This is a genomic window from Tenacibaculum sp. DPLXC6 (assembly GCF_056815515.1).
In genome coordinates this window covers 1,294,043-1,524,728 of the sequence record NZ_CP141806.1, presented here as the reverse complement: position 1 = coordinate 1,524,728, position 230,686 = coordinate 1,294,043, and the positions used below count along the sequence as shown (strand labels likewise).

Here is a 230,686-nt window from a genome sequence, read left to right as displayed (position 1 = left end):
AAAATGGCAAGGTTTATAGAAGTATCTGTTTGAACAGAATCTTTATAAAAAGTATAATTCTCTTTTTTATTTACTTCTTCAATAGGTTTAATTTTTAATAATTGACCTATTGATAATTTATTATCAACTAAACCTGGATATTCAGGGTTTAAACGTAATAAATCTTCTTTGGATACATTGTAGAAACGAGTTAAACTATACATAGTTTCTTTACTCTTTACAGTATGCGTTAAGAACTTTTCTAAAACTTTTTCTTTATCAATAGTAATAGTTTTCTTGATTTCCTTAACCTTTAATACCTGACCTATACTTAAATTATTACTTTGAATATTAGTGTATTCAGGATTAAATTTAATTAAGTCATCTTTGGTAATACCGTACTGTTTTGTAATGCGATACACAGTTTCTCCTTTTTGAACTTCGTGAGTCTCATATTCAACAATTGTTTGTTTAAAAACAGTATCATCTTCATTAGTTTCAGGAGTTGTATCCTCAACATCATTAGTATCGGTAGTATCTACAGTTTCTTCTTCAGGAGAAGAAGAAGTAGATGAAGAAGTATTCTTTTTAATTTTAGGATTAGGTATTACAATTACCGTGTTAGCATCTGGACGTCTTCCAACATCTGGGTTTAAACGTAATAAATCTTTTGTTTTCATGTCCAAGCGATCTGCAACGTCTCGCATCGTTTCTCCTTCTTGGATTTTGTAAGATACGTAACGCTTTTGCTGCCCGCATGAAACGGTAATAGTTAAAATACAAACTAATAGTAAAAACTGTAATTTCTTCATCTACTCTTTTTTTGAAATTAATAATGGATTTTTATTCCCATTCAATTGTTGCTGGTGGTTTAGAGCTAATATCATATACAACTCTATTTACACCTTTTACATTATTTATTATTTTATTTGATGTTTTTTGTAAAAACTCATAAGGTAAATTAACCCAATCTGCTGTCATACCATCTGTACTTTCTACAGCTCTTAAAGCAACTACCTTTTCGTAGGTCCTTTCATCTCCCATAACTCCAACAGAGTTTACTGGTAATAAAATAGCACCTGCTTGCCATACTTTATCGTACAATCCGCTTTCTTTTAACCCGTTGATGAATACAGCATCTACTTCTTGCAAAATACGAACTTTTTCAGCGGTAATATCCCCCAAGATTCGGATAGCTAAACCAGGCCCTGGAAATGGATGACGACCTAATAATTCTTTATCAATTCCCATAGAAGCACCAACTCGACGTACTTCATCTTTAAAAATCATACGTAAAGGCTCAACAACTTTCAATTTCATGAAATCAGGTAAACCACCTACATTGTGATGACTTTTAATAGTAGCTGAAGGACCTCCGTTAACTGAAACTGATTCTATTACATCAGGATATATAGTTCCTTGTGCTAACCATTTAGCATCTTCTATTTGGTGTGCTTCATCATCAAAAACATCAATAAAAACCTTACCAATAGCTTTACGTTTTGCTTCTGGGTCACTTAATCCAGCTAGTTCGTCCAAAAAACGTGCCGAAGCATCCACTCCTTTAACGTTTAACCCCATACCTTCGTATTGCTTTAATACATCGGTAAACTCATTTTTACGTAATAATCCGTTGTTTACGAAAATACAGTGTAAATTACTTCCAATTGCTTTGTGTAGTAAAACTGCAGCTACGGTAGAATCTACTCCTCCAGATAAACCTAAAACAACTTTGTCATTACCAATCTTAGCTTTTAATTCAGCTACAGTTTCGTCAACAAAAGAATCTGGTGTCCATGTTTGAGCTACCCCAGCTATATTAACTAAAAAGTTTTGTAATAATTGTTTACCATCTGTAGAATGATATACTTCTGGATGAAATTGGATAGCATAAGTAGTCTCTCCATCAATTTTGTATGCTGCATTTTGTACATCATGAGTACTTGCTAATAATGTTCCTCCAGTTGGTAACTCTTTAATAGTGTCTGAATGACTCATCCAAACTTGACTTCCTTCAGAAATATCTTTAAAGAATTCTTCTCCTTCTTTAATAAAAGATAAGTTAGCTCTACCATACTCACGAGTATTAGAAGGAGCTACTAAACCACCTGAAAAATGAGCTAAATATTGAGCTCCATAACATACAGCTAATAAAGGTTTTTTACCTCTAATTTCAGATAAATCAGGGTGTGGAGCTTCTTCTGAACGAACTGAAGATGGGCTTCCTGAAAGGATTACAGCTTTAAAATCGTTTAAATTTTGTGGTATTTTGTTGTAAGGGTGAATTTCACAATAAATATTTAATTCTCTTACACGGCGCGCAATTAACTGTGTGTATTGCGATCCGAAATCTAATATAAGTACGTTGTGTTGTTGCATGCGCAAAAATAGTACTTAGATTTTATATTTGCGAGAATATTTAGTAAGAAATTAAAGAGTTTTTTAAACTATTAAATCTTGTAAACTATGGCATTAATATTCATGCCAGCACCTACTGATGCTAAAATAATAACATCTCCTTTTTTTACTTCTTGGTTTTCAATATTTCCTTTTAAAACTAAATCGAGTAGGGTAGGTACGGTTGCTACTGAACTATTTCCTAATTTGTGGATACTCATTGGCATTATACCTTCAGGAACAGGCTTTTTGTATAATCGATAAAAGCGTTTAATAATAGCTTCATCCATTTTTTCATTGGCCTGATGGATAAATATTTTTTTTACATCATCAATGCTTACGCCACTTTTATCTAAAGCAGTTTGCATTGCTTTAGGTACATTAGTTAATGCAAACTCATAAATTTTTCGGCCGTGCATTTTAATGTAACGAACATCTTTGTCTTTACTCTTGTCATTTGAGTTGCCAAAAAATAAATAATAGGCTTCATCTTTAGTAAAAGTTTGCGAAGCATGGCTAAGAATACCACTATCGTTTTTGTCTGTAGCTTCCACGATACAAGCGCCAGCACCATCACTATAAATCATGGAGTCACGATCGTTCATATCTATAACTCTTGATAGTGTTTCACCTCCAATAACTAAACATTTCTTTGCAATGCCAGCCTTTATAAAAGCCTGTGCTTGAATAACACCTTCAATCCAACCAGGACAGCCAAATAGAATATCATATGCTACACAATTAGGGTTTTCAATTTGTAGTAAATGTTTTACACGAGTTGCTAAACTTGGAAGAATGTCACTTTGAATAGTGTCTTTTTTTACATCTCCAAAATTATGAGCAAAAATGATATAATCTAATTCTTCTGGATTAATATTAGCATCTTCAATTGCCTTTTTTGCCGCAAAAAAACCAAGATCTGAAGCTTTATATTCTGGTTTAGCGTATCTACGCTCTTCAATACCGGTTATCGATTTAAACTTTTCAATAATCACAGGGTTAGAATTGTCAAAGGAAGTTCCATCAGCATTTAAAAAGAAACTGTCATTAAACTTACTATTTTCTTTTTTTATTGATGGAATAAAGGCTCCTGTTCCTGTAATTACGGATAATTTCATTCGAGATACTAATTTTTAAATATTGAGTAGTTACAAATAAAGCATTTTTATTGACGATAACCACTTTATATACAGTCAATTTTTTAGAATTATGATATTCTTAAAAAATGAAGTGTGTTTTGTTTTTTTATAAAAAACAAATAGGCTTTTTTAAGATTTTAATGCTATAGGTGTTATAAATAGGAGCTATCAAAAGAAAAAGGCAGTAAAGATAGTAACGACTCAGTTTTCACAATTTTACCAACTTCTCCCATAAAAATAATCTCTATAGGTTGTTGTTGATTTATTTCATACTCTGATAATGTTTGACGGCATGCACCGCAAGGCCCAACAGGTTTATCTACTGTTGAGTTTTCAGAGGCTGCAGTTATAGCTATTTTTTTGACCTTCATATCAGGAAATTCAGAACCAGCTTTCCAAATAGCAACACGTTCTGCACACATACCAGAAGGGTATGCAGCGCTCTCTTGATTATTACCTAAAACAATTTCACCATTATCAAGTAATATAGCAGCACCAACATTAAACTTTGAATAAGGGGCATAAGCTTTCTGTCTTGCTTCAATAGCTTTTTCCATTAAAAAGGCATCTTCGGTTGATAATTGTGAAATATTATCAAATAAAGTAGCAGTAGTGGTTACATCAATTTTTTCCATCGTAAATAAATTAGTCAAAAAAAGCAGTCGGTAAGACTGCTTTTGTATTCTGATACGAATTTATAAAAAAAAAATCTGTTTTTTAATAAACTTCATACAGTTCTCCTAAATCAAAAGATAAAGAAAAACGTAAAGTATTTTCTAAAGGATTATTAACTGCTGCTGTGTTTACTAAATATGATAAATCTAGAGTAAAAGCTCTTGCAGTAAACCCGGTACCTAAAGTAAAGTACTGGCGTTGTCCTTTTTCTTCACTCTCATGAAAATAACCAGCTCTAAGAGCAAAGGCGTTGTTGTATAAATATTCAGCTCCTAAAGCCCAAGTAGTTTCTTGTAATTCTTCACTAAAGCTTCTGTCTCCTAAAGAAGTAAACATTCCTTCAAACCAACCTCTTTCAGAGTTAGGGCTAGATGGAACTAATAATTTTGTGAACTCTAAGTTAAGCCCTAAAATATTTTTGTCATCAAAAATGAAGTCAAAACCACCACCAACTTTAGCGTTTGTAGGAATAAAGTTAGGAACACCAGGGCTGTATTCAACTTTTGGACCTATGTTAGATATGTTAAAACCTAACCTGTAGCGTCCGTTAAAGCTTCCATAGTTATCTTCTTTAGATTGATAATAACCAGAAACATCAACTGCAAAAGAATTAACGGCATCTAAATTAGAGTCGTTACTTCTTATTTTGTAGTTTGAGTGGATGTACTTTAAACCAATTCCCATAGAAAAAGTTTCACTTAACTTTAAAGAATAAATTCCTGTAATGGCTAATTCATTAGGATTTTCTATCCCATTAGAAGTACCACTGTCATTTGTTAAAGCTACTTCTCCAAGAGAAAAATACTTTAAATCAACTCCCCAAGCTGATTTTTCGCTATACCTATTAACATAAGAACCTCCACCAACAAAAATATCATCAGTTAAGTTTCTAAGCCAAGGAGTATAGTTAAGTCCTATGCTTATTTTGTTTTGATTAAATGCAGTTTTTGCAGGGTTATGAAAGATAGAAAAGGCATCTGAAGATGTAGCAACTCCAATATCCCCCATACCACCAGCACGAGCATCAGGTGTAATCAATAAAAAAGGCATTGCCGTTGTATTTATTGATGTTTGGGCTTGCGCTTTATTTTGAAGGGTAAAGCACACAAAAAATAATACGATTGATAATTTTTTCATGTAAAATTTGATTAATTGTTTAGCAAATATATAATTTTTCTTGGGGGAGTATACAACTAATAACTTTTTTTGGACTTCTTGTAATACTTAGCTTAAAAGTTTATTTATTAGTTTAATAACGTAACGTGATTACTAACGTAATATTATATGTGTTGTTAGATTTAAGAGAAAAATTATTTTTTACCGTTAAAAATATTAAACTTTAACAGCCTATATTTTAATCTTTTTCTTAGATTCGTAATACTAAAGTATAAAAACTGTCGTTTGTAATCTTGCATAGACAAGGTTACTAAATGTGAATTTATAGATAAATTAGTTGTAAGAAATTAGAAATATTGTAAATTGCGACACCCTTAAAAAACAGTTAAAAATACATGAAAAGTACGTTGAAATTATTTAGTTTATTAGCGATCACTGGTTTATTAATTACTTCTTGTAAGAGTAATGGAGCTAGATCGGGTAAGTCTTCATTAACTGGTTGGAACTTTAATGATCCTAATTATGGAGGTTATTTGAAGGGAGAGTACAAAGAAGGTAAAAATGTGCCGCCAGGGATGGTTCATATTGAAGGAGGTACCTTTACTATGGGATTAGTTCAAGATGATGTTATGTTTGATTGGAATACAACTCCTCAAAAAATGCACGTTCGTACTTTCTATATGGATGAAACAGAGGTGACCAATGCAGAATATGGATTGTTTATGCAATACACTAAAGATGTATTCCCTCCTGAAGATCCGCAGTTTAAAGATATTTATCCATCAATATTACCAGATACATTAGTATGGAGAAAAGGTTTAGGTAATACAAACTTATTATCTGAAAGTTATTTAAGACATCCTTCGTATGCAGAATATCCTGTTGTTGGGGTTAGCTGGATACAAGCCAATAAATATTGTAAGTGGCGTACTAATGCTGTTAACTTAAAGATATTAATGGATAAAGGAGTTATAAAAAACATCTTTAAGGAAGATTCAATAAGCTTTAAAGGAGAAAATAACTTTGATACAGATACATATTTAACAGATCCTTATGCCATTTTTGATGGAGATTCTACAATCTATAAAAAAGGTATCCCAGTACCAAGATCTAAAGGTGAGCCTAAACCAGAAAAAGGAGCTTTTACAGGAAGACAAGTAACTTCTTCTGATGGTATATTATCTCAGAAATTTAGATTACCAACAGAGGTAGAGTGGGAATATGCAGCAAAGTCTATTTTTGAAAACCGTGAGTATAATAATATTAGAGGTAGAAAGAAGTATGCTTGGAGTGGAAAATATACTCGTGATAGAGATAAAAGAAGAAGAGGAGATCAGTTAGCTAACTTTAAGCAAGGTAAAGGAGACTATAGTGGTATTGCTGGTTGGAGTAGTGATGGATCAGATATTCCTAACGCTGTTAAAAGTTACCCTCCTAACGCCTTTGGTTTATATGATATGTCAGGTAACGTATCTGAATGGGTACAAGATGTATATCGACCAATTATTGATTCAGAAGCAAATGATTTCAATTACTTTAGAGGTAATATTTTTACTAAAAAATTAATTAACGAAGATGGTAAAGTTGTTATTGTTGGTGATGGAGAAGTAGAATATGATACTCTAGAAAACGGTAGAATTGTACCTAAAGATTTACCAGGAAGTGTTAAGTATATTCCAATTACTAAAGAAGATACTTACATGAGAAGAAACTATAACTTAGCTAATAACTCTAGTTTAGGTGATGGTGACCAAGCTTCTTCTAAGTTCTACGGATTAGACAAAGATCAATTAGATCGTACTACAAGAATGTATAATTCTCCACAAAAGCCAGAAGCAGAAGTTGATACTTTAGGAAATGTTGTTAATAATTATAAGTATGACGACAAGAGAAGAACTACATTAATTAGTGATAAGTCTAGAGTTTACAAAGGTGGTTCTTGGGCAGATAGAGAGTACTGGTTAGATCCTGCTCAAAGAAGATATTTCCCAGAATATATGGCAACGAACTATATAGGGTTTAGATGTGCTACTGATAAAATGGGACCAATGGTTTTAAACAAAAGAAAAACCGCTACACCAGATAAAGTGAAATAATAGTTGAACCTAAAATTATATAAGAACCTCATTGAATCTCAATGAGGTTTTTTATTTTTACAATATGAAGATAGAAGATTTATACAAGCTGTATATCGCTCATGGTTTAGTAGATACAGATACTAGAAGTATTAGAAAAAACACACTTTTTTTTGCTTTAAAAGGAGAAAACTTTAATGGAAATAAGTTTGCAGAAGAAGCTATTAACAAAGGTGCTAGTTATGCAGTAATTGATGAAGTTGAGTATAAAACTTCAGAAAAACTAATTTTGGTTAAAAATGTTCTAGAAACACTTCAAGAACTAGCAAATTATCATAGAAATCAATTGAGTATTCCTATAATTGCTTTAACAGGGAGTAATGGAAAAACAACTACAAAAGAACTAATAAATGCAGTTCTTTCAACAAAGTATAAAACAACAGCTACTTTAGGTAACTTAAACAATCATATTGGTGTACCATTAACCTTATTGTCAATGAATAAAGATACAGAGATAGGTATTGTTGAAATGGGAGCTAATCATGCAAAAGAAATTGATTTTTTATCAAGAATAGCGAACCCTGATTATGGTTATATAACAAACTTCGGGAGTGCGCATTTAGAAGGTTTTGGTTCTTTAGATGGTGTGGTAAAAGCTAAATCTGAATTGTATGATTTTTTAAGAGCTCATAATAAAAAAGTTTTTGTCAATCCTACAGATGAAAAGCAAGTAGAAAGAACAGAAGGTATAGAGGCAATTACTTTTGAAAAAAGTATAAAATTTACTGAAGCAAATCCATTTGTAAGGCTATCTTATAAAGATACTGATGTTTTAAGTAATTTAATAGGAGCATATAATTTTGCTAATATATCAGCAGCAATAACTATAGGAAACTACTTTAACGTGTCATTAGAACAAATAAAAAATGCTATTGAGAGTTACGTTCCTTCTAATAATAGATCTCAGATAATAAATACTGATACTAATAAAGTAATTCTAGATGCATATAATGCTAACCCTACAAGTATGAAAGCTGCTTTAGAAAGTTTTAGTAAACTACATGGTAATAATAAAACAATAATTTTAGGAGATATGTTTGAGCTTGGAGAATATAGTTCAAAAGAGCATCAGAACATAGTAGATATGATTGAAAAACTAGATTTAAAAAAAGCTTTTCTTATAGGGGACAATTTTTATGAGACAATTACTGAGTGTAAAAAGTTTAAGAACTTTTATGAGTTTGAAGATTATATAAAGAATAACCCAATAGAAAATAGTACAATTTTAGTTAAGGGGTCAAGAGGGATGGCTCTTGAAAGAATTGTAGAGTCCTTTTAAAATGAATGATTTCGATGAAAGTCAACTAAATTATCAATTGGGCGTTGAATAATATCCGTAACGATTAAGTTATTTTTAAAAGCAACTTTCTCTAATATATCCTGAAAGTAATAGGCTATTGATCCGATAAAGTAAATTGGGGTATGTTTGTCTTTTTCAAACGGAAGAATACGATACTTAAAAAATTCTTGAACCCCTTTTTTAATCATTTTTCTGATATACTTTTCATCTTTATATTCTAGCATAAATTTAGCAAAAGAAGCCAAGTACATATTTGGGTAAGGCTTTCTATAAAGATTCATTTTTACGGTATCTGTATCAAGTTCGAAAGAAGTTTTGAAAGCCGAAGCAATTTTTTTAGGCATTTTATCGTAATAGAAATCACGTAATAATTGTTTGCCAAAATAATTTCCACTAGCTTCATCCATAATAGTATAACCTAATGAAGGAGCTGTAGTAGTTATGTTTTTGCCATCGTAATAACAACTATTTGATCCAGTTCCTAAAATGCAAACAATTCCAGGTTTGTCACCTGTACTAGCATAAACAGCAGCTAAAGTATCTTCTGAAACAAATACTGTAGCTTTTTTGAAAATAGATTTTAGAACATCTTGTAAACTTTTAGCAGCTTTAGGGCTTCCACAACCAGCTCCGTAAAAATGAATCTGTAAAGCGTTATTTTGTACTTTTAAGAGATCATCAGTACTATTGATTGTACTAAGCATTTCATCCTCTGTGAGAACCGACGGATTTAAGCCTAGAGTAGTTGTCCTAAAAACTTCTTTTTTAGTATCGTCAAGAGCAATCCAATCAGCTTTAGTAGAACCACCATCAGCAATTAAAATCATATGTAGTTATTAATTAATTTAAATGCAATTAGATAAGTTTTGCGTTCCGTATCGTTATATAATTCATTCTTTGTAGAATACAAGAAAAATCTTATTATAGTATTAGTATCGTTAAAACAATTCTTAAAAGCTTGAGTAATTATTTTTTTCAAACGTTAGAATTTAATTTTTAGCGGCAGTGTCTAACTTTTCGTAAACTGAATTATTTGATTTATACTCAGGAACGATTTCTTTTATTAGTTGGACCGTTTGATAATTGTTGTGATTTTTGTTTGATAAACAAAGTTCTTTAATTTTTGTTTCAACAATGGTATAATCGATTAATTGATTCTTTGCTATCATAATCTTTTCATGATATGTAGGACTAGTATTTTCACCATCAGCTAAGAGTTCTTCATACAGCTTTTCTCCAGGTCGTAAACCGGTAATTTTTATATCTATATCATCAGGAAAGTTTAAGCCTGATAAATGAATCATTCTTTTAGCAATATCATATATCTTTACAGATTTCCCCATGTCAAAAATATAAATCTCACCACCATTTCCCATTGTTCCAGCTTCTAAAACTAATCTACAGGCTTCAGGGATAGTCATAAAATACCGGGTAATGTCTTTATGAGTAACAGTTAATGGCCCTCCATTTTCTATTTGACGTTTAAAAAGAGGTATAACCGATCCATTAGAACCTAATACGTTACCAAAACGAGTAGTTGTAAATTTTGTTGTATGGTTATCAGAGTTACTTAAACAGCTTATATACATTTCAGCAACACGTTTTGTAGCTCCCATAACATTTGTCGGGTTTACAGCTTTATCGGTAGAAACCATTACAAAACGATCAACATTGTATTTTGTTGATAAATCGGCAATGTTTTTTGTTCCCCCGATATTTATTTTTACAGCTTCATAAGGACTCATTTCCATTAAAGGAACGTGCTTATAAGCAGCTGCATGAAATACTTTTTGAGGTTTAAACTCTTCAAATATCTCGTTCATTCTTTTTTTATCTCTTACGTCAGCAACTATAGAAGTGAAATTTTTACGCCCTTTTTGAATTAGTTCTTGTTGAAGATCATAGAGAGGAGATTCAGCTTGATCTATTAGTACTAAATGTTTGTGATTATAAATACTTAATTGACGAGAAATTTCAGAGCCAATTGAACCAGCAGCACCTGTGACTAAAATAATTTTATTGTTGACTTCCCTTTTAACAATAGGGTTGTCAATAGAAATAGGTTTTCTATCTAGTAAATCCTCAATTTTAATTTGTTTAATTTGATTCGCTTCTAAATCACCATCAATCCATTTTGATAATGGAGGAACAATTTTTACGTCAACACCTAAAGCTAATAAGTTATCAGTAAGGTATAATAGTTTTTCTGATTTAATATTTTGAATAGAAATAATTACTTCGTCAATTTTTTTTTCTTTAACAAAGTTCTTGTCTATTCTTTTTCCATCATAAATCTTAATTCGATCTAACTTTTTGCCTACCTTTTTGTGGTCATCATCAATGAAGCCTACAACTTCATACTTGTTTTTTGTGTCTCTATTTAAAGCACCATAAGTAATCAAGCCAGAGTCTCCAGCACCATATATTAAAACATTCGTAATAGACTTAAGTTCTGTAGAAACAATTTCATAAAAAGCCTTAAAAATAAAACGACTAATTACTAGAACAAGTACAGAAATCAAATAATGAATAATAATTATTGATTTAGGAATTGTAAAATTAGGAAATATATTTAAAGCACTGTTAAATAAAACAATACATGTAATAATAAATGAAAGTAAAGTAACACCTACAAATACATTAAAAGCATCTCTTGTTCCTGTGTGTCTAACTATACCTTTATATGAACCAACAATTAGAAAGCTAATAAGGGCTATAGTAGCTATAAATGGAAGTTGTTTGTATAAGTTGTTAACATCAAAGTTTAAACTAGCATTGAAACGGACAGTGTAGGCTAAAATGAATGATATACAAACTAAGACGATATCTATAATTAAAACAAGCCATCTTGAAGCGTACTTATCAAAAGCTTTTAAAAACAAACCTCTAATCATTGATGATTTTTGTTAGTAAGTAAAATTACGAAATATATAATAAAAACTTAAAAAAATGTTAAATCTTCTTCATTTGTTGTTTCATCATTTGCATTTGCTCTTTAAGCATTCCATGCTTATCTAGCTTTTTAGCTTCTGCCATTAAGTTCGTAGCTTCTCTCTTTCTGCGTTTAGTCATTGCTATACCAGCTAACTGTAATTTAGCCATAGCTAAATCATGATCCATAGCTAAACCTAATTTAACAGCTTTTTTTAAATACTTTTCAGCTTGAGTTATGTTCGTTTGAGACAACATAATTCCGTGTAAGTAGTTATAGTAACCTTCTTGCTTTTTCGTTAAAGCAGCAGAAGGATTTTTAATATATCCTAACCATTTTTGAGCTCCAGCAAAGTTTTGTTTACGTAGCTGTAAAAAGGCCAAAAGAATAAATTCGTTTTTAAAATAAAATAAAATAAACAGCCCAGCAAGTAGAAGTATAGATATACCGTTCATGATGTGCCCTTGTGTAAATTCATACACTGACCATACAGTTATTAAGGTAGCTAATACTAATTTTATATTTTTATTGAACATAATTGTTTTTCTTTTTGTCGGTTTGCAAAAATACATTTTTTTAACAGAAAAACTGCCAAGTTACTTCTTGTAATACTTTTTATTCTTTACCCAAGCTAGAACTCCTAAGATACTAACAAAAGCTATAGAGTAATATACTGAAGTTGGGGTGATTACTTTATCACCACTAGCATACGAATGTAGTCCTGATAAATAGAAGTTTACCCCAAAGTAAGTCATCATAATAGAAGCAAAAGCTATAATTGACCATAAGTTGAAGGTATATCTTCCTCGTAAACCTGGAATTAACCTCATGTGTAAAACAAAGGCATATACCATAATTGAAATTAAAGCCCAAGTTTCCTTAGGATCCCACCCCCAGTAGCGTCCCCAACTTTCGTTAGCCCACATACCTCCTAAAAAGTTACCAATAGTAAGCATTACCAAACCTACGGTTAATGCCATTTCATTAATAACAGTTAGTTCTTTAATATGTAGATCCATTTTCTTTTTATTCTTTTCATTAGTGAAAATGATTAAGAATAAAGAAAAGATTCCTAAAATCATTCCCATAGCAAATGGACCATAACTAGCTACAATTACAGAAACGTGAACATATAGCCACCAAGAGTTTAATACAGGTTGAAGGTTGGCAATCTCAGGGTCTAACCAGTTTTGATGCGCAAACATTAAAATAACTGAAACTAAAAATGTGGTAGCAGCAATAGTTAATGAAGATTTTTTTCCTAGAATTAATCCAAACAACATGGTAGCTAAGCCAACAAAAATAATAGACTCATAAGCGTTACTCCAAGGAGCATTTCCACTGATATACCAACGAGCAGTTAGCCCAAGGACATGAAAGACAAATATGAAAATTACAATTCCTATTAAGACTTTTACAATATTGTTAACCCACGGTTTGTTGTTGAAGATCTGTAAGAAAACAAATACTATTAAAAGCAAACTTACATACCCGTAATACTTAGAAAGCTTAACAAAAATATTTAGTTTGTTATATGCTATTTCTAAATCAATTTTGTCTTTTGCAGGAATAACTTCTGAACCGAATTTTCGTTGGAACTTTTTAATTCCGTCTAAAACTTTGTTGGTTTCTGTGTAATTTCCTGATTTTTTTGAAGCTTGTAATAACTGTAAGTATACAGGTAATGATTGACGTACAAAAACAGAGTCTGTTCCTTTGAAATTAGCTTGTAGTGTTTCTGGTTGAGATACCCATTTGTTGTTTTCATCATTTGGGATAGGGTAGATGCGCAACATACCACCTCCTAAAGCTTGAGATAATAACCAAACTCTTCGTTCAATCTTTATAATATCTTTTTCAAACTTATTTTGAATTTTCTTCTTTTCAGCTTCAATTACTAATTTGCTAATTTTGGAAGATCCATCTTTATTGTAGAAATCAATAAAACGAGCATATTCAGCATCTTCAGGTACACCTAAAATTTCTCTAACTTGGGTGTTTCCATCTTCTAAATATACAAAAGGAACATTTAGCCAAAGCATAGGGTTTTCTGTAATAGAAAGTAAAATTTGACTCGGGTCTAAATCTTTGAATTTATCTACATGCGCTACTTTTCTAACTAATTCCGATGCAAAAGTATGAGCAGGTTTCATGCGTCCACCAGCATCTTGAATAACTAAAGAACTAAACAAAGCAGCGTGTTTGTCATCTACTTTATTAGTTGTTAAAATAGAATCAATTTGAGCTTCAGTAATTTGTTTTGGCTCATGTGTTTGGTGTTGACCAAAACTAACTAAAGAAAATAACAAAGCAATAACAGATAGTTTAGCTTTTTTATTTCGGATTTTTACTAATGATTGTTTTAAATCATCAAAGCGAGTGTTTTTGACAAACAACGAAGCTACCAACCCGAAGAATAATAAAAAGTATCCGATATAGGTAATCCATGTACCCCAGAAATCGTGGTTTACCGATAAATGTGTTTGTTCGTGCTCTCCCTCAATTTTATAACTCGATTGGAAGAACTTATAACCTCCGTAATCTAAAATATGATTCATAAAAATTCTATAATCGAAAGTTTCATTAGGTGCTATTACGGTAATTTCACTAGCATAAGCAGCAGCACTTTCCGAACCAGGATACTTTTCTAACTGAAAGTCATTTAGTTTTATACTAAAAGGAGTTTGTAGTAATTTAGAACCATACCAAGCTCTAAAGTTTAATTCACCAATACTAAATTGTTGTTGGTTATCAACATTAAACTTTCCACCGTAAAACTCAACACGCTTAGTTTCTCCGTTAGCAGTAACATCAAAAATTACAGTGTCATATTTTTTATCGTCTTTTTTACCTCTTACAGTTTTTATTTCTCCTTTCTCTGGAGATTTAGGAACTACAAATTGTAGACCATTTACATTATGAAGTGTTAGCAGTTGAAAGTGTTGCGCACTATCTTTAACTATTAAACCTTTTTTCTGGTCAGCCATTCTAAACCAATCACCATCATTTTTAGAAAGCATTTTTAAGCTACCATCTTCATAAAAGAAGTTAATTGAAGCCGCTTCTTTATTAGGAGCTTCAAAACCTACTAAAATGTTATGAATGTTCTCTATAGTTCCTTTTTTAATGTAGTGTTCATGTCTACTTCCGTCAGAACTTTCTACAAAAAACAAGTGTTCAGTTCCGTTTTCATCTAAAACCATTTTTGTTTCAGACCAAGGAATATAGTCCACTAAATTAAAAATAACTTCATGTTTTTTTCCTCCTTTTTCAGGTTGGAAGTTTTCTTTAAAGTTTACCGAGTTATCTCCCCAAGCAGATAAAAGTAACTTGTTAGCAGTGGTTTTTTGAAACTCGCTATTATCAATTATTACATTTAAATATGTGTGTTCTGAATAAAATTGGTTGGTTGTTTCTCCTTCGTCAATAACCATTAAACCTTCATAACTAATATAACGAGTAATACCAGCTCCAATTAAGATTAAAAGAAAAGAAACGTGAAATAACAATACTGACCATTTTTCTTTTTTATATAACCTGTACCTAAAAATGTTTCCGAAAAAATTGATAACAAAAAACACCATTATTAACTCAAACCACCAAGTGTTGTAGATTAGTGCTTTAGAAGTTTGTGTTCCGTAATCGTTTTCAATAAAAGTTGCAACTCCCATGGCAATGGCAAAAGCAAAAAATAAAACGGCCATTAAACGGGTAGAGTAGAGGGTGTCTAAGATTTTTTTCATCAGTAAATCTGCTAAGTATAAAACGACGCAAATTTACGGATTAAAGCTTTAATCGCCTTATGAAATCAATCATTTTTAAAAGGTAAAATGTTAAATTTATGAAGGTTAATTTCCAATACGTTCTCCCATTTTAACAAAGGTTTCCATTCTGTTTTTAGTGTTAGCTAAAATATCTTCGTCAATAGTGATTTTTGAGCTATCAACCAATAATACAATAGTAGACCCTCCAAAAGCAAAATATCCCATCTCATCACCTTTTTTAACCTCCGTATTTGGGGTGTAGGTTTCTATGATGCTTCCAACCATCGTAGCGCCCACAGGGGCAATGATAATATCTCCTTTGTTGTGTGTTTTTAAAGTGCAGAATTCTCTTTTGTTTTCACAGAATACTCTGGTGAAGTTAGCAGCTAGGGCATAAGGTGATACTGAAAAATAACGTCCTTTAATTTTTGTTACATTAGAAGGAATTCCGTCGTAAGGGAAATGGTAACGATGATAATCATTAGGAGCCAATCGAAGTATAATTAAAGAATCGTCTTTATGCTTTGTGGCTAGTTCTTTGTTGTCTAAAAATTCTTCTAAGGTGAATTTTCTCCCTTTAACAAAGAAGTTTTGAATATCTGAAATATTTTTAAAGGCTAACATTTTTCCGTCACCAGGAGAAACAAAACCTTCTTCAATAGGGCGAGCGTCAGATTTTAACTTTCGATAGAAAAAATCATTAAAAGAAATATAATCTTCTGAAGGTCTTTCAGCTTCGCTCATGTCAATTTGAAGCTCTCTAACAAAACTGTTTATTTTGTTAATAGAGTTGGGTTTGTTCATGAGTTTACCGTACCACGATGATAAAAATTTACGTTTAACCAATGGCAATAAAGCCATTTTACCAAACGGATTGTTGTATAGCAATTTTAAGTACCCTTCACCAGGAGGGTTTTCGGTAATTATTTTACCTGTTTTTCTATCAATGAATTTTATTTTCATAACTCCATTATATCAATAATTGTTGGAGAAGAAAAGCTAGTTTTTAAAGGTCTAAAAAATATTTTATCTTCTTCAAAAGTTGGGCTGCTGAATTTATATAAACTATTATAAGTTGATTGATTTCCTGAACTATTATCTATTGAGAAGTCTTTGTAAACCCCAATATATTCATCATTTTTTTTGTCAAAAAAGCCATACCCCAAGCGATTAGAGTAGTAAAGTTTATTTTCAGATAATTGTGTAATCTTAACTGTTTCTTCATCAAATTTGACTAGTTGACCTAAAGAGTTTCCATAATCTTTTAAACAAATTATATCATTAGAAGAGTTTAAGCTTGGTTTTGTGATTGAGAATTCTTCATTCTTAGTGGATAGTTTTTCGATTGAATAATCTGTTAAACTAACTTTTGATAAATCGTAAGGAGCTGTAGAAGAGAATATGAAAAGGTAATTATCTTTTATTATATGGGAAGAAATAAAAGAATGGTTAAAAGATGTGTTTAAGTCTTTTATTTGGCCATTAATAGGGTTTATTTCTATTAAGTGGTGTTTGGAAGTGTTAGTGTTGTTTGTATTTTCACTAACTAGACCAATTAGAGTATTATTTGTGGGATTCCAATTAATAGCAGTTATTCCTCCTGTAATAGTTGATGGCAAAGTTAAAGGAGTTAGGTTTGAAGTTTGTGTATTTAAGTTATAAGCTAAAAGGCTATGTTCAGGATTGTTTGAGAAGTCAATTAAGTAAATAAAGTCATCTCTTTTTACAAAGCCATACATACTATTTTGTGAAGGGTTCTTTATGGGTAGTTGACTAATAAAGTTGATAGTGCCAGTATTGTTACCTATTTTAAATAGTTTGGCGTTACTGTTGTTATATATCAAATACTCATAATCGTCTATAATAGCGTTGAAGTAACCAATTTCAATAGGGGTTTCTTTATTGTATGTTAATTTGATAGGGTTCCCTCCTTTTTGTACTTTTTCATGTACGATAGCTTTTATCTTAGTAGCTGATTTTTGAACGAGCTTTGCTTCAATGTCAAGTAAGGTTACTTTTATACTAGAAGGGAAATTTTCTCCATAAATAGTAATTGTATCACCAATATATCCAGTTTCTGGAGTATATGATAAAACTGAAGGAACCTTTATTTCGGTTTCGTTTTGACTACAAGAAAAGATAAAGCTTACTAGGTTTAATATTATTAAAAAGACTTGCTTCCTCATTGAATTTATTTTATTCTTCGGTACTATCAATTAAAATAGTTAACATGTCAATAGCAGCTTGTGCAATTTTAGTTCCAGGACCAAAAACACCTACGGCACCAGCATCAAACAAGAATTGGTAGTCTTGTGCAGGAATTACACCACCAACAATAACCATAATATCTTCACGGCCATATTTTTTAAGTTCAGCAACAACCTGAGGAACTAAGGTTTTGTGTCCTGCAGCTAATGATGAGATACCTAAAATATGTACATCGTTTTCTATAGCTTGTTTGGTAGCTTCTTGCGGGGTTTGGAATAAAGGGCCTATATCTACATCAAAACCTAAGTCTGCATATCCTGTAGCTACTACTTTAGCCCCACGATCGTGACCGTCTTGTCCTAGTTTAGCTATCATAATACGTGGACGACGTCCTTCTAACTCAGCAAATTTATCAGCTAGTTCAGTAGCCTTTTTAAATAATTCGTCATCTTTTATTTCTTTACTATACACGCCAGATATGGTTTTATGTACTGCTTTATGACGTCCGAAAATAGTTTCAAGGGCGTCAGAAATTTCACCTAAAGTGGCTCTATTTCGAGCAGCTTTTACAGCTAAATCTAGTAAATTTCCTTCACCTGTTTTAGCGGATTCAGTTAAATCGCTCAATGTTTTATCAACTTCAGCTTGATTTCTTTTTGATTTTAAATCGTTTAGTCTATCAATTTGAGATTGACGAACGGCTTCGTTATCAACTTCTAAAATATGTAAAGGGTCTTCTTGTTCTAGCTGATATTTATTAACACCAACAATAACATCTTGACTACTATCAATTTTGGCTTGTTTTATAGCAGCAGCTTCTTCAATACGCATTTTAGGAATCCCTTTTTCAATAGCCTTGGTCATTCCTCCTAATTCTTCAACTTCTTGAATTAATTCCCAAGCTTTGTTGGCGATTTCTTCGGTAAGTTTTTCTACATGATAACTACCTGCCCAAGGATCAACCGTTTTTGTAATATGGGTTTCTTGTTGTAAATATATTTGTGTGTTACGAGCAATGCGCGCTGAAAAATCAGTAGGTAAGGCAATTGCTTCGTCTAAAGCGTTGGTGTGTAAACTTTGTGTTCCTCCAAAAGCAGCAGCCATAGCTTCAATTGCAGTACGAGCCACATTGTTAAAAGGATCTTGCTCAGTTAAACTCCATCCACTAGTTTGGCAGTGAGTTCTTAATGCTAACGACTTTGGATTTTTAGGGTTAAATTGTTTTACCAATTTAGCCCATAACATTCTACCTGCACGCATTTTGGCAATTTCCATAAAATGATTCATTCCTATAGCCCAGAAAAAAGATAGGCGAGGAGCAAAGGTGTCGATATCCATTCCTGCTTCCAATCCTTTTTTTATGTATTCTAATCCGTCAGCTAAAGTGTATGCTAATTCAATTTCTGCTGTAGCACCTGCTTCTTGCATGTGGTACCCAGAAATAGAAATTGAATTAAACCTAGGCATATTTTCAGAAGTATATCTAAAAATATCAGCAATAATTTTCATTGAGGGAGTAGGTGGGTAAATGTAAGTGTTACGCACCATAAACTCTTTTAATATATCGTTTTGAATAGTTCCTGATAATAATTCAGGAGCTACACCTTGTTCTTCGGCTGCTACAATATAAAATGCCAAAATTGGTAAAACGGCTCCGTTCATAGTCATAGAAACCGACATTTTATCTAGCGGAATCTGATCGAACAAGACCTTCATGTCTTCAACAGAATCAATAGCAACTCCAGCTTTTCCAACATCACCTTGTACACGTTCATGGTCTGAGTCGTACCCTCGGTGTGTAGCTAAATCAAAAGCGACCGATAATCCTTTTTGACCTGCAGCTAAATTTCTACGGTAAAAAGCATTACTTTCTTCTGCAGTAGAAAAACCTGCATATTGACGAATTGTCCAGGGTCTACGAACATACATAGTGGAGTATGGTCCACGTAAGTTAGGAGCGATACCTGCAACAAAATCTTCGTGTTTAAAGCTTTTGTTTTGCTGTTCTTGGCTTTTGTCTATTTGTATGTTTGATATATCTTTTCTACTCATTTTCTAAACGTTCTTGTTCTAGCTTTTCGGCTAATCGTTTTTGTATAATAGGTTGAATTAGGGTTTTTTCATTACGAATTTTCAAGAAAGGAGAAACTTCTAAATCGTTTTTCATTTTATCTTCTTCGTTTTGAATTTTGTTTGTGCCAAGTAATACTAACTCTCCTGAATCGAATAATTGTTGTTCTTTATCCGCAGTTTCTTTTATTTTTCTTTGGATAACTCCTTCTTTTAGTTGTTTTAAAAAACCACCACCTTTCTCTATTAACTTAAAAACTTCTAGTGCTTTTTGAGCAAGTTGTTGAGTGATTGTTTCGATGTAGTATGCACCGTCAGCAATATTTTGAGCTTCTGCTAACTCACTTTCTTGTTGTAAAATTAATAGCTGATTTCTTGAAATACGTTCTCCAAATTCATTTGAGTGATGAAAAATTTTATCATAAGAGCTATTGGCTACTGTATTTGCTCCTCCTAAAATAGTACTCATACACTCTGAAGTTGTACGAAGCATATTTACATTATAGTCATATAAGGTTTTGTTACGTAAACTAGGTTGAGCAAAAATATGAGCAGTAGCTTTGGTGTTGTATTCGTTTAATAAAGAATCCCATAAAATCCTAAAAGCTCTTAGTTTGGCGATTTCAAAAAAGTAATTGCTACCTACTGAAAAATTAAAGTGAATATTGTTAGCAATTGAACTTCCGAAATGATTCAAATATTCATTTGCATGTGCAAGTGTGTATGCTAATTGTTGAACAATCGAGGCTCCTGCATTTTGATAAGTAGAAGCGTTAACACAAATGGAATTTTGAGTTACTTTTGCTATTTCTTCTAATTGGGTATGGTCATTTTTAAGATTAGAATACCAATTTCCTGAGCTAGCTAAGTGTCCTATAATATCAATGTTAAAAAAGCAATTGTCTGAGTTTGTATAATCAGCTAGTTCTTTAACGAATTCTGATGATAAAAAATCAAAAGTAAAGTAAAGTGTAGTTTTTTGAGTGTCAATTCCTTTTAATAAGGCATTGTAGTCAAACTCTTTTTTAGCAATGAATTCAATAGCACTAGCTCCTCTTTTAAGAGAGTCGATAGCAAACGCATTTGCTTTTTCTTCATCTTCAATATTGATAGATTGGCAAATGGTAAAACCTTGCTTGGAAGTTTTTACTCTAATATTAGTTCTATCTTCTTTAGTGTAAAAAGGTTTTACAGTAATACTCTCTTCAGTTTTCCATAAAAGAGTGTCGTTATAATCGGCACCTTTAAGGTCTACTTGTATTTTTTGTTTCCATTCTGCAGGGGTAACACCTTGAAATTCGTCAAATAAATAGTTACTCATTACTTTTTTATGGTATCAAATTCAATAATATAAATATCTTCATCTTCTTTCTTCATTAAGTACTTTTCTCTAGCATAGCGTTCTAGTTGAAGAGAGTCTTGTAGTTGTTGTATGGTTTTTTTGTCTTTCTTGATTTTTTTTTCATGATAATCAATCCAGCTTTTTAACTCATTAATTTCTTTATTAAACTCTCTATGTGTAAGGTAAGAATTTTCATCAAAAAAAAGCATCCATACCACAAATACAGTAAGTATAATCACATAAATATTAGTGGCTATTTTAAAGGAAGGTTTGTTTTTTATTGATTTAAAACTCATGTTATAAACGGTCGTTAATTACAGTTCTTACAATGTCTATAGCAACAGTATTATATCTGTCGTTAGGTATAATAATGTCAGCATAATTTTTAGTAGGCTCAATAAATTGTTGGTGCATTGGTTTTAAGGTGCTTTGGTAGCGGTTTAAAACTTCATCAACATCTCTACCTCGTTCTTTAATGTCTCTTCTTACACGTCTAATCAAGCGTTCGTCAGCATCAGCATGAACAAAAACTTTAATGTCACACAAGTTACGAAGTTCTTTGCTATTAAAAATCAAAATACCTTCAATAATAATAACTTTTCTAGGGTGTGTTTTTATAGTGTCTTTGGTTCTGTTGTGAGCAACGAATGAATATACCGGTTGTTCAATAATGCATCCGTTTTTTAATTCAGATAGGTGATCTACCATTAAATCAAAGTCGATTGCTCTAGGGTGATCAAAGTTTATCTTAGTACGTTCTTCGTAGGTTAGATTATCTGTTTGTTTGTAGTAAGAGTCTTGAGAGATAACGCATACTTCATCGGCAGGAAGTTCGTTAATAATTTGGTTTACTACAGTGGTTTTTCCACTCCCTGTACCTCCAGCAATACCAATAACAAATATATTTTTCATTAAGTTTTTGTAAAAATAGAGTTATGACAAATTTAGCAAATTAAGCGCATAAAAAAAGCGCTAACTTTTTGTTAGCGCTTTTAGTTTTTGAGCCGATGGAGGGACTCGAACCCACGACCTGCTGATTACAAATCAGCTGCTCTAGCCAGCTGAGCTACATCGGCGTTTGCTTTAAAAGCGTGGCAAATATATAATGTTTTTTGAAACTGAAAAAACTTTTTTTAAAAATTTTTAATGCTTGTTTTTTGCAATCGTTTAGATGGTTTTTTAAGTTGTTGAATTAGAGTTTGTTTTAACTTTTTTAGTGAGGTGGTTTTTTTTAAAAAAAAATAAAAGAAGTCGGGATGAGTGGATTCGAACCACCGATCTCTGGTCCCCCAGACCAGCACTTTAACCGGACTAAGCTACATCCCGATTTCACAAATATATTTAAAAAAGAAAAGTTCTAAGTAAATTTACTTAGAACTTTATCAAGAATAAATATTATAATGAGAGTGGTAGTTGATGAAACTACTATTCTTATGTATATATCATAAACGAGCTTAAAGGTTGTTTATTGTTTAAGCTGTTAAAGGTTTTCCTTTTAAACGTTTTTCAATACGTTGTTTTACAGCTGTTAAACGCTTCATTAAGTCCATTAACGTGCTGTCTTTTGTTTGTTTATATACCTCATTAATCTCTAGAATCAGAGCTTTTGCTTCTCTAGAGGCTAGTATTCTATCACTAGTAGTAACAAATTTGAATTTTCTGTTTTCAAATTCTTCTGCCTTATTGATTAATTCTGAATTCATAAATTTACCAATTTAATTTAAAATTTCTTTATTAGGTTTTGTCTGATAAAAGATATATGCCTAAAATAACTGGGGCGGCAAATATATGGGAAACTTTCTGTTTGCAAAGAAACAAGCTCATCAATTTGTTTTATTATTTAATAAGTTTTTCTTATAAGGTGAAAAAATCTTTTTTTACACTATCTTATATCAGTCATAAGTATTATCTATAAATGTAACGATTTTATTTTGTTATTTCAAATTATTAATAGAAAATTAACAGTTTTCACCTCTTTATTTAGCGATTTTTTAAGGAATGATGGTGTTTTGGTTGTAATACAGTATTTTTGTGTTAAGAGATATATAAATACCAATATGAAAAAACTATTATTGTTAATTTTTACTGTTTCAATATTGTCTTGTAACAGTCAAGGAAAAAGAGCTGTCTTGGGAGAGTCTGATTTTCAAAAAGAAATGAATACTAAGTTCAAAGACGCTTCTAGGTCACCACTTACCAAAAAAGGATTAAAGAAGTTTAAAGGATTAGATTTTTTTCCTATTGATAAAAAGTATACTGTAAAAGCAGAATTAGTAAAAACACCAGATGCGCCTATTTTTGATTTTCCAACGACGACCGATAGGGTGGTGATGTATAAAAAATATGGTGTTTTATCTTTTCCTATTGATGGAGAAGATTTTAAACTAGTTATTTATCAAGATGTAAATCCTAAGCCCGAATATGCAAATCATTTGTTTTTACCTTTTTTAGATAATACGAATGGTAAAACGTCTTATAAAGGAGGTCGTTTTATAGATATTTATATAACAGATATCCAGAAGGATGGGACTGTGGAGATTGATTTTAATAAAGCTTACAATCCATATTGTGCTTATAGTGATAGATATTCTTGTCCAATTACACCAAGCGATAATTATTTAGATACAGAAATTAAAGCAGGGGTAATGGCTTATAAGAAGCCTAAATAAATAAAAAGTCCTGCAAATTGCAGGACTTTTTATTTATTTAGAAGGAGGTGTTAGACCTTCTTCACTGTCTTGTTTGATAGCTCTAGTTAAAGATTCTAAATACGATTCTCTTACTTTTAACTTGGTCTCTTTATGTGCTTTCTTGTTTAGTTTAGAAAACATTTCTGCAACCTTTACAGCTGTTGGTAGTAAGTGTTCTTGAGGAACAACTTTATCTAAAAATCCAGCAGTAATAGCATCTTTAGGGTTATATATTTCAGAGCAGCTAACGCTTCTTTCAAAATAAATAGGAGATAAGCGCGCTTTTGCTATTTCAATTCCAGCATTGTGCATAGTCATACCTATTAAAACTTCATTTAGCCCAATTTTAAAATCACCTTCAATACCTAACCTATAGTCAGTAGATAGGAGAAGAAAAGCGCCCTTAGCCACTGCGTGTCCTGAACAGGCTGCAATTATTGGGTAAGGAAAAGAAAGCATTCTATGTGATAATTGCGATCCTTTAGTTACTAGTTCTAAGGCTGATTCAGGAGACTGTGTCATGCTTTTTAAATCATAACCTGCTGAGAATATTCCTGGTTGTCCTGTTAATATTACAGGTTTTTCTTCTTTTTCAGCTTTGTCAAAAGAGGTGTTTAAAGCATCAATCACTTCATGAGAAATAGCGTTAGCTTTTCCGTTAGTAATAGTAATAATTATGTGATTTTCTTCTGAATTGTATTGTATAAGTTCACTCATTTGTTATATAAATTTACTCACAAAGTGAGGTTTGTTTTAGGGGTAAAGTATTATTTAAATTGATTGTGCGTTCGTCCAAAAGTAATTAACAATGTAGATTCCTGCGAAAACAGCTAAAAATCCGATGATAAAGCTTGCTATAGTGTATAAAGCAAAAGAGGTAAAATCGCCAGACTTTAAAAAGATATGATTTTCATAAGCAAAGGTAGAAAAAGTTGTGAATCCACCACAGAATCCAGTAGCTAATAATAAAGTGTGGTTTTGAGTTATTGTTTCGTTTTTAGCAGCAAGTCCTAAAATAATTCCAATAAGTAAACTTCCAAGAATATTAGCTGCAAAAGTTCCGTAAGGAATTCCTGTTTGCGAACTGTTTAAGGCTTTTCCAATGATGTATCGTAATACGCTTCCTGCTCCGCCACCAATAAAAACTAATAATAATTGTTTCACAAAAAAAATTTCTAAGTTAATAGTTTGGTTTTGCTCTCATGTTGAAAGAGATATTGTAAGAATCTCTACAAGAGCTTTTTCATGTTATTGCGAAAATAAGAAAACCTCACAAATTTGTGAGGTTTTCTTTATATATAAATAGTATAACTGTTTATAGTTCTACATCATCGGCATCGGTCCAATTCCATTTTCCAACAATGACTCCGCTTTTTACTGTAACAATACCAGGGTTAGCTCTAATTACTGTTTTTAAAGCAGTTTCATCACAAAACCCAAAAGTATAAGGGAGTCCATATTCTTTTTGAGTTGCAGCTAAATCTTCAATATAAGAAGCAGTTAGTACATAAATTTCATAACCTTGTTCACTAGCTTGTTTAGCAACTTCAGAAACACCAGTAATACCTTCTTTTTCTGTTTTCTTGAAGTTAGACATGATAATAAGCATAGCTTTTTCTTTAGCAAGCATTTCTTCTAACTTATCTCCTTCATCTGTTTCAATCATGAAATCGTGTATAGGAGGAAGCTCATCGCTATCTTCTGGGTATTCCATTCCTTTAGCAATATCTGTTCCTATAGAATAAGCTCTAAAATCAATAATTGGTAAATGTTGTAAAACATAGTAACTAATAATGAGCGCTAAAAAAACAGAAGAAAAGGTTGTTATTGAAGAAAACTTATTTGAAATTAAAGGCTTAATGTGTTTAACACCTAAAATAAGAATAACAATAAAGATCATAAAAACAACATTCTTGTAAAATGTTTCTTTAGGGGTAAGTTTTAAAGCGTCACCAAAACATCCACAATCTGTAACTTTATTGTAAGTGTATGAATACCATGTTAAAAATAAGAATACAAGGTTTAAACCAAATAAGCTCCAAACGGTAAGTTTTGGTTTATAACCAACTAAAAGCATAATACCTAAAACCAATTCGGTAACAATTAAAAGAATTGAAAAAGGTAAAGCAAAAGGAATTAAGAATTCTAAGTTTAGTACACCGGCACTAAAGTACTCCTCAAATTTATATTGAGATCCAATAGGGTCTACTAATTTTACAAATCCAGAGTAAATAAAAAGAAGTCCTACAAGTACTCTTGAAATATGAGTTAACATTTTTAAAATCATATAGGGATGTTTTTAGGTTAATTATCTGATTCAGAAAGGTGAATCATGGCAAAAATAGCATAATTAATCATATCTTGATAATTAGCGTCAATTCCTTCAGAAACTAAGGTTTTACCTTGATTGTTTTCTATTTGTTTTACACGAAGTAGTTTTTGTAGAATTAAATCGGTTAACGAAGAAACTCTCATATCTCTCCAGGCTTCACCATAATCATGGTTTTTGTTTTCCATTAATTCTTTGGTAATCTTTATGTGCTTGTCATATAAATTAGTAGCCTCTTCAGTAGTTAAATCAGGTTGCTCAACAACGCCAAGCTCAATTTGAATTAATGCCATTATTGAGTAGTTGATAATGCCAATAAATTCTGATTTTTCTCCTTCATCAACTTTTCGTTCAGTATTTTCTTGTAATTGACGTATGCGTTGAGCTTTTATAAATATTTGATCGGTTAATGAAGGAAGTCTTAATATTCTCCAAGCACTACCATAATCACTCATTTTTTTTACAAACAAATTTCTACATTCTTCAACTACAGTATCATACTGTTTAGAGGTGTTCTGCATCTTTCTTATTTAAAAGTATTCGACCAAAAATAGTAAATATTACAAGCTTTTCATTTATTTTTACTTGGAAATTTAGCATGATGACAATTAATTGTAAAGGAACCTTAGTAGATTTAACTAAGCCTAAGGTTATGGGGATTTTAAATGTTACTCCTGATTCTTTTTTTGATGGTGGAAAGTATAAAAATGAACGAGATATTCTTGAGCAAGCAGAAAAGATGTTGAGTGAAGGAGCTACGTTTATAGATGTTGGAGCGTATTCTTCAAGACCAGGAGCAAAACATATTTCGGAAGAAGAGGAGCTACAAAGAATGCTTCCTGTTGTGGAATTGCTGATTAAAAACTTTCCTGAAATTATTATATCGATAGATTCTTTTAGAAGTAGAGTGGTAGAAGAGTCGATTAATGCAGGGGCAGCAATTATTAATGATATTTCTGGAGGAAAGATGGATGAGAAGATGTTTAAAACAGTGGCTAAACTTCAAGTTCCATATATTATGATGCATATGAAGGGAACGCCGCAAAACATGCAACAAAATCCACAATATGAAAATGTGGTTACAGAAGTGATTTCCTTTTTTGCTGAGCAGCTTTTTAAATTGCGTGAACTAAAGGTGAATGATGTAATTATTGATGTTGGTTTTGGTTTTGGTAAAACGCTCGATCAAAACTATGAGTTGCTTAAAAAATTATCACTATTCAAAAGTTTAGATGTTCCGATTTTAACTGGTGTTTCAAGAAAATCAATGTTGTATAAGTTGTTAGGTGTTACACCAAAAGAAGCTTTAAATGCTACTACCGTAGCTAATACAATTGCTTTGTTAAATGGTACACATATTTTAAGGGTGCATGATGTAAAGGAGGCAGTTGAGGCGGTTAAAATTGTGGGGCAGTTGTAATAAAATCCTTACATTTACTTATCAGGCAATTTATAATGCCTAAAAACTTGTTTTTAAAGTTAAAAAACTTCAAAAAATTAATGAATTTAGATTTTATCGACTTTTCGTTTCTTGATGTGTTAGATATTTTTTTAGTAGCAGTGTTGCTTTTCTATATATATAAATTACTAAAAGGAACTGTAGCTATTAACATTGTAATTGGAATTGCATTTATATTTTTAATATGGAAAGTTACTCAGGCTTTACACATGGAAATGTTGAGTGGAATTTTGGGTTACTTACTTTCTGGTGGTGTTATAGCATTGATTATTGTATTTCAACAAGAAATTCGTAAGTTTTTATTAATGATAGGGACGACTAATTTCTCTACTAAAAAAGGGTTTTTAAATCAGTTGAAGTTTCTAAAAACTGAAATTCATACAGAAACAGATGTTGAAACTATTTTGACAGCTTGTGTTAATTTATCAAAAACCAAAACGGGTGCATTGTTAGTGATAGAGAAAACAAATAATCTTGATTTTTTAATTAATACTGGTGATAAAATGAATGCTTTGGTAAATGAAGCAATTATTGAAAGTATTTTTTATAAAAATAGTCCGTTGCACGATGGAGCAACTGTTATTCGTGATAATTATATTGTAGCAACTCGAGTAATATTACCTGTTTCTAATAGTGCTAAGATACCTTCTAGGTTTGGATTACGCCATAGAGCAGCTATTGGTGTTAGTGAGAAAACGGATGCAATTTGTTTGTTGGTTTCAGAAGAAACAGGAGAGATTTCGTATATAAAAGATGGAGAGTTTGTGTTATATAAATCGTTAGAAGAACTCCATAGGAAATTAGAAAAAGATGTAATGGCATAAAAAAAGCTCGCAACTTGCGAGCTTTTTTATTTTCTGTTCAAAAAAGATTATTGAGCAGGAGCCATTTTAGATTGAATAGCAGTCATAACGCTATTGAATTTTTTAGCAGCTTCTTCGTCTAAGTTAGCAACGATGTCTTTAGCTTGTGTAGCTAATTCAACACCTTTTTTAGCTAATTCAGAGTTCTTTACTACGTCTCCTTTTGCTTCGATATAATCTTTAGCATATTGAGAATAAGACTGTAAGTATTCTCCTACTTTTGGGTCTTCAAATTCAGGAATTTCGATACCTTCGATTGCAGATTCTACAGCTTCAACAGCTTCTTCAGTAGCCTCTTTAGCTTCTTCAGTTGCTTCAGCAGCAGCTTCTTTAGCTTCTTCAGTAGCTTTTTCTACAGTTTCAACAGCTTCTGTTGTAGCGTCTTTAGCTTCTTCTTTAGTGTTCTTACATGATGTTGCTAATAAAGCACCAACTACAAATACTGATAAAATTACTTTTTTCATCGTTTATTGATTTTTAGTTTTTAAGATTGAATAACAAATGTACTATTTTGATTGATGTAAACAAATTTATTTACACCACCGTTTCACTATTAAACTGTTTTTCGTACAAATTCTTATAATAGCCCTCATGTTTTTTTAACAATTCTGTATGATTTCCTTTTTCAACTATACAACCCTTGTCCATAACAATAATCATATCAGCTTTTTTAATGGTTGCTAAGCGGTGTGCAATTACAATAGAAGTTCTGTTTTTTGTGATTTCGTCAGTTGCGTATTGGATCATTTGTTCTGAATGTGCGTCAACAGAAGAAGTAGCTTCATCTAAAATCAAAATACTAGGTTTGCTAACATAGGCACGTAAAAAGGCAATTAATTGACGTTGACCTGAAGATAACATACCTCCGCGTTCTTTTACGTTGTAATGATAATTATTAGGAAGGCTCATTATAAAATCGTGGATTCCAATTTGTTTGGCAGCAATTTTAACTTCTTCAAGAGAAATACTTTCATTGTTAAGAGTGATGTTGTTTAAAATACTATCAGAAAATAAAAATACATCTTGAAGTACTACGGCTACTTTTTGACGTAAAGAAGCTATTTTATAGTCTTGAACAGGGATATTATCGATAGATATTTCACCGCTATCTATTTCATAAAAGCGATTTATCAAATTAATAATGGTAGATTTACCAGCTCCTGTAGCACCTACAATTGCAACGGTTTGTCCTTTCTCAACACTAAAACTAATTCCTTTTAAAATTTCTTCTCCTTTAATATAGCTAAATCGTACATCTTTAAAATTAATAGTTCCTTGTATATTATTAGCAGTAATTGTTCCGCTTTTATCTATTGAGCTCTCAGTATCAATTACATTAAACACACGTTCTCCAGCAACAATACCCATTTGTAATTGATTAAATTTATCTGCTATTTGTCTTAAAGGTCTAAAAAGCATTTGAGCCATTTTTATAAAACCAATAATAGCACCAACACTTACAGTTTTATCTTCAACAACTTGTAACCCGCCATACCATACAATAAGTCCTATTGCAATAGAAGAAAGAATTTCAGCAATAGGGAAGAAGATAGAGTAGTACCATACAGTTTTAACATGAGCTTTTTTGTGCTTGTTGTTAATTTCAATAAAGTTTTTATACTCAATTTTTTCTCTATTAAAGAGTTGAACAATTTTCATTCCAGTAACTCTCTCTTGTACAAAACTATTAAGGTTTGCTACTTGGTTACGAACATCTTGAAAGGTGGATTTTATAGCTATTTGGAATAATTTGGTAGCGTAAATTAATACAGGTAGGGTTGCTAAAGCAATTAAAGCTAACTTCCAGTTTGTATAAAACATTACAATGATTACTACAATCATTTTTAATACATCACTAACAATCATAAAAACACCTTGTGTAAAAAAGTTAGCAATAGTTTCTATATCTGAAACAACGCGAGTTACCAATTTTCCAACTGAAGAATTATCAAAATACCCCATTTTAAATTGAAGTATTTTTCTAAAAGTTTTGGCTCTTATGTCTCTAATAATGTGTTGACCCACCCAGTTGGCGTAATAAATAAAGCTAAATTGAAAAAAGACTTGAATAAGTAACACAGCTATCATAGCAATTGTAAAATATAATAGCCTTGAAATATCTTTAGTTACAGTGAAATCGTCTATAGCTGTCATTAAAATGACAGGGGTTAGTACAGCAAAACCAGCTAGTAAAATGGTAGATAGTGCTGCAATTATAAATCGTACACGGTATTTTTTTGCAAAACTCATTAGTCGTGCAAAAATTTTAATATCGAATGCTTTTCCTGTTGTTTTACTCACTATATATATTCGTATTTTACTTTTGTTAAAAATAAACCTTTTGCAGGAACTGATACACCTGCATTACTACGATTTTTACTTTCTATAATTTTTTTGAAATCATTTACAGTTATTTTTTCTAAACCAACATCAATTAATGTTCCTACAATAGCACGAACCATGTTTCTTAGAAAACGATTGGCACTGATATGAAACGTTAATTCATTCCCGTTTTTAATCCATTCAGCATTAGTTACTGTACAGTTAAATGTATGTACATCAGTCTTTACTTTTGAAAAGCATTCAAAATCTTCATAGTCGTATAGGGTTGCAGCGGCTTTATTCATTAACTCTATATTTAATTGCTGATGATGTAATTGCCAAGTAGTATCTAGTAAAAAAGGGTTTCTACCTAACCAAATTTTGTACTCATAACTTCTGCTAAGAGCATCAAAACGAGTGTGGGCATCGTCATGTACTAATTGTGTTCTAAATATGACTATGTCATCGGGCAAAATAGCATTTAATTTATAAGAAAAGTTTTCGTTTACTGGAGTATCTACATCAAAATGAGCAAACATTTGTGAAGCATGTACTCCAGAATCTGTTCTCCCTGCACCTACAATGTTTACTTCTTTTCTTAAAATTGTACTGATTGCCTTATTTATTTTTTCTTGAACTGAAATTGCATGTGGCTGTACCTGCCATCCATGATAGTTTTTTCCGTTGTATGCTAATTCAATAAAATACCTCAAGAAGTGTAAATTTTTAAAGAGCTAAATTATAAAATTCTAATTTGAAAAGTGCTAGAGAGAAGTGTAAAATAATGTTTTTGAGTTTTATTAACATATGTTAACAGATTAACTGTAATGTTTGTGTTATTTTTGTCACCTTTATAGAAAATGATAGTGAATTCCCCTTTCATTAATATCCCCTTAGTATAAAGAAATCCATGATGTAATGTCGTGGATTTTTACTTTTTAATTCATTAGTTTTGCTTTAATGAAGAAGATTTTACTCCTTTCTGATACACATAGTTTTATTGATGAACAAATTTTAAAGTTTGTAAAGCAAGCTGATGAGGTTTGGCATGCAGGAGATATAGGTGATTTAAAAGTTACTGATGCAATAAAAAAGCTTAAACCACTTAGAGCTGTTTATGGGAATATTGATGATAAAGACGCTAGAGCAGAATTTCCGTTAGATAATAAATTTGTTGTTGATGGTGTTTCAGTTTGGATAACTCATATAGGAGGTTACCCAAATAAGTATAATCAAAGAGTTAGAGAAGAACTGAAAAAGAACACACCACAATTATTTATTTGTGGGCATTCACATATTTTAAAAGTTCAATACGATAAAAAACTAAATTTACTTCACTTAAATCCTGGTGCAGCTGGAAATCATGGATTTCATAAAGTTAGAACCATGTTGCGTTTTGAAATAGATAATGGAAGTATAAAGAATATGGAAGTTATTGAACTAGCTAACAGAGGTTAGCTTGCTAAGTTTTTTTTCTTTTTTAAGTATAGGAACCTTGATGTGTATAGAAGTGCCTACATTTACTTCAGATTTTATGGTTAATTTACCATCCATCATGTGAATTCTAGCTTCAACTTGATTAAGGCCAATACCATCAGAAAAAGAAGAAGACGAGGTAGAAAATCCTACCCCATCATCCTTAACGAGAACGGTTAGTTGATTATTCTCTTCTTTTAAATCTATTTGTGCATGTTTGGCTTTACTGTGTTTCAATATGTTATTGATTAACTCTTGAATCACGTTAAATATTTTTATTTCAAACTCTTGATTATATCTGTTGATGTTTTTTGCAGAAACATCTAGTTTTAATTGACTGTTAGAATACTTTTTAACGACGTCTTTAATAGCGTATTCAAGTCCGAATTTTAATAGAATTGAGGAAACCAAGTTATGAGATAAATCTCTAACTTTTTGCGAAGCTTCAGAAATTATAGCTTGTGTTTTTTCTATTTCTTGAGGAGTATCTCCGTCAAATTGTTTTTTTGTAGCTGTTAAATGCATATTAGCAGATGAAAGCAATGCACTAACATTATCATGTAATATTTCTGCAATGAGTTTTCGTTCAGTTTCTTTTCCGTCTATTGTAGCGTTAAGAATTTTAACTTGTGCTTCTGATTTAACTTTTTCAAGATTTTGTTGTTGTATAAGTTTACTTTCAGATAATTTAAGGCGTAGATTTTTCTGACGAAGTTTATAGTTATATATGATTACTCCCGAAATAATTAAGACTAAAAAACTTAAAGCACCAAAAAGCATAGAGGTTTTGGCTTCTTGTGCTTCTTCTAGTTTTCGTTGTTCTTTAACTAAATTAACCTTTTCTTTTTCTAAGTTTTCTTTATGATTTAAGGTAATCTCTTCTATTATTTTTCGTATTTCTTTTTCTCTTTGACTGTCTTCTATTTCATAGGATAACTCCTGATAATCATATGCTTTATAGTCTTTAAGGTTTCTCATTGCCCAAGCTAAATTATAGTATAAATTAGCTTTTATTTTTACGGCTTTTTGACTATTGTTGTCTTCAATAAATTCTATCCCACTAGAATAATATTCTTTTGCTTTTTCAAAATTTTTTAAAGAAAGATAAACGTTACCTAGGTTGTTAAGAGCACCAGATAAGTTTATATTATCATTATTGCTTTTATGAATGTTTACAGCTTTTATAGCATATTCTATAGCTTTATCATAAAGAGTATCTTTTAAATAAATACCAGATAGGTTATAATAGGAAATAGCTTTGAATTTATTAACACCATGGGAAAATGAACTCATATTTTCTAAGGTTCTATAGTAAGCGATAGCAGAATCTTTGAAGTTAATTGAGTTTTTAATATCCTTATTAATAATACTGTTTCTATGTTTTTTTTGGTATAAACTACCAAGTTGTAAATAAGTTTTACTAAGAAGTTGATTGCTGAGAGAGTCTTTATTAATTTTATCAAAAGTTAAATTTGAATCATTTTTCAAAGATGTCAACAGTTCTTGGTAATAGAAAAGTGACTTATCATAGTTGTTTGTATTAATATATATGTCTCCCAAAAGATTGGATACTTGGCGGAAAATTTTTTGTTCTTTATCTTTTTTGCTTTTTTCATAAATAGGTAAACATTCTTTTAAAGCTTCAGCATATTTTCCTTTTTTGTATTTATTTAGGGCGACCTCATATTTTTTTACATACAGAGAATCTTGATTATGTTTTTTTAAAAGCACATTTTTTTTATAAAATGCAAAATAACTACCTGTCTCTTTTCCAAGAGAATTGTGTATACTACACAGAATAAATAAAACCAGTAAAAAAGAAATTCTAAAAAAGCTCATCATTGGATAAAAATAACTCTTTTCTACACAAAAGTACTACCATCACCTATAACTACTTTAGGTTTTTCACTAATAGATTCTAATACTGCTCCTTTTGCAGAAACATTCTTATAGTTAATAAAATTAATTTTTAGAAGCTCATTTGAATCTATTCTTAAATCTCTTGAGAATTGTTTTTCGTCAGAGTTACCTTCAGATAAATGAACTTCATATACTTCTAAATCTTCATTATATTTAAAATCAGTAGCAACATTATCATTAACAGTAAAATCCAATTTGTATGTACCGTCACCATTGGATGTAATACTATAAGAGTTTAAAAACTCAGTAACACCTTTAGCAAAGGTAATATTTTCATCTTCTATATATATATTCTTTTGTTTGCCATTAGAAGCTTCTAAAAAACCAATTTTTAAATGATCGTTTTCAATAGAAAAATCATTTGAGTGTTTTGTAGCTGTTTTTTGTGGGGTTTCAGCTAAAATTATTTCTTTTGAGTTGTCTACATTAGTTACTGTAGTCACATCTGTGTTATCTGTTGTATTAAAATCAATAGAATAAGCACCAGTAGCATCTCTTTTAAGTGTATATGATTGTAATAAGCTTTCAGGATTATTCTCTATAACTTCCGCTTCGTTAGAAGAACAAGAAGCGAAAATAACACTAAGGCTCAAAGCTAGGAAATAAGGAGTAAATTTTTTCATGACTTATTGGTGTTTATTGAGATTAGACTTCTTTTTTTAAAAAAAATAGCGATGTACTTAGGATAGATGTTAAGAGACGGGGAACGATATCTCTTAGGGGATAAAAGAAAACAAAATGAAGGGGTTTTCTATACTATGTTAAATAACGCGTACATCGCTATTGGGTTTATTGTTATTAGCAGTAGTTGATTAGCGATGCATAAAGTGTATAGACTCGGGGGGCTTCTTCTTAATCTGGGGGACTAAAGAAAATTTGAAGGGTTGATTATGTCTTTACACTATTTTGTTTCTCACTGCATACATCGCTAAACCTACTACATTTTTTACTTTTAATTTTTTATATAAATTACTTCTGTATGTTTCTACTGTTTTTATACTGACATTGAGCTGATCTGCAATTTCGTTGGAGCTTTTCTCTTTAGCAATTAACTTTAATACAGCAATTTCCCTCTCAGTTAAATCTCCATGCAAAAACTCTGTTTCATCTTCGTCTTTTACATCTGAAGCATATAGGTCTAATAATTTTACTTTAATATCTTCACTAATATATTGTATACCGTTGTGTACAACTTTAATAGCATCAATTATTTGCTCATTAGCTCGACTTTTATCTACAAAACCATTAGCGCCTAACGCAATCATTTCTTGAACAAGTTTTGGGTCGCTTAAACTAGATAGTATTATTGTTTTAATTGTTGTGTTACGTTTTTTAAACGCTTTTAAAACTTCTATACCATCCATTTCAGGCATGTTAATATCTAAAACTAATACATCTGCTGTATTTTTAGAAGACCAGTTTACTACTTGCCTTCCAGTTAAAGAAAAACCCTCAATTTCAATGTCGTCTTCAGTATTTAATAAAGCAATGACTCCGTCTATTAAGATCTTATGGTCATCTGCTATGTGAACTTTTATCTTGTTGTAATTCATGGTTGTTATTACAGTTACAAATTTATGAGGTTAAAACAGTGTGTACAATACACAATATCCCTAATCGTTTCATTAATGACTCAGGGTTAACCCTGAGTTTTTTTTAACATTTCTTTAACATTTAAAGCTGTAGGCCTTGAATATGCTAAGAACAAAAATAAAAAAACCGAGGTTTAATCCTCGGTTTTTTTCGCACTAAATATACTAAGATGTTAGGTTTATCGTAATCTATCTACAGATTTTACAAGATCTTCATCCTTCTTAATGGCTCTATTTGCTAAAACTAACAGCAAAATAACAATGATAGGAAAGAACATCCCAATACCTTTCTCAGAAACCGAAGCTTCTCCAGATAATGTTTGTGATAAATATATCAATACTCCTAATAAAAAAAGATTTATCAATATGTTTAAGCGGTTTAGAACAAATTGTAACTGACGATTTTTAAATAAAAATATTGTTGCAATAGCTACTAAAGCCGAGATAAAAAATAAAACAGGAATACTTTTTTCTAGAATTGAGTTTCCAGAAAACAAATCTAATATATATATAGTGTTAGTTTGAGAGTTACTCCAAAGACTAAATAGAAAAGTCAATCCTCCAGAGATAATTCCTGCCACTAATAGGTAAATAGATTGTATTCTTTGTATCATAATTTTTTATCGGGTAGCAAATGTAATACTTCTTTTTTTAAAAAGAAATATTAGAAGTTAAAATATTTGTATATATTTGCCTTGTATGTAACCGCACAAAATTATTATATAGCCCCTATATAATTAGCACTCAAAACAAAACTTAATACAAAATAATTCTTTATATATAAGGAATTTTAGTAACTTAATTATTTAACGAATGTTCGATATTTCGGAATTAAAAACTAAAAAATTAGCTGATTTACAAGTTATTGCCAAATCAATAGGATTAACCAAGATTAGTCAACTTAAAAAATTAGACTTGGTGTACAAAATTTTAGATGCGCAAGCAGAAGCAAGTGCTAATGAGGCAAAACCAAAACCAGCACCTAAGGCAGATAAGCCAAAAAGGAAAAGAATAACTAAGACTGAAGCTAAAACTACTACAGAAAAGCCAGAAAGTAAAGTTGTTAAAGAACCAGAAGTAAATAAAGCTCCAGAAAAAAAGGAAGTTGTTAGTAAGCCTAAGAAAAGGCAAGAAGAGAAGAAGCAAACTCAAGCTTCAGACGATAATAAAAAACAGCAACAACCTCAACAGCAAAAGCAGCAGCATAATAAAAACCATAACAGAGGTAATAAGCATAATAAAAATCAGAATAGTAATAAACAACATCATAAGAGTGGTAACAAATACCGTGACCCAGATTTTGAATTTGATGGAATTATTGAAAGTGAAGGTGTATTAGAAATGATGCCTGATGGATATGGATTCTTGCGTTCTTCTGATTATAACTACTTATCATCACCTGACGATATTTACGTATCACAGTCTCAAATAAAATTATTTGGATTAAAAACAGGTGATACAGTTAGAGGTAATGTACGTCCTCCAAAAGAAGGAGAGAAGTACTTCCCATTAATTAGGGTTTCAAAAATTAATGGATTAAACCCGAACATTGTTCGTGACCGTGTTTCTTTTGAACACTTAACTCCGTTATTTGCTGATGAAAAGTTCAATTTAGCAGAAAAAGGAAGCTCATTATCAACTAGAATTATCGATTTGTTTTCTCCAATAGGAAAAGGACAACGTGGTATGATTGTAGCGCAGCCTAAAACTGGTAAAACGGTATTACTAAAAGATGTAGCAAAGGCAATTGCAGCTAATCACCCAGAGGTATATCAAATAGTTTTATTAATTGATGAACGTCCAGAAGAGGTTACTGATATGCAACGTAGTGTACGTGGTGAAGTAGTTGCTTCTACTTTTGATGAACCAGCTGATAAACATGTACGTGTTGCTAATATAGTCTTAGAAAAAGCAAAACGATTAGTTGAATGTGGGCATGATGTTGTAATTTTATTAGACTCTATAACACGTTTAGCAAGAGCATACAATACAGTAGCACCAGCGTCTGGTAAAATCTTATCAGGAGGTATTGATGCCAATGCATTACATAAACCAAAACGTTTCTTTGGAGCAGCTCGTAATATTGAAAATGGTGGTTCGTTAACTATTATTGCTACTGCACTTACCGAAACTGGTTCGAAAATGGATGAGGTTATCTTTGAAGAATTCAAAGGAACAGGTAATATGGAGTTACAATTGGAACGTAACATTGCTAACCGTAGAATTTATCCTGCAATTGATTTAATTAAATCGAGTACACGTCGTGATGATTTATTATTAGATGAAAAGACAGTACAACGTATGTGGGTATTACGCAAATATTTGGCAGATATGAACCCTATTGAAGCAATGGAGTTTATTCAAGATAGAATTAAAAGATCATTAAATAACGAGGAGTTCCTGATTTCAATGAATGGATAATCCGTTAGTTATATAAAATAAAAAGTCCCGCTAAGAGCGGGATTTTTTATTTTGGGTATATCACAGAATTTAATGGGACATCAAATTCATGGGTATCTTCTATCTTTTTGATAGGAGAAAAGAAGTTGAGTCCGATAGTTTGAGTGTCTTCTCTACATTCTGATAAAAACCGATCATAAAACCCTTTTCCGTAACCAACTCTATAGTTTTGTTCGTCAGAAATTAACATAGGTACAAAAACCAAGTCGATGTCTTTTACATCAGCTTCTTCTGCTTTTATAGGTTCTGGAACTCCAAATTTGTTGAGTTCTAGTTTGGTGTCTTTTTCAAAATAGAAATGAGTTAGTGAGTCATCTTCAAAATTACAACGACTAACAATAATTCTTTTTCTTTTATCTCTAAAAAAATCGATGATAGGTTGAGTGTCTATTTCATTAAATTTTCGCATGGATAAAAACAAATGTACAGTATAAATATCATCAGTTTTTAACTCGAATATTTGTTGGTAAATGCTCCCTTGTAATTTTTCTTTTTCAGTTAGAGTAAGGGCATTTCTTTTTTGTTTGTATAGTTTTCTAAGGTCAGATTTAAGCATTGGGTTATAGCGATTTTAATTCTTCTTTAAGTTTTTTTGTTAACCCTTTTACAATAAGTTCATATGAATGGTCAATCAACTCAAAAGCAAAAGTATCAGAAACATCATTGTTTAAAGTAACCGTGTTCCAATGTTTCTTACTCATATGAAAACCTGGATTAATACTTTCGTACTCAGTTCTTAATTCTAAAGCACGCTCAGGTTCACATTTTAAATTAACCTTAGGCTCATGTTGCTCCCAGCTATCTAAACCCGATAAAGCAAACATTTTATTCATTACTTTAAATACTAAAACATTATCATCGAAAGGAAAATGTTCAGTTACTCCTTTTTTGGTAATGCAATAGTTACGAAATTCTTCAATATTCATTATTCAATTAAGTTTTGAGTTGATTCAGGAATCTTTAAAGCTGTGTAGTCTAATTTCCATCCAATAGTCTCCACTAAATTCTGCATTAAGGTAACAGCTTCTAAGGCTTCTTTATTTGCTGTTTGCATTAAATTACTTTCAGGTATTTTTTGAAGTATGTGATCTTTAGCTTCTTTATTTACTTCAGTTAAATCTTCAGAACTAAATTTGTTAAGCAATCCGTTTTGTATGTCATAGAAACGTAAGTTTGGTTCTATTGAAAATACTTCTGGCTGTGGGAATTCAGATAAAACCAATACCTTTTTCTTCGTGTCGGTATGCATTTTTATTTTTCTAAAATCAAAACCAATATGAACTTTAGCATTAATTAAAATAATAGCTTTTTTCTTACTCGTAACAAGTCCTAAAAACTTCTCTTTGGTATTTTCATGATGATATATTTCGGCAAATTCTCCTTCAACAGTAATTAATTTAGATACTTTTTTAATCTTATCTAGCAGAACTACCGATTGTTTTTCGGTTAAATTTTTTCTTTTTGCTGAGGTGAATTTTTTAAAAATGTAATAGGATATAATGGCACCTCCTGCCAAACCTATAAAAAGTAATTCCATAGTTACGAATTTACATAAAATAGGTAAAGCATAAAAGAGAATATATATTGTAGTGGTTTTTATAAATGTAGTAAGTGGAGGAAAGTTATTTTGTATTTTTATTCTCAGAAAGTAAAAGAGTTTATCAGAGTAAAACAACTACTTAATGGGATCAGCAAGCGCAACAGAAAAAGAACTAAAAGAACGTATAAAAGAGCTAACTTGTTTATATGAAGTAACCTCTTTAATAATAAATGCAAACCTAGATCAAGTTGATGTAGCTTTAAAAGCTATAGCTAAAAGTTTAAAAAAAGCATTACAGTTTCCAAAAAATACGCGAGTTTTTATTGATACGGAAAAATATTCTGAAGAGGACAGTAAAACCGAGGAAGAGCTTTGTATTATTTCAAGTCCTATTTCAGTATTTAATATTCCTAAAGGGAAAATATCAGCATTTATAAAAGGAAAGGAACTTAAGGACAATTTATATCTAAAGGAAGAAAAAGAATTATTTGATACCGTTGCTATAAAAATAGGAGGACTTTTAGAGCGTATTGAAATAAAGAACAATGAGTTGTCGATGAGACGTAAAATGGAGCATGCCGACCGTTTATCAATCTTAGGAGAATTAACCGCTGGTATTGCCCATGAATTAAATACTCCTTTAGCTAATATATTAGGTTATTCAGAACTATTGAAAGCAGATATGTCTAGTAATGAAAAGGCTTTGGCAGATGTAGATAAAATTATTCAAAGTGCAATTTTTTCAAGAGAAGTAGTAAAAAAACTCATGTATTTTGCTTGTGAAATGCCACAAGAAATGAAAAAAGTAAACATAATTCCGAGTATAAAAGATGCTATAAATTTACTAGACGCTACTTTTAGAAGACAGTCTGTAAAATATTTAGTGAAAGTTGAGGAGTCGGAATTATGGTTGCGAGCAGACACAGTTCAACTTACTCAAATTATTTTTAATCTTATTATAAACGCTATTTATTTTTCACCTAAAAACGGGCTTGTAACCATAGAAACATTCCAAACAGATAAAGAAGTTATTTTAAGGATTTCTGATGAAGGAATAGGCTTAAGTAACGAAGCTCTTGAAAAAGTGTTTCAACCTTTCTTCACAACGAAACCAACAGGAGAAGGAACAGGGCTAGGATTAAGTGTTGTACATGGTATTGTATCGAGTCATAAAGGAACAATAACTGCTAAAAATGGCATTGAAAAAGGTGCTATCTTTGAGGTTAGGTTACCAAAATAAAAGAAATGCCGTTAAAAAAAGAAAATATATTAATAGTAGATGATGATGTTCATATTTTAGAATTGTTACATCGACATTTACAGTCTTGGAATTATCATACCTACAAGGCGGTATCGGTTAAAGAAGCAGTTACAATTTTAAGAGATACACCAATTGATTTGTTAATTACAGATTTAAAAATGCCTGAAGTTGATGGTTTCGAGTTAGTTAAATTTGTCTCAGAGCATTATCCAAAGCTACCAAAACTTATTGTAACAGGGTATCCATCTGTTCAAGATTCACTAGAGGCAATTAAGTCAGGTGTAGTAGCATACCTAACGAAGCCGTTTACTAAAAATGAGTTGAAAACGGCAATGGATGATGCATTAGCAAAATCAGGAATAAGTAAGAAAAGTGCTGCTCAAAAAAAAGAGAAGAAAGACTTTTATGGAGACATGATAGGGGCTTCAGAAAAGATTAATGAAATTTTCCAAATAATAGATCGAGTTAAAAATAATAAAGCTACAGTTTCTATTAAAGGTGAAAGCGGTACAGGTAAAGAATTAGTAGCAAGAGCAATACACTATGAAGGTAAGTTTGCTAAAGGGCCATATATAGCTGTAAACTGTGGGGCAATTCCTGAAAATTTATTAGAATCTGAATTATTTGGTTATGTAAAAGGTGCTTTTACAGGAGCAGAAAGTAATAGGAATGGTTTTTTTCAAGCAGCAAATGGAGGAACTATTTTTTTAGATGAAATAGGTAACGCTTCTTTAAATGTACAATCTAAATTATTAAGAGTTTTACAGGAAAAGGAAGTAGTAAAGGTTGGAGCCCAAAAAGCAGAAAAAGTTGATGTTAGAATTATTGCAGCAACAAACAATAATCTAAAGGAATTGATTCAAAAAGGAACGTTTCGAGAAGATTTGTTCTATAGATTAACAGTTGTTGAAATAGAGGTGCCACCTTTAAGAGAAAGAAAAGAGGATATTTCTATGTTGGTGGAAAAGTTTCTATTTAAATATGGAGTAGAGTACAAAGATAGATTTATAAAAATAAGTCCCAAAGCTACAGATATACTTCAACGATACAATTGGCCTGGAAATATAAGGGAGTTAGAAAATATAATACAACGTGCGGTAATTATGTGTGATCGTATAGTAGAGGTAGAACACTTACCTGATTCATTAAAATATAATGTCGATTTTTCTGAAGAAGGATTGATATCTTTAAAAGAAATGGAAAAGCGTCACATACAACATGTATTAAATGCTACTAATAATAATAAAACAAAAGCGGCAAAAATTCTCCAAATAGATCGTAAGACACTGCGAGAAAAGCTGAAAGAATAAAACATCTTTTTTGAGAGTTTTTTCTCCACATGAGGAGAAACTCCCCACTTCAACTTTAAAATCAAATTTCAAATAAACTTCTGAGTCCTTTGTAAATAAAGGGATTCAGAGGTTTTTTACTTTTTTGGTATGTTCGTCGGCATGCCATTTGCCTTTATAGATGAAAATAAAATAAATGTAATTTATGAATACGAATCCTTTTAATATTTGTCCATCATGTATAGAAGTAAATACATGTGTGTTAACCAAATCTAAAGAAAAGGTATGGTCGTGTAGTGAGTATAATGAGGTAAATGAAGTAGTAGAGAAAGAGAAGAAAGAAGAGGCAGTTGTAAGCCCAGAAATGCAAATTCAAACTGCTTAAGACAAGAAAAGCTTACTAATAAATAAAGTATGAATAATACAAAAAGAGAAGTATCAGAAAGTAAAATAAATTCAAACATAAGTGAGATGACATTAACCAAAGAATTAAAAAAACCAGCGAAGCGAAAGAATGCTAGAGGGATGGTTGATAATGTATTAGAGCAGTTTAATAGTGCATCTGATCAAATTGGTTTACACCCAAATATTCGTAAAATATTAAGTATTACGAATAACGAAATCATTGTTAATTTTCCTGTGAAGATGGATAATGGTGATGTTGAAATTTTTCAAGGATATCGTGTACAGCACAACAATGCTTTGGGACCATATAAAGGAGGTTTACGTTATCATCCAACGGTAGATATAGATGCTGCAAGAGCTCTGGCTATGTGGATGACATGGAAAACATCTTTGGCAGGTTTACCATACGGTGGAGGTAAAGGAGGTATACAAATTGATCCTACTAAATATTCAAAAGATGAATTAGAACGAATTACAAGACGTTTTACGTTTGCTTTAGGTGATAATATTGGGCCAGAACATGATATTCCTGCTCCAGATGTAAACACAAACGCTCAAACTATGGCGTGGATGGCAGATACGTATATGAGTACTAAGGCTCCTGCAGAACGTTCAATGAATCAACATGTAGTTACAGGAAAACCAATTGGTAGTGGAGGTTTAGAAGGAAGAGACAGAGCTACAGGTTACGGAGTGTTCCTAACAATTAAGTTTTGGATAGAAGAAAATAACCAAACCTTAGAAGGTAAAACCTTTATCGTTCAAGGTTTTGGGAATGTAGGGTATTGGGCTGCTTATTTCTTAGAAAAAGAAGGAGCTAAAATGACAGGAGTTCAAGATGCTTACGGAAGTATTCAAAATACAAGTGGAATTAAGGTAGAAGACCTTTTCAACTATACAAAAGCTAATAACGGAAGTTTAGTTGGGTACCCAGAGTCAACAGAGATAGAAAAGAAAGACTTCTTTGCTATTGACTGTGATATTTGTATTCCTGCCGCTTTAGGGAACCAAATAACTGAAGATAACGCACACCTAATTAAGGCTAGTTTAATAGCAGAAGGAGCAAATGGACCTATAAATGTAGAAGGAGAAAAAATCCTTTTAGAAAAAGGAGTAACAATAATTCCTGATATATTATGTAATTCAGGTGGTGTAATTACTAGTTACTTTGAATGGCTTCAAAACCGTAATGGTGAGTTATGGAATATGGAAGAGGTTATTGTACGATTAGATAAGAAACTAAAAGATTCATATACCAGAGTTTCAGACTATGCAAAATTAGAAGGTGTAGATATGCGAAAAGCAGCTTATTGTATAGCTATACAGCGTATTGAAAAGGCTTATGTTCAACGAGGTATTTTTCCATAAAAAGAAGTAAAATGAAACACGGAAGTTTAGTTTTAGAGAAAAAAGAGTATGTGTACATTAAGAGTTTGCTAAATATTTCAGAGCATACTGAAGAAGGTAAAGTACAAACATCACTAGATAAGTTTGCTGAAGAATTAAAATCGGCTAAAATTTTAGATGAAGAAGAAATGCTAGATGATGTGGTACGATTGAATACTGTTGTGACTATAACTTCTGGAGATGATTGGAAAAAAACTATTCAGATTGTAAAACCAACTGAAAAGGATTTAAAAAACAACAAGATTTCTATTTTAACACCAATAGGCATAGCTTTATTTGGTTATGCTTTAAACGATGTAGTTCACTGGGATTTACCAGGAGGAAGGAAAGAAGTTGAAATTTTAAAAGTAACTCAAAAAGAGGGGGAAGAGAGTTTTAGCACCTTAATTTAAAGACAAAAAAATGACACTTAATAATCACGGTAGCGATATAGATGTAGTACATAAATACAACCATGTAGAATTAAAAGGATGGGTAGATCAATTGCAATATATTAATAAAGAAATTGACAATCTTTTAAGCTTACATGAACACTTTTTAAATAAAGCCATTTCTGAAGAAACATTGAAGCTTTTTTCTGAGAGAAAAAAAATAAACAATGAGCTTTATAAAACTGTTTTGTCATACTCAAACACCTATGTTAACGTAGCGGAGTGTGATGATATTCAGTGTGACATGGCTTATTTAGGAGAGTACGATAGGTTACGTGAGAATTATCACAATAATTTGGAAGCTTACCAAAAACTTAAAGACAAGTTTTTTGAGGAAGTTTTACTAAAAGAATAGCATTCTTGTAAAGCAAGTATGTTAGATTTGTAGAGTTAGTTGTAAAACCTTGGGATCATGTAGTTCCAAGGTTTTTTATTTTTAAAAATATTAAGAGCTCTTAAGAGGTGTATTAATGTTTTAATAACTACACTTTAGTGTAAGGTTTGATTAGGTATGTTTAGTTATTTTTGTTTAAATAAATCTTAGAAAGAATCAATGTATAGTAGAAATAGAATATATATTAAACCAGAAGAACAAGAGTTGATAAAGGATTATCCAATCTTATTAGGTGGTAGTGGTATAGGTAGTAATATTGCTGAGTGTGCTTTAAGGTTAGGTTTTGAAAAAATTACTATTGTTGATGGAGATGAGGTTGAGCTATCAAACTTAAATAGGCAGAATTATACTGAAAAAGATATTAAAACTGATAAGGTGGAAGCTCTTTCTCAAAGGTTGTTGTCTATTAATCCTAAAGCAGACATTACAGTTTATAATTGTTTTATTACAAAAGAAAATATACACTCAATAATTGAAGGACACAAAGTAGCGATAAACGCTTTAGATTTTACATCTGACATACCGTTAATATTTGATAAGATTTGTAGGGATAAAGGGATTCCAATTATTCATCCATATAATTTAGGTTGGGGAGCTTTAGTTTCTGTAATTACTCCTGATAGTTTATCACTAGAATCAATAGCTAAGGAAGAAGAAAAGTTTAATGAAGTGAAAATGGTAGAATATGCAGTAAGTTATATGAAGTTTTGGGGAAAACCTCAAAAATGGATAGAGGATGTTATAGAGGAGTATAAAAAAGAAAAAAAAATATTACCTCCTCCTCAATTATCTGTTGCGTCATGGTTAGTGGCGTCTATTTGTACGCACTTGCTATTTAATATTTCTACAGGGAAATCGGTAAAAAAATTTCCTGAATTTTACTTGTCATCTATCAATAGCTAAATAAGTCTATTATTAGTAGCAAAAGAAATAGCTTCTGTTATGTTGGCGACTTCTAATTTGTCAAATAATTTTTTTCTATGAAATTTAACAGTATCAGGAGAAACAAAAATAGATTCGGCTATTTCATTAATTTTAAAACCCCTTGCAGAATATTGTAAGATTTCTTTTTCTCTATTTGTAAGGGTTATTTTTTCTTCTGTTTTCCAATATTCACCTTCCAGATTATAAGTAAACATTTTGTTGTCTCCTTGTTTGTATATTTTAATATTTCCAGAGTGTTGCTCTGTAGATAAAGAGATAATACATATAGCCTTCCAAACTTTACCATCATTACTTAAAAATAAAGGAGTTAATTTTTGGTTTATTAAAATGTTTTTTTTCTCTTGGTTTTTAATACTAAAATCATAAGAAATTGTGTAAAGTAACCTTTCTTCAATAGGTAGTTTTTCAAAAAAATCAAACCCTACTGTATTTATTTTTAAAAGTAAATCTAAATCGGGTGGTGTAACATATTTAAAATAAAAAGCATACCCCATTTCTTTTACTTCTTCAGCTGTATGACCACATAAGAATAAGGGGTTGTCAGAAACATATTCAAATCCTTTTTTTTGATAGTCAATAATATAAATGCTTTTATAAGTAGTTCGAGCAAAAGCTTTGATAGGAGCTAAATAATCAGATGTTTTAAGTAGTTCACTTTCAGAAATATTATCAACAGTGTTTTTCATCGAGAAAAAATCATTGATGTTGTTTTTCATAATTAAAAATATTGAAGAGTCTCAACAAATCTACTAAAAAGTATATTATTAGGTCTAATAAAACTACACTTTTGTGTAGTTTTTTGATAATCAAACACTTAACTACACTTTAGTGTAATTTAAAAGCTTAGGTCTATAGATAGTTTTGGAAGTATAAAACACAATGTTATGACTTTTAAAAACACATCCTTAGAAATATTATCATCAAGTGAAATAATAAATTTAGCTGAATTTATAGTTAAAGAGAACTTTAAACATCATACAAAAGGAAACTTACCTAGTAATTATTATTCAAGTGTTAAATCTATTTATAAGGAAGAGTTAGGTTTTTTGAAGAGTTCGAAAGTTTTTGTTTCAAAAGGAGATAAAGGAGAAATTGAAGGAGCAATAAGAGTATTAAGATGGGATTACTCAAAAAAGTTACCAATTCAAAAAATATTTGGGATAAACCCAATAGAGATTGCAGGGATGTCTCCTTTGAAAACAATTTGGCATATAGGTAGATTCGCAATAAAAAAAGAAGTGAGTGATATAAACCTTTTCAAAAAACTCATGATCTGTGCCATAACACCAATATGTGAAAAAGAAAATTCCGTAGCTTTTGCAGAGTGTGATAGTAAATTATTGAGGGTTTTAAGAATATTAGGAATAGAAGCTACTGTGGTCGGAGAGTCAGTAAATTACTTAGGGTCAGAGACTATACCTGTGTGTATGACTTATTCAGGTTTAATAGAGTTCTATAGAAAAAATAAGCATTTAATATTTAAATCGATGGACGAGAGTTCGGTAAAAAAATCAAAGCTACCCGAAAGTGTAGTTGTTGGTAATCAGTCAACTAACTACACTTTAGTGTAATAAGACAGCTGTAATGATCATTTAAATTTGAAGTATAATAAAATAAATTAAAAAATGAAGAAACAGATTCTAAATATGATTTTGCTTTTAATGTGTACAAATATTCTCTCTCAAATAACATATGAAGGGATGGTTGTTGATGCAGGAAAGCAACCAATTTCTCTAGCCAATGTGATAGCATATGATTCTACAAATGAGAAGTTCATAGGTGGAGTAACTACCGACGATAGAGGGGGGTTTAGATTAAAAGTAAAAGAAAAAACTTCATTTTTTATTAAAGTAAGCTTTTTAGGTTTTAAAACCAAGAAAATTGATGTAATAACTAATGATTTAGGAGATATTGTTTTAGAAGAAGATGCAAGTTTGCTTGATGAAGTGTTAATAACAAGTAAAAAACAAACATTAGTTAGGAAAAATGATCGGTTAGTTTTTAATATAGATAAAACAGTTGCTCAAGAGCTAGGTTCCGCCATAGAAGTATTAAGAGTAACGCCCAATGTAGTTGTTAGAGATGATCAACTAACAATGTTGGGTAAAAGTTTTGTAAGAGTAATGGTTAATAGTAAAATGTTGCCATTGAGAGGAGACGATTTAAGAGGGTATTTAGCTAGTATTAATAGTTCTGACATTGTTAAAGTAGAAGTAATAACAGTACCTCCTTCAGAATTTGAGGCAGAGGGGAATGGAGGGATAATCAATATAGTCTTAAAGAAAGAAAAGAAAGATTTTTGGAGCGCAATAGCTAGATTATCAAGCACTCAGAGAACATTGTTCTCGTACGGAAGAAGCTTCGCTTTAAATTATAAAAAAAAGAATACATATTTAACTGTAAACATTTCTAATGGACTTTACCTTAAAAGAAACATTTTTAGAAATAATAACTTTTTTTTAAATGAAACATGGAGAGGTAGAGGACCTTCAGAGTATGAAGATGAGTATTTAAATTATAGATTATCGTTTACTCAAACTCTAACTAAAAAATGGGAATTAGGGTTAGGATACTCAGGAACAAACTCAGACGTAATCTATTCGACAGATAATAAAGATTTAATTTACAATTTAAATAATGAGTTGAAGTATTCTTTATTGTCAGATGGGGTTTCTAACAAAGATGCCAAGACTCATGCTCTAAATTTTTACAATACAATTAAACTAGATAGTTTAGGAAAAAAGGTTTCGTTAGATGTGGATTATTATAAATCTACTTCGTTTAAAGAAGGCGAAAATAAAGGAGAAAGAAGAGAGCAAAATACTACAACCCCTACTTTTTCAAATAATACAAGTATAGATTATGATTTTGAAAATATTTCAGGAAAGATAGACGTATCGTTACCCTATAACTCAATAGATATAAAGTTAGGAGGTAAGGTGTCTTTTTCTCAGACTAATAATGACTTTAAGTTTTACGATAGTTTTAATGGAGCACCAATTTTAGATGAGAATCAGTCTAATATCTTTAATTATGATGAGCATATTTATGCAGCATATGTTTCAGGAACTAAGAAGGTTTCAGAAAAGTTTAGCGCAAAAGCTGGGCTTAGAGTAGAAAGTACAGTAACTAAATCATATTCTAAATCAAATAACCAATCGAACGAAAATAAATACACTAAGTTTTTTCCTACACTATATCTTACTTACAGTTTGAAGGGGGGGCAATCACTATCGCTTAATGTAAGTAGGAGATTGAATAGACCTAGATTTGAAAGTTTAGATCCTTTTAAGATTGTTGTAAACCCCTTTAAAACAATACAAGGTAACCCGTTTTTACAACCTTCATTTATTACTAATCTAGAGTTGATATTTAATTCTAAAAAGAATGAATTAAAGGTTTATGGTCAAAAGATTACTGATAGGTATGAACAGGTTTCAGAATTAGACCCTGTAAGTAAAGTAGTAAACTATACGTATTATAATCATTTAAATGTAGAAAATTTCGGAATAACAGATACATATATATATGATAAGTTAAACTGGTTGACTTCATATAATACAATAGATGTAGGGTATTCTAAAATGTCTTCATCAATACCTGAAACTATTGGAGAACAAGAAGGATTTAATGCCTTTGTACAAACTCAGAACTACATCAAATTAAATTCTAAAAAAACACTATCACTAGGAGTTAATTATTACCATGTTTTTGCAGCGAAGCAAAATGTTTCAAGACATGGAGGTTACGGTCCTTTAGATTTGTCTCTAAGATTAAAATTATTAAAAGGAGATTTAAATTTAGTGATGTATGCCAATGATATTTTAAAAACAAGTGTAACCACTGTAACAGGTTATTATAATAATGTTAAAACAACTTATAATAATTATTACGATTCAAGATCATTAAGCTTTATAGTAAGATACACTTTTGGAAATAAAAAAATTAGAACAAAAAGAGATAGATCTGGTAATAGAGATATACAAAATAGAGCTCAATAAAAATTGAGCAAACAAAACAACCAAGGCCAAGGTTTTATAGACCGAAAACAGTTAAAGTCTTAAAAATATGATTGATAATTAATTAAATATAAATTTTTTAAAAAGATGAAAAAAATCACATTAAACAAAGGATTAAAATTAAACAAAGAATCAATTACAAAACTTCAAGATTCTCAAATGTCGACTTTTAAAGGAGGTATAAGAGAGGCAGCAGGTGTTACTTGCGCAAACGGATCTTGTATTAAGTCTTGTAACGAAGATTCTTGTAAAGGTGGTGATCAAGTAATTTATTAATTAAATATAAATTTTAAAAAGATGAAAAAAATCACATTAAACAAAGGGTTAAAATTAAATAAAGAGTCTATAACAAAACTTCAAGATTCTCAAATGTCAACTTTTAAAGGAGGTATAAGAGAGGCTGATGGACTTACTTGTGCAAATGGATCTTGTATCAAGTCTTGTAATGAGGACTCATGTAATGCTAACCAAATACAATAATAAATTTTAAAAAGATGAAAAAAATCACATTAAACAAAGGATTAAGATTAAATAAAGAATCAATAACAAAACTTCAAGACTCTCAAATGTCTTCCTTTAAAGGAGGTGTGAGAGAGGCAGCAGGAGCTACCTGTGCAAATGGTTCATGTATTGAATCTTGTAATAAAAACTCTTGTAAAGGTGGAGATCAAGTTATTTACTAATAAACTTTAAAAGATGAAAAAAATCACATTAAACAAAGGATTGAAGTTAAATAAAGAGTCTATAACAAAACTTCAAGACTCTCAAATGTCAACTTTTAAAGGAGGTATAAGAGAAGCCGATGGGCTTACCTGTTTAAATGGTTCATGTATAAAATCATGTAACAAAAACTCTTGTAAAGAAAACGAAATCTACTAAGAGTTAAAACTAAAAAAAAGGTGGAGCCATTTTAAGTAGTGATAAATGTTCCACCTTAATTCTACTAATTATCAAATACAAATAAAATGAAAAAAATCACATTAAACAAAGGATTGAAGTTAAATAAAGAGTCTATAACAAAACTTCAAGATTCTCAAATGACTTCTTTTAAAGGAGGAATTAACCAAGCAGAAGATCTTACTTGCTTAAATGGATCATGTATCAAGTCGTGTAATAAAAATTCGTGTAAAGAAAACGAAATTTATTAATAGATAAAAGTAAAGAAGGTGGAGCTATTTAAGTAGTGATAAATGTTCCACCTTAATTCTACTAATTTAAATATATAAGAAACATGAAAAAAATCACATTAAACAAAGGATTAAGGTTAAATAAAGAAGCAATTACAAAGCTTCAGGAATCACAAATGTCTCAAGTAAAAGGAGGGGTTAGAGGGGCAGATAGTATCTCTTGCTTAAACTTTACTTGTAATGCTTCCTGTGATACAGGAACCTGTAACGGGACGGCAGAAGAGTTACGATAATCAAATCATTAAGTGTATAAGTATAGCTTATTAAGAAGAATAATACAGCAGTTTTAATGCTGCTGTATTTTAAAAATAAGAACAAATGAGAATAACAAATCAATTAATAAAAAGTATAGATGATGCTAATTTGAAAAACTTTACTTCAGATAGTTTATTAAACGGGAAGTTAGGGTTGGTTTATTATTATCTAAATCTATTTAAAATCTTTAATAAAGAAGAGTATTTAAAGAAAGTAGAAGAATATTTAGAAAACATTTTTACCAATATAGAAGAAGGAACATCTAGTTTAATGTACGATTCAACTTTTGAAAACGGGTTAAGTGGCTTAGGCTATGCTTTGAAAGAACTGATAAATGAGAAAGTATTGGATCAAGAGTATTGGTCTCAAATAGAAGAGATTAATAAAATTGTTGTAGATGATGCTATAAAATTAATCCAGGAGAAGAATTTTGATTTTGTTAGAGGACCATTTGGAATCTTATTTTATTTAAACTCAGTGAATGCAAGTGAGCAAATAGATAAAATCTTAGAAACTTTAGAGAAAGAACTTGAAAAAGAAAATGACTTTTTCTTTTACAATGAATATAGCTATATAGAAGGGGTTCATATGGGGTACGCACACGGTATTTGTGCTATAATTAAAGTGTTAAATGATGTTGATGATAAAAGAGCAGAAAACATTGTAAAATATTTACTAGATAAAATACTAGTTATTATAAAAAATAATGAATACCATATTATAAAAGGCAAAAAATATTACTTGCCTAGGAGTGTTCATAAAGGAAATGAGTTTGAAAAAGGTTTAAACTATAGAGCTGTTTTAGCTTGGTCAAATAGCGATGTAAACTTTTCAACATTAATTTACTCCTTAAAAGAAAAATTTAAAACAAAAGAATTACTAGCTATTGCAGATAAAATAGCTTTAGAGAGCATAGAAAAAAAAGAAGAAAAACACACTAGGGTATGGGATCACCGATTTTACTTTGGAAGCTCTGGAGTTTTAGGAATGTATAAGTACCTGTATAATAAAACAGGAAACTCAAAATATAAAGAAGCATCCCACTTTTGGTATAAAAAAACATTGAGTTTTCTTACAGAGAACACAATTAAAGAACACCCTCTTAACTTTTTAAATAACCTGCCAGCAACTACTTTATCTCTTTTAGAGTTTGAAAGAGAAGAAGAGTTCAATTGGTCAAAAATACTACTATTATGATTGATGATACATTAAAAATAGGAATACTAGAATTTGCTGCTAGTAATAAACAGAATTCAATGCATGCTATAGAAGATATTTTTACTTACGCATGTAGAGCAGATGAGTTAAGCTTCTCAAGGTTTTGGCTTACAGAACACCATAGAGCAAGTGCTATACATCCATATAACAATCCAGAAATTTTAATAACATTAATAGCTGGTATGACAGAAAATATTAGAGTTGGATCAGCTGGATCTTTAATAGGTTATTATTCTCCATACTCTTTAGTTCAAAACTACAAATTACTCAATAATATTTACAATGATAGAATTGATTTTGGTTTGTCTAAAGGGCGCCCAGAAAATGCACATCAACATAATTTTTTCAATTTAAATAATAGCACATTTGAAAATACGATGTACGATAAAAATCTTCAAGCGATATGCGAATTACTACACGAAGAAGAAAAGAATTACAACGAAAGCAAGATTATACTCCCTCCATTTAAAGGAACTACACCCTCATTGTGGTATCTATCTAACAGCTATAAAAGAAAAGATCTAGCAATAAAAAATAAATTAAATATATGTAGGTCTCTAATGCATGGTTTAGATGTGTTTGAATATGATGAAGATTTAAAAGGGTTACTACAATATAAAGAAGAGTATTACCGAGTAAATAGAGAAATTCCTGAAGCATCAATAGCAATTGCAGTTACTTTTTCAAAAACACAAGAAGAAGTAGAGCAAGAGGAGAAGAAATACAAAAATAGAAGAGAAGGATTAAAAATTATTTCGGTAAACAAATATAATTTCTTAGAAAAACTAGAGCAAATTCAAAAGGCATATGGAGTAAATGAAATCATAATATGCGATACCGAAAAAGATATAGAAGCTAAGTTAGAAAACTTAGAATTAATAAAAGAATTAACATCACTAGAAGTGCTTAAAACGTATTAAGATGAAAAATATAAGTTTACTACCCACTAGAATAGTTAGAGAACCATTATTTTCTTTAAATAACTACAATAAAATTCCGCAAAAGAAAGAAGAACTAAACGATTTTATAGACTCATTATATTATAATGAAAAGTTTTCAGAAGCTGTTTATTTATCTTCTCCTAGTTTATATGAAGAATGGGGTAAAGTTGTAGAAAAAAATAAAGAGAGAGGTAAAATTAATGAGGCAATACTTAAGTATTTTTTAAGGTCGGTTTCTAATACAGTGCCTTTTGGGCTTTTTACTTCCTATAGTACCTTGACAGCAGAAAGTAATAAAAGAAATGAAAAAGAGTATAAAAGATATTCAAGCATAGATTTAGAGTACTTGTTAAATTTATTAAACCACCTTAACCAACACCCATTAATTATACAGACGGTAAAATATAGAAGAAATAATACGGTATACAAAGTAGGAGATAAATATAGATATATAGAACCAAAATTCTCTAACGGAAATATAAGCTACACACTCTCTTCTATTGATAGTGATGATTTAATTGATTACTTATTATCATATGAAAATGATATGATGACTTTTGGAGAGTTAAAAAAGATGATTTTAGATTTAGTTAATGGTGTTGAAGAAGAGGAGGTGAATGCTTATTTACTAGATTTAATAAACTCTAAAATTTATATAAGCTCTTTTGAAGCTCAATTGAATGAAGAAGACCTCTTGAGTCAGGTAGTTGATTTTTATAAGGAAAATGCCTTAATAATAGATAGAGATCAGGATTTAAAAATGATTTTTTTATCATTAAAAAAAGTTAAAGAAAAATTAATTGAGCTAGATAATAATGTTTTTAATCCTATAGATGTTTATAAAAGCGTTTTTGAAGAATTAAGAAAGGTAGGAGTGAACTTCAAAGAAAAATATGTTATAAACTCTAACTTTAAGAAGGTAGAAAACAATACGACTAACTTAAAAGAGGTAGACTTTAAGTTAAATAAATTAATGGGAGTTTTATCTAAAGTGTCTAAAAAAAATATAAAAGGAGACTCCAATTTAACTGTGTTTAAAAGAAATTTTTATAATAGATATGAAGATAAGGAAGTTGCTTTAGTAGAGGCTCTAGATAATGAATTGGGAATAGGATATTTACCTCATTTGAAAGATGAGGTGGTGTTTTCAGATTTGATAGATGATGTAACTATGCCTCAGGTTCGAAAAATAACATCAGAAAGAAAAGTAGAAACTAAAGTGCATAATTTTTGGCTTAACTTATTGTTTAAAAACCCAGAAAAAAAAGAAATAGACATCGCTCGAGAAGATTTAGGAGTGTTTGAGCAATCTAATGAGATAAAAAATGGAGCCTTTTCAATATCTTATTCTTATGCTAACGATAAAGTATATCTTAAACATGTTGGAGGAACTACAGGAACAAATTTAATAGGAAGATTTAGTAATAGCGATACGGAAGTCCAAGAGATGATAAATAAGGTTACTGACTTTGAAAAATCATTACTTAAAAATAAAATTGTAGCAGAAGTAATTCACCTACCTAACAATAGAGCAGGGAATATACTAATTAGAAAAGTAAATAGAGATGCAGAAGTAAGTATAATCTCTAAAGCTTCAGACAATACTAAAGTTATTGATGTAAATGACTTATATATTAGCTTAAAAAGGAATAGAATAGTTTTAAGATCTAAAAAAGAAAATAAAGAAGTGGTTCCTTTTTTAAGTTCAGCACAAAACTATCATTACAACTCACTACCAATTTATCATTTTTTATGTGATTTACAATCTCAAGATAGACAGAATGATTATTCAATAAATTTTGGAGGATTTAATATAGGGGATCTAGATTATTGTCCAAGAATAACTTATGGAAGTGATTTAGTGTTAAGAAAAGCAACTTGGTTACTAAAAAAAGAAAATTATAAAACAATAGAAGATCTAAAGGTAGATCTTTTAAAGAAAGAGATACCTAAACACATTTATATTATAAGTGGAGGAGAAGAAAAGATGATTATTGATATAGAAAATATTAATACACTAGAAATCTTATATAAAGAAATAGTAAAAAGCAAAATAGTTAGAGTTGCAGAGTGTGTTTATAATATGTGTGATACAACAAACACTTTCGCAAATGAATATATAGGGGTAGTTAAGTCTCAAAAAGAACTTGGAGTACTGAAAAACATATCTAAAATAAATGCTAATAAAGAAAAAGAATTTAATGATGTAAAACGAACTTTCATCTATGGAGATGAGTGGGTTTATTTTAAGTTATATACAGGAAGGATAACATCAGATCAGCTTTTAACAGAGAATATCTCAAGAGTAGCATCTAAATTAAAGGCAAAAGGAATTATAGATAAGTGGTTTTTCATTCGTTTCACAGATCCTGATTTTCATTTAAGATTAAGGTTTCATTTAAAAGATGAGAAAAATTACTCTGAAGTATCAAAAGTAGTTTATAACGAGCTTTCCGATTTATTAAAAGAGCACAAAATTTGGAAGTTAGATCTATCAACTTACAACAGAGAGCTAGAAAGATATCATTGGAAAAATATTGAAAACTCTGAAACAATATTTCATATAGATTCCGAATACACCATAGATATGCTAAAATTTTTGAAAGAAAAAGGAGAGAGTAAGAGGTGGCTTTTTGTACTGAAGTCTATAGACGACTTTTTTAATGCTTTTAATATTGACTTAGAAGAAAGACATAGAATAATAGATAGAATGTTTAATAGTTTTTGGGTAGAATATGGAAGAGTAAAAACGATAAAAAAAGATGTGAATAACAAGTTTAGGAAATTCAGAAAAGAAGTAAGTAACATTCTAAACATCTCAGACGGAGAATTAAATGAAATTTATGAGAAAAGATTTAAAGAGTTAGAAAAAATTCAGCTTAGTTCAGAAGTTAAAGAAAATTTAGATGATTTATTGTGGAGTTATATCCATATGCATGTAAATAGGTTTGTTCAAGCGAATCCAAGATTTCATGAACTTATAATGTATGGAATTTTAGAAAGGTATTATAACCAGGCAATCGGTATGAGGAAGTATAACCAAAAACAAGTTGAAAATGAAGCTTATTAGACAATATGATAAAATGGATTGTGGACCATCTTGTTTAGGAATGGTTGCCAATCATTACGGAAAAGATATTTCATTAAACTTTTTAAGAGAAAAATGTTATATCACTAAAGAAGGAGTTTCGTTATTGGGAATAGATGAGGCTGCCAAAAAAATAGGATTTGAAACTTTTTCAGCAACACTAGGCTTAGAAGAACTCAAGGATATAGATAACTTAAACTATCCGTGTATTCTACATTGGAACAACAACCATTTTGTAGTTCTTAAAAATCATAAAAAAACAAACCTATTAGGAGGTAAAAAGAAATGGCAAATAGCAGATCCAGCTCATGGTTTTGTGAATTTGAATGATGAGAAATTTTCAAAGTCATGGCTTGGAGAAAATGGTAAAGGAGTAGCATTGTTTTTAAAACCACAAAATAAGTTTGTAAACACTGAGTTTAAAAAACCAGAAAAAATATCATTAAAATATTTCTTAGACTTTTTTAAGAGCCATAGAAAAAAGCTAGTATTTGTTTTTGTGTTAATGCTTTTGGGAAGCTTGGTAAATATGATTTTTCCTTTCTTGACACAATACTTAATAGATAAAGGAATCGATAAAAAAGATGTAAACTATATTCAATACATTTTATTTTCTCAGTTAAGTTTATATCTAGGAGTAATTGTTATCGAGATTTTTAGGAACTGGTCTTTACTGGTTGTGGGAACTAAAATAAGTATTAAAATAATATCTGAGTTTTTATTAAAGACGCTAGATTTACCATTAAAATTCTTTGATTCAAAACTTATAGGTGATTTTCAACAAAGGATACAGGATAATGACAGGATAGAATATTTTTTAACATCACAATCAATAACTACATTTTTTTCAATGATTACTTTTTCAGTATTCTTTGGAGTGCTAGCATATTATAATTTGACAATCTTGATAATTTATACTTCGTTAACAGTTTTGTCTGTGCTATGGTCTCATTATTTTTTGAAGAAAAGAAAAATATTAGATTATAACAGGTTTATTGAAAATAGTAATAATCAAGAAACAATTTATGAGATATTAAATGGGGTAACAGAAATGAAGTTAAACTCTTTTGAAGAGTATAAGTGTAATCAATGGAAAACTGTTCAAGATAGGTTGTTTAATATAAATTTAAAAATATTAAGACTAGATCAAATTCAAACATCAGGATTTACATTTATAAACCATGTAAAAAACATTTTAGTCTCTTTTTATACCGCAATTTTGGTTGTAAATGGAGAAATGACCCTAGGGGTTTTATTAAGTATTTCTTATATAATAGGTATGATGAACTCTCCTGTTGATCAGTTAATTAATTTTTTAAGATCATTACAAGATGCAAAGTTAAGTTTGTCAAGATTAAATGAAGTACAAAATGAAGACCCTGAAGAAAAAGAATCTTATTCAGAGTTAAAACTATCTCAAGAAGATTCAAACAGAGGAATAAAGTTAAGTAATGTTTCTTTTCAATATGAAGGACCAAGGTCTCCTTTCGTTCTCAATAATATTGACTTGTATGTTCCTGATGGAAAAGTGACAGCTATTGTAGGAGCGAGTGGAAGTGGAAAAACGACACTAATGAAACTATTATTAAGGTTTTATAATTCCATTGGTGGACATATAAGCTATAATGACCAGAATATTTTAAATATTTCGCCAAAAAGTTTAAGAAAACATTGCGGTGTGGTTATGCAAGATGGTTTTATTTTTTCAGATACAATAAAAAGAAATATAGCAACTGCAGATGAAGAAATAGATTATAAAAGATTAAAAGAGGCTGCGAAAATAGCCAATATTGATGAGTATATTGATTCATTAGCACAAGGCTATGATACAAAGATAGGAGCTTCAGGTAGTGGTTTGTCTGGAGGACAGAAACAAAGAATCTTAATAGCTAGAGCAGTTTATAAAAACCCTCATTATATGTTTTTTGATGAAGCTACTTCCGCATTAGATGCTGAAAATGAAAAAGTTATTCACGATAATCTTTTTAACTTTTTTAAAGGTAGAACAGTTGTAATTATTGCTCACAGGTTAAGTACAGTAAAACATGCAGATCAGATTGTAGTATTAAAAAAAGGTAAAGTTAGCGAAGTAGGAAGTCATGATGAGCTAGTAGGTATAAAAGGAGATTACTTCAGTTTAGTAAAAAATCAATTAGAATTAGGAAGTTAACATGGATACAAATAATATAGTTTTAGAAATAGAAGATTCAATTAATAATAATTATAAGATATTGACTTCTATGGGAGTTGTCAACGGAGTAGCAGGAGTTTCTCTTTTTTATCATTGTAAAGGTGATTATGAAAAAAATATGTTTTTTCTTGAAAAAGCTATTAGTGGTTTAAACGAAGATTATAAGGGTAGTGATATTATAGCAGATATAATAGAGATAGGAGTTTTATTAGATTATTATGTGAAAGAAAACGTAATAAATAGAGAAGATGTAGAGTTTTATTTTGAAGGTTATGACCCAACTCTTCAAGATTTGTTAATAGACAAGTTGAAAGAAGATAATCTTAACCCTGTTACTGGAATTTTAAAATATGGAAATTACTTTGTAAATAGAGCTAAATATTCTGGTAGAAATTATGACGAATTATTTGTGTTAATTCTTGAAAAAATAGAAAAATTAGCAAAAGAAGATAAAAAAACAGATAGTATTTTTTGGGTTTCCAACATAGAAAGAGAAGGAAGGTTTTTGGTAGAGTTAGGAATAAAACATGGTGTTGCTGGAATTATAGATTTTTTAGTTGAATTGCATGAGTTAGGAGTAGAGAAAAAAAGAGTAAAAAAGTTAATTAAAAAGGCAGTAAAATATGTTGTTAATTCAAAATTAGAAAAAAGAACATTTATTTTTCCTTTCTGTACAGATGATGTAAAAGATGCAAAGTCTTTTTCTTTTGGTTTAAATTATGGAGATTTAGGAGTAGCTTATAGTTTGCATAAGGCTGCAAAAATATCTGGTTTAGAAGAAAGCAAAGAGCTTGTAGTTGAGACTTTAAAGAATGCATCAAAATTTAAAGATGATGAAAATAAGTATCTTACCGATGCTAATTTATTTTATGGTTCATTAGGGATAGCTTCTTTATTAAAAAAGTTTAGAAAAGAATTAGAAGAAGATTTTCTTAATGATTCAATAGACTACTGGTATACAAAAACAAAAGAACATAAAAGGCATGATAATGAATGGGCTGGGTTTGACACAACATTTAATAAGTTTGATATAAATGCTCAGTTGTCTATGTCACATGGAATTATAGGTGTAGGAACAGCACTTCTTAATTTTAATAAAGATTTAAATTTTGATTTTTTAACTTTTTTAGGATATAGTTTTTAAACATGTTCTAGAAGGTATAGGGTTGATAAACAGTGTTTAAGATTCTAAAATAGGGGTAAGCAGGAAAACTTAAACAGCCAGTTCACTTAATTGTTGTTTTCGGAAATCAGAAGGTGTAAACCCAGTATGATTTTTAAAAACACGGTTAAAGGAGGTTTTACTTTTAAAACCAGCTTCGTAGGCAATTGCTAAAATTTTATAATCTTTATAATCAGGATCTTTCATTATCTTTTGTGCTTCGTTTACTCTATACAGGTTGATGAACTGATAAAAATTTTGATCGAAACAAAGGTTTAAAACTTCAGATAGGTGGTGCTTGCTCATAGAGAGTTTAGAAGCTAATTCTGATTGATTAATTTCAAAATCAAGATAAGGCTTTTTTGTCTCCATGTAATCAAGAATCAATTTCATGTAGTAATCTTTATCTTTTTCTGTTAAAGAAGAATTTTTGTACTGAACAGTTTTTGGAGATTGTTCTTTTTTTACAGTGGCAAACTCTAGTATTTTGGCTTTTAAAGCTTTATTTTCGTTTTGAAGTAAGGAATTTGTTTTTTTAAATAGCTCACGGTCAGCTTCAATAGTTTTCTTTTTGCGGATATAAAAAAAGAGTAACCCTCCTAAAAAAAGAATTGAAACTCCGCCACTAATAAGCAAATTACTTTTTTTATTCTCAATAGAAGCTAAAGAATTTAATTTTGATTCTATATTCTGTTTTTCAGTATCGGAATCATGTTTTAAATCAAGAAGAGCAGCATTTGACTGTTCCTTTAATAAAACCTTCATTATTTCAGCATAATTTTCTTGTTCTTTATGAGAGTTTTTAAAATCACCTAATAACTTATAAGCTTTAGCTAAGTGTAAGTGAGCTTCCTTTTCTAGCTCAAGATCTTTTCTATTAGTAGCTATTACTAAAACTTCATTTAATAAAGGTATAGCTTTGTTAGCTTCTTGTTTTTTAACGTAAGACATTCCTAAATTAAGGAGAGCAACAGGTCTTTTAGGTAATCCGTTTTTTTTAGAGTATGCTAATGATTCTTTAGCTGTTTTTATAACCTTGTCCCACTCTTCTTGTTGAAAATAAGAATACCCAATATTATCAAGAGCAGCATTAACAGCTTGAACATTGTTTATGCTTTCAGCTAAGGTTTTCATTTTATGTAAATAGGCTAATGCTTTCTCGTAATTTTCTTTTTTAGTATAGCTGTTGCCTAGTCCGTTGTATGCCGCTAGTTTAATAATATCAGATACATTATTTTTTTCAGTCAAAGCAAGTACTTTTTCCATGTAAGTAATTACTTTATCAGGCTTGTCTATTTGACTGTAAACATTAGCAAGATTAACTAATATGTTAACTTCTGTTACTTCGTTATTGAGGTTAGCTTTATTAAAATCAAGAGCTTTATGGAACTCTACAAGAGCTTTTTCATAGGAATCAGTAACATTATAGTAGATACCATGATTTATAATAGATTTTATTTCTACGTCTTTTAACTCTTTAAAATTTTGAGTAATTAATAAAATAGAATCGTTATACTTTTTAAAATTTTCAACATTAGCTTTATTATAGGCTTCTCGAGAGAGGTTTAGGTAGTAGTTACACTTTTTTTTAGCTAAATCAATATTAGCTATGGTGTTGTTATGTGAAGGCTGACTCTCTTGGGCTTGGATAATAAAAGAAGAAAGTAATAATACACAAAAAACAAAGTAATGTATAGTTTTTAGCTTTGAGATAGGGGAATTAATTATCATACTAATTAAGTATTCTTATCAGCACTATTTCTAGTGAGTCATTGTAATAAAAAAATAAACACAAATGTAAGGTGTTTGTGTTTATTTTTCTAAAAATTATAGTAAACTAAACTGATTCTTTTTCTTTCTGAAATCAATTTTGTGAGATAGTTTTATCATTAAAGTATGGTTGTTTTCAATACGGTTTTCTTTTATAATTATGTATTGATTCATATATCCTATACTTAATGCCAAAGCACTATTTAAAGGAATATCAACAGCACCATAAATTCTGTTCTGACTAAAGTTTTTATTGTTTGCGTACTTGTCAACATCTAAAAATACTTGATTAGAGAATGATAAACCTATTATTGTTTTACCTTCTTTAGAACATATGATTGGTGTTTTTGTACTAAATACTAATCGTAATCGGTGTCTTGTTTTGTCTTTCATGATACGCTGTTCTAATAGCATTCCATAATTAACGGAAACTTTTTTAATTTTATTTTTTATGGTAAAGTACTCATAAATACGATGCTCTATTCTTTTCTTAGGAACAGGGTGTGCTCCATAAGGAAAGAGAACTACCCATTCATACCCAGCACCAAAACTTATATTTTTTAAGTGATCATAACTTGTACCAAGTCTTAATTTTGACTGCTGCCAGTCCTTAACAAAATTATGTCTACTCCAAGAGTATAAGGTTTCAAGATTGAATTTTTCAGTTAATTGATACTTGCCAGAATAGTACCACCATGAATTAAACTGGTCGGATTTTTGGGCATTACTCTTAAAAACTATAAATAGAAATACTACAGCTAGCAACTTTTTCATCATTGCCTAGAGTTTTTTACCTATAAAGCGAATCACACTTCCTTTGCCATTGTGGGAGTTTCCTTCATTCAAAAAAACTTCCTCTTCTTCTAAAACTTGAGTTTCAAAACCAGTAAAATCTTGTTGTATTTGTTCTACTGAAAAAAGCATATCTATATCTTTTGGCCCACCTATTTTTGGATTATCATTCTGATATTTTAAATGATTTTTACTGAACGCTTCGAATATTATGTATCCTCCAGATTTAAGAAGTGTAACTAATTTTTGATGAATTGCAGAAATTTTCCAAGCTGTAAAATGAGCGTAGATTAAACCAATAGCATCAAAAGATTCTTTTGGAAATTCAAGGTTTTGTATATCGCCTACAATATACTGTAGATCTATACCGAATTCGTTGGCTAATTTTAGAGCTTTACTTTTTCCTTCTATGCTCAAATCGGTAGCAGTAACATCCCAACCTAATTTTGAAGCGTATACACCATTTCTACCCTCTCCGTCAGCAGGTAATAAGATTTTTCCAGTTCTTATTTTTTGAAGCTCTTCTTTAAAAAATAAGTTGGGTTCTTTGCCATAGGCAAAGGTGGTGTTTTGATATTTTTCATTCCAAAACTCTTTATACTTTAAATCACCTTTTGTCATCATATTTTAATTTGATTTATATGATGTAAAAGTATATTTAGTCTAAGCCTCTAGGATAGGATAATTGTAAAGTAGTATTGTACTTATGTTAGTTTTTTTCTGAAAGCTTCAGGAGAGTAACCAGTATGTTTCTTAAAAAAACGTATAAAATAAGAAACATCTTCATAGCCTAAATGATATGCTATTTGATTTATTTGATTGGAAGATGCTAAAAGATACCTTTTAGATTCTAGTATAATTTGTTCATTAATAATTTCTGAAGCTGTTTTATCTAAAGTCTGTTTAGTTATAGTATTTAACTGGTAGTTAGATAGATTTAACATACTAGCATATTTAGAAACTTGTTTTATACTAGTAATATTTGTTTCTAATAAATGTAGAAATTTTTCAAGAGATTCTTGAATATATAGATCCTTAGTGTTAGAATCTTTATTGTTGGTGCTTTTTAACCTTAGTAGTTCTATAAAAAGAATATGAAGATTAGACTTTATAACTTCTTTATATGCTTCAGCTTTATCTTTATATTCTGAAAAAATAGAGGTCAATAAAAGGTTAATTCTTAAAAAAAAGTCTTCTTCTAGTTGATAGTAATTTGAAGTACTTACTTTTTGTAATAGAGAATTCATTCTTTTATCAAAAGGATAGTAAAAATCAGTATTAAACTGAATCATAAAACCTTCGCTGTTACTTTTTAATTCTAATTCGTGCACTTGACCAGGGCGGACTATAAAAACAGTATAATCTGTAACATCATAACTAATAAAATCTATTTCATGGTTTCCTATCCCCTTTTTTAATGCTAAAAAGAAGTAAAAATCGTGCCTGTGAAGCTCGTGAACCATATCTTTTCCGTTAAGAAGTTCCTGAAGATCCTTAATCATAAAATCACCAGATAGGTTAGGTTCTTTTTGAGAAGTCTTTAAATGTCTTACGGGGATGGTTTTCATGATATTAGAATGAAACTAAAGCAACACAAATTTAAGTAGAAAAAGAGCAAGGAATAATAAGTAATTCTAAAAAATAAAAAAGTCCTACAAATCATTTGATTTTTAGGACTTTTTAGTCGGGGTGGCAGGATTCGAACCTGCGACCTCCTGCTCCCAAAGCAGGCGCGATGACCGGGCTACGCTACACCCCGAAAAGTGTAAAATTCGTAGTGTAGTTTATCTCGATAAAAATGAGAGGCTACACCCCGAATAATTGGGACTGCAAATGTAGAAAAAAAAAGCAAACAACAAATAAAAAAATGAAATATTTATTAAATAATTTGATTTTATAAGACGATAGTTAAAATATATTTAAAAGCAGATAACTAGAAATAAAAAAAAATTACATTTGTAACTTCAAAAATTCAAGATAATGGCAGAAAAAATTAAATGTTTGATTATTGGGTCTGGTCCAGCAGGTTACACAGCAGCTATTTATGCAGCGAGAGCAGACATGAAACCAGTTATGTATACAGGAATGCAAATGGGAGGACAATTAACTACGACAACTGAGGTAGATAATTTCCCAGGATATCCAAAAGGTACTGATGGTACAGCAATGATGGAAGATTTAAAAAGTCAAGCAGAGCGTTTCGGAACAGATGTTCGTTTTGGAATGGTTACTAAAGTAGAGCTTTCTAAAGAAGAAGGAGGAACTCATAAAGTAACTGTAGATGAATCGACAGAAATAGAAGCGCAAACTATAATTATATCTACAGGAGCAACTGCAAAATATTTAGGATTAGAAAGCGAGCAACGTTTAATTGGTGGTGGAGTTTCAGCTTGTGCTACTTGTGATGGTTTCTTTTATAAAGGACAAGATGTTGTTGTTGTTGGAGCAGGAGATACTGCAGCAGAAGAAGCAACATACTTAGCAAATATTTGTAGTAAAGTTACTATGTTAGTACGTAAAGATTATATGCGTGCTTCTAAAGCAATGCAACACCGTGTTAACAAAACAGAAAATATTACTGTTATGTATAATACTGAAATTGATGAGGTATTAGGAGAAAATGTTGTTGAAGGAGTTCGTGCTGTTAATAACCAAACTGGTGAAAAAACAGAAATTCCTGTAACAGGTGTATTTATTGCGATAGGTCACAAACCAAACTCTGATTTATTCAAAGGTTTATTAGATATGGATGAAACAGGATATTTAATAACAAAAGGTAAATCTACCAAAACAAACTTACCAGGAGTTTTTGCCGCTGGTGATATTCAAGATAAAGAATACCGTCAAGCAGTAACAGCAGCAGGTACAGGTTGTATGGCTGCTTTAGACGCAGAACGTTATTTAGGAGCTTTAGAATAGACTATAAAGTTATATAAAACAAAAAAGGGTACGTATTAGCGTACCCTTTTTATTTTATTTAGAATTTTGTCCACTTTCTTTAATAACCCTTCTAATCCAATCGTTAGGAATCATGTCTATGGTAAGGTTTATACGTTCTTCATCACCATTATTAATAACTTTATGAGGATCGGTAAGTCTCATATACCAACATTCTCCCGGTTTCATAATTACGGGAGTGTTATTTAAATAAAAAGTTACATTTTCATTGTTAAGAATAGGTATTGTAAGCCGAATTACTGATCTTTCAACCTCTAAACCTAAGGTAGGGTCCGTATGTTCTTTAACTGTTGAATGTGGAGCTAATCGAAGTAATCGTACTAAAGTTACTGTAGTATTTTCTTTAAAAAAATCAATAACACTAGTCAAATATGGAGACTTTTTTAAAGCATTAGTATCTAACCAATCTGTCCACGAACCATCAGCATAATCTTCTGCAGGAGGAGGGAAAGGTAATGATGTATCAACTAGGTGTGCAGGCGAGCGTAAAGCAATTACATTATAATATTCAAAATTATCCAATTGTAAAGCTTTAGCTTCTTCAAGCATTTTGGTTGTATCAAAGTTAAAAGGCAGCTTAATACGATCACTAAAAGTATTACTTGTTTTAGTAGTAACTGTTTCCATAGACGTATGTTTATAAAAGTTTAGGTTAGTATATTGTAAAACTACAAAAAGTTAAACTTTCTTCACAAGTGTTACATTTTGATAAAGTTAATTCTTCTGTTTTAATTTTAGGAACTAAAGTTATTAGTAGTAACTCTTAAGCTCTTTTAGAGAGTATTATTTAACTGCATGTGTAAAATAGGATAAGGTTTTCCTGTAGTGTCTAGCCCTGAACGGTTGATAGTTTTAAAACCAAAATGTTGGTAGAAACCAACAGCCTGCTCATTTTGTTCATTTACATCTACCTTATCTACATTCAATTTGTCAATTGAGTATTCTAATAAGGCTTTACCTACCTTTTTACCTCTATATTCAGGGTGGATAAAAAGCATTTCTAAATTTTGTTCAGCAACACCTAAAAAACCTACTATTTTATTATTGATTTTAATACACTTTAATTCTACTGCATCCAAATACGTATTCAAAATAAGAGGTTTAAAATAAGCGATGTCTTCTTCTTTTAAAAAATGATGTGTAGCTCTAACGGAAGCTTCCCATACATCAACTACTTCTTGATATTCAGTTTTGTTTATAGTATCTATTTTATAATTCACTTTTTCAATTTTTACTCAAGCTATAAAAATACAAAAAGCGACTTTGATGATCTATCAGAGTCGCTTTTTTTTTGCTAAAAGAGGTAATACTTTAAAGTGATATATGTTTGTCTTTTAATTTCGAGTAAACTTATAAAGAAACTATAGTTTAGTATGTAAAAGAAAGGTCAGGCTTAGATATATAAGTACCTGTATTAGTTTTGAAAACAGATTCAACTTTATTGGTTGCTTTATACTGTTGATATATGTTGTTTTTAATAACAGTGTTCAAAAAACTATCATAGGTATCTATACCATTATATTTTTTTACTTCAATTTGTTCTATGTTTAGATCACCTGTATTATAATAATTGGTAATATTCCATGACTTTAATTCATCAGGTAATTGAGGTAACATAATCTCACTAGTCTCTTGACTATCAAAGAGAACATCCCAAGTATAAAATGAATCATTATCAACAAGATCCATAGTTATTTTTCCAATATTATGAGTTGTACCTGTTTTGTTTAGGTAGAATGTTCTATTAGTATTAGAGTATGTATAATCAATACTCCAATTTGGAGCATTATAATTTTCTAAGGGTTCTCCTATAGCCTCAACATGATAATTTTCCATTGTAGCTTTATAACTGTAATTATAAAAGTTTGTGTTGAAAGCGTAACTGTAACCAGAACTATTCATAATTGTAGAGTTTTGATTACCATTTGCCCATATGCGATGTTTTATGTCATTTTCTAAATCGGAGGCATTAAGATACCCGTACAGAGTTAAATAAGAAGATTTGTTAGGGTCTTGAATAGATGAACTATTAAAGTAACGTGTTTCAACTCCATTAGTACTGAAGTTATTGAAGTCTAGATAGAAATCTGAATTTAAAGGCTTATTAATAAATTGATAAGTATAGTTATTATTAATAGTATTGTAATCATATATGTAGTACTGACTTGATACAACATCTGTGTAATTAAGATTATAATCTTCAATATAAAATCCATTTTCAGGGTCATATGAAGAACTATAGTCAGAACCTTCTCCTATAATAGATGTTCCAATAGGCATTTCAGATGTTTGATAAGTATTCTGTGATGAAACATTCCTACTTTCAGGAACCTTAAGGTCAATTTTATCTAGAGAGGAACGTTTAATGTTTTGTATAGTTTTAATAATGGATGTTTCTCCTACGCCCCTGTATAGGTAAGCAAAATTAAGAGAGTATTCTTCGTCAGGAAGAATATCAGTGAGAGTGTTAATTTTAATCTGAGAAGAAGTATTATTTTTTAGAGACTTTAAAGCTAGTAACTCACCTGTTTTTTTAGAGGTGAATACGTAAAACTCCGAAATAGATGGGTTAACAAAGTTATTAGGGACATTTATTTTTAGTAACAATCTTTTAATGATAAAATCGAGCTCTTGTACTGATTGGTTGCCTAATTTATCTATAGCAGTAACTTTAATAGTGGTATTACCAGTTTCATAGTTATCAGGGTTAAAGTCTAAATTTAAATTATTATTTTCAGCCTTTATTATTAAAGAGTCGTTCACAAAAACTTTAAGAGAGTCAACATTAGAATAAACATCATTTGTAGTTATAGAAAATAAGGTAACTTCATCAATTATATTATTTTGTATAGAAGGCCCATCTATATTAATTTCAGGCCCAGTATTATCAACTAAAAATAATGTATTATGGGTAGTAGTGTTTGTGGCTTGATCAGAAGCTGTAATATTTAAACTGTTCTGACCATCTTCTAAAATTGAACTATCAATATTAATAGCATAAGTAATACTATCTATAGCAGTAGTCTCTATTTCAGTGTCATTAACTTTAACTTTTAAAGAAATGATTTCTTTGTCGTCATTTGCTTTAAAAGTAAATAGGTTATCATTCCCTTTAATAACTGTATTAGTCTCAAGAGTAACTTCTGTAATTGTAGGCTTTTCATTATCAACAATTATCTCTTTTTCTATTGAGCTAGTATTATCAGATAAATCTGTAGCAGTTACTTTTAAGATATATTTAGTTTGTGTTTTATTTAAACGAATTCCTTTATTTAATTTTTTAGCATACTGGTTTAAGTCTACGCTTATTTTAAAAGGGGAATTTGTATCTTCTCCTACTTTTGTATTGTCTAAAAAAGCTTCAACTTTACTTACCCCTTTTGCATCTTTTGCATCAATTTCTATTTCAATAATGTTTCCTACAATAGGAGGTTCTTCATTGTCATCTTGAGTTATGCCTTTAATAATAAAGTCAATAGTTGGCGGTGTGGTATCTGGGGTTACTTCAACGTCATTATTACACGAGATGTGAAGTATTATTAATATAAGTAAAGCTTTTAGGTTAATGGTTTTGATCATTTTATTCATAGCAATTAATTTACGTGTGTGTGTTCTTTTTTAACTTGTAAAAGTTCTGCACAAAGGCAAAAAGTATATTCTTCATAGCAAAAAAGAAGTTGGGATAAAAATAGGATAAGTTTTATTGATCTCAAAAAAAGATTTGAAAAAGAAGTAAATAAGTTTAAAAGAGTAAAAAAATATAGAATATTATAAGTTTAAGATGTATAACAGATGTAAGTGTTATAGAGACCTATCAACTTCCTCTATTTCAAGATCATTAATACTAGCATATCTTTTTTTCATTTGTCCGTTATCATCAAACTCCCAGTTTTCATTACCATAAGCCCTAAACCATTTGCCTTCTTTGTTTTGATATTCATATTCAAAACGCACAGCAATTCTGTTTTCACTATGTGCCCAATACTCTTTTTTCAGTTTATAATTAAGCTCATTTTGCCATTTTTTACTCAAGAAGTTAATAATTTCTTCTCTACCATTAACAAAGGTGTCTCTATTTCTCCATTCACTATCAACAGTGTAAGCTAATGCTATCTTTTCAGGATTTTGAGAATTCCAAGCATCTTCTGCGAGTTGAATTTTTTGTTTAGCAGTTTCGAGGGTAAAAGGAGGTAGTGGATGTTTCTGTTCCATAATAATTATAGTAAGTTTTGTATGATTTTTTTTGATTTATATACTATTTCATTTGATTTGAAGAGTTGACTTTCAATAATAGCACTTTCAAAAAGCAGATAAATATGTGTAGCAAGTAATTCATTATCTATTAACTCTTGAAAAAAGTTGTTCAATTCTTTTTTATGTAATTGAATTACGGTTAATATACCCTCTTGTTCTTTAGATATTTCTGATAGAATATTTAGAAAGCTACAACCTCTAAAATTTTCTTTTGTATTCATATAAGCTATAAAATCGAATGCTAGCAATACTCTATCTTTTAAATTTTTACTTTTTGAAGTATACTTAAAGAGTTCTTTAAACCAAAGCTCGTGCCTGTTATTTAAGAAATCAATACACAAAGCATCCTTTGATTTAAAGTGCTGATAAAAACTTGCTTTAGCAACTTTAGCCTCTTTTATAACTTGATTAATACCTGTACTGTTATAACCTTGTTGATGAAATAAATGTGCAACTGTTTCTAATATTCGTTCTCTGGGACTACTCATATCTCTTAATTTATGTCAAAGTTACAGAGTTTAAAAAGAACAGACAAGTCTGTTCGGTGTTTTAACATTTTAGCGAATGAAATAAGAGCAAATTTAATTTGGAACAATCGTTCTAATATACGTATGTTTGTAAATGGAATGATTGTTCTATAATTAATTATTAACTAAAAATAAAAACAATGAGTACATTAAAAGGAAAAATAGCAGTTGTAACTGGCGGAAACAGTGGTATTGGGTTTGCATCTGCTAAAGAATTAAAAAATCAAGGAGCAACAGTAATTATTACAGGAAGAAATTCTGAAAAAGTAGAAGAGGCATCACAAAAACTAGGAGTAAAAGGAATTGTTGCTGATGTAAAAAGTCTTTCAGCTATTGAAAACTTAGTAGAACAGGTTAAGAGAGACTTCAATAAAGTTGATATACTATTTGTAAATGCGGGTATTTTTCAACCAGCACCTGTTGGAAGTATAAGTGAAGAAATGTTTGATCATCAAATGGCTATTAACTTTAAAGGAGCTGTATTTACTACAGAAAAATTCTTACCCATTTTAAATGAGGGAGCATCAATTATAAATTTATCATCTATAAATGCTTATACCGGAATGCCAAATACAGCTGTATATGCAGCATCAAAAGCAGCGTTAAACTCATATACACGAACGGCAGCTACTGAATTAGCTTCGAGAAGAATACGAATTAACTCAGTTAATCCTGGTCCAGTAGCTACTCCAATTTTTGGAAAAACAGGAATGGAAGAAGAACAATTGCAAGGTTTTGCGCAAACCATTGAAAATCGTGTTCCTTTAAAACGATTCGGACGACCAGAAGAGGTGGCAAAGTTGGTGTCTTTTTTAGCATCTGACAATGCTTCTTTTATTACAGGAAGTGAGTATAATATTGATGGAGGGATAAACATCAATCCATTAATGAGTTAAATTTTTTTGAATATATTTGGAATGATAGTTCCAGTATGGTAATTTTGTGGAAGTGTTAATCGCTTCCACATTTTTATATGCCAAGAGTTAAATCATTTAATGAAAAAGAAGTACTAACCAAAGCAATGTGTTTGTTTTGGAAACAAGGGTATTCTGCTACCTCCGTACAAGATTTGGTAAGTCACTTAGGAATAAACAGAGCAAGTTTATATGATACCTTTGGAGATAAAGAACAACTATTTAAAAAGTCTTTCGAGCTTTATAGAGCTACTACCAAAAAAGGGCTAATAGAATTTTTTCAAAGTCATCCAAATGTTAAAGAAGGCTTTGCTGAGCTTTTTAATAAAGCAATACAAGAAGCTATTGCAGATACTGATAAAAAAGGGTGTTTTGTGGTAAATGCCACGACAGAACTTATTCCAAATGATGAAAGTTTACAAAAAGTCTTGATAGAAAATAAGCGAGATTTTGAAAACTTATTTTATGAATATTTGAAGGAGGGTAAGGAAAAGGGACAATTAAAAAATAGTGAAAATTTAAGAGCTATTGCTTCTCTTCTTTACACACTTTATAATGGTATTCGAGTTGTTTCTAAAGTAGATCCTACTAACAAAGAGTTATCTAATTCTATAAATGTAGCCTTGTCTTTACTTACTTAGTTTTAAAATTCGAAAAGCTCCTTGAATTACTAAAACAAAAACAATGGTTCCAATAATCAAATCAGGTTTGCTCGAACTTAACCAATTTACCAAAAGTCCAGCGATTATAACTCCTAAATTGATAATCACGTCATTCGAGGTAAAAATCATACTCGCTTTCATATGTGCCTCTTCTTTGCTTTTTGACTTTTGCAAAATGTAAAGACAAATTCCGTTTGCGATAAGTGCAAAAATCGAAACGATAATCATTGTCGAAAAATCGGGAAGTTTCTCGTCTCCGAAAAATCTTCTTAAAACTTCCACAAATCCAATAATCGCAAGTGTGATTTGAAAATATCCAGCAAGTTTTGCAATCCGCTTTTTCTTAATCAACGTTCCGCCAACTGCAAACAAGCTAATTCCGTAAACGAAACTGTCGGCAAGCATATCCAGGCTGTCGGCAACAAGTCCCATTGATTTTGAGATTATTCCTGTTGTCATTTCGATAATAAAAAAGACAAAATTTATCGCCAGTACAATCCAAAGTAGCTTTTTTTGGTTGGTGTTTTCTACAAAATCTTTTTCGTTGGTTTCTTCGGTCGAGATTTTCTTTCCGCCTAATTTTAATTCGATAATTGACTTTTCAATTTGGTCGTTATGACCATCGTGAAAAACGGTCAATTTTCGGTTTGGAATGTCAAAATCAAGATTTTTGATTTCTTGAATTCCGTCCAGTTTCATTCGGATTAGATTTTCCTCTGAAGGACAATCCATCTTACTGATTTCAAATATCGTTTTGTTCATTTTAGTCGTCATCTTCGTTTCCAAAAGGTTTGATAATTACTCCAACGCTAAATATAAAACCGTCTGTTGGTGCATATATTTCGGGAAATTCTGGATTGTCGTGTGGTGGCAAAACCAAAGGCGAGAACCTGCTTTGTCTTCTATCGGTAAAGTTTTCAAAATTCACAAAAGTTGTTCCCCATTTAAAATTTCGCATTGCCACAAAACCCATTGTTATGAAGTCGGTTGTTTCTGTTCCATTAGACAAAAATTGCTTTCCTGTGTAAAACGTTTCATAACCGATTCGCCATTTTTCAGATTCGTACATCAAAACACTTCCTGCGTTATGTTTTGCTGTCAAAGGTTTTTGAGGATTGCCAGCTAAATAGTTCAACCTTGTGTCAATGAGTGCATAATTTAGGAACCACCTAAAATCTTTATAGGTAAACTTGATGTTTGTTTCAGCACCTTTGCTCAAAATTTCATCTGTTGCATTCTCAAATTGGAAAAATCCATTATCAGTTGAATTTAACAGTAATGCATCATTAATCGCAGTTACATAAAACAGTTGATTAATAGAAAAACCAACAGTTTCAAATAAACGTGTTTGATAGTTGAAATCAAGATTTACACCATAAGAACGTTCCGCATTTAGTGAAGATTTATCAATACCAAGTACATTTCTAAAATTGATAAATTCCGCCTCTTCTGTAAAAATATCTGGAATTTTGTAACCTAATCCACCACCAATTCTGCTCGAAAATCCACTATCGTTTTTGTATAGCAATGAAACTCTTGGAAGCGGAAAGAATCCAAAATCAGTATTGTAATCTGCTCGTAATCCTGTTTCCAAAATCCAATTATCCGAAATGTCATAAATATTATTTACAAATGCTCCGAATGTTATGTCTGTTTGGTCACGTTGCAAAGTCACATTATTATTTTCATCAAAAGCAGAAGTATAGAGATTTGCACCAAAAATCCAATCTGTTTTATTGGCGGACTTTTGATAGTTTATTTCCGTGAATGTATTGGTTTGTTTACCATCAAAAACAAAATCGGGAATGGTTAGTTTTCTATCAAAGAATGAGATGCTGTTTTTAATATTTAATGAACTAACCGAATCTAATTGAGTTTCGTAAACCGCTTGACTGCTCAACCTTTTTGATAGATTTTCTTCGGTATATTGATGGATGCCATTTGCGCCACTTTCAATTTTTGTGATGTCGCCACCAATTCTGTCGTCATACGTTCCGTTTAAGCTAAACCAAAATGTTGTTTTTTCTGATGGATAATAAAAGAATTTTGGGTTGAAAGAAATAGATGTTGTTTGTGGTAAATTACTAAAGCCATCATCTTCTGGGTCGTAAGCCTTTTGATAATGACCTGAACCGTATAATGAAACTCCAAATTTTTCATTTCGTTTGCTATAAAATACATTAGCTGTACTTCCTAATGCTTGTGTTTGTGTCAACATAATATCCAAAGTTGGCTCTTCGTCAGGTGTTTTTGATACCATATTTATCAAACCTCCAATTGCTCCACCACCATAAAGTGTTGATGAACTTCCTTTAATGATTTCAAATTGTTTTAAGTCCAATGGCGGAATTTGCAGAATACTCAAACCGCTTGAAAATCCGCCATAAAGTGGAAATCCATCTCGTAAAAGTTGTGTGTAACGTCCATCAAGACCTTGAATTCTAATGTTGGTATTCGCACTACTTAAAGAAGTTTGTTGCATCTGTATTCCTGTACTTTCCCGAAGTACCATTGAAATATTGGTTGGGTTCATTACCGCTTTTTCGCCTAATTCTTCCGCTCCAATAAATTCAATTCGAGTTGGAATTTTTCTAACAGTTCGTGTACTTCTTGAAGATTGTATGACAACTTCGTCAAGTTCATTACCTCCAGATTCGAGCTTGAAAGCGAACTCCTTTTTTGTTCCAACATCAATAGTAGTTTCTATGGTTTTGAAGCCTATGTATGAAATTTTTATAATATGGTTTCCATTTGGGATTTCTGTAAATGTGGCAATTCCGTCAAAATCTGTTACTGCTCCTTTTTCTAATTCTTCAAAATAGACCGTAGCACCCAATAATGGTTCGTTGGTTTCTGCATCGCTAACAGAAATGGAAATATCGCTCGTCTGTGCGAAAGATATAATTGATACGAATAGAAATAATGTGTTTAAAAATATGTTTTTCATCTGCTTATTCTGGTTTAAAAGAATAATGCAAATGTATTTAGGATTTACTGCAACTCGATTGCAAAGATTACTTGTTGCAGTTGTCGCACAAGCCTTTTACGACCATATTTGCTTGTTGTAACTTAAAGTTTTCGGGAAGTTGAATTTTTGGAATAGGAACATCAAAAAGGCAGAATGTTTTATCGCAGTTTGTGCAATAAAAATGATAGTGCAAATCCTTTGGGTCGCAGTTACAGCCTTTGGCACAAACCGCATATTTGGTCATTCCAGAACCATCTTCAATGCTGTGGATGACTTTGTTTTCCTCAAATGTTTTGAGTGTTCTGAAAATCGAACTTCTGTCCATGTATGCCAATGCGTTTTCAATATCTTTTAAAGATTGGGCTTTTTCTTGGCTCAAAAGATGACGTAAAACCACAGTTCTGACTGCGGTGTTTTTCACTTTTTTTATTTTTAGGATTTCTTCTTCGGTTTGCATTTTCCTAATGTATCATTTTTTTCGAGCGTTGGCGAAAAACAGCTCTTTTATTTTTTTCAGCGGTGGCTTTTTGCGGTTGGAAAAAAATAAATGTGCTGTTTGTGCGGTTGGCTTTTTTAGTTCAAATGTTCAATTTTAGCACGGTTTTTTGCATTATGCACAACTAGTTTATATACGTAATAAAATTACTTATATATTCCTTTTACGGTAAGATATGCGGAACTTTTAGCAATTTTATTAACACTTTCAAATATAAAGAAATAAGATAAAAAAGTGCAACTTTTTTATCGGGACTACAAACGAAGCCTAATCGGTTGTCTTCCTTCTTCAGTAATAGGAGCAACTTTAAACAAGTTGACACACTTTATTGAATACTCCCCGTTAATCGGGCGCTAATATCACGGCATGCTCCGAAGACACCACGGCATGGGTCGCTGATATCACGGCGTGCTCCGCAGACACCGCGGCATGGGTCGCTAATATCACGGCATGCTCCGAAGATACCACGGCACGGGTCGCTGATATCACGGCGTGCTCCGTTGACACCGCGGCATGGGTCGCTGATATCACGGCGTGCTCCGCAGACACCACGGCACGGGTCGCTGATATCACGGCATGCTCCGAAGACACTACGGCATGGGTCGCTAATATCACGGCGTACTCCGTTGACACCACGGCACGGGTCGCTAATATCACGGCATGCTCCGCAGACACCGCGGCACGGGTCGCTGATATTACGGCGTGCTCCGCAGACACCGCGGCATGGGTCGCTAATATCACGGCATGCTCTCTGCTTTTACATCAGTACAGATTCAACCCAACATTCACTGTATACTTATTAGCGGACGTTGCCTTTGGCAGTAAAAAATAAACCTCATACCAACAAACCAAAAAAAGGCTGTATAGTATGAGGTTTCCCCTAAGTTATTAATTCGTTTAAAGTAACAACTATCGTGAATTATTTTTCAGTAGTTACTTTTTTAAAGCGCATCATGGTTACATCGTCCATTAATAAGTTTAGTTTTCCTTCTAAGTCAAAACTATACTTGTTTACTTTTTTAATGGTTTTTAAAAACTCTTGTTCTCCTTGTCCGCAGTACATCATAGTTGTTGGTCCTGGTTCTCCAAAAGAAATCGCATTTTCTTCTCCTAACGTAAATTCAGCAGCATAACCGTTACAACCATTATTTCCTGTAGCTTTCTTTGTTTCTTTATCAAACGTAAGTTGTGGCTTTTTATCAGGAAACAATCCTTCAAAAGCAATTCTAGGTCCAGAGATGTATTCTAGTTCCCAAGCGGTTCCGTATAATTGTTCAGCAGTATCTTTTTTAGCACAAGACACTGTAATTAATAGAATTACTGCGAATACAAATGATAGTTTTTTCATAATATGTAAGTTTAGTTATTAGTATTAAATTCAGTTGAGTTTTTTACTACAAATTTTCTTGATGCTTCACCATCTACCAATTTGTATGTAATTTGTCTGGTACCTCCTGTTGGGTTAGCATTAGAATCTTCTTCTTTATAAATAGGAAAACGTTGCGCTAAGGTTGTTTCAATAATGGTAAATTCATCGTGCCCCATATATCCCTTACTTAATTCTTTATTATCGGTAATAGGAGGGAAGTATATTTGACTCATCGATTTTTTATTGTTTACTGAAAATCCTATTACATTTCCGTAGCTTCCACTTCCGTCAGATTTTGTATAGATTAATATTTCTGGAGAACCATCAGAGTTTAAATCTTCAATTTCAGCATCAACAACACTACCATCAATTGTTTGAGTAACGGCAGAATTGTCAATTTCTAATCCGTAAGGAGTAACTGTTAATTCAGTTTCCATTCCATTTTTTTGAGTAGCAATGCTAAAACTAATTCCTTGTAAGGTTACATTTTTTCTAAAAATGGTTTTGTCTATCTGTGTTTGGTCAAGGTTTCCTTCAATTTTATGATAAGAACCTGCAAGACTTCCTCCACCTGAACAGTAAAAGTTTAATAAACCGTTATCTTCTTTGTTTGCCGTTGCAATAGAAATTTGTTTGTTTTTAAAAGAAAATACTACAGTCTTACCATTTATGTCAGTTGTATACGTGCTGTCATTTGCTTTTTTAGCAAGAGCGTCAAAAGTACAAGTAGGTTTTTTCTTGTCAGCACGTGAGCGAACAGCAATTTTTATATTGTCATTTGCGGCAGGTTTTACAGCAACTGAAACCCAATCGTACCCTTCGTTTCTTTTTTCATATTCTGAAGAAACGTAGTTTCCTGTAACATCAGTAATTGTAGCTACAGTTTCTTGTTTTGTGGTTTCTTGTGTATCTGTTTTTTTTGCTTCGTTTTTACAGCTAACGATGGCTAAAAATGCTATTACTAGTAGTGCTGAATTGGTAAGTTTTATCATGCTATTTTATGTTTTTTGCTTCTAAATAACAATAAATATACCATTAAAGATATGAAAAAACGTTTTAAGAAAACCTTAAGATTCTTGTTTTTTAGTAGGTTGATATTGTAGCGTATAGGTTTAATAACGTTTTTTGAGGGCATAAAAAAAGACCGCCAAAACCTAATTTGACGATCTTTTAAACAAACAACTAAATTCTAAAACCTATAAAAGTTGAAGAAAGTTTTAAAAAACTACCTATGCTTGTTAGCAACATTAGGTAGTTTTAATATGTTTAGAAGCAGTATTTATTTTCTGCTTTTAATTTTTCTGCGATTGTATTACGTAATTCAACTACGTTAGGGTAGTTTGCATACTTTGTAAAACGCTTAAGTCCCATTAACATCATACGTTGCTCATCACCTTCAGCGAAAGAAATAATTCCTTCTCTTGCACTTTTGGTAATAATTTCAACAGCATTGTGTAAGTATAACTTAGCCATTGCAATCTGTTCTTTTTGAGCCTCTTCACCAAAACGCTTCGCGTTCTTTTCTGTTCTTAAAATTCCAGATTCTGCCATATATATTTCAATTAAAATATTTGAAGCAGCAGTTAATAACTGTTGGTGTTGCTCTAACTCTGGTCCAAATTTTTGTAACGCAGCTCCTGCAACCATTAAGAATACTTTCTTAAGTTTAGCAAGAATTTCTTTTTCTTCTGAGAATAATTCAGAATAATCTGGAGTATCGAAAGAAGGAATTCCCATTAATTCGTTTTGAACTGCCATTGCAGGATTTAATAAATCTACATGACCTTTCATTGCTTTTTTAACTAACATTCCTACCGATAATAAACGGTTAATTTCGTTAGTTCCTTCGTAGATACGTGCAATACGAGCATCTCTCCAAGCAGACTCCATTGGAGTTTCTTCAGAGAATCCCATACCTCCAAAAATTTGGATTCCTTCATCAGCACAATTTTGTACGTCTTCTGAAACTGCTACTTTTAAGATAGAACATTCAATAGCGTATTCTTCAACACCTTTTAATTCTGCTTCTTGATGCGTGTTTCCTTCAGATTCACGAATAGCGATTCTGTCTTCAATATTTTTAGCTGCTCTATATGATGCAGACTCACCAACATAAGCGTTAGTAGCCATTTCAGCTAATTTCATTTTAATAGCTCCAAACTCAGCAATAGGAGTTTTAAATTGCTTACGCTCGTTTGCATAGTTTACAGCATGAGTTACAATTCTTCTTTGAGAATCTAAACAAGCAGCAGCTAACTTAATACGACCAACGTTTAAGGCGTTCATTGCGATTTTGAATCCACCACCACGAACAGATAACATGTTTTCAACAGGAACTAAGGTATCGTTGAAAAATACCTGACGAGTTGAAGAGGCACGAATACCTAATTTGTGTTCTTCTTCTCCTAAAGTTACTCCGTTAGGATTGTTTTTATCATATTCTAAGATAAAACCAGTAATGTTTTTATCGTCTTCGATACGAGCAAAAACGATGAAGATTTCAGCAAAACCTGCATTCGAAATCCACATTTTTTGTCCGTTAATTTTGTAGTGCTTTCCGTCTTCAGTTAACTCAGCAGTAGTTTTACCTGAGTTAGCATCCGATCCTGCTCCTGGTTCTGTTAAACAGTAAGCTCCAAAACGCTCTCCCATTGCTAAAGCAGGAACATATTTTTGCTTTTGCTCTTCAGTACCGTATAAAGTAATTGGCATGGTACCAATACCTGTGTGCGCACCAAAAGCTGTACTAAAAGATCCAGTTCCGCTTGAAATGTAATCACATGTTAACATGGTAGAAACGAATCCCATTCCTAATCCACCATAAGCTTCAGGAACAGCCACACCTAAAAATCCTAATTCACCAGCTTTACGCATAGTTTCTTCGGTAAGTGCATAATCTTTCTTTTCGAAACGTTCTTTATGAGGAATGATTTCACGGTCGTTAAATTCTTTAACCGCATCACGCATCATTGTTTGCTCTTCTGAAAAATCTTCAGGAGTAAATATATCTTCGCATTTTGTTTCTTTTACTAAGAACTGCCCTCCGCGTAAAAGATCTTTATTTAATTCTGACATAGTATATTAGATTTTAGTATTTAGTAGTGAGTATTGAGATACTAACTACTTTTATAATTTTGTTACTTATTTTTTAAAAGAGATGAGAAAATTCTCAATACTCAATACTTATATCTTAATTTTAATTTAAGAATTCAAAAATACCAGCAGCACCTTGACCAGTACCTACACACATGGTTACCATTCCGTATTTGTTATTCATGTTACGCTTACGCATTTCATCAAATAACTGAACAGATAGTTTACCACCAGTACATCCTAATGGGTGACCTAAAGCAATTGCTCCACCATTTACGTTAACGATATCCGGATTTAAACCTAATTCGCGAATAACAGCTAACGATTGTGAAGCAAACGCTTCATTTAGTTCAATTAATTCAATATCACTTTGTTGTAAACCTGCTTGTTTTAATGCTTTTGGAATTGCTGCTACAGGACCAATTCCCATAATACGAGGTGGTACTCCTGCTGCTGCATAACTTACTAAACGAGCTTCTGGTTCAATACCTAACTCTTTTACCATATCTTCACTCATTACCATTACGAAAGCAGCTCCATCACTTGTTTGTGATGAGTTACCAGCGGTAACAGAACCATTAGCTGCAAATACTGGACGTAATTTTGCTAAGGCTTCTACGCTAGTTCCACGACGTGGACCTTCGTCTTTAGTAACTGTATAATTTCTTGTAGCACGTTTTCCGTTTTCATCAATGTAAGTCTCTTCTACATCGATTGGAGCTATTTGATCTTGAAAACGATCACTATCTAACGCTTTTAAAGCTTTCATGTGCGATTCGTATGCAAATTGATCTTGATCTGCACGAGATACATTGTATTGTTGAGCTACTGCTTCTGCAGTATTACCCATTCCCCAATAGTAATCTTCGTGACCTGCATTTACGATATCGTAGTTTAATTCTGGTTTAAAACCTGTCATTGGTACAGAACTCATACTTTCTGCTCCACCAGCAATAATACATTCTGCCATTCCAGATTGAATTTTTGCTACAGCCATACCAATAGTTTCTAATCCTGATGAACAGAAACGGTTTACGGTAACTCCAGGAACATCCACAGAATCTAATCCGATTAACGAAATAATTCTTGCCATGTTTAACCCTTGAGAACCTTCTGGCATTGCGTTACCAACAATAACATCGTCGATACGCTTTACATCGAATTCTGGCAACTTACCCATCATATATTTGATGGTTTCAGCGGCTAATTCGTCAGCTCTTTTAAATCTGAACACGCCTTTTTTAGATTTCCCTACGGCGGTTCTATATCCTTTTACTATATATGCTGTTTTCATTTTATTTTTAGTATTGAGTATTGAGGTTTTAGTATTGAGTGAATGTTTAGGCGTTTAATTTTTGCTGAAAAACATAATTCATTTTCTGAATTTCAATACACAACTCAATAATGGGTTGTACTTTATCTTTATGTATTAGGTTCAATTCAATAACTAATAGTAATTGCGTTTGAAGTTCGTATGTAGAACCATTTGCAATACTCAAAAAGTGTTTGAATTCTTTTTGTGAATTTCTACCAGTTCCTTCTGCTATATTTGAAGGAATCGAAATAGCACTTCTCTTTATTTGAGATGTTAGTCCGAATTTTTCATCCGATGGTAATTCTGAAATAAGTAGATAGGTAGCTTTTGCTAACTTTATTGATTTTTGCCATATTTTTAAATCTTCTACTTTATGCATTTCTAACTACTTAATACTAATATCTCAATACTATTCGCAACTAGTTGCGAAGTGGTTTACCAGTTTTTAACATATGCTGAATACGCTCTAACGTTTTACGTTCTGTAGTTAAACTTAAGAAAGCTTCACGTTCAAGGTCTAATAAATACTGCTCAGTAACTTTTGTTGGTTCTGATAAATCTCCTCCAGCCATTACATAGGCTAGTTTGTTTGCAATTTTCTGATCGTGTTCAGAAATATATTTAGATGCTTCCATAGAATCTGTTCCTACTAAGAACATACCTAAGGCTTGCTTACCTAATACTAAAACATCTTTACGTTTTGCTGGTTGTGTATAACCTGCTTCTGCTAACAACACAGCGTGTTTTTTAGCTTCTGCTATCTGGCGGTCTTTGTTTACAACCACAACGTCTTTTCCTTTTTGTAGTAAGTTTAAGTCGTATGCTTCATAAGCTGAAGTAGCAACTTTTGCCATACCAATAGTTAAGAAGTGCTCTTGTAATACGTTTAATTGAACATCGCCAGTGTGGAATAGGTCCTGAGCTCTTAAAGCCATTTCTTTAGATCCACCACCACCAGGAATTACTCCAACTCCAAACTCTACTAATCCGATGTAGGTTTCAGCAGCAGCAACTACTTTATCAGCGTGTAATGATAACTCACATCCACCACCTAACGCCATTCCGTGAGGAGCAGCAATAGTTGGAATTGCAGAGTAACGCATACGCATCATTGTATCTTGGAAATACTTGATAGCCATGTTTAATTCATCATACTCTTGCTCAACAGCCATCATAAAAATCATTCCAATGTTGGCACCTACTGAGAAGTTTGCAGCTTGGTTACCAATAACTAATCCTTGGAAGTCTTTTTCAGCTAAATCAACTGCTTTATTTAATCCTGCTAAAACATCACCACCAATAGTGTTCATTTTAGACTGGAATTCACAGTTTAAGATACCGTCTCCTAAATCTTCAATAACAACTCCAGAGTTTTTGAATACCTCAGTAGTTTTACGAATGTTATCTAAGATGATAAATGAATCTTGTCCTGGTTTTTTAACTTGTGCTTTTGCAGGTACATCGTAGTAATATGTTGCACCGTCTTTAACTGTATAGAAAGATTTCTCTCCTTTAGCTAACATTTCTGTTACCCAAGCAGCTGGTTCTTTTCCTTCAGCTTTCATTAATTCGATACCTTTTTCAACTCCTACCGCATCCCAAATTTCGAAAGGACCATTTTCCCATCCGAAACCTGCTTTCATGGCATCGTCAATTCTATATAATTCGTCAGAAATTTCTGGAATTCTATTTTGAACGTACACAAACATTGCTGCGAAGTTCTTACGGTAAAATTCTCCCGCTTTATCTTTTCCGCCAACTAATACTTTGAATCGGTCAATTGGCTTATCGATTGTTTTTGTTAATTCTAACGTAGCGAATTTTGCTTTTTTAGACGGACGGTATTCCATCGTATCTAAATCTAATGCTAAAATTTCACGCTTTCCTTCAGCATTGGTTGTTTTTTTGTAAAAACCTTGCTTGGTTTTGTTACCTAACCACTTATTTTCCATCATTGTGTTGATGAAATCTGGTAACTTAAATAAATCGTGAGCTTCGTCGTTAGGGCAGTTTTCGTAGATTCCGTTAGCAACGTGTACTAAAGTATCTAATCCAACAACATCAACAGTACGGAAAGTAGCTGATTTTGGTCGTCCAATAACAGGACCAGTTAATTTATCAACTTCTTCAACTGTTAATCCTAATTCTTTTACTTGGTGAAATAAAGATTGGATTCCGAAGATACCAATACGGTTACCAATAAATGCTGGTGTATCTTTTGCTAGTACTGAAGTTTTTCCTAAGAATTTAGAACCATAATCCATTAAGAAGTCAGTAACTTCTTGTTTACAGTCTGGTCCTGGAACAACTTCAAATAATTTTAAATAACGAGGAGGGTTAAAAAAGTGAGTTACCGCAAAGTGCTTACGAAAATCTTCACTACGTCCTTCGTTCATAAACTTAATAGGAATACCCGAAGTGTTGGTAGAAATAATTGTACCAGGTGTACGGTATTTTTCAACTTGTTCAAAAACACTTTGTTTAATGTCTAAGCGTTCAACAACTACTTCCATAATCCAATCTACATCTTTTACTTTGTGTAAATCGTCTTCAAGGTTTCCAGTAGTAATTCTATCTGCAAATTTTTTATTGTAGATAGGTGATGGTTTCGATTTTAACGAAGCAGTCAAAGCATCATTTACCAAACGGTTACGAACTACTTTGTCTTCTAAGGTTAATCCTTTTGCCTTTTCTTTGTCGTTAAGCTCTCTTGGAACGATGTCCAAAAGCAATACTTCAACGCCAATGTTAGCAAAATGACATGCAATACCTGATCCCATGATACCAGAACCGATAATTGCTACTTTTTTAATTCTTCTTGCCATTTGTTTGTTGGTTTGTTTTATACAGCTTTATTGTCAATATCGTCTTCGTATATTAACTTATCTGTAATTAGTTTGTTTATTGTTGTTGTTACTTTAAAAAAGCTATCTAGCTCTTCTTCAGTAATATGTTCTCTTACCTTATTATTGAATTGGTATACGTGTCCTTTTGAAACTTCGCGCATTTCTTTACCGTATTCGGTAAGTTTTAAAATAACGCTTCTACCATCATTTGGATTTTTCTCGCGACATATAACTCCCTTATCTTCCATAGTTTTTAATAAACGAGAAAGACTTGTAGGTTCCATTCCCATTAACGGACCCAATGCAGTTGAAGGGGTACCGTTTTCAGAATCGATATTCAACAAAGCAAAAGCCGTGGCCATTGTGCTATCGTGCTTTGCAGCTTGCTCGTTGTACATTTTTGCAACGGCTTGCCACGTGGCTCTTAATTGGTGATCTATTGATTTATCCTTGTCCATGGATGCCAAATATATAAAATTTTATTATGCATGCATAGTATTTTGCAAAAAAGTTATGCATGCATAATAAAATTAACAAAAAATTAATCTTGTAACGTTTGGAGAGAACCGTATACTAATTGAGTATAAAAATATGTAAGTTTGTCACTGCTGTTTTTCAATAAGCGGTAATTAATCAACTATAAAATCTATGAACAATTTATTAGAAATTAACAATGTGGTAAAGCGTTATGGCGATTATACTGCGTTAAATAATGTGTCAATGCACATACCTAAAGGAAGTGTTTTTGGTTTGTTAGGTCCTAATGGCGCAGGAAAAACCTCGCTTATTAGAATTATCAATCAAATTACAATGCCTGATGCAGGTGAAATTATATTAGATGGAGAAAAGTTAGCTCCAAACCATATAGAGCATATAGGTTACTTACCAGAAGAAAGAGGGTTGTATAAGAGTATGAAGGTAGGAGAGCAGGCATTATACCTTGCTCAATTAAAAGGGTTGAGTAAATCGGAAGCAAAAAAACGATTAAAATATTGGTTTGATAAATTTGATATTGGTGCTTGGTGGAATAAAAAGATTGAAGAGTTATCTAAAGGAATGGCGCAGAAGGTACAGTTTATAGTAACGGTACTGCATCAGCCTAAATTATTAATTTTTGATGAGCCTTTTTCTGGTTTCGATCCTATTAATGCGCAATTAATAGCAAAGGAAATTTTAAAGTTGAGAGATGAAGGAGCTACCATTATTTTTTCTACCCATAGAATGGAGTCTGTTGAGGAAATGTGTGATTATATAGCGTTGATTAACAAGTCGAATAAAATTTTAGATGGTAAGTTAGAAGATATTAAAAAGGAGTTTAGAACAAATACTTTTCAGGTTGGATTAGCTACTTCTAATTCAAAAGAAGTGGAGCAAAAGCTAAAAGAAAACTTTGAGGTTTTACCAGCAGATTTTAAATTGTTAAATGAAGGGTTAAAGTTAAATGTAAAACTTACTAACGGAAGCTCTCCAAACGATTTACTATCGTATTTAACCAACCAAGGTCAAGTACAGCATTTTGTAGAGTTAGTGCCAAGTGCTAATGATATTTTTATTCAAGCAATCCATAAAAACAGTTAAGCAATGAAAAGATTACGATTAATTATAGAACGCGAGTTTATTGCTAAGGTTAGAAATAAGTCGTTTATCGTTATGACTTTTTTAAGTCCACTGTTAATGATTGGTATGGGGGCTTTAGTATTTTTCTTAATGAAGAAGAACGATGAAAAGGTTAAGAAGATAGTATATGTTGATGAGTCTGGAATGTTCTCTAAAGATGTTTTTAAAGATTCAAAAACAGTAAAGTACGAGGATTTTACTTCTTTAGGAATAGAAGATTCTAAAAAGAAAGTTGAAGAAGGTGATTATTACGGGGCTTTATATATACCAAAACAAGATAGTTTAGAAGTGTTGGCAAAATCGATTGAGTTTTTCTCAAAAGATTCACCAAGTATGTCTATCATGGAAAGTTTAGAAGATAAAATTGATAAGGAGTTGCGTCATAAAAAACTAACAAGCTTCGGAATTGATATTGCACACATTGAAGAGTCTAAAATTTCATCAGAAATAAAAATGTTGAACTTCTCTGGTGAGAAATCATCAAAGTTAATCAACGGGTTAAAAATTGGTATGGGAGCTATTGCAGGATATTTGTTAATGATGTTTGTAATGATTTATGGTACATCGGTAATGCGTAGCGTAATTGAAGAAAAAACAAGTAGAATTATTGAGGTAATTGTTTCTTCAGTAAAACCTTTCCAATTAATGTTAGGAAAGATTATTGGAAATGCATCAGCTGGATTGTTACAATTCTTTATTTGGGGAATTTTGTTTTTAGTGTTTAGCCTAGTAGCATCTTCTTTCTTTGGAGTTGATATGATGGAAATGCAGTCGGCAAAAGTATCACCAGAACAAATGGAAGCTATTCAGCAAACAGCAACCAATAAAGGTGAAATGATTGTGCAAGAAATTTTTAGGTTGCCTTTAGTAAAAATGTTCTTCTTATTTATTTTCTATTTCTTAGGAGGGTATATGCTCTATAGTTCGTTGTTTGCGGCTGTAGGTGCAGCAGTAGATAACGAAACGGATACGCAACAATTTATGATGCCTATTATGTTACCGCTAATTTTAGCAGTATATGTAGGTTTTGCAACGGTAATTAATGATCCTCACGGACCAGTATCAGTAATATTCTCATATATACCATTTACGTCGCCAATCGTTATGTTAATGAGAATTCCATTTGGAGTAGCTTGGTGGGAAATAGCAATCTCTATGTTACTATTAATTCTTACTTTTATGGTTATTGTATGGATTGCTGCTAAAATTTATCGCGTGGGTATTTTAATGTATGGTAAAAAGCCAACGTATAAAGACTTATGGAAGTGGATTCGTTATAATGGATAATTAAATCTTTATGAAATTGACTTAATAAATTTTATTTTAAAGAGTTTAATAGTGAAACGAATCTGATGAATAAAAACAATAAGAACTAGTAGATGAAAGAATTAATAAAAGAAGTTACCGATTTTCTAAACCTTAGAATTCCTCTAGGGGGTAAAGAAATAGATATCACAATAAAGACAGTTTTGTTCTTGATACTAGGTTTAATTCTTGTGAAAATTTTACTGAAGTACTTAAAAAAACTAGCTAAAAGTAAACTGGAACAAGAGGACAAGAATAAGTTTGATACTATTTTCTCTTTTACCAGCTGGTTAGCTTATGTAGTTGTCTTTTCAATAGCTTTAAGTTCAGCAGGAGTTAATTTGAGTGCAATTTTAGTAGCGTCTTCAGCTTTATTAATTGGTATTGGTTTAGCATTACAGACCTTTTTTCAAGACATAATTTCTGGAATTTTCATTATTCTTGATAAAAGTGTTCATGTTGGTGATATTATAGAGTTAGATGACAAAGTTGGTAGAGTAGAGGAAATAAAACTAAGAACCACTAGAGCTGTTACTATTGATAACAAAGTATTGGTAATACCTAATCATAAATATTTATCAAACAGTTTATATAACTGGACGCAAAATGGTACTACAACAAGAGAAAGTGTTACAGTAGGAGTGGCATACGGAAGTGATGTAGCTTTGGTAAAAAAGTTGTTAATGCAAGCGGCTAGTGAACATTCAAAAGTGTATCAACATCCTGCTCCTTTAGTGCTTTTTGAAAATTTTGGAGATAGCTCATTGGACTTTAAATTGATTTTTACATTAAACGATAGTTTTCAAGCAGCTATACCTAAAAGTGACATACGATTTAGAATAGACGAACTGTTTAGAGAACACAATATTAGTATCCCATTTCCTCAAAGAGATATACATATTATTAAAGAGTAAAGACGAAAAGAAAAAAGAATTAAGACGGTGGGAAAGCATAATTTTAAAAAACCCAAAATTTGGGTTTATTCAATGAAGCTTTGTGATAAGGTTTTTAAGATTACAAAAGAGTTTCCAAAAGAAGAAGTATATTCTTTAACATCTCAGATAAATAGATCAGTAATTTCTATCCCGTCGAATATTGCAGAAGGGTCAAGTAGAAGTTCAAATAAAGAGTTTAAAAGGTTTTTAGAAATTGCACTTGGCTCGCTTTTTGAATTGCAAACACAAATAGTTCTTTCTTATTATAAAGAATACATCAATAAAGTAACGTTAATAGGTTTAGAAGACGAAATAGAAGAACTTCAAAAAATGATTTCGGGATTTAAGAATTCATTAAACTAGTCTTTTTTCTTTTGGTCTTACATCTAAAAGTCTAAAATATGAGTAAAATATTAATAATAGAAGATGAAGCTGCAATTCGCAGGGTATTAAAAAAAATTATTTCTGAAGAGAATGATTCCTATGAAGTAGAAGAAGCTGAAGATGGTTTACAAGGAATTGAAATGATAAAGAAAACTGATTATGATTTAGTTTTATGTGATATTAAGATGCCTAAAATGGATGGTGTTGAGGTATTGGAAAAAGCCAGAAAATTAAAACCAGAAATACCAATGGTAATGATTTCTGGTCATGGTGATTTAGATACGGCAGTAAATACTATGCGTTTAGGAGCCTTTGATTATATTTCTAAACCGCCAGATTTAAATCGTTTACTTAACACAGTAAGAAACGCTTTAGATAAAAAGGAGTTGGTAGTAGAAAATAAGCGTTTGAAAAAGAAAGTGAGTAAGAATTATGAAATGATTGGAGAAAGTGATGCCATTACTCATATTAAAGATATTATTGAAAAAGTATCTGCTACAGATGCTAGAGTTTTAATTACTGGCCCAAATGGAACAGGAAAAGAATTAGTAGCGCATTGGTTACACGAAAAATCTGAACGATCTAAGGCTTCAATGGTTGAGGTGAATTGTGCAGCTATTCCTTCTGAGTTAATAGAAAGTGAGCTTTTTGGACATGTAAAAGGAAGTTTTACAGGGGCTAATAAAGATAGAGCAGGGAAGTTTGAAGCAGCAAATGGAGGAACTATTTTCTTAGATGAAATAGGAGATATGAGTTTGTCGGCACAAGCAAAAGTATTACGAGCATTACAAGAAAACCGTATTCAAAGAGTAGGGTCTGATAAAGATATAAAAGTAAATGTACGTGTAGTTGCTGCAACAAATAAAGATTTAAAGAAGGAGATTGAAGAAGGACGTTTCCGTGAAGATTTATATCACCGTTTAGCAGTGATTTTAATTAAAGTCCCTGCTTTAAACGATAGAAGAGAAGATATTCCGTTATTAGTAGATTTCTTCGCGAAGAAAATTTCTGAAGAACAAGGAATGTCAAAGAAAGGCTTCTCAGAAGATGCTATTAAGTTATTACAAGAATATGATTGGACAGGGAATATTCGTGAGTTACGAAATGTAGTTGAGCGATTACTTATTTTAGGAGAAAAAGAAGTTTCTAAAAATGACGTGAAACTATTTGCGAGTAAATAACATTACTAGGTAATAAATAAAAAAGAAGAGCATTTTGCTCTTCTTTTTTTATGATTTAGTTTTTAAATTATGCTAAATCATACCTGTCAGCATTCATTACTTTAGTCCAAGCGGCTACAAAATCTTTTACAAATTTTTCTTTGTTATCATCTTGTGCATATACTTCAGCATACGAACGTAAAATTGAATTTGAGCCAAATATTAAATCAGCTCTTGTAGCCGTCCATTTAGTACTTCCAGTTTTACGGTCAACAATATTGTATAAGTTTTCACCAGCAGGCTTCCATGAGTATTTCATATCAGTAAGGTTTACAAAGAAGTCATTACTCAATATACCTTCATTATCTGTAAATACACCATGTTTGGTACCTCCATGGTTGGTTCCTAGTACACGCATTCCTCCAACTAAAACAGTCATTTCAGGAGCGGTTAAACCCATAAGCTGTGTTCTATCTAATAATAACTCTTCAGGTTTTACTACATAATCTTTCTTTTGCCAGTTTCTGTATCCGTCATGTAAAGGCTCTAAAACATCAAAAGATTCAGCATCTGTCATTTCAGTGGTTGCATCACCTCTTCCAGGAGTAAAAGGAACTTTAATGTTGACACCACCTTCTTGAGCAGCTTTTTCAATAGCAGCACTACCTCCTAACACAATTAAGTCAGCAATACTTACTTTTTTACTTAGTCCTGATTGAATCTCAGTAAGCTTATCTAGTACCTTCTTTAATCTTGTTGGTTCGTTTCCTTCCCAGTCTTTTTGAGGAGCTAAACGAATACGAGCTCCATTAGCACCACCTCTAAAGTCAGATTCTCTATAAGTTCTAGCACTATCCCAAGCAGTATTTATAAGTTCAGTACGAGAAAGTCCACTATTTAATAGTTTTTCTTTCAATTCTTCAATTTCACTGTCATTTAAAGTATAGTCAACAGTAGGAACAGGATCTTGCCAGATAAGTGTTTCTGCTGGAGCATCAGCACCTAAATAACGTGTATTAGGTCCTAAATCACGATGTGTTAATTTAAACCAAGCACGAGCAAATGTATCAGCAAAATACTCAGGGTCTTTATAGAATTTTTCAGATATTTTTCTGTATTCAGGATCCATTTTCATCGCCATATCCGCATCAGTCATGATAGGGTTTCTTTTGATGTTCGGGTTGTGAGCATCTACAGGCTTGTCAGTTTCATCCATACTAACAGGCTCCCATTGCCATGCTCCTGCAGGACTCTTTTTTGATTCCCATTCATGATTCAGTAATAAATGGAAGTATGTGTTATTCCATCTATCAGGTGTTGTTGTCCATGCACCTTCTAAACCACTAGTTACTGTATGTTCAGCATTTCCACTTCCTTTAGGATTCATCCAACCAAAACCTTGGTTGTGAATTTCTGCTCCTTCAGGACTTTGACCTAAAGCATCAGCATCACCGTTACCGTGAGCCTTTCCTACGGTATGTCCACCAGCAGTTAAAGCAACAGTTTCTTCATCGTTCATTGCCATTCGCTTAAAAGTCTCTCTAACATCTTGTGCAGTTCTTAACGGATCAGGTTTTCCGTCTACACCTTCAGGGTTTACATAAATTAATCCCATTTGAACGGCAGCAAGAGGGTTTTCAAGTGACTCACGGTCATTGTCACTTCCGTATCTATTTTTGGTAGGAGCCAACCATTCTTTTTCAGTACCCCAATAAATATCTTTTTCAGGGTGCCAAATATCTTCGCGTCCTCCTGCAAAACCAAATGTTTTGAATCCCATAGACTCATAAGCCATATTACCTGCTAAAATAATAAGGTCTGCCCAAGATAGTTTGTTTCCGTATTTTTTCTTGATAGGCCATAATAGTCGTCTAGCTTTGTCTAAGTTACCATTATCTGGCCAGCTATTTAATGGAGCGAAACGTTGGTTTCCTGTATTACTACCACCTCTACCGTCTGCAACTCTATAAGTACCTGCAGCATGCCATGCCATACGAATCATTAAACCACCATAATGTCCCCAGTCGGCAGGCCACCAATCTTGGCTATCAGTCATTAAGTCTTTTAGGTCGTTTTTAACAGCTTCTAAATCTAATTTTTTAAATTCTTCAGCATAATTAAAACTTTCTCCTAAAGGATTGGTTTTAGTGTCATGTTGATGTAGGATGTCTAAATTCAATGATTTAGGCCACCACTCCATAACGTTGTCATGTATTTCAGTATTAGCGCCTTGAGAAAAAGGACACTTTCCATTTTTACTAGAAGAGTGTGAGTGTAAATCTTTCATATTTATATTTTTTTCAGGTTAGAATACGTTCAAATTTACAATAAAACCATGGATAATTTTTATCTATATTTTTTATTTTGGTATAATATATTTTTATTGTGTGTTTTTTTTGTTCTGTAAGTTGTTGGCTTTTAAAATGGTATTTGCTTTATTGATTTTGTTAATTAGAAAGTATTGATAATTCTTATAATGTAATAAAAAAATATTTTTAGATTCACTCTTTTAATGATAAGAAACGAAATACATTTGTGCTCGTAAAAAATTATTAATCAATAAAAAATTATAAAATGGCTACAGCAGTAGGAAAAAAATTCCCAAGTTTAAACGTAGATGCAATGAATGAAATGGGTGATACGTTTAAATTAAATGTATTAGAAGAAGCAGTTAAAAACAAGAAAAAAGTGTTGTTATTTTGGTATCCGAAAGACTTTACTTTCGTTTGTCCAACTGAGTTACACGCTTTTCAAGCTGCATTACCAGAATTTGAAAAAAGAAATACTATTGTAATTGGAGCTTCTTGTGATACTCCTGAAGTACACTTTGCTTGGTTAAGCCAATCAAAAGACAACGGAGGTATTGAAGGTGTTACTTATCCATTATTAGCTGATAGTAATCGTAATTTGTCATCTATTTTAGGTATCTTAGACATCTCTAACGAAACTTACGATGAAGCTACAGGAACTGTACAAGTTGAAGGTGATAACGTAACGTATAGAGCTACATATTTAATTGATGAAGAAGGAACTGTATTCCATGAAGGAATCAACCACATGCCAGTAGGTCGTAACGTAAACGAATATTTACGTTTAGTTGATGCTTACACTCACGTACAAGAAAAAGGTGAGGTTTGTCCAGCAAACTGGGAAGAAGGTAAAGAAGCAATGCAAGCAAATGCTAAAGCTACTGCAGAGTACTTAGCAGCAATCTAAAATATAATTTAAGAAAGGAAACAAGTTCGTGTGAGATAAGTGAAGGGGTCGAGCACGAGCTCCTTTCGAAATTGATAATATTAAGAAACTATGGTACAAGAATTGAGTCAAGACAATTTATCAGAGGTTGTTGCAGGTAATAAAAAAGTAGTAGTACAGTTTTCAGCTACTTGGTGTGGTAACTGTCGTATTATGAAACCTAAATTTAAAAAATTATCTTCTGAAAATGAAGATATGGTTTTTGTAATAGCTGACGCAGAGAAGTTTCCAGAAAGTAGAAAACTTGCAGATGTAAGTAACTTACCTACTTTTGCTACTTTTATTGATGGTAAATTTGTAAATCAAACTCAAACTAACAAGTTTGATGTGTTGAAAGATTTAGTAAACGAAGTAGCTTAATTATGAAATTACCTGTAATTAAACACTTAACTTCATTTATTGAAGAAAACGATCAAGACTACGTACTAGAAACTATTGAAACTCTTGAAGCTTTAACTGAGGTTCCATCGTTAAAAGACGAAGAATTAGACGTAATAGGAGAGTTGATCTCTAATATGTACGGAGCAATTGAAGTTGATAAAATGATAAAAGACGGAACACCTAAAAAAGAAGCGTTAAATAACTTTATGAAACGCGTTTTAGGTTCAATTGACCAATAGTTTTTAGAAAGACATTTTATAGGATCCCAGTTAACTGTTAACTGGGATTTTTTATTTTTAAGAGTGATTAAATTTTGTTGGAAAATTTGAAGCTAAAATACTTTTTAGTTTATCTGAAGTTAAAGGTTTTGATTGAAACTCATTTATTTGATTAATAGATTTAGCTTTTTCTCTGTCATTAGGATCTAAAGATGTAGTAAGCATAATAACAATCTTTTTAGCTTGTCGATTTTTATCAAACTTTTTATACTCTTCCAAGAAATCCCACCCATTCATTTTAGGCATATTAATATCTAAAAAGATAAGTTCTGGATGAGGGGAGTTGTCTTCAATTTTAGATTTTAAATATACAAGAGCTTCTTCAGCACTTTGTTTACATACAACATGTTCAGTACAGTTTTCTTTTTCTATAATTAACTTATGAAGAAAGTTGGTTGCAGGATCGTCATCGATTAATAAAATAGTGTGTAGTTTTTTCATAATTATTGGTTTGGTATTGTAAAGAAAAAGGTACTACCTTTTCCTAGTTTAGACTTAACTCCGATTTCTCCTCCATGCATTCCTACTATCTTATGGCAATGTGCAAGACCAATTCCGGTACCTTCATATTCATTTTCTGAATGTAGGCGTTGAAAGATTGAAAAAATCTTTTTTTGAAATTGCTCAGGTATTCCAATACCATTGTCTTTTACATAGAATTTCCATGCATGGTCTTTCTTTTTTGCTCTAATTGAAACTTCAGGAGGAATATCTTTTTTAGAAAATTTTATAGCATTACTAATAAGGTTCTGAAATAATAACCTAAGTTCTGTTGGATAAGCGTCAATAATGGGTAAATCACTATATTCTACAGTTGCTTTGTTTTGTTTAATGCTACTGTTTAAGTCTTCTATAATATCACTAACCAGAAGATTACAGTTTACTTTAGATATTTCTCTTTGACGACCTAACCTAGAATAATCTAATAAGTTTTTAATTAAACTACTCATTCTACTAGTTGCTTTTTTTATAAAAAGAAAAAGTTGTTTAGCATTGTCGTCTAATTGATTGTTGTATTCTTCATAAAGTATGTCAGAAAAAGCAGCAATAGTTCTTAAAGGTTCTTGTAAATCATGAGAAGTAATATAGCTAAATTGCTCTAACTCTTGATTTTTTTGCTCTAAGGTTTTTACATATTTAGAAGCAAGTAATTCTTCGGCTTCTTTACGCTTTGTAATATCTAATTGAATAGCCATATACTCTCTAATATAGTCAGTTCTTTTCTTCAAAGGAACAATGGCAGTTTCTGTCCAATACAACGAACCGTCTTTAGCTCTATTTTTTACTTCTCCAAACCATGGTTTTCCTGAGGACACTGTTAACCAAGCTTCTGTAAAAAATGAGTCTGGATGGTAATCTGAACGAACAATTTCATTTGTGTGCCCTAGGATTTCTTCTCTAGAATATTTAGAAATTTCACAAAACTTATCGTTTACATATTTAATAAATGTGTTTTCATCTGTAATAGCAACAATAGCTATTTTATCTAAAGCTTCTTTAAACTGTAATAATTCTGAGTTTTTATGAATTAGACTCTTTTCTAATACCCTTCTTAGATAGTCAGATTTATTTAACCCTATAGATATAATGTAAGTATATAAAAAACCAGAAAGAATAAGTACTAAAGTGTATACAATGATACCAGACTGTGCTCCAATAATATTTTCATTTATTAGGGTTAACATTAAAAAGCTCAAGAAAAAAGGAATAAGAATAATAAAAGGTAGTAGTCTTTGAAGAGATTTGCTACCATCGCTGTTTCCTAAAATAGTTTCTTTAAATCCAATGTTATACGATTTAAATACTAATAAGAATGAAATAAAAATAAAAGATACTGCTGTTTGGATAGACATGGTTCTGAAGAAACCAATTTTTGATTCCATAGGGATTCCTAAAATAAAATAAAGGATACTAATTAACGAAACAACAGAGGTTACAAGGGCAACATGTTGAGTAGTGGCTATATAAGCTCTATTGGTTGATTTTAGACCTGTAAGTCCAATAGAAAAGAAAATAAAACATACTGCTGTAGCTTCAGACATTCTTCCTGGGTTAACTGCTGTAAAAGTATCTTTTACAAATAGGTTGTCTATATGTAAGTTAATCCTAAAAATATATTCTATAAGAGTTAAAGTACTAATAAATAGTATGGTGTATGTTAGAATAAAGAAAGGTTTTCTGTATTCGCGTTGTTTTATTCTACAAATAATTAAACTTATTATAGATAGAAAAAATAATAAGGCAGTATTAAACTTAGTTGTAGCCCCATTTTTATTAATTGTAAATACGAGTTGTTTATGAAAAAACCACTCGAGCATAGTCAAAAGACTAAAAAATAAAACTAAATATGTGAACAAGTAACTTATGTACTTAAGTTTTTGTGATTTCATGTAGTGAGGGACTCTGTAAGTAGGTTAATTATTGTTTTTAGAAAAGCAAGATAGCATTCTCTCATACTCAATAATGCTTTCGTGATAATTATCTATAACTGAATTTATAAGCAGTTTTATTCGTTTAATATCTTTTGATTGTGAGCTTAATTCTTCAATTTCAATAAGTAAATTTTTAGATTTTAGCCCCATAATGGTAAAGGAAGACTTTAAAAAATGAGCAACTTCTTTAATTAAAGTAAAATCTTCTTCATCACTAGCTTTTTTTAAAGTAGCAATTTTCTTTTTACTTTCTGTTAAGAAGACAGAAATCATTTCAACATACAAGTCAATATCATCAGAAAGATTCCTATTTAGAAAATCTAAATCAACAATTTCGCTATGAAAACAATTGTTTTTTAACATGGGGGACAGTTTTTTAAACACAGTTTTATTACAGATAATTAAGTAGTTAAACTAGCATATTTTTGTTATATTTGAGTATTAAGTGTGATTTTTCTATAAAATTAGTAAAAAAAGTATGTAAATAATAATTTAATGAGCAAGGAAAAGAAAATTGTTATAGCTGAGGATAACTCAGTGTTTTTATTATTAATTAAATTGAAATTAGAAAAGGAAGGTTATGAGTTGTTTGTTGCTGAAGATGGAAAAAAGGCAATTGAACTCATAGAAGCTCATCAACCTGATTTGATTTTAACAGATATAATGATGGATTACCTTTCTGGTTTGGAAGTTATAAGTCATGTTAGAAATGTATTAAAAATGGATGTCCCTATTCTTGTTTTTTCGGCTTCAGGTCAAGAAGAAATGGTAACGCAAGCGTTTAATTTAGGTGCTAATGATTTTATGGTAAAACCATTAATGCCTAATGAGTTAGTGATAAGGGTAAAACGAATGCTTATGTAAAATAAACTTATCCCTCAACTTTATGGTCCCCCCTCAATTTATCGATTCTTTTTTAAAAGACCTTCCGTCTATTGCCAAAATAATCTGGATACTTGCTACAGTCTTCTTTTTTATTTTACTAAGTCTTGTCCTATTTTTAAAAGTGGTAAGATTTCGTTTGAGAAAAAAAGAAGCATTTGTTAAAAATCAAAGTGAGCAATATGAAATTTATATTGTAGATTACCTATATGCATGTGAAGATAGTAAAGAAGTAAACAGTACTCAGGAAAAGATTGTCTCACAAATAAAACTCAGTTTAACAACCAGTATAAACAGAAAAACATTTGTTAATACACTTTTAAAATTAAAAGGAGAAGTTTCTGGTAATATGATTGATATAATTAATCAGTTGTATAAAAAATTAGAGCTAGACACAAGAGCCTTATCTAAGCTAAAAAGTAGTAAATGGCATATAATAGCAATAGGAATTAGAGATTTAAGAAGGTTTAAAGTATTAGAAGCTCAAAATGAAGTAGCGAAGTGTATTAATCATTCTAAAATGGAGGTTCGTAGACAAGCCTATTTATACTTTATAAATTTATTTGGTTTTAAAGGACTTGATTTTTTAGATAACTTAAAGTCATCAATTTCCGTTTGGGATCGAATAGGAATTTTAGACGCATTACAAGGAATAAAATCTCAAGAAACCCCCGATGCTGGTAAGTGGTTAAACTCTAAAAATGATTATGTTGTATTATTAGCTCTTGAATTAGTAAGAGTTTATAATTTAAGGGGAACAAAAGAAGAACTACTACAGCTAATACAGCATAAAAATAGTGAGATTCGTCTTAAAACAATAAATGTTTTAAACTACTTGTATATAACAGAAGCAAAAGAATTGCTAATTAATACTTATGAAACTTTATCGGTAAAAGAACAAATAGCTGTATTTAAGTTGTTGGAAAATATGGGAGCAAAAGAAGAAGAGCCTTTTGTTTTAAAATATGTTACCAGTAACGTTTTTGAAATTAAAGTTTTAGCCCTAAAAATTTTAAAACAAATAGACTCCCCTAAATTTATAGGTATTAAAAATGAAATAAGTAGGCTAGGGAATTTTAAGGTTATTGATTTTTTAGAAAATACTCAGTAAAAAAAGAAAACTATGGATACTTCAAGTGTTGCATATTACATATTGTTAATCATTCACTTTTTATTTTTAGGATACTCGTTTTTGGTTTTAATATCCTATGGAATACTGGCTGTTTACTCTAGAAAAGAAACAATTTCATATTTACGAAAAAATAGCTTTGTTAATTACAAAGAAATCTTATCATCAAGGTTAGCACCAGGGATTTCAATAATTGCTCCAGCCTATAATGAAAGTTTAAATATTGTAGAAAATGTAAGATCATTGCTTTCTACTCACTATGCAGATTATGATGTAATTATAGTTAACGATGGAAGTACAGACGATAGTTTAGAAAAGTTAATTAAAGCTTACAATTTAGAGAAGGTAGAATACCTAATTAATGAACGTATCAAAACAAAACAAATAAGGGCAGGAGTTTTTAAATCAAAAAACCCAGCCTTTGAAAGACTTATTGTAGTAGATAAAGAAAATGGAGGAAAAGCAGATGCCCTTAATGTAGGGCTAAACATTAGTAAAAATGATTATGTGGCTTGTATTGATGTAGATTGCCTGCTGATGGAAGACTCGCTACAAAAAATGATTAAGCCTTTTTTAGAATATACAGATAGAAAAGTAATTGCATCTGGAGGAGTTATAAGAATAGCTAACTCATGTATTATAAAAAATGGGAAATTAATAGATATTAACTACCCAAAAGTAACTTTGGTTAGATTACAGATACTAGAATACTTACGATCTTTTTTATTGGGTAGAATGGCATGGAGTAAATTAAATGGATTGTTGGTAATTTCAGGAGCGTTTGGAATGTTTGATAAAAACATAGCCATTAAAGTAGGCGGATATAGTACAGAAACAGTTGGAGAAGATATGGAAATTGTTGTTCGAATGCGTAGGTACATGGAAGAGCAAAACAAAAAATATAAAGTAGCATATATTCCAGACCCTTTATGTTGGACGGAAGCTCCAGAAAGTTATAGAACATTTATATCACAACGAAATAGATGGACAAGAGGAACAATTGAAACATTAAAAACACACAGAGTAATAGGATTCAACCCAAAATATAGAGTTTTAGGAATGTTAAGTTTTCCTTATTGGTTTCTTTTTGAGCGACTAGCGCCTATAATTGAAGTATTAGGAATTATATATTTTACAGTTTTACTTTTTATAGGAAGTGTTCACTGGAATTACGTACTTGGATTTTTCTTGGTAGCCTATTTTTCTTCAGTAATTTACACCTTATTAGCAATTTTTTCAGAAGAATTTAGCTTTCATCAATATAAAAAAAAGGGAGTAGGCTTTCAGTTAATAAAGTCAGCATTTATAGAACCATTTCTTTTGCATCCAGTAGTCTTATATGCAGCGCTAAAAGGAAATAAAGACTACTATTTTAATAAAAAGCTTAAATGGGGAAAAATGACTAGAAAAGGATTGAGTAACAAGTAATAAATTATGAAAAAAAGCCTATCAATATATTTAAAAGTACTTGCAGCATTATTAGTAATGTTTTGGTTACTGAGTGTAGTAGAGGTTTTTGTTAGTTTTAAAGAAACACATACAATAATTTATGTTGTAAAACTTGTTATGTATAAGCTATTACATGCTTTTATAACAGTTGTAACAATAGGAGTGTTGTTTTTGCCAATATATTATTTAGTAGGGCTAGGAAATAAAAAAATAGCGGAAATAACAGCCATAGCCCTAGGAGTATTTCTTGTTATAGGAGAGTTTTCTTTAGTAAAATACAGTACAACCACTTTGTTAAATTTAGGAGCAGATCTTTTAGGTTATTCGTATGACGATATTTATAAAACTATTGAATCTTCAGAATCGTTTTCTGTTTTCAACTATCTACTTTTCCTAGTAATTCCGTTATTATTTTTAGTAGTTGTATACCTATTCAAAAAGAAAATACCAGAAAAGATTTTTCTAAAAATAGCTCTAGGATTGCTAATAGTGGCAGCACTATTAAGGCTCTTTAGTTTAGAGTTTAATGAAGCTAAATATCAAAATAAAATAAGTTTTTTAGCAACAGATATTTTAAAATTTAAATTAGATGAAGTACAAACATACAGCTATCAACCAGGAGAAATAAAAGAGTATCCCCTTTTAAAACCATCAGAAGAAGCAAAAGATGTGTTAGGAGCTTTTTTTAATACAAAGTTGCAAAAACCTAATATAGTTATAATTATAATGGAAGGAGTAGGAAGTGAGTTTGTAGATGGCAATTCATATAGCGGATTTACTCCATATTTAGATAACCTAATAACACAATCGTTATATTGGGAGAATTTTGTTAGTAACACCGGTCGAACCTTTGGGGTACTACCTTCACTACTTGGATCGTTACCTTTTGGAGACACAGGTTTTTTAGAAATACCCAAAACACCATCACACCTATCGCTATTTAATATATTAAAAGCAAACGGGTATACAACTTCGTATTATACAGGAACCCAATCTAGCTTTGATAAAATCATTAACTTTTTAGAATATAATAGCGTTGATTTTATTGTTGACGAAAATAAATATGGACCGTCATATGTAAAAACAGGTGGAGTAGATGGTTTTTCTTGGGGCTATCCAGATGCAGAAATGTTTAAAAAAGTACTAAGTACTATAAAAAATAAAAAGCAACCTAGATTAGATGTAATAGCAACACTTAGTAATCACGAACCTTTTGTGTTTCCAGAGAAAGAGACCTATAAAAAGAAAGTAGACAGTATATTAAATACATCACGAGTTTTTGGGGTGTCTAAAAGAGAAATAGAAAATAAAAAAGATATTTATGCAACACTACTTTACAGTGACAACTCTCTAAAAAACTTTATGGAGAGTTATAAAGAAAGAGCAGATTTTGATAATACAATTTTTGTGATTACGGGTGATCACAGATTAATTCCGATAGAACAAAAAGATAAACTGTGTAGATTTCATGTACCGTTGCTAATATATAGTTCCATGTTAAAAAAAGCGGAACGCTTTAAATCTGTTTCTTCTCATTTAGATGTAGTTCCGAGTCTCTATTCCTTTTTAACGAATAACTATATGCTAGAACCATTAAAAGAAACTGCGTGGGTAGGAATAGGTTTAGATACTACAAAAAGGTTTAGAAATATTCATCAAATAGGCTTAATGCGTTACAAAGGAGGTTTGAAAGATTTTATTGATAGAGAATATTTACTTTCTGATGGAGATTTATATAAAATAGATGAAGCTTTCGATACCCATAAAATTAGCGATGGAAAAATACTTAGTGAGATAAAAAAATCTTTTGAAGAGTTTAAAGCAATCAATAAATATGTAACTCAACAAGATAAAATTTACCCAGATGTTATTTATGAAAAAAAACAATCCAAAATTCAATTTACACAAGAAGAACAAAAAAGTATAAGAGAAATAACAGAAGGAAAAACGTTTGATGAGGTGTTTTTAATAGCAAGATCAAAGGCTTTTGATGGAGATAGAGTGGGAGCGAGACTATTATGCGATTTCATTTTAAATAATATGCCAAATCATGCGGATGCAAGAATTTTAAAGGCTAGAATCTTGTCTTGGGATGGAGAATATAAAGAAGCAGAAAAACTCTTGTTAAATGCCGTTGAAAGGCATCCGTTTTATGATGATACGTATGTTGCTTTGTTAGATTTATACTGGTGGTCTGGTCAAGAAAGTAAAAGTATAGCTGTAGCTAAAGAAGCTTATGCAAATGAAGTCAAAAACCCAGACATAAGTTTTAAGCTAGCAAAAGCACACCAACGATTGAAACAAAAAAAATTGGCATTAAAAATTATGGATAGTCTCTTAACAATATATCCAGACAATAAAGAGTATGTAGAATTAGAAAAAGCATTAAAAGAATGATTCTAAAAAGTATAAAGTATCACCTTTGTATACTGTTAACTTTGTTTGTGTGCTCTGTTTTTTCACAACAGAAAGTATTTCAAGGTGACCCTGATGTAGCTTTTGAAAAAGCGAGAAAAATGGCTTTTAATAAACAACGAAAGGAAGCTCAAGATACCTTACGATTTATTTTAACAAAATATCCAAATTATTTAGATGTACGTTCCTTTTTGGCAAGTACTTATTCTTGGGATGGAAACTATAAAGAAGCTAGAAAAGAGTTTGAATATGTGTTGAAAAAAGATCCAAAAAGGAAAAATGATTGGATAGCAACAATTAAAAACGAGTTGTACACTTCACTGCCATATAAAGCAAATGACTTGGTGAAAAAAGCATTATCATATTTTCCAGATGACACAGATTTATTATACCTAAAAGCAAAGTCAGAAGAAAAACTACAAAACCCAGAAGAAGCTTTAATAACGCTAGATAAAATAATTAGTATTGATGCAAACAATTCTAAAGCAATTTCTTACAAAGAAAGCTTAATCAATACATTGCGTTTTAATAGCGTTGGACTGAGTTATTCAACAGTTTTATATAATAAAAATGAAAGAGATGCATCTCACTACAGCACACTTAATTATACAAGACAAACAAAATATGGGAGTATTATAGCTAAAATAAACTACTCAAGACGTTTTGATACAGATAATTTACAATATGAAGTAGACTTATACCCAAGAATAACAGATGGTTTATATGCATATGTGAGTGCAGGTTTTTCAAATTCTAGTTTGTTTCCCAAGGTTCGTTATGGAGCAGAATTGTATAAGTCATTACCATTTAGCTTAGAAGTTTCTTTAGGCTTTAGAGGGCTAAAGTTTTCTGAAACAACAACTATTTATACAGGATCTGTAGGTTGGTATACAGGAAATAGTTACTGGTCATTAAGACCTTATTTTACACCTAATGATAATGGTACAAGTAAATCTGTTACACTAACCTATCGTAGATATTATAGTGACGCTGATAACTATTTTGGCATTGCAGTAGGGGCAGGATTCTCCCCGGAAATTGATAGATTTCCTGTAAATACAGAGCAAACGGTTATTTTTGATTTAAAAACACAAAAAATTACTGGTGAATATGCATTTACATCTAAAAGTAAAAAGCATGCTTGGAAAGCATCAGTAAATATTTTACGAGAAGAAAAAAGTTTTGATCGCGGCGAATATTTTTTACTATACACCTTAGGAATATCTTATGATTTAAGGTTTAGGTAGAAAGTATGACTCAATGAATTTAAATAAATTTTCGGTTGTAGTTTTTACCCAATTTAACAGAGTATTCAATCACATTTTTAATAATTTTTCTATTGTCGTTTTTACGCCAATTAATATATAGTTCAGTGTTTTCTGGTAGTGTGATAAAACGAAGATTAGTATTTAAAGAAAATTGATACGAGTAAGGTAAAATAGAAATACCTAAACCTCTACCAATTAAATTTAGAATCATGCTTCCAAAATCAGATTCAATATGAGTTTGGGGTTCAAAACCATAGGTGTTAAAAATATTGCGTAGTAATGAAGAAAAATAAGTTGTATGATGTAAACCTGAAAGAATAAACTTTTCATCTTTTACATCCCTTAAATCTATAAATGAATCTTCCGTTACCCAATGATCTTTCGGAACTACAAGACAAACAGGTTCAGCATACAGTCTTTCAGATAAAATAGAAGCATTTAAAACCTCATTTCTACTAAAAGCAAAATCTATTTGATAACTAGAAAGTAGTTTTTCAAGTGTAATGTCAGTAGGTTCCATAAGTTCTACTTTTAAATCAGGTTTCTCTTCTGAAAATATTTTGAGTAATTCAGGTAAATAGTTGTAAGAGATAGAACCAGGGTAGGCAATACTAACAAGACCAGAAGAACCTTCATCAATTTTTTTAGCATGCTGATGTGTGCGATCAAACTCGTCTAATAAAACGTCCCACTTTTTCTTAAGGAATACACCAGCCTCAGTAAGTTTTACATTTCTTTTATCTCGCTCAAATAAAGTAACACCTAACTCTTCTTCTAAAGACTGAATTTGCCTACTCAATGACGATTGAGAGGTGTAAACTTTCTCTGCTGTTTTCCAAAAATGTAGCTCTTCAGCTAGCGTTAAAAAATATCGAATCTGTTGAAATGTCATTTTAATGCGTTTTTTGCATTAATCAGTCAAAAATAAGTATTTTTTAATAAAGAGAACCGCAGTTGCTTTGCATAAAAAAAACTTTGTAATCATTTTTAAAAAGTAAAGAAATGGGAATTGAGAATTTTATCGCATTTTTAGTAGCAACTGTTCTTTTTGTGTTAACACCAGGAATAGAAACCGTTTTCTTAATAAACAAGTCAATTAGTCAAGGACGAAGGTCTGGTGTGTATACCAGTTTTGGCTTAAATACTGGGGCTTTAGTGCATACTTTGTTTGGAGCATTAGGCTTGTCTATTATGGTAGCGAAGTCAGCGATATTTTTTGCATTGATTAAGTATTTAGGAGCGGCTTATTTAATTTATTTAGGAGTAGCAAAAGTGATGTCTAAAAAAGGATTGATAGCTGATACAAATGAAGAACAAAAGAAAGATTCAGCAAAAAGTAGTTTTACATCAGGATTTGTTACAAATATATTAAACCCGAAAGTTGCATTATTCTTTATAGCTTTTTTTCCGCAGTTTATAAGTCCAACAGAAATAGAAAATCCAGTTCCTTTTATTGTTTTGGGAGTAATTTATGCAACGATGACTACTGTTTGGTATTTAGTTTTAACATCATTTGCAGGATCATTTTCAACTAAAATTAAAGAGAACGAAAAAATAGGAGTTAGACTAAACAAAGTATCAGGTGCAATATTTGTATTGATGGGCTTACAGATAGCGTTTATGTAAAAATAAAAACCGATAGTGATTGAAAACTTTGCTATCGGTTTGTATTAGTTTTTCAGAATTTTGTAATCACTAACTAATTTAATTTATAGATAATAAAGTTGAAATTACTAAGAGTGTGTCAGCTTACTTATGATTTCTTTATGTTGTGGAAACAATTGTATGAGTTCTTCTCTTCTAGGTAATACAAAATCGTTAAAGTCAAACCCAGGAGCAACGGTACAACCTGTAAAAGCATATGAGTTTTCTTTACTAACTTCCGCAGCAAACCAGTAACCAGCCGGAACTACAAATTGTGGCTGCTCATCATTTTCTATGTTATTTCCAATCAATATAAAAGAGTAGTTTCCTTCGGGAGATATCATATGTAGTTTTAAAGTACTTCCTTTATAAAAATGCCAAATTTCATCTTGATTGATTTTATGAAAGGCAGAAAATTTTTCAGAAGTCAATAAAAAATAAATACAAGTGCTGTAGTTTCTATCACCTAAGAAGTTAGAATTTAAGTGTTCGTTTTTAATAACTCCGTTGCTTCTGTAAGTTTCTTTGTAAAAACCACCTTCGGGATGCTCTGTTAAATTGAATTTTTTAACTATCTGTTGTGCTGTCATTTTCTTTTTGTTCGTTAACTTTTTTAATAATGGCTTTTAAACGTTCTTTAGTACGTTGTTTTTCCAAACGAAGTTTGTTTTCTTTTTGTTTCATTAAGCGAGTATGTTTCGCTTTGTTTACCGTGTTTTTTGCTTTTCCTTTTTTAGGCATTTTTTGATGTTTTAATAGCTAATAACCCCAAGAAAGTTAAGAATCCGTTTAATATCAATACAAAGAATCCAAAATCAAATCCAAACTTTTCCTTGCTGTAAAAACTAATTGCATAGGTTAACACTGGAGCTATTAAGCAAATGATAGGAACTAACTTGTCTTTTATGTTTAATTTAGTAAATAGTCCGAAAGCATATAAACCTAGTAACGGCCCGTAAGTATAACCAGCAAATTGGAATATTTTAGCAATTACACTCTCGTTAGCAATAAAATATTTAAAAATTAAGATGGTAGCGACTAAAATAAAAGAGAATAGTACATGGATTTTCTTTCGTATTTTCTCTTTTTCTTCTTCGCTATCTTTCTTGTCAATTTCTAGAATATCAATACTAAAGGACGTAGTTAACGAAGTTAAAGCACTATCTGCACTAGAATAAGCAGCTGCAATTAAACCAAGTAAAAAGAATAGAGAAGTAGCCAATCCTAAATCACCACTCATTGCTATAGTAGGGAATAAATTGTCTTTATGAGCGTTTAGTTCATTTGCTGTAGCATAATCAGTTAACAGGATTCCTAAAGCTAAGAAGAAGAAGTTAACAATGACTAGCACAATGGTAAACCAAAACATGTTTTTTTGAGCATCTTTTAAATTGCGGCAGGTCAAGTTTTTTTGCATCATGTCTTGATCTAAACCTGTCATCACAATTGAAATAAAAGCTCCTGAAAAGAATTGTTTCCAAAAATAATTACCAGCCTTTACATCGTCAAAAAAGAAAGTTTTAGATAAGCTATTGTCTGTTACATACGAAAACAAATTATCAATTTGCATTTCATCTTTTATCATTACAATACAAACTCCAACAGCAATTAGCATAAACAACGTTTGTAAAGTGTCTGTCCATACAATAGTTTTTATACCTCCTTTAAAAGTATATAGCCATATAAGTAAAATGGTAATGGTTACCGTTACCCAAAACGGAATTCCATAAGCATCAAACAAAATTAACTGTAATACATTTGCCACTAAAAACAAGCGAAAGGCAGCACCAACAGTTCTTGAAAGTAAGAAAAAAGAAGCCCCAGTTTTGTACGAATATCTACCAAAACGTCCTTCTAAATAGGTATAAATTGAAGTTAAATTTAATCGGTAATAGAGTGGAAGTAATACCAATCCAATAACGGCATAACCTAATACGTACCCTAGCACCATTTGCATATAACTCATTTTGTCACCTTCAACCCAGCCAGGAACCGAAATAAAAGTAACTCCAGATAATGATGCTCCAATCATACCAAAGGCAACTAAATACCATGGAGATGAGTTGTTTGCTTTAAAAAATGTTTGATTGTTTGCCGATTTACCTGTGATGTATGAGATAAGAATTAATACACCAAAATAGGCTAAAATAAGGAGTAGTATATGTAACGGTTGCATATAGTTAAATTATGAATTACGAATGTACTAAAATTATCATTCGTAATTCATAATTAGTATTGTCTAAGAAAGTTCTATAACGACATCTTCGGTCTTTCTACGAACTTTTTTTAAGTCTTTCATGTAGTCATCTTCTGCTCTAAAACCAACAGGTAATACTAAAACCGATTGTAAGTTGTATTTATCTAGTTCTAAAATCTCATCATATTTTTCAGGAACAAAACCTTCCATAGGGCAGCTATCAATTTTTTCATTAGCAGCAACAGTCATTAGATTTCCTAAAGCAATATATGCTTGGTTTTTCATCCAATGGAATAATACTTCAGGAGATTTATTCTCTATATCGTTAGTTAAAAACTCTTTGAACGGATTTAAAATTTCATCGGGTGTGTTTCTTATGTCTTTTACTAATTTAAAATAGCTCTCAACATCTTTAGTAGTAAGTTCTTTTGGGGTACATAATACTAATAAATGAGAAGCCTGTGCAACTTGGTGTTGATTCCAAGAATGTGCCACCAATTGTTGTTGTAAATCTTTGTTTTTAACCACAACCATTTTTACAGGTTGTAATCCATAAGAAGTAGCAGTTAAATTAAATGCTTCTTTTAAAATATTGATTTGTTCTTCTGAAAGAAATTTATGTTCGTCAAATTTTTTAACAGCGTATCGCCATTGTAAATTTTCTATACTATTCATGTGGTTTTAATTTTTGTTCTCAAATATTTGAGAGTTATAATACTTCAAGATTTGTCTTGAAATTAATATATTCCTTCACTTAATTACTTTGTAGATTTCCCTAGAGTAACTTATTTAGCAAAAATAGAGGAATAAAAAGTTGCCTAAAAATACTTCGAATAATTAATATTGATAGTGTCATAGAAATATTTTGTACATTGAGAATGAAAAAGAAAGCATATGAAAGAAGAATTTTTACACTTTTTGTGGCAATACAAATTATTTAACAGTACAAACTTAATATCAGTAAAAGGAGGAGTAGTTGAAGTTCTAGATTCAGGAAGTTATAATACGAATTCAGGACCAGATTTTTTAAACTCAAAATTGAAGATTGATGGCCAGTTATGGGCAGGAAACGTTGAAATTCACATAAAATCATCAGATTGGTATGCGCATCATCATGAAAAAGATGTGAATTACGATGCGGTTATTTTACATGTTGTATGGGAGTATGATACTGATGTGTTTATGAAAAATAACCATCCATTACCAACGGTAGAATTACAAAGATTTGTTCAAGAAGATGTATTGGTAAATTATAGAAAATTGTTTTTAAAAGAACAACGATGGATTCCTTGTGAAAAGCAAATAGCAGAAATTAATTCTTTTTTATTAAATAACTGGTTAGAACGTTTGTACTTTGAACGATTAGAGAATAAATCGGTAGTAATAAAAGAGCTGTTACAAAAATCAAATAATGATTATGAAGCGGTGTTGTTTCAGTTATTAGCTAAGAATTTTGGATTGAAAGTTAATGGAGCGGTTTTTTTAGAACTAGCACAATCGTTTAATTTTTCAGTGTTACGTAAAGTTCGATTCAGTGAAGAACAATTATCAGCTTTATTGTTTGGGCAAGCTGGATTCTTAGAGCAAGAACTAGAGGGAACTTATTATCTACAACTACAAAAAGAATATACTTACATACGGCATAAATATAGGTTAAAACCAATAGCTAAGCATAGATTTCAGTTTTTTAGAATGCGCCCGAATAACTTTCCTACGATTAGAATAGCTCAATTGATAGCTTTATATAACAAGTATCAAAATTTGTTTTCAAGATTAATAGATATAAATAAAGTAGAGGACTTTTATGACTTATTTACAGGTGAGGTGAATGATTTTTGGAAAACACATTATACATTTGAATCAGAATCAAAGAAATCAGATAAAAGGCTTACAAAATCATTTGTTGACTTGTTAATTATTAATACGATTATTCCTTTAAAGTTTGTTTATGAACAGGCTAGAGGAGAGGTTGATCAAGAAGGTTTGTTACAATTAATAAAACAGTTGAAACCAGAAAATAACTCGATTATAAATAAGTTTTTGGAGTTAAAAATTAAAGCAAATAATGCATTTGAATCTCAAGCTTTATTGGAGCTTAAAAATAATTATTGTGTAGAGAAAAGATGTTTAAACTGTAAGATAGGAAGTTTTATTATGAATAGATGATGTAAAAATCAAAAAAATGGATGTCATAAAACTATTTGATTAATAAAATGATATATTTGCGACAAAAATTTATAAAAATGAAAAAAGTATTAATTGCTATTACATTAGTATCTACTATTTGTGTAGGTTGTAAAGACAACAAAAATTCAAAAAACAATGGAGGAACTTCAACAATTGAAGAATCTATTAGTGAAAAAGAAGAAAAATCAGCTTCAGCAATTTGTTTATTAGATAAACTATCTATTAGAGAAAGTGCTTCTGCCAAAGGGAAATGGATTACCTCTATTAGTTTAGGTGAAAAAGTAACCTTAACAGGAGAAGAAACTATAGATTCTGTTTCGAAGAAGGAGTATTATAAGGTAAAGTTGATTGACGGAAAAGAAGGATGGACTAGATCTACCTTTTTAGCTGTTAATGGTAAGGTGGGAGCTATGTTAGAAGAAGCAGTAGTTTATAAAAGACCAGATTTACTTACTAAAACAGAAAAAAAATACAGCATTATGGATATCATTGCTGTAACTGAAACTCAAGGAGACTGGATTAAGGTTAAAGGAAAAAGGTCTGAAGGAAAGTATATTGAAGAAGGTTGGGTGAAAACTTCTAACATTACAAATGATCAAGTTGATATAGCAACGGCTAAATTTGCAGGAATAGCAAATACTCAACCAACAATGACAGAAAGAATAAAAGCATTGAAAGATGTTATAAATAATTCAGACTTATCTTCTTCTAAGTTTATTACAGTTATAGAGAATAAAATAGAAGATTACGAGTCAAAAAATCAGCCTTTAGATGCTCAGGAAGCAGAAGTAGCTACTGAGGAAGTTGCAGAAAAACCTGCCGAATAATCACATAAAAGCACGAATAAAAAAACGATTTTAGAATATTCTAAAATCGTTTTTTTATTTTAATTTATTTTGAAAAATAGTTATTAATATAAACTCTTAAACTTAGCAGGATTTGCTTCGTTCATAATTTCGTATACTTTTTCAAAAATATCTTCTGCAGATGGTTTAGAGAAATAATCTCCATCGGTACCATAAGCAGGTCTATGTGCTTTTGCAGTTAAGGTTTGTGGTTTGCTATCTAGATGTCTGTAACCATTTTGATTTTCAACAATTTCTTGTAATAAATATGCTGAAGCTCCACCAGGTACATCTTCGTCAACAACTAACAAACGATTTGTTTTTGCAACCGATTTTACAGTATCATGATTCAAGTCAAAAGGTAATAAACTTTGTGCATCTACAATTTCTACATCTATACCTACTTGTGCTAAATCTTTAGCAGCTTCTTCAACAATTCGTAAGGTAGAACCGTAAGAAACAATTGTAATGTCAGTTCCTTCTTTGATTGTTTCAACAACACCAATTGGAGTTTTAAAGTCTCCTAAGTTTGTTGGTAATTCTTCTTTTAAACGGTATCCATTTAAACATTCTACTACTAAAGCAGGATCGTCACCTTCTAATAAAGTGTTATAGAAACCAGCAGCTTTTGTCATGTTACGAGGAACTAATACATGAATTCCTCTTACGTTGTTTATTATTCCGCCCATTGGTGAACCTGAATGCCAAATTCCTTCTAAACGATGTCCACGAGTACGAATAATTAATGGAGCTTTTTGCTTTCCAAAAGTACGGTAACGTAGCGTTGCTAAATCGTCACTCATAATTTGTAAAGCATATAATAAATAATCTAAATATTGAATTTCAGCAATAGGACGTAATCCACGCATTGCCATTCCAATACCTTGACCTAAAATGGTAGCTTCTCGAATTCCTGTGTCAGAAACACGTAACTCACCAAATTTTTCTTGCAAGCCTTCCAATCCTTGATTTACATCACCAATATACCCTGCATCTTCACCAAAAATTAATACTTCTGGGTGTTTTGCTAAAATAGCATCAAAATTATCACGCATAATAATACGTGCATCTACAATATTTTTTTCTTCAGCATAAGTTGGAGCTTCTGCAGCAATATTTTCAGTTGCTAATTCAGTTTCACTTAATAAATGTGCAGAATATTTTACAGCAGCTTTGTTAATTGAAGCTTTGATGAAGTTTTTAAGTGCTGTTTTTTCAGCAAAATCTTCATCTCTTAAATAACGTAAAGCTTTACGAGCAGCTACTAAAATATCTTTTCTGATAGGTTCAGAAATAGCGGCTAAATCATTTTTATATTTTGTAATGAAAGAACCATTATTGCTTTTTTGAGCAATGGTTTCTAATAAAGAAATAGCTTCAGCTACTTCTGCTTTTATTTCATTTGTATAAGCACTCCAAGCATCACGTTTTGCCTTACTTACTTCTTTTTTAGCTTCTTTTTCAATGTTGATTAAGTCTTCTTCAGAATCAATAAACTTTAAAGTTTCTCCATCTTCATTTTCTAATTCAAATTCTAAAATCCACTTACGCATTTGGGCAATACAATCAAAGTCTTGTTCCCATTGTAAGCGTTCTTTTGATTTATAACGTTCATGTGAACCTGAAGTTGAATGCCCTTGAGGTTGTGTTAATTCTTTTACGTGAATTAATACAGGAATATGTTGTTCTCTTGCAATTTGAGAAGCTTTATTGTAAGTGTCAATTAACTGAACATAATCCCAACCATTTACTACGAAAATCTCATATCCGTTACTTTCATTTTCACGTTGGAATCCTTTTAAGATTTCAGAAATACTTTCTTTAGTTGTTTGGTGGCGTGCATGTACTGAAATTCCGTACTCATCATCCCAAACATTCATTATCATTGGAACTTGTAGAACACCAGCAGCATTAATTGTTTCAAAGAATAACCCCTCACTAGTACTAGCATTACCAATAGTACCCCAAGCAACTTCGTTACCGTTGATTGAGAAGTTCGTGTGATTTTCTAAACCTTCAACATTTCTGTAAATTTTAGATGCTTGTGCTAATCCTAATAAACGAGGCATTTGACCTGCTGTAGGAGAAATATCTGCTGATGAATTTTTTTGAGCTGTTAAGTTTTTCCAGTTTCCATTTTCATCTATAGAATGCGTTGCAAAATGTCCTCCCATTTGACGACCAGCAGACATAGGCTCAACATCAATATCAGTATGAGCATATAAACCTGCAAAAAATTGTTGTGGAGTTAATTCTCCAATAGCCATCATAAATGTTTGATCACGATAATAACCTGATCTGAAGTCTCCATTTTGAAAAGCTTTAGCCATAGCTAACTGTGGTACTTCTTTACCATCTCCAAAAATTCCAAATTTAGCTTTACCTGTTAAAACTTCTCTTCTCCCTAATAAACTACATTCTCGACTAATACGAGCAATTCTATAGTCCTTTAAAACTTCATCTTTAAAATCTTGAAAAGAAAGCTGTTGAGTATTAGCTATTTCGGTATTTTGCGTCATAATCATCTAATTTAGGTATGGTTACAAAGATAGGTTTTTTAGTTGAAATTTAAAAATTTCTATTTTCATTGAATATTTTTCAAAAAAAAGAGAAAAAACAAGATATTATTGAAGTATCTATAATATGCCTCTTCTTATAAAGTTATAAATTCTATCAATATCCGTTGTAATGATGAATCTAATTTTTGAAGGATAGGCTCTCTTATTAATTTCAAAACCTTCGTTGGTGTATATAGGCAAGTAAAATTCAAATATTTCAGGAAGGAAGTTTAATCGAATACCATTTTCATAGAAAAATTTAGGAGAAGTGTTTTTGTTTTTCAACATAGCAACATCATTATAAATTTCAGCCCACTTCCATAAACTTACGCTAGTATTAATAGATGTTATAAGTTGATTAGCAAAATAAGGTTCTTTAAAATTAGATTTGAAACCTCCTTGTCCTACAACAAATTGCTGACTAAAAAAACCTTCATTTTCAGAACGCCCAAATAGGTTTTGCTCAAATAAATAATCGTTACCACGGTTTAATCCAAAGCTAAAGTAATTTCCTTCTGTTTTATTAGATAAAAAGAGTCCACCAAAAAAACGAACTTCAAAACTTTCATTAGCGGTAAAAAACTTTCTATAACGAAAATCAGTAGATATTTTACTAAAATTAGAGTTTATCTCAAGGTTAGCAGCATATCTAATTCTGTGTATAGCATCAAATTTGTTATTTATATAGCGTAGGTTAAAAATATTATACTTGTCTTGGTCTCCTTGAATATTGTTAGGGGCAACTTCTTTATCAACACTAACCATACGGGCTATTAAGAACTTAGAACCAATATCACGTAGTGTATTTCTTCTGAATTGAAAATTAATAAATGGGCTTAAAGTATTGTATCCTAATTCAGGTGCGTAATGAAAGTTACTTCCTGAAATTCCATATCGTATTTTATAAACTTTAGAGTCTCTTAAAAAATGATTGTATCCTACAGAGAATGATCCGGTTAAGTTTCTACTTTTAAGACCATAGTTAGGAGTTAAACTGAATTGAAAGTTATGACTGACGAGTGATCTGTTATTTATGTTTACCCCAAGTATTAATCCATCATATAAATTGTATTTAATATCAGGATAATAGAACAGTTGATTATAGTATGGGTTTTCAAAATCTTTAAAAAAACGAAACTGAATAGGTTTACTTATAATGCTATTATTTACATTTCTAAAATTGTTAAGGGAATTAAATTCAGGATAATTATTTTCATAATTCAAAGCAAGCTTGTTAAAATCGCCTCTTTTAATTTTTACTGTTTTGGTAGAATCTACATTGGTAACCCAGGTTTTGAGTTTTATTTTTTTCTTTTGAATACCATAAAGTGCTACGGGAGCTGTAAAATCTCTTTTGTTTTTGATAGTTACAAATAGAGAATCTTTATTTTTAGAGTAGGATACCTTTTTTATTTTGTAGTCAATTTTTTTATCGGTAGTAAGATAATCACCAAAAAACCATTGTAAATCTTTTGAGGTTTTCTTTTGAAGAATCTCAGCAAAGGATTTACTACTTGAAGGCGTTAATTGATTTTTAATATAAAATTCTTTTACAGTTTCTTTTAAAATACTGTCACCAACAAAGTCATGTAAATATTTAATTCCTAAACCAGCTTTATACTTACTTACTACTTTTCTGTTAAAGTTAGAAAGAGAGTCACTAGAGATTGTTAAAGGTTGATCATAAAACTTACGAGAACTAAATTGATAAACAAGAGGATATTTATCGTTCTGTTTTAATTTGGCAATGTTATAGGTTTTTACGGGCCAATACTTGGAGTATTTACCTAAAAAAGTAACTTCTGGATAGTATTTTTTTACATACTCCATCATTAAATAAGTTTGTAAACCATCAGTTAACCAATAATCTTTTCTCGGTTTTTGAATTATTACATCATCGAAATACTTTTGAGTAAGTGCTTTAAAAAATCCTGTTTCCCATCTAAAGTTCTTAGGAAAAGGTTTTAGCCGACTAGGAAGACCATAAATTTCATGTAGAGAGTTTTTGTTTATGGTACGTGAATCTACAAGGATTTCAGGGTGTGGGTGTTTGCCAATGAAGTCTTCTATAAACTGTATTTGTCTATTTATAATTTTGGTAGTTTCTTCATTAGGGATTTGTTTTAGGTAAGCATCTGTTTTTATTTCTTTATCTTTTAACTTAAAAGATTTAAAAGTTCTTACTGTATCAATATGAAGGATGATATCCTTTTTTTTTGCACCAACTAAATAGAAATTGGTGTAATTATCATTTTCAGTTCTATATTGGTATAAGTTACTTTCTATATGATAGTTTTTAGGAATATCTATAGAAATAGAGTAATTAGAGAGTTCTTCGTATAAATCATCTAAATTTAAGTTGCTCATTAATTGCCACTCTTTATCATATACAGCAGGAGTTATGTACCAAAACCGTAAATGATATCCTGTTTTTGTTTTTCCATATCCTGTATATTTTGCATTTGGTATTTTTACAGAATATGAGGTACGGAGTATTAAACTATCTTTTGGATTTAAGGGCTTATTAAGAGATACTTTAATAATGTCTTGTTGATTCTTTATCTCTTTAAATGAAACTTGTTTAAAGTTAACTGTTAAGTTTCTTACTATGCTATAGCCTCGGTCTTTATCTTTTGAAAAATGAAAAGTTTTTCTATAATCTTCAATAAAACGTTTAGCTAAAGGAGTGTCGTCATTTTTATAACTATTAGCCCAGTTATGTAAAAAAATATAATTTAGATTAGAAGAAGAACGATTATAAAGTGTTGTTTTTTGTAGAATATGAATTACATCGTTGTCTATATCTAATTTAGCTTTTATTTCAACAGAATTTTCTTGTGCTACTACTTTAAAGTAATACAAGATGATAGCACATAATAAGAGGAGTGTTTTCTGTTTCAATATTATATAGGGTCTGTTTTAAGAAGGGTTATAAAAATATTTAATAAACCTTGTGAAAATAAAAAAGCTCATTGAATTTTCAATGAGCTTTAAAGATAAATATTTTTAGAAGTTTGGCTTCAGCTGATATTTAGCATAGAATTTATTAAAATGTTCAACAGCTTCATCTGCAGTATCAACAACTCTAAATAAGTTTAAATCTTTTTCGCTAATGTTACCTTCCTCAATTAAGGTGTTCTTAATCCAGTCTAATAAACCAGCCCAAAACTTTCTACCAATTAGAACAATAGGGAATCGACCAATCTTATTAGTTTGAATTAAAGTAATTGCTTCAAATAGTTCATCCATTGTACCAAAACCACCAGGCATTACAACAAACCCTTGAGAGTATTTTACAAACATTACTTTACGAACAAAGAAATAATCAAAGTTCAAGTTTTTATCACTATCAATCCATGGATTATCATGTTGTTCAAAAGGAAGATCAATATTTAAACCTACTGAGGTGCCTTTTCCTCTATGAGCTCCTTTATTACCAGCTTCCATAATACCAGGACCACCTCCAGTAATTACTCCAAAACCACTTTGTGTTAATTTAAAAGCTACTTCTTCTGCTAATTTATAGTGAGGATCATCGGTTTTTGTACGTGCTGATCCAAAAATAGATACACAAGGACCTATTTTACTTAGTTTTTCATAACCTTCTACAAACTCAGACATAATTTTAAATATTGCCCAAGAATCATTTGTTTTTATCTCGTTCCAAGTTTTTTGCTGTAGTTTTTCTCTAATTTTTCTGTCATCATTCGGACTCATAATTCTTCTACTTTTATATTAAATAACAAATTAAACTGCCAAAATTTGATTTTTAGCAAGCCTGCTAATTTAGTAGTTTTTTAATGATAGAAAAAGATAAAATAAAAAAAGCTACCTTGGCACCAAGGTAGCTTAATGTTTATAGGGATATAAGTTTAAAAACATTCATTGTTTTCGTCTACAACTTCACATATTGTTCCTCCTATTACAACACAGCATCCATAAGGAGGACAAATAGGATTAGAATAACAGTTAATGGGTTTTCCCCCATTAATTTTTACTTGCTCTGCTTTATTTAGAGCCTTTCCGATATTTAAGATTGATTTTTTCATGATTTTTAAAATAAAATTATTAATACTCGAATACTTAGATGAATTCAAGGTTTGTGTAACTTCCATCTTGTATGCAAGGGGTAAGCATAAAAGCTACCCCCATCATCATAGCTTAAAGACAGGTACATCTCCATTTATTAGTGAAAGCATCTAACCCCCAAAAGCAACCTGCAGCGTCACATTCTTCTTTAGTGTCGTAGAATCCTCCATTAATTTGTTTCTGAATATTTTTATTTAATTTTTCGCCTAAATTTAATATTGATTTTTTCATAATTTTAAAAATTTTAAGTTTAATACCAAAAGCACCCAAAACGGTCACATCTTCCTGGAGCACATAAGTTACCCCATGAAGTAGATTCACAACACATTATTCCATCTTGTGTACAGCCACGAGCGATACCTCCATTAATTTGTTTTTGGTCAGTTTTATTTAAAGCCTTACCAAGGCTCAAAATTGATTTTTTCATAATTTATTTTTTAGATATTAATACCAAATGCAACCATATTGTGTACATCTTCCTGCATCACAGAATTGTCCCCATTGAGTTTGTACACAGCATCTACTTCCACTTCCAGTACAAGAACCAGATCCGATTCCACCATTAACTTGTTTTTGATCAGCTTTATTTAAAGCTTTACCTAAGTTTAAAATTGATTTTTTCATTTTAAAATAATTTAAATTTGATAAAAATCCTTGAACTATTTAAAGACACTCAAGGTTTGTGTCTATTCTCCGCGAAAGAATTTCTTATTTAAGAATATTTTTAAGCTGATAGAAAAAACGTTCTATCAAGCGTAAGTCTTCAGTTACGATATCTGCAGCTCCTTTCATTTCTTGTCTAAAAGGAATTGTTTTATTGTATGTAGTTTCTAAATTTTGGGGTAATTCTACATTAACTAAGTAATTACCTCCTTCATTAGGGGTTAATGAAATTGATTTGACTTTTCCATTTAATTCTCCGAATTCATCAGAAGGATAGTTTAATAGCTTAATCTGAACTTTTTGACCTTTTTTTATTTTTCCAGAGTTAGCAGCAGGTGCTTCTATTTTTCCGATAAATGAATTTCCTTTGTTAGGAATAATAGTGAATATTAAATCACCCGTATTAACAGTTTGATTTTTATTCCAAAATGATAAGAAGGATACTTTACCATCTATTGAAGAAGTTAAAGCATATTGCTTTTCCCAATCTTTAATAGCTTTTTTTAAGTACAAGAAAGATTGTATAGCTTTCTTTTTAAGGCGTGTATCTTGTTGTGTTTTTTTTATGGAGGTTCCTTCTAAGTTTTTTGCAGAGTTATTGATTAATTCTCTTATTTGTGAAATTGAAGACTCTAAAGTTTTGTATGATCGTTTAGCTTGTAAATACTCTATTTCTTTTTGGTCTTTTTCTTTGGCAGAAATAACGCCTTGACCAAACATTTTTCTACTACGTTCTAAGTCCTTTTCTTTAAACTCCAACTCTTTTAAGTTAAGTTCCTTTTGTGATAATAAAATTTGCAACCTACCTCTTGCTTCTATAACAGACATTCGGTTTGCGAAATTTTCAGATTTAAATGGAGTTAACTTTTCATTTAAAACATATTCAGAGTAGTCATTTTCAAATTGAGAGTAGCTAGATGTTATGTCGCCTAAAATTAGTGGAGGGACTTTGTCAACAGGGAAAAAGAATTTTTGTTGATTCATTTCAATAGTATCAACAATACTCTTTAAAAGTAAAACATCTTTATAAGAAGCACTGTTTTCAATTACAGCTAAAACATCACCTTCAAAAACAGTTTTACCTTCACTAGTTAGAAAAGTTTCGAATTGACCTGTTGATTTAGCATAAATTTTTTCAGGCGGAGTGGAGGTAGTAACCATTACCTCTGTAGATATAACGTCAGGATATTTTACAAACCATGAGATGAATAATAGCATCAGAATTAGTCCAAGAAGCAAGGTGTTTCCCCAACGAATCATCCAGTTAGGAACATGAGTTAAAATTTCTTGAACTTCTTCACTTCGAATTTCTATATCTTGAGTATTGTTTGGCATATTAGAGAAAGTAAAGGTACTCCTGTATTAATGGTAGGAGTACCAATGAAATAAATTATTAATTAGGACATGATACAAGTTCCGTTATAGCATTCCCAAGGTGTTAAAGGGTCTCCAGGACCATCTTGATCGTAACAATCTTTTTCTGTTTTACAAGGGTAACCACCATTAATAAGTTTTTGCTCTATTTTACTTAAGTTTTTACCCAAGTTTAATATTGATTTTTTCATAATTAAATTATTTTTATACTAATTTTAGTTGTGAGATAAAAAACGACTATTGGGATTGTTGACAGATTTGTGTGTAATCTGGAACACAGGTGTCTCCTTGTAGTTTACAACAACCTGAACATAAAATACCATAAGGTCCATCATCTACTATATAGCAACCATTATTGGTAGATCCACCATTTATATTCTGTTGTTCTATTTTGCTTAAACTTTCACCTAAGTTTAAAATTGATTTTTTCATTTATCATTTTTTTAATTATACACCGAAACAATAATACCCAACTCTAACTCTATTTTGACAACTAGAAGGAAGGTTGTTGTAGTCACTACAACTACCACAATAGACAGCTCCACCAAATAACTCTGTGTCACTATTACCATAGTAACAGTTAGTAGGAGGGCATGATTGAGTTCCTCCACCATTGATTGATTTTTGCTTTATTTTACTTAAGTTTTCACCTAAGTTTAAAATTGATTTTTTCATAATTATTTATTTAGGTTAAGCGGGGCAACATTGTCCGTTTTTTATAACACCTCTATTGGCACCTCCCATACCATTTGGTACAGCACAAGCATCTCCTTCTTCACAATCTAAAGCGCAAAAGAAGTAGTTAGAGCAAGGAAAACTAATTGTTTTTCCTCCTTTAATAAGTTGTTGTTCGCTCTTCTTAAGAGTTTTTCCTAATTTTGATATTGATTTTTTCATTTTAAAATAATTTAAGTTTGATAAAAATCCTTGAACAATTTAAAGACACTCAAGGTTTATGTCTATTCTTCGCGAGAGAATATTTTTATTTATATACTACAGTTAGTAAGCCATTACACAACAATTATTGTGGCAAAGAGTAGGGGCTCCAGGTAACATAGTATTAATACATTCACTACAATTGTTTACGTAATACATTTCAAAACCATCACAAGTTTGACCAAATTTTCCATTGATTTTTTGTTGTTCAGTTTTGGTTAAAGTTTTACCTAAGTTTAAGATTGATTTTTTCATGATTTTTAATTTTTTAATATTAAGCAGAAACGAACTCTAAAATTCCATTTACCAGAATAGTTTTACAAGAGTCGTAGTACTTGGAGTATTCTTTAGGAGAAGAATAACCCCCAGTAATTATTTTTTGTTCAGTCTGGTTTAAAGTTTTATCTAAGTTTAAAATTAATTTTTGATGATTAATGTTTTTAAATCTTGATAATGCTTACCATAGTTTTTAATAAACTAAACAGTCTCCATAAGGTCCTGGGCATTTTGATGGTACACAAATTCCTCCTTGAGAACAATAGCTTCCAACTATACAGTTATCGCTACATAACTCACCATCATCTGCATTACCTCCTAATATATTTTTCTGTTCTGCTTTGTTTAGGTTTTTACCTAGGTTTAAAATTGATTTTTTCATTTTAATAATTTAAAATTTGATAAAAATCCTTGACCATTTAAAGACACTCAAGGTTTGTGTCGATCCTTAGCGAGAGAATATTTTATTTACCTAAGTCTAGTTGGTTTTTAACTAGATGGTAGTAACTTCCTTTTAAATTAATTAGTTCTTCGTGACTTCCTTTTTCTATAATTTTTCCTTTTTCAAGTACAACTATTTGGTGGGCATTTTTTACAGTACTTAATCGGTGTGCAATTACTACAGCTGTTTTGTCGGCAAAAAATTCATTAAGTTTACCCATGATAACTTTTTCGTTATTGGCATCTAAAGCACTAGTTGCTTCATCAAAGAATAAGAATTTCGGATTTTTGTAAACAGATCTTGCAATTAATAATCGTTGTTTTTGACCTGTACTTAATCCGTTTCCTTCACTACCTATTTTTGTGTTGTAGCCTAAAGGCAAGCCTTCAATATAATCACCAATGTTTGCTACATCGATTGCATGAGCTAATTTTTCTTTATCAATATAATCTTCACCTACAGCTATGTTTTTAGCTATAGAATCATTAAAGATGTAACCTTCTTGCATCACAACTCCGCAATTTCTCCTCCATTCTTTTTGCGATACATTTTTCAAATTGAAGTTGTTTATCATAATGTCTCCTTGGTCTACTTGATAGAAACCAAGTAGCAACTTCATTAAAGTGGTTTTACCACTACCACTAACACCTACTATTGCCGTTGTTTTATTGGCTGGAATTTCAAGAGATAAATCTTTTAAAACAGGTTCTAAACCACCTGTGTATCTAAATGAAATGTTATTTAATTTTATAGAAGCATTTTCAGGGATGGTAGTTACTTTTTCATCACTAGGCTTTTCTTCATCTTCCATGTTATGTATTTCACCTAGTCTATCTAAAGAAATTTGTGCATCTTGTATATCTCTCATAAAATTTATTAGCTGTGTAATAGGTCCATTTAATTGACCTACTATATAGCTAATAGCCATCATCATACCTAAAGTAATTTGCCCATCTATAACTAGTTTTGCTGAAAGTATGGTAATGAACATGTTTTTAAGCTCATTAATAAAGTTAGATCCCACGCTTTGGGTTTGTTCTAAAGCAAGACTTTTGGTGGCCACTTTAAATAAACGAGCTTGTACATATTCCCAATTCCAACGCATGCGTCTTTCAGCATTGTGGAGTTTAATTTCTTGCATTCCATTAATAAGCTCAATAACCTTGCTTTGTTCTTGGCTTACTTGAGAAAAACGCTTATAATCTAGTTCTTTTCGTTTTTTAAAAAAGAACAATACCCAACCAAAATAAAGTACACTTCCTAATACAAAAACTCCAAATATTTGTAAACTGTAGTAACCTAAAACTAAACTGAAAATTATAAGATTAAAAAAAGAAAATAACACAGTTAAAGAAGATGTGGTTAAAATCCGTTCAATACGTTTATGGTCATTTATTCTTTGTAATAAATCTCCAGTCATTCTTACATCAAAGTAAGAAATAGGTAGTTTCATTAGTTTGATAAAAAAGTCAGAAATTAAGGAGATGTTAATACGTGTACTAAGGTGTAGTAGAATCCAACTTCGAATGATTTCTAGAGAAGCTTTTCCTATAAAAAGAAATAGTTGAGCAAATAAGATAAGGTATACAAAATTTAGATCCTGATTTTTAATACCTACATCAACCACACTTTGAGTTAAAAAAGGTAAGATTAATTGTAATAAGCTACCAGCAAGAAGTCCTATTATTAATTGAACTATAAACTTCTTGTATTTGTATAAGTATTTAAAAATAAATGAGAATCCAAATTTTTCATCTTCTTCAAACTCTTCTTGATAAAACTTAGGTGTTGGCTCAACTAACAAAGCGATTCCTTCCTCTGTGTTTTCGTCAGCGTTGTTACCAATCCAATGTTGAATAAACTCTTCTTTTGTAAAAGTGATTAGGCCATGAGCAGGGTCAGAAATATAAACCGTGTCCTTTTTTATTTTATAAAGAACTACATAGTGGTTTTTATTCCAGTGAACTATACAAGGAAAAGGAGCTTCTTTAAGTTTGCTAAAAGCTAATTTTATACCTAAAGACTTAAAACCTATAGACTCGACAGCTTCACTTAAGCCGAGTAAGCTACTTCCTTCTCTGGTTGTTTCACTTAATTTTCGTAATTGTTGAGTATTGATGGTTTTACCATAGTGTTTAGCTATGATTTTTATACAAGTAGGTCCGCAATCTTTTGCTTCAGTTTGTTTGTAATTTGGGAATTTCTTCAAGTTCAATTTTGATATATGATATAACTAGGTTAGAAATATACACTTTCCAACCTAGTTATTAAAAATTATTAAGAATAATATAATTAAAAAAGCACTTGTATTATACATGTTTTACTGAAATAATAATTATCTTTTTTCCCATCCTCAAGAAGGGTAGTATGGTAAAATATAGCTCAGTGATTTAATATTATTCTTTTTTTATCCTTGCCTTAATTTAAGGTTATGAGTTTATTAATTATTAAGTTATAGGTAAGGGGCAGGGCATTCAGGAGTGCCATAGCAACAATTATATTGATCTGTCCAACAGCATCTTTCAATTGGATGCCAATAATACCCTTTGTCATACCTACAGTTTCCTGGGTCTGACCCTCCATTAATCTGTTTTTGATTGCTTTTGCTTAGAGTCTTTCCTAAACTTAAAATTGTTTTTTTCATAATTATTTGTTTATAAGTAATTAAGTTTTTTAGAGTTAAAAACCTATTGACCACGACACCAACCGTTATTGAAGTAGTCATCTGTTCTACATAACATTTGAGAGTAACAACAACCATAACCACCTGGACAATCTTGATGATTTTCACAAAGTATAGCTCCTCCGTTAATCTGTTTCTGTGCTGTTTTATTTAAAACAATACCTAAGTTTAAAATTGATTTTTTCATGATATTAGCTTTTTATATTGGTTAATTAACACCCTGTACAGCTTATTCCTCCATTAGGGCAAAATTCCCAAGGACCTGTGCAGTTGTTGCCGCCAGGGTCATTACTACCTCCATCATCTATATAACAATATATGCCTTCACAATATTGACCTGATGGACAATTACCTTGACCGTCACAAAAACCTACAGCTCCTCCACCATTGATTAATTTTTGTTCTATTTTATTTAGAGACTTTCCTAAATTTAAAATTGTTTTTTTCATAATTTTAGTTTTTATTAAAAACAAGCACAATTATTAGAGGTACCATAACCTCCACAACTAGGGCACCAAATCCCTCCAGTATTCCCACATTCTTCAGCAGTACAACATCTAGGATCTCCATAGTTAACTAAACACTTGAATTTGTCTAAACCTCCAAGAATAACTTTTTGTTCTGTTTTATTTAGAGGTTTACCTAAGTTTAATATCGATTTTTTCATAATTAATTTAGTTAAATTATACTACCATCACATAAAAATCCTGTGTTTCCTTGATCACCAAATAACTGACACCATCCAGCAGTATTACAGCAATACCCATTTCCACATTGGTAATGATTGTCACATTGCACTTTACCTCCGTTAATTTGAGTTTGTTCCACTTTTCTTAAAGCTTTACCTAAATTTAGAATTTGTTTTTTCATAAATTTAAAATTTAAATACAACAATTTGTAGCCGGATGATATTGACAGCCTGAAATATAATTGCCTCCACAGCTAGGATTGTTAATAGCTGCATAACTTGTAGTACAACACTGTAATGCAGGATCACAACATTTAGTAGGTTTTAGGCGACCACCATTAATTGCCTTTTGACTTCTTGTATCTAAATGTTTACCTAGATTTAAAATTGATTTTTTCATTTTGAAATTTTTTATCTAAAAAGGTCCGAAGACACAATATAATTCAGCACAGTGGTCTCCATAATCTTCACATACCCGGTCTTTGTTTGTATCACACATTTTTCTACCACCATTAATTTGGGTTTGTTGAGCCTTATTTAAAGTTTTTCCTAAGTTTAAAATTGATTTTTTCATAATTGAGTTACTATTTAGTTAATAATCTTTTTAATCAGTACCCTTATTAATAATTTATTCTAGAATAGGACACATAAGAGGAGGGCAGTTTCCTGTGGGGTAGTTAGGAGCATCAATAGCATAACATCTGTAGCTACAACAATGATACCCACTGCCACATTCGCGATCACATCGGCAAAACCTAAGAGCTCCTCCTTGAATTTGCTTTTGTTCTACTTTATTTAAAAGCTTTCCTAAGTTTAAAATTTGTTTTTTCATAACTATAAAGGCATTAATAGACGACAGTAAGTTTCAGCACATTTCCATCCAAAGTCTTCACATATGCGATCTCCATTAGTATCACACTGCATCCTACCTCCGTTAATTTGAGCTTGTTCCGCTTTTTTTAAAGCTTTACCTAAATTTAGAATTTGTTTTTTCATAATTAAAATATTAAGGTTACTTTTGCGGCGAACATTTAAAGACACTCACCAATGTGTCTATTCTTCGCGAGAGAATTTTGTTCAAAATGCAAAGCCCTTTTTAGGGCTTTGTCTTTTTTTATGCTGTTTTTAATGAAATATTAGAAGTTTGCGAGTTCTCTTCTAAATCTTCAATAAATAATATTAAATCAGTTCTGTTATATTCTTTAGGGAATGATTTCCCGTTTATTAGAATTTCCGGAGTAAAGTTGATCGCATTTTTTGTACACCAATTTTTTTCTTTTTCGAGTTCTGAAATATAGGCTTCTTTGTCAGTACACTCATCCCATTTTTTTAACCAAACAGCAGGCTTTTGTCCCTCATAAATGGCATCCATAGCTATGAGGCATTCCTTATCTCCTTTGGTATTGTATATTTCTATGAGCCTACTAGTAATTTTAACAACATCACTATCCTTATTTTCTACACTTATATTAAACCTTACTTTAATTTTTACATTGTTATGATACCTTTTGATGATTTCATCAACGTGAGCATGAACAGGTTTACAGTGCCCACAAAAAGGATTGGTAACTATTGTTATCTCAAGATTAGAGTTTGGGTTACCAAAAACGATTTCTTTGCTATCGGTCAATTGAGTATCAAGTTGAGGCGACTTCTGTAAAAGGCTATCAAATAGAGCGTAGTTTCTTTTAAATTTAACACTTGCTATTTTTTCTTTTTTAAGCTCTTGTACCTCAGTAAACAAAGGCTTTATATAACTCCAAGCTAACAAAGTAAAAGAAGCAACGAGGCCTAAGGTAACAAAATCACTAAGTATAAAAGTATTAATGTAATTACTTGTTAATACAGGAGCTAATGCTTGTAACCAAAGCACTCCAACAATACTTAAACATAAAAGACACCACTTTTTTACTACTGCATATTGATAATATAGCGAGTATAGAGTAATAGGTATAGCAAGTAAACTAATAGTATATGAAATTACAGGGTTAGAAATTTGAGTAAAAGTTAAAAGAGATAATCCTATAAAATAAAGCATGCTAAAGTCACTTAATTTATATCCTTTTAAAATTTCCGCTCCTTTTGAAGTTAATACAGCGTCACAATCTTTTTTATCATCAGCTCCAGAACAAAAAGCATCACCAATAGAGGTTTTTAATCCAAGTTCTTGTTTTATGATCGCAATGCTAATAACAATTCCTGTTATCGATAATAAGAAATAAAAAGTGTTATACCACGAAGTTGAATTGTTAAAAACAAAAAATAAAGCAAAAACAGCAAGTAGAGAAAAACCAATAGTTTTTACCAGTTTGGAGTTGTTTTTAGAAGCTTGATAATCCTCAGTTTCTTCAACAGCAACAATAATTCCTGTAAACTTATTTAGAAACTCACTTTCTGTTAGTTTTGTTTTTTTGTTTTCAGAATCGTAAATTATGTAATCTAACTTTTTTCTTTCTACTACAATTAAATCTTGACCATGTTCACTGTTTATTTGAGCAATAAAACAATCGGGTAGTTGAGAAAGAGTTTCTGAGTTAACAGGAACATCAGCAGCAACATTTTCAATATTAAAATGATCTAAAACTCCTGTAATTGCATGTAAACTAGGGTAAGAAGGATGGCTTTGAATTTGAAAAGCTAATTCTTCTTTGTCAAAAGAAATACTATTTTTCTTAAGTAATTTTTGTACTAAATTGATTAATGTGTCTTTCAAAAGTAAATAAGTTTTTAAGGATAGCTATTTTAAATCTTCCCAAAGCTATATGTTGATAATTATTTTTTTGTAAAAAAAAACATAAAAAAAGTATGGAAAAACCGTAGTTTTTATTTTTTTAAATGAATCCTTTTTCTTTGGCTACTAATATTAACTCTCTGTCTCCTTTAGCTTTAACGTTAAATATTTTCTTTAAATGTCGTTTTCGCTTTTCAATACTAGCTGCAGAAAGTGGTATGTAATTAGGCATGTCTTTCATTTTAGAACCCAATGAAAGTTCGTATAGAATTTGTCGGTCTATTGAATCAATAGAGAAGTTATTAGAAACTTCTTTTCTCAAAAGGCTTAAAACAGTTTTACTATAATAAGGAATGTTGTTTGTTACATTTTTTATAGCGTTTTTTAACTCTTTTGAAGTTAGATCACTTTTAACAAGAAAACCTTCAGGGTTTAAGCTTTTAAATATATTGTGAATTCTATAGTTGTCATTACAATCAGTTGAAACAATAAGTTTTGTACTTGGTAGTAGTTTCCTGATTAAAAGGCCTAAATCTTCACCAGATAAAATTTTTCTGTTCTTAGCAGGTGAAAGTTTTAAATCTAAAACAACAAAGTTTAGAGAGGTTTCTTTTTCAATTGTCTTTTTTATAATATCGTAAGCTCCATTACAATTATAGGTAATGTCCGTGTTAAAATTAAAATTTGGGTTTAATCTAGCTATTTTAGATATTATGTTCTTATACGTTTCGCAAATAAGCGGGCAATTATCCGCTAATAAGGCAGATTGTTTTTCTTTTCTCATGTTTAAATAATTTCGGGGGGAATACTATTTAATTGATTCTTTTATTCAAAAAATCAGCTCATAAATTTATATAAACTAATTTAAAATCAAAAAAAATATGTATAAAATAAACTATCTATTAATGAGAAATATTGTAATTTTATTTTTTTAACTCTTTTTTTAGGAATTTCGCAGTGTAGCTTTTTTTGTGTTCAGAAACCTCTTCAGGAGTCCCAAAAGTCAGTACTTTACCGCCTTTTTTACCACCTTCCATACCTATATCTATAATATAATCGGCTAGTTTGATAACATCTAAATTATGCTCAATTATTAATACAGTATTTCCTTTGTCTGCTAATTTATTTAAAACATCCATTAATACACGAATGTCTTCAAAATGAAGCCCGGTAGTTGGTTCGTCTAAAATGTAAAAAGTATTTCCAGTATCTCTTTTTGAAAGTTCTGAAGCTAATTTAATACGTTGCGCTTCACCACCGGAGAGAGTAGTAGACTGTTGTCCGAGTGTAATGTAACCTAAACCAACATCTTTAATTGTTTTTAGTTTTCTGTATATCTTAGGAATATGCTCAAAAAATGCTGTAGCTTCATTAATTGTCATTTCTAAAATATCAGAAATAGACTTTCCTTTATAGCGAATTTCTAATGTTTCTCGATTAAAACGTTTTCCTTGACAGGTTTCGCACTCTACATGAACATCTGGTAAGAAATTCATTTCAATAACACGAACACCACCTCCTTGACAAGTTTCACAACGACCACCTTTTACATTAAAACTAAAACGACCGGGTTTATAGCCTCTAATTGAAGCTTCTGGAGTTTTTGCGAATAAACTTCGTATTTCGCTAAACACTCCAGTATAAGTAGCGGGGTTTGAACGAGGAGTTCTACCAATAGGAGACTGATCGATATCAATTACCTTATCAATATGTTCTAAACCTTCAATTTTTTTATAAGGCATCGGTTTTTTAACTGCTCGATAAATATGAGCATTTAAAATAGGGTAAAGGGTTTCATTAATTAAAGTAGATTTACCACTACCTGAAACACCTGTAACACAAATCATTTTACCTAAAGGAAACTCAACAGAAACATTTTTTAAATTATTTCCAGAAGCTCCTTTTAAAGAGATCGTTTTTCCGTTTCCTTCGCGACGTTTTTTAGGAACTTCAATTACTTTTCTTCCAGATAAATAATCAGCAGTAAGTGTGTCATGACTTTTTAAATCGTCAAAATTACCTTCACTAACAATTTCTCCACCATGGCGACCAGCACCAGGGCCAATATCTAATACAAAATCAGCGTTTTTGATCATATCTTCATCATGTTCAACAACTAAAACAGAATTACCAACATCACGAAGTTTGATAAGAGAATCAATTAATTTTTGATTGTCACGTTGATGTAAACCAATACTAGGTTCATCTAAAATATATAAAACACCAACTAGTTGTGAGCCTATCTGTGTTGCAAGTCGAATACGTTGTGCTTCTCCACCAGAAAGTGATTTTGATGTACGGTCTAATGTTAAATAATCTAGTCCTACATCTAACAAAAACTGAATTCGAGTGCGTATTTCTTTTAAAATTTCAGCAGCAATAGTTAATTGTTTTTCTGATAGTTTTTTATCTACATTCTTGAACCAGCTGGCTAATTCTAGCACATCCATTTGCGCTAAGTCACTAATATTTTTATCGGTAATTTTAAAATGAAGTGCTTCTTTTTTTAAGCGCTTTCCATCACAGGAAGAACAAGAAACTTCATCCATAAAACCTTTAGCCCAACGTTTTATGGAAGTGCTTTCTGAGTTTTTGTATTGATTTTCAATAAAGGCAATGATTCCTTCAAAATCAATTTCATAATTTCTGGTAACACCAGCAGTTTTTGACTGTATTTCAAACTTTTCTTTTCCGCCATGAAGAATAATCTCCATAGCTTCTTTTGGAATACTTTTTATAGGGTCGGTTAACTTAAAATTATAACGTTCAGCAATAGTTTGAAGTTGTTTGAAAATCCAACTATTTTTTTGTTCGCCTAGGGGAGCTATTCCTCCATTTTTAATAGAAATACTACTGTCTGGAATTACTTTTTGATGATTTATTTCATTTGTAATTCCTAGTCCATTACACTTAGAACAAGCTCCTTTTGGTGAATTGAACGAAAAAGTGTTAGGTTCTGGGTTAGGGTAAGCGATTCCCGTGGTAGGACACATAAGTTCACGACTAAAATAACGTGGTTTTTCATCATCAACATCAATCACCATTAAGATATTGTCGCCAGTGTATAAAGCAGTTTTTATAGTTTCTTCTAGACGTTTTTCTGCGGTGTCATTTACAACTAAACGATCAATAACCACTTCTATATCGTGTGTTTTATAACGATCGAGTTTCATGCCTTTTTCAATCTCACGAATTTCACCATCCACACGAACACGAACAAAACCTTGTTTAGAAATTTGTTCGAATAATTCACGGTAATGTCCTTTTCTTGATTTAATTAAAGGTGCAAGAATAGCAATGCGCTTTCCGTCAAAATCTTTTAAGATTAAATTTCTAATTTGTTCATCAGAATAGCTAACCATTTTCTCGCCTGTGTTGTATGAGTATGCATCTGCTGCTCGAGAAAATAATAAACGGAGAAAATCATAAATTTCAGTAATAGTACCTACTGTAGAACGTGGACTTTTATTAGTAGTTTTTTGTTCAATAGAAATTACAGGAGAAAGTCCGTCGATTTTATCAACATCAGGACGCTCCAATCCACCTAAAAATTGACGAGCATAAGCAGAAAACGTTTCAATATAACGACGTTGTCCCTCAGCATAAATGGTGTCAAAAGCCAAAGAAGACTTTCCACTTCCACTCAAACCAGTAATTACAACTAGTTTTTCACGAGGAATTTTAATATCAATGTTTTTTAAATTATGAGCGCGTGCTCCGTAAACTTCTATGTATTCTTGTTCTTTCAAAGTGAGGATTTTACCAAAAACAGCAAAGTTACCAAAACCAAATTTATTTTAAAGTAACCATTGTTAACAAATAAGTTGAAAATAGTATCTTGCGTATTAATGAGTGGCCTAGGAATAGAAATACATGAAACAGCGTTTGTTACATCAACATTTAGATCTTTAAATGCTGAGTTAAGTAGAGATATGTATGCAAAGCTTTGGAATAATTCTCGGACTGACGAGTTAGTGGAAAAATATCTTAATAACGTTTGTGAAGAAGAAGTTTCAGCTCATTGTTTAAGAAATAGGTTTTTTCTAGAGGAGATTGAAAGGTTAAAACCAGCCGTAGTTGTTAATTTTGGATCAGGTTTTAGTATGTATCCGTTTTTGTTGGATAAAAGTATAATCAATATTGAAATTGATAAAAAAGAAATTATTGATTATAAGGAAGAGAGAATAAAAGAATTTCAAAAAAAAGGAGAACTACCAAATAGAACAATTTATTATGTAGGAGTTGATTTTAGTGAAGATTATGTTGAGGATTTACTAGAAAGAATAAAACCTATTGTAAAAAACAAAACTTCATTTGTTTTAATAGAGGGAGTATTGTTTTTTCTGTCAAGAAAAGATACCGATAAACTTTTTGATTTTTTCTTGATGTTACAAAGAAAAGGAGATTATATAGGAAGTGCTTCATTTCAAAAAGATTTAAAAAAATCTAAAGGGTTTAAAAAATTACTCGACTTTTGTAATAAGGAAATGGTGAAAACTGAAGCATCAGATTGGCAAACAATCGAAGATGATTTTTATGTTGAGAACAAAAGTTATGATTTGTTAAATCATCAAGATTATTTTAGTCTCTCAGAAAAATATAATAATGAAGTGAAGTTAGAAAAAGATTTAATTTTAAATGAGAATTTTTATATCTTGAAAAAAATAGTGTAATGAAATTTATCCATTCTGTACGGCATTTTTTTGAACGACATGGTTTTAACGTGTCTTCTAGGTTTGCAGACCGTTTAGGTATGCGAGCTACCAATGTACGTCTGTTTTTTATATACATATCATTTGTAACAGTAGGTTTGTCTTTCGGTTTGTATTTAACTATGGCATTTTTACTGCGTTTAAAGGATATGATTTACACTAAAAGAACTTCTGTTTTCGATTTATGATAAACACCGTATTTAAGTCAAGATTATATAAAGCTATAACTTATTCTGTACTAATTGTTTCAGTAGGAATGTTGGGTTATATAGTGTTTTTTGGGTACTCTTTAATAGATGCCTTATATATGACAATTATAACCATAAGTACTATTGGTTTTGGTGAAGTACACCCTTTTGGTACAGGTGAAAAGTTATTTACTATAGGGCTAATAATATCTAGTTTATTTATTTTTGGTTACGCGGTTTCTTCATTTTCAGAATATTTAATTAGTGGGCAATTTTTTCATCAACTAAAAGTAAAAAAAGTGCAAAAACAAATAGAACAATTACGAGGTCACACAATTGTGTGTGGTTACGGAAGAAATGGTAAACAAGCTATTTCAAAATTAAAAAATTACAAGAAGCAAATAGTTGTAGTTGAAAAGTTTGAGGGAATAGCTAGACAACTGGATGAAAAAGGAGTGTTAACTATTCAAGGAGACGCAACGCTTGACGAAACATTGTTAAGAGCTGGTATTATGAATGCTAAAAATTTAATAATTGCTTTACCTTCTGATGCCGATAACTTGTTTGTAGTGTTAACAGCAAAACAATTAAATAAAGATTGTAAAATAATAAGTAGAGCATCAAAAGAAACTTCGTATAGTAAGTTGAAAATTGCAGGAGCAGATAATGTAATTATGCCTGATAAGTTGGGAGGTTCACACATGGCGTCTTTAGTGGTAACTCCAGATGTTATAGAGTTTGTTGATAGGCTAACTATAGAAGGAGAAACTACTGCAAATTTAGAGGAAGTAGCTATTAATGGTTTACCTGAAAAATATATTGACAAGACAATTTTAGACTTAGATTTAAGAAAAAAAACAGGATGCACAGTGATTGGATATCGTACACCTGATAAAGACTATATCATTAATCCAGAAGCATCTGTAAAATTAGAAGCAGGAGGGAATTTAATCGTTTTAGGTCGACCAGAACAAATAGAAACGCTTAGAAGAATTTTTTAATGAAGAAAGTTGTTGTAACTGGAAGCAATGGTTTGCTTGGGCAAACTTTAGTAAGCCTTTTATTAGAAGAGAAAGAAAAATATCAAGTAATAGGTTTTTCTAGAGGAGAGAATAGGAATGGAAGAAGTGATTTTGATTATGTTTCGATAGATATTACAGATGAATTGTTACTTCGTGAAAAATTAACTGAATACAAGCCAGATGTTATTGTAAATACAGCTGCAATGACAAATGTTGATGCTTGTGAAATAAATCAAGATGCTTGTGATGAATTGAATATAGGTGTCGTTCAGTACCTAAAAAACTATGCAGAAGAAAATAATACCCATTTAATTCATATTTCTACTGACTTTATTTTTGATGGTAAAAACGGTCCATATAAAGAAACAGACGTTCCAAATCCGTTAAGTCATTATGGGATTTCAAAACTAAAATCAGAAGAGGTTTTAACAAAATCTACAATAGATTACACTATTTTACGTACGATACTAGTATATGGAAAAGTATATGATATGTCTCGTAATAATATAGTATTATGGGTAAAACAAATGTTAGAAGAAGAAAAAGAAATAACGATAGTAAATGATCAGTTTCGTATGCCAACTTATGTCGAAGATTTGGCACTAGCATGCAAGCTTTCAATTGATAAGCGAGCACTTGGAGTTTTTAATGTGTCGTCGAATACTTTGCTGAGTATTTATGAAATAGCACAGCAAATAGCAGAAGTTTTTAAGTTAAATAAAAACCTAATAAAGCCAATTACTACAGCTACTCTATGTCAAAGAGCTAAACGCCCAGCAATAACTGGCTTTGATTTAATAAAAACAAGGGAATATCTAGGTTTAAACCCAAAATCATTTCAAGAAGATTTACAAAAATTTAAAGAAAAGCTAACGTAAAAACTATATTTAACAACGAAAACTTGTTGTAAGTACATTTTTTTATGATATTGCGGGCTACTAATTCAAAAATCTAATCATACAAATCATGAATAAAAGAATACTGACGTTGCTTCTTACTTTAGCACCAATGTTCACTTTTGCATCCGAAAGTACAACAGAAAAAATAGACTCAATCTTTAAAGATTATACAGGGTGGTTTGTTGATGCGATATTTTATGAGATTCCTTTTTCAGAAAACTTTAAAATACCTTGGGTGTTAATCGTTTTAGTAGGTGGTGCGGTATATTTTACGTTGTATTTTAAATTTATCAATTTTGTAGGTTTTAAGACTGCAATTCAAGTTGTAAGAGGGAAATATGAAGATATTGAAAAGCATGGGGTAGATACTCTATATGGAGATCAAACTCCTGGAGGAGATATTTTTGAAACCATTCGAGATGATTCAGCAGAAGGTGAGGTGTCTCACTTTCAGGCTTTAACAGCAGCATTATCTGCCACAGTAGGTTTAGGGAATATTGCAGGAGTGGCAGTAGCTTTATCAATAGGAGGTCCAGGGGCTACATTTTGGATGATATTAGCAGGGTTGTTAGGGATGGCCTCTAAGTTTGCCGAATGTACTTTAGGGGTTAAGTATAGAGATGTAGATGAAGATGGAGTAGTATATGGAGGTCCAATGTATTATTTAACAAAAGGTCTTAAAGAAAAGGGAGCTGGCAAGTTAGGTAAGGTTTTAGCAGTCTTATTTGCTGTTTTTGTTATAGGAGGCTCTTTTGGGGGAGGAAATATGTTTCAAGCTAATCAAGCTGCAGCTCAATTCACTAAGCTTTTTGATTTAACAGGTTCTAATGCAGGGTTATATTTTGGATTAGTAATGGCTGTTTTAGTAGCAGTAGTAATTATTGGAGGTATTAAAAGAATTGCTTCGGTAACTGAAAAAGTAGTTCCTTTTATGGCTGGTATTTATGTTTTAGCAGCTATGATCATTTTATTTGCAAACTTTACATTGATAGATGATGCCTTTGGGTTAATTTTTGAAGGAGCGTTTTCTGGATTAGGAATCGCGGGAGGTTTAATTGGGGTTATGATTCAAGGTATTCGAAGAGGAGCGTTCTCTAATGAAGCAGGTGTAGGTTCAGCAGCAATTGCACACTCAGCAGTTCGTACCAAGTATCCAGCGAGTGAAGGTATTGTTGCTTTGTTAGAACCTTTTGTAGATACCGTTGTTATTTGTACCATGACAGCATTGGTAATTATTATTACCAATTTCGATGGTCAGTTTATGCAATACGGAGTTGAAATTAAGGAAGGGGTAGAGATAACCGCAGTAGCTTTCGATTCGGTAATTCCTCATTTTTCAGTTATTTTAACAATTGCAGTAATCCTTTTTGCTTTTTCAACTATGATATCATGGTCTTATTATGGTATGCAAGGTTGGAAGTTTTTATTTGGTAAAGGAAAAATTACAGATTTAGTATATAAAATTTTATTTTTATTCTTTGTAGTTGTTGGAGCGTCTATTAGTCTAGGAGCTGTAATTAATTTTTCAGATGCAATGATTTTTGCAATGGTAGTTCCAAATATTATTGGTGTGGTAATGCTGTCACCAGTAATTAAAAAAGAACTGTCTAAATACATGAATGCAATCAATAAGAAAGAAGAAGCAATAGAAGATGGTGCAGTTGATGTTACAGAACATATGTAAAACACTGAGTCAATGAAAATATTTAAACCCCATTTCTGGTATAACAAACGCCAACGAAATGGGGTTTTCTTTTTATTGTTTGCGATAGTTTTCTTGCAAATTGTGTATGCTTATGTAGATTTTTCTTCAGAAAAAGTACAAGCTTTAAATAAAAATGAGTTGATAGCTTTTCAGAATACTATTGATAGTTTGAAAAGAATAGAGCAGAATAAAAGAAAACCTAAACTGTATCCATTCAACCCAAATTATATAACAGATTTTAAAGGCTATCAATTAGGAATGTCAATAGAGGAAATTGATAGGTTACATAATTATAGAAAGCAAAACAAATGGATTAATTCTGCTAAAGACTTTAAACAAGTAACAAAAATATCTGACAGTTTATTGAGTAAAATAGCTCCGTATTTTAAATTTCCAGATTGGGTTGTAAAAAAAGAAAATAAAAAGAAGAGAAGTATAACAAAAGCAAACTCAGTTAAGAAGAATACATATAATGAGGAGTATAAGGTTTCTACAAATGATATTAATAAAGCTACTCAACAAGATTTTGAAACTATTAGTGGAGTAGGGGAAGTGTTATCTTCTCGAATTGTAAAGTATAGAAATAAACTACAAGGATATTCGTTATCTAAACAACTGTATGAAGTTTGGGGTTTAGATAAAGTTACAGCAGATAGGGTTATGCGAACCTTTATTGTAATAGAAAAACCAACTATTAAAAAAGTTAATATAAATACAGCTAAATTTAAAGAGGTGTTGAAAAATCCATATATAAACTATGAATTGTGTAAAGAGATTTTAGAATACAGAGACGAAGTAGCAGAATTACAAGATATATCAGAATTAAGAAATATTAAAGATTTTCCGTTAAATAAATACGATAGAATAATCTTATATTTGGAAGCAAAATAAGCAAACAACAAAATTTAATAAACAAACCACTATGAATAGTATGTACTTTACCGAAGAGCATGAAGCCTTTCGTCAGAGTTTTAGAGATTTTTTACAAAAAGAGGTAGTTCCTCATATAGATAAATGGGAGAAAGAAGGTACGGTAGAGCGTTTTATCTGGAAGAAATTCGGTGAAATGGGGTACTTTGGTTTAAATCAACCAGAAGAATATGGAGGATTAGGATTAGACCTTTTTTACACTGTTATCTTTTTAGAAGAGTTGCAGAAAATTAATTCAGGAGGTTTTGCAGCGAACATGTGGGCACATGCATATTTAGCGATGACCCATGTTAACAAAGAAGGAGACGATCGAATTAAAAGAGAATACTTAACACCAAGCATTGAAGGAGATAAGATAGGGTGTTTATGTATTACAGAACCTTTTGGAGGAAGTGATGTGGCAGGAATGCGTACTACCGCAATAAAAAAAGGAGACACTTATGTAGTTAACGGATCAAAAACCTTTATTACAAATGGAGTGTATTCTGATTACTTAGTAGTGGCAGCCAAAACAAACTCAGAAGATAAACATAAAGGAATGAGTATTTTTATTATTGATAGAGATACTCCAGGAATATCATCAACTAAATTGGATAAGTTAGGATGGAGAGCTTCAGATACTGCTGAAATAGCGTTTGATAATGTAGTGATACCTGCTGAAAACCTGATGGGAGAAGAAGGGAAAGGATTTCCTTATATTATGCAGCATTTTGCATTAGAACGTTTGATTATGGGAATTAACGCTCATGCCCGTGCTGAATATGCTATAGATTATGTAGTACAATATATGAGTGAACGTGAAGCTTTTGGAAAAACATTAGATAAGTTTCAAGCTTTACGTCATAAAGTAGCGGAAATGGCAAGTAGAGTAGATATGTGTAGAGAGTACAATTATTCTATAGCAAAACGTTTAAATGATGGTATTTACGTTGTAAAAGAAGCAAGTATGAGTAAACTATTGTCTACTAAAATGGCAGATGAGGTTATATATGACGCTTTACAGTTACTAGGAGGTTATGGTTATATGGAAGAGTATCCGATGGCACGTTTATTACGCGATAGTCGATTAGGACCAATAGGAGGAGGTACTTCAGAGATCTTGAAAGAAATCATTGCAAAAATGGTGATTGATAAGAAGGAGTATAGACCAGCTACTTAATGGTTTCTGTTTTGTAACAATGATTATTGATAAATATATTAAAAGAAGGATCCTGCGTATGCAGGATTTTTTATTTTTTTACTGAAAACAGAAAAAAATAATTTTAATTTAAAGAATACTTTGTATCTTTGCCGTCCAAAATCTAATAAAACAATATAATTAACTGATATACTGTTTGTTGTCGGTTTTTTAAAATATATATACTACGATGAAAGGAGGTGCAAAAATATGTTAATCATTCCAGTTAAAGAAGGAGAGAATATCGATAGAGCGTTAAAACGTTATAAGCGTAAATTTGATCGTACAAAAACGATGAAGCAGTTACGTAACAGAAAGCAGTTTACTAAGCCATCTGTAGCAAAACGTGCTCAAATGATTAAAGCATCTTACGTTCAGAGATTAAGAACTCAAGAAGAAGTAGGATAGTAATAGTCCTAAAAAGTATAAAAACCTGTATTGATGTCAATACAGGTTTTTTTTGTACCTTCAATTAATAAAAAAAGTTAATGATGCTGATAGAAGCTTTCTTGGAATATTTAGAATTTGAGAAAAAATATTCAAAAAATACAATTCAAGCATATAAAACAGATTTAATTGCATTTAAAGATTTTTGCGAGGTTGAGTTTGATCAAGTGGATTTAGAGAGTGTTCATTACAATCAAATTAGAACATGGATTGTTAGTTTGGTTAATGCTAATGTATCGAATAGAAGTGTGAATAGGAAGGTAAGTTCGTTAAAAACCTTCTATAAGTTTTTACAAAAAATAGGAGAGGTAGAAACAAACCCGTTATCAAGTCACAAAGCGTTAAAAGTTCAAAAGAAAATACAAACACCTTTTGATCAAAATGAAGTAAAAGAAGTTTTAGAACTAATAAGAGAAGGTGTCGATTTTGAATCAGTAAGAGATCGGTTGATTATAGAAATGTTGTATTCAACTGGAATGAGAAGAATTGAATTAATAAGTATTAAAGAACAAGATATAGATCATACTGGTAAAATAATAAAAGTGTTAGGAAAGAGAAATAAAGAAAGGTATGTAACAATCTTGCCGTCAGTATATAAAACTTTACAAGAATATTTAAGGCAAAAAAGAGAAATTAAAGAGGTGGATTTGGAGGTGCTTTTTGTAACTAAAAAAGGAGTTAAAATTTATGAAACCCTTGTTTACCGAATAATAAATTTGTACTTTAGTAGGGTGTCTACAAAAGCAAAAAAAAGCCCTCATATATTAAGGCATGCTTTTGCGACACATTTACTTAATAACGGTGCGTCGTTAAATTCGGTTAAAGAATTACTAGGGCATTCAAGTTTAGCCTCAACCCAAGTCTATACGCATAATAGCTTGGAGCAAATAAAAAAAGTGTATAATAAGGCTCATCCTAGAGAGTCAACTTAAAAGATCGAAGAATTATGAAGGTATTCACGCAATCAGTAAATTTCTCAGCAGACCAAAAACTAATAGACTTCATTGAGAAAAAAGTAGGAGGATTAGAAAAGTTTCATGATAAGATCGTTGATGCAGAAGTGTTTTTGAAAGTGCAAAAAACGAGTGAAAAGGAAAACAAAATAACTGAAGTAAAAATTAATATACCTGGAAATGAATTAATCGTAAAAAAACAAACTAAAACCTTTGAAGAAGGAATTAGTGTATCTGTTGAATCTTTAAAAAGACAGTTACAAAAATCAAAAGAAAAATCAAAGGATGCCTTAGTGTCGTAAAAACGATAAAAAATAATTAAAAAAGTTTTAAAAATTAAAAATTACTTTTTACATTTGCAGTCCGTTAGAAATAGCGGATTGTTTTTTTATAACAAAAGCCGATGTAGCTCAGCTGGCTAGAGCAGCTGATTTGTAATCAGCAGGTCGTGGGTTCGAGTCCCTCCATCGGCTCTAAAAGGACAAAAGTTCATTAAAATTTTGAATTAAGATTTTTGGGGAGATTCCAGAGCGGCCAAATGGGACGGACTGTAACTCCGTTGTCTTACGACTTCGCAGGTTCGAATCCTGCTCTCCCCACAAAAAACTTAATAACAAATTTGCGGGAGTAGCTCAGTTGGTAGAGCGTCAGCCTTCCAAGCTGAATGTCGCCAGTTCGAACCTGGTCTCCCGCTCTAAATTCGTTGCCGACATAGCTCAGTTGGTAGAGCGCATCCTTGGTAGGGATGAGGTCACGGGTTCAAATCCCGTTGTTGGCTCTATTTTAGAGTTTATTTGACAAGAGTTTAAAAATAACACTAAATATATTTAACTAAGAATTAAAATTAATAATCATGGCAAAAGGAACTTATGATCGTTCGAAACCGCACTTAAACGTAGGTACTATTGGTCACGTAGATCACGGTAAAACTACTTTAACTGCTGCAATTACTAAAGTATTAGCAGATGCTGGATTTTCTGAGCAGAGAGCTTTTGATCAAATCGATAACGCTCCAGAAGAAAAAGAAAGAGGTATCACAATTAACTCTTCTCACGTAGAGTATGCAACAGCTAACCGTCACTACGCACACGTTGACTGTCCAGGTCACGCCGATTACGTAAAGAACATGGTAACTGGTGCTGCACAAATGGATGGAGCTATCTTAGTAGTAGCTGCTACAGATGGTCCTATGCCTCAAACTCGTGAGCACATCTTATTAGGTCGTCAGGTAGGTATTCCACGTATCGTTGTTTTCTTAAACAAAGTTGATATGGTTGATGACGAGGAGTTATTAGAATTAGTAGAAATGGAAGTAAGAGATTTATTATCTTTCTATGAGTATGATGGAGATAATGGTCCTGTAATCGCTGGTTCTGCTTTAGGTGCATTAAACGGAGAGCAAAAGTGGGTTGATACAGTTTTAGAATTAATGGAAGCTGTTGATAACTGGATCGAAGAGCCACCAAGAGATACTGAAAAAGATTTCTTAATGCCTATCGAGGATGTATTCTCTATTACTGGTCGTGGTACAGTAGCAACTGGACGTATCGAAACTGGTATCGTAAATACTGGAGATCCTGTTGAGATTATTGGTATGGGAGATGAAAAATTAACATCTACTGTAACTGGTATCGAAATGTTCCGTCAAATCTTAGATAGAGGTGAGGCAGGAGATAACGCAGGTATCTTATTAAGAGGTATTGAAAAAACTCAAATTAAGAGAGGAATGGTAATCTGTAAGCCAGGTTCTATCACTCCACACGCTAAGTTTAAAGCTGAGGTGTATATCTTAAAGAAAGAAGAAGGTGGACGTCACACTCCATTCCATAACAACTACCGTCCACAGTTCTACGTGCGTACAACTGACGTAACAGGTAACATTAACTTACCAGAAGGTGTTGAAATGGTAATGCCAGGTGATAACTTAACTATTACAGTTGACTTAATCCAACCTATCGCATTAAACACAGGTTTACAGTTCGCTATCCGTGAAGGAGGTAGAACAGTAGGAGCTGGTCAGGTAACTGAAATCTTAGACTAATTATAGTTTAATAATAAAGTATAAGGAGTCTCTTTTTAGAGAGAGACTCCTTTAAAATACGGGTTTAGCTCAGTTGGTAGAGCACTGGTCTCCAAAACCAGGTGTCGGGAGTTCGAGCCTCTCAACCCGTGCAAAAACTAAAACGAGTTGTGGTGAAAACTGCAACTCGTTAAAAGGATAAAATATGAGTAACTTTGTACAATACATTAAAGATTCTTTTGAAGAATTAAATACCAACATGACTTGGATTTCTCGTGAAGAAGCTCAAAAGTCTACTGTAGTAGTTGCAGCATTTACAATTGTATTTGCTTTAGCTGTAGCAGCTATAGATAAGGTTTTTCAAACAGGGTTAGATAACTTCTTTAAAATGTTTTAATGATGGCTGATTCGGTGATGAAGTGGTATGTGGTTAGAGCTATTGGAGGTCAAGAGAATAAGGTGAAAACTTATATCGAGACTGAGATTGCTCGTCATGGGTTGTCTGATTTTGTGAACCAAGTAATTGTTCCTACAGAAAAAGTTATTCAAGTAAGAAACGGAAAGAAAATTAACAGAGAAAGAGTTTACTTTCCAGGTTATGTAATGGTAGAAGCTAACTTAGCAGGAGAGGTTCCTCACGTAATTAAATCAGTAACAGGAGTTATTGGTTTCTTAGGTGAAACAAAAGGAGGAGATCCAGTACCAATGCGTAAATCAGAAGTAAACAGAATGTTAGGTAAAGTAGATGAACTTTCTGTTAAAGATGAAAATATCGCAATACCTTATACAGTAGGAGAAACTGTAAAAGTAATTGATGGTCCTTTCAATGGATTCGATGGAACTGTTGAAAAGGTAAATGAAGAAAAGCGTAAGTTAGAAGTAATGGTTAAGATTTTTGGAAGAAAAACACCATTAGAGTTAAACTATATGCAAGTAGAGAAAATATAATAGTTACACCTATATTTAGATAGTGTTTAAGCTTCCAATTTAAACACATCGTTAAATCTTAAACAATGGCAAAAGAAGTAAGTAAATTAGTTAAACTACAAGTTAGGGGAGGTGCAGCGAATCCGTCGCCACCAGTTGGACCCGCTTTAGGTGCTGCCGGTGTTAACATCATGGAGTTCTGTAAGCAGTTTAATGCTCGTACACAGGACAAACAAGGTAAAGTATTACCAGTTGTTATTACAGTTTATACAGACAAATCATTTGAGTTTGTTGTAAAAACTCCACCAGCCGCAGTACAATTATTAGAAGCGGCCAAAATTAAGAAAGGTTCAGGAGAGCCTAATAGGAAAAAAGTAGCAAGCGTTTCTTGGGATCAAATTCGTGGAATTGCAGAAGACAAAATGGTAGATATGAATGCCTTTGAAGTTGAGTCTGCAATGAGAATGATCGCTGGAACAGCTCGTTCTATGGGATTAACAGTAACAGGTGATGCACCTGCTTAAACTTTAAAAGATATTTAGAAATGGCAATTACTAGAAAGCAAAAAGAAGCTCGTGCTAAGGTAGATAGCTCTAAAGTTTATAGCTTACAAGATGCATCAGCATTAGTTAAAGAGATTACAAACGTAAAATTTGACGCATCTGTAGACTTAGCAGTACGTTTAGGAGTAGATCCTCGTAAAGCTAATCAAATGGTTCGTGGTGTTGTAACATTACCTCACGGAACAGGTAAAGATGTAAAAGTTTTAGCATTAGTTACTCCAGATAAAGAAGCAGAAGCTAAAGAAGCAGGAGCTGATTATGTTGGATTAGATGAATACCTTCAAAAAATTAAAGGAGGTTGGACTGATGTTGACGTTATTATTACTATGCCAAGTGTAATGGGTAAATTAGGTCCTTTAGGACGTGTATTAGGTCCTCGTGGTTTAATGCCTAACCCAAAAACTGGTACAGTAACTATGGATGTTGCAAAAGCAGTACAAGAAGTAAAAGCTGGTAAAATCGACTTTAAAGTAGATAAAACAGGTATTGTACACGCTGCAATCGGAAAAGCATCTTTCGATGCTACGAAGATTGAAGAAAATGCAAATGAGTTATTACAAACATTAATTAAATTAAAGCCAACAGCAGCAAAAGGAACATATATTAAGAGCATTTTCATGTCTTCTACAATGAGTCCTAGTGTTGCTATAGATGTAAAATCTGTATCGTAAGGCAGTTAAAACTTTTTAATTATGACTAGAGAGGAAAAATCACAGGTAATACAAGATTTAACAGCACAATTAGCAGATACAAGTACCATCTATTTAGCAGATATTTCTGGTTTAGATGCAGCAACTACATCTAACTTACGTAGAGCTTGTTTTAAAGCAAACGTACAATTGGCTGTTGTAAAAAACACATTGCTTTCAAAAGCAATGGAAGCTTCTGATAAAGATTTTGGAGAGTTACCAGATGTATTAAAAGGAAACACTTCAATGTTAATTGCTGAGGCAGCTAATGCGCCAGCAAAAGTTATCAAAGAGTTCAGAAAAAAATCAAAAGATCGTCCTTTATTAAAAGGAGCGTATGTTGAAGAAGCAGTTTATATTGGAGATGAACAATTAGATGCTCTTGTTAACATCAAATCTAAAGAAGAACTTATTGGAGATATCATTACATTATTACAATCTCCTGCTAAAAATGTTGTTTCAGCATTACAATCAGGTGGTGGTAAGTTATCAGGTATCTTAAAGACATTATCAGAAAAATAATTTCGCGCACTAATAAACTAAATAAATAAAATTTTTAAAAAACAATTAAAATGGCAGATTTAAAAGATTTCGCAGAACAATTAGTTAACTTAACAGTAAAAGAAGTTAATGAATTAGCTGATATTTTAAAAGAAGAGTATGGTATTGAGCCAGCAGCAGCTGCAGTAGCAGTAGCAGGACCAGCAGCAGGTGGTGGAGATGCAGCTGAAGAAAAAACTGAGTTTGATGTAATCTTAAAAGCAGCAGGAGGTTCTAAATTAGCAGTTGTAAAATTAGTTAAAGAATTAACTGGATTAGGATTAAAAGAAGCTAAAGGTATTGTAGATAGCGCACCAGCACCAATTAAAGAAGCAGTATCTAAAGATGAGGCAGAAGGTCTTAAGAAGTCTTTAGAAGAAGCAGGAGCTGAGGTAGAGCTTAAGTAAGCTATACTCCCGAATTATAAAAAAACGGGAAAAAACAATAAAGGTTTAGGTACTAAAAACTTATGTTTTTAGGCCTAAACCATTTTGTGTATATATTCGTTCTTTATTTTTCACAATTTGCAGAATTGTGAATTTACGATTATAAAGTGCTGATTTTTAATCAGTAACAGCAATTAAAATTGCAGTATTGAAACTGTTAAGTTTCAAAAATAATATTTTTAATTAAAAATAGCATCTCTTTTGGCAACGATAAATACTACTGAAAGAATTAACTTCGCGTCATCGCAGTTAGGAGCTGATTATCCAGATTTTTTAGATATTCAGGTAAAATCTTTCCAAGATTTCTTCCAATTGCAAACTAAAGCTGAAGAGCGAGGAGAAGAAGGTTTGTATAAAACTTTCATGGATAACTTCCCGATTACAGATACACGTAATCAATTTGTATTAGAATTTTTAGACTACTTTGTAGATCCACCAAGATATAGCATCCAAGAATGTATAGAACGTGGATTAACTCACAGTGTACCTCTAAAAGCACGTTTAAAATTATATTGTACCGACCCAGAACACGAAGATTTCGAAACAATTGTTCAAGATGTTTATTTAGGTACAATTCCTTATATGACAAACTCTGGTACCTTTATTATAAATGGTGCAGAAAGAGTTGTAGTGTCACAATTACACCGTTCACCAGGTGTATTCTTTGGGCAATCTTTTCACGCTAACGGAACCAAATTATACTCAGCAAGAGTAATTCCATTTAAAGGTTCTTGGATTGAATTTGCTACAGATATCAATCAAGTAATGTATGCTTATATTGATAGAAAGAAAAAATTACCAGTAACAACGTTATTCAGAGCCATAGGTTTTGAAAGAGATAAAGATATTTTAGAAATCTTTGATTTAGCTGAAGAAGTAAAAGTTTCTAAAGCTGGATTAAAGAAAGTATTAGGGCGTAAATTAGCAGCAAGAGTATTAAAAACTTGGCACGAAGATTTCGTAGATGAAGATACAGGAGAAGTTGTATCTATTGAGCGTAACGAAATTATTTTCGACCGTGATACTATTATAGAAAAAGAACATATTGATGAAATAATCGAATCTGGAGCTAAAACTGTATTATTACATAAAGAAGATAACCAGCAAGCAGATTATGCCATCATTCATAATACATTACAAAAAGACCCTACAAACTCAGAAAAAGAGGCTGTAGAGCATGTATATAGACAATTACGTAATGCTGAACCGCCAGACGAGGAAACTGCAAGAGGAATTATTGAAAAATTATTCTTCTCAGAGCAACGTTATAGTTTAGGTGAGGTAGGACGTTTTAGAATGAATACTAAACTTGGTTTAGATGAAGATCTAGATCAAAAAGTATTAACTAAGAACGATATCATTACAATTATTAAGTATTTAATTGAGTTAATCAATTCAAAAGCTGAAGTAGATGATATCGATCACTTATCTAACCGTCGTGTTAGAACTGTTGGTGAACAATTAGCAGGTCAGTTTGGTGTAGGTTTAGCTCGTATGGCACGTACAATTCGTGAAAGAATGAATGTTCGTGATAACGAAGTATTTACTCCAATCGACTTAATTAACGCTAAGACGTTATCTTCAGTAATTAACTCTTTCTTTGGTACTAACCAGTTATCTCAGTTCATGGATCAAACCAACCCATTAGCAGAGATTACTCATAAGCGTCGTTTATCGGCATTAGGGCCTGGAGGTTTATCACGTGAAAGAGCAGGTTTCGAGGTTCGTGACGTTCACTATACACACTACGGTCGTTTATGTCCTATTGAAACACCTGAAGGACCAAACATTGGACTTATTTCTTCTTTAGCTGTTTATGCTAAAGTAAATAATATGGGATTCATTGAAACACCATATAAGAAAGTAGAAGAAGGAAGTGTTTTAGGAGAAGAGCCTATTTATTTAAGTGCTGAGGAGGAAGAAGGAATGAAGATTGCTCAATCCAACTTACCAATAGCAGAAGATGGTAAGATAGAGAGAGATAGAGTAATTGCACGTGAAGAAGGTGATTTCCCTGTTGAAAGCCCAGAAGCAATTAATTATATGGACGTTGCTCCAAACCAAATAGCTTCGATTTCAGCATCGTTAATTCCTTTCTTAGAACATGATGATGCGAACCGTGCATTGATGGGATCAAACATGATGCGTCAAGCAGTTCCATTATTACGTCCAGAATCTCCAATCGTAGGTACAGGTTTAGAACGTAGAGTAGCAAAAGACTCTCGTATCTTAATTAATGCTGAAGGAGCAGGAGTTGTTGAGTATGTAGATGCCAACAAAATTACAATTAAGTACGATAGAACAGAAGAAGAGCGAATGGTAAGCTTTGATTCTGATGAAAAATCTTATGACTTAATTAAGTTTAGAAAAACCAACCAAGGTACGAACATCAACTTGAAACCAATTGTAAAAGTAGGAGACAGAGTTGAAGAAGGACAAGTACTTTGTGAAGGATATGCAACACAAAAAGGAGAATTAGCTTTAGGTAGAAACATGAAAGTAGCCTTTATGCCTTGGAAAGGGTATAACTTTGAGGATGCGATTGTGATTTCTGAAAAAGTAGTTCGTGAAGATATTTTTACTTCTATCCACATTGATGAATACTCATTAGACGTTCGTGATACAAAATTAGGAGCAGAAGAGTTAACAAATGACATTCCTAACGTTTCAGAAGAGGCTACAAAAGACTTAGATGAAAACGGAATGATTCGTATCGGAGCAGAAGTTAATCCTGGTGATATCTTAATAGGTAAGATTACACCAAAAGGAGAATCTGATCCAACTCCAGAAGAAAAATTATTACGTGCTATTTTTGGTGATAAAGCGGGTGATGTAAAAGATGCATCATTAAAAGCTTCTCCATCGTTAAGAGGTGTAGTAATTAATAAAAAACTATTCAAACGCGCAGTAAAAGATAAAAATAAGCGTGCTCGTGATAAAGAAGCTATTTCAGCTTTAGAAGCGTCTTACGTGTCTAAGTTTGAAGGGTTAAAAGAAGTTTTAGTTGAGAAATTATTCAACTTAGTATCAGGAAAGACTTCTCAAGGAGTTTATAATGACTTAGGAGAAGAAGTTTTACCAAAAGGTAAAAAGTTTACACAAAAAATGTTAAACTCTGTTGAAGATTTTACACATTTAAGTGGAACATGGACTACTGATAAAGATTTAAATCAATTAGTTGTAGAATTAGTTCACAACTATAAAATTAAAGTAAACGACTTACAAGGAGTTTTACGTCGTGAGAAATTTACAATTTCTGTAGGAGACGAGTTACCAGCAGGAATCTTAAAACTTGCTAAAATTTACGTAGCTAAAAAACGTAAGTTAAAAGTAGGAGATAAGATGGCAGGACGTCACGGAAACAAAGGTATTGTTGCACGTATTGTACGTCAAGAAGATATGCCTTTCTTAGAAGACGGAACACCAGTAGATATCGTATTAAACCCATTAGGGGTACCATCTCGTATGAACATTGGTCAGATTTATGAAACTGTTCTTGGATGGGCAGGTCAAAAATTAGGTCAAAAATATGCGACACCTATTTTTGATGGTGCTAAAATAGATCAAATTAATGCTTTAACTGATGAAGCAGGAATACCACGTTACGGACATACATATTTATATGATGGAGGTACAGGTAAACGTTTTGATCAACCAGCAACAGTAGGAGTAATTTATATGATTAAGTTAGGTCACATGATTGAAGATAAAATGCACGCGCGTTCTATTGGACCTTACTCATTAATTACACAACAACCACTAGGAGGTAAAGCTCAGTTTGGAGGTCAGCGTTTTGGTGAGATGGAAGTTTGGGCACTTGAAGCATATGGTGCATCAAGTATCTTACGAGAAATCTTAACTGTTAAGTCTGATGACGTATTAGGTAGAGCAAAAACTTACGAGTCTATCGTTAAAGGAGAAGCAATGCCAGAACCAGGTTTACCAGAATCATTTAACGTATTAATGCACGAACTTAAAGGTTTAGGATTAGACGTTAAGTTAGAAGAATAATCACAGTGAAATGTCTCAGAGCAATAGCTCTGAGGCAAATCATTTTTTCAATATCAGTCTTATTACAAGACATTTATTTTTAATTCGAATCCATTATCATGGCAAGAAAAAACGAAAAATACACTGTTAAGAAGTTTAACAAAATTTCAATAGGTTTAGCATCACCTGAGTCTATTTTAGAGGCTTCTAAAGGAGAGGTGTTAAAACCAGAAACTATAAACTACCGTACACACAAACCAGAAAGAGATGGGTTATTTTGTGAGCGTATCTTTGGTCCTGTAAAAGACTATGAGTGTGCGTGTGGTAAATATAAAAGAATTCGATATAAAGGTATCGTTTGTGACCGTTGTGGTGTTGAAGTTACTGAGAAAAAAGTACGTAGAGATAGAGTAGGTCATATTAACTTAGTAGTACCAGTAGCACACATTTGGTACTTTAGATCATTACCTAACAAAATGGGATACCTTTTAGGTTTACCATCTAAGAAGTTAGATATGATTATTTACTACGAACGTTACGTAGTAATTCAACCAGGTATTGCTAAAAATGCCGAAGGAGAACCATTACAAAAAATGGACTTCTTAACTGAGGAAGAGTATTTAGATATCGTAGATGAACTTCCTCAAGAAAATATGTACTTAGAAGATTCTGACCCTAACAAGTTTATTGCTAAAATGGGAGCAGAGTGTTTAATTGATTTATTAGAAAGAATCGATTTAGACGAATTATCATACCAGTTACGTCATAAAGCAAATACTGAAACTTCTAAGCAGCGTAAAAATGAAGCATTAAAGCGTTTAAATGTTGTTGAAGCATTTAGAGATTCTCAAAAAAATAGAGAGAATAACCCAGAATGGATGATAATGAAGGTAGTTCCGGTAATTCCACCAGAGTTACGTCCGTTAGTTCCATTAGATGGTGGTCGTTTTGCTACTTCTGATTTAAATGATTTATATCGTCGTGTAATTATCCGTAACAATCGTTTAAAGCGATTAATGGAAATTAAAGCACCAGAAGTAATTTTACGTAACGAAAAACGTATGTTACAAGAATCAGTAGATTCATTATTTGATAACACACGTAAATCATCAGCAGTAAAAACAGAGTCTAACAGACCATTAAAATCATTATCTGATAGTTTAAAAGGTAAGCAAGGTCGTTTCCGTCAAAACTTATTAGGTAAACGTGTTGATTACTCTGCACGTTCTGTAATTGTTGTTGGACCAGAATTAAAATTATACGAATGTGGATTGCCAAAAGATATGGCAGCTGAATTATACAAACCTTTCGTTATTCGTAAGTTAATCGAAAGAGGTATTGTAAAAACAGTAAAATCTGCAAAGAAAATAATTGATAGAAAAGAACCAGTTGTTTGGGATATCTTAGAAAATGTAATTAAAGGACATCCAGTTTTATTAAACCGTGCTCCTACCTTACACCGTTTAGGTATTCAAGCTTTCCAACCAAAATTAATTGAAGGAAAAGCAATTCGTTTACACCCATTAGTATGTACGGCATTTAACGCCGATTTTGATGGGGATCAAATGGCGGTTCACTTACCATTAGGACCAGAAGCTATTTTAGAAGCGCAGTTATTAATGTTAGCTTCTCATAACGTTTTAAACCCTGCAAACGGAGCACCAATTACGGTACCGTCTCAGGATATGGTTTTAGGGTTATACTATATGACAAAAGAAAGAAAGTCAACTCCAGAAGTGCCTATTAAAGGTGAAGGATTAACTTTCTATTCTCCAGAAGAAGTTACTATTGCTTATAACGAAGACAGAGTAGACTTAAATGCTGGAATAAAAGTAAGAACTAAAGATTTTAATGAAAACGGAGAGTTAGTAACTCAAATAATTGAAACAACTGTTGGTAGAGTATTATTTAATGAAGTTGTACCAGAACAGGCAGGATATATTAATGAGGTATTAACAAAGAAATCATTACGTGGAATTATTGGTAATATCTTAAAAGTAACAGATATTCCATCAATAGGTAAGTTCTTAGATGATATTAAAGGAATGGGATATAAGTTCGCCTTCCAAGGTGGATTATCTTTCTCATTAGGAGATATCATTATCCCAGAAGAAAAACATAGCATGATTGCTGAAGCTAATAAAGAAGTGGATGGAATCGTTATGAACTATAACATGGGTATGTTAACGCAAAAAGAGCGTTATAATCAGGTAATTGATGTTTGGGGATCTACTAATAATAGATTGACCGAATTATCAATGAAACGTTTACGTGAAGATCAACAAGGATTTAACTCTGTATTTATGATGTTAGATTCTGGAGCACGTGGATCGAAAGAGCAGATTCGTCAGTTAACAGGTATGCGTGGATTAATGGCGAAACCTAAAAAATCGACTGCAGGAGGTGGAGAAATTATTGAAAACCCAATTTTATCGAACTTTAAAGAAGGTTTATCAATTTTAGAGTACTTTATCTCAACGCACGGTGCACGTAAAGGTCTTGCCGATACCGCATTAAAAACAGCCGATGCAGGATATTTAACACGTCGTTTAGTAGATGTGTCTCAAGATGTAATCGTTAACGAAGAAGATTGTGGTACATTAAGAGGATTAGAAGTTTCTCCATTAAAGAAAAACGATGAAATCGTTGAACCTTTAAGTGAAAGAATTTCAGGGCGTACAGCATTATATGATGTTTATGCACCAGCATCAGATGAATTATTAGTTGAAGCAGGTGAGTTAATAACACCAATCTTAGCTGACAAAATTGAAGCTGCGGGAGTAGATAAAGTAGAAGTTCGTTCAGCATTAACATGTGAATCTGAAAGAGGAATTTGTGAAAAATGTTACGGACAAAGTTTATCAACAGGTCAAAAAGTTCAAAGAGGTGAGGCAGTTGGTGTAATTGCAGCACAGTCTATTGGAGAGCCTGGTACACAGTTAACATTACGTACATTCCACGTTGGAGGGGTAGCAGGAAACATCTCAGAAGATAACAAGTTAATCTCTAAATTCGATGGATCTGTAACAATTGATGATTTACGTACTGTAAAAGGTAAAGATTCAGCAGGAGAAGAAGTAGATATCGTTATTTCTCGTACTGCAGAAATTAAAATTACTGATAAGAAAACAGGAATTGTATTAAGTACTAACATTATTCCTTACGGTTCTATCATCTTTGATAAAGATAGAAAGACAATTAAGAAAGGAGATGCAGTATGTCAATGGGATCCATTTAACGGAGTTATTGTTTCTGAGTTTGGAGGAAAAGTTAAGTTTGACAACTTAGAACAAGGAATTAACTACTCTGTTGAAATAGATGAACAAACAGGTTTCCAAGAAAAAGTAATTACTGATTCTAAGAACAAGAAAATTATTCCTTCATTAATTATTGAAGATGCAGATGGTAATGCTTTACGTTCGTACAGTTTACCAGTAGGAGCACACTTAATGGTAAGTGATGGAGATAAAGTAGAGTCAGGTAAAACATTAGTTAAGATTCCTCGTAAGTCTGGTAAAGCAGGAGATATTACAGGAGGTTTACCACGTGTAACAGAGTTATTCGAAGCACGTAACCCTTCTAATCCAGCTGTAGTAGCACAAATTGATGGGGTTGTATCATTTGGTAAAATTAAGCGTGGTAACCGTGAAATTATTATCGAATCTAAAACAGGAGAGATTAAGAAATACTTAATTAAGTTATCTAATCAAATCTTAGTTCAAGAAAACGACTTTATCAAAGCAGGAATGCCTTTATCTGATGGAGCAATTACTCCTATTGATATTTTAAATATCAAAGGACCTTCAGCAGTTCAAGAATACTTAGTTAACGAAATTCAAGAAGTATATCGTTTACAAGGGGTAAAAATTAATGACAAGCATTTCGAAGTAGTAGTACGTCAAATGATGCGTAAAGTTAGAATTATTGATTCAGGAGATACTTTATTCTTAGAAAATCAATTAGTTCATAAAACTGATTTCATCAAAGAAAATGACGCTATTTACGGAATGAAAGTTGTTGAAGATGCTGGAGATTCTGCAAACTTAAAACCAGGACAAATAGTTTCAGCTCGTCAATTAAGAGATGAAAACTCTTTATTGCGTAGAGAAGATAAAAACTTAGTAGTAGCACGTGATGCTCAACCAGCAACAGCTGAGCAAGTATTACAAGGTATTACAAGAGCATCGTTACAAACGAAGTCATTTATCTCAGCTGCATCATTCCAGGAAACAACTAAAGTATTAAATGAAGCCGCTGTAAATGGTAAAATTGATACCTTAGAAGGATTAAAAGAAAATGTAATTGTTGGTAAACGTATACCAGCAGGTACAGGAATGAGAGCTTACGAAGATATCGTAGTTGGACCTAAGGATGAGATTGAACAAAGTTTATAAAAACTTAAGTTTATAAATAATATCAAGGGTTTAGAGTTCTTAGAACTCTAAACCCTTATTTTTTAATTAAATAATATTAAGAGACTTAATTATGGAAGATAATAAGAAAGAACCACAATTAAATATAGAGTTAGATCAAGAAATAGCAGAAGGAACTTATAGTAATTTAGCTATTATAAACCATTCTGTATCAGAATTTATTGTTGATTTTATAAATATTATGCCAGGAGTTCCAAAAGCAAAAGTAAAATCAAGAATTATTTTAACTCCACAGCATGCAAAACGTTTGTCAAAAGCTTTAGCAGACAATATTCGTAAGTTTGAACAAGCTCATGGAGAAATAAAAGATTATGAGCAACCACCAATTCCAATGAATTTTGGAGGTACTACAGGAGAAGCTTAAAAGCAATAAAAAATCGTCTATTTAGACGATTTTTTGTTTGTAATAATAATATTAATAAGGTTTAAAAACCTTCAGAAAGTTCTTTTAGAGCTTTCACATCAGTTATAAAGATTTCTTTACCTTTTAAATCAATTAGTTTTTTCTTTTTAAATTCAGAAAGTAAACGAATAGCACTTTCAGTTGCTGTACCTATAATATTAGCTATATCTTCTCTTGATAAATTAATATTTATAGAGCCATTTTCGTTTTTATCAAACTTTGAGTCTAGTAATAATAGAGTAGCAGCCAAACGTTGTTTAACGGTCTTTTGAGCCATATCTACAATAACATCATCAGCTTTCTTTAAAGAATTGGCCATTTTCTTTAAAACGTCCATAGAAAAGTTAGAGTTATTTTCTAAATCTCTAAGAATTTCGTCTTTAGGAATAAAGCAAACCTCCATGTCATTCACAGCAATAGCTTTTAAGTTTGAAGCCTCATTGTTTATTAAACTACGCTCACCTAAAATATCACCTTTTCTTATTAAGTGAATAATTTGGTCTCTACCATTATCACTCATTTTAGACACTTTACAAACACCATCTTTAACACAAAAAACACCATTAATATATTCGCCTTCATCAAAAAGGACTTCTCCTTTTTTAATTTTTTTAGACGTTTTACAGCCAGTAATTCTTATCAATTCATCTTTTGTTAAAGCTTTCAAAGAATTAAATTCTCGAATGATACATTGCTCACACTTGCTCATAGATATGCCCTTTTTTTATTACTCAAATATACGGAAAACCTGACAATTATCATGTTTTAAATTGATATCTTATCGGACATTTGTACTAGGCAAAAGAGTAAATATGGAAAGCACAACATGTTTTCATTGTGGTAACGAGTGCGATACAAAAACAATTACAATAGAAGAAAAATTTTTCTGTTGTAATGGATGTAAAACAGTTTATGAAATTTTTTCAGAGAACGATTTAACTTGTTATTACGATTTTCAAAACAACCCAGGAGCAATACCTGAAGAGATACAAGGAAAATACGATTTCTTGGACAATGAGTCTATTGTAGATAAACTATTAGAGTTTAACGATGGTAATGTACAAGTAGTAAATTTATATATTCCACATATACATTGTAGTTCATGTATTTGGGTATTAGAAAATTTACACAAACTACAAGAGTATGTGTCTTCATCTCAAGTTAATTTTCCTAAGAAAACAGTACGAATTACTTTTAATTCAGAAAAAACATCACTTAAAGAAATAGTATTGTTACTAAGTTCTATAGGATATGAGCCTTATATAAGTCTTGAGGATTACGAGGTAGGTAAAAAGAAAGTAGACCATAGTTTAATTTATAAATTAGGAATAGCAGGTTTTGCCTTTGGAAATGTGATGTTCTTGTCGTTTCCAGAGTACTTTGAGGTATCAGAATATTGGTTAGAACAATACAAAGGAATCTTCCGTTGGTTAATGTTTATATTTTCCCTCCCAGTAGTTTTTTATGCAGGACAGGATTATTTTATTTCAGCTTATAAAGGAGTTCGGTCAAAAATTTTAAATATCGACGTTCCTATTGCTTTAGGAATCTTAGTATTATTCGTACGAAGTACAGCAGAAATAGTTCTTGATTTAGGGACAGGTTTTTTTGATAGTTTAACAGGATTGGTGTTCTTTTTATTGCTAGGGAAATTTTTTCAGCAAAAGACCTATAACTTTCTTTCATTTGAACGCGATTATAAGTCATACTTCCCAATTGCAGTAACAAAGATAACTACCGATAAAAAAGAAGAGAATACTCAAATTTATGAGGTAAAAAAAGGAGATAGGTTATTAATTAGAAATCAGGAATTAATTCCTGTTGATGGAATTTTAATTAACGGAGAAGCAAAAATTGATTACAGTTTTGTTACAGGTGAAGCCATTCCTGTAAATAAAAAGTCAGGAGATAAATTATTTGCAGGAGGAAAACAACTGTCAGGAAGTATAGAAATGGAAGTGCTAGCTTCAGTTTCACAGAGTTATTTAACACAGTTATGGAGTAACGATGTATTTCAAAAAGATAAAAACTCATCATTTAAAACCTTAACAGATAAAATCAGTAAAAACTTTACCATAATTGTACTGTCTATAGCGTTTTTATCTACAGCTTTTTGGTTGTATTACGATTCAAGTGTAGCATTAAACGTATTTACATCAGTATTAATTATAGCGTGTCCATGTGCAATAGCATTAGCAGCACCGTTTACTTTAGGGAATATTTTACGAATTTTTGGAAGAAAGAAGTTCTATTTAAAAAATGCTACAGTCGTAGAGCAGTTAGCTGCTGTAAATTCAGTTATTTTTGATAAAACAGGTACACTTACTACTAATAAAGAGAATACAATAACATATGAAGGAGAAGACTTAGATAAAACTCAAAAAGCGATATTAAAAAGTGCATTAAGATCTTCAAATCATCCACTGAGTAGAATGCTATACACTTCCTTAGAAGAAGAAATATTACCAGTTGAAGACTATCAAGAACATGTTGGAAAAGGAATTGAAGCAAGCTATAAGCACACAACTTTAAAAATAGGCTCATCATCATTTGTGAAAAACGCAAAAGAACAAGCAAATCTTGATACTTCTGTTAATATTAGTGTAAATAATGAGTACAAAGGAAAGTATGTATTTAAGAATGCTTATAGAAAAGGAGTTAAAGAGTTGTTTTCTAACTTAACTAAAAAATATAGTCTATCAGTAGTTTCAGGAGATAATGAAGGAGAAAAGAAATTTTTAGAAAAGTTATTGCCAAAGGAAACTACATTTTTATTCAATCAAAAACCTCAAGATAAATTACACTACGTAGAAGAATTACAAGAGAAAAAGAAAAGTGTATTGATGATAGGTGATGGATTAAACGATGCAGGAGCGCTAGCGCAAAGTAATGTAGGGGTAGCGTTATCAGAAAATATAAATGTATTTTCTCCTGCTTGTGATGCTATTTTAGATGCTACAAAATTTAGTGAGATAGGCAATTATATTAAAGCATCGCAAAAAGCAATAAAAATTATTAAATATTGCTTTTTATTATCTTTAATGTACAATATTGTAGGGCTTTATTTTGCAGTAACTGGTCAACTAATGCCAGTAATAGCTGCAATTTTAATGCCGTTGAGTTCAATTAGTGTGGTAGTGTTTACAACTATAGCTACCAATATTTTAGGAAGAAAAATAAAATAAAAAGATGCAGATTAATAAATATATAGATCATACGTTACTAAAAGCCACAGCTACAAAAACTGATATTATAAAACTATGCAATGAAGCTAAAGAGTATGACTTTTATGCAGTTTGTGTAAATGGATGTAATGTAGAGTTAGCAGCCAAAGAATTAAAAGGTTCAGATGTAAAAGTAGCAGCAGTAATAGGTTTTCCATTAGGAGCAATGACTACAGAAACTAAAGTTTTTGAAGCTAAAAACTGTATAAAAAATGGAGCTTCAGAAATAGATATGGTTATTAATATAGGCAAGTTGTTAGAAGGAGATGAAGATTATGTAGAAAACGAAATTCGATTAATTAAAGAAGCGATAGGAGAAAATACCTTAAAGGTAATTTTTGAAAACTGTTATTTATCAAAAGAGCAAATTAAAGTAGCAAGTCAATTAGCTGTTGAAGCTGGGGCTGATTTTGTGAAAACGTCTACAGGTTTTGGTACTGGAGGAGCAACCTTTGAAGACGTTGCAATAATGGATAGCGTTGTAGATGGAAAAGCGCAAATTAAAGCAGCTGGAGGTATTAGAGATATAGAAACGGCTAGGAAATATATAGAAAATGGAGTAACTCGTTTAGGAACCTCTTCAGGAGTAGCTTTAGTAACTAGCGGTGTTTCTGATAAAAACCAATATTAAAAACCGAATCTTAATAGTTCAAAACCTAAAAAAAGTAAAGAATGAGCATACATATAGAAGCAAAAAAAGGAGAAATAGCAGAAACTGTTTTATTACCAGGTGATCCTATGCGTGCAAAATGGATTGCAGAGACATTTTTGGAAAATCCAGTTTGTTATAACGATGTTCGAGGTATGTTAGGATTCACAGGAACCTATAAAGGAAAACGAATTTCCGTACAAGGAACAGGAATGGGAATTCCTTCTGCTTTAATTTATGCTCATGAATTAATTAATGAATATGGGGTTAAAAACTTAATAAGAGTAGGTTCTGCGGGGTCGTATCAAAAAGAAGTAAAAATTCGAGATATTGTTATTGCTATGGCAGCTTCTACAAATTCAGGATTAAATACCATCCGTTTTAACGGAGCTGATTTTGCGCCAACAGCAAGTTTTGAGTTGTTTCAAAAAGCTGTAGATGCAGCAAAAGAAAAAGGAATTCCATTAAAGGCTGGAAACATTTTAAGCTCAGATGAATTTTATGCAGATGAATTTGAAAGCTATAAAAAATGGGCAGACTATGGTGTATTGTGTGTTGAAATGGAAACCAACGGATTGTATACAGTTGCAGCAAAGCATAAAGTAAACGCATTATCAATTTTAACCATTTCAGATAGTTTGGTTACAGGAGAAAGAACCACAGCTGATGAAAGAGAACAAACCTTTAAAGAAATGATTGAAATTGCTCTAGAGTTGGCGTAATGTCAGTTAGAGTGATTTTATTGAAGAATGAAACAAAATAGTATTAAGAACATGAATTCACTTATTCAAAAATATAACATTCCAGGACCTAGATATACAAGTTATCCAACAGTTCCATATTGGGATAACGAAACATTTTCAAAAGAAAAATGGATAGAAACTTTTAAGCGTTCGTTTATAGAAAGCAATTCCTCAGAAGGAATTAGCTTATATATTCATTTACCATTTTGTGAGAGTTTATGTACGTTTTGTGCTTGTCATAAGCATATTACAAAACGTCATGAAATGGAAGATCCGTATATAAAAACCGTTTTAAAAGAGTGGCAGTTATATGTTGATTTAGTTGACGAAACCCCTGTAATAAAAGAAATTCATTTAGGTGGAGGAACACCAACGTTCTTTTCAGAAAAACAATTAAAAAGGTTAATTGATGGAATTTTTATCAATGCTGAAAAACATCCAGACCACGAGTTTAGTTTTGAAGGGCATCCAAACAATACTACAAAAGAACACTTGCAAACATTGTACAATTTAGGTTTTACAAGAGTAAGTTTTGGAGTACAAGATTATAATCCAAAAGTACAAGAAGCTATTCATAGAGTACAACCTTTTGAAAACGTAGAAAAAGTACACAATTGGGCAAAAGAAATAGGTTATACGTCTATTAGTCATGACTTAGTATTTGGACTTCCATTCCAAACAAAAGAAAACGTAATTCATACTATTAATAAAACAAAAGAATTAGAACCCGATAGAATTTCATTTTATAGTTACGCGCATGTTCCATGGGTAAAAGGAGTAGGGCAACGTGGATTTAATGAAGATGATTTGCCAAAAAATGAAGAAAAACGCGAGTTGTATGAAATAGGTAAAGAATTATTTGCCGAAATGGGTTATGTAGAAATTGGAATGGATCATTTCGCCTTAGCTACCGATAGTTTATACAAAGCCACCCAAGAAAAAACATTGCACCGCAATTTTATGGGATACACTGCAAACAAAACACAGTTAATGGTAGGTTTAGGAATGTCGTCAATCTCTGATTCTTGGTATGGATTTGCACAAAATGTAAAAACTGTAAAAGAGTATGAAAGAATTGTAAACGAAGGAGAAATACCTGTGTTTAGAGGGCATATATTATCGGAAGAAGACTTAATAATAAGAAAACATATTTTAAATATTATGTGTCATTTCTCCACTTCGTGGGAAGAAGAGCAATTACAAATAAAAAATGTAGAAACACATATAGGAAAGTTAGAAGAAATGATAGATGATGGTTTGGTTTCTATTGAAGGGAAAAAGTTAACAGTTCCTGAAAAGGCAAGACCCTATGTACGTAATATTTGTATGGCATTTGACAAGAAATTACATGAAAAACAACCAGAAACAAAATTGTTTTCAATGACTATTTAATTAGTTGGTAATTAGTGTTTTGTGGTGGTTTTTGTTGTGTTTTTACTAAAAAAATGATTAAATTTGAGTAAACCTAAAAACCAGACGTCATGAAATCATTTGAAGTAAATTGGTCAAAGGAAGAGCTACAAACCTATGTTTTTATCTATTGTATTAATGCAGATTATAAAGAAACAAAAGAAGAACTCGAAGCCATTTCTTTAAGAACGAACCAAGAAACGTACAAAAAGATGCATGAAGAGTTTGAAAAAGATAATGACTATGCTAGCATTCAAAAAATTAATGAATCACTCAAAAAATTAAACTACGGTAAAGAAGAAATAAATCAGCTATTCGAAGAAATAAAAGAATTATTTCTATCAGATGGTAGCTATGCTATTTTAGAGAAAAACCTTCTAATGGGTTTACAAAGATTACTTAAATAAAGAGAACGCAAGTTCTCTTTATTTTTTTGAAAAAAAAACTCAAACATGACAAAAGTCATATTTTAAGAAAACCTTCACAGTTACCTTTGAACTATAATTATCAGGCAAGATATGAGCGTTATTTACTTACTACTATCACTAAGTATTTTAGTGGCTATTATTTTCTTTATAGCATTTATTGTTTCAGTAAAAAAAGGGCAGTACGATGATTCGTACACGCCATCAGTTCGCATGTTGTTTGATGATGAACTGGTAAAAGAAGAAACAAAGAACTAACAATTAACAATAGATATTAAATTCAAATAGATTATGGAAATGCAACAATTTTATTACGATAATAAGATCGTAAAAAAATTCATCTACGCAACCTTACTATGGGGAATAGTAGGTTTTTCAGTAGGATTGTTATTGGCTTTTATGTTTTTATTCCCAAATTTAACTGATGGAATTTCATGGTTGAGTTTTGGGCGTTTAAGACCATTACATACAAATGCAGTAATTTTTGCATTCGTAGGAAATGCCATTTTTGCAGGAGTTTACTACTCATTGCAACGATTACTGAAAGCGCGTATGGCAAGTGATTTTTTAAGTAACTTTAACTTTTGGGGATGGCAGTTAATAATTGTTGCAGCAGCCATAACACTTCCGTTAGGGTATACAACTTCAAAAGAATATGCCGAATTAGAATGGCCAATTGATATAGCCATAGCATTAGTTTGGGTAGCTTTTGGTGCTAACATGATTTGGACAATCTTACAAAGAAGACAACGCCATTTATATGTAGCAATTTGGTTCTACTTAGGAACTTTTGTAACCGTAGCGGTATTACATATTTTTAATAGTTTAGAATTACCTGTAAGCTTTATGAAAAGTTATTCAGTATACGCAGGTGTTCAAGATGCATTAGTACAATGGTGGTACGGACATAATGCGGTAGCGTTCTTCTTAACGACTCCGTTCTTAGGGTTAATGTACTACTTTGTTCCTAAAGCGGCTAACCGTCCGGTATATTCATATAGATTATCTATTGTACACTTCTGGTCGTTAATTTTTATCTACATCTGGGCTGGACCTCACCACTTATTATATACATCATTACCAGATTGGGCTCAAAACTTAGGAGTAGCATTCTCTGTAATGTTAATTGCACCATCTTGGGGAGGTATGATTAACGGATTACTAACACTTCGTGGAGCTTGGGATAAAGTAAGAGTAGACCCAGTATTAAAATTCATGGTAGTTGCAATTACAGGGTATGGTATGGCAACGTTTGAAGGACCTATGTTATCATTAAAGAATGTAAACGCAATTGCACACTTTAGTGATTGGATTATTGCTCACGTACACGTAGGAGCCTTAGCATGGAACGGATTCTTAACTTTCGGTATGTTGTACTGGTTAGTACCAAGAATGTTTAAAACAAAATTATATTCTACAGCATTAGCAAACTTCCACTTCTGGATAGGTACCTTAGGTATTATCATGTATGCATTACCAATGTATGTAGCAGGATTTGTACAAGCATCAATGTGGAAACAATTCAACCCTGATGGAACCTTAACATATGGTAACTTCTTAGAAACAGTAAATGAAATTATTCCAATGTACTGGATGCGTGCTATTGGAGGAAGTTTATTTATACTAGGAGCATTCGTAATGTTATACAACATTGTTAAAACTGTAAGATCAGGTAGTGGAGTAACAGATGAATTAGCAGAAGCGGCAGCATTAACAAAAGTATCTAAATATAGAACTTCTAAAGAAGGATGGCACACTTGGTTAGAAAGAAGACCAGTAAAATTAACAATCTATGCTACAGTAGCAATTTTAATTGGAGGGGTTGTTCAAATTATACCAACTTTATTAGTGAAGTCAAATATTCCAACGATAACAAGCGTACAACCATATACACCTTTAGAGTTAGAAGGTAGAGATATTTATATCCGTGAAGGGTGTGTAGGATGTCACTCACAAATGGTTCGTCCATTCAGGTCAGAAGTAGAGCGTTATGGAGAATTTGCAAAAGCAGGAGAGTTTGTATATGACCATCCATTCTTATGGGGTTCTAAACGTACAGGACCAGATTTATTAAGAGTTGGAGGAAAATATAACGACAGCTGGCACTTAAATCACATGTACGATCCGCAAAGTACTTCACCTGGTTCTATCATGCCTTCATACCAATGGTTAGTAAGAGATAAACTAGATAAGAGTGATACCGAAAGCAAAATGAAAGCAATGGTTAGCCTAGGTGTTCCTTATACTGAAGAAGATATAGCCAATGCGCAAGCAAGTATGGAAGAACAAGGAGCTAAAATTCAAGAGAACTTATATGCTGATCCAGATTTTGCAACAAATTATGAAGCAGATAAGAAGTACGCTCAAGAAAACGGACAAACTTTCATTGAAATGAAAGATAGAGAAATCGTAGCCCTAATTGCTTATTTACAACGACTAGGTACCGATATTAAGATTAAAGATGTTGAAGATCAATTAAGCGCTAAAAACTAGAAATCATGTTAAAGTTTGTAAAAAACCATATGGAAACTATTGCAGGTATTGAAATATACCCAATTATTTCGCTAACCATATTCTTTACATTTTTTGTAGTGTTGTTTTGGTGGGTGTTTACGGCCAAAAGAGAATATATAAGTAATGTAAGTAAATTACCTTTAGATAATTAGTAAAATTAAACAAGATGAAAAAATATTTTCAATCTATAGTATATATCATTTTTGTTGCAGTTACCTTTTTTGCTATAACAACTGCAATTAAATCATACGAAAACCCATTTAGCCTGTATGAACATCCGTTAGTATGGATAGCAATTGTAGGACTGGTAACAGCAGTTGTGTTAAAAGAAGCTTTAAACATCGTAGCACAACAAAAAGCAGAGCAACTTCAAATGGAAAAAGATGGTATTCAGCCAGAAGAAGTTGATAACTGGGCTTGGGCGAAGAAAATTATAAATAAATGGACGGAAGCTAAAGCGATAGAAGAAGAGGATGAAATTATATTAGATCATAACTATGATGGAATTAAAGAGTTAGATAATAACTTACCACCATGGTGGCTATATATGTTCTACGCAACAATAGTTTTTGCAGCCGTATACTTAGTAAGATATCATGTACTGGGAGCAGATAACCAAGAGATGGAATACGCTCAAGCTGTAGCAGAAGCTAAAAGAGAGTTAGCAGCATTTAAATCAAATTCTAAAGAAGCAGTTATCGATGCAGAGACAGTAACAGTTTTAACAGATGCTGGTGATTTAAGTAGAGGTAAAGCTGTATACAACTTAAACTGTGCTGCATGTCATATTGCAGATGGTGGTGGAGGTATTGGACCAAACTTAACCGATGAATATTGGATTTTAGGAGGAGGTATAAAAAATATCTTTAATACTATTTCTAATGGAGGTAGAGATGGTAAAGGTATGGTAGCTTGGAACAAAACGTTGAAGCCAAAAGATATTCAAAAAGTAGCAAGTTATATTATTTCTTTACAAGGAACTACACCAGCAAAACCAAAAGAGCCTCAAGGAGAGTTATATAAAGAAGAAGGTCAAGCGCTAACTGTTGCTGAACCTGTAGAAGAGCAAGTAAAAGACAGTATTCAATAAAAATAGTAGTTACAAATTAGTTTTTAATAGTTGATTATGGAAACACCCAAAAACGAACAATTCAGAGATAGTATTGGTACTATAAATGATGAAGGAAAAAGGGCTTGGGTGTTTCCAAAAAAACCAAGTGGTAAGTTTTATAAATACCGAAGCTATGTAAGCTACTTTTTATTAGCATTTTTATTACTAGCACCGTTTGTTAAAATCAACGGAAATCAGTTTTTACTATTTAATGTTTTAGAACGTAAGTTCAACATTTTCGGATTTCCTTTTTGGCCTCAAGATTTTCATTTAATGGTGATTTCAATGATAATAGGAGTAGTATTTATCATCCTATTCACTGTTGTATTTGGTCGAATTTTCTGTGGATGGATTTGCCCACAAACCATTTTTTTAGAAATGGTTTTCAGAAAAATTGAATATTTAATAGAAGGAGATAGAGGAAAACAAATTCGTTTAGCTAAACAAGCATGGAATGCTGAAAAAATAAGAAAAAGAGTTTTAAAATGGATAGCCTTTTTTATCATTTCTTTTATTATAGCAAACGTTTTCTTAGCGTATCTAATAGGAAGTGATAAATTAATAAGTTACATAACAGGTAACCCATTAGACCATATTAGTACTTTAATATCATTGCTAATTTTTACAGGGGTTTTCTATTTTGTTTTTGCATGGTTTAGAGAACAGGTGTGTATTATAGCTTGTCCTTATGGTAGGTTGCAAGGAGTACTGTTAGATAATAAAACTATTAATGTTGCTTATGATCATGTAAGAGGAGAAGGTAAAACAGGAAGAGGGAAATTTAATAAAAAAGAAGATAGAGCAGCGACAGGAAAAGGAGATTGTATAGATTGTTTTCAGTGTGTGAATGTATGTCCTACAGGAATTGATATTCGTAATGGTACACAGCTAGAATGTGTAAACTGCACCGCTTGTATTGATGAGTGTGATCACATGATGGAAAAAGTAGGTTTACCAAAAGGGTTAATCCGTTATGCAAGTGAAGAAAATATTGTTAAGAAAGCGCCTTTTAAGTTCACTGCAAGAATGAAAGGGTACTCAGCAGTATTGTTTATTTTAATAGGGATTTTAGTAGGAATGCTATTTTTAAGAAATGATGTAGAAGCAACAATTTTACGATTACCAGGTCAGTTATATCAACATAAAGAAAACGGGGTTATTAGTAATATTTACACTTTTAAAGTGGTAAATAAGACAACAAAACAGATTGATAACGTGAGTTATAAATTGTTGTCTCATAAAGGAAAAATAGAAACGGTAACACATCAAGATTTTGAAGTTCCAAAACAAGGATTGGCAGAAGGAACTTTGTTCATAGAGTTACATCAATCTGAAATGAAAGACGAAAAAGAAAAACTAAAAATAGGAGTGTATAGTGGCGATAAACTTATTGAAACAACTACAACCAACTTTTTAGGACCAAGAAGTTATAGATAAATCAGTCTAAAGGTTATTAGTTTTCGTAAGTATGACTAAGAACTAAAGGCTAAAAATTAAATAAAATGAAACTAAACTGGGGCACGGGTATAGTAATAGCAATTATAGGGTTTATAGGCTTTATCATGTATTTTGTAATCACTATGAGTACAGGTAAAAATTATAACCATGATTTGGTAACTGAAAAATACTATCAACAAGAATTAGAATTTCAGAACAAATTAGACGCTACTAAAAATGCGAAAGCATTAAAAGACAATATTAAGATAGAAAAAGTTACTGAAGGAATTAAAGTCCATTTTCCAACAGACTTTAATCCTAAAGATATAAAAGGAAAAGTGTTCCTATACAGACCATCTGATAAACAACTGGATTTCGAAATGCCTATTTCGATTTCCGAAACATATTTGCTCGTGCCTGAGAAACGTTTGTTGGGTGGTCGTTGGAACATAACAGTTTCCTGGAACTACAAAAATAAAGATTATTTATTTCAGAAAGAGTTGGTGTATTAATGTTTCTCTCAGCAATTATATTTGGTTTATTAGGAAGCTTCCACTGTATTGGTATGTGTGGTCCTATAGCCTTTATGTTACCTGTAGATAGAACGAATAAAGTAAAGCAGTTTTTTCAAATTACCAGTTATCATTTTGGACGCTTATTTACTTATAGTTTAATAGGTTTTTTGTTTGGTTTATTAGGAAAAGGGTTTTATTTCTTCGGATTTCAGCAACAACTTTCTATCATTGTTGGCGTATTAATGATTTTGGCAATCCTTGTTCCCAAAACCTTTCAAAAATACAACTTCTCAAATCCAATAAATAAATTGGTAATGAAGGTAAAATCTTCTCTGGGAAAAGAGTTAAAGAAAAAAGGAAACGATACCTTTTTTACAATTGGCTTTTTAAACGGTTTTTTACCTTGTGGCTTAGTATATATGGCAGTTTTTGGAGCACTAACTACAACAAATATGTTGTCAGGAAGCCTATATATGTTTCTATTCGGGTTAGGAACTATACCGTTAATGACAGCAGTAGTTTATGTAGGTAATTTTGCAAATGGCTTGGTGCGAAAAAGAATTCAACAAGCAATACCTTATGTTGTAGTTTTTATAGGCGTATTGTTTATTCTTAGAGGATTAGGGTTAGGAATACCTTATGTTTCACCACTTCCTGTAACAGATATTCATAATTCAGTTGAAGGCTGTCATTAATCATAATTTAAAACAGCCTAAATAATACTTATTTACTAGTTAGTTCTTTTGTTTATTAGTTATACCAATACCTTGTGTTATACGGTTTCCTTGATTATCGATTATTACATTTCCTTTTAATGTAAAAGCATCATAAAAACTAAGAATTGTTTTGTTTGGTAAAAAAGTAGCATCCACAGTAACTTTACCATAAGCATCATTTAAAAAAGGATTGTTTTCTTCATTAAAATCCCATAGTTTATTTCCTGTTATAGTATCATATGCTGAAATGGTATAAGGAGTTTCTTTTTTTATGTTGACTTTGTGTCTAATAATAACAACATTATTTGTGTAAGAAATAATTTTAGCATTTAAAAACACAGTTTCTTGTAAAGTAGTAGCTAGCTGTTTCTTTTTTGCAAATAATTTATACCTATGTTCGTTTATGCGTCTTAAATAGTATGTGCTGTTAGTGTATTTGTATTTATCAGTAATTAAATTATCATCAGTATGCAAGTATAATACCTCACCATAATTAGTTTTTATATAAATACTACTTTTTTGAGCAGGAGAGTAACTTAATTCGGCAATACCACTTTTTTGATGTTTTTTAGGCATCATACGGTTTAAATCTTCCTTGTTTTTTATAACCATGTTGCTGTTAACCATGCTAAAAGCTTTTATATAATTATTAGAAGCTTCAAATAACCATAAGGTATCTTTAGCACTAAAAGTGTAAACATTATTGCCTGGAATAACTAACTTTTCAAATAAAACAGTATCTACTTTGGTAGTGTTAAATTTTCTTACGACTAAAAATGAAGAGTCATTGCTTACGGTTTTGTGTTCTTTAATATAGTTACCTTTTATTTTTTGTATACCTATTTCCCAAATTTCATTATTAGGATTATATATACGCTCTTTAAGTACATAAGCACCTCTTTCATTGATGTTTAAAAAAGAATCAATATTTATGTATTTGGGCATAAAGTAGAAGCTAACAACAAGTAGTGTTAAAATAAAATCTCTTTTGGCTAATTGCGTGTTTTGTGCTTTAAAATTTAAAAATGTTGCAATAGCAGAAAATACTCCAAAGTAAAAAATTAAAGCAATAAAAATCACTAAAAGTAAGGGTAAGGCTACATATAAACCATCATTATTTAATACAAAAAAATCAAAAGTCCATCCATTTTGTCCTGGTTTATATGAATAATGTGTACTAGTATATGCTATAGGTCTATTAAAAAAAAGACGATTGGGTATGGTAATAAAAAACTTTAATAAAATACCTAAAATAGAAACGATCATTAAAGAAATAAAGGCACGTACACCAACGCCCACAGATTTAGAAGAGTTTTTATTCATAACAAATGTAAAATTTAAGAAAGCAAATGTATAGAATATATAGTGGTTTATAAAGTGACAAAAATCATAGTTTTACTAATAAAATTTAGGTAACTTTATAGGAGACATTAAACCTAAAAGTAATTAATCATGAAAAAAATTATAGTCCCAGTTGATTTTTCTGAATATTCTGAAAATGCTTTACAAACAGCAGCTTTTTTAGCAAAAAGATCAGGCGCTGAGGTATTGGTAGTACATATGCTTGAGTTGTCTAACGCTGTCTTAAGTCGCTCAGAAAGCTATTTACAACAAGAAATGTTATTTTACCTACAAATGTCTGAAAAAAAGTTAGCAGAATTTTTAAAGAAAGATTATTTATCAGGAATAAAAGTAACACCAGTTATAAAACATTTTAAAATATTTAGTGAAATAGACCTTTTAGCAAGAAACGAAGGAGCAGATTTGATAGTTATGGGGTCTAAAGGAGCTAGTGGTTTAAAAGAAATGTTTATAGGTTCTAATACAGAAAAAGTAATTCGTTATGCACATATACCTGTATTAGTTATTAAAGAAGAGCCAGTAGTAAAACAAATAGAAAAGGTATTATTTGCTTGCGATTTTTCTGATGATGACGTGAAGCCATACAAGGAAGCAAAAGAGTTTCTTAAGAAGTTTAATGCAGATATGGAACTAGTGTATGTGAGTACTCCAACTTCTAAATTTAAAAGTACAAAAGAGTTAGAAGAAAGAATGAAGCGTTTTTTCAATCAAACTAATGAAAGTTATGATGAAGGCGTTCATAAAGTAAAAATAATTTCTGATTACACAGTAGAAAAAGGAGTGTTTTACCATGCAAATAAAATAAATTCAGATGCTTTAGTGGTAGCGACTCATGGAAGAAAAGGAATAGCACACTTTTTTGAAGGTAGCATTTCAGAAGATATTGCTAACCATAGTAAATTGCCAGTGTTGTCTTTTAAAATTTAATACACAGAAAATAAAAAAAGCTCATTCAATTTGAATGAGCTTTTTTTATCTTTACAAGAGGAAAATTTTACTTTTCTTCTTTAGCTTTTATATCATCTACAAATTTTTGTAAACGTTTACCATATTCAGAGCTTTTAACTTTATCTGTTAAACTGTTATTAATAGTATCTAAAAGTTGAATGTTAGCGTCGTATAATTCAGATAATGCAATATATGGTGCAGCTTCACTATCAGCATTTGCAATGGCAAAGTTTGTAGAGAATAAGTAACGACGACGGATCATTTTTTTGTAATCAGCTTCTACCTGCTCTAATTGTACTTCATCCTGAGCTTGACGAGCTTCAACTTCTTTTTTAACAAAGTCTAAACGTTGATCTATAAATCGTTGGTTTATTTTACGGTATTCATCCATTACCTCTTGGTTTTTAGAACCTTTAATTTCAGGCTTAAAACCAAATTCTTCAATTTTATCGTTTATAGTAATTTCACCTTCTTCACCAAAAAACATTATGTGTTTGTCTGTGGTATTACCATCAAAAGTTAAGTAATATATTACAGGAGATTCAACACTATCTGTTAGTATAAATTTATCATCACCTAACAACGCCATAGAATCAACAGATACTAATAATGTATCCTTCATTTTTTGAAGGTATAAAGTACCTTTTTTTAATCCTTTAATTTGACCTTTAACAACCATGTTCCCTTCTTTTTTAGAGGAACAAGCAAAAGCAACAAGTGCAATTGCGAAAAGAGCAATAATTTTCTTCATTGAATTCAAAATTTGTCTGTTGCAAATATGCAGATTTCTCCTAAACTTTTGAGGCTATTTCCATTAAAATTGTACATAGGATTGCACCTACAGTACCGATAGCGTATCCAAAAACGGCTAATAAAACACCTACAGTAGCTAAAGAAGGGTGAAAAGCTTGTGCTACAATTGGAGCAGAAGCAGCTCCTCCTACATTTGCTTGACTTCCTACAGCTAGGAAGAAATATGGAGCACGAATTAATTTAGCTACTAATATTAATAACCCAGCATGAATAGCCATCCATACTAAACCAATAAAAATTAAATTGAAATTATCAAAAATTAGCGTTAAGTCCATTTTCATACCAATAGTTGCTACTAATACATAAATAAAAATACTTCCTATTTTACTAGCACCAGCACCTTCGTAATTTTTAGCTTTAGTAAAAGATAAAACAACAGCAGCAATTGTTGATATACTAATTAACCAGAAGAAATTTGAACCTAAGAAAGAGAAAATGTTTCTCATAGTTTGAGACTCCATACTCGCTGTTAAAGAAGCAAAAACATCACTTAAATATGCTCCGGCAAAATGGCCGAAACCAACAGTTCCAAAGGCAATAGCAAGCATAATTATAAAATCGGTTAAAGTTGGGTTTCTTTTAACACTCTGAGTAAAGTTAGAAACTCTTTGTTTTAAATCTTCAATAGCTGAGGTATCAGCTTTTAACCATTTGTCTATTTTATCTTTTTTACCAATTCCAATTAAAATGATTGCCATCCAAATATTAGCTACTACAATATCAACAAATACCATTCCTCCATATTTAGCAGGATTGTATTGGTAAATTTCCAACATAGCAGTTTGGTTAGCTCCACCACCAATCCAGCTACCAGCTAAGGTAGAAAGTCCTCTCCAAACAGCATCAAAACCTGCACCGCCAACTGTTTCTGGTGAAACAGAAGAAATTAATAAAATGGCTATTGGCCCTCCAATTACAATTCCTATAGTACCTGTAAAAAACATGATTAATGCTTTTGAACCTAAGTTAAAAATAGCTTTTAAATCGATACTTAAAGTCATTAAAACTAAGGCGGCAGGCAATAGAAATCGGCTAGAAACATAGTATAGTTGTGATTTGTTTTTTACGACTTCACCAGCAGCACTAGTAGTTTCCCATTCTGGGGAGATAATACCAAGTGTTGTGAATATTGCAGGGATAAAATAAGCCATAAATAATCCTGGGACTATTTTGTAAAACTTAGGCCAAAACCCTGTAGTTTTAGATTCTGTATAAAATACAAAACCTAACGAAATCATTAAAATACCAAATACGATTGCATCGTTTGTAAAAAGAGGTGCTTCCATTTAAAAAATAATTTGCCGCTAAAGTATGAAATATTAGTTAGTTCTATTTTCTATGATCTGTGCTGATTGCAACTCCTAATTGAATTCTATTAAAGTTACCAACCTCATTTAGATTTATCAGTTGATACCCTGCTTGAAGCTTAACTATGTCAGATACTTTGTATTTAAAACCAGCTCCAAACCAGTTTTGATTATAGGCTTCACCCTTAAAGTCTAAAAAAGTTTCATTATATAAATATGTAGACCATTTTTCATTGATAGGATGCCCTAAGGCCAATTGGTATCGGAAAAAATTACCAGTTGTTGATTCAAAAAAACGTTGTTCTCCTCTAAAACGATGTGCTAAATTTAAGCTAGCTATTTTATGCTTTACATTTAGGTCTTCATAAATTCGATGCTCGTTAAAATCTCCTGCATTAATATCAAAAGTTCTATCAGTATTTAAGAAAGCGTATCCTACAGTAGCGCTTAAAGTTTTGTTGAATTTATAATTACCACCTAAACGTCCAATGAATTGCTGCATATCGTCTCCAATTTCAAAAAAACGGAAATGCGCCATGCTTTTTAAACTAAACTTATCAGAAATTTGATGAGATCCGTTGTACATATACCATACACCTAATTCTTTTGTTGGGTCTGGGGCTGCTGATTGTTGAGCGAAATTATTTAATGAAAATAAAGTGATAATTAATAAAGTTAACTTTTTCATAATTGTTAAAGTGGTTGTTTGTTATATTAAAAATCCCCTACATATCCGGTATATGTAGGAGATTTAATTGTTATGTAAGCAAAAATAAAAACCAGAGTTTTCTTACGAAAAATTAGGATGTTAAAATTGCGCCAACTTGTTTATAATTCATCATTTTTAATAGGCTCTTCTTTTTTTAGATAAGTATCTAAAAATTGTAAAATTCTACTATTAGCTTCTATTTGATTTTCCTTTTTAACAAAACCATGTCCTTCATCATCAAAAAGAACATATTCTACTGGAACTCCATTTTTCTTAACTCCAGCTACAATTTCATCAGACTCCACTTGCAAAACTCTTGGGTCTTTAGCTCCTTGTAGTACCATTAATGGTTTTGTTACTTTATCTGTATGAAATAAAGGAGAAATTCTTTTCAATCTTACCGAGTCTGCAGAGTGTGGATCGCCTAACTCTTTGTATAAAGCTTCTCTAAAAGACTCCCACCAAGAAGGGATACTTTTTAATGTACGCATCCAGTTCGTAACTCCGTAAATGTTTACTCCAACAGCAAATTCTTCAGGTGTATATGTTAAAGCAGCCATTGTCATATAACCACCGTAAGAACCTCCTATGATTCCTATTTTTTCAGCGTCTATTTCTGGTTGTTTTGCTAACCAATTTTTACCTTCTACACAATCTTGTAAATCTTTTTCTCCGTGATTTAAATCATCCATAGTAAAAAAGGTTTTACCATATCCGCTACTACCACGATTGTTAACAGCCAAAACAGCGTATCCGTGGTTTACTAAATATTGAATTCTAGAACTAAAATTTTGACGTGATTGCCCTCCAGGACCTCCATGAACCCAAACTAAAGCAGGAACTTTAGTATCTTTTGAAGCTTGATGTGGTAAGTAGTAGATTGCAGGAATAGTTACTCCATCAAAAGAAGGGTAACGGATTACTTTCGCTTTTACTAAATCTTCGGGGTTAATTTCTTTATTTAATACGTCAGTTAGTTGTGTTTGCTTTTTTGTTTTTAAGTCATACACATATAAGTTAGAAGGAGTGTTAGAGCCACCAGCATAAAAACGCATCATGCTTTCATCTCTAGAAAAACCAACACTAGTAATGCTTTTTCCATTAACATTAGGTAGTTCTATGTTTTTACCAGCTTTAACATCATAAACTTCAATTACATTCTTAGCATCTTCATTAATATATGTTACTCTGTAGCTACCATTATTGGTAAAGTAACTTCCAGAAATATCCCAGTCTTTAGCTAATACTTTTTCTGTTTCATTGGTACTAATAGTATATTTCATTAAGGTAGCAAATTCTCCTTCCGCATCTGTTGTGTAGTAAAACTCAGTATCATCGATAGAAAAATCAGCTGCTGAATTACCACTTAATCTTAGGTTAATTTTTGTAATTACTTTGGTGGTTCTATCAAACAAAAATAAATCACTATCGTTAGTATTAACCGTTTTACTTAATGCTAATATATTTTTGTTGTTTGATATAGCCGAAACGTTATAACCTTCTTTGTTCTCATAAATCATTTTAGGAGTAAAAGTTTCAATATCCATTTCGTAGAGATCCATAAAGCGATTGTCTCTTTTGTTTGAAGTAAAAAAGAAACTTTTTTCATCTTTAGCCCATCCAAAAAAGCTAGCTCTAGCTCCTTTAGTTGGTGTTAAATCTTTAATGTAACCATTAAGTTCTCTTAAAAAGATGTGGTAAATTTCATCACCATTATTATCCATTCTAAACAGCATTCTTTCATCTTTTGGAAAATAAGAGGTTGCAAAAACTGAAGAGCTATCTGATTTTGTAATAGGCTCTAACTCACCACCAGAAGTTGAAACAGTGTACATATTATAAATTCCTGAACGATTACTAGTTACTAGTAATTTAGAGTTGTCAGGAGAAAAACTTCCTCCAAAAACATTTTCGTTATCCATCATTTGCTCAATAGAGTATTTTTTGAGTGTTATAATGGCTTTGTCAGAATCTTTTTTATCCATTTTACAGGCAACTACCGAAAGGGCAATGGCAAGTAGTAAGAAATGTTTTTTCATAAGTGTATGTTTGGATTATTAATTTTTGTTTTTAGTAAGCTTTTTTATTCTAAACTAAATTGCTTGGTTTCTTTAAAAGGAGACAAGTCTATTTTTTCAACTTCAATTTTATATTCTTTCCAATCTTTATTAAAGAAAGCATTGGTTTTTTCTAGTGCTGGTTTTAATGCTTCTTTAAATTGAATAATTAATTGTTTTTCTGTAGAAGTTTGTTCGCCAAACCTACTATTTACATATCTGCTAGCTATTCCTAAACGTTGCGTAACATTCATTTCTGGATTTCGTGTAATACCCTGTCTTTTGTCTAATTTTCCTAAATAAACAGCTAAAAGTGTATCTATTTTCTGAACAATATTTTTAGAGTTTTTAATTGATTCTTTGTAAAGTTTTTTGTCTTTTTTAGATAGTTTTTGATTGAAATTATTTGCAATATTTTTACTCTCAACTAACTGTTTTACCACATCAGCTATAATTTTTTGTTGAGACTCTAAGTCTTTGGCTGTTGCATATTTTTGATCGATTGCGTTTTGAGAAATACGAAGTCTAGGATCAAACTTTACAGTAATATTTTTTTCTGATGTTTGGTTACCAAACGTAGCTTTTATTCTGTAAGTACCAGGTTTTACTTGTACACCTCTAGGTTCTCTTTTTTGTTTTCTGATTGTTCTTGAAGGTCGAGTAACACCTTTTTCACTCATAAACCAAACACCTTTGTGAATTCCATTTTCTTTAGGAGTTTTTCTTTTAATAGTTCGAATAAGTCTGTTACCATCAAAAACTTCAAATTTGATAGAGTCCCATTTCACAGTATTTTCATCCTCCTTTTTTAGTGGTTTCTTATTTTTTTCATCAGACTTTTTTACTGGTTTTGGTTTATTCACATAAAACTGAACCAAAGCACCACGACCTCTATTAGTTCCATTAAACATAGCATCAGCACCAAATCGGCTACCAGTGGGTTGTTGATATGCTGCTTGATATGCTGTTGGTGGTGTGAATAACTCAATATTTTTGGTAAGAATATTTTTGTCTTTAGCTAAAGCTCTTAATGGACGAATATCATCTAATACCCAAGCTGCTCTACCAAAAGTACCAATAACTAAATCGTGTTCTCTTGGGTGAATTACTAAATCTTTTACAGGAACAGTAGGGAAGCCCTCAGTCCACTTAGTCCATTTTTTTCCTGCGTTTAAAGAAATATATAAACCATCGTCAGTTCCTAAGAAAAGTAAATTTGATTCAATAGGGTCTTCAATAATACACTGTGTATAGCTTTTTACATCATTTTCATCAACAATACGTTCCCAAGTTGTTCCATAATCTTTAGTTCTGTAAGCATAAGGTTTATAGTTAAAACGACGATAATCGTTAGCAACTAGTAAAGCTTCTCCTTTATTTTTGTTAGATGCTTTTATTTGCGTAATCCAACTGTTTTCTGGTAATCCTTTTAGGTTTTTGGCAACATTTGTCCAAGTTGTACCTCCATTTTTAGTAATATGTACTTGTCCATCATCAGTAGCAGCCCACAACATATCTTTTTCAATAGGAGATGGCTCAATTACTAAAACAGTACAGTGGTTTTCTGCACCAGTAGCATCCATAGTTAATCCACCACTTTCAGATTGTTTGAGTTTACTTTTATCATTTGTAGTTAAGTCTGGAGAAATTACCTTCCATGTTAGCCCTTTATCGGTTGATTTGTGTACAAACTGGCTTCCAAAATATAGTGTAGAATTATCAAAAGGATCAATATTAATAGCAGCATTCCAATTGAAGCGTAGCTTTACTTTAGCATCAGGATGTGTTGGACGAACGGTATAGTTGTTACCTGTTTTGTAATCGTAGCGAGATACATATCCTTGTTGACTCATAGACCAGCCATAACGCGAGTCGTCCTTATCAGGAATAACATCAAAACCATCTCCAAAACTAATCTCTTGCCAATACGAATTTCGTATTCCTTGTGCTTTCCATACATAAGCGGGTCCTTTCCAAGAACCGTTATCTTGCATACCGCCATACACATTATATGGAAACTCATTATCTACATTAATATGATAAAATTGAGCTACAGGTAAATTACCAATAAAACGCCAAGTTTTACCACCGTCTTTGGTAACATTCATTCCTCCATCATTTCCATCAATCATAAATTTTCCGTTTTTAGGGTGAATCCACCAAGCGTGATGGTCTGGGTGAATACCGTTATCAACTCCATACGCAGGCATAAGTTGTTTAAAGTTCTTCCCACCATCAATAGAAACATTTACGTACGTAAAAACAGTATATAACTTATGTTCGTTTTGAGGATCTACATAAATTTCTGAATAGTAAAAAGGTCTATTTCCAATGCCTTTTTTATCATTAATTTTTTTCCAAGAAAAACCACCATCTTCACTTTTATATAAAGCATTTTTCTTTGCTTCAACAAGAGCATACACAGTATTTGGGTTCGAAGGAGCGATTGCTACGCCAATTCTACCTAGTTCGCCTTTAGGGAAGCCTTCTTTTTCGGTAATTTTCTTCCAGTTATCGCCACCGTCATGAGTAATGTATAAACCACTTCCTTCACCTCCAGATTTAAAAAACCAAGGATCTCTTTTGTGTTCCCACATAGCTGCTATTAGTTTATTAGGATTGGATGGATCCATAATTAAATCAGCAGCACCAGTTTTGTTATTGTTGAATAAAATTTGTTTCCAAGTTTTACCACCGTCGGTAGTTTTATATACACCACGTTCTTTATGTTCTCCCCAAGGAGATCCGATAGCGCCTACGTAAACAACATCCGGATTGTTTGGGTGTATAACTACACGATGTATGTGACGTGTTTTTTCTAATCCCATTGACTTCCATGATCTACCACCATCAAGAGACTTGAAAATTCCGTAACCACCATTTAAACTATTACGAGGATTTCCTTCACCAGTTCCTGCCCAAATTACACTAGGATTGGATTGTTGTATGGCTAAAGCACCAATAGAAGCAGTTACTTCTTTATCAAAAATAGGTTCCCATTTAATACCTCCTGAAGTAGATTTCCAAATACCTCCAGAAGCTGTCCCAACAAACATAATATCAGGGTTGGATTCTACAACATCAATGGCTGTTACACGTCCGCTCATTCCGCCTGGACCAATATTTCTTGGTTTCATGTTTTTGACTAAATCCATTGAAAATTCTTGAGAAAAAGCAGCACAAGAGAAGGTTATAAATAGGAGATAAAAAAGTTTTTTCATAATAGTTAGTTGCTTGTAATTTAAGTTTGTACAATGTACAAAATAGAAAACGCCCAATAAAATTGGACGTTTTTTTTAACAAGTTCTTAAGATTTGTTATTCTTCTTCTTTCTTTTTAGGCTCTCTTTTAGCTTCTTTAAGTGCTTGCATAAGCATCCATTCAATCTGCCCATTGGTAGATCGAAACTCATCTGAAGCCCATTTTTCAATGGCTTTTAACATATCTTCATTAATGCGGAGTGCAAAAGCTTTCTTTTTTGCCATGTTGTGTTTTATAATAGTGTTTTTTTGAAACGCTAAAATGGTTGCAAAAATACAATTTCAAATTTCTTTTAATTTACAGTAAAGACATTATAAAGGTTAAAATATATATTATTGTAATAGTTATTACTAGTATCATTATTAGTTGATTTTGTATTGATAGTTTTCTAATACATGTTTAGCTTCTTGTTCTTTTTTAGTTCCTATCAATAGTTTTTTGTTGTTTTTCAATTCTATTTGAATGCCAATGTTTCCAGAAATATTAATAGCTGTTCCTTTTCCTTTGTTCCAAAGAAAACCACCTTTTAATCCCCAGCCGCCATATTCGCTAATTGGCTCGTATTTTCTAACATGTATTTTATTAATTTCTGTCCAAGTAATTTTTCTCATTGAAAGATGAAATGGGAAAAACTGATAATGAATTCCAATTTCATCTATTCTAGTTGTTAATTTAAAGAAGAATATAAACGTAATAGATAAGGTGATACCAAGTAACGTTAATATAAACTCGGTTGAGCTCATAGTTGAATTTTCTTTCATGTACTCTTTTATAATAAGAGTTATAGGAAGAATTATACTTATTGTCATAAGAATAATTAACCATGATTGTGTAAACCGTTGTTCTTCTTTAAAAACTTTCATGTTATCGGTTTTTATCTCTTTCTAAAATAACTTCAATATTACCGTCACTTACTTGGTATGTACTAGCAACTCGCCAACCTTGTTTCGCATAATTGTTAATTTCATCTTCAAACTTTTGTCTTCCATTTGACCAACTAAACTTTCTATGTATAATTTTATATTCTTTCATTAGTAAGTAATCGTTTTTAATGATTTAAAGTTCCTGCATTTACTACTGGAGAAGCTTCTTTATCTCCACATAAAATAACCAATAAATTACTAACCATAGCAGCTTTGCGTTCTTCATCTAAATCAACAATCTCTTTTTTGTTTAATTCCTCCAAAGCCATATCAACCATGTCAACAGCACCTTGTACAATTTTATGACGAGCTGCAACGATGGCTGTAGCTTGTTGACGTTTTAACATAGCACTTGCAATTTCTTGTGCATAGGCTAAATAACCAATTCGTGCTTCTAAAACCTCAATTCCAGCAATAGCTAATCGTTCTTCTAACTCTTTTTCTAATGCTTCACTTACTTCGTTTACACTAGAGCGTAGTGTAATATCTTCTTCGTGTCCCTCATCAGCAAAATTGTCGTATGGATACATACTAGCTAGTTTTCGTACAGCAGCATCTGTTTGTACACGAACAAAATTCTCATAATTATCAACATCAAAAGCAGCCTTATAGGTTTCAGTAACTCTCCAAACCAGAATGGTGCTTATCATTACTGGGTTTCCTAGTTTGTCATTAACCTTTAAACGCTCACTATCAAAATTACTAGCCCTTAACGAAACAGTTTTCTTTTTATATAAAGGATTAGCCCAGTATAAACCATTTTGTTTTACAGTGCCTACATATTTACCAAAGAATAATAGAACTTTTGAAGAGTTAGGATTCACTAAAATGAAACCTAAAGCCAAAATAAATGCTAATACAGACATTAATATAAATATTGGGTTTTCGCTTTTTACTGCTAATGCGATTCCGCCAATAAAAAGAATAAGTACAATAAAAAACATTACGTACCCATTTGCTGGTTTGATGATTTTTTCTGCTTTCATGTTTGTTTTATTTAAAGTGATATTAAAATGATATCATAAAGATATGAATTAAATTTTGTTAAATCCAAATTTTTGATGATTATATTTTATAATTTAGCTTCCGATTATAATTTAAACCATTCATGAAGACAAAATTTTTAATAGTACTAGCTGCATTGTTAGTGAGTGTTTCGTCAATAGCTAACAATGAAGATGTTTGGGGACCAACAGGTCATAGAGCTACTGGAAAAATTGCAGAAAAATATTTGACAAAAAAAGCTAGAAAGAAAATTGAAAAATTACTACAAGGAGAGAGCTTAGCGTTTGTATCTACTTATGCAGATGAAATAAAGTCTGATAGAAAGAAGTATGGTAAGTTTTATACTTGGCACTATGTAAATATGCCATTAGATGCTCGTTACGAAGAAACAGAGAAAAATCCGAAAGGAGATATGATTACTGGTATAGAGCAATGTGTAAAAGTGTTAAAGGATGAAAATAGTTCAATTGAAGACAAACGTTTTTACTTAAAAATGTTAGTACACTTAGTAGGTGATTTACATCAACCTATGCATGTTGGACAAAAAGAAGATTTAGGAGGTAATAAAATTCAGGTTCAATGGCATGGAAAAGGATCTAACTTACATAGAGTTTGGGATGAAAACTTGATTAATAAGTGGGATATGAGTTATGTTGAGTTAGCTGATAATGCAAGAGATTTATCTAAAGAGCAAATCAAAGTAATTCAAAAAGGAACTGTTGTAGATTGGTTACATGATACACACAAGATTACTAAAGAGGTGTACAAGTCTGCTGAAGTAGGAGAAAACTTACGTTACCGTTATTCGTATGTTTATTTTCCTGTAGTTAGAGAACAGTTACAAAAAGGAGGTTTACGTTTAGCTAAATTACTGAATGAAATTTTTTGTTAGTAGAACAAATAAACGATAATAAGAAGAGCTCGGAAATTGTGTTTCCGAGCTTTTTTCTTGTTAATATTTAGTTAATTCTATCTTTTTAATGTGATAAACAGTTAATTTTGAGAGAAATCGTTTTAAAAATGTTTAGAAGTAAATTCTTACTAATAGTTATAGTAATTGCTCTTTTTAGTGGAAAAATAACTAAAGCTCAAGTTAAAACCACACCTAAAACAATTAACATAGCCACGTTAAATTACGAAGAGTTAAAACCGTTTTTACATAAGAATAATAATAAAACATATGTAGTTAATTTTTGGGCTACATGGTGTATGCCTTGTGTAAAAGAGTTACCTGCTTTTGAAAAACTTTATAAGAAATATAAAGATAAAGATGTTGAGGTTGTTTTGGTGAGTCTAGATTTTTCTAAACAAATAGAAACGAACCTTATACCATTTATAAAAAGAAAAAAACTACAATCTAAAATACTTCATTTTGAAGATTCAAATGAGCAATTTTGGATACCAGATATTGCAGAAAACTGGTCAGGTTCAATACCAGCTACGTTAATTTACAATTCCAATAAAAGAAAATTTTACGAACGAACTTTTAGCTATAAAGAGTTACAAAACGAATTACAAACCTTTTTAAACTAAATAATTATGAAGACATTTAAAATAATACTAATGTTATTGGTAGTTGCTACAATTTCAGCATTTACTAATGATACTTCTAGAGGCTATAAAATAGGGGATGAAGCTTCAGACTTTACATTAAAAAATATTGATGATACCATGGTTTCTTTGGCAGATTATAAAGATGCAAAAGGATTTATTGTTGTGTTTACATGTAATATGTGTCCGTATTCTGTAGCTAATGAAGATAGATTAATTGCTTTAGATAAAAAGTATAAACAAAAAGGATTTCCTGTAATAGCCATTAACCCTAACGATCCAGAAGTGTCAAAAGGAGATAGTTTTGAGGCAATGAAAGTACGTGCTAAAGAAAAAGGGTTTACATTCCCTTATTTGTTTGATGAAGGGCAGAAAGTGTATCCTAAATATGGAGCAACAAGAACACCTCATGTATATATTTTAAATAAAAAGAAAGACAAATTAATTGTAGAATATATAGGAGCTATTGACGATAATTCTCGTGATGAAAATAATGTAAAAGAACGTTTTGTTGAAAATGCGGTTGATGCTTTGTTGAAAGGAGAAAAGCCAACAAAAACTGATACCAGAGCAATAGGTTGCTCTATTAAGGATAAAAGAAACAGATAATTAAATAGATAAAGATTAAAAAATGATAAATCCCGCGGTTTATGCGGGATTTTGTTTATTAGTGCTATTTACTGCCTAATTTTATAATCAATCGTAAAATGAAACCAAGAAAATAATGAAGAAATTATTACTATCACTACTATTTATCAGTGCTACATTAACAGCTCAAACTGTAGATTTGAGTTATTATTTACCAAAAGGTATTTCATATAACCAAAATATTCCGACTCCAAAATCAGTTTTAGGACATGAAGTAGGAGAGTGGCATGTAACACATGATAAGTTGGTAGAGTATATGAAGGCGTTAGCCAAAGCTTCTGATAGAGTGATGCTTGAAAATAGAGGAACAACTTATGAAGGAAGACCTTTAGTATTGCTAACAATTACGTCCTCTAAAAATCATCAAAATTTAGAAGTAATAAGAGAAAATCATATAAAAGCAACAAACAATGCTTCTATAGATGTTTCTAATAGACCTATTGTGGTGTATCAAGGTTTTTCAATTCATGGAAACGAAGCAAGTGGTTCAAATGCAGCGTTGGCAGCAGCCTATTATTTAGCAGCAGCAGAAGGACAGAAAATAGAGGAGCTACTAAATAATTCAGTTATTCTTTTTGATCCTGCAATGAATCCTGACGGGTTACAACGTTTTGCATATTGGACAAATACAAACAAGGCAAATAATATCAATCCTGATCCGAATGATAGAGAATATCACGAAGTTTGGCCCGGAGGAAGAACAAATCACTATTGGTTTGATATGAACCGTGATTGGTTACCTGTGCAGTTACCTGAGAGTAGAGCACGAATTAAAACTTTTCACAAGTGGTTACCGAATATTCTAACTGACCATCATGAAATGGGAACGAATTCAACCTTCTTTTTCCAACCAGGAATTCCGAGCAGAACAAATCCGTTAACTCCAAAAATGAATCAAGAATTAACAAAAGAAATTGCTACGTATCATGCAAAAGCATTCGATAAAATAGGGTCAACATATTATTCAGAAGAAAGTTTTGATGATTTTTACTACGGAAAAGGATCAACTTTCCCAGATATTAATGGAGGTATCGGAATTTTGTTTGAACAAGGAAGCTCTCGTGGACATGCACAAGAAAGTGAAAACGGAATATTAACCTTTCCATTTACAATTCGAAATCAGTTTACAGCAGCATTGTCAACTTTGGAAGCTGCTAAAAATATGCGAAGTAAAATCTTACAGTATCAACAAGATTTTTATAAAAATTCAAGAAGCTCAGAAACAAACAAAGCGATAGTATTTGGTGATGAAAAAGACGCAACGAAAACAAATCACTTAGCTGAGGTTTTACAACGTCATCAAATTAAATTTCATGAGTTAAAAGAAGATTTTACATCGAATGGAAAACGCTTCAAAAATGGGTATAGCTATGTCGTGCCTATGAACCAAAAAAATCATCGATTGGTAAAAGCAATGTTTGATGTGCGAACTACATTTAAAGATAGCTTGTTTTATGACGTATCCGCTTGGACGTTCAATCATGCATTTGGAGTCGATTTTGCAGATAATGTATCATTGTCGAAAGCAGGAGTTGAGGTGACTAAATTGCAACCAAAACAAGGAACAATTCAACAAAAAAGTAGTGTGGGATATTTATTTCCTTGGAATGAATATAACACTCCTAAAGCTTTAAATGCGATTTTAGAAAAAGGATTACGAGCGAAAGTAGCGATGAAAAAATTTACAAATGATGGTAATTCATACGATTATGGAACCATTTTTATCTCTGCTCAAAATCAAGAGTTAAACGGAAATGAGTTGTTCGATTTCTTAGGAAAAATAGCCAATGAAAATCATCTTGAAATTAAAGGGGTATCTACAGGGTTGAATGAAGGAATTGATTTAGGAAGTAGAAATTTTGAAGCTGTAAAAAAACAAAAAGTAGCGATGTTGGTAGGAAATGGAGTAACAAGTTACGATGCAGGAGAAATTTGGCATTTGTTAGATCAACGCTACGATATGAAGTTAACAAAGTTAGATACACAGTACGCTACAAGAGTAAACCTTGATAAGTATACAACGATTATTGTTCCAAATAGTCGCTCTATTGATAAAAATTTAGTAGAGAAACTAAAAGTATGGGTGCGTAATGGAGGAGTGCTAATCGGATATAGAAATGCAGTAAATTGGTTATCTAGCAGAGGATTTGTTAATGTAAAGTTTAATAAAACTAAAATAGATTCTATAAAAGATGTGTCGTTTGAAAATCGTTCATTACAATCAGGAGCACAGGTAATTGGAGGAGCAATTTTTGAAGCAAAGATTGATCGTTCACATCCTATCAATTTTGGATATAAAAACGATAAGATAGCTTTGTTTAGAAATACAAAGCAATTTATACAAGCGGATGCGAAGAGTTATAACAACCCAATTCAGTACACCAAGAATCCTTTATTGAGTGGTTATATTTCAAAAGAGAACTTAAAAGAGTTGAAAAACACCGTTCCGTTTAAAGCAGGACGCCTAGGTAGTGGAAGGGTAATCGTTTTTACAGACAATACCAATTTCAGAGGTTTTTGGTTTGGAACCAATAAACTATTGATGAATGCTATTTTCTTTGGAAAGTTGATGTAGAAAGAAGCTTAAGTGTAACAAAATTCTAATTAACTCGTCTTTAAAGTATATTAACTAAAAAAGTACTATGAGTTTATTAAGAGTTTTATTAGCAATTTTTTTTCCACCCTTAGCAGTGATAGGTAAAGGTTGTGGGTCTATTTTAATAGTGTTTTTATTAACACTTTGCGGATGGGTTCCTGGAGTAATTGCTGCACTAATTATATTAAACAATCCAAATTAAACGATGTGTTGATTTGAGAATATGAATTAATTAAAAACGCCATTTTGAGTTTATCAAAATGGCGTTTTCTATTTTTTATCTTCTAAGTTTTTCTATTCAAGAACCTCTTCAATAATTTTTCCAGAACATCCGTTAGGGAATTCTATCTGTAATAAATTAGAGATGGTAGGAGCTATATCTACAATTTCATATTTCTTTTTAGAAACACCGTGTTTAATTCCGTTTCCATAGAAAATCATAGGAATATGCGTGTCGTATGAGTACCCAGAACCGTGAGTGGTTCCTTTTCTAGAGCTACTTGCAATAGTTGATGGATTAGGCACTAAAATAACATCACCAGAAAGCTTTTGATTATAACCTTTTTGTAATACATGTAAAACTCCGTTTGTAAAAGTAGTAGTCTGCATGGTTCTAGCAGTTACCGATTTATAAATCTTTTTATGATTAATAGCTTCATCCGCTATGGTTTGTGCTACGTTTTCATAGTTAAGGTTTAACTCTCTAATCTTATCTTTATTTAAGAAAACTTGGAAGTTAGAAACATTTTCAATGATTTCGTCAGATTTAAAATGCTTTAAGGTAATTTCATTTAAAAAGTTTTTAAAAGCAACAGGCTTTACATAACCAGCAGGTATTTTTAAAGATTCTAAGTATGAAGGAACTTGTACAGCAGCATGATCAGCTGTTAGGAATAAGGTATAATTCCCTTTTCCAACCTTTGTGTCTAAAAACTTAAATAATTCTGCTAAATCTTGATCTAAACGTAAATAAGTGTCTTCAATTTCTTTAGAAGCAACTCCAAATTGATGTCCAACATAATCAGTTGAAGAATAGCTAACCGCTAAAAAGTCGGTATATGCTGATTTTCCTAAGTTTTCACCAACAATAGCTGCTTTAGCAAAATCGGTTGTGATAGAGTTACCAGCAGGAATCCCTTTTATAATGCTATAGTTGTTATTACTCTTTCTTAACGTTGGAATGTCGTGTGGAAAAACTGGCTTTTCTTCCCCTTTAAAAGTAGCTTCAAAATTATTATCATCTTCTATACTTTGTTTGTAGGTAGTAATATCATATAAAGTTTCCCAAGGCTTACTTAAGTATTCGTCTGCTTTTCCAGAAGCATTAAATTCTTGTACCCAATTAGGTAATTCATTTAAATAAAAAGAAGAAGAAATCCACTGTCCTTTATCACCACCATCAAACCAATATGCAGCATTAGCTGTATGTCCTGCAGGTAAAATAGCAGAACGATCTTTTATAGCAACACCAATAGTTTTACCATTCATGTTTTGAGCTAACTTTAATTGATCAGTCATAGTTGTAGTAAACATTCTGTAAGGAGATTTTTTACCTCCTTCACCATCGTTACCAACTGTGTTGTAGTTATTATCATCAACACAATAAATAGTTTTCTTTAAATACTTATCGTACCAATGATTGCTAATAATACCGTGGTTAGTAGGAGTTGTTCCTGTATATATAGAAGTATGTCCTACAGCTGTATAGGTAGGAATGTAATTGTAGTGTGCGTTTTCTAAAGAGTACCCCTCTCTAAGCAAACGTTTAAAACCTTCATTTCCATATCTATCAGCAAAACGAGTAAGGTAATCGTAACGCATTTGGTCAATAACAACACCAACTACAAGTTTTGGTTTTTGAGTATTTGTTTTTTTGTTAACAGAGCAGCTTGTTAAACATATTATAGCTGCTAAAAAAGCTATTTTTCTCATTTTGTTTTTTGAAAATTAAAACTCAAAGGTACACAAAAAGCAAGCTAAAACTTGTAAATAAGGCGATGAGTTAATGGTTTTTTAATACTTTAGCAAAAAAGAAAATATATTTCATTTAATGAATTACATTGAGCATATAGGTAAATACTTTTCAATGCTAAAACAGGTTTTTTCAAAACCTCAGAGGGCAAGAGTATTTCGTGAAGCTTTGTTTAGAGAAATAGATGAGTTAGGGCATAAATCCATTGGAATTATAGCTTTTATCTCATTTTTTATTGGAGGAGTAATCGCTCTACAAACTGCGTTGAATTTAGAAAGTCCGTTTATACCAAAATCGTTGATTGGTTTTGCAGCAAAACGATCAGTAATTTTAGAGTTTGCACCTACATTTTGTTCTATTATCTTAGCAGGTAAAGTAGGGTCTTATATTACTTCAAGTATAGGAACAATGCGTGTAACTGAGCAAATAGATGCCCTAGAAGTAATGGGGATTAACTCACTAAATTATTTGGTATTGCCAAAAATAATAGCAACTGTTTTCTTTTATCCTTTTTTAATAATCTTAGGAATGTTTTTAGGAATTTTTGGCGGATGGGTAGCAGGAGTTTTATCTGGTTTGTTTTCAGGAGCAGATTATATTGCAGGAGTTCAATTAGATTTTGATCCGTTCCTTATAACCTATGCGTTGATAAAAACAGTAGTTTTTGCCTTTTTAATTGCTACAGTACCATCATATCATGGGTACTATGTTAAAGGAGGCTCATTAGAGGTTGGAAAAGCAAGTACACAATCGGTTGTTTGGACAACAGTACTTATAGTAATCGCCAACTATTTCTTAACTCAAATGTTATTAACCTAATGATAGAAGTAAATAATTTACATAAAGGATTTAATGGTGTTGAGATTTTAAAAGGAATTACAACCTCATTTAAACCAGGAGAAACAAGTTTGATAATTGGTCAGAGTGGTTCTGGAAAAACAGTGTTTTTAAAATCGTTAATTGGTTTACATACACCAGAAGAAGGAACGATTGTTTATGATGGATTAGCTAATGTTGATATGACCTTAGAGGATAAACGTCAATTTCGTCAAGAATTAGGAATGGTATTCCAAGGAAGTGCTTTGTTCGATTCGCAAACAGTGGAAGAAAATGTAATGTTTCCTTTAAAGATGTTTACAAAGCAACCTGAAAGTGAAATGTTAGATAGAGTAAACTTTGTGTTGAACCGTGTAAACTTAGAGAACTCGAATAAAAAGTTTCCAGCAGAATTATCAGGAGGGATGCAAAAACGTGTAGCAATTGCGCGTGCGATTGTAATGAACCCTAAATATTTATTTTGTGATGAACCAAATTCTGGATTAGACCCTCAAACATCTATTGTTATAGATAACCTAATTCAAGAAATTACGGATGAATATAAAATTACCACAGTAATAAATACACACGATATGAATTCGGTGATGGAAATAGGAGATAAAATTGTTTTTCTTAAAAATGGAGTAAAAGCATGGGAGGGATCTCACAAAGAAATCTTCAAAACAGATAACGAAGCAGTGGTAGATTTTGTGTATTCATCTAATTTATTTAAAAAAGTTAGAAAAGCATACTTAAATGATCTTTAGGTAACTTTCTGTTAATTAATAGGTAACAAAAAACATTAAAAATTTTTCAAAAAAACTTCTAAAAAATGTTTGTGGGAACAATAAAAGCTTCTATATTTGCACCCGCAAACGCAGAAAAGCAAAAGCAAAAAAATGACCGGGTAGCTCAGTTGGTAGAGCATCTCCCTTTTAAGGAGAGGGTCCTGGGTTCGAGCCCCAGCCCGGTCACTAGTAAAGCTTCTCGATTTTACTGAGAAGCTTTTTTTAAAAGCTTTGGGGAGATTCCAGAGCGGCCAAATGGGACGGACTGTAACTCCGTTGTCTTACGACTTCGCAGGTTCGAATCCTGCTCTCCCCACGAAAACTCAATCATAACGATTGAGTTTTTTTGTTATTATAATAATTTTGTTTAATGTTTTTTGTTTTTAATTAAACAAAATATGTATTTTTGTTAGATACTAAATATTTTGATATGAGAAAAGTGTTGATACTCTTTGTTTTACTTCAGTCGTTTACTGGAATGTCTCAAAATGAAGGAGTAATTTCAGGAAAAGTTGTTGATTCTAAAACAAGAGAAGTACTTCCTTTTGTTAATGTTTTGGTATATGGAACAAAAATAGGAGCAGTTTCAAGTGAAAAAGGAGAGTTTGTATTGAAAAATGTTCCTTTGGGGTATAATAAAATACAGGCTTCGTTTGTCGGCTATAAGACGTTGATTTCTGATGAGTATTTAGTTACTAAAGATAATTCGCCATATATAACCTTAGAGTTGATTGAAGATGCAACACAGTTAAAAGAAGTTCAAATACAAGCACCATTATTTAAAGAATCTGTAGATAGCCCATTATCACTTCAAAGTTTAGGAATAGCTGAAATAGAAAAGAACCCAGGAGGGAATAGAGATGTCTTAAAGGTTATTCAATCTTTTCCTGGAGTAGCCTCCAATCCTGGATTTAGAAATGATATTATTATTAGAGGAGGAGCAACTTCTGAGAATAAGTTTTATTTAGATGGAATTGAAGTTCCTGTAATAAATCACTTTCAAACCCAAGGAGCAACTGGTGGACCAGTAGGAATTATGAATGCAGATTTAATTCGTAAGGTAGATTTTTATTCAAGTGCTTTTCCAGCAAACAGAGGTAACTCTTTGAGTTCTGTTATAGAGTTTACTCAAAAAAGAGGAAATCCAAATTCACTAAACACAAGAGCAACTATTGGAACTTCAGATGCAGGAATAACCTTAGATGGTCCATTAGGAAAGAATACGACTTTTATGTTTTCTGCACGTCAATCGTATTTACAGTTTTTATTTAAGTTGATAAAACTTCCTTTTTTACCAACATACAGCGATTTTCAAGTAAATGTTAAATCACAATTATCAAAAAACAGTGAATTATCAATAGTTGCTTTGGGAGCTATTGATGATTTTGAAATAAATAAAGAGGTAAATGATGGTGAAACAGATTTAGAAACGATAAAGAGAAATAAAGTTATTTTAAACTCTGTTCCTGTAAATAGTCAATGGAATTATACGGTAGGTGCCAGTTATAAGTATTTTGCACCAAACTCAACACATTTAGTTGTGCTTAGTCGAAATGAGTGGAAAAACAAGGCAGTAAAGTACTTTTTAAATGAAGAAATACCAGCAAACTTACTGTTAGATTATTCATCAAAAGAAATAGAGAATAAGTTACGATATGAAAACAGTTTTGAAAGTGACAATAAGATTGATTTTAATCTAGGTTTTAATTTGGAAACTGCAAGATATACGAATAGTAATTATCAGAAAAATGCCAATTCAGATGGAGTAACCATCTACGATTTTAATTCAGCGATTGATTTTGTTAAATATGGAGTTTTTGGACAAGTTTCAAAAAGATATTTAGATGAAAAGTTAGGATTTTCTTTTGGCTTTAGAATCGACGGAATTGACTACAACTCAGAAATGAAAAACCCGTTCAATCAATTTTCACCAAGATTGTCGTTGAGCTATGATTTGTCTGAAAAATGGATGATAAGCTCTTCCGTAGGACGCTATTATCAATTACCGTCTTATACAGTATTAGGATATAAAAACGATATAGGCGAATTTGAGAACAAAAATGGATTGAAGTATATACAATCAGATCATTTTGTAAGTGGATTAAGTTACAAGCCTAATACAAGCTCAAAAATAACTTTTGAAGGGTTTTATAAAGGATATAAAGACTATCCGTTTTCGCTAAGAAATCAAATAAGCTTAGCAAACCTAGGTGCTGATTTTGGCATTATAGGAAATGAAGCAGTGAGTTCAACATCTGAAGGTCGAGCGTATGGATTTGAGTTATTGGCACAGAAAAAATCATATAGCGGACTGTATGGAATAGCATCGTATACTTTTGTAAGAAGTGAGTTTAAAGATGCACAAGGTGGATATATTCCTTCAACATGGGATAATAAACACTTGTTAACAATTACAGCAGGAAAAAAATTAAACAGAAACTGGGAAATAGGAACTAAGTTTCGATTAGTTGGTGGTAAACCTTATACACCATACGATTTAGATGCTTCTTCTTTAAAAGATAATTATGATGTGCAAAACGGCGGAATTTTAGATTATACCAAACTTAACACAGAAAGATTAGATACGTATACACAACTAGATATACGTGTAGATAAAACTTGGTTCTTAAAAAAAGCGGCTATAAACTTATATTTAGATGTTCAAAATATATATGCTAGTAGCTCTAAACAGCAACCATTTTTATTGCCTATTGAAGAAGGGAATGGAAGAGTAACTGATCCTAATGATAGTTCAAGGTATTTGTTAGAAGAAATAGAAAGTACAACAGGAAGAGCTTTACCACGTATTGGCGTTATAGTAGATTTTTAACACTTTTGAAGTTTAATAATCTTTTAAAAAGAGTAAATTGCTTGCTTAAATTATCATAAGATTTTTAAACATGAAAAAAATTCTATTAGGAGCGGCATTCACTTTTTTAAGTATAACTTCAACTTCAGCACAAAAGTATCAGTTTTCAACAGTAAAAGATATTGAAGATACAGAAGTTAAAAGTCAAGGAAGAACAGGAACATGTTGGAGTTTTTCTACAACCTCTTTTTTAGAATCAGAAATTATCCGATTAACAGGTAAAAACATTGATTTATCAGAAATGTATACGGTTCGTAATACCTATTCAGATAAAGCAAATAATTACTTATACCGCCAAGGAAAAGCACAATTTAGCGAAGGAGGTTTAGCACATGATGTAATTAATTCAGTAGAAAAATACGGATTAGTACCTGAGCAAGTTTTTACTGGTTTAGATCTTGGGCAAGACAGACATAATCACGCTGAAATGATTGCGGTGTTAAAATCGATGTTAGATGCTTACATTAAAAACCCAGCAGGAGAATTAAGTCCAAAATGGAAGCAATCGGTAGAAAGTGTTTTAGATGTGTATTTAGGAAAAAATAAAGAAGAGTTTACTTTCGAAGGAAAAAAATATACTCCTAAATCGTTTGCAGAATATGTAAAAATAGATCCTTCAAACTATGTAACGATTAGTTCTTTTGAGCATGCAAAAAAATACGATCAGTTCATTTTAAACATTCCTGATAATTTTTCAAATGGAGCATTTTATAATGTTTCTTTAGATGAATTAGTAGCTGTAACAGAAGAAGCTATTAAAAAAGGATATACAGTAGAGTTAGACTGTGATGTTTCAGAAAAAACATTTTCATCAAAAAGTGGAGTTGCTGTAATTCCTGCGAGTAGTACAGAAAATAAAAAAGCGTTGACAGAAATTGTAGAAGAAAAAACAATTACACCAAGTTTACGTCAAACAGAATTTGAAAATTTTAACACAACCGATGATCACTTAATGCATATTGTAGGTTTGGTAAAAGACCAAAAAGGAAACACCTATTTTAAAGTAAAGAATTCTTGGGGTAAAAATCAAGGAAATCAGGGGTATGTGTATATGTCAGTTCCTTACTTTAAATTAAAAACAATATCTGTTTTATTACATAAAGATGGAATTTCACCAAAATTGAAAAGTAAACTAGATATTAAATAAGAAAAAACTTTTTAAGAGTATATAAAACGCTTGGAGGTTCAGAATCTTCAAGCGTTTTTTATATCTTTTCTAATTTGGGAATTTCGTATCTTTCCAAAGTTAACAAAAATCAAAATTTATGGAAGAAAATAAACAAGAAGAAGCTGCAGAGCAGTCAAAGCAGGAGATACAGCAGGATGCAAAAGGTTTATGGGAAAAGATAAAGAAGTTTATATTAGAGCTTCTTGATTTTAGAGATGATACAGACCAAGAGGCAACAATAGAAGCAATAAAAAGCGATATTTCTTTCAAAGGAGCCACAGCGTGGATTTTAATATGTTCTATTTTTGTGGCGTCTATTGGATTAAATGCAAATTCAACAGCAGTAGTAATTGGAGCCATGTTAATATCTCCTTTAATGGGACCTATTTTAGGAGTAGGAATGTCTATTGCTATTAACGATATTGATACATTACGCAAATCGTTAACAAACCTAGCTACAATGATTGTGTTAAGTTTATTAACGGCGTTTTTATTCTTTTTTATATTTCCACTTCGTGAAGAAACCTCAGAGCTATTAGGTAGGGTAAGACCCGATATTCGAGATGTGTTAATTGCTTTCTTTGGTGGTTTAGCATTAATTATTGCACGAACTAAAAAAGGAACGATTGCTTCTGTAATATTTGGTGTAGCAATTGCTACAGCCTTAATGCCGCCATTGTGTACAGCAGGGTATGGTTTAGCAATAGGTAATTTTGACTACTTTCTTGGTGCGATGTATTTGTTTACAATCAACACTATTTTTATTGCTTTAGCAACCTTCCTAGTGTTGAAGTTATTAGGGTTTACAATGATTCGTTATGTAAATTCTGCTAAACGTAAAAGAATAGCGCAAATAGCATCTTTTATTGCCTTTTTGGTAATGGTTCCTGCTGTGTTTACTTTCGTAGGAGTATATAATGAAAGTGTAATTGATGCTAGCTATAAAAGGTTTTTAAAAGCGAAAGTGTATGATAATCCTAACTTATGGTTACAGCGTGAAAAGCTAGAAGTTAAAGAAAAAACGATAAAGTTATTTTTTAACGGTGATGTAAGTGATGCAACAGAATCTTTTTTGAGAAATGAATTAAAAACCTTCCCTAAAATAGACTCTTATTCTCTGGTAATAAATGAAAACAAAGCAAAAAGTGTTGATAGGGTAGTAGATGCGTATGATAGGGCAGTAAAAGAGTTAGATCAAAAAGATAATGTTATAAAAGGTCTACATAAGGAGATTGATGATTTAAAAAGAATAATTTCTAATTTAAATCAAACCATTGAACAAGATGCTTTATACAGAGATAAAAACTCAATTCCTTTTAGTAAAATTAGTACAGAAGCTAAAATTAGATTTAACGATATTAAAGAAATGAGTTTGGCAAAAGTATTATCATCAAGTGATTTTATAAAAGTAGATACAACTACCGTAGTTTCTGTAAAATGGAGTGCAAAATTAAAAGACTCTGTCATTGTAAAAAATGAAAATGAATTAAGAAGCTGGATACAAAAAGAGTTAAAGACAGATAAAATTCAACTAAGAAGAAAATAAATAGTCTTCTGACTATTAAACAAAGCCGAATGAATTATTTATTTGGCTTTATTTTAAAAATAATTACTACAATTTTTGTAGTTAACTACAAAAATTGTAGTTTTGAAAGCAATATGAATATACCCAAACCAGGAAAATCAGTAAGAGGTTCTAAATCAGGAAAACCTATTATGGCACTTTTTGATTTGTTAGGACGTAATTGGACAATGAGTATCATTTGGCATTTAAATGATGCTCCAAAATCATTTAGTGATTTAGAAAAACTATGTAATGATATTTCACCTACAACTTTGAATACAAGGTTAAAAGAGCTTCAGAAAACCTTTATCATAGAAAAAGTTGTTGAAGGCTATAAGCTAACAGATATAGGAGAAGAATTATTTGTTCTGTTTGAGCCTTTAAGAGAATGGTCGTCAAAATGGTCAGAAAAATTTAATATTAAATAAATATGTTTATAATCAATTTTAATTTTATTAAACCTATAGAAGAGGTTAACAAATACACAAAATCACATAGAAACTATATAGCCGAACAATATGAAAAAGGGAAGTTTGTTATAGGCGGACCAAAAGTACCACGTGAAGGAGGAATAGTATTGTCCAATTCATGTACAGAAGAAGAGGTGATTGAAATATTAAGTAAGGATCCTTTAATAGTTAAAGGGTTAGCTGAATATAGTTTAACTGAATTTTCGCCAATGATGAGTACAGAAAATTTAAATTCTTATATAAAATAAAAAACCGAGCTATTCAGCTCGGTTTTATTTTTTGATTACTTGTTAGAGTATTCATAGTAAATAAGAGAAAACTCTAATTACTTATTATATGACACTATAATATTAAAAGAGTCACAAAAAAGTTAAAGCTTATTGAAATATAAACTTTTTATGATTCCGTCTGAAAGTCCAATTTTAGGAACATATATTTTTCTTGCTCCGCTCCATTTCATGGCAGATAAGTATATTTTTGTAGCAGGAATAATTACATCAGCTCTATCAGGATTTAAACTTAACTCTGAAATTCGTTCTTGATAACTCATCTTTTTTAAGAACTGATATTGAGCGTTAAGATAAATATAAGAGATAGGTTTACCAGCATCTCTACCAGACATTTTAAATAGCTTGTTGATGTTTCCACCAGAACCAATTAAAGAAATACGTTTGTATTCGCTTGTATTTTCTTCAATCCATTTTTGAACCTTTTTAAAAAGTGCTTTATTTTCAGGTTTGGTGTTGTTAAGTACACGAACTGTACCTATTTTAAAGGATTTAGAGTTTATAATTTTTCCTTTAGAAAATAAGGTAAACTCTGTACTACCACCACCAACATCTACATATAAATAGGTAGATTCAGATTTTATTAATTGATTTAAATCAGTTGAAGAGATTATTGCAGCTTCTTTTTTACCATCAATAATATCAATTTTAACTTCAGTATTTTTTAAAATAGTAGCAGCAACTTCCTCCCCGTTTTCTGCTTCTCGCATAGCCGATGTTGCACAGGCCTTGTATTTTTCAACACCATGAATTTTCATGATTAACTTAAAGGCTTGCATTGCATCAAGCATTCTTTGAGTATTAGCCTCTGAAATTTTCCCAGAAACAAAAGCGTCAGCTCCTAAACGAATAGGTACACGAACTAAGGATGATTTTTTAAACTGTGGTTCTTTGTTTTTTTCTTCAATAACGTTGGCTACTAATAACCTTACTGCATTAGATCCAATATCAATAGCGCCGTACTTCTTTATCTTCAAAATGTATTGATTTATCTATGGTTTTTAGGAAATTCTACTAAAATTGTATTTCCTTTCTTAATATCTTTCCAATGTTTTGTATCAAACTCTATTCCAACAACACCACAAGTAGCTACATGGGCAATAGGTTTATTTCCAAATTTATTAACAAAACTATTAATACCGTGATCGTGACTAAATACAATAGCACTGTTAAAACTATCATCAAGAGCCTTTACAGTTTTTACCAAATACCCATCACTAAAGCTATACAGCTGGCGCTTTATTTTAAGGTTGGATAAAGGATATCCGAAGTTCTCACAAAAAATAACAGCCGTATGAAGTGCTCTATTGGCACTACTAGAAAGAAATACATCGGGTCTTTGTATTTCTCCCGCTAGGTACTTAGATAAAAGATGGGCATCATTAATACCACGTTCTTTTAATGGTCTGTCAATATCTTTAACGCTCTCATATTTCCAAGATGATTTCGCGTGACGAACGATATAAAGTGTTTTCATTTAATTATAAAATGCTATGTAAATATAAAACTAAGGAGCTAAACGTTCAAGTTTCCAAGAAAAATCTTTTTGTAATGTGTATCGAATGCGATCGTGCATACGGTTAGGTCTTCCTTGCCAAAACTCAATAGAAACAGGTTTAACTAGAAAACCACCCCAATGTTTGGGTCTAGGTATATCTTGATTTTCAAACTTTCTTTCAAAGGAAGCAAGATTGTTATCTAGCTCATTACGAGAAGTCACTACTTCACTTTGGTTAGAAGCCCAAGCTCCCAATTTACTTCCGTCTGGTCTCGATTCGAAATAACCATCAGATAAATTCTCAGCAAGTTTTTCAGCTTTCCCTTTAATAATAATTTGTTGCTCTAAACCAGACCAGAAAAATGACAAACACACATGATTGTTGTTTAAAATAGCCTTTCCTTTTTCTGAATTATAGTTGGTATAAAAAATAAAGCCTTCCCATGTATATTTCTTTAATAAAACAACTCTACTTTTTGGAAAACCATCTAATCCAATAGATGCAATTGTCATAGCATTTGCTTCATCTACCATTTCAGATTCATCTGCAGTAAAAAACCAATCCCTAAATAATTCAATAGGATTTTCAGGACAGTTATTCTCTAGTAACTCTCTTTTTTCGTAAGATTTTCTATAGTCACTTAAATCGTGTGCCATTCTTCTTAATTTATACTATGTAAAAGTACAACATTATCAAAAGTATTGTAGGTGTTGGGTATTAAAATTTAGCAAGATTTGAATAATTAAAAGCAAGAAAGGTAAAATGAAGATAGTTAAGTAGTTTTAGTTTTGATGCGTAAAACAATTCATCCGTAAAATTATACAGTTGAGTATTTCTTTTTGTGTTGAAGTTTAAAAAGAAAGCAGTTTTGTGGTGTCAAAAACAAACAGAATGAAACATTTATTACTTGCTATATGCTTTTTAACGCATACACTATTAATTGCACAAACAACTATTTCAGGAAAAGTAACCGATACTAAAGGTCATCCTATTGAAGGGGCAAATGTATATTTAGAGGGAACTTACGACGGAACTTCATCTGACGAAAAAGGAAATTTTTCATTTACAACTTCAGAGAAAGGACAACAAACATTAACGGTGTCTTTTATTTCATTTGAAACATATATAAAAACAGCGAATGTTTCAATGTTCAAAAACTTAAAAATAGTACTTCGAGAAGATGTTAATACTTTGGATGCAGTAAATATAAATGCAGGAACTTTTGAAGCAGGAGATAATGCAAAAGTAACAGCGTTAAAACCTTTAGATGTAGTAACAACAGCAAGTGCTCTGGGAGATTTTGTTGGTGCGCTACAAACCTTGCCAGGTACTTCTTCGGTTAGTGAAGATGGGCGTTTATTTGTTCGTGGAGGAGAGGCAGACGAGACACAAATTTTTATTGATGGAATTCGAGTGTTTACACCTTATAGTCCTTCTGCGCGTAACATCCCTACTCGCGGACGATATTCTCCTTTTTTGTTTAAAGGAATTACATTTTCTACAGGAGGCTATTCAGCAGAATACGGTCAAGCGCTATCGAGTGTTTTATTACTGAACACAAATGACGAAGCCATCAAAGAAAAAACTGATATCTCATTAATGACGGTTGGTTTAGGAGTAGGAAATACTCAGGTATTTGGAAAAAACTCACTAAGTGTAAATGCTTCGTATATCAATTTAGCACCTTATCAAAAATTATTTCCCGATAGGAATACTTGGAACAAACCAGTACAATCATTAAATGGTGAAGCTGTATATCGTTTTAGATTTAAAAATGAGTCTTTGTTGAAGTTGTACGGAGCTTATAGTTATACTGATTTAGATATGATTCAAGAGGATATTAATTATGAAGATGGATTTCGTTTTGGATTGAAAAATAGAAACTTGTACTTCAATGGTTCCTATAAACAACATCTAGCTAATAATTGGACAGTCTCAGGTGGAGCATCGTTTACTAACGATAATTCAAAAATGAATATACTAGATGATAAGGTTGTAGATAATGAAAACTCAGCTCATGTTAAAGCAACATTAAAAAAGAGATTTTCAAACCGATTTAAATTAAGTTTTGGTGCAGAATATTTTACAACTGATTTTTCTGAAGATTACAACAGTGAAACGAATGGAAATACGACTTACGGATTTGATAATAATATCTTTGGAAGTTTTGTTGAAGCAGATATCTTCTTTTCTAAGAAACTAGCAACAAAAGTAGGAGTACGTATAGAAAACTCTGAGCTGTTGAATGAATTAACCTTTTCACCAAGAGCTTCCATAGCATATAAATCAGGAGAAAATGCACAGTTTTCATTTGCTTACGGACGTTTTTATCAAAATCCTAAAAATGAATACTTAAAATTCAACACACAATTTAAAGCAGAAAACACATCTCATTTCATAGCAAATTATCAGTATGTAAAAAACAAACAGATTTTAAGAATAGAAGGGTATTATAAAAAGTATCGAGATTTAGTAAAATATGATACTGATAGGGCGTTGCCATATTCTAATTACTCAAACTTAGGAGAAGGATTCTCTAAAGGAATAGATGTCTTTTGGAGAGATAATAAAAACATAAAAAACACAGATTATTGGGTTTCTTATTCGTTTTTAGATACAGAAAGAGATTATAGAAATTACTCAACAAAAGCTACACCAAATTTTGCATCAAAGCATAACGTATCAGTTGTAGCAAAGCATTGGGTAGAAGATTGGAAAAGTCAAATTGGGATGAGTTATAATTTTGCTTCAGGTAGAAGTTATACAAACCCTAATAAAGGTGGGTTTTTAAATCAAAAAACAAAGAATTATAATTCTGTAAGCTTGAATTGGGCATACTTAATTAGTCAGCAAAAAATACTGTATTTCTCGGTAAATAATGTTTTAGGTACGCAGAACGTATTTGGATATAATTATAAAAACACACCAAACTCAGCAGGTACTTACAATCGACAAGTTATAATACCATCGGCTGATAGTTTCTTTTTTGTTGGATTCTTTTGGACGATTAGTGATAATAAAAAAGATAACCAGTTAAATAACCTTTAAACAATGACAATTCAGTTATAAAAAGCAACAGTTCAGTATAGTATTTTATATAAATAATAACAATAAAAAGATATTTGAAGCATTAATTAAAATCAATTAACATGAAGAAAATTATTACAGTTTTAGTATTAGTATTTACAGTAAGTATATCAGCACAAAATAAATACGAAAAAGGAATGGCAAAAGCCTTTGAGCTTTGGAAAGGGAATAAAACAACGGAGGCAGCTCAATTATTCGAGCGAATTTCTAAAGCTGAAAAAGACAACTGGTTACCGTCTTATTATGCAGGGATGATTAACATCTTAGAGAGTTTTCAAATAAAAGAAGAAGCATCGTTAATTGCCAAATTAAATAAGGCACAAGAGTTTTTAGATACTGCAAAATCTATTTCACCAGAAAATCCGGAAATATTAATTACACAGGCATTATTACATGTTTCATATATGGCTTTTGATGGACAGAAGTACGGGATGACTATGTCGATGAAAAATGCAGCGTTGTATGAAAAAGCATTGAAAATAGCTCCTAATAATCCGAGAGTTATTTTAAGTAAAGCTGAATCGGATATGGGAGCAGCTCGTTTTTTTGGACAATCTACAGAACCTTTTTGTAATAATGTAAAAAGAGCTATTGAGTTAGGAAAGGAAGAAAAAATAAAAGAAAAATTTTATCCTAAGTTTAATGTACAAAGAGCAAAACAGGTATTGAAAAAATGTATGAAGTCCTAATATTTTTGTGCTAACTGAATTAATAAGTTAAAAGAATCTTCATCAGCTACCCATTTTTTATATTTTTTAAAAGGGAGTTGTTGAAGGTTTTTTGTTGGATATAATTGATGAAAAATAGTAAGAGCAGCTACAAAACTTCCAGCAGTAGAAGGATGGAAGTTATCTAGACTGTATAAAGACTCTTTACCTTTATAAGTGTTATAATCTTTCCATATATTTCCCACAGGAAACAAAAAAGCATCGTTCTGTTTGGCGGCAGATTTGTGATTCTCTATTACTTTATCAAAAGTATGGTAATATCTAACAGATGGCCATACCATAAAGTAACCAAGTTTGGTGTTGTATTTCTCACAAAGTGCTTGTATAGTAGCTCCGTTTTGTATTAGCATTCTTCTTCCTTCTGCTTGTGAGGAAGGACCTTGTTGAATAACTAGATAATCGAATTGTTTTTTTGCTAATAGCTTTTGAAGTTTTCCGTCGTTAATATGATCAATAATAGCATAGTTAGGAAAACATAAGCTTTTGGTTTTAATAGTAATTCCTTGTTGTTTTCCAATATACTCTAACATTTTAGGCATGTTGTTCGTATAAGTTAAACTATTTCCAACAAATAATATTTGTTGTGCTTGAACTGAAAGTTGAAAAAAGAGTAGTATGTAGAGTAGCTTCTTCAAGGGTAATGATATTTTTACACCTCTAAATTTAGCCTATTTTTTAATTCTATTCTACCAATAGAGGTAATAATAACTTCTCTAGAGTTTGGTTTTTTACGTAACCAATCTTTTTTAATCATTGCTTCGAGAAGAGAAGCTCCCAATGCTCCTGCAATATGATGCTTTCTTTCACTCCAATCTAAACATTGATGAGCAAAAGAACGTTTTTTAAGTTGAATAACGTTAATATCTACGCCAACTTCATTAAACCATTCTTTTCCATATTGAGTAACAATATAATTTTTATCAGAAATTTTAATGATTTTATTGTTTAATAAAGAAGTTGTCATTTTTACACCAAGGCTGCCTGCTAAATGATCGTAGCAAGTTCTAGCGTATGTGAAGTTATTTAATTTAGGAGTTTTAATTTTCTTGTAATCGTTATCTATAGAGATTAAACTTGCCATTGATTCTATAACCCCTGCAACTTCTTCGTTAGCAAATTTAAAGTAGCGATGCCTTCCTTGTTTTTCAACTGATAAGATGTTTGCTGAAACCAATTTTTTTAAATGATTACTTGCCGATTGCAACGATATATTTGCACTTGTTGCTAATTCTGTAGCAGTGTAGGCTCTACCGTCTAGTAAATTCCACAACATGATAGCACGAGACTTATCTCCTAAAATAGCAGCGATTTTACTAAACTGATGTTCTAACTCTTCGATAGTAGTAAATTTTATATTGTTTTAATCCCATATTAAAGGTCGTTCAACATCAAGTGTTCTTAAATAACCTAATAGTTGACCAGTATGAACAGCTTCATGATATACCATTCTGTTTAAATAATCTCCTAATGGTTTACTTTGATTAACTTCTTTTCGTTCAATGCGTATATTCTCTAAATCAGCTTCATTAAGTGTTTTTATCATTTCTATAAAACTGTTATGATATTTTTCAGCAAAGCTAAGCTCATTTTTTAAATCTGAGTATGCTAAATTTTCCCAAGGAGATTTATAGTCGCCTAAATCACCTCTGTTTTTAATAATTGTATGAAATAAATGTTCACCTTCTAGAGTGTGTCTTACCATTTCGATAATTGAGAAGGCTTCTGCATCAGGTTTCCAGTTTAAAAATTCATTAGGAATCCCTTTCCACAGTTTTATGCTTCGTCTTCTTGTTTCTGAAAAGTTTAATAGTATATTTTCTATAGCGTTCATAGTTACCTTATTGTTGTTAGAGTGTAAAAGTACATGACGCTTTTATATTCTACTTCATTTTAAAATGAAGTATGGATTTTATGTTAATTAAAAAACAAATGCTTTTCTATAAACAGACAAAGCTGTAAGAAAAGCATTTAGTTAAGTGTTTTACTTTTAGATAAAACGGTGTTTATTGCTGTACTATTTTACATCAATAACGAATTCCTCTCTAGGAATTCTAACTTTTTTCATTGGTTTAATCCAGTCCTTTTCATCGTCGGCATAACCAATGTACATCAATGATACACTTTTTAAGCCCATTTTATCTAATTCTAAAACTTCATCAACTACTTTATTGTCAAACCCTTCAGCAGGACAAGTGTCTACTTTTAACTCTGCAGCTTGTGCTAAAGCTAACCCTAAAGCGATATAAGTTTGTCTTGATGTGTGTGCAAAATTAACTTCGTCAGGAAGATCTAAATACACTTTTTTAAGCATATCCGTATAGCTACTAAATCTACCTCTAGGTAATCCTCTTTCGTCTGTAGTATAGTCGAACACTTTATCTATTCTTTCTGCTGTATAGTTATCCCAAGCAGCAAAAACTAACACATGCGAACAGTCTTTCATAGAATCAGGGTTTAAAGCTCCTTGTACTAACTTTTCTTTAACCTCCTGATTTGATATCGAAATAACTCTAAATTGTTGTAACCCCGATGAGGTTGGTGCTAATCTAGCAGCTTCAATAATTTTTTCAATATTTTCTTCACTTACCTTTTTATTTGGGTCAAAAGCTTTTACAGCATGTCGCCAGTTAAGATTTTCTATTAATGACATTATATTAATATTTAATTATTTGTTGTATTTAATTTTACTTCAATATTTCCTCTTGTAGCATTTGAGTAAGGACAAACTTGATGTGCTTTTTCAGTTAAGGCTTTTGCTTCTTCTAAAGAAACATCAGGAATATTTAGATCTAATGCTACTGCAAGTCCAAAACCACCATTTTCTATCTGACCAATACTTACTGTTGCTTTGACAGTAGTTGTACCAGTATTAATTTTAGATTTTTTGATGACTAAGTTTAATGCACTATCAAAACAAGCTGAATATCCTGCTGCAAAAAGCATTTCAGGATTTGGATAATCGTCATTAGCTCCTCCCAGCGCTTTAGGATGTCTAACATCAAGTTCTAAAACTCCGTTTTCACTTTTTACATGTCCGTTTCTTCCACCAGTTGCTTTGGCGCTGATATTATAAATTGGTTTCATTATTTTTATTAATCTGATTTAAGATATGTTCTATTATATTTTTGAGCTCTGTTAATTTGTCAACAGAAATATTTAACGAAGTCATAATCTGACCAGGGACGCATTCTGCTTTTTCTTGGATATTCTTTCCTAGTTCTGTCAAATTAATTTTCACAACACGTTCGTCCGCTATCTCTCTTTTTCTCTCTACAAGTTTTTTCTGTTCTAACCTTTTAAGTAAAGGAGTAAGGGTACCACTGTCCAAATTAAGTTTATAACCTATTTCTGAGACACTTTGACCACCTTCTTCCCATAAAACTAACATTACTAAATATTGAGGATATGTTAAATCTAGCTTTTTTAGTATGGGGCGGTATAAACTAATTACTTCTTTCGCTAGCGTATAAACCGGAAAGCATACTTGATTGGTTAATTTTAATTGTTCTGACATAATTGACTTATAAATGGAGTACAAATATATCGCGCAATTAAATTGTGTACAATTTAATTATTGTAAAATTATGTGAAAATTATTTTAAGAATGTTAATTAAGTTGTTTTTATTGATGATAAAAGGAGTTGAGCATTTCTTAAGTAGCTTTTTATTTTAACTCAATTATAGTAGTATTTTTTTTAACTAAATTTACTCCAACTTTAAATTCAGGTTTCCATTTATACTCTGGATTGTTTTTATCCTCAAAGCTATATATAGTCCAATAGTATATTTTTCCGTTATTAGAAATATTTTCTAGATTAAAAGTAGCTTTACCTTTCCTTCTTTTTATTTTCCTGATTCGTCTTTTGATTTCTCTATCTGAATTAAATATTTTTTGAACAGCTTCTATTCTTTTCATTTCGGCAATGGTTTCTTTCCTAAACCTTTTTTTAGAATCCATGCCGTGGATACTGTCCATTTTTTTCCATAGTTTTGAGTGAACAGTTTTTACACTATCAATTAATTCTTGAGAAACCATACATCCCGCAACAGGGTAAACTTCAATGTTCCATTTTTTTCCAACAAATTCCATCGCCTTTTGTTTGTTATAATTGGATAATCCGTAAGTTAAAATTCGGTCAGGAATATTTTTAGATTGGGAAAATGAAGTACAGCTTATAAGTATTATAAATAAGGTTATTTTTCTTTTCGAATTATACATAACTAAGTTTAAATACTTATTCATCTTTTAAGTAGTAATTTTAATTTTCAATTCGTTTTAAATTTAAATCATGAAAATCAAAACTGAAATCTATATTGGGAGATATTCCCTTCATTTTTATACCAATAGCTTTGCCTTCTTCATCTAAATTAAATGTAGCAAAAGCATCGGCATTCATGTCTTTATATTCCCATTTTACAGCAAAAGTAGTCGCTTTGTAGTAGAACATTTGCCCATTCAACTTAGGGGAACGTTTAGAAGTAAACCAAAGCTTTCCATCCTTTAAGGATATTTCTACTTCACCAAACCAGTTATCTTTATAAGCTCCTAGGTAGTTGTTTAAATTGATGTTTACGGATTTGTTTTGCTTAACAGTTTTCCAAACTTTGGTAGTTACTGAATCTGATTCTTGTCCAGTAGCTTTTGCTTGATTCGCTAATATTTTTACCCAATCTTTTGCTTGAATTTTTAAGTACGAATCCAATATTGTTTCTGGAATAGAACTATAAGCTTTTCCGCCAGGTAAGGAGTTTGTTAAAACTACAATCCCTAAGTTAAGTTCAGGAACTAAAACCGTTTTTGATAGCATGCCTGGTAAACCACCTGTATGGCTAATCACAATTTTTCCTTGTTTATCTGTGATAAACCAACCTAAACCGTAAGCGTAAAAATGTTGTTGAGTTCTAGGGTTGGGTTTTGTGGTGAATCTTAAGTTAGTATGAGGCCTCCACATTTGTCTTTGCTGTTTCTCAGAAAATAATTGATTAGATAACTCTTTGCCATATTTTCCATTATTTAGTTGCATTAGCATCCATTTACTTAAATCGTGTACACTTGCATAAATACCACCAGCAGCTGCAATCAAATCGTTATCGTAAGTAGTTAATTGTTTTATTTTTTCTCCTTCAGAATCATGAGGTAATGCTAGGTTTGCTTTTTTAGCTAATTTAGAACTTATAGGAGCAGAATTTTTCATTCCTAGTGGGTTAAATATTCTGGATTGTACAAAATCAGCCCAAGACATACCACTAACTCGAGTTACGATTTCTCCTGCTACGATGTACAGAAGATTGTCATAATCGTATTTGGTACGAAAAGCTGAAACTGGTTTTTGATATTGAAAACTACTCACTACATCTTTGATGGTGAAATTAGATCCATCAGGGAAAAACATTAAATCGCCTGCCCCAAGTCCTAAACCGCTTCTATGGGTTAAAAGGTCAAGAATGGTGAAATTAGCGGTCACATAATCGTTGTACATTTTAAACTCAGGAATGTGAGTAATTACTTTATCTTCCCATTTTAGTTTTCCTTCATCAACCAATATTGCTAGGGTAGCGGCAGTAAATGCTTTTGAATTTGAAGCAATGGCAAACAAGGTGTTTTCGTCTACCTTTTCTTTATTTTTAATAGATTTAACTCCGTATCCTTTAGAGTGAATAACTTTTCCATCTTTTACTACAGCGACTGCAATTCCTACAGAAGGAGTTGATGCTAACGCTCTATTTACAAGAGCGTCAATTTCAGACGAACTAATTTCTTGGGCATGAGCAAGATTAGCTAGTGGAATGTTAATTACTAATGAAAGAAGAAGTATTATTTTTTTCATGATTGATTTTTTGGTTATACTAACTTTTTTTGCCAGATTTAAGCAACCAATTTAGCAAATACAAACGGAATAGAAAATGCGCTAGGATTTTCAGAAGTAGGAGAGAACAAGCAATTACTTATGGTCATTGTTATGTAGCGTTTTTTTTAATATTCCTTCGTTTATTATTTCAGTCTTTTCATAAAATGAATTGTAAGAATCAGGTTTCCATTCTCCATTTCTAAAGATATAAGAAGAGTATTTATATTCCAATTCACGGTTAATTTTTTTCCCTCTTTTGTTAAATAACCAACCGATTTCAAAAATCAGATTATCTCCTTCGGTTGGCTGGTACTCGAAATCAAAACAATTCTGTTTGTTTAATTCATCCAGTATAAGATTTTCTGTTAATTCGTTAGTCAGGTCTTGAGAAGGCATAATCATTAAACCATCCATTCCGCTCCATTCTGTTCCTAAAAATCGGTTTAATTTCCACTTGATAACCTTCAAGAATTCTTTCTTGTCTAAACGTTTTATTTCGTCAGAATAAAGCTCTTGAATTTTGTTAGTGTTCATATCTGAACAAGCGCATAATTCTAATTTTTCTGTTCGGCGACACATAGTTTTTCAAATGCTACACAACGTATTTTGTATGATTTTTTTGCAGGAAAAAAACGCGAGTTCTTTTTCTTTATAGGTGAAAGATAATTATTCTTTTTTCATTTTTACGAACTAAATATAGTAAAAAATCCCAAGTTGTTGGCTTGGGATTTTGTGGTATCAATAATTATCTATTTCTGTAGTAGCTTCTTGTAAGCGTTTTATTCTTTTATAATTTTATAGGTAAGCATTTTTTTCTTGGTTTTTACATCAATAAAATACATTCCTTTAGGGGCTGATTTTAAATTAATGTTCACATTGTTTTGTGTAGCAGTTTGCTGTAAAATTGTTTGCCCTAAAAAGTTTCGTACTATATAGGTAAACGGAGCACAGTCTTCACAATTAATATTAACTATACCTTTTGTTGGATTTGGATATACGCTAAAGGTATTTTCGGTTAGTGTAGTGTTATCGGTTGTTTCAAACATTCTAGCTGCACTATTTGCTGATAGATTGATTACCGCACTTACGCCTTTATGGTCAGAAGGCCAAGGCAATTGATCTGCTTCAAACGTGTCGTTTTGGGTATTAGCAGTACTCGATACATTGTTAACATACGAAGCTTTTGGACCTACAATAGCAGCACTCGTAGCAGAAAGTGTAGCGCCTCGGTAAAAAATATAGTCAATACGGTCTCTTTCGTCAGCTTCAGGTGTCCAGCTAGTGCTTCCAACCCCTGTAGCAACAGAAGGCCATGTGATACCAGGATTGGCAACTTCATCAGGATATACTTCTCTAAAAGCATCTACAAAACCATTGTTTTCTAAAGTTTTGGTCGTATGCCAAGGGAATACTACTCCGTGGTGGTCAAACATATTGGCTTGTCTTGAGGTCCAGTCTAAGTGCGAAGGTTCGTTAAAATCTCCCACTAAAATTACTGGACGAGTTTCATTTTTTATATAATTGATAAACGCAGCAATTTGCTCATCTCTTCGTGAACCTAAATTTTGTTCTGAGATAATAGCAGGATCGGTAACAGGTTGCGGATCTTGGTTTGTAGCTCCTATTTTACTCCATCCGGTGTAAGGTGAAGAACCTCCACAGTTGTATCCTCTTGGAAGATAGGTAGCATAGTAAGTATAATCTAAGTGTGCGGTTGCTACCACAACACTTTGTCCGTTTACATCTACATCAAAAACAGAAATCGCACCAAGGTTGGTACCCGATGAGGTAATTGGGTATTTACTAATGATAGAAACATCACCATAGGCATAACCTCTATTATAATTTAAGCCAATGGTAGCAAGGTTGTTTACAATTTTAGTAGTCCAATCCCCCGTATAGTTTCTTACTTCGCTAAAACATACAATATCAGGATTTACTTCAGCAATTACATCTCTAATATAGGTCATTCCGTTAGGTACTGAAGTTCCTTCTTGCCAAATATTAAATTGCAATACTTTGAGGCTATTGGTGTTACGAACAGTAACATAGCCTGTTTTAGTAGTGGTATTACTGCCCGTAGTATTACTAGCGGTTAAGGTTACATTGTAAGTTCCTTCGGTAGTATAGGTTACTACTGGATTTTGTGCGGTACTGGTAGCAGGTGTTCCTCCTTCAAATGTCCAATTCCAAGAAGTAGGATTGTTGGTAGAACTATCTGTAAAAGAAATTTGTTGTCCTGCGATAATAGAAGAGGTGTTTGACGTAAAGTTAGCTACTGGAGCTCCTGCTTGAATTAAAGTTCCTCCAATATTAATTTCAGCAGCAGAGGTATAATTTCCTCCGTTGATATCAGAAGTAGCTACTAAGCGTACATATTGTCCTTGTTTTTTAGGAAAACTAACAGTTTTTTCTGTTTGATTGGAAGCAAAAGTTCCGGTGGCTACCGCAGTCCCCCAATTAGAAGGATTGTCACTTACATAAATTTGATAATCGGCTATGGTACCGTTAGTCCCTGTTTGGCGAGGTAAGTATTTTAGCTCGCAAACATCATAAATACCGTTTAAGTTAATCTGAATTTCATGTGGGTGCGTTGGTTGATTAGCACTCCATTCGGTATGCCAAATAGTTGATGAGTCACCATCAAAAGCATTAGTAGCTACTCCGTTTTCACCTGATGTTTCTTGACTGTCTACATATTGTAAAGTCCATCCAGATTGTGAAATAGGAGAGCAGGTTGGAGTTTCTGTACCCACCGTAAAACTTGAAGAAGCTAGCACGGTATAACCGTCATTCTGAAAAAAATATACTTTATAAGTTCCAGTATTTTGTAAACCAGAAGAAAAGGTAACACTACCATTTTTAAGTTTTTTGGTAGCACTTTGTTTTCCATTTACATATAACCAATCAATAGAGCTTACAAGCCCAGGTATATCTCCTTGATTGTAGATGCCAATCCAATCTTTTGAATTTCCTTGACCGTTAGAAAAATTGACAGTGATAGCTTCGTTAGGAACATAAGTGGTTTTTGAAGGGATTACACTTTGTGCGTGTAATTTGATAAGGCTTCCTATTAATAAGAAGCAAGCAAAAAAAATAGTTTTTCTCATGGGGGTTAAATTAGTTTGATGTTGTATAAATTCTTATTGAATCTAGACTACAGAAATAGTTAATTGATTAGTTGTCAAATTTATAAGTTAGTATTTTTTATAAGTGAAGAGAGCGTAAATAGTCTGTTAAGTCATTGTTATTTTTGTAGTTGTAAATAACAATTCTTAGTATGTTTACTTAAAATAGTAGAGGAGAACTAGGGGGTTATTTGTTTTTATTTCTAAGCTCAATTTCCATTGCTCTTTTATAAAAATCAGCAAATTCTTTTTCATCATATTTAACTCTCATTGCAGCTAATACATCAGGTAACCCTAAACTAAACCAATCCCAAAGCATGGTGTCAAAATTGTATTTATACATTTGTTTACCTACTTCGTCTCTTATTTTTGTTATCTCAGAGTTAGGAATACCGTGTTTGTTTAGTAATTGAGTTGTTTTAATATTTTCTTCTGGAGTGTTTTCTGTGTCAAGGTATGGCTCTAATAACCAGTTCCAGTTTTTTGTTTCTCTAAAAGTAGCTATGTTGTTTCTTTCTGTAAACTCTTTAAGTAACTCGACATGTTCTCGAGAGATAAATATAACTTCATTACCCATTTTAATTAATGGGGGATAAGATTGATGGCAAATAGCAATTATTTTACTAGCTTTAATTGTTTTATTAGGGAATACAGCTGATGGCTTAAAAGGGTATTCTGAAATTTCGATCTCAGCTTCTAGAATTTTAGCTTTTCCAATGCCACAAATTATATTATCTATTTTATAATTCGTAGCCCCAAAAAAGGTTCCTTTTTTACTAAATATTTTCTTTAAAAACTTCAGCATTTTTGATTGGTTGAGTTTTACTCATTTAAGTCATTGACTAACTTTCTAGAAATAACTGTGTCGTAAATTATTTTTAGCTTGGTTATTTTGTTTTCAGAATCAAGTTCAATAATATCAACAACATCAAACTCTACTTTTTCATTGTTTTTTAAAGTCCATTTATAGGTGAAGTAAAGAGCTAAATTGTTAGAATCATTTTGTTCAAAAATCCCTTTTAGGAAAAGTTCAGAATTAGAAGTGTCATTATTTAATTCACGATAAAATTTGTCAGCTTTTTTAATTCCATAGATAGGAGACTCAACAATTCCGTTATTGCTAAATAGATTAATAACCTTTTCTATATTTCCGTTTTCTAGGTGTTCTAGGTATTTTTTAGCTATTTCACTTTTATTCATTAGTTCTAGGTTTATTTAAGGTTACGTATACAGTCTTTCTAAAGGTAAGGTTTTAATCTTCGCTCAAAAAATAGTTGAATGTTAGTTTTTAGTATTAATGAATTAATATTCTTTTTAGGATTTATATATGCAAAACACATTTATAAATTTAATTCAAGTATTTCTCCAGGTAATCCGTCAAAATCTTTAAACTCTTTTGAGTAGAACCCATTATTTGTTAAAACTTTTCTTGAGGGAATATTTTTAGGGTCTATTATTGCAAAAATTCTTTTTAAAAAGTTTTGTTTTTTACCTATTTCAATTAATCTTCTTCCAACAGTACTAGCAATTCCTTTTCCCCAGTGTTCAGGCAAAAGCATATATCCTAGTTCAGCTTCAGTAGTGTTAACCTCTGTTATTTTTAGTTTAGCTAATCCTAAAAACTCATTTGTATTTTCATCAATAATTTTGAAGTTACCGAAACTTGGTGTAAGCCTGTTGTTTTTTATTAATTTTTCAAAGTCTTTTTTAGCTTCCTCTAATTCAATAGCTCTTTCGGTAATCATTTCCATGACTTTTTCATTATTTACGAGTTTGAAATAATCGGTAAAGTCAGATTCTGTAAATTTTGTTAGTATTATTTTCATGCAATATTTTTATGAGTTGTTTTCAGAATAATAGCAATTTGATTAAAAATTTTAAAAAATCTAATTATCGCAATTTTGTATATCTGATCAGTAAACAGGGTTAACCAGTATAATTACGAATATAAAAACAATTGCTACGAAAACAAACTACTTTTTATAGGCTACTATCTACCGTATACATTTGATACTTGTAATTAATAATAAAACATTATATCAAACAAAATGGAAGAACAAGTTGCTATTTTAAAAAATGAAGATTATTCTTTTAGAGAACTTAACGGAGGTATTGCAATTTTAGATTATACAGGAAAGTCTACTGATATTGTGATCCCCGATAATATTAACGATAAACCTGTAAAATATATACTTAGGGAAGCTTTTGATAATAAAGGACTCAAAGCAGTGGTTTTACCAAAGTTTCTAGAGTATATAGATGAAGATGCTTTTTATGAAAATGAAATTAAAGAGCTGGTAATTCCTTCAAAAGTTACAGAAATTAGAGGAGGAGCTTTTGGGAGAAATAAGATTGAAAAACTAGTTATTGAAGCACCAGTTACAACGATTCATATGTTTTGTTTTGTGGGTAATGCGCTTAGGGGTATAGATTTACCAGAGTCAGTAACTACATTATATAACGATTGTTTTGCGGAGAATGATTTTGAAGAACTTACAATTCCAGAGCATATAACAACTCTAGGGAGCGATTCCTTTAAGGATAGCAAGAAGTTAAGAAAAGTAATTTTGCCTCAAAAATTAGAAGGTAGTATTACTGGAGCTTTTAGAGGATCAGATATTGATAATATTGATTTTGTGTTGTACTAGTTAGTATTAATTAGGGTTAACAAAAAACAGTCATTTTATCAAGTTAAGATGACTGTTTTATATTTAGTTGATTACTAAGCTTAATTGTATTTAAAACAAGAACAGTTTTAAAAAGAAAATAGCGAACCGAAGTTCGCTATTTAACTTTAGTTATATTTTTTTTGGAACACATCTACAGTTTTCGTCAAATTCATGATCTTCATCACAAGGAAGAGGAAGATAACGACATTCAGTTGTTCCTCCGTTAATAGATTGTTGTTCTTGTTTATTTAAAACAGAACCTAAGTTTGAAATGTTCTTTAACATAATTTTTAATTTAAAATTTTATCAAAACTAGGTATAAATAAAAATGAAGGAATCTTTAAAACCGTAATAAAAGTAGGGTAATTCCTTACTTAACTAAATTTAACAATTAGTTGTTGTTGAAAAGAGCTTACTATATTTTTTATGAATAATAGTGTATATAATAAAAAAAGTCCTCGGTGGACGAGGACAAATAATATTAATGAACGCAATCATCAAAGATAGCGCTAGCCAAATGTGTGCAACCGCCACTCCAATTTAAGCAATATCCTGAAGGACAAGATGTTTCTCCTTTACCATTAATTGATTGTTGTTCCTGTTTGTTTAAAACAGCACCTAAGTTTGAAATGTTCTTTAACATAATTTTGAGTTTTAAATTTATCAAACTTATGAATAAATAAAAATAAAAAAACAAAATAAACCGTAATAAGAGTACGATAAAACCTTATTTAACAGAAGTTAACAAACAACTATTCATAGGATGTGGAGAAATAGAAAAGCGAACCGAAGTTCGCTTATTTTTTACTTAATCATTGTAAAGCATTGACCGCTTCCTGAACAAGACCCAGCACATGTTCTTAAACAGTTGAAATAGTTCGGGTTATTAAATGGTTCACAGTCATGACCATCTGTAGAGTAACAATCATCACCTTTACCATTAATAGATTTCTGTTCAGATTTGTTTAGGACAGTACCTAAGTTTGAAATGTTTGTTAACATAATTTAAGTTGTTTTAAAATTTATCAAACTTATAAATAAATCAAAATTAAGAAGTAGAAAAAACCATAATAAAAGTAAGGTAAAACCTTATTTGTAAGAAATTAACAGATGAAAGTGTTTGAAACAAAATGAGAACATGTAATTGCTTATAACAGTTGCTGTAGCCAGTATTTATTTTGTCAATATCCAGTTTATTAGGTCTTTTTTGTCTACAATAGCCCAACTGTGAGGGTGTCGTTCACCATTTGCTCTATATCCTTTGTTAGTTGTTGGTATATACTCAACATTATTAAAATCTTTAGCTTTTAAACTCTCATATAGTTTTTTGATATAGAAAGCATTCATTTGGTCATAATCAGCCATTCTATTCTTTTTCCACCATAAAGTATCAGGTTCTGTATAAAGTCTAATTTTAGTGTTTTTTAGTTTCTTTATATTAGAAATATTGTCAGTACTAGAGGTAAATACAGCTTTTTCCTCGTATTTTTTAATACTATTTTTAGGGTTGCCAAAGTTATTACCTAATGTTTCCAATAGCCAAGTACTTTCTAAAATTGAAGGTTCTGAAAAGTTTCGTTCTATATTTTTTTCTGAAGATTTATACAAAGCAACCAAGTCTATAGGAGAATCCACAATAAATACTCCTTTTGGGTCGATATTGAACTGTTTCATCCCAACAATATAATTACTAATTAGAAGACTAACTACTCCACCGCTAGAAAAGCCTCCAATAAAGATATTGTCAGTTGGTAATTGGTTTTCTGTAATTATAGTTTGTAAACTTTTGGCAAGTTGTTGTTGTTCGTTTTCTTCAAGCCATAATTTCTGATTAAGATTAGAAAGTATAACTGCAATATTATTTTTTCTAGCGATATCAAGGATTTTAAACTCTCTTTTAATGTCTTTAGCAACTTCTGGGTAACCTCCAAACAAAATTAAAACCGCCTTAATGTTTTTAGTTGGTTTATAAAGTTCGTAATCTTTTTTTATAAGCTCGGTAAACTCAAACTTTTCAAGAGTTACTTGTTGTTTCTCTTGTTTGCTCTGCTTACAGGAAGTAAATACAATAAAAGCTAGAATTAAAACTATTGTAAGTTTTTTCATTTGTAATAAATGTTTTACTATGATTTTGTTATCGAGAAATAAATGTGGTTTAAGATTAAGAGAGTTAGGTGTTTAAACTTATAAATTAAGTTTTACTTTTATTTTTTGCCATAATGAATTAGCTACCGTTTTTATTTCATTTAGTTCAAATTCTGTTTCGTTTTTCCATTCCACTTTATATATTCCTCCGCCTTCATCTATTTCAACTGCTTTAAAGTCAAACGATTTTAGGAAAAGGGTTAAACCTGTAATTCCTCCATAAGGATATCCACAAGCATAGAATTCAAGTCTAGCTTTTCCATCTCCAATTTTTTCACATTTTAAGAACTCAATATCTATGTTTTCAACTAAATGTTGTGTCATAGAATAAAAGTGCCAGACACCGTCTTTTAATTCATTAGTTTTAAATTCAGGTTTTAAATCGGACTCACTAAAGTAGTAATGTTTAAGTGTGTAATTTGGGAACTTATCTAACCAATATTCATCAGTTTTATAATCTCCACTTTTTTTTGATGTTGAAATGATGTCAAGAAGTTTAGTTAAGTCATTAAACTTATCCTTATTGTTCATCTCAAATTCTATGTATTCGTTTTTTTCCAATATGTTTTGTAAGTTGATGAGAGCAAGTGATAAATTATATACGGTGTTATATGACGCTTATTTCAATATTATTTCGATATTTTCAATTAACTTATTGGTGACAGATATTGCAATTTTGAATTCATCAATAATTTGATTTGTAGTATCGGTAAATTTAATTTTAGCTTTTTTTAAATGTGAATATTTAGTCGGCAAGTTCGATACTGAATTTCGCATAATCTTTACCCCATTAATAGCATTTTCCATTGCAGGTATTATTGGTCTTAAACTATTAGAAGTGTCATTAAGTTTTTTATAATTTTTGGTAATATGAAAACTCATTAATGTGGCTTTTTCATAAGCGTAAATTCCACGGGCATAATGATAGGCAAAATCATTAATTTCTTTATTTAATTTTAAAGTAATGGAATTCATAAATTCAGCGTATTTTTTTACTGTTCTCAAAACACGTTTATCAAACTCAGTTAACCCTTGTTTTCCGTAATTATCAATTAAGTTGTTGTTTTCGGTTGTTTTTTCTCCAAGACGAGTTACCAATTCAACAATATTAGATGTTGCTTCTCTAAAAAATTTCGAGGACTCTGATTCTTCAATAATTTTTTGAAGTTCTAAATCTGTAATCGAACCATTTTCTATATCTGTTAAGAAATTATTAGTCTCGGATCCCTCAATAATATCAGTAAGCTCATTAATTGAATTGGTATCTAATTCTTTTTTTTTGGAAACTAAAATTTTCCATTGTGTTTTGGTTTTTTGAAGAGTTGTTTTTGTGATGTTTTCCCAGTATGTTTTGTCCTCATCAGGTAGATGTCCAACTAGAATTACAGGAACATTAAAATTAAGCCAATAATTATAATGTATTTTTGATACATAATGGGTTAAATAGTTTTCATTAATATGGAAATTTGCTTCTCCTGTTTTAATTTGAGCTGCAATGAATTGACCAGTTGGATTTCCGTTTTTAGATTGCTCTATTAAGGCATCTATTCCGACATCAACAATTGGTTGCTCGCGAAAAATCCATTTTATTTCCTTTGTAAAAATGAATCCAGTTTTATAAATTCCTATTCTTTCGGTGTTACTGTCTCTCATTTTCATTTAGTTTAATGCCATACAACTTATTTATTCCCATAATAAAATTACCAATACGCATTTTACACAGTAGAATAAATGGAAGATATAGCAATTTTATTAACACTCTCAAATATAAAAAAAGTAAGATAAAAAAGTGTAACTTTTTTATCGGGTCGCCACCCCAAGCCTAATCGGGTCGCCACCCCAAGCCTAATCGGGTCGCCACCCCAAGCCTAATCGGGTCGCCACCCCAAGCCTAATCGGGTCGCCACCCCAAGCCTAATCGGGTCGCCACTCCTTGCCTAAGGGGAGTGACACTCCCTCGGTAAGGGGAACGATGCTCCCCGCCTAAGGGGAGTGTCATTCACTGCCTAAGGGGAGCAACTTCAAACAACAAAAAAGGTAAAATATTCGTATTGTGTAGAAAAATGTTTGTTAGGTGCTGTGAAGTATAAAGAAATCATTTTAAAAAATAAATACACCCCAAAGAGGAGTGTATTTAAGTGTAAAGTTTTATAAACAGTTAACTTAACAGTTTACAAAAGCACAAGTATTCTCGTTTGTTTCAATTTGTACCGTAAGTGAGAATTGTGTACTTGCTTTTTATACTAAAGGCTCTGCTTTAAAACCTTTACTTTTTACGATAGCAATTACTTCGTCGGCTGTGATTCCTTTAGAACTTACGGTAAGAATTTTATCATCAAAATTAGTGTCTACATTCCAATGGCAAATACCTTCAGCATTGTCTAAATCAGCTTGAACTTTTGATACACACCCTCCGCAGTTAAGGTTAGTTTTGAATTTTAACTCTTTATTATTTTCCATTATATTAAAAATTTATTTGTTATTGAATACTGCAAATTTCAGCACAACAGGGATGTTTGTTGTTGTACAATTTTAAGATTGATTTGTGAGATTTACAGATTTACTTGCTAAGTGAGGTTTAAAATGTTCCGACACTTGCTAGTGCCGAAACACTTGTTATTTTTTCCATTTTAATCGTAAGCTATTGGTAACCACACTAACACTACTCATAGCCATAGCTGCACCAGCAATCATAGGATTTAATAAGAAACCATTAATTGGGTATAAAATACCAGCTGCAATAGGAATACCAATAAGGTTATAAATAAATGCCCAAAATAGGTTTTGTTTAATGGTAGCTACCGTTTGTTTTGATAGTTTTATAGCTTGCGGTATTTTACTTAGGTCAGATGATATAATGGTCATTTTAGCAACATCCATTGCAATATCACTACCTTTTCCCATGGCAATACTAACATCAGCAGTAGCCAACGCAGTACTATCGTTAATACCATCACCTACCATAGCAACGGTTTTTCCTTGTTGCTGTAATTCTTTTACAAAGTTGGCTTTATGTTGTGGTAATACTTCAGCTTTATAATGTTGAATACCTGTTTCTTCAGCAATAGATTTTGCGGTAGCTTCGTTATCACCTGTAAGCATGTATAATTCAATATCCATAGCCTGTAGCTCCTTAATAGCTTGTACAGAAGTTTCTTTTATTTTGTCTGAAATAGCAAGTACAGAAAGTGCTTCCTTATTATTAGCAAACCAAATAACTGTTTTGGCTTGTTTGCTCCATTCGTTAGCTTGTTCTATAAGTTCGTCAGCTATAGAAATGTTGTTTTCAGCTAATAATTTCTTATTACCAACAAAAAAGGTTTCTCCGTTATAATCAGCCTTAGCACCCTTACCTGTAATACTGTCGAAATTTGTTAGTGGGGTAGTGGAAGTATCTCCTAAAAACTTTACAACAGCTTCTGCTAATGGATGTTCAGATTTTTTCTCAATACTTAAAAGAATGTTCTTGGCAGTATCATTATTCTGTAACCAAGATATACCAGTAACTTCTGGCTTTCCTTCGGTAATAGTTCCTGTTTTGTCTAAAATAATAGCGTTTACTTTTTTAGCAGATTCAAGGCTTTCAGCATCTTTAATTAAAATACCGTTTTCGGCACCTTTACCCACACCCACCATAATAGCAGTAGGAGTAGCCAGCCCTAAAGCACAAGGACATGCAATAACCAATACGGTGATAGCAGCTAATAATCCTTGAACTACTCCGTTATCTCCACCTAAAATAAACCATATAATAAATGTAATAACAGCAATACTCATTACTACAGGTACGAAAATACCTGCAATTTTATCAACCAATTTCTGTACAGGAGCTTTACTACCTTGTGCATCTTGCACCATTTTAATAATCTGGGCAAGCATGGTTTCTTTTCCAACTTTAACAGCTTTAAATTGAAAACTTCCTTTCTGGTTAATGGTTCCTGCAAATACTTTTTCATTTTCTTCTTTTAATACCGGAACAGGTTCACCACTTAACATGCTTTCATCTACATACGAGCTTCCTGTAGTAACCATACCATCTACTGCAATTTTTTCTCCTGGTTTTACAAGAATAGTATCACCTACGTTCACTTCTTCAATAGCAGTTTGCTTTTCCGTTCCGTCAGGTTGTATCACAACTACAGTTTTAGGCTGTAACCCCATCAATTTCTTAATGGCAGATGAGGTGTTTCCTTTGGCCTTTTCTTCTAATAATTTTCCTAAAAGAATAAATGCAATAATAACTGAAGCTGCCTCAAAATATACATGTGCTTCTAATCCTCTAGATTCCCAAAACTTAGGAAATAACATGTTAAATACACTAAATATATAAGCAATACCCGTACTTAAGGCTACTAGGGTATCCATATTTGCAGAACGATGTTTGGCTTGTTTCCATGCATTGATAAAAAAGTCTTTACCAAACCATAGCAAAACTGGGGTAGAGAAGGCCCACATAATAGGGTTTGCATAAGGCATATTCATAAAAAACATACCAATAACAACTACAGGTAACGAGAGTATTACCGACCAAATGGTTTTGGTTTTTAGTTGCTTGAATTTCTTTTCATGAATAGCTTCGAGTGTTTCTTGCTGTTTGGTTTCGTCTTCAATTAACAAATCATAACCCGCACTTTGTACTGCTTTTTGCAGTTTTGTAGCATTGGTCATGTTTGGAAGGTATTCTACCGTTAAGTTTCCGCTAGCAAAATTTACTGAGGCATTTACTACACCTGGTTCAAAGCTAACAATACTTTCAGCACTTCCTGCACAAGAAGCGCAAGTCATACCCAATACTGGAAAAACTTTTTTAACAGTGGTTACACCGTAACCAAGGTCTTTTATAGCAGTAACGGCATTCGCAAGAACTTCTTCGTTGGTAACTGTAATAGCAGCTCTTTGGTTGTTTAGTTCTACTTTATGGGTTTCAATTCCTTCAACATGTGCTAAGCCTTTTTCAACGATTAAAGCACAGTGTTCACTTTCTACACCTTCTAAGGGTAGGTAAATGATATCTTTATTATTTGTTGCCATTTTTTCTTGTATGAATTTGTATACTACAAAGTTGGCTATAAGTTAAAGAAAATTTATTGTGGAATTTTGTAATTGATTTATAAGATTTACACCTCGTCTAATGGTGTACGTTTGTCTTTACGGATTTTTTTGAAGTGGCTCGGGGTTAATCCTGTTACTTTTTTAAACTGATTGCTTAAGTATGCTACGCTTGAATAGTGTAAACGAAAGGCAATTTCACTCAACGATAATTCATCGTAAACGAGTAATTCTTTTACCTTTTCTATTTTTTGAGCAATAAAATACTTCTCAATAGTAGTGCCTTCTACTTCAGAAAAAAGGTTGGATAAGTAATTATAATCGTGATGTAGTTCGTTGCTTAATAATTCAGATAAATTGATTTTTGTTTCACTGTCTTGATGATGCACTAAATTGATGATTAGGTTTTTAATCTTTTCAATAATGCGACTTTTTTTATCGTCAATAATCTCAAACCCTAAGCTAAGTAAGACCTTGTCCAAACGTTTTTTTTCATCAGAAGTAAGCTCTTTTTCAAGTGTAACTTCACCTAATTTAATATTCTTTACACCCACACCTAGCTTGTCTAATTCATTTTGAATTACCATAATACAGCGATTGCAAACCATGTTTTTGATTGTGAGCGTCATAGTGTTTTTAGTATAGTTTGTTAGGTTTACAAAGATAAAAAGAAGTGATTGTTATAAATCAAAAACGGTTTCAATTTCTGCAATTCTATACCCTTGTGATATTACAAACTCACGTTCTCCGCTGGTAGGGTTGATTACAGGGTTTGTATGGTTGAAGTGAATAAAGATAATTTTGTTCTTTTCTTGTTTACTTAAGTCTTTAAACTTATCTAAACTTTCAACAATAAAAGGGTGTGGTATCTGGCTAATATCTCTACTATTTATTTCTTTTCCACTATAAAAAGTAGCATCTAAAAAAGCATAGTTTACTTTTTTAATTTCATCAATAATGTTTTTGTCCCATTTTTCCCACTTGTCAATATCAGGAATAAACAAAGCACTTTTATTAGGGCCCGTTATTCGGTAGCCTACGGTTTCAGAGTATTCGTCTCTATGGGGGACAATAAGTGGAGTAACCTTAATGTTTTTGGATAGCTCAATTGGTTTTTCATTTTCTATTGGATGAAGCTCTATGTTTTTTCGAGTAATCAATTGATCCCAAGGACCATTTTTAGATAAGAACTCTTTCATTCTAGGCATAGTATATACAGGTGTGTTGTCAGCATCCATAGCTTCTTTACCTAAATACATTAAACCAGTATAGTGCCCTATGTGAGCATGTGTTAAAAAGATTCCATCTGCAATTTCTTTGTCAGCACTATCTTCTAGTTTGGTAAGTGTTTTCATTTGTGACGTAATATCTGGAGTTGCTTCAAATAAGTAGGTTTTTTGATGTTGTTTGTCAATTATTCCTAATGAAGTTACCTGTCTTTTTTTATCAGGATTCTTAAAAAGGTTAGTGCAACATTCTTTTTTACATGCAATTTGTGGAGAGCCTGCATCTTGAATAGTTCCTAAAATAACAATAGAGGTATTGCTTGTATTTGTTTTGAATGTTTTTTCTGAAGATTTATTACCAGCACATGAAAGGATAAAGAGAGTAATGAAAAGAATACAGTATTTATTCATAATTATAGCTTGTTGGTAATAATGTGTTTTAATTATCAGTTAAAAGTACAAATTTTAATACTAGAAAGAAGAGGGGAAATTTATTACTCTTTATATAATGATAGGTATAGTATGAAAAAAAACCAAGTGTTATTTACTTGGAACTTTTATTTCATGGCCTTTGTTTATTTCATACGAGAGTTTTTAGAATTATTTAACAGCAATAATGGCACTTGCAGGACCAGTTAAATGCATCATTCTAGTATTACTAAAACCTGCTTCTTTTGCCCAGTTATTAAAATCTGAAAGGGTAAAATCGTAACCTTCATCAGTTTCAATAATCATGTTTAGCGACATCATTAAACCAAAAGCATTTTTATTTCTTTCATTATCAATTATATTTTCAATAATAATTAAAGATCCTTCTTTAGGTAGGGCGTTATAGGCTTTTTTTATAAGTGTTAACTTATCTTTTGTACCCCAATCATGAAGAATGTTTCCCATAGTAATAACGTCTGCTTTTGGTAATTCATTAGTAAAGAAATCACCTGAGTGAATTTCTATTCTGTCGTTTAAACCAAAACGAGTTACATTTTCTTTAGCTATTGGTTCAACAGCAGGAAGGTCAAAAGAAATACATTTTATATGTGGATTATTTTTTGCAATTTGTATTGATAAGTCTGCTCCAGAGCCACCAACATCACATAGCGTATTGTATTTAGAAAAATCAATATCACGAGCTAATTTTATGAAGTTTCCAGCCTGAACACCTGACATTCCGTGTATAAATTCTCGGAGCTTATTTTCATCTGCATAAATAGCTTCAAATATTGGCTTGCCACCATTTTTTGTCTCATTTTGAGGTTTTCCAGTTATTAAGGCTTCTTCTAAATAGTTCCAAAAAGGATACAATCTGTTGTTAGACATTTCCAATATGCCTCCCATATAACTTGGTTTGTTTTTATCTAAGAATAAGTTGGTGTCTTCAGAATTACTATATATAGCACTTTCTTTTAATCCAGAACGCTCTAAGAAACCTAAAGCAACTAATGTGTCAAGAAAGTCGTAAAGAGATCTGTCATGAAGTTTGAGTTTGTCTTGAATTTCTTTTCCTGTTAATCCTTCATTAGCTAAATGCGTGAATAACCCCATTTTAACTGCAGTAAGTAAGGTTTTTGAAGCCCAAAAACCCATGCCTACTTCCATAATTCTTGAAGGGGTAATTTGGTTTTCATTTGTTGAGTTCATAGTTTAGTTGTTATAGTTAATAATTAATCTTTTTAGTGTTATTAAGTTCAATTATTAGGGATAAATGAAACTAGTTTATGAGCAGGAGTAAAATTATGAGGGTAAAAAAAATCCCAAGTAAGTAACACTTGGGATTTTTATTTTTTAATTGTCTTCGTCTATTTCTGTTCTAGACTCTTTGGGTTTTTCACCTTTTTCTATTTTTATGATGAGTTTTTTGTCTTTCTCATCTAAATCCATAAAGATAGCATCACCTTCATCAAGTTTTGAGTTTACAATTTCTTCAGCTAATGCATCTTCAATGTATTTCTGAATAGCTCTTTTTAATGGGCGAGCTCCATATTGTTTATCAAAACCTTTATCGGCAATATAGTCTTTGGCTTTATCACTTAACGTAAGTTTGTAACCTAAATCATCAATACGTCTTAGTAACTTGTCTAATTCAATATCAATAATCTTATGAATGTCTTCACGCTCTAATGAGTTAAAGATTACAACATCGTCAATACGGTTTAAGAATTCAGGAGCAAACGATTTCTTTAAAGCACCTTCAATAATACTTTTAGCATGTGCATCTTCCTGCTCTTTTTTAGAAGCAGTTCCAAAACCAACACCACCACCAAAATCTTTAAGTTTACGAACTCCAATGTTTGAAGTCATAATAATAATGGTGTTTCTAAAATCTATTTTACGACCTAAACTATCAGTTATGTGTCCGTCATCTAAGACTTGTAATAGCATGTTAAATACATCAGGATGTGCTTTTTCAATCTCATCTAACAAGATTACAGAATAAGGTTTACGACGTACTTTTTCAGTTAATTGTCCACCTTCTTCATAACCAACATATCCTGGAGGTGCACCAATTAAACGAGAAATGGCAAACTTTTCCATGTATTCACTCATGTCAATTCTAATTAAAGAATCGTCAGAGTCAAACAACTCACGTGCTAATACTTTAGCTAATTGTGTTTTACCAACTCCAGTAGAACCTAAGAAAATAAAAGAACCAATTGGTTTGTTAGGATCTTTTAATCCAACACGGTTACGTTGTATAGCTTTAACAACTTTAGTAACAGCCTCATCTTGACCAATTACTTTACCTTTTATTAATTGAGGTAATTCTGCTAAACGGCTACTTTCTGCTTCGGCAACACGATTTACAGGAATTCCTGTCATCATCGATACTACTTCAGCAACATTATCTTCAGTAACAGTTTCTCTGTGTAGTTTAGAATCTTCTTCCCATTGGTGTTGTGCAGACTCTAAGGCTGTTTCTATATTCTTTTCGTCATCACGAAGCTTAGCAGCCTCTTCATACTTTTGTCCGCTTACCGCTTTGGTTTTGCGTCCTCTAATTTCTTCTAGTTTCGCCTCTAATTCTAAAATTTGTTGCGGAACTACAATATTTGTAATATGAATTCTTGATCCAGCTTCATCTAAAGCATCAATAGCTTTGTCTGGTAAAAAGCGATCAGTCATATAACGATTGGTTAATTTTACACAAGCTTCAATAGCTTCATCTGTAAAAGTAACATGATGATGAGATTCATATTTACCTTTAATATTGTGTAAAATTTGTATAGTTTCTTCAACTGTGGTAGGATCTACAATTACTTTTTGAAAACGACGCTCTAATGCACCGTCTTTTTCAATGTTGGTTCTGTATTCATCTAAAGTAGTTGCACCAATACATTGAATTTCTCCTCTTGCTAAAGCAGGTTTTAACATGTTAGAAGCATCTAACGAACCTGTAGCTCCTCCAGCACCAACAATTGTATGAATTTCATCAATGAATAAAATGATATCATCATTCTTTTCTAGTTCATTCATCAACGCTTTCATACGTTCTTCAAACTGACCTCTATATTTTGTACCAGCAACTAAGCTAGCTAAGTCAAGAGAAACAATGCGCTTATCGAATAGAATTCGAGATACTTTTCTGTCTACAATACGTAAAGCTAATCCTTCTGCGATAGCAGATTTACCAACACCTGGCTCACCAATAAGCATTGGATTGTTCTTTTTTCGTCTACTCAAAATCTGAGAAACACGTTCAATTTCTTTTAAACGACCTACAACAGGGTCTAATTTTCCTGCAACTGCTAAGGCTGTTAAATCACGTCCAAAGTTATCTAAAACAGGGGTTTTAGACTTTTTAACTTGCTTTCCTTTTTGCGATTGTTGTCCATAAGGATTTGACTTTTCGTCAGCAAACTCATCATCTGAAGGAGTTTCTCCAATTGGTGAAATAAACGTGTCGTCATCTACGTGTAGTTCTTTATACAAGTTTTTAGCCTGCTCATAATCTACATCATACTTTTGAAGTAGTTTAGTAGTAGGGTCGTTCTCGTTACGTAAGATACACAGTAATAAATGTGCAGTGTCTATAGCGTTACTTTGATATAATTTAGCTTCTAAAAACGTTGTTTTTATAGCTTTTTCTGCTTGTCTGGTAAGATGTAAACTCTTCCTTTGAGGGCTTGAAAAAGATGGGGTTGTAGGATTTAGTTTTTCTAGTTTATTACGTACTAAATCTAAATCAACATCAAAAGTTGTTAATATTTCAATGGCTTTTCCGTCACCTTTCCTAATCAAACCTAACAAAAGATGCTCTGTTCCAATAAAGTCATGTCCTAGTCGTAAGGCTTCCTCTTTACTGAAAGTAATCACATCTCTAACCTGTGGTGAAAAATTATCGTCCATATATTTATTTTCTATCTCTGTAAAGTTAGTAAGTTTTTTTCTTAAAAATTACAAAAAAGGTGCCAATAGTTTTCAACTGACATTCTGACGAGTAAAATAAGGTGTTTTAATGTTTAATAACCTTATAAAATTGTTAATAAATAACCGTAAAACAGTCTATATATTTTTTGTGTAAAACTGAGGGTTATAGTATCTTGCAATGTTTTAGAAAATGCAGAGAACTAGAAAGCATTTCAAAAGTGAGTTTTATCGAGTGTAAAATTCACTTTTTTGACGAAAATAAATACTAATATTTTAAAAGAAAATATATGGCAGATGGCGAAAAGTTGATACCTATCAACATTGAAGAGCAAATGAAGTCAGCATACATCGACTATTCTATGTCGGTGATAGTATCGAGAGCATTACCAGATGTAAGAGATGGTTTGAAACCAGTGCATAGAAGAGTGTTATTTGGTATGCATGAATTAGGAATTAAATCTACAGGAGCATATAAAAAATCTGCAAGAGTTGTAGGGGAAGTATTAGGTAAGTATCACCCACACGGAGATACTTCGGTATACGACTCAATGGTACGTATGGCACAAGACTGGAGTGTGCGTTATATGATGGTTGATGGGCAAGGGAACTTTGGTTCGGTTGATGGTGATAGCCCTGCAGCAATGCGTTATACCGAGGTACGTATGCAGAAAATATCAGAAGAAATGTTGTCTGATATTGAAAAAGATACTGTTGATCACAAGTTAAACTTCGATGATACGTTACAAGAACCTACGGTACTACCAACACGTATTCCTAACTTATTAGTTAATGGAGCATCAGGTATTGCAGTAGGTATGGCAACAAACATGGCGCCGCATAACTTAACTGAAGTTATTAATGGTACTATTGCCTATATTGATAATAGAGATATTGAGATTGATGAGTTAATGCAACACATCAAAGCGCCTGATTTTCCTACAGGTGGAATTATTTATGGTTATGATGGTGTAAGAGATGCTTTTCATACCGGTCGCGGACGTATTGTAATGCGTGCTAAAGCTACTATTGAAGAGGTAAAAGGACGTGAGTGTATTGTCGTAACTGAGATTCCTTACCAAGTGAATAAAGCAGAAATGATTAAGAAAACTGCAGACTTGGTTAATGATAAGAAGTTAGAAGGTATTGCAAGTATTCGTGATGAATCTGACCGTAAAGGAATGCGTATTGTTTATGTTTTAAAACGTGACGCAATTCCTAACATTGTTTTAAATAAGCTATTTAAGTATACACAGTTACAAACTTCTTTTAGCGTAAACAATATTGCTTTAGTTAATGGTCGCCCAGAGCAATTAAATTTAAAAGAATTAATTCACTACTTTGTAGAGCATAGACATGAAGTAATTGTTCGTAGAACAGAATTTGAATTAAAGAAAGCTGAAGCTCGTGCTCATATTTTAGAAGGATTAATCATTGCTTCGGATAATATTGATGAAGTAATTGCTATTATTAGAGGTTCTTCTAATGCTGATGAAGCTCGTGAGAAGTTAATTGAACGTTTTGAATTAACAGAAATTCAAGCGCGTGCTATTGTTGAAATGCGTTTACGTCAGTTAACAGGACTAGAACAAGATAAATTACGTGCAGAATATGATGAAATCATCAAAACAATTGCTGATTTAAAAGATATTCTAGCTAATGAACCAAGACGTTACCAAATTATTAAAGATGAATTACTACATATCAAAGAAAAGTATGGTGATGATCGTCGTTCGGTAATTGAATATGCAGGAGGAGATATGAGAATCGAAGACATGATTCCTAACTCTAAAGTAGTAGTAACTATTTCGCATGCTGGTTATGTGAAGCGTACAAACTTAGATGAATATAAAGTTCAGAATAGAGGAGGGCGTGGACAAAAAGGAGCAACTACTCGTAATGAAGATTTCTTAGAACACTTATTTGTAGGTACTAACCACCAATATATGTTGTTCTTTACTCAGAAAGGAAAAGTATTCTGGATGCGTGTGTACGAAGTTCCAGAAGGAGGAAAGAATACGAAAGGTAGAGCTATTCAGAACTTAATAAATATTGAGCAAGACGATAAGGTAAAAGCATTCTTGGTAACAGGTGATTTAAAAGATGAAGATTACATCAACAATCATTACGTTATTATGGCTACCAAACGTGGTCAGGTTAAGAAAACACCTCTAGAGCAATATTCTCGTCCAAGAGCTAATGGTATTAATGCAATTACTATCAAAGAAGGAGATGAGTTATTAGAAGCGAAGTTAACTACTGGAGATAGCCAAGTAATGTTAGCACTTAAATCTGGAAAGGCAATTCGTTTCGAAGAAGCTAAAACACGTCCTATGGGAAGAACAGCTTCAGGTGTTCGTGGTATTACATTGTCACATGATAATGATGAGGTAATTGGTATGGTTGCTGTAAATGATATGGAAAGTAATATCTTAGTAGTTTCAGAAAAAGGATATGGAAAACGTTCTAATTTAGAAGATTACCGTATAACGAACCGTGGAGGTAAAGGAGTTAAAACATTGAATATATCAGAAAAAACAGGTAATTTAGTCGCTATCAAGAATGTTGATGACTCTAATGACTTAATGATTATCAATAAATCTGGGTTAACTATCAGAATGGCTGTAGAAGATTTACGTGTTATGGGTAGAGCAACTCAAGGAGTTAAGTTAATCAATATTAAAGATAATGATGATATTGCTGCAGTAGCAAAAGTTATGCATGAAAAAGACGAAGAAGAAGATGGCACGGAAATTGAAAATGAAACAAACGAAAGTCAAGAACAACAATAAATAAATCATAACTAAAAATGAAAAATCAAATTTTAGCCCTTTCTTTAGGATTAATGTCGTTAGGGGCGATTGCTCAAAAATCAGAACTTAAAGCTGCTGAGAAGGCTATAAAAAAACAAGATTTTACTACAGCATTAACTACCCTTAACGCTATTGAGGGTTCTTTAATGATGAACGGTGAAGATAAATATAAGTCTAAATTCTATTTCTTAAAAGGAAAAGCATTAGCTGCAAAAAAAGATTACAAAAAGGCAGGAGAAGCTTTGAATGCTTTAATAGCAATGAAAGAAAATAAGTATACAGATGAAGCTAAGCCTATCTTAAATCAAATGATTCAAGAAGTATCAAAAAAAGCAGTAGACTTATATAACAATAAAAAAGATTATAAGGCTGCAGCTGAAGACTTCTATTTGACATATGTATTAAGTCCTACAGATACCTCTTTTGCTTATAATGCTGCAGTTTCTGCTACTCAAGCTAAAGACTATGATAAAGCAATTGAGTATTATAGAGAGTTGCAAAAAATAGGTTATACAGGTGTTGAAAAACAATATGTAGCTACTGATAAGGCAACAGGAAAAGTTGAAAGCTTCGGTAATGATAAAGCTAGAAGAGATTTAATGGTGAAGTCAGGAAGTTATGTGAAACCAGAAATTAAATCTTCAGAGTCAAAATCAGCAACAATTGTTAAAAATGTAGCTTTAATATTAAAAGAGCAAGGAAAAACTGATGAGGCTATTGCTGCTTTTAAAGATGCTCGTGCTTCTAATCCAAAGGATTTAAATTTAATTTTAAATGAAGCTCAACTTTATGTTGATATGGGTAAAATGGATAAGTTTGGAGAGTTGATGAATGAAGCAGTGGCTTTAGATCCAGAAAATCCAACTTTATATTATAACTTAGGTGTTGTAAACTTCAATGAAGGAAGAATTGATGATGCTAAGAAGTATTACACTAAAGCAGTTGAGTTAAAACCAGATTATGCTGATGCTTATATGAATTTAGCAGTAGTAGTTTTAGATAAAGAAAAAGCTATTGTTGAAGAAATGAATAAAAACTTATCAAATTTTAAAAAGTATGATGAGTTAGCAGCAAAACAAAAAGAGGTTTATAAAGAAGCTATACCATTCTTAGAAAAAGCTGACAGTTTAAATAGAAATGTAGAAACTGTAAAAACTTTAATGAATTTATATGAAGTTTTAGAAATGAGTGATAAAGCTTCTGAATACAGAGAGTTATATAAATCAATGAAATAAGAAATTATTCAGATAATTAAAAAACCGAAACTTTAAAAAGTTTCGGTTTTTTTATGTTTTAGAATTAGTTTTTAATCAACTAAACGTTTTATAACTCTAAGTTTGTGAGTGTGTTGTTGTGTGTCAACATTATAAATACCGCTATGGTCTAACTTGTCAATACGAACTTTTCCATGAGCATGTATAATATTGTAATCATTCATAATAATCCCTACATGAGTAATTATACCTTCTTCATTATCAAAAAAAGCTAAATCACCAGGTTCGCTCTCTTCAATAAAGCTCAATACTTCTCCTTGAGTTGCTTGTTGTTTAGCGTCACGAAGTAAGTTATACCCACATAATTTATATACAGTTTGGGTAAAACCTGAACAATCAATTCCAAAAGGTGATTTTCCTCCCCACAAATAAGGAACATTTAAGAATAAAAAAGCAGTTTCTACAATTGCAGATTTAGCCAGTTTACTATTACATACTTTGCCCTCATATAAAAAGGAAGTGTTGTTAATGTTTATTTTATTATTTTTAAATAACGGAAGACGAGCTCCCATAGGAATAGTCGTTAAGTTGCTATTATTATCAGTAATAAAATCAATTAATTCACCAGCATAGTGCTTTTTCTCTTTAGATAAAAGAGTATGTGTTTCTTCTGAAATTTCTTCGTATTGTTTATTGTCGATGTATCCCTCATAATTATCGAAAACTAAACGGATTTTACTCCACTTTTTAGATTTTTCTAAGACTTCAAAATGTTCACCAAAAACAACTTGATTCACCATTTCTGAAGCATCAGAAGGTTCTAATCGAAGAGGAACAATACTCAAATTACAAATACCGAAAGACATCTACTAATAGGGGCTTTTAAAACAATTAAACTCTTTCAATAACCATTGCACTAGCACCACCACCACCGTTACAAATTCCAGCAGCACCAATTTTAGCATTGTTTTGTTTTAAAATAGAAGTTAAGGCAATAATAATTCTAGCTCCAGAAACTCCTAACGGGTGTCCTAACGAAACCGCACCACCATTTACATTTACTTTGTCAGCTGATAAACCTAAAATTTTCATGTTAGCTAATCCAACTACAGAAAAAGCTTCGTTTAATTCGAAATAATCAACATCATCAATAGAAACTCCAGCTTTAGCTAAGGCTTTTGGTAATGCCTTTGCAGGAGCAGTTGTAAACCATTTTGGTTCGTGAGCAGCATCAGCATAACCTTTAATTTTTGCTAATGGAGTTAACCCTAATTCAGCAGCTTTTTCAGCAGACATTAATACTAATGCAGCACCACCATCATTAATAGTAGAAGCATTTGCAGCAGTTACTGTACCTTCTTTTGTAAAAGCAGGACGTAAAGCAGGAATTTTATCCATTTTTACGTTTTTATATTCTTCATCTTCAGAAAAAATAATAGGTTCACCGCGACGTTGAGGTATTTCTACTGGAACAACTTCATCAGCAAACTTACCTTCACTCCAAGCTTTAGCAGAACGGTTATATGATTCAACAGCAAATGCATCTTGATCTTCTCTTGAGAATTCATATTCAACAGCACATTCATCAGCACAAACTCCCATAGCTACTTGCTCGTAAGCATCAACTAATCCGTCTTTTTGCATTCCATCTTCCATTTTAATAGGCCCAAATTTAGAACCTGTTCTAGCGTGTTGATAATGTGGAATCATACTCATGTTTTCCATACCTCCAGCTATAACAATTTCAGCATCACCTAAAGCAATAGTTTGCGCAGCTAACATGATAGATTTCATTCCTGAAGAACAAACTTTGTTAACAGTAGTACAAGGTACAGTATCAGGAATTCCTGCAAAGATTGCAGCCTGACGAGCTGGTGCTTGTCCTAAACCTGCTGAAACTACATTACCCATAAAAACTTCCTCAACCATTTCTGGTTTTAAGTTAATTTTATCTAAAGCTCCTTTAATGGCTACAGCACCTAATTTTGGTGCAGGTGTAGTTGATAATGTTCCTAAAAAACTACCAATTGGAGTTCTTGCAACCGATACTATTACTACTTCTTTCATGTGCTACTATTTGTTAATTTTTATTTATCCCAATAACCAAAAACGACTAAAATAATAAAGCTGTTAAGTGCTTAATAATTATTTTCCTACTATTGATTTCATGTATTGGGTGAATTGTATTAAGATTTGTTTTGCGAAAATAACCATTTTATAACAAGTACTCAAATAATAGAGAAAGGTTATATTTACATTTTATAAACATCAAAAATGAACGATTTAATCAACAGACTGTACAAGAATAACACGATAATTTACAAAGTATTGTTGTTCTTAATAACAGTAATTGCTATTGTATACTTGTTTCCCAAGGGAGGACAGTTTAAGTATGATTTTCCACAAGGAAAACCTTGGCAATATGATAATTTATATGCTCCTTTTGATTTTGCCATTCAAAAAACCCCAGAAGAAATAGCTGAGGAGAAAAAGGAACTTGAAAGCGGGTCAAAAAAATATTTTGTAGTAGATACATCAATAAAAACAGAGGTACTACGTTCATTTACTAATCAAGTTATCAACCTAGATTCTTTATCAACTAGCGCAGCCAGAGACTTAATAAAAGAAGGAGAGAAGCTTATTAATAGAATATATCTGTACGGTTTTTTAGATGATGCAAGTATTGATAAAGCTAGTGTAGGAGATGCGGTAGTGTTGCGAAAAGGAAATTCTATAGATGATGTTCCATTTTCAAGATTAGTACAATCAAAAGATATTTTAAGTTTTTTAAGAACCAATACAGAAGGACTTCAGTATTATAAACAACGCTTGCTTGTTAATTACTTGTCAAGCAACCTGCGTCCTAATGTAACGTACGATTATAAGTATAGTGAAAAGGAGTTAAATGAACGTTTACAAAGTATTTCTTACGCAAAAGGAAAAGTCTCAAAAGGAGAATTAATTATTTTAAAAGGAGACATTGTTGAAGGAAGAAAGTATAATGTTTTAAAATCATACGAAGTAGCCTCAAGTTCCAGAATCTGGACAAAATCAAATTATTATTGGATTGTATTTGGGTATACAATTTTAGTAGCCTTGGCATTACTAATGTTATTATTGTTTCTTGAAAGATATAGGTTTGATACTTTTAATGATAATAATAAAGTAACCTTTATTTTCTTCAATATATTTTTAATGATTTTTGTGCAAACTATGGTGGTAAAATACAATTCAGATTACCTATATGTTGTTCCGTTAAGTATTTTGCCAATTGTACTTAAAGCTTTTTTTGATGCTCGATTAGGTTTGTTTACCCATGTACTAACAGTGTTACTATTAGGGTTTATTGTGCCAAATAGTTTTGAGTTTATTTACTTACACATTATTGCAGGAATAGTAACCATATTAACGGTTTCTGAACTATATAAACGAGCAAGTCTATTTATGTCTATAGGGCAAATTACATTAATTTATATGGTTACCTATTTTGCCTTTTCCATTTTAAAGGAAGGAAATGCTGATAAAATAAATTGGATGTACTTTGGTCTATTTGCTGCCAATGGGTTGTTATCGTTCTTAGCAGTGTTTTTTATCTATTTTTATGAAAAACTATTTGGGTTGGTTTCTGATGTAACATTATTAGAACTTTCTAATACAAATTCAAAGTTGTTAAGAGATTTGAATGAAAAAGCACCAGGAACGTTTCAACACTCTATGCAGGTAGCTAATTTGGCTGAAGCAGCGGCTAATGAAATAGGAGCAAACTCGATGTTGGTGAGAACAGGAGCATTGTATCATGATATAGGTAAAATGGCAAATCCAATGTACTTTACCGAAAATCAATCTACGGGAGTAAACCCACACAATGATTTATTACCAGTAGATAGTGCACGTATTATTTTAGATCACGTAATTAACGGTATCGAAATAGCAAAAAAGCACAAGCTGCCAGATAGAATAATAGACTTTATTCGTACACACCACGGAACAAGTGTTACTTATTATTTTTATAAGAAAGAAGAAGAAAATAATCCAGATGTTGATATTCAGAAGTTTCAATACCCAGGGCCAATTCCATTTTCAAAAGAAACAGCAATTTTAATGATGTGCGATGCAGCAGAAGCAGCTTCTAAAAGTTTAAAAAACCCAACAGCACAATCGATAGATATATTAATTGATAGAATTGTAGACAAGCAAAAAAACGATAATCAGTTCATAAATTCAGATATTACTTTTAGAGAAATAGAAAAAATTAAAAAAATTATTAAGAATAAGTTGATGAATATCTATCACTTACGAGTTGAGTATCCAGAATAGATGATTTTTTTATCAAAAAAGTTTGTAGAAACGTATATATAGTTATACATTTGCACTCGCAATTTTTAGTTCACGCTTCGGCAAGAATTAAGGAGAGGTGGCAGAGTGGTAATGCAGCAGCCTGCTAAGCTGTCATCCTTCGGGATGCCCGGGTTCGAATCCCGGTCTCTCCGCAAAAAAGTTGTAGATGACACCAATCGGGGTGTAGCGTAGCCCGGTCATCGCGCCTGCTTTGGGAGCAGGAGGTCGCAGGTTCGAATCCTGCCACCCCGACACAATGGTCGCGTAGCTCAGCTGGATAGAGCATCTGCCTTCTAAGCAGACGGTCACAGGTTCGAATCCTGTCGCGATCACTGGAAGCACAATTAAAATGTGTCAAAACCTTGCAAACTATATGATTTGCAAGGTTTTCTAGTTTTTAGGCCATCATATTAAATGGTATAATTTGATACAATTCGGTGACACTTTCGGTGACACCTAATTAAATTTAATTGAGTGTCACCGAATTAGATGTAAAAAACTGGTTTTTAAATAGTTGATTTGATTTTTGTCTTAGGTGATTATTAATTTTTAAGACAGTAACTATGAAAACAAACCAATCATTTAGCCTGCTATTTTGGGCTAGAACTT

General features: G+C 31.6%; 225 protein-coding genes and 13 tRNA genes (2 of these 238 cut by a window edge). 108 read left to right on the top strand and 130 right to left on the bottom strand.

Going from position 1 to position 230,686, the window contains the following annotated elements:
- The 5 genes from VCM48_RS06915 to porV all read right to left on the bottom strand — a co-directional run.
- Positions 1 to 791, bottom strand: partial view of an amino acid ABC transporter substrate-binding protein gene (locus VCM48_RS06915; RefSeq protein WP_482272091.1) — the 5' end (the start) only. Its footprint begins 1,045 nt before the window's first position; 791 of the gene's 1,836 nt are visible here — the first part of the coding sequence; the start codon lies at positions 789 to 791; the stop codon falls past the left edge of the window.
- A gap of 31 nt (positions 792 to 822) precedes the next feature.
- Positions 823 to 2,358: a glutamine-hydrolyzing GMP synthase gene (guaA, locus tag VCM48_RS06910; protein WP_121148125.1), complete on the bottom strand. Its 1,536-nt coding sequence runs from the start codon at positions 2,356 to 2,358 to the stop codon at positions 823 to 825.
- 71 nt (positions 2,359 to 2,429) lie between these two features.
- A complete protein-coding gene (locus tag VCM48_RS06905; RefSeq protein WP_482272090.1) occupies positions 2,430 to 3,494 on the bottom strand; it encodes a 3-oxoacyl-ACP synthase III family protein in 1,065 nt (354 codons plus the stop codon).
- Between the two features lie 173 nt (positions 3,495 to 3,667).
- Positions 3,668 to 4,150: a cytidine deaminase gene (gene cdd / locus VCM48_RS06900; protein ID WP_482272089.1), complete on the bottom strand. Its 483-nt coding sequence runs from the start codon at positions 4,148 to 4,150 to the stop codon at positions 3,668 to 3,670.
- Positions 4,151 to 4,232: 82 nt separating this feature from the next.
- Positions 4,233 to 5,327 (bottom strand): type IX secretion system outer membrane channel protein PorV, encoded by a 1,095-nt coding sequence (gene porV, locus VCM48_RS06895; protein ID WP_121148133.1) that lies wholly within the window; start codon positions 5,325 to 5,327, stop codon positions 4,233 to 4,235.
- 374 nt (positions 5,328 to 5,701) lie between these two features.
- Between porV and gldJ the strand changes: the two genes are divergently transcribed.
- Together gldJ and VCM48_RS06885 are read left to right on the top strand one after the other, a co-directional pair.
- Complete coding sequence (gldJ, locus tag VCM48_RS06890) at positions 5,702 to 7,402, top strand: gliding motility lipoprotein GldJ (RefSeq protein ID WP_274641113.1); 1,701 nt, start codon at positions 5,702 to 5,704, stop codon at positions 7,400 to 7,402.
- A 64-nt stretch (positions 7,403 to 7,466) separates the two neighbouring features.
- A complete protein-coding gene (locus tag VCM48_RS06885; RefSeq protein WP_482272088.1) occupies positions 7,467 to 8,720 on the top strand; it encodes a UDP-N-acetylmuramoyl-tripeptide--D-alanyl-D-alanine ligase in 1,254 nt (417 codons plus the stop codon).
- Here VCM48_RS06885 and VCM48_RS06880 read toward each other — a convergent pair.
- From VCM48_RS06880 to VCM48_RS06820, 13 genes are all read right to left on the bottom strand, one after another.
- Positions 8,717 to 9,568 (bottom strand): N-acetylglucosamine kinase, encoded by an 852-nt coding sequence (locus VCM48_RS06880; protein WP_482272087.1) that lies wholly within the window; start codon positions 9,566 to 9,568, stop codon positions 8,717 to 8,719. The genes VCM48_RS06885 and VCM48_RS06880 overlap by 4 nt on opposite strands.
- 162 nt (positions 9,569 to 9,730) lie before the next feature.
- On the bottom strand, positions 9,731 to 11,635 hold the full coding sequence (locus VCM48_RS06875; protein ID WP_482272086.1) for a polysaccharide biosynthesis protein: 1,905 nt from the start codon (positions 11,633 to 11,635) through the stop codon (positions 9,731 to 9,733).
- A 58-nt stretch (positions 11,636 to 11,693) separates the two neighbouring features.
- Positions 11,694 to 12,209 (bottom strand): DUF2892 domain-containing protein, encoded by a 516-nt coding sequence (locus VCM48_RS06870; protein WP_440122484.1) that lies wholly within the window; start codon positions 12,207 to 12,209, stop codon positions 11,694 to 11,696.
- 60 nt (positions 12,210 to 12,269) lie between these two features.
- Complete coding sequence (locus VCM48_RS06865; protein ID WP_482272085.1) at positions 12,270 to 15,416, bottom strand: cytochrome c biogenesis protein; 3,147 nt, start codon at positions 15,414 to 15,416, stop codon at positions 12,270 to 12,272.
- Between the two features lie 105 nt (positions 15,417 to 15,521).
- Entirely contained in the window at positions 15,522 to 16,400 is an 879-nt protein-coding gene (locus tag VCM48_RS06860) for a phosphatidylserine decarboxylase (protein ID WP_274641118.1), read from the bottom strand.
- Positions 16,397 to 17,623 (bottom strand): IPT/TIG domain-containing protein, encoded by a 1,227-nt coding sequence (locus tag VCM48_RS06855; protein ID WP_482272084.1) that lies wholly within the window; start codon positions 17,621 to 17,623, stop codon positions 16,397 to 16,399. Before VCM48_RS06855 ends, VCM48_RS06860 begins: the two co-directional genes overlap by 4 nt.
- Before the next feature lie 10 nt (positions 17,624 to 17,633).
- Positions 17,634 to 19,697, bottom strand: a complete 2,064-nt coding sequence (gene scpA / locus VCM48_RS06850; RefSeq protein WP_482272083.1) for a methylmalonyl-CoA mutase — start codon at positions 19,695 to 19,697, stop codon at positions 17,634 to 17,636.
- Positions 19,690 to 21,036, bottom strand: coding sequence for a methylmalonyl-CoA mutase subunit beta (locus VCM48_RS06845; protein WP_482272082.1), 1,347 nt, complete (start codon positions 21,034 to 21,036; stop codon positions 19,690 to 19,692). Before VCM48_RS06845 ends, scpA begins: the two co-directional genes overlap by 8 nt.
- Positions 21,036 to 21,353, bottom strand: coding sequence for an FtsB family cell division protein (locus tag VCM48_RS06840; RefSeq protein WP_121148165.1), 318 nt, complete (start codon positions 21,351 to 21,353; stop codon positions 21,036 to 21,038). Before VCM48_RS06840 ends, VCM48_RS06845 begins: the two co-directional genes overlap by 1 nt.
- Position 21,354: 1 nt before the next feature.
- A complete protein-coding gene (gene udk / locus VCM48_RS06835) occupies positions 21,355 to 21,960 on the bottom strand; it encodes a uridine kinase (protein ID WP_047790269.1) in 606 nt (201 codons plus the stop codon).
- 99 nt (positions 21,961 to 22,059) lie between these two features.
- Positions 22,060 to 22,133 (bottom strand) — tRNA-Thr (locus VCM48_RS06830).
- A 175-nt stretch (positions 22,134 to 22,308) separates the two neighbouring features.
- Positions 22,309 to 22,383 (bottom strand) — tRNA-Pro (locus VCM48_RS06825).
- Positions 22,384 to 22,529: 146 nt separating this feature from the next.
- Positions 22,530 to 22,760, bottom strand: a complete 231-nt coding sequence (locus tag VCM48_RS06820; protein WP_125066875.1) for a hypothetical protein — start codon at positions 22,758 to 22,760, stop codon at positions 22,530 to 22,532.
- 354 nt (positions 22,761 to 23,114) lie between these two features.
- Here VCM48_RS06820 and VCM48_RS06815 point away from each other — a divergent pair, with 354 nt between their 5' ends.
- Positions 23,115 to 23,726, top strand: coding sequence for a DUF1684 domain-containing protein (locus VCM48_RS06815; RefSeq protein ID WP_482272081.1), 612 nt, complete (start codon positions 23,115 to 23,117; stop codon positions 23,724 to 23,726).
- 33 nt (positions 23,727 to 23,759) lie between these two features.
- Here VCM48_RS06815 and VCM48_RS06810 read toward each other — a convergent pair whose 3' ends face one another.
- From VCM48_RS06810 to VCM48_RS06795, 4 genes are all read right to left on the bottom strand, one after another.
- Positions 23,760 to 24,464 (bottom strand): crotonase/enoyl-CoA hydratase family protein, encoded by a 705-nt coding sequence (locus VCM48_RS06810; protein ID WP_482272080.1) that lies wholly within the window; start codon positions 24,462 to 24,464, stop codon positions 23,760 to 23,762.
- Between the two features lie 54 nt (positions 24,465 to 24,518).
- Positions 24,519 to 24,911, bottom strand: a complete 393-nt coding sequence (gene crcB, locus VCM48_RS06805) for a fluoride efflux transporter CrcB (RefSeq protein WP_274641123.1) — start codon at positions 24,909 to 24,911, stop codon at positions 24,519 to 24,521.
- 151 nt (positions 24,912 to 25,062) lie between these two features.
- A complete protein-coding gene (locus VCM48_RS06800) occupies positions 25,063 to 26,034 on the bottom strand; it encodes a BT_3928 family protein (RefSeq protein WP_274641124.1) in 972 nt (323 codons plus the stop codon).
- A 17-nt stretch (positions 26,035 to 26,051) separates the two neighbouring features.
- Positions 26,052 to 26,597, bottom strand: coding sequence for a DUF1599 domain-containing protein (locus tag VCM48_RS06795; RefSeq protein ID WP_099213972.1), 546 nt, complete (start codon positions 26,595 to 26,597; stop codon positions 26,052 to 26,054).
- A gap of 80 nt (positions 26,598 to 26,677) precedes the next feature.
- Here VCM48_RS06795 and folP point away from each other — a divergent pair, with 80 nt between their 5' ends.
- The gene (folP, locus tag VCM48_RS06790) at positions 26,678 to 27,496 is read left to right on the top strand and encodes a dihydropteroate synthase (protein ID WP_482272217.1); all 819 of its coding nucleotides are present in this window, start codon (positions 26,678 to 26,680) and stop codon (positions 27,494 to 27,496) included.
- Between the two features lie 80 nt (positions 27,497 to 27,576).
- Positions 27,577 to 28,359 (top strand): diadenylate cyclase CdaA, encoded by a 783-nt coding sequence (gene cdaA, locus VCM48_RS06785; protein ID WP_125066882.1) that lies wholly within the window; start codon positions 27,577 to 27,579, stop codon positions 28,357 to 28,359.
- Between the two features lie 47 nt (positions 28,360 to 28,406).
- On the opposite strand, the gene VCM48_RS06780 is transcribed toward cdaA, so the two are convergent.
- The 3 genes from VCM48_RS06780 to truA all read right to left on the bottom strand — a co-directional run bounded on the left by VCM48_RS06780 (position 28,407) and on the right by truA (position 31,433).
- A complete protein-coding gene (locus VCM48_RS06780) occupies positions 28,407 to 28,862 on the bottom strand; it encodes a hypothetical protein (RefSeq protein WP_274641126.1) in 456 nt (151 codons plus the stop codon).
- 70 nt (positions 28,863 to 28,932) lie between these two features.
- Positions 28,933 to 30,699 (bottom strand): ABC transporter ATP-binding protein, encoded by a 1,767-nt coding sequence (locus VCM48_RS06775; protein WP_482272079.1) that lies wholly within the window; start codon positions 30,697 to 30,699, stop codon positions 28,933 to 28,935.
- Positions 30,699 to 31,433: a tRNA pseudouridine(38-40) synthase TruA gene (gene truA, locus VCM48_RS06770; protein ID WP_482272078.1), complete on the bottom strand. Its 735-nt coding sequence runs from the start codon at positions 31,431 to 31,433 to the stop codon at positions 30,699 to 30,701. The genes VCM48_RS06775 and truA overlap by 1 nt, the downstream gene beginning before the upstream one ends.
- A 247-nt stretch (positions 31,434 to 31,680) precedes the next feature.
- Between truA and VCM48_RS06765 the strand changes: the two genes are divergently transcribed.
- A complete protein-coding gene (locus VCM48_RS06765; RefSeq protein ID WP_482272077.1) occupies positions 31,681 to 32,178 on the top strand; it encodes a metallophosphoesterase family protein in 498 nt (165 codons plus the stop codon).
- On the opposite strand, the gene VCM48_RS06760 is transcribed toward VCM48_RS06765, so the two are convergent.
- The 4 genes from VCM48_RS06760 to VCM48_RS06745 form a co-directional block, all read right to left on the bottom strand.
- The gene (locus tag VCM48_RS06760) at positions 32,161 to 33,927 is read right to left on the bottom strand and encodes a tetratricopeptide repeat-containing sensor histidine kinase (RefSeq protein ID WP_482272076.1); all 1,767 of its coding nucleotides are present in this window, start codon (positions 33,925 to 33,927) and stop codon (positions 32,161 to 32,163) included. The two genes, VCM48_RS06765 and VCM48_RS06760, sit on opposite strands and share 18 nt — an antisense overlap.
- 131 nt (positions 33,928 to 34,058) lie before the next feature.
- Positions 34,059 to 34,739, bottom strand: a complete 681-nt coding sequence (locus VCM48_RS06755) for a hypothetical protein (protein ID WP_482272075.1) — start codon at positions 34,737 to 34,739, stop codon at positions 34,059 to 34,061.
- A gap of 273 nt (positions 34,740 to 35,012) precedes the next feature.
- On the bottom strand, positions 35,013 to 35,669 hold the full coding sequence (locus VCM48_RS06750) for a response regulator (protein WP_482272074.1): 657 nt from the start codon (positions 35,667 to 35,669) through the stop codon (positions 35,013 to 35,015).
- Positions 35,670 to 35,887: 218 nt separating this feature from the next.
- Positions 35,888 to 36,322, bottom strand: a complete 435-nt coding sequence (locus VCM48_RS06745) for a DUF4293 domain-containing protein (RefSeq protein WP_440122461.1) — start codon at positions 36,320 to 36,322, stop codon at positions 35,888 to 35,890.
- 199 nt (positions 36,323 to 36,521) lie between these two features.
- Between VCM48_RS06745 and rho the strand changes: the two genes are divergently transcribed.
- On the top strand, positions 36,522 to 38,129 hold the full coding sequence (rho, locus tag VCM48_RS06740; RefSeq protein ID WP_440122460.1) for a transcription termination factor Rho: 1,608 nt from the start codon (positions 36,522 to 36,524) through the stop codon (positions 38,127 to 38,129).
- 46 nt (positions 38,130 to 38,175) lie between these two features.
- Here the strand turns inward: rho and VCM48_RS06735 are convergent, their stop codons facing one another.
- The 3 genes from VCM48_RS06735 to VCM48_RS06725 are packed head-to-tail and all read right to left on the bottom strand — an operon-like array spanning position 38,176 to position 39,705.
- On the bottom strand, positions 38,176 to 38,724 hold the full coding sequence (locus tag VCM48_RS06735) for a 5-formyltetrahydrofolate cyclo-ligase (protein WP_482272073.1): 549 nt from the start codon (positions 38,722 to 38,724) through the stop codon (positions 38,176 to 38,178).
- 4 nt (positions 38,725 to 38,728) lie between these two features.
- Positions 38,729 to 39,094, bottom strand: a complete 366-nt coding sequence (locus tag VCM48_RS06730) for an MmcQ/YjbR family DNA-binding protein (protein WP_482272072.1) — start codon at positions 39,092 to 39,094, stop codon at positions 38,729 to 38,731.
- Positions 39,094 to 39,705: a DUF4230 domain-containing protein gene (locus tag VCM48_RS06725; RefSeq protein WP_121148185.1), complete on the bottom strand. Its 612-nt coding sequence runs from the start codon at positions 39,703 to 39,705 to the stop codon at positions 39,094 to 39,096. Before VCM48_RS06725 ends, VCM48_RS06730 begins: the two co-directional genes overlap by 1 nt.
- Positions 39,706 to 39,850: 145 nt before the next feature.
- Here VCM48_RS06725 and VCM48_RS06720 point away from each other — a divergent pair, with 145 nt between their 5' ends.
- The 7 genes from VCM48_RS06720 (at position 39,851) to VCM48_RS06690 (ending at position 45,798) form a co-directional block, all read left to right on the top strand.
- Entirely contained in the window at positions 39,851 to 40,948 is a 1,098-nt protein-coding gene (locus tag VCM48_RS06720) for a sensor histidine kinase (RefSeq protein WP_482272071.1), read from the top strand.
- Positions 40,949 to 40,953: 5 nt separating this feature from the next.
- Entirely contained in the window at positions 40,954 to 42,279 is a 1,326-nt protein-coding gene (locus VCM48_RS06715) for a sigma-54-dependent transcriptional regulator (RefSeq protein ID WP_482272070.1), read from the top strand.
- 184 nt (positions 42,280 to 42,463) lie between these two features.
- A complete protein-coding gene (locus VCM48_RS06710; RefSeq protein ID WP_124590993.1) occupies positions 42,464 to 42,643 on the top strand; it encodes a hypothetical protein in 180 nt (59 codons plus the stop codon).
- Between the two features lie 86 nt (positions 42,644 to 42,729).
- A complete protein-coding gene (locus VCM48_RS06705) occupies positions 42,730 to 44,031 on the top strand; it encodes a Glu/Leu/Phe/Val family dehydrogenase (RefSeq protein WP_482272216.1) in 1,302 nt (433 codons plus the stop codon).
- An 11-nt stretch (positions 44,032 to 44,042) separates the two neighbouring features.
- The gene (locus tag VCM48_RS06700; RefSeq protein WP_482272069.1) at positions 44,043 to 44,462 is read left to right on the top strand and encodes a GreA/GreB family elongation factor; all 420 of its coding nucleotides are present in this window, start codon (positions 44,043 to 44,045) and stop codon (positions 44,460 to 44,462) included.
- A 10-nt stretch (positions 44,463 to 44,472) separates the two neighbouring features.
- The gene (locus VCM48_RS06695; RefSeq protein ID WP_482272068.1) at positions 44,473 to 44,856 is read left to right on the top strand and encodes a hypothetical protein; all 384 of its coding nucleotides are present in this window, start codon (positions 44,473 to 44,475) and stop codon (positions 44,854 to 44,856) included.
- A gap of 198 nt (positions 44,857 to 45,054) precedes the next feature.
- The gene (locus VCM48_RS06690; protein WP_440122452.1) at positions 45,055 to 45,798 is read left to right on the top strand and encodes a ThiF family adenylyltransferase; all 744 of its coding nucleotides are present in this window, start codon (positions 45,055 to 45,057) and stop codon (positions 45,796 to 45,798) included.
- On the opposite strand, the gene VCM48_RS06685 is transcribed toward VCM48_RS06690, so the two are convergent.
- Positions 45,795 to 46,556: a response regulator transcription factor gene (locus VCM48_RS06685; RefSeq protein WP_440122451.1), complete on the bottom strand. Its 762-nt coding sequence runs from the start codon at positions 46,554 to 46,556 to the stop codon at positions 45,795 to 45,797. The two genes, VCM48_RS06690 and VCM48_RS06685, sit on opposite strands and share 4 nt — an antisense overlap.
- 168 nt (positions 46,557 to 46,724) lie before the next feature.
- On the opposite strand from VCM48_RS06685, the gene VCM48_RS06680 reads away from it, so the two are divergent.
- The 13 genes from VCM48_RS06680 to VCM48_RS06620 all read left to right on the top strand — a co-directional run bounded on the left by VCM48_RS06680 (position 46,725) and on the right by VCM48_RS06620 (position 59,883).
- Positions 46,725 to 47,411 (top strand): hypothetical protein, encoded by a 687-nt coding sequence (locus VCM48_RS06680; RefSeq protein ID WP_482272067.1) that lies wholly within the window; start codon positions 46,725 to 46,727, stop codon positions 47,409 to 47,411.
- A gap of 54 nt (positions 47,412 to 47,465) precedes the next feature.
- On the top strand, positions 47,466 to 49,841 hold the full coding sequence (locus VCM48_RS06675) for an outer membrane beta-barrel family protein (protein WP_482272066.1): 2,376 nt from the start codon (positions 47,466 to 47,468) through the stop codon (positions 49,839 to 49,841).
- Between the two features lie 105 nt (positions 49,842 to 49,946).
- Positions 49,947 to 50,135: a class I lanthipeptide gene (locus VCM48_RS06670; protein WP_482272065.1), complete on the top strand. Its 189-nt coding sequence runs from the start codon at positions 49,947 to 49,949 to the stop codon at positions 50,133 to 50,135.
- 21 nt (positions 50,136 to 50,156) lie between these two features.
- Positions 50,157 to 50,339, top strand: coding sequence for a class I lanthipeptide (locus VCM48_RS06665; RefSeq protein ID WP_482272064.1), 183 nt, complete (start codon positions 50,157 to 50,159; stop codon positions 50,337 to 50,339).
- A 14-nt stretch (positions 50,340 to 50,353) separates the two neighbouring features.
- Positions 50,354 to 50,542 carry a class I lanthipeptide gene (locus VCM48_RS06660; RefSeq protein WP_482272063.1) on the top strand — a complete coding sequence of 63 codons (189 nt, stop codon included), beginning with the start codon at positions 50,354 to 50,356 and terminating at the stop codon, positions 50,540 to 50,542.
- Positions 50,543 to 50,555: 13 nt separating this feature from the next.
- Entirely contained in the window at positions 50,556 to 50,738 is a 183-nt protein-coding gene (locus VCM48_RS06655) for a class I lanthipeptide (protein ID WP_482272062.1), read from the top strand.
- Positions 50,739 to 50,824: 86 nt separating this feature from the next.
- Positions 50,825 to 51,007, top strand: coding sequence for a class I lanthipeptide (locus tag VCM48_RS06650; RefSeq protein ID WP_482272061.1), 183 nt, complete (start codon positions 50,825 to 50,827; stop codon positions 51,005 to 51,007).
- Positions 51,008 to 51,090: 83 nt separating this feature from the next.
- Complete coding sequence (locus VCM48_RS06645; RefSeq protein ID WP_482272060.1) at positions 51,091 to 51,279, top strand: class I lanthipeptide; 189 nt, start codon at positions 51,091 to 51,093, stop codon at positions 51,277 to 51,279.
- An 85-nt stretch (positions 51,280 to 51,364) separates the two neighbouring features.
- Entirely contained in the window at positions 51,365 to 52,498 is a 1,134-nt protein-coding gene (locus VCM48_RS06640; RefSeq protein ID WP_482272059.1) for a lanthionine synthetase LanC family protein, read from the top strand.
- Positions 52,495 to 53,439, top strand: a complete 945-nt coding sequence (locus VCM48_RS06635) for an LLM class flavin-dependent oxidoreductase (RefSeq protein ID WP_482272058.1) — start codon at positions 52,495 to 52,497, stop codon at positions 53,437 to 53,439. The genes VCM48_RS06640 and VCM48_RS06635 overlap by 4 nt, the downstream gene beginning before the upstream one ends.
- A gap of 1 nt (position 53,440) precedes the next feature.
- Positions 53,441 to 56,530 carry a lantibiotic dehydratase gene (locus VCM48_RS06630; RefSeq protein WP_482272057.1) on the top strand — a complete coding sequence of 1,030 codons (3,090 nt, stop codon included), beginning with the start codon at positions 53,441 to 53,443 and terminating at the stop codon, positions 56,528 to 56,530.
- Positions 56,517 to 58,718, top strand: coding sequence for a peptidase domain-containing ABC transporter (locus VCM48_RS06625; protein ID WP_482272056.1), 2,202 nt, complete (start codon positions 56,517 to 56,519; stop codon positions 58,716 to 58,718). The genes VCM48_RS06630 and VCM48_RS06625 overlap by 14 nt, the downstream gene beginning before the upstream one ends.
- A gap of 1 nt (position 58,719) precedes the next feature.
- Positions 58,720 to 59,883 carry a lanthionine synthetase LanC family protein gene (locus VCM48_RS06620; protein WP_482272055.1) on the top strand — a complete coding sequence of 388 codons (1,164 nt, stop codon included), beginning with the start codon at positions 58,720 to 58,722 and terminating at the stop codon, positions 59,881 to 59,883.
- A gap of 69 nt (positions 59,884 to 59,952) precedes the next feature.
- Here the strand turns inward: VCM48_RS06620 and VCM48_RS06615 are convergent, their stop codons facing one another.
- The 5 genes from VCM48_RS06615 to VCM48_RS06595 all read right to left on the bottom strand — a co-directional run bounded on the left by VCM48_RS06615 (position 59,953) and on the right by VCM48_RS06595 (position 64,222).
- Positions 59,953 to 61,632 (bottom strand): helix-turn-helix domain-containing protein, encoded by a 1,680-nt coding sequence (locus VCM48_RS06615; RefSeq protein WP_482272054.1) that lies wholly within the window; start codon positions 61,630 to 61,632, stop codon positions 59,953 to 59,955.
- A gap of 96 nt (positions 61,633 to 61,728) precedes the next feature.
- Positions 61,729 to 62,448 carry a DUF2490 domain-containing protein gene (locus tag VCM48_RS06610; protein ID WP_482272053.1) on the bottom strand — a complete coding sequence of 240 codons (720 nt, stop codon included), beginning with the start codon at positions 62,446 to 62,448 and terminating at the stop codon, positions 61,729 to 61,731.
- 3 nt (positions 62,449 to 62,451) lie between these two features.
- Positions 62,452 to 63,087: a class I SAM-dependent methyltransferase gene (locus tag VCM48_RS06605; protein ID WP_482272052.1), complete on the bottom strand. Its 636-nt coding sequence runs from the start codon at positions 63,085 to 63,087 to the stop codon at positions 62,452 to 62,454.
- 80 nt (positions 63,088 to 63,167) lie between these two features.
- Positions 63,168 to 64,031, bottom strand: coding sequence for an AraC family transcriptional regulator (locus VCM48_RS06600; RefSeq protein ID WP_482272051.1), 864 nt, complete (start codon positions 64,029 to 64,031; stop codon positions 63,168 to 63,170).
- A gap of 116 nt (positions 64,032 to 64,147) precedes the next feature.
- Positions 64,148 to 64,222, bottom strand: a tRNA-Pro gene (locus VCM48_RS06595).
- Positions 64,223 to 64,443: 221 nt separating this feature from the next.
- Between VCM48_RS06595 and trxB the strand changes: the two genes are divergently transcribed.
- Positions 64,444 to 65,382, top strand: coding sequence for a thioredoxin-disulfide reductase (trxB, locus tag VCM48_RS06590; protein WP_440122437.1), 939 nt, complete (start codon positions 64,444 to 64,446; stop codon positions 65,380 to 65,382).
- 54 nt (positions 65,383 to 65,436) lie between these two features.
- Here trxB and VCM48_RS06585 read toward each other — a convergent pair whose 3' ends face one another.
- The 5 genes from VCM48_RS06585 to VCM48_RS06565 all read right to left on the bottom strand — a co-directional run bounded on the left by VCM48_RS06585 (position 65,437) and on the right by VCM48_RS06565 (position 70,163).
- A complete protein-coding gene (locus tag VCM48_RS06585; RefSeq protein WP_482272050.1) occupies positions 65,437 to 66,048 on the bottom strand; it encodes an aspartyl/asparaginyl beta-hydroxylase domain-containing protein in 612 nt (203 codons plus the stop codon).
- Positions 66,049 to 66,194: 146 nt separating this feature from the next.
- Positions 66,195 to 66,641, bottom strand: coding sequence for a GNAT family N-acetyltransferase (locus VCM48_RS06580; protein ID WP_482272049.1), 447 nt, complete (start codon positions 66,639 to 66,641; stop codon positions 66,195 to 66,197).
- Between the two features lie 148 nt (positions 66,642 to 66,789).
- Positions 66,790 to 69,009: an Ig-like domain-containing protein gene (locus tag VCM48_RS06575; protein ID WP_482272048.1), complete on the bottom strand. Its 2,220-nt coding sequence runs from the start codon at positions 69,007 to 69,009 to the stop codon at positions 66,790 to 66,792.
- A gap of 213 nt (positions 69,010 to 69,222) precedes the next feature.
- On the bottom strand, positions 69,223 to 69,633 hold the full coding sequence (locus VCM48_RS06570; RefSeq protein WP_482272047.1) for a DUF1348 family protein: 411 nt from the start codon (positions 69,631 to 69,633) through the stop codon (positions 69,223 to 69,225).
- A 5-nt stretch (positions 69,634 to 69,638) separates the two neighbouring features.
- Positions 69,639 to 70,163, bottom strand: coding sequence for a TetR/AcrR family transcriptional regulator (locus VCM48_RS06565; protein WP_099214005.1), 525 nt, complete (start codon positions 70,161 to 70,163; stop codon positions 69,639 to 69,641).
- Positions 70,164 to 70,342: 179 nt separating this feature from the next.
- Between VCM48_RS06565 and VCM48_RS06560 the strand changes: the two genes are divergently transcribed.
- Both VCM48_RS06560 and VCM48_RS06555 read left to right on the top strand, forming a co-directional pair.
- Positions 70,343 to 71,098 (top strand): SDR family oxidoreductase, encoded by a 756-nt coding sequence (locus VCM48_RS06560; RefSeq protein WP_482272046.1) that lies wholly within the window; start codon positions 70,343 to 70,345, stop codon positions 71,096 to 71,098.
- 77 nt (positions 71,099 to 71,175) lie between these two features.
- Entirely contained in the window at positions 71,176 to 71,757 is a 582-nt protein-coding gene (locus tag VCM48_RS06555; RefSeq protein ID WP_482272045.1) for a TetR/AcrR family transcriptional regulator, read from the top strand.
- Here the strand turns inward: VCM48_RS06555 and VCM48_RS06550 are convergent.
- The 10 genes from VCM48_RS06550 to VCM48_RS06505 all read right to left on the bottom strand — a co-directional run bounded on the left by VCM48_RS06550 (position 71,746) and on the right by VCM48_RS06505 (position 84,323).
- Positions 71,746 to 72,540: a cation efflux transmembrane domain-containing protein gene (locus VCM48_RS06550; RefSeq protein ID WP_253057082.1), complete on the bottom strand. Its 795-nt coding sequence runs from the start codon at positions 72,538 to 72,540 to the stop codon at positions 71,746 to 71,748. The two genes, VCM48_RS06555 and VCM48_RS06550, sit on opposite strands and share 12 nt — an antisense overlap.
- A gap of 1 nt (position 72,541) precedes the next feature.
- Positions 72,542 to 74,725, bottom strand: coding sequence for a TonB-dependent receptor (locus tag VCM48_RS06545; RefSeq protein ID WP_173359715.1), 2,184 nt, complete (start codon positions 74,723 to 74,725; stop codon positions 72,542 to 72,544).
- A 67-nt stretch (positions 74,726 to 74,792) separates the two neighbouring features.
- The gene (locus tag VCM48_RS06540) at positions 74,793 to 75,203 is read right to left on the bottom strand and encodes a Fur family transcriptional regulator (RefSeq protein WP_073184592.1); all 411 of its coding nucleotides are present in this window, start codon (positions 75,201 to 75,203) and stop codon (positions 74,793 to 74,795) included.
- A 958-nt stretch (positions 75,204 to 76,161) separates the two neighbouring features.
- Positions 76,162 to 76,590: an META domain-containing protein gene (locus tag VCM48_RS06535; protein ID WP_253057081.1), complete on the bottom strand. Its 429-nt coding sequence runs from the start codon at positions 76,588 to 76,590 to the stop codon at positions 76,162 to 76,164.
- Positions 76,591 to 76,601: 11 nt separating this feature from the next.
- Complete coding sequence (locus tag VCM48_RS06530) at positions 76,602 to 77,603, bottom strand: PliI family lysozyme inhibitor of I-type lysozyme (protein WP_253057080.1); 1,002 nt, start codon at positions 77,601 to 77,603, stop codon at positions 76,602 to 76,604.
- A gap of 274 nt (positions 77,604 to 77,877) precedes the next feature.
- On the bottom strand, positions 77,878 to 79,686 hold the full coding sequence (locus VCM48_RS06525; RefSeq protein ID WP_482272044.1) for an acyl-CoA dehydrogenase family protein: 1,809 nt from the start codon (positions 79,684 to 79,686) through the stop codon (positions 77,878 to 77,880).
- A 121-nt stretch (positions 79,687 to 79,807) separates the two neighbouring features.
- Positions 79,808 to 80,998 carry an acetyl-CoA C-acyltransferase gene (locus tag VCM48_RS06520; RefSeq protein WP_482272043.1) on the bottom strand — a complete coding sequence of 397 codons (1,191 nt, stop codon included), beginning with the start codon at positions 80,996 to 80,998 and terminating at the stop codon, positions 79,808 to 79,810.
- 46 nt (positions 80,999 to 81,044) lie between these two features.
- Positions 81,045 to 81,398 carry a four helix bundle protein gene (locus VCM48_RS06515; RefSeq protein ID WP_482272042.1) on the bottom strand — a complete coding sequence of 118 codons (354 nt, stop codon included), beginning with the start codon at positions 81,396 to 81,398 and terminating at the stop codon, positions 81,045 to 81,047.
- A 40-nt stretch (positions 81,399 to 81,438) separates the two neighbouring features.
- The gene (locus VCM48_RS06510) at positions 81,439 to 83,844 is read right to left on the bottom strand and encodes a 3-hydroxyacyl-CoA dehydrogenase/enoyl-CoA hydratase family protein (protein ID WP_482272041.1); all 2,406 of its coding nucleotides are present in this window, start codon (positions 83,842 to 83,844) and stop codon (positions 81,439 to 81,441) included.
- Positions 83,845 to 83,861: 17 nt separating this feature from the next.
- Positions 83,862 to 84,323 carry a MarR family winged helix-turn-helix transcriptional regulator gene (locus tag VCM48_RS06505; protein WP_121148237.1) on the bottom strand — a complete coding sequence of 154 codons (462 nt, stop codon included), beginning with the start codon at positions 84,321 to 84,323 and terminating at the stop codon, positions 83,862 to 83,864.
- Positions 84,324 to 84,513: 190 nt separating this feature from the next.
- Here VCM48_RS06505 and VCM48_RS06500 point away from each other — a divergent pair, with 190 nt between their 5' ends.
- From VCM48_RS06500 to VCM48_RS06480, 5 genes are all read left to right on the top strand, one after another.
- Positions 84,514 to 85,443 (top strand): ABC transporter ATP-binding protein, encoded by a 930-nt coding sequence (locus VCM48_RS06500; RefSeq protein WP_482272040.1) that lies wholly within the window; start codon positions 84,514 to 84,516, stop codon positions 85,441 to 85,443.
- 3 nt (positions 85,444 to 85,446) lie between these two features.
- Positions 85,447 to 86,769, top strand: coding sequence for an ABC transporter permease (locus VCM48_RS06495; protein WP_482272039.1), 1,323 nt, complete (start codon positions 85,447 to 85,449; stop codon positions 86,767 to 86,769).
- Positions 86,770 to 86,861: 92 nt separating this feature from the next.
- On the top strand, positions 86,862 to 87,701 hold the full coding sequence (locus tag VCM48_RS06490; protein ID WP_099214023.1) for a mechanosensitive ion channel family protein: 840 nt from the start codon (positions 86,862 to 86,864) through the stop codon (positions 87,699 to 87,701).
- Positions 87,702 to 87,728: 27 nt separating this feature from the next.
- Positions 87,729 to 88,085 (top strand): four helix bundle protein, encoded by a 357-nt coding sequence (locus VCM48_RS06485; RefSeq protein WP_482272038.1) that lies wholly within the window; start codon positions 87,729 to 87,731, stop codon positions 88,083 to 88,085.
- A gap of 38 nt (positions 88,086 to 88,123) precedes the next feature.
- A complete protein-coding gene (locus tag VCM48_RS06480; RefSeq protein ID WP_440122412.1) occupies positions 88,124 to 89,287 on the top strand; it encodes a sigma-54-dependent transcriptional regulator in 1,164 nt (387 codons plus the stop codon).
- Between the two features lie 67 nt (positions 89,288 to 89,354).
- On the opposite strand, the gene katG is transcribed toward VCM48_RS06480, so the two are convergent.
- Entirely contained in the window at positions 89,355 to 91,553 is a 2,199-nt protein-coding gene (katG, locus tag VCM48_RS06475) for a catalase/peroxidase HPI (protein WP_482272037.1), read from the bottom strand.
- 287 nt (positions 91,554 to 91,840) lie between these two features.
- Between katG and VCM48_RS06470 the strand changes: the two genes are divergently transcribed.
- From VCM48_RS06470 to VCM48_RS06460, 3 genes are all read left to right on the top strand, one after another.
- Positions 91,841 to 92,482 (top strand): peroxiredoxin, encoded by a 642-nt coding sequence (locus VCM48_RS06470; protein WP_099214026.1) that lies wholly within the window; start codon positions 91,841 to 91,843, stop codon positions 92,480 to 92,482.
- Positions 92,483 to 92,572: 90 nt separating this feature from the next.
- The gene (locus VCM48_RS06465; protein ID WP_099214027.1) at positions 92,573 to 92,881 is read left to right on the top strand and encodes a thioredoxin family protein; all 309 of its coding nucleotides are present in this window, start codon (positions 92,573 to 92,575) and stop codon (positions 92,879 to 92,881) included.
- Positions 92,882 to 92,883: 2 nt separating this feature from the next.
- Positions 92,884 to 93,141, top strand: coding sequence for a DUF6952 family protein (locus tag VCM48_RS06460; protein WP_028892839.1), 258 nt, complete (start codon positions 92,884 to 92,886; stop codon positions 93,139 to 93,141).
- A gap of 57 nt (positions 93,142 to 93,198) precedes the next feature.
- Here the strand turns inward: VCM48_RS06460 and VCM48_RS06455 are convergent, their stop codons facing one another.
- From VCM48_RS06455 to VCM48_RS06445, 3 genes are all read right to left on the bottom strand, one after another.
- Entirely contained in the window at positions 93,199 to 93,621 is a 423-nt protein-coding gene (locus tag VCM48_RS06455; protein ID WP_482272036.1) for a response regulator, read from the bottom strand.
- 2 nt (positions 93,622 to 93,623) lie between these two features.
- Positions 93,624 to 95,498: a sensor histidine kinase gene (locus VCM48_RS06450; RefSeq protein WP_482272035.1), complete on the bottom strand. Its 1,875-nt coding sequence runs from the start codon at positions 95,496 to 95,498 to the stop codon at positions 93,624 to 93,626.
- A gap of 96 nt (positions 95,499 to 95,594) precedes the next feature.
- The gene (locus tag VCM48_RS06445) at positions 95,595 to 95,975 is read right to left on the bottom strand and encodes an Hpt domain-containing protein (RefSeq protein WP_274640382.1); all 381 of its coding nucleotides are present in this window, start codon (positions 95,973 to 95,975) and stop codon (positions 95,595 to 95,597) included.
- A gap of 132 nt (positions 95,976 to 96,107) precedes the next feature.
- Between VCM48_RS06445 and VCM48_RS06440 the strand changes: the two genes are divergently transcribed.
- The 5 genes from VCM48_RS06440 to VCM48_RS06420 all read left to right on the top strand — a co-directional run bounded on the left by VCM48_RS06440 (position 96,108) and on the right by VCM48_RS06420 (position 102,734).
- Complete coding sequence (locus tag VCM48_RS06440; RefSeq protein ID WP_274640381.1) at positions 96,108 to 96,476, top strand: response regulator; 369 nt, start codon at positions 96,108 to 96,110, stop codon at positions 96,474 to 96,476.
- 157 nt (positions 96,477 to 96,633) lie between these two features.
- Entirely contained in the window at positions 96,634 to 97,605 is a 972-nt protein-coding gene (locus tag VCM48_RS06435; protein ID WP_482272034.1) for a HEAT repeat domain-containing protein, read from the top strand.
- Positions 97,606 to 97,617: 12 nt separating this feature from the next.
- Positions 97,618 to 99,051: a glycosyltransferase family 2 protein gene (locus VCM48_RS06430; RefSeq protein WP_482272033.1), complete on the top strand. Its 1,434-nt coding sequence runs from the start codon at positions 97,618 to 97,620 to the stop codon at positions 99,049 to 99,051.
- A gap of 6 nt (positions 99,052 to 99,057) precedes the next feature.
- Positions 99,058 to 101,469: a sulfatase-like hydrolase/transferase gene (locus tag VCM48_RS06425; RefSeq protein ID WP_482272032.1), complete on the top strand. Its 2,412-nt coding sequence runs from the start codon at positions 99,058 to 99,060 to the stop codon at positions 101,467 to 101,469.
- A 119-nt stretch (positions 101,470 to 101,588) separates the two neighbouring features.
- A complete protein-coding gene (locus VCM48_RS06420; RefSeq protein WP_482272031.1) occupies positions 101,589 to 102,734 on the top strand; it encodes a YaiO family outer membrane beta-barrel protein in 1,146 nt (381 codons plus the stop codon).
- Between the two features lie 19 nt (positions 102,735 to 102,753).
- On the opposite strand, the gene VCM48_RS06415 is transcribed toward VCM48_RS06420, so the two are convergent.
- Positions 102,754 to 103,647, bottom strand: coding sequence for a LysR family transcriptional regulator (locus VCM48_RS06415; RefSeq protein ID WP_482272030.1), 894 nt, complete (start codon positions 103,645 to 103,647; stop codon positions 102,754 to 102,756).
- 110 nt (positions 103,648 to 103,757) lie between these two features.
- On the opposite strand from VCM48_RS06415, the gene VCM48_RS06410 reads away from it, so the two are divergent.
- Positions 103,758 to 104,381 carry a LysE family translocator gene (locus VCM48_RS06410; protein WP_099214039.1) on the top strand — a complete coding sequence of 208 codons (624 nt, stop codon included), beginning with the start codon at positions 103,758 to 103,760 and terminating at the stop codon, positions 104,379 to 104,381.
- 107 nt (positions 104,382 to 104,488) lie between these two features.
- On the opposite strand, the gene VCM48_RS06405 is transcribed toward VCM48_RS06410, so the two are convergent.
- The 4 genes from VCM48_RS06405 to VCM48_RS06390 all read right to left on the bottom strand — a co-directional run bounded on the left by VCM48_RS06405 (position 104,489) and on the right by VCM48_RS06390 (position 107,271).
- A complete protein-coding gene (locus VCM48_RS06405) occupies positions 104,489 to 104,989 on the bottom strand; it encodes a cupin domain-containing protein (protein WP_482272029.1) in 501 nt (166 codons plus the stop codon).
- Positions 104,967 to 105,140, bottom strand: coding sequence for a hypothetical protein (locus VCM48_RS06400; protein ID WP_164723466.1), 174 nt, complete (start codon positions 105,138 to 105,140; stop codon positions 104,967 to 104,969). Before VCM48_RS06400 ends, VCM48_RS06405 begins: the two co-directional genes overlap by 23 nt.
- Positions 105,133 to 106,575, bottom strand: coding sequence for a sodium:solute symporter (locus VCM48_RS06395; RefSeq protein ID WP_482272028.1), 1,443 nt, complete (start codon positions 106,573 to 106,575; stop codon positions 105,133 to 105,135). Before VCM48_RS06395 ends, VCM48_RS06400 begins: the two co-directional genes overlap by 8 nt.
- A 63-nt stretch (positions 106,576 to 106,638) precedes the next feature.
- Positions 106,639 to 107,271, bottom strand: coding sequence for an NAD(P)H-dependent oxidoreductase (locus VCM48_RS06390; protein ID WP_440122393.1), 633 nt, complete (start codon positions 107,269 to 107,271; stop codon positions 106,639 to 106,641).
- 219 nt (positions 107,272 to 107,490) lie between these two features.
- Between VCM48_RS06390 and VCM48_RS06385 the strand changes: the two genes are divergently transcribed.
- Together VCM48_RS06385 and VCM48_RS06380 are read left to right on the top strand one after the other, a co-directional pair.
- Entirely contained in the window at positions 107,491 to 108,762 is a 1,272-nt protein-coding gene (locus VCM48_RS06385; RefSeq protein WP_482272027.1) for a DUF2851 family protein, read from the top strand.
- 77 nt (positions 108,763 to 108,839) lie between these two features.
- Positions 108,840 to 109,610, top strand: a complete 771-nt coding sequence (locus VCM48_RS06380) for an SH3 domain-containing protein (protein WP_482272026.1) — start codon at positions 108,840 to 108,842, stop codon at positions 109,608 to 109,610.
- Between the two features lie 83 nt (positions 109,611 to 109,693).
- Here VCM48_RS06380 and VCM48_RS06375 read toward each other — a convergent pair whose 3' ends face one another.
- The 26 genes from VCM48_RS06375 to uvrA all read right to left on the bottom strand — a co-directional run bounded on the left by VCM48_RS06375 (position 109,694) and on the right by uvrA (position 129,817).
- On the bottom strand, positions 109,694 to 112,147 hold the full coding sequence (locus tag VCM48_RS06375) for an alpha-ketoacid dehydrogenase subunit alpha/beta (protein ID WP_482272025.1): 2,454 nt from the start codon (positions 112,145 to 112,147) through the stop codon (positions 109,694 to 109,696).
- 117 nt (positions 112,148 to 112,264) lie between these two features.
- Entirely contained in the window at positions 112,265 to 115,048 is a 2,784-nt protein-coding gene (locus VCM48_RS06370) for a gluzincin family metallopeptidase (RefSeq protein ID WP_482272024.1), read from the bottom strand.
- A 144-nt stretch (positions 115,049 to 115,192) separates the two neighbouring features.
- Positions 115,193 to 115,903: an LOG family protein gene (locus tag VCM48_RS06365; protein ID WP_440122387.1), complete on the bottom strand. Its 711-nt coding sequence runs from the start codon at positions 115,901 to 115,903 to the stop codon at positions 115,193 to 115,195.
- 155 nt (positions 115,904 to 116,058) lie between these two features.
- Positions 116,059 to 116,235 carry a hypothetical protein gene (locus VCM48_RS06360; RefSeq protein ID WP_482272023.1) on the bottom strand — a complete coding sequence of 59 codons (177 nt, stop codon included), beginning with the start codon at positions 116,233 to 116,235 and terminating at the stop codon, positions 116,059 to 116,061.
- A 112-nt stretch (positions 116,236 to 116,347) separates the two neighbouring features.
- Entirely contained in the window at positions 116,348 to 116,506 is a 159-nt protein-coding gene (locus VCM48_RS06355; RefSeq protein WP_482272022.1) for a hypothetical protein, read from the bottom strand.
- A gap of 19 nt (positions 116,507 to 116,525) precedes the next feature.
- A complete protein-coding gene (locus VCM48_RS06350) occupies positions 116,526 to 116,702 on the bottom strand; it encodes a hypothetical protein (protein WP_482272021.1) in 177 nt (58 codons plus the stop codon).
- Positions 116,703 to 116,719: 17 nt separating this feature from the next.
- Positions 116,720 to 116,899 (bottom strand): hypothetical protein, encoded by a 180-nt coding sequence (locus VCM48_RS06345; protein WP_440122379.1) that lies wholly within the window; start codon positions 116,897 to 116,899, stop codon positions 116,720 to 116,722.
- 84 nt (positions 116,900 to 116,983) lie between these two features.
- The gene (locus VCM48_RS06340) at positions 116,984 to 118,273 is read right to left on the bottom strand and encodes an HlyD family secretion protein (RefSeq protein WP_482272020.1); all 1,290 of its coding nucleotides are present in this window, start codon (positions 118,271 to 118,273) and stop codon (positions 116,984 to 116,986) included.
- Positions 118,274 to 118,335: 62 nt separating this feature from the next.
- Positions 118,336 to 118,503, bottom strand: coding sequence for a hypothetical protein (locus VCM48_RS06335; protein WP_482272019.1), 168 nt, complete (start codon positions 118,501 to 118,503; stop codon positions 118,336 to 118,338).
- A gap of 46 nt (positions 118,504 to 118,549) precedes the next feature.
- Positions 118,550 to 118,744 carry a hypothetical protein gene (locus VCM48_RS06330; RefSeq protein ID WP_482272018.1) on the bottom strand — a complete coding sequence of 65 codons (195 nt, stop codon included), beginning with the start codon at positions 118,742 to 118,744 and terminating at the stop codon, positions 118,550 to 118,552.
- A gap of 15 nt (positions 118,745 to 118,759) precedes the next feature.
- Positions 118,760 to 118,987, bottom strand: a complete 228-nt coding sequence (locus tag VCM48_RS06325) for a hypothetical protein (RefSeq protein WP_482272017.1) — start codon at positions 118,985 to 118,987, stop codon at positions 118,760 to 118,762.
- A 15-nt stretch (positions 118,988 to 119,002) separates the two neighbouring features.
- A complete protein-coding gene (locus tag VCM48_RS06320; protein ID WP_482272016.1) occupies positions 119,003 to 119,209 on the bottom strand; it encodes a hypothetical protein in 207 nt (68 codons plus the stop codon).
- Between the two features lie 102 nt (positions 119,210 to 119,311).
- The gene (locus tag VCM48_RS06315) at positions 119,312 to 119,503 is read right to left on the bottom strand and encodes a hypothetical protein (protein WP_482272015.1); all 192 of its coding nucleotides are present in this window, start codon (positions 119,501 to 119,503) and stop codon (positions 119,312 to 119,314) included.
- Positions 119,504 to 119,717: 214 nt separating this feature from the next.
- Positions 119,718 to 119,906, bottom strand: a complete 189-nt coding sequence (locus VCM48_RS06310; protein WP_482272014.1) for a hypothetical protein — start codon at positions 119,904 to 119,906, stop codon at positions 119,718 to 119,720.
- Positions 119,907 to 119,988: 82 nt separating this feature from the next.
- A complete protein-coding gene (locus VCM48_RS06305; RefSeq protein WP_482272215.1) occupies positions 119,989 to 122,175 on the bottom strand; it encodes a peptidase domain-containing ABC transporter in 2,187 nt (728 codons plus the stop codon).
- 243 nt (positions 122,176 to 122,418) lie between these two features.
- Positions 122,419 to 122,610: a hypothetical protein gene (locus VCM48_RS06300; RefSeq protein ID WP_482272013.1), complete on the bottom strand. Its 192-nt coding sequence runs from the start codon at positions 122,608 to 122,610 to the stop codon at positions 122,419 to 122,421.
- Between the two features lie 43 nt (positions 122,611 to 122,653).
- Positions 122,654 to 122,836: a hypothetical protein gene (locus VCM48_RS06295; protein WP_482272012.1), complete on the bottom strand. Its 183-nt coding sequence runs from the start codon at positions 122,834 to 122,836 to the stop codon at positions 122,654 to 122,656.
- A gap of 25 nt (positions 122,837 to 122,861) precedes the next feature.
- A complete protein-coding gene (locus VCM48_RS06290; protein WP_482272011.1) occupies positions 122,862 to 123,098 on the bottom strand; it encodes a hypothetical protein in 237 nt (78 codons plus the stop codon).
- 229 nt (positions 123,099 to 123,327) lie between these two features.
- Entirely contained in the window at positions 123,328 to 123,519 is a 192-nt protein-coding gene (locus tag VCM48_RS06285) for a hypothetical protein (RefSeq protein WP_482272010.1), read from the bottom strand.
- Between the two features lie 11 nt (positions 123,520 to 123,530).
- Positions 123,531 to 123,737 (bottom strand): hypothetical protein, encoded by a 207-nt coding sequence (locus VCM48_RS06280; RefSeq protein ID WP_482272009.1) that lies wholly within the window; start codon positions 123,735 to 123,737, stop codon positions 123,531 to 123,533.
- A gap of 15 nt (positions 123,738 to 123,752) precedes the next feature.
- Positions 123,753 to 123,911 carry a hypothetical protein gene (locus VCM48_RS06275; RefSeq protein ID WP_482272008.1) on the bottom strand — a complete coding sequence of 53 codons (159 nt, stop codon included), beginning with the start codon at positions 123,909 to 123,911 and terminating at the stop codon, positions 123,753 to 123,755.
- A gap of 54 nt (positions 123,912 to 123,965) precedes the next feature.
- Positions 123,966 to 124,169 (bottom strand): hypothetical protein, encoded by a 204-nt coding sequence (locus tag VCM48_RS06270; RefSeq protein ID WP_482272007.1) that lies wholly within the window; start codon positions 124,167 to 124,169, stop codon positions 123,966 to 123,968.
- Positions 124,170 to 124,171: 2 nt separating this feature from the next.
- Positions 124,172 to 124,333 (bottom strand): hypothetical protein, encoded by a 162-nt coding sequence (locus VCM48_RS06265; RefSeq protein WP_482272006.1) that lies wholly within the window; start codon positions 124,331 to 124,333, stop codon positions 124,172 to 124,174.
- A gap of 118 nt (positions 124,334 to 124,451) precedes the next feature.
- Positions 124,452 to 126,050, bottom strand: coding sequence for a vitamin K epoxide reductase family protein (locus VCM48_RS06260; RefSeq protein WP_482272005.1), 1,599 nt, complete (start codon positions 126,048 to 126,050; stop codon positions 124,452 to 124,454).
- Between the two features lie 118 nt (positions 126,051 to 126,168).
- A complete protein-coding gene (locus VCM48_RS06255) occupies positions 126,169 to 126,852 on the bottom strand; it encodes a response regulator transcription factor (protein WP_099214061.1) in 684 nt (227 codons plus the stop codon).
- A gap of 139 nt (positions 126,853 to 126,991) precedes the next feature.
- Positions 126,992 to 129,817 carry an excinuclease ABC subunit UvrA gene (gene uvrA, locus VCM48_RS06250; RefSeq protein ID WP_482272004.1) on the bottom strand — a complete coding sequence of 942 codons (2,826 nt, stop codon included), beginning with the start codon at positions 129,815 to 129,817 and terminating at the stop codon, positions 126,992 to 126,994.
- Positions 129,818 to 129,892: 75 nt separating this feature from the next.
- Between uvrA and VCM48_RS06245 the strand changes: the two genes are divergently transcribed.
- The 25 genes from VCM48_RS06245 to VCM48_RS06125 all read left to right on the top strand — a co-directional run bounded on the left by VCM48_RS06245 (position 129,893) and on the right by VCM48_RS06125 (position 152,073).
- Positions 129,893 to 130,741, top strand: coding sequence for a class I SAM-dependent methyltransferase (locus VCM48_RS06245; RefSeq protein ID WP_482272003.1), 849 nt, complete (start codon positions 129,893 to 129,895; stop codon positions 130,739 to 130,741).
- Positions 130,741 to 130,968, top strand: coding sequence for a PspC family transcriptional regulator (locus tag VCM48_RS06240; RefSeq protein ID WP_099214064.1), 228 nt, complete (start codon positions 130,741 to 130,743; stop codon positions 130,966 to 130,968). Before VCM48_RS06245 ends, VCM48_RS06240 begins: the two co-directional genes overlap by 1 nt.
- Positions 130,965 to 131,969, top strand: coding sequence for a potassium channel family protein (locus VCM48_RS06235; RefSeq protein WP_274640343.1), 1,005 nt, complete (start codon positions 130,965 to 130,967; stop codon positions 131,967 to 131,969). The genes VCM48_RS06240 and VCM48_RS06235 overlap by 4 nt, the downstream gene beginning before the upstream one ends.
- A complete protein-coding gene (locus tag VCM48_RS06230; RefSeq protein ID WP_482272002.1) occupies positions 131,969 to 132,868 on the top strand; it encodes an SDR family oxidoreductase in 900 nt (299 codons plus the stop codon). Before VCM48_RS06235 ends, VCM48_RS06230 begins: the two co-directional genes overlap by 1 nt.
- A gap of 88 nt (positions 132,869 to 132,956) precedes the next feature.
- The gene (locus tag VCM48_RS06225) at positions 132,957 to 134,573 is read left to right on the top strand and encodes an alanine/glycine:cation symporter family protein (protein ID WP_482272001.1); all 1,617 of its coding nucleotides are present in this window, start codon (positions 132,957 to 132,959) and stop codon (positions 134,571 to 134,573) included.
- A 12-nt stretch (positions 134,574 to 134,585) separates the two neighbouring features.
- Complete coding sequence (locus VCM48_RS06220) at positions 134,586 to 135,485, top strand: ComEA family DNA-binding protein (RefSeq protein WP_482272000.1); 900 nt, start codon at positions 134,586 to 134,588, stop codon at positions 135,483 to 135,485.
- Between the two features lie 31 nt (positions 135,486 to 135,516).
- The gene (locus tag VCM48_RS06215) at positions 135,517 to 136,683 is read left to right on the top strand and encodes an acyl-CoA dehydrogenase family protein (RefSeq protein WP_482271999.1); all 1,167 of its coding nucleotides are present in this window, start codon (positions 135,517 to 135,519) and stop codon (positions 136,681 to 136,683) included.
- A gap of 228 nt (positions 136,684 to 136,911) precedes the next feature.
- Complete coding sequence (rpsU, locus tag VCM48_RS06210) at positions 136,912 to 137,109, top strand: 30S ribosomal protein S21 (protein WP_028892869.1); 198 nt, start codon at positions 136,912 to 136,914, stop codon at positions 137,107 to 137,109.
- Positions 137,110 to 137,192: 83 nt separating this feature from the next.
- Complete coding sequence (locus VCM48_RS06205; RefSeq protein WP_482272214.1) at positions 137,193 to 138,080, top strand: tyrosine-type recombinase/integrase; 888 nt, start codon at positions 137,193 to 137,195, stop codon at positions 138,078 to 138,080.
- A 14-nt stretch (positions 138,081 to 138,094) separates the two neighbouring features.
- Positions 138,095 to 138,403, top strand: coding sequence for a ribosome hibernation-promoting factor, HPF/YfiA family (gene hpf / locus VCM48_RS06200; protein ID WP_440122351.1), 309 nt, complete (start codon positions 138,095 to 138,097; stop codon positions 138,401 to 138,403).
- 97 nt (positions 138,404 to 138,500) lie between these two features.
- Positions 138,501 to 138,574: transfer RNA gene (locus VCM48_RS06195), tRNA-Thr, on the top strand.
- 43 nt (positions 138,575 to 138,617) lie between these two features.
- A tRNA-Tyr gene (locus tag VCM48_RS06190) sits at positions 138,618 to 138,700 on the top strand.
- A 22-nt stretch (positions 138,701 to 138,722) separates the two neighbouring features.
- A tRNA-Gly gene (locus VCM48_RS06185) sits at positions 138,723 to 138,795 on the top strand.
- Between the two features lie 11 nt (positions 138,796 to 138,806).
- Positions 138,807 to 138,879, top strand: a tRNA-Thr gene (locus VCM48_RS06180).
- 75 nt (positions 138,880 to 138,954) lie between these two features.
- The gene (gene tuf, locus VCM48_RS06175) at positions 138,955 to 140,142 is read left to right on the top strand and encodes an elongation factor Tu (protein ID WP_099214072.1); all 1,188 of its coding nucleotides are present in this window, start codon (positions 138,955 to 138,957) and stop codon (positions 140,140 to 140,142) included.
- Between the two features lie 58 nt (positions 140,143 to 140,200).
- Positions 140,201 to 140,273 (top strand) — tRNA-Trp (locus VCM48_RS06170).
- A gap of 53 nt (positions 140,274 to 140,326) precedes the next feature.
- Entirely contained in the window at positions 140,327 to 140,518 is a 192-nt protein-coding gene (gene secE / locus VCM48_RS06165) for a preprotein translocase subunit SecE (RefSeq protein ID WP_274640337.1), read from the top strand.
- A gap of 2 nt (positions 140,519 to 140,520) precedes the next feature.
- Entirely contained in the window at positions 140,521 to 141,069 is a 549-nt protein-coding gene (gene nusG / locus VCM48_RS06160) for a transcription termination/antitermination protein NusG (RefSeq protein WP_099214163.1), read from the top strand.
- Between the two features lie 65 nt (positions 141,070 to 141,134).
- Positions 141,135 to 141,572, top strand: coding sequence for a 50S ribosomal protein L11 (gene rplK, locus VCM48_RS06155; RefSeq protein ID WP_047790105.1), 438 nt, complete (start codon positions 141,135 to 141,137; stop codon positions 141,570 to 141,572).
- A gap of 20 nt (positions 141,573 to 141,592) precedes the next feature.
- Positions 141,593 to 142,282: a 50S ribosomal protein L1 gene (gene rplA, locus VCM48_RS06150; protein ID WP_099214074.1), complete on the top strand. Its 690-nt coding sequence runs from the start codon at positions 141,593 to 141,595 to the stop codon at positions 142,280 to 142,282.
- 21 nt (positions 142,283 to 142,303) lie between these two features.
- Positions 142,304 to 142,822, top strand: a complete 519-nt coding sequence (gene rplJ, locus VCM48_RS06145) for a 50S ribosomal protein L10 (protein WP_274640336.1) — start codon at positions 142,304 to 142,306, stop codon at positions 142,820 to 142,822.
- A 50-nt stretch (positions 142,823 to 142,872) separates the two neighbouring features.
- A complete protein-coding gene (gene rplL, locus VCM48_RS06140; RefSeq protein ID WP_099214076.1) occupies positions 142,873 to 143,247 on the top strand; it encodes a 50S ribosomal protein L7/L12 in 375 nt (124 codons plus the stop codon).
- A 240-nt stretch (positions 143,248 to 143,487) separates the two neighbouring features.
- Entirely contained in the window at positions 143,488 to 147,297 is a 3,810-nt protein-coding gene (gene rpoB, locus VCM48_RS06135) for a DNA-directed RNA polymerase subunit beta (RefSeq protein WP_274640335.1), read from the top strand.
- Between the two features lie 98 nt (positions 147,298 to 147,395).
- Positions 147,396 to 151,670: a DNA-directed RNA polymerase subunit beta' gene (rpoC, locus tag VCM48_RS06130; protein ID WP_274640334.1), complete on the top strand. Its 4,275-nt coding sequence runs from the start codon at positions 147,396 to 147,398 to the stop codon at positions 151,668 to 151,670.
- 91 nt (positions 151,671 to 151,761) lie between these two features.
- Positions 151,762 to 152,073 (top strand): DUF3467 domain-containing protein, encoded by a 312-nt coding sequence (locus VCM48_RS06125; RefSeq protein ID WP_047790111.1) that lies wholly within the window; start codon positions 151,762 to 151,764, stop codon positions 152,071 to 152,073.
- A gap of 61 nt (positions 152,074 to 152,134) precedes the next feature.
- On the opposite strand, the gene VCM48_RS06120 is transcribed toward VCM48_RS06125, so the two are convergent.
- Entirely contained in the window at positions 152,135 to 152,821 is a 687-nt protein-coding gene (locus VCM48_RS06120; protein WP_274640326.1) for a Crp/Fnr family transcriptional regulator, read from the bottom strand.
- A 103-nt stretch (positions 152,822 to 152,924) separates the two neighbouring features.
- On the opposite strand from VCM48_RS06120, the gene VCM48_RS06115 reads away from it, so the two are divergent.
- The 12 genes from VCM48_RS06115 (at position 152,925) to VCM48_RS06060 (ending at position 164,835) form a co-directional block, all read left to right on the top strand.
- Positions 152,925 to 155,297, top strand: a complete 2,373-nt coding sequence (locus VCM48_RS06115; RefSeq protein ID WP_482271998.1) for a heavy metal translocating P-type ATPase — start codon at positions 152,925 to 152,927, stop codon at positions 155,295 to 155,297.
- Positions 155,298 to 155,301: 4 nt separating this feature from the next.
- On the top strand, positions 155,302 to 155,967 hold the full coding sequence (gene deoC / locus VCM48_RS06110) for a deoxyribose-phosphate aldolase (protein WP_482271997.1): 666 nt from the start codon (positions 155,302 to 155,304) through the stop codon (positions 155,965 to 155,967).
- A gap of 41 nt (positions 155,968 to 156,008) precedes the next feature.
- Positions 156,009 to 156,707 carry a purine-nucleoside phosphorylase gene (gene deoD, locus VCM48_RS06105; RefSeq protein WP_121148342.1) on the top strand — a complete coding sequence of 233 codons (699 nt, stop codon included), beginning with the start codon at positions 156,009 to 156,011 and terminating at the stop codon, positions 156,705 to 156,707.
- A 51-nt stretch (positions 156,708 to 156,758) separates the two neighbouring features.
- Complete coding sequence (gene hemN, locus VCM48_RS06100) at positions 156,759 to 158,120, top strand: oxygen-independent coproporphyrinogen III oxidase (protein ID WP_482271996.1); 1,362 nt, start codon at positions 156,759 to 156,761, stop codon at positions 158,118 to 158,120.
- An 89-nt stretch (positions 158,121 to 158,209) separates the two neighbouring features.
- Entirely contained in the window at positions 158,210 to 158,545 is a 336-nt protein-coding gene (locus tag VCM48_RS06095; RefSeq protein ID WP_274640321.1) for a hypothetical protein, read from the top strand.
- A gap of 111 nt (positions 158,546 to 158,656) precedes the next feature.
- The gene (gene ccoS, locus VCM48_RS06090; RefSeq protein ID WP_073184498.1) at positions 158,657 to 158,821 is read left to right on the top strand and encodes a cbb3-type cytochrome oxidase assembly protein CcoS; all 165 of its coding nucleotides are present in this window, start codon (positions 158,657 to 158,659) and stop codon (positions 158,819 to 158,821) included.
- A 33-nt stretch (positions 158,822 to 158,854) separates the two neighbouring features.
- Positions 158,855 to 161,056: a cytochrome-c oxidase, cbb3-type subunit I gene (gene ccoN, locus VCM48_RS06085; protein ID WP_482271995.1), complete on the top strand. Its 2,202-nt coding sequence runs from the start codon at positions 158,855 to 158,857 to the stop codon at positions 161,054 to 161,056.
- 5 nt (positions 161,057 to 161,061) lie between these two features.
- On the top strand, positions 161,062 to 161,229 hold the full coding sequence (locus tag VCM48_RS06080; RefSeq protein ID WP_115902066.1) for a CcoQ/FixQ family Cbb3-type cytochrome c oxidase assembly chaperone: 168 nt from the start codon (positions 161,062 to 161,064) through the stop codon (positions 161,227 to 161,229).
- Positions 161,230 to 161,243: 14 nt separating this feature from the next.
- A complete protein-coding gene (locus VCM48_RS06075; RefSeq protein WP_482271994.1) occupies positions 161,244 to 162,167 on the top strand; it encodes a cbb3-type cytochrome c oxidase N-terminal domain-containing protein in 924 nt (307 codons plus the stop codon).
- A 36-nt stretch (positions 162,168 to 162,203) separates the two neighbouring features.
- A complete protein-coding gene (ccoG, locus tag VCM48_RS06070) occupies positions 162,204 to 163,625 on the top strand; it encodes a cytochrome c oxidase accessory protein CcoG (RefSeq protein ID WP_274640318.1) in 1,422 nt (473 codons plus the stop codon).
- Between the two features lie 65 nt (positions 163,626 to 163,690).
- The gene (locus tag VCM48_RS06065) at positions 163,691 to 164,137 is read left to right on the top strand and encodes a FixH family protein (RefSeq protein ID WP_274640317.1); all 447 of its coding nucleotides are present in this window, start codon (positions 163,691 to 163,693) and stop codon (positions 164,135 to 164,137) included.
- Entirely contained in the window at positions 164,137 to 164,835 is a 699-nt protein-coding gene (locus VCM48_RS06060; protein ID WP_099214091.1) for a sulfite exporter TauE/SafE family protein, read from the top strand. Before VCM48_RS06065 ends, VCM48_RS06060 begins: the two co-directional genes overlap by 1 nt.
- A 39-nt stretch (positions 164,836 to 164,874) precedes the next feature.
- Here the strand turns inward: VCM48_RS06060 and VCM48_RS06055 are convergent, their stop codons facing one another.
- Positions 164,875 to 166,179 carry a hypothetical protein gene (locus VCM48_RS06055; protein ID WP_482271993.1) on the bottom strand — a complete coding sequence of 435 codons (1,305 nt, stop codon included), beginning with the start codon at positions 166,177 to 166,179 and terminating at the stop codon, positions 164,875 to 164,877.
- Positions 166,180 to 166,308: 129 nt separating this feature from the next.
- Here VCM48_RS06055 and VCM48_RS06050 point away from each other — a divergent pair, with 129 nt between their 5' ends.
- A complete protein-coding gene (locus tag VCM48_RS06050; RefSeq protein WP_482271992.1) occupies positions 166,309 to 167,145 on the top strand; it encodes a universal stress protein in 837 nt (278 codons plus the stop codon).
- A 67-nt stretch (positions 167,146 to 167,212) separates the two neighbouring features.
- On the opposite strand, the gene VCM48_RS06045 is transcribed toward VCM48_RS06050, so the two are convergent.
- The 9 genes from VCM48_RS06045 to VCM48_RS06005 form a co-directional block, all read right to left on the bottom strand.
- On the bottom strand, positions 167,213 to 167,917 hold the full coding sequence (locus tag VCM48_RS06045) for a DUF4369 domain-containing protein (RefSeq protein ID WP_482271991.1): 705 nt from the start codon (positions 167,915 to 167,917) through the stop codon (positions 167,213 to 167,215).
- Between the two features lie 40 nt (positions 167,918 to 167,957).
- A complete protein-coding gene (locus VCM48_RS06040) occupies positions 167,958 to 169,265 on the bottom strand; it encodes a DUF819 family protein (RefSeq protein WP_482271990.1) in 1,308 nt (435 codons plus the stop codon).
- A gap of 43 nt (positions 169,266 to 169,308) precedes the next feature.
- Positions 169,309 to 169,974 carry a DUF2490 domain-containing protein gene (locus VCM48_RS06035; protein ID WP_482271989.1) on the bottom strand — a complete coding sequence of 222 codons (666 nt, stop codon included), beginning with the start codon at positions 169,972 to 169,974 and terminating at the stop codon, positions 169,309 to 169,311.
- A 140-nt stretch (positions 169,975 to 170,114) separates the two neighbouring features.
- Positions 170,115 to 172,034 (bottom strand): alpha/beta hydrolase family protein, encoded by a 1,920-nt coding sequence (locus VCM48_RS06030; RefSeq protein WP_482271988.1) that lies wholly within the window; start codon positions 172,032 to 172,034, stop codon positions 170,115 to 170,117.
- 44 nt (positions 172,035 to 172,078) lie between these two features.
- A complete protein-coding gene (locus VCM48_RS06025; RefSeq protein WP_482271987.1) occupies positions 172,079 to 175,273 on the bottom strand; it encodes a VPS10 domain-containing protein in 3,195 nt (1,064 codons plus the stop codon).
- A gap of 96 nt (positions 175,274 to 175,369) precedes the next feature.
- Positions 175,370 to 175,537, bottom strand: a complete 168-nt coding sequence (locus VCM48_RS06020) for a type II toxin-antitoxin system antitoxin (RefSeq protein ID WP_081728321.1) — start codon at positions 175,535 to 175,537, stop codon at positions 175,370 to 175,372.
- 138 nt (positions 175,538 to 175,675) lie between these two features.
- Entirely contained in the window at positions 175,676 to 176,176 is a 501-nt protein-coding gene (locus tag VCM48_RS06015) for a hypothetical protein (protein ID WP_482271986.1), read from the bottom strand.
- A 1-nt stretch (position 176,177) separates the two neighbouring features.
- A complete protein-coding gene (locus VCM48_RS06010) occupies positions 176,178 to 176,345 on the bottom strand; it encodes a DUF4177 domain-containing protein (protein ID WP_121148363.1) in 168 nt (55 codons plus the stop codon).
- A 16-nt stretch (positions 176,346 to 176,361) separates the two neighbouring features.
- On the bottom strand, positions 176,362 to 177,222 hold the full coding sequence (locus VCM48_RS06005) for an SPFH domain-containing protein (RefSeq protein WP_273694828.1): 861 nt from the start codon (positions 177,220 to 177,222) through the stop codon (positions 176,362 to 176,364).
- A gap of 122 nt (positions 177,223 to 177,344) precedes the next feature.
- Here VCM48_RS06005 and VCM48_RS06000 point away from each other — a divergent pair, with 122 nt between their 5' ends.
- The 5 genes from VCM48_RS06000 to VCM48_RS05980 all read left to right on the top strand — a co-directional run bounded on the left by VCM48_RS06000 (position 177,345) and on the right by VCM48_RS05980 (position 182,238).
- Positions 177,345 to 178,133: a S1/P1 nuclease gene (locus VCM48_RS06000; RefSeq protein WP_482271985.1), complete on the top strand. Its 789-nt coding sequence runs from the start codon at positions 177,345 to 177,347 to the stop codon at positions 178,131 to 178,133.
- A gap of 128 nt (positions 178,134 to 178,261) precedes the next feature.
- Complete coding sequence (locus tag VCM48_RS05995; RefSeq protein ID WP_482271984.1) at positions 178,262 to 178,774, top strand: TlpA family protein disulfide reductase; 513 nt, start codon at positions 178,262 to 178,264, stop codon at positions 178,772 to 178,774.
- 6 nt (positions 178,775 to 178,780) lie between these two features.
- On the top strand, positions 178,781 to 179,401 hold the full coding sequence (locus tag VCM48_RS05990) for a thioredoxin family protein (protein ID WP_482271983.1): 621 nt from the start codon (positions 178,781 to 178,783) through the stop codon (positions 179,399 to 179,401).
- 115 nt (positions 179,402 to 179,516) lie between these two features.
- Positions 179,517 to 182,015, top strand: coding sequence for a M14 family metallopeptidase (locus VCM48_RS05985; protein ID WP_482271982.1), 2,499 nt, complete (start codon positions 179,517 to 179,519; stop codon positions 182,013 to 182,015).
- 67 nt (positions 182,016 to 182,082) lie between these two features.
- Positions 182,083 to 182,238: a YqaE/Pmp3 family membrane protein gene (locus VCM48_RS05980; RefSeq protein ID WP_081728322.1), complete on the top strand. Its 156-nt coding sequence runs from the start codon at positions 182,083 to 182,085 to the stop codon at positions 182,236 to 182,238.
- 92 nt (positions 182,239 to 182,330) lie between these two features.
- Here the strand turns inward: VCM48_RS05980 and pafA are convergent, their stop codons facing one another.
- Complete coding sequence (gene pafA, locus VCM48_RS05975) at positions 182,331 to 183,968, bottom strand: alkaline phosphatase PafA (protein ID WP_482271981.1); 1,638 nt, start codon at positions 183,966 to 183,968, stop codon at positions 182,331 to 182,333.
- A gap of 118 nt (positions 183,969 to 184,086) precedes the next feature.
- On the opposite strand from pafA, the gene VCM48_RS05970 reads away from it, so the two are divergent.
- The 9 genes from VCM48_RS05970 (at position 184,087) to VCM48_RS05930 (ending at position 191,931) form a co-directional block, all read left to right on the top strand.
- Entirely contained in the window at positions 184,087 to 184,827 is a 741-nt protein-coding gene (locus VCM48_RS05970; RefSeq protein WP_274640301.1) for an MlaE family ABC transporter permease, read from the top strand.
- A complete protein-coding gene (locus tag VCM48_RS05965; RefSeq protein WP_028892908.1) occupies positions 184,827 to 185,591 on the top strand; it encodes an ABC transporter ATP-binding protein in 765 nt (254 codons plus the stop codon). The genes VCM48_RS05970 and VCM48_RS05965 overlap by 1 nt, the downstream gene beginning before the upstream one ends.
- 134 nt (positions 185,592 to 185,725) lie before the next feature.
- Positions 185,726 to 185,798 (top strand) — tRNA-Lys (locus VCM48_RS05960).
- 47 nt (positions 185,799 to 185,845) lie between these two features.
- Positions 185,846 to 185,928, top strand: a tRNA-Tyr gene (locus VCM48_RS05955).
- Between the two features lie 114 nt (positions 185,929 to 186,042).
- The gene (locus VCM48_RS05950) at positions 186,043 to 188,442 is read left to right on the top strand and encodes a TonB-dependent receptor (RefSeq protein WP_482271980.1); all 2,400 of its coding nucleotides are present in this window, start codon (positions 186,043 to 186,045) and stop codon (positions 188,440 to 188,442) included.
- Positions 188,443 to 188,512: 70 nt separating this feature from the next.
- Entirely contained in the window at positions 188,513 to 189,628 is a 1,116-nt protein-coding gene (locus VCM48_RS05945; protein ID WP_482271979.1) for a C1 family peptidase, read from the top strand.
- Positions 189,629 to 189,746: 118 nt separating this feature from the next.
- Positions 189,747 to 191,195 (top strand): DUF389 domain-containing protein, encoded by a 1,449-nt coding sequence (locus tag VCM48_RS05940; protein ID WP_482271978.1) that lies wholly within the window; start codon positions 189,747 to 189,749, stop codon positions 191,193 to 191,195.
- Between the two features lie 29 nt (positions 191,196 to 191,224).
- Positions 191,225 to 191,641: a winged helix-turn-helix transcriptional regulator gene (locus VCM48_RS05935; RefSeq protein WP_482271977.1), complete on the top strand. Its 417-nt coding sequence runs from the start codon at positions 191,225 to 191,227 to the stop codon at positions 191,639 to 191,641.
- A 2-nt stretch (positions 191,642 to 191,643) separates the two neighbouring features.
- Positions 191,644 to 191,931: a YciI family protein gene (locus VCM48_RS05930; RefSeq protein ID WP_482271976.1), complete on the top strand. Its 288-nt coding sequence runs from the start codon at positions 191,644 to 191,646 to the stop codon at positions 191,929 to 191,931.
- A gap of 122 nt (positions 191,932 to 192,053) precedes the next feature.
- Here VCM48_RS05930 and VCM48_RS05925 read toward each other — a convergent pair whose 3' ends face one another.
- The 3 genes from VCM48_RS05925 to pdxH are packed head-to-tail and all read right to left on the bottom strand — an operon-like array spanning position 192,054 to position 194,125.
- Positions 192,054 to 192,950 carry a Ppx/GppA phosphatase family protein gene (locus VCM48_RS05925; RefSeq protein ID WP_274640395.1) on the bottom strand — a complete coding sequence of 299 codons (897 nt, stop codon included), beginning with the start codon at positions 192,948 to 192,950 and terminating at the stop codon, positions 192,054 to 192,056.
- 8 nt (positions 192,951 to 192,958) lie between these two features.
- Entirely contained in the window at positions 192,959 to 193,447 is a 489-nt protein-coding gene (locus tag VCM48_RS05920) for a SixA phosphatase family protein (protein ID WP_274640295.1), read from the bottom strand.
- A gap of 30 nt (positions 193,448 to 193,477) precedes the next feature.
- The gene (gene pdxH, locus VCM48_RS05915; protein ID WP_440122314.1) at positions 193,478 to 194,125 is read right to left on the bottom strand and encodes a pyridoxamine 5'-phosphate oxidase; all 648 of its coding nucleotides are present in this window, start codon (positions 194,123 to 194,125) and stop codon (positions 193,478 to 193,480) included.
- A gap of 235 nt (positions 194,126 to 194,360) precedes the next feature.
- On the opposite strand from pdxH, the gene VCM48_RS05910 reads away from it, so the two are divergent.
- Both VCM48_RS05910 and VCM48_RS05905 read left to right on the top strand, forming a co-directional pair.
- Positions 194,361 to 196,517: a TonB-dependent receptor gene (locus VCM48_RS05910; protein WP_482271975.1), complete on the top strand. Its 2,157-nt coding sequence runs from the start codon at positions 194,361 to 194,363 to the stop codon at positions 196,515 to 196,517.
- A gap of 101 nt (positions 196,518 to 196,618) precedes the next feature.
- Positions 196,619 to 197,245 carry a tetratricopeptide repeat protein gene (locus VCM48_RS05905; RefSeq protein ID WP_482271974.1) on the top strand — a complete coding sequence of 209 codons (627 nt, stop codon included), beginning with the start codon at positions 196,619 to 196,621 and terminating at the stop codon, positions 197,243 to 197,245.
- Here VCM48_RS05905 and VCM48_RS05900 read toward each other — a convergent pair.
- The 13 genes from VCM48_RS05900 to VCM48_RS05840 all read right to left on the bottom strand — a co-directional run bounded on the left by VCM48_RS05900 (position 197,242) and on the right by VCM48_RS05840 (position 208,087).
- A complete protein-coding gene (locus tag VCM48_RS05900; protein WP_482271973.1) occupies positions 197,242 to 197,919 on the bottom strand; it encodes an SGNH/GDSL hydrolase family protein in 678 nt (225 codons plus the stop codon). The genes VCM48_RS05905 and VCM48_RS05900 overlap by 4 nt on opposite strands.
- A 14-nt stretch (positions 197,920 to 197,933) precedes the next feature.
- Positions 197,934 to 198,584 (bottom strand): ArsR/SmtB family transcription factor, encoded by a 651-nt coding sequence (locus VCM48_RS05895; RefSeq protein ID WP_482272213.1) that lies wholly within the window; start codon positions 198,582 to 198,584, stop codon positions 197,934 to 197,936.
- 60 nt (positions 198,585 to 198,644) lie between these two features.
- Complete coding sequence (locus VCM48_RS05890) at positions 198,645 to 199,115, bottom strand: DinB family protein (protein ID WP_482271972.1); 471 nt, start codon at positions 199,113 to 199,115, stop codon at positions 198,645 to 198,647.
- A gap of 183 nt (positions 199,116 to 199,298) precedes the next feature.
- A complete protein-coding gene (locus VCM48_RS05885; RefSeq protein WP_482271971.1) occupies positions 199,299 to 199,934 on the bottom strand; it encodes a nitroreductase family protein in 636 nt (211 codons plus the stop codon).
- Between the two features lie 11 nt (positions 199,935 to 199,945).
- Positions 199,946 to 200,368 (bottom strand): organic hydroperoxide resistance protein, encoded by a 423-nt coding sequence (locus VCM48_RS05880; protein ID WP_482271970.1) that lies wholly within the window; start codon positions 200,366 to 200,368, stop codon positions 199,946 to 199,948.
- The gene (locus VCM48_RS05875) at positions 200,352 to 200,798 is read right to left on the bottom strand and encodes a MarR family winged helix-turn-helix transcriptional regulator (RefSeq protein WP_440122303.1); all 447 of its coding nucleotides are present in this window, start codon (positions 200,796 to 200,798) and stop codon (positions 200,352 to 200,354) included. The genes VCM48_RS05880 and VCM48_RS05875 overlap by 17 nt, the downstream gene beginning before the upstream one ends.
- A gap of 150 nt (positions 200,799 to 200,948) precedes the next feature.
- Complete coding sequence (locus VCM48_RS05870) at positions 200,949 to 201,527, bottom strand: hypothetical protein (RefSeq protein ID WP_482271969.1); 579 nt, start codon at positions 201,525 to 201,527, stop codon at positions 200,949 to 200,951.
- A gap of 16 nt (positions 201,528 to 201,543) precedes the next feature.
- Positions 201,544 to 203,112 (bottom strand): serine hydrolase, encoded by a 1,569-nt coding sequence (locus tag VCM48_RS05865; RefSeq protein ID WP_482271968.1) that lies wholly within the window; start codon positions 203,110 to 203,112, stop codon positions 201,544 to 201,546.
- Between the two features lie 114 nt (positions 203,113 to 203,226).
- On the bottom strand, positions 203,227 to 203,667 hold the full coding sequence (locus VCM48_RS05860) for a hypothetical protein (RefSeq protein ID WP_482271967.1): 441 nt from the start codon (positions 203,665 to 203,667) through the stop codon (positions 203,227 to 203,229).
- A gap of 245 nt (positions 203,668 to 203,912) precedes the next feature.
- Positions 203,913 to 206,243 (bottom strand): discoidin domain-containing protein, encoded by a 2,331-nt coding sequence (locus tag VCM48_RS05855; protein ID WP_482271966.1) that lies wholly within the window; start codon positions 206,241 to 206,243, stop codon positions 203,913 to 203,915.
- Positions 206,244 to 206,448: 205 nt separating this feature from the next.
- On the bottom strand, positions 206,449 to 207,066 hold the full coding sequence (locus tag VCM48_RS05850; protein ID WP_482271965.1) for a DUF7079 family protein: 618 nt from the start codon (positions 207,064 to 207,066) through the stop codon (positions 206,449 to 206,451).
- A 17-nt stretch (positions 207,067 to 207,083) separates the two neighbouring features.
- Positions 207,084 to 207,461: a nuclear transport factor 2 family protein gene (locus VCM48_RS05845; protein ID WP_274640281.1), complete on the bottom strand. Its 378-nt coding sequence runs from the start codon at positions 207,459 to 207,461 to the stop codon at positions 207,084 to 207,086.
- Between the two features lie 140 nt (positions 207,462 to 207,601).
- A complete protein-coding gene (locus VCM48_RS05840; RefSeq protein ID WP_482271964.1) occupies positions 207,602 to 208,087 on the bottom strand; it encodes a GNAT family N-acetyltransferase in 486 nt (161 codons plus the stop codon).
- Between the two features lie 222 nt (positions 208,088 to 208,309).
- Here VCM48_RS05840 and VCM48_RS05835 point away from each other — a divergent pair, with 222 nt between their 5' ends.
- On the top strand, positions 208,310 to 208,909 hold the full coding sequence (locus tag VCM48_RS05835) for a leucine-rich repeat domain-containing protein (protein ID WP_440122293.1): 600 nt from the start codon (positions 208,310 to 208,312) through the stop codon (positions 208,907 to 208,909).
- A 150-nt stretch (positions 208,910 to 209,059) separates the two neighbouring features.
- Here the strand turns inward: VCM48_RS05835 and VCM48_RS05830 are convergent, their stop codons facing one another.
- The 12 genes from VCM48_RS05830 to VCM48_RS05775 form a co-directional block, all read right to left on the bottom strand.
- Entirely contained in the window at positions 209,060 to 209,215 is a 156-nt protein-coding gene (locus tag VCM48_RS05830) for a hypothetical protein (protein WP_415269581.1), read from the bottom strand.
- 196 nt (positions 209,216 to 209,411) lie between these two features.
- A complete protein-coding gene (locus VCM48_RS05825; RefSeq protein ID WP_482271963.1) occupies positions 209,412 to 209,573 on the bottom strand; it encodes a hypothetical protein in 162 nt (53 codons plus the stop codon).
- A 161-nt stretch (positions 209,574 to 209,734) separates the two neighbouring features.
- Entirely contained in the window at positions 209,735 to 209,932 is a 198-nt protein-coding gene (locus VCM48_RS05820; RefSeq protein WP_482271962.1) for a hypothetical protein, read from the bottom strand.
- Positions 209,933 to 210,103: 171 nt separating this feature from the next.
- Complete coding sequence (locus VCM48_RS05815; protein ID WP_482271961.1) at positions 210,104 to 211,036, bottom strand: hypothetical protein; 933 nt, start codon at positions 211,034 to 211,036, stop codon at positions 210,104 to 210,106.
- A 78-nt stretch (positions 211,037 to 211,114) separates the two neighbouring features.
- Positions 211,115 to 211,636, bottom strand: coding sequence for a hypothetical protein (locus tag VCM48_RS05810; RefSeq protein WP_482271960.1), 522 nt, complete (start codon positions 211,634 to 211,636; stop codon positions 211,115 to 211,117).
- A 57-nt stretch (positions 211,637 to 211,693) separates the two neighbouring features.
- A complete protein-coding gene (locus VCM48_RS05805) occupies positions 211,694 to 212,728 on the bottom strand; it encodes a DUF4365 domain-containing protein (RefSeq protein ID WP_482271959.1) in 1,035 nt (344 codons plus the stop codon).
- Between the two features lie 585 nt (positions 212,729 to 213,313).
- Complete coding sequence (locus tag VCM48_RS05800; protein WP_408027953.1) at positions 213,314 to 213,535, bottom strand: heavy-metal-associated domain-containing protein; 222 nt, start codon at positions 213,533 to 213,535, stop codon at positions 213,314 to 213,316.
- Positions 213,536 to 213,691: 156 nt separating this feature from the next.
- Positions 213,692 to 216,106, bottom strand: coding sequence for a heavy metal translocating P-type ATPase (locus tag VCM48_RS05795; protein ID WP_482271958.1), 2,415 nt, complete (start codon positions 216,104 to 216,106; stop codon positions 213,692 to 213,694).
- 86 nt (positions 216,107 to 216,192) lie between these two features.
- Positions 216,193 to 216,753, bottom strand: a complete 561-nt coding sequence (locus VCM48_RS05790) for a helix-turn-helix domain-containing protein (RefSeq protein ID WP_482271957.1) — start codon at positions 216,751 to 216,753, stop codon at positions 216,193 to 216,195.
- A 51-nt stretch (positions 216,754 to 216,804) separates the two neighbouring features.
- Positions 216,805 to 217,761 carry an MBL fold metallo-hydrolase gene (locus VCM48_RS05785; RefSeq protein WP_482271956.1) on the bottom strand — a complete coding sequence of 319 codons (957 nt, stop codon included), beginning with the start codon at positions 217,759 to 217,761 and terminating at the stop codon, positions 216,805 to 216,807.
- Between the two features lie 189 nt (positions 217,762 to 217,950).
- Positions 217,951 to 218,988 carry a methyltransferase gene (locus tag VCM48_RS05780; RefSeq protein ID WP_482271955.1) on the bottom strand — a complete coding sequence of 346 codons (1,038 nt, stop codon included), beginning with the start codon at positions 218,986 to 218,988 and terminating at the stop codon, positions 217,951 to 217,953.
- A gap of 144 nt (positions 218,989 to 219,132) precedes the next feature.
- Positions 219,133 to 221,694, bottom strand: coding sequence for an ATP-dependent Clp protease ATP-binding subunit (locus tag VCM48_RS05775; RefSeq protein ID WP_274640271.1), 2,562 nt, complete (start codon positions 221,692 to 221,694; stop codon positions 219,133 to 219,135).
- Positions 221,695 to 222,002: 308 nt separating this feature from the next.
- Here VCM48_RS05775 and gyrA point away from each other — a divergent pair, with 308 nt between their 5' ends.
- Both gyrA and VCM48_RS05765 read left to right on the top strand, forming a co-directional pair.
- The gene (gene gyrA, locus VCM48_RS05770) at positions 222,003 to 224,504 is read left to right on the top strand and encodes a DNA gyrase subunit A (RefSeq protein WP_274640270.1); all 2,502 of its coding nucleotides are present in this window, start codon (positions 222,003 to 222,005) and stop codon (positions 224,502 to 224,504) included.
- Between the two features lie 17 nt (positions 224,505 to 224,521).
- Positions 224,522 to 225,760: a tetratricopeptide repeat protein gene (locus tag VCM48_RS05765; RefSeq protein WP_482271954.1), complete on the top strand. Its 1,239-nt coding sequence runs from the start codon at positions 224,522 to 224,524 to the stop codon at positions 225,758 to 225,760.
- A gap of 71 nt (positions 225,761 to 225,831) precedes the next feature.
- Here VCM48_RS05765 and VCM48_RS05760 read toward each other — a convergent pair whose 3' ends face one another.
- Both VCM48_RS05760 and VCM48_RS05755 read right to left on the bottom strand, forming a co-directional pair.
- Positions 225,832 to 226,605 carry a C40 family peptidase gene (locus tag VCM48_RS05760; RefSeq protein ID WP_482271953.1) on the bottom strand — a complete coding sequence of 258 codons (774 nt, stop codon included), beginning with the start codon at positions 226,603 to 226,605 and terminating at the stop codon, positions 225,832 to 225,834.
- A 25-nt stretch (positions 226,606 to 226,630) separates the two neighbouring features.
- A complete protein-coding gene (locus tag VCM48_RS05755; RefSeq protein ID WP_274640267.1) occupies positions 226,631 to 227,806 on the bottom strand; it encodes an acetyl-CoA C-acyltransferase in 1,176 nt (391 codons plus the stop codon).
- A gap of 207 nt (positions 227,807 to 228,013) precedes the next feature.
- Between VCM48_RS05755 and VCM48_RS05750 the strand changes: the two genes are divergently transcribed.
- The 5 genes from VCM48_RS05750 to VCM48_RS05730 form a co-directional block, all read left to right on the top strand.
- Positions 228,014 to 230,056 (top strand): HD family phosphohydrolase, encoded by a 2,043-nt coding sequence (locus tag VCM48_RS05750; RefSeq protein WP_482271952.1) that lies wholly within the window; start codon positions 228,014 to 228,016, stop codon positions 230,054 to 230,056.
- A gap of 91 nt (positions 230,057 to 230,147) precedes the next feature.
- Positions 230,148 to 230,229, top strand: a tRNA-Ser gene (locus tag VCM48_RS05745).
- Between the two features lie 25 nt (positions 230,230 to 230,254).
- Positions 230,255 to 230,329: transfer RNA gene (locus VCM48_RS05740), tRNA-Pro, on the top strand.
- Between the two features lie 6 nt (positions 230,330 to 230,335).
- A tRNA-Arg gene (locus tag VCM48_RS05735) sits at positions 230,336 to 230,409 on the top strand.
- A gap of 231 nt (positions 230,410 to 230,640) precedes the next feature.
- On the top strand, positions 230,641 to 230,686 hold the start of the coding sequence (locus VCM48_RS05730; RefSeq protein ID WP_435255271.1) for a site-specific integrase. Its footprint extends 1,175 nt past the window's final position; 46 of the gene's 1,221 nt are visible here — the first part of the coding sequence; it begins with the start codon at positions 230,641 to 230,643; its stop codon lies beyond the right edge, outside the window.

Coding starts and splice junctions, on each gene's coding strand:
- VCM48_RS05835 (WP_440122293.1), top strand. CDS start 208,310: ATGGAAGAACAAGTTGCTATTTTAAAAAATGAAGATTATTCTTTTAGA.
- VCM48_RS06405 (WP_482272029.1), bottom strand. CDS start 104,989: ATGACAGCACAACAGATAGTTAAAAAATTCAATTTAACAGAGCATCCC.
- VCM48_RS05790 (WP_482271957.1), bottom strand. CDS start 216,753: ATGACGCTCACAATCAAAAACATGGTTTGCAATCGCTGTATTATGGTA.
- VCM48_RS06355 (WP_482272022.1), bottom strand. CDS start 116,506: ATGAAAAAATCAATATTAAATTTAGGCGAAAAATTAAATAAAAATATT.
- VCM48_RS06755 (WP_482272075.1), bottom strand. CDS start 34,739: ATGAAAAAATTTACTCCTTATTTCCTAGCTTTGAGCCTTAGTGTTATT.
- VCM48_RS05950 (WP_482271980.1), top strand. CDS start 186,043: ATGAGAAAAGTGTTGATACTCTTTGTTTTACTTCAGTCGTTTACTGGA.
- VCM48_RS05985 (WP_482271982.1), top strand. CDS start 179,517: ATGAAGAAATTATTACTATCACTACTATTTATCAGTGCTACATTAACA.
- VCM48_RS06700 (WP_482272069.1), top strand. CDS start 44,043: ATGAAACACGGAAGTTTAGTTTTAGAGAAAAAAGAGTATGTGTACATT.
- VCM48_RS06645 (WP_482272060.1), top strand. CDS start 51,091: ATGAAAAAAATCACATTAAACAAAGGATTAAGGTTAAATAAAGAAGCA.
- VCM48_RS06620 (WP_482272055.1), top strand. CDS start 58,720: ATGGATACAAATAATATAGTTTTAGAAATAGAAGATTCAATTAATAAT.
- VCM48_RS06545 (WP_173359715.1), bottom strand. CDS start 74,725: ATGAAAAACATATTTTTAAACACATTATTTCTATTCGTATCAATTATA.
- VCM48_RS06045 (WP_482271991.1), bottom strand. CDS start 167,917: ATGAAGAAAATTATTGCTCTTTTCGCAATTGCACTTGTTGCTTTTGCT.
- VCM48_RS06235 (WP_274640343.1), top strand. CDS start 130,965: ATGATAAACACCGTATTTAAGTCAAGATTATATAAAGCTATAACTTAT.
- VCM48_RS06350 (WP_482272021.1), bottom strand. CDS start 116,702: ATGAAAAAATCAATTTTGAGCCTTGGTAAGGCTTTAAATAAAACTGAC.
- VCM48_RS06465 (WP_099214027.1), top strand. CDS start 92,573: ATGGTACAAGAATTGAGTCAAGACAATTTATCAGAGGTTGTTGCAGGT.
- VCM48_RS06690 (WP_440122452.1), top strand. CDS start 45,055: ATGTATAGTAGAAATAGAATATATATTAAACCAGAAGAACAAGAGTTG.
- VCM48_RS06480 (WP_440122412.1), top strand. CDS start 88,124: ATGAGTAAAATATTAATAATAGAAGATGAAGCTGCAATTCGCAGGGTA.
- VCM48_RS06750 (WP_482272074.1), bottom strand. CDS start 35,669: ATGAATTACAACAAGATAAAAGTTCACATAGCAGATGACCATAAGATC.
- VCM48_RS05880 (WP_482271970.1), bottom strand. CDS start 200,368: ATGAAACCAATTTATAATATCAGCGCCAAAGCAACTGGTGGAAGAAAC.
- VCM48_RS06640 (WP_482272059.1), top strand. CDS start 51,365: ATGAGAATAACAAATCAATTAATAAAAAGTATAGATGATGCTAATTTG.
- VCM48_RS05990 (WP_482271983.1), top strand. CDS start 178,781: ATGAAGACATTTAAAATAATACTAATGTTATTGGTAGTTGCTACAATT.
- tuf (WP_099214072.1), top strand. CDS start 138,955: ATGGCAAAAGGAACTTATGATCGTTCGAAACCGCACTTAAACGTAGGT.
- VCM48_RS05785 (WP_482271956.1), bottom strand. CDS start 217,761: ATGAATAAATACTGTATTCTTTTCATTACTCTCTTTATCCTTTCATGT.
- VCM48_RS06330 (WP_482272018.1), bottom strand. CDS start 118,744: ATGAAAAAATCAATTTTAAACTTAGGTGAAAGTTTAAGCAAAATAGAA.
- deoD (WP_121148342.1), top strand. CDS start 156,009: ATGAGCATACATATAGAAGCAAAAAAAGGAGAAATAGCAGAAACTGTT.
- VCM48_RS05765 (WP_482271954.1), top strand. CDS start 224,522: ATGAAAAATCAAATTTTAGCCCTTTCTTTAGGATTAATGTCGTTAGGG.
- VCM48_RS06540 (WP_073184592.1), bottom strand. CDS start 75,203: ATGCAAACCGAAGAAGAAATCCTAAAAATAAAAAAAGTGAAAAACACC.
- VCM48_RS06375 (WP_482272025.1), bottom strand. CDS start 112,147: ATGACGCAAAATACCGAAATAGCTAATACTCAACAGCTTTCTTTTCAA.
- VCM48_RS05850 (WP_482271965.1), bottom strand. CDS start 207,066: ATGCTGAAGTTTTTAAAGAAAATATTTAGTAAAAAAGGAACCTTTTTT.
- VCM48_RS06680 (WP_482272067.1), top strand. CDS start 46,725: ATGACTTTTAAAAACACATCCTTAGAAATATTATCATCAAGTGAAATA.
- trxB (WP_440122437.1), top strand. CDS start 64,444: ATGGCAGAAAAAATTAAATGTTTGATTATTGGGTCTGGTCCAGCAGGT.
- VCM48_RS06380 (WP_482272026.1), top strand. CDS start 108,840: ATGAAAAAAGTATTAATTGCTATTACATTAGTATCTACTATTTGTGTA.
- VCM48_RS06660 (WP_482272063.1), top strand. CDS start 50,354: ATGAAAAAAATCACATTAAACAAAGGATTAAGATTAAATAAAGAATCA.
- VCM48_RS05805 (WP_482271959.1), bottom strand. CDS start 212,728: ATGAGAGACAGTAACACCGAAAGAATAGGAATTTATAAAACTGGATTC.
- VCM48_RS06310 (WP_482272014.1), bottom strand. CDS start 119,906: ATGAAAAAATCAATTTTAAACCTAGGTAAAAACCTAAACAAAGCAGAA.
- VCM48_RS05755 (WP_274640267.1), bottom strand. CDS start 227,806: ATGAAAGAAGTAGTAATAGTATCGGTTGCAAGAACTCCAATTGGTAGT.
- VCM48_RS05930 (WP_482271976.1), top strand. CDS start 191,644: ATGTTTATAATCAATTTTAATTTTATTAAACCTATAGAAGAGGTTAAC.
- VCM48_RS06290 (WP_482272011.1), bottom strand. CDS start 123,098: ATGAAAAAAACAATTTTAAATTTAGGAAAGTCTCTAAATAAAATAGAA.
- rpsU (WP_028892869.1), top strand. CDS start 136,912: ATGTTAATCATTCCAGTTAAAGAAGGAGAGAATATCGATAGAGCGTTA.
- rho (WP_440122460.1), top strand. CDS start 36,522: ATGTTCGATATTTCGGAATTAAAAACTAAAAAATTAGCTGATTTACAA.
- VCM48_RS05800 (WP_408027953.1), bottom strand. CDS start 213,535: ATGGAAAATAATAAAGAGTTAAAATTCAAAACTAACCTTAACTGCGGA.
- VCM48_RS06205 (WP_482272214.1), top strand. CDS start 137,193: ATGCTGATAGAAGCTTTCTTGGAATATTTAGAATTTGAGAAAAAATAT.
- VCM48_RS05870 (WP_482271969.1), bottom strand. CDS start 201,527: ATGAATAAGTATTTAAACTTAGTTATGTATAATTCGAAAAGAAAAATA.
- VCM48_RS05750 (WP_482271952.1), top strand. CDS start 228,014: ATGAACGATTTAATCAACAGACTGTACAAGAATAACACGATAATTTAC.
- VCM48_RS05830 (WP_415269581.1), bottom strand. CDS start 209,215: ATGTTAAAGAACATTTCAAACTTAGGTTCTGTTTTAAATAAACAAGAA.
- VCM48_RS06385 (WP_482272027.1), top strand. CDS start 107,491: ATGAAAGAAGAATTTTTACACTTTTTGTGGCAATACAAATTATTTAAC.
- VCM48_RS06730 (WP_482272072.1), bottom strand. CDS start 39,094: ATGAATATTGAAGAATTTCGTAACTATTGCATTACCAAAAAAGGAGTA.
- VCM48_RS06000 (WP_482271985.1), top strand. CDS start 177,345: ATGAAGACAAAATTTTTAATAGTACTAGCTGCATTGTTAGTGAGTGTT.
- VCM48_RS06635 (WP_482272058.1), top strand. CDS start 52,495: ATGATTGATGATACATTAAAAATAGGAATACTAGAATTTGCTGCTAGT.
- VCM48_RS05910 (WP_482271975.1), top strand. CDS start 194,361: ATGAAACATTTATTACTTGCTATATGCTTTTTAACGCATACACTATTA.
- VCM48_RS06025 (WP_482271987.1), bottom strand. CDS start 175,273: ATGAAAAAACTTTTTTATCTCCTATTTATAACCTTCTCTTGTGCTGCT.
- VCM48_RS06225 (WP_482272001.1), top strand. CDS start 132,957: ATGAATAAAAGAATACTGACGTTGCTTCTTACTTTAGCACCAATGTTC.
- VCM48_RS06530 (WP_253057080.1), bottom strand. CDS start 77,603: ATGATAAAACTTACCAATTCAGCACTACTAGTAATAGCATTTTTAGCC.
- VCM48_RS06240 (WP_099214064.1), top strand. CDS start 130,741: ATGAAATTTATCCATTCTGTACGGCATTTTTTTGAACGACATGGTTTT.
- VCM48_RS06570 (WP_482272047.1), bottom strand. CDS start 69,633: ATGGAACAGAAACATCCACTACCTCCTTTTACCCTCGAAACTGCTAAA.
- VCM48_RS06340 (WP_482272020.1), bottom strand. CDS start 118,273: ATGCCAAACAATACTCAAGATATAGAAATTCGAAGTGAAGAAGTTCAA.
- VCM48_RS06820 (WP_125066875.1), bottom strand. CDS start 22,760: ATGAATTCAGAATTAATCAATAAGGCAGAAGAATTTGAAAACAGAAAA.
- VCM48_RS06520 (WP_482272043.1), bottom strand. CDS start 80,998: ATGAAAACAGCATATATAGTAAAAGGATATAGAACCGCCGTAGGGAAA.
- rpoC (WP_274640334.1), top strand. CDS start 147,396: ATGGCAAGAAAAAACGAAAAATACACTGTTAAGAAGTTTAACAAAATT.
- VCM48_RS06450 (WP_482272035.1), bottom strand. CDS start 95,498: ATGCTCGAGTGGTTTTTTCATAAACAACTCGTATTTACAATTAATAAA.
- VCM48_RS06015 (WP_482271986.1), bottom strand. CDS start 176,176: ATGAAAGTTTTTAAAGAAGAACAACGGTTTACACAATCATGGTTAATT.
- pafA (WP_482271981.1), bottom strand. CDS start 183,968: ATGAGAAAAATAGCTTTTTTAGCAGCTATAATATGTTTAACAAGCTGC.
- VCM48_RS06255 (WP_099214061.1), bottom strand. CDS start 126,852: ATGAGAAAAGAAAAACAATCTGCCTTATTAGCGGATAATTGCCCGCTT.
- cdd (WP_482272089.1), bottom strand. CDS start 4,150: ATGGAAAAAATTGATGTAACCACTACTGCTACTTTATTTGATAATATT.
- VCM48_RS06420 (WP_482272031.1), top strand. CDS start 101,589: ATGGCTTTTAATAAACAACGAAAGGAAGCTCAAGATACCTTACGATTT.
- scpA (WP_482272083.1), bottom strand. CDS start 19,697: ATGAGTAGAAAAGATATATCAAACATACAAATAGACAAAAGCCAAGAA.
- VCM48_RS06345 (WP_440122379.1), bottom strand. CDS start 116,899: ATGAAAAAATCAATTTTAAACTTAGGTAAAGCTTTAAATAAAGCTGAT.
- VCM48_RS06215 (WP_482271999.1), top strand. CDS start 135,517: ATGAATAGTATGTACTTTACCGAAGAGCATGAAGCCTTTCGTCAGAGT.
- gldJ (WP_274641113.1), top strand. CDS start 5,702: ATGAAAAGTACGTTGAAATTATTTAGTTTATTAGCGATCACTGGTTTA.
- VCM48_RS06815 (WP_482272081.1), top strand. CDS start 23,115: ATGAAAAAACTATTATTGTTAATTTTTACTGTTTCAATATTGTCTTGT.
- VCM48_RS06275 (WP_482272008.1), bottom strand. CDS start 123,911: ATGAAAAAATCAATTTTAAACTTAGGAAAAACTTTAAATAAGGCTCAA.
- VCM48_RS05865 (WP_482271968.1), bottom strand. CDS start 203,112: ATGAAAAAAATAATACTTCTTCTTTCATTAGTAATTAACATTCCACTA.
- VCM48_RS06845 (WP_482272082.1), bottom strand. CDS start 21,036: ATGAGTAACTATTTATTTGACGAATTTCAAGGTGTTACCCCTGCAGAA.
- VCM48_RS06560 (WP_482272046.1), top strand. CDS start 70,343: ATGAGTACATTAAAAGGAAAAATAGCAGTTGTAACTGGCGGAAACAGT.
- rplL (WP_099214076.1), top strand. CDS start 142,873: ATGGCAGATTTAAAAGATTTCGCAGAACAATTAGTTAACTTAACAGTA.
- VCM48_RS05860 (WP_482271967.1), bottom strand. CDS start 203,667: ATGAACACTAACAAAATTCAAGAGCTTTATTCTGACGAAATAAAACGT.
- VCM48_RS06905 (WP_482272090.1), bottom strand. CDS start 3,494: ATGAAATTATCCGTAATTACAGGAACAGGAGCCTTTATTCCATCAATA.
- VCM48_RS06685 (WP_440122451.1), bottom strand. CDS start 46,556: ATGAAAAACAACATCAATGATTTTTTCTCGATGAAAAACACTGTTGAT.
- VCM48_RS06415 (WP_482272030.1), bottom strand. CDS start 103,647: ATGACATTTCAACAGATTCGATATTTTTTAACGCTAGCTGAAGAGCTA.
- VCM48_RS05780 (WP_482271955.1), bottom strand. CDS start 218,988: ATGAACTCAACAAATGAAAACCAAATTACCCCTTCAAGAATTATGGAA.
- VCM48_RS06810 (WP_482272080.1), bottom strand. CDS start 24,464: ATGAGTGAACTTATACAATACAATTCAGAAGAAAATCACATAATTATT.
- VCM48_RS06505 (WP_121148237.1), bottom strand. CDS start 84,323: ATGGACAAGGATAAATCAATAGATCACCAATTAAGAGCCACGTGGCAA.
- VCM48_RS06320 (WP_482272016.1), bottom strand. CDS start 119,209: ATGAAAAAATCAATATCAAAATTAGGAAAAACTCTTAAGAAGAGCGAA.
- VCM48_RS06500 (WP_482272040.1), top strand. CDS start 84,514: ATGAACAATTTATTAGAAATTAACAATGTGGTAAAGCGTTATGGCGAT.
- VCM48_RS06230 (WP_482272002.1), top strand. CDS start 131,969: ATGAAGAAAGTTGTTGTAACTGGAAGCAATGGTTTGCTTGGGCAAACT.
- VCM48_RS06400 (WP_164723466.1), bottom strand. CDS start 105,140: ATGCCTAAAAAAGGAAAAGCAAAAAACACGGTAAACAAAGCGAAACAT.
- VCM48_RS06800 (WP_274641124.1), bottom strand. CDS start 26,034: ATGATTTTAAAAATGTTAACTCATATTTCAAGAGTACTTGTAGGACTT.
- gyrA (WP_274640270.1), top strand. CDS start 222,003: ATGGCAGATGGCGAAAAGTTGATACCTATCAACATTGAAGAGCAAATG.
- VCM48_RS06585 (WP_482272050.1), bottom strand. CDS start 66,048: ATGGAAACAGTTACTACTAAAACAAGTAATACTTTTAGTGATCGTATT.
- VCM48_RS06670 (WP_482272065.1), top strand. CDS start 49,947: ATGAAAAAAATCACATTAAACAAAGGATTAAAATTAAACAAAGAATCA.
- VCM48_RS06885 (WP_482272088.1), top strand. CDS start 7,467: ATGAAGATAGAAGATTTATACAAGCTGTATATCGCTCATGGTTTAGTA.
- VCM48_RS06705 (WP_482272216.1), top strand. CDS start 42,730: ATGACATTAACCAAAGAATTAAAAAAACCAGCGAAGCGAAAGAATGCT.
- VCM48_RS06220 (WP_482272000.1), top strand. CDS start 134,586: ATGAAAATATTTAAACCCCATTTCTGGTATAACAAACGCCAACGAAAT.
- katG (WP_482272037.1), bottom strand. CDS start 91,553: ATGAAAGATTTACACTCACACTCTTCTAGTAAAAATGGAAAGTGTCCT.
- VCM48_RS06655 (WP_482272062.1), top strand. CDS start 50,556: ATGAAAAAAATCACATTAAACAAAGGATTGAAGTTAAATAAAGAGTCT.
- VCM48_RS05875 (WP_440122303.1), bottom strand. CDS start 200,798: ATGTCAGAACAATTAAAATTAACCAATCAAGTATGCTTTCCGGTTTAT.
- VCM48_RS06575 (WP_482272048.1), bottom strand. CDS start 69,009: ATGAATAAAATGATCAAAACCATTAACCTAAAAGCTTTACTTATATTA.
- cdaA (WP_125066882.1), top strand. CDS start 27,577: ATGAATTTAGATTTTATCGACTTTTCGTTTCTTGATGTGTTAGATATT.
- VCM48_RS06795 (WP_099213972.1), bottom strand. CDS start 26,597: ATGCAGAACACCTCTAAACAGTATGATACTGTAGTTGAAGAATGTAGA.
- VCM48_RS05855 (WP_482271966.1), bottom strand. CDS start 206,243: ATGAGAAAAACTATTTTTTTTGCTTGCTTCTTATTAATAGGAAGCCTT.
- VCM48_RS05970 (WP_274640301.1), top strand. CDS start 184,087: ATGAATTACATTGAGCATATAGGTAAATACTTTTCAATGCTAAAACAG.
- guaA (WP_121148125.1), bottom strand. CDS start 2,358: ATGCAACAACACAACGTACTTATATTAGATTTCGGATCGCAATACACA.
- VCM48_RS06080 (WP_115902066.1), top strand. CDS start 161,062: ATGTTAAAGTTTGTAAAAAACCATATGGAAACTATTGCAGGTATTGAA.
- VCM48_RS06650 (WP_482272061.1), top strand. CDS start 50,825: ATGAAAAAAATCACATTAAACAAAGGATTGAAGTTAAATAAAGAGTCT.
- VCM48_RS06715 (WP_482272070.1), top strand. CDS start 40,954: ATGCCGTTAAAAAAAGAAAATATATTAATAGTAGATGATGATGTTCAT.
- VCM48_RS06695 (WP_482272068.1), top strand. CDS start 44,473: ATGACACTTAATAATCACGGTAGCGATATAGATGTAGTACATAAATAC.
- VCM48_RS06870 (WP_440122484.1), bottom strand. CDS start 12,209: ATGTTCAATAAAAATATAAAATTAGTATTAGCTACCTTAATAACTGTA.
- VCM48_RS06360 (WP_482272023.1), bottom strand. CDS start 116,235: ATGAAAAAATCAATCTTAAATATCGGAAAGGCTCTAAATAAAGCAGAG.
- VCM48_RS05840 (WP_482271964.1), bottom strand. CDS start 208,087: ATGAAAATAATACTAACAAAATTTACAGAATCTGACTTTACCGATTAT.
- folP (WP_482272217.1), top strand. CDS start 26,678: ATGACAATTAATTGTAAAGGAACCTTAGTAGATTTAACTAAGCCTAAG.
- secE (WP_274640337.1), top strand. CDS start 140,327: ATGAGTAACTTTGTACAATACATTAAAGATTCTTTTGAAGAATTAAAT.
- VCM48_RS05905 (WP_482271974.1), top strand. CDS start 196,619: ATGAAGAAAATTATTACAGTTTTAGTATTAGTATTTACAGTAAGTATA.
- nusG (WP_099214163.1), top strand. CDS start 140,521: ATGGCTGATTCGGTGATGAAGTGGTATGTGGTTAGAGCTATTGGAGGT.
- VCM48_RS06030 (WP_482271988.1), bottom strand. CDS start 172,034: ATGAAAAAACATTTCTTACTACTTGCCATTGCCCTTTCGGTAGTTGCC.
- VCM48_RS06410 (WP_099214039.1), top strand. CDS start 103,758: ATGGGAATTGAGAATTTTATCGCATTTTTAGTAGCAACTGTTCTTTTT.
- VCM48_RS06055 (WP_482271993.1), bottom strand. CDS start 166,179: ATGAATAAAAACTCTTCTAAATCTGTGGGCGTTGGTGTACGTGCCTTT.
- VCM48_RS06395 (WP_482272028.1), bottom strand. CDS start 106,575: ATGCAACCGTTACATATACTACTCCTTATTTTAGCCTATTTTGGTGTA.
- VCM48_RS05980 (WP_081728322.1), top strand. CDS start 182,083: ATGAGTTTATTAAGAGTTTTATTAGCAATTTTTTTTCCACCCTTAGCA.
- VCM48_RS06020 (WP_081728321.1), bottom strand. CDS start 175,537: ATGGCAAAAAAGAAAGCTTTTGCACTCCGCATTAATGAAGATATGTTA.
- VCM48_RS06470 (WP_099214026.1), top strand. CDS start 91,841: ATGGCTACAGCAGTAGGAAAAAAATTCCCAAGTTTAAACGTAGATGCA.
- VCM48_RS06365 (WP_440122387.1), bottom strand. CDS start 115,903: ATGAGTCCGAATGATGACAGAAAAATTAGAGAAAAACTACAGCAAAAA.
- pdxH (WP_440122314.1), bottom strand. CDS start 194,125: ATGGCACACGATTTAAGTGACTATAGAAAATCTTACGAAAAAAGAGAG.
- VCM48_RS06075 (WP_482271994.1), top strand. CDS start 161,244: ATGAAAAAATATTTTCAATCTATAGTATATATCATTTTTGTTGCAGTT.
- VCM48_RS05845 (WP_274640281.1), bottom strand. CDS start 207,461: ATGAATAAAAGTGAAATAGCTAAAAAATACCTAGAACACCTAGAAAAC.
- VCM48_RS06875 (WP_482272086.1), bottom strand. CDS start 11,635: ATGATTAGAGGTTTGTTTTTAAAAGCTTTTGATAAGTACGCTTCAAGA.
- VCM48_RS06710 (WP_124590993.1), top strand. CDS start 42,464: ATGAATACGAATCCTTTTAATATTTGTCCATCATGTATAGAAGTAAAT.
- VCM48_RS06390 (WP_440122393.1), bottom strand. CDS start 107,271: ATGAATAGTATAGAAAATTTACAATGGCGATACGCTGTTAAAAAATTT.
- VCM48_RS06005 (WP_273694828.1), bottom strand. CDS start 177,222: ATGAAAGCAGAAAAAATCATCAAACCAGCAAATGGGTACGTAATGTTT.
- VCM48_RS06120 (WP_274640326.1), bottom strand. CDS start 152,821: ATGAGCAAGTGTGAGCAATGTATCATTCGAGAATTTAATTCTTTGAAA.
- hemN (WP_482271996.1), top strand. CDS start 156,759: ATGAATTCACTTATTCAAAAATATAACATTCCAGGACCTAGATATACA.
- VCM48_RS06555 (WP_482272045.1), top strand. CDS start 71,176: ATGCCAAGAGTTAAATCATTTAATGAAAAAGAAGTACTAACCAAAGCA.
- VCM48_RS06430 (WP_482272033.1), top strand. CDS start 97,618: ATGGATACTTCAAGTGTTGCATATTACATATTGTTAATCATTCACTTT.
- VCM48_RS05940 (WP_482271978.1), top strand. CDS start 189,747: ATGGAAGAAAATAAACAAGAAGAAGCTGCAGAGCAGTCAAAGCAGGAG.
- VCM48_RS06115 (WP_482271998.1), top strand. CDS start 152,925: ATGGAAAGCACAACATGTTTTCATTGTGGTAACGAGTGCGATACAAAA.
- VCM48_RS05965 (WP_028892908.1), top strand. CDS start 184,827: ATGATAGAAGTAAATAATTTACATAAAGGATTTAATGGTGTTGAGATT.
- VCM48_RS06515 (WP_482272042.1), bottom strand. CDS start 81,398: ATGCATAAAGTAGAAGATTTAAAAATATGGCAAAAATCAATAAAGTTA.
- VCM48_RS05890 (WP_482271972.1), bottom strand. CDS start 199,115: ATGAACGCTATAGAAAATATACTATTAAACTTTTCAGAAACAAGAAGA.
- VCM48_RS06665 (WP_482272064.1), top strand. CDS start 50,157: ATGAAAAAAATCACATTAAACAAAGGGTTAAAATTAAATAAAGAGTCT.
- VCM48_RS06280 (WP_482272009.1), bottom strand. CDS start 123,737: ATGAAAAAATCAATTTTAAATCTAGGTAAACATTTAGATACAAGAAGT.
- VCM48_RS06840 (WP_121148165.1), bottom strand. CDS start 21,353: ATGAGTTTTAAATCAATAAAAAACAAACCTTCCTTTAAAATAGCCACT.
- VCM48_RS05920 (WP_274640295.1), bottom strand. CDS start 193,447: ATGAAAACACTTTATATCGTTCGTCACGCGAAATCATCTTGGAAATAT.
- VCM48_RS06460 (WP_028892839.1), top strand. CDS start 92,884: ATGAAATTACCTGTAATTAAACACTTAACTTCATTTATTGAAGAAAAC.
- VCM48_RS05815 (WP_482271961.1), bottom strand. CDS start 211,036: ATGAAAAAACTTACAATAGTTTTAATTCTAGCTTTTATTGTATTTACT.
- VCM48_RS06300 (WP_482272013.1), bottom strand. CDS start 122,610: ATGAAAAAAACAATTTTAAGTTTAGGAAAGACTCTAAGCAAAAGCAAT.
- VCM48_RS06765 (WP_482272077.1), top strand. CDS start 31,681: ATGAAGAAGATTTTACTCCTTTCTGATACACATAGTTTTATTGATGAA.
- VCM48_RS06095 (WP_274640321.1), top strand. CDS start 158,210: ATGAAATCATTTGAAGTAAATTGGTCAAAGGAAGAGCTACAAACCTAT.
- VCM48_RS06725 (WP_121148185.1), bottom strand. CDS start 39,705: ATGGAATTACTTTTTATAGGTTTGGCAGGAGGTGCCATTATATCCTAT.
- VCM48_RS06050 (WP_482271992.1), top strand. CDS start 166,309: ATGAAAAAAATTATAGTCCCAGTTGATTTTTCTGAATATTCTGAAAAT.
- VCM48_RS06445 (WP_274640382.1), bottom strand. CDS start 95,975: ATGTTAAAAAACAATTGTTTTCATAGCGAAATTGTTGATTTAGATTTT.
- VCM48_RS06720 (WP_482272071.1), top strand. CDS start 39,851: ATGGGATCAGCAAGCGCAACAGAAAAAGAACTAAAAGAACGTATAAAA.
- rplK (WP_047790105.1), top strand. CDS start 141,135: ATGGCAAAAGAAGTAAGTAAATTAGTTAAACTACAAGTTAGGGGAGGT.
- VCM48_RS06565 (WP_099214005.1), bottom strand. CDS start 70,163: ATGAGTAGTCCCAGAGAACGAATATTAGAAACAGTTGCACATTTATTT.
- ccoN (WP_482271995.1), top strand. CDS start 158,855: ATGGAAATGCAACAATTTTATTACGATAATAAGATCGTAAAAAAATTC.
- ccoG (WP_274640318.1), top strand. CDS start 162,204: ATGGAAACACCCAAAAACGAACAATTCAGAGATAGTATTGGTACTATA.
- VCM48_RS06125 (WP_047790111.1), top strand. CDS start 151,762: ATGGAAGATAATAAGAAAGAACCACAATTAAATATAGAGTTAGATCAA.
- VCM48_RS06535 (WP_253057081.1), bottom strand. CDS start 76,590: ATGAAAAAACTATCATTTGTATTCGCAGTAATTCTATTAATTACAGTG.
- rplA (WP_099214074.1), top strand. CDS start 141,593: ATGGCAATTACTAGAAAGCAAAAAGAAGCTCGTGCTAAGGTAGATAGC.
- VCM48_RS06065 (WP_274640317.1), top strand. CDS start 163,691: ATGAAACTAAACTGGGGCACGGGTATAGTAATAGCAATTATAGGGTTT.
- deoC (WP_482271997.1), top strand. CDS start 155,302: ATGCAGATTAATAAATATATAGATCATACGTTACTAAAAGCCACAGCT.
- VCM48_RS06315 (WP_482272015.1), bottom strand. CDS start 119,503: ATGAAAAAATCAATCTTAAACTTAGGTAAAACTTTAACCAAAACTGAA.
- VCM48_RS06455 (WP_482272036.1), bottom strand. CDS start 93,621: ATGAAAAAACTACACACTATTTTATTAATCGATGACGATCCTGCAACC.
- VCM48_RS06035 (WP_482271989.1), bottom strand. CDS start 169,974: ATGAAAAAGTTAACTTTATTAATTATCACTTTATTTTCATTAAATAAT.
- VCM48_RS06270 (WP_482272007.1), bottom strand. CDS start 124,169: ATGAAAAAACAAATTTTAAACTTAGGAAAGCTTTTAAATAAAGTAGAA.
- VCM48_RS05820 (WP_482271962.1), bottom strand. CDS start 209,932: ATGTTAACAAACATTTCAAACTTAGGTACTGTCCTAAACAAATCTGAA.
- VCM48_RS06780 (WP_274641126.1), bottom strand. CDS start 28,862: ATGAAAAAAGTAATTTTATCAGTATTTGTAGTTGGTGCTTTATTAGCA.
- VCM48_RS05935 (WP_482271977.1), top strand. CDS start 191,225: ATGAATTATTTATTTGGCTTTATTTTAAAAATAATTACTACAATTTTT.
- VCM48_RS06630 (WP_482272057.1), top strand. CDS start 53,441: ATGAAAAATATAAGTTTACTACCCACTAGAATAGTTAGAGAACCATTA.
- VCM48_RS06525 (WP_482272044.1), bottom strand. CDS start 79,686: ATGTCAGAATTAAATAAAGATCTTTTACGCGGAGGGCAGTTCTTAGTA.
- VCM48_RS06735 (WP_482272073.1), bottom strand. CDS start 38,724: ATGCTTAAATCTGACCTTAGAAAACTATACAAACAAAAAAGAAATGCC.
- VCM48_RS06880 (WP_482272087.1), bottom strand. CDS start 9,568: ATGATTTTAATTGCTGATGGTGGTTCTACTAAAGCTGATTGGATTGCT.
- VCM48_RS05775 (WP_274640271.1), bottom strand. CDS start 221,694: ATGGACGATAATTTTTCACCACAGGTTAGAGATGTGATTACTTTCAGT.
- VCM48_RS05995 (WP_482271984.1), top strand. CDS start 178,262: ATGTTTAGAAGTAAATTCTTACTAATAGTTATAGTAATTGCTCTTTTT.
- VCM48_RS06860 (WP_274641118.1), bottom strand. CDS start 16,400: ATGAAAATAAAATTCATTGATAGAAAAACAGGTAAAATAATTACCGAA.
- rplJ (WP_274640336.1), top strand. CDS start 142,304: ATGACTAGAGAGGAAAAATCACAGGTAATACAAGATTTAACAGCACAA.
- VCM48_RS05825 (WP_482271963.1), bottom strand. CDS start 209,573: ATGTTAAAGAACATTTCAAACTTAGGTGCTGTTTTAAACAAACAGGAA.
- VCM48_RS06010 (WP_121148363.1), bottom strand. CDS start 176,345: ATGAAAGAATATAAAATTATACATAGAAAGTTTAGTTGGTCAAATGGA.
- VCM48_RS06495 (WP_482272039.1), top strand. CDS start 85,447: ATGAAAAGATTACGATTAATTATAGAACGCGAGTTTATTGCTAAGGTT.
- VCM48_RS06855 (WP_482272084.1), bottom strand. CDS start 17,623: ATGAGGAAGCAAGTCTTTTTAATAATATTAAACCTAGTAAGCTTTATC.
- VCM48_RS06335 (WP_482272019.1), bottom strand. CDS start 118,503: ATGAAAAAATCAATATTAAACTTGGGTAAAAACTTAAGTAAAATAGAG.
- VCM48_RS06265 (WP_482272006.1), bottom strand. CDS start 124,333: ATGAAAAAACAAATTCTAAATTTAGGTAAAGCTTTAAAAAAAGCGGAA.
- VCM48_RS06610 (WP_482272053.1), bottom strand. CDS start 62,448: ATGATGAAAAAGTTGCTAGCTGTAGTATTTCTATTTATAGTTTTTAAG.
- VCM48_RS06600 (WP_482272051.1), bottom strand. CDS start 64,031: ATGAAAACCATCCCCGTAAGACATTTAAAGACTTCTCAAAAAGAACCT.
- porV (WP_121148133.1), bottom strand. CDS start 5,327: ATGAAAAAATTATCAATCGTATTATTTTTTGTGTGCTTTACCCTTCAA.
- VCM48_RS06060 (WP_099214091.1), top strand. CDS start 164,137: ATGTTTCTCTCAGCAATTATATTTGGTTTATTAGGAAGCTTCCACTGT.
- VCM48_RS06510 (WP_482272041.1), bottom strand. CDS start 83,844: ATGGCAAGAAGAATTAAAAAAGTAGCAATTATCGGTTCTGGTATCATG.
- VCM48_RS05885 (WP_482271971.1), bottom strand. CDS start 199,934: ATGTCATTAATAGAAAATCTTAACTGGCGACATGCTGTAAAAGCTTTT.
- VCM48_RS05760 (WP_482271953.1), bottom strand. CDS start 226,605: ATGTCTTTCGGTATTTGTAATTTGAGTATTGTTCCTCTTCGATTAGAA.
- VCM48_RS06625 (WP_482272056.1), top strand. CDS start 56,517: ATGAAGCTTATTAGACAATATGATAAAATGGATTGTGGACCATCTTGT.
- VCM48_RS05945 (WP_482271979.1), top strand. CDS start 188,513: ATGAAAAAAATTCTATTAGGAGCGGCATTCACTTTTTTAAGTATAACT.
- VCM48_RS06425 (WP_482272032.1), top strand. CDS start 99,058: ATGAAAAAAAGCCTATCAATATATTTAAAAGTACTTGCAGCATTATTA.
- VCM48_RS06675 (WP_482272066.1), top strand. CDS start 47,466: ATGAAGAAACAGATTCTAAATATGATTTTGCTTTTAATGTGTACAAAT.
- VCM48_RS06865 (WP_482272085.1), bottom strand. CDS start 15,416: ATGAAAAAAATCTTAGACACCCTCTACTCTACCCGTTTAATGGCCGTT.
- VCM48_RS05795 (WP_482271958.1), bottom strand. CDS start 216,106: ATGGCAACAAATAATAAAGATATCATTTACCTACCCTTAGAAGGTGTA.
- VCM48_RS06285 (WP_482272010.1), bottom strand. CDS start 123,519: ATGAAAAAACAAATTCTAAATTTAGGTAAAGCTTTAAGAAAAGTGGAA.
- ccoS (WP_073184498.1), top strand. CDS start 158,657: ATGAGCGTTATTTACTTACTACTATCACTAAGTATTTTAGTGGCTATT.
- VCM48_RS06745 (WP_440122461.1), bottom strand. CDS start 36,322: ATGATACAAAGAATACAATCTATTTACCTATTAGTGGCAGGAATTATC.
- VCM48_RS06550 (WP_253057082.1), bottom strand. CDS start 72,540: ATGAACAAAACGATATTTGAAATCAGTAAGATGGATTGTCCTTCAGAG.
- VCM48_RS06040 (WP_482271990.1), bottom strand. CDS start 169,265: ATGGAAGCACCTCTTTTTACAAACGATGCAATCGTATTTGGTATTTTA.
- VCM48_RS06440 (WP_274640381.1), top strand. CDS start 96,108: ATGAGCAAGGAAAAGAAAATTGTTATAGCTGAGGATAACTCAGTGTTT.
- VCM48_RS06295 (WP_482272012.1), bottom strand. CDS start 122,836: ATGAAAAAATCAATTTTAAACTTAGGTATTGTTTTAAATAAAACAGCA.
- VCM48_RS06325 (WP_482272017.1), bottom strand. CDS start 118,987: ATGAAAAAATCAATTTTAAACTTAGGTGAAAACTTAAGTAAAATAAAG.
- VCM48_RS06615 (WP_482272054.1), bottom strand. CDS start 61,632: ATGATAATTAATTCCCCTATCTCAAAGCTAAAAACTATACATTACTTT.
- VCM48_RS06490 (WP_099214023.1), top strand. CDS start 86,862: ATGAAAGAATTAATAAAAGAAGTTACCGATTTTCTAAACCTTAGAATT.
- hpf (WP_440122351.1), top strand. CDS start 138,095: ATGAAGGTATTCACGCAATCAGTAAATTTCTCAGCAGACCAAAAACTA.
- VCM48_RS06605 (WP_482272052.1), bottom strand. CDS start 63,087: ATGATGACAAAAGGTGATTTAAAGTATAAAGAGTTTTGGAATGAAAAA.